This window comes from Flavobacterium alkalisoli (assembly GCF_008000935.1).
Lineage (GTDB): Bacteria > Bacteroidota > Bacteroidia > Flavobacteriales > Flavobacteriaceae > Flavobacterium > Flavobacterium alkalisoli.
In genome coordinates this window covers 3,283,336-3,514,021 of the sequence record NZ_CP042831.1, presented here as the reverse complement: position 1 = coordinate 3,514,021, position 230,686 = coordinate 3,283,336, and the positions used below count along the sequence as shown (strand labels likewise).

Genomic DNA, 230,686 nt, shown 5'->3' with positions numbered 1-230,686 from the left:
TACCGATGAACTGGATGAAAAAATAAGTAAGTCAATATTAGAGTTAAGAGAGCAGAATATAGCCCCTAATGCCATATTTGGCGCTACAGATGTTATTACTACCAGAAGCCTTGGTATTTTAGCTAAATTAAAAATAAAGGTACCGGATGAAATTGCCGTAATAGGTTTTGCGAATACCGATATTCCTTTTTCTCTTAATCCTTCACTTTCTGCTATAAGGCAACCTGCAAAAGACATGGGTTATATGGCTCTTAAAAAACTCCTTGAGCTTATAGAATGTGAATCAAACACAAAAAGGGCTTCACTGTATGAAACCGTACTGCTTGATACTTCAATAAATATAAGAAACTCGACAACCCTGCAATAAGTATTATTTTAGTTTAGGCACCAAAATTTTCATTATAAACCAGGCAAACAGATAGGCAACCGCGCAAAAACTGAATACTATTGTATATCCCATTGTAAGGTCTCCCGAAGCTTTATAGGCATCAAAAAGTTTACCCACAAGAAAGGATGTCAAAGCCCCTCCAATACTTCCGGCCATAGTACCTATGCCTATTACGCTGGCTATTGCAGATTTGGGGAACATATCAGATACTGTTGAGTACAGGTTTGCAGACCATGCCTGATGTGCAGAGGCACACGTTCCTATTAAAAGCACCGGAATCCAGAATGTTATTTCTCCCAATGGCTGAACTAATAACACAACCAATGGGATTAAAGCTATAAAAAACATTGCTTTTCGTCTTGCAGGTGCGGTATCATATCCTTTTTTTATAAAGTATAACGGAAACCATCCGCCACAAATACTACCTACCATGGTCATGCTGTATAACACTGCCAGCGGCAGGGTAATATCGGTATTTTTCAATCCAAATTGTGAGGTTAAGTAGGAGGGAAGCCAAAATAGCAGGAACCACCATACTCCGTCTGTAAAAAATTTACCCAATGTAAAAGCCCATGTTTCTCTAAAAGCCAGTAATTTAAACCATGAAGTTTTAGTTTCCTTTATTTCTTCAGGATTTATACTGTTAACTTCACTATCTTCTGTTATATATTCATATTCCTGAGCCGTTAACCTTTTTTGTTTTGAAGGCTCATCATAATAGATCCACCAGAAAACAAGCCATACAAAACCTAAAGATCCTATTATAATAAATGAACTTTCCCAACCTAGGTGATAAGCTATCCAGGGCACAGTAAGCGGTGCCAGAATAGCCCCTATATTTGATCCGGAGTTAAAAATACCTGTAGCCAGCGACCTTTCTTTTTTCGGAAAATATTCTGCTGTAGCCTTAATAGCAGCAGGGAAATTGGCCGATTCACCAATTGCAAGTATTGCCCTTGCTATGATGAATCCTGCCACTGAGACAGAAATACCTGTAACTCCCAATATTCCTAAAAGATCTGAAGTTCCCTTACCTATAGGAATGGCAAAAGCATGTAATACAGCTCCTATAGACCACACTATTAAAGCTATGGCATATCCTTTTTTTGTACCTATCTTATCTATAAGCCTACCGGAAAGTAAGGTAAATAAGCCATAAGTAAGTTGAAAAACTGCTGTAATCAACCCGTAATCAGTATTGGTCCAGTTTAACTCTTCTTCAAGAATCGGATGTAATAGACTTAGTACCTGTCTGTCTAAATAGTTTATGGTTGTACCAAAAAAGAGCAGTGTACAAATTGTCCAACGATAATTACCAATATTGTTTATGAGTTTTGTTTTATCCATCTATATTAACTTTGGTTAAGGTTAAAGTATTTTTTTGCATTGTGGTAACAGATATCGGAAATTACAGATCCTATCCAGTGAACATCATTAGGCAGGTATCCTTTTTTGATATCCTCTGCAAAGAGGTTACACAACAGCCTTCTGAAATATTCGTGACGTGAATAGGAAAGGAAACTTCGTGAGTCTGTAAGCATACCGATAAAAGTGCTTATAAGCCCCTGATTTGATAATACATTCATCTGATTTGTCATTCCGTCAAGTTGGTCTAAAAACCACCAGCCTGATCCGTATTGAATTTTTCCCCTTATACCTTCCCCCTGAAAGTTTCCTGTCATTGTTGCAAATAGGGTATTGTCTGCCGGGTTAAGGTTGTATAATATGGTTTTAGATAATTTATTATCAGATTCCAACTCGTTTAGTAATGCAGATAATGTTTCAGCCTGCTTGTAATCTCCTACGGAATCAAACCCGGTATCACGACCTAAAACCGAAACTTTATATGCATTACTGTTTCTTAAGGCTCCTAAATGAAATTGCTGTACCCATCCTTTTTCATAATACATTTTGCATAATTCAACCAGCATGAAATAGGTAAAACTTTCTTTTATTTCTATAGCTTTACTGTCATTACCGTTTAAAACCTCTTTAAATATTTTCTCAATATCAGTTTTACTATTCTTTCCTTTATGAGGTATTGCACTTAATCCATGATCTGAAGATACACACCCTGCATCATTAAAATAATTGATTCTTATCTTAAAAGCATTTAGTAAAGATTCCAAATCTGTTATTTCTGTATGGGTAAACTCTCCTAATTTTTGGACATAGTTTCTGAATTTATTTCCGGAATCAATGTTAAATATTCTGTCCGGACGAAAAGTAGGCAGTACTTTGACCTTTGATTCATCATTACGAATTTTAAGGTGATCTTCAAGTGAATCAAGGGGATCATCTGTAGTACCAACCATCTCCACATTAAAATTGTTTAATAATCCTTTTGGAGAAAAAGCCTGAGATTGAAGTTTTTCAGAAGTTACATCATAAATTTTACGGGCAGTGTCCTGATTTAAAAGTTCCGTTATACCAAAGGGGTTTTTAAGTTCCATATGTGTCCAGTGAAATAACGGATTTCTTAAGGTATGAGGTACTGTTTGTGCCCATTTTAAGAATTTTTCATAATCAGAAGCAGCACCTGTTATGTACTTTTCCTCAATGCCTAAAGCCCTCATGGCTCTCCATTTATAGTGGTCGCCTTTTAGCCAGACATCTGTTATGTTCTCAAAGTTTATATCATTAGCAATTGCAGAAGGGGAGAGATGGGAATGATAATCTATTATAGGCTGATTTTGAGCATAGTTAAAGTATAACTGCTCTGCAATATCAGATTCAAGAATAAAATTATCTTTTAAAAAGAAAGACATAGTGTAATTTTAATGTTATTGTCCGGTAATTCCTAATTCTAGGCCCCGAAGTTCTGCCAACCCTTTTAACCTGCCAATGGCAGAATAGCCAGGATGTGATGTTTTGTTAAGGTCGTCTAGTATCTGATGTCCGTGATCAGGTCTGAAAGGTATAGGGACGGAGCGGTTATTATTCTCTTCTACGATAGCCTTCATTATTTTATACATATTGACATCACCATCTAAATGATCGGCTTCATAAAAATTACCAAGCTTATCCTTTTTCACATTTCTCAGATGTATAAAATACACCCTTTTTTTTACGGCTTCAAATATTTCAGGTATATCATTATGGCTACCTGCCCCTAAAGAGCCTGTGCAAAAACATATCCCATTAAAATCATCCTTAACCTCATTAATTATATACTCAAGATCTTCTTTATTACTTACAATTCTCGGTAGTCCTAATATAGGGTAGGGAGGATCATCCGGATGGATTGTCATCTTTATTCCTTCCTCTTTGCAAACATCAGCAATTGATTTAAGGAAAAAAACAAGGTTTTCCCTTAATCCCTTATGACCAATTGACTGATAAATTTCTATACTTTGCTGTAAAGTTTCCAGAGTAGTACTGCTTTCCCCTGGCACACCCATGAGAATTATATCTTTTAAAGTGTTACTTTCCTGTATACTAATAGTGTCTTTTATTTTTTCTGCCTGTTCTAAAACAACATCAGAATAGTCTTTTTCGGCATCTTTTCGTTTAAGAAGGTATATATCAAAGTAAGCAACAGAGGCCCATTCGAAGTAAAGCGCTTTTGCACCATTATTAAGTTCCAGGTCAAGTTTTGTTCGAGTCCAGTCTAACACAGGCATAAAATTATAACAAACTGTTTTTAAGCCACATTCACTCAGGTTTTTTAGTGATGTCTTGTAATTAGACAGATACACTTCTGCATGTTTACTACGTGTTTTTATGGCTTCGTGGACAGGAACACTTTCTACTACAGACCACGTTAAACCTGCATCTTCAATCTGTTTTTTTCTTTTTTGAATTTCTTCTACAGTCCAAATCTCACCATGAGGAACATGATGTAGGGCAGATACTATTCCAGTAGCTCCAGCCTGTTTTATATCCTGAAGGCTAACGGTATCATCAGGGCCATACCATCTCCAGGTCTGTTCAAGTTTATTTTTGTAAGTACTCATAAATCAATATAATTATACGCCACACCATGCATTAAAGCCGCCATCAACAAAAATTGTTTCACCATTTACAAAGGCAGAAGCATCGCTTAATAAATATACTAAGGTACCCTGTAATTCTTTAGGATTACCAAGTCGTGAGTAAGGAGTATTGTCAACAAATCTTTTTGCACGTGAAGTAAAGCTTCCATCTGCGTTTGTTAACAGGGTACGGTTTTGTTCGGTAAGAAATACCCCGGGGGCAATAGCATTAACACGTACCTTATCGCCGTAACGTAGTGACAGCTCTGTAGCCATCCATTTAGTATAACCGTCTATCCCATGTTTTGCTACAGTATAACCTAAAACACGGGTAATGGATCTGCTGGCAGCAAGAGAAGAAATATTTATAATTGAACCTTTACCTTTTTCCGCTATTATTTGTCCAAAAACTTGGGTTGGGATTATGGTGCCATAAAGGTTCAATTCGATAGCTTTTATGGTGTCAGACACTTTTGAGTCAAAAAGATTTTGATTTGGTTCAAAAGTTGCTCCAGGAATATTGCCTCCCGCAGCATTTACCAAACCATCAATTGTTCCAAAATGAGTTAATATAATATCTCTGGCCTTTTTTACGTCTGTTTCATCCAGCACATCAGCTATAACAGCAATAGCTTCTGCTCCATATTTAGCAGCCAGTTTTACCCTTGCATCAGCCTTTTCTTTATTACGCCCCAAAACAGCTATTTTTCCTCCGGCCTGTGCAATTGCCTCTATAAAGGATTCGCCCAAAACACCGGTTCCACCTGTTACGACTATAACTTTATCCTTTAAGGAGAAAGAGTCTAAAATATCCATAGTAAAATATTGGTTTATAATCTTTTTTCAATATTCAATATTACCTTTAAAATTCAAGAAAGGTTATTTATTACAAATATTTCAGCTAAAACGTATTCGTAAGTTTAGATAGCTCTTGTAAGTATAGCTATTTTAAATATTTTATTTTTGAAGAGTAGGCTGTGCTTAAAAATAGCGGTCTTAATAAAAAGATTCTGAAAATTTGGATGAAATTACTCTTTTACGAAACCATAAGATATGCTGCTTTGGAGAAGCATTGCTTCGTTTTGCTTTAAAAGAAAGTTGGGTTTCTGATTCTTCTATTCCTTATTACATAGGAGGAGCAGAACTAAATGTTGCAACTGCGCTGGCATTATGGGATATTCCTGTAAATTACCTTACAGCCTTACCGGATAATTATATTGGGAAGGATATAGGCAATCAGATCAGACACAGAGGAATTAATACGGACAAAGTTTTTTATTCAGGAAATAGGTTGGGTATATATTACCTGCCTTATGGGGCTGAAGTTAAAAATAATGGAGTAGTATATGACAGGGATTTCTCCTCCTTTTCACAATTAAAGCCCGGCACGATTGATTGGGATAGGGTTTTTGAAGACTGTACGTGGTTTCATTTTAGTGCTATTAACCCAGCTCTTAATAAAAATATTGCCCTTATTTGTAAAGAAGCTGTCACTGCTGCATCTGCAAAAGGTATAACAATATCAACAGACCTTAATTACAGGAATAAATTATGGAAGTATGGTGAGTTGCCCGATAAAATAATGCCTGGCTTAGTTCGTGACTGTAATGTAATAATGGGAAACATTTGGGCTATAGAAAGTCTATTAGGAATACCTGCATCTCTTGCTGACAGTAAAAACGCTTCTAACGAGGAATTGAAGGAAGCAGCATTAATAAGTATAGGAAGAATACGGGAAAAGTATCAAAAGGTTCATACAGTTGCTCTTACCTATAGGTTAAAGGAGTCTTATTTTGGTGTATTGCAAAAAGAAGATACTTTTTTTACCTCAAATATTTTTGAAAACATATCTGTTACAGACAGTGTAGGGAGTGGTGATTGTTTTATGGCAGGGCTTATTTACGGCATATGTAATAAATTTCCTTCTCAGGACATAATTAATTTTGCTGCTGCTGCTGCAGTAGGTAAACTTGCTGAATCCGGCGATGCAACAAAGCAATCAGTTGAGCAGATTAAAAGAATTTTAAGTAATGCGAGATAAAGAAATTATATATAATCGTATAAAAAGTGAGGGGATACTTCCCTTGTTTTATCATGATGATACCGAGGTTTGTATTGCAGTTACAAAAGCTTTATTTAAAGCAAATATTTCAATAATTGAGTTTACCAATAGGGGAAAAAATGCAATAAAAAATCTGCAGGCTATCATAAAGGAACGTGATAGTTCAATGCCTGGTCTTCATATAGGTGTTGGTACAGTAACCAATGCCGATGAAGCTAATTTATTTATTGAACTTGGAGCAGATTTTTTGGTAAGTCCTTTTTTTGATGAATCAGTTAATAAAGCCGCAGTAAAAGCAAAAGTCCCATACTTTCCCGGATGTATGACTCCGCGAGAAATTCATCTTGCTGCAGCTGCCGGATGTACTATTATTAAACTGTTTCCCGGAAATGTGTTGGGACCGGCATTTGTTGAGGCAATACGCCCTCTGTTTAATAATATTGATTTTATAGTAACAGGAGGTGTAGAAACTAATCAGGAAAATATTGCTTCCTGGTTTCAAAGCGGAGTATCGGCTGTAGGTTTAGGGAGTAAACTGATAACTAAAAATATACTTGCGAATAAAGATTATAATTCATTGACGGAAGTAGCCGTTTCCGTTAAAGCTTTAATAAACCAAATAAAGAACAATAATCGTTAATCGGATAATAATATAATTCATTATTTGTTTGATTACATCTTCAGTAAAGCCTCTTTAAATACCTGCATTACACCTTAAATGATTTACAAAGTGGAAAAAAAGATTAATAAAGAGTCAGGAAAAACCACAGAAAAGTCAGTAATGAACTCCATTACAATTGACTGTGTAATATTTGGTTTCGATAAAAACGGGCTTGAAGTACTTCTTGTTGAACACGGTGTTGGTATACGTAAAGGGGAGTGGGGTTTACCCGGCGGATGGATAAGAGAAAAGGAAAGTATAGACAGTGCAGCTCAGCGGCTTCTTGCAGACCTGACGGGTCTTAATAATGTTTATTTGGAGCAGTTGAAAGCGTTTGGTCAACCAAATCGTTTTCCATTAGGTAGGGTAATAACCATAGGCTACTTTGCATTAATAATGCGTGATGATTATACCATTCAGCCAGGTTTTACAGCTTCTGATGCAAAATGGTATAAGATAAATGAAATACCTAATCTAATTTATGACCATAATGCCATACTTGATTACAGTATAGAATGCCTTCGCAACCGTGTAAGACAGGCTCCTATAGGTTTTAATTTACTACCTGATAAATTTACGCTTTTGGAACTAATGCGATTGTATGAAGAGATTTTGGGAGTTGAGATGGATAAATCCAACTTCAGGAGGAAAATACTTAAAATGAAGTTACTTGTTGAACTTAATGAAAAGCAAAAGAAAGTTTCTCATAGAGCTGCTAAATTATATGAGTTTGATCAAAAAATATATGATAAGCTAACAGAAAAGGGGTTTAGCTTTGAGATTTAATTGATTATTCAAATAATATTATAAAAACAAAAAACCTTAAAACGTATGTTTTAAGGTTTTTTGTTTTAAAGTTTCTTTTGAAACTTCCTTTGGCGGAGAAAGAGGCTCCGTAACCTTATTTAAAACACCAGTATTTACTGGGTATTCACAATACTATCTGAAACAGGGTAACTATGAAATTTTTAGTAAATATAGTTTTTTATTATGACTTCTCGATGAAGAAATTAGCAAGCCTTTATATTGCTAAATTTCAGGGTAGTAAGGTACAATAGGGATACAGTTTTCATCCAAATATGTACAAACATTACAAACAAACCATTCGTTTGATTTTCAAAGATATATCGACACATGACTGCTGGTTACATTGCAGATATATGATTTAAAGAAATTAGCCTACTTTATATAAGATAATTGTAGCCAAACATGAAACTAAATTTATAGTTGTTATTTGAATTCAGCGACTGCTCCAATGTCCTTATATTCCTTTCAGCTACTATAATCCGACTTTTGGCTACATACGCATTCGACTGAATCCCGAATTTTGAGTTAATAAAAATTATAAATATGGATTCTAATAACAGTACGTCCCGCCGTAAATTTTTAGCACTCGCTGCAACCGCTGCAGCTATTCCTGTAGCAAATGCAATAGGCTTTGAATATAGTCAACCTTCTCAAAGTCAACTCGGTGCCGGACGGGTGGCTATTGTTACGGGTTCATCCCGTGGAATTGGTGCCGCCACAGCACGTCGTTTAGCCCTTGATGGCTATGCAGTAACTGTAAACTATCTTACGAATAAGGACATGGCTTCGCGAATTGTGGAAGACATAAAGGCTGCGGGCGGACGCGCAATTTTCCGCCAGGCAGATGTTGCAGACCCTAAAGCAGTCAAAGCTCTTTTTGATGCTACTATGGAAGCCTTTGGTGGTGTAGATGTGGTGGTTAGTAACGCCGGTATCATGAATACAGGCCTATTTGCTGAAATGGCCGACGATGCTTTTGATCGAATGATAGCTACAAACATTAAAGGTAGTTTCAACGTACTTCGAGAAGCTTCCCGACGTACGCGCGATGGAGGACGCATCATTAGCTTAAGTTCCAGCATTATTCAAATGAAGCCTGCGGGTGCAGGTGCTTATGCTGCTAGTAAAGCTGCTCAGGAAATGTATGCCGGGGTTTTAGCTAAAGAACTCAGCGGCCGCCGTATCTCAGTCAATGCGATTGCTCCTGGCGCTGTTGACACGGATTTGCTAAGGAGTAAAGGCACAACTGAACAACTTCAAGGAGCGGCAGCCATGACTCCCTACGGTCGCCTCGGTAAACCGGAAGATATTGCAAATATTATTTCCCTATTATGCTCCGAAAAAGGGGAATGGGTAAACGGCCAACTTATTTATGCTAACGGAGGGATTGTATGAGAACTAACGATGAATACCCGCTGACTACACTCGAATCTGAGGGTGTAGTTACAAACCTGATGCTGCTGGATGAGGTTTTCTTAGTGGAAGCGAACCTGTATTTCTCCTACAATATTGTGCCTTTTGGATACACCTATTCGGCGGCGGCTTCTGAACTTTGCAGTAATAAAAAACAATCAAAATGCAAAACGAAATTAAAAATTGGACAGCATCTAATATCCCTCAAAGAGAAATTGGTTTAGCTGTAATTACAGGTAGTACTGAAGGTATCGGATATGAAGATGCATTAGCGTTATCATCATCAGGGTGGAATGTGATAATGATGGGGCGTAACGCTCAAAAAGGGGCAGATTCAATCGCTAAGATCAAACAGGTTAACCCTAGGGCAAAAGTGAGTTTTGAAAAAATAGACCTTGCAGATCTATCCTCAGTTAGAGCCTTTGCTTCAAGAATGAATTCAAAAGGGCAGGCTGTTGATCTTTTAATAAATAATGCCGGTGTAATGACACCACCAAAACGACTCGAAACTGCGGATGGCTTTGAGTTACAGTTCGGCACAAATCATATTGGCCACTTTGCATTGACAGCACAGCTTCTTCCATTATTACGTAAATCACCAGGTGCCCGTGTTGTTACCGTTTCAAGTGTAGCAAATCGAGCAGGGAAAATCAACTTTGATGATCTTCAGTCAAAATCTTCCTATGTTCCGGGTAAAGCATACAGCCAGGCAAAGCTTGCGAACCTGATGTTTGCTTTAGAACTTCAACGACAAAGTGAAAAGCACGGTTGGGGCATTATAAGTATAGCGGCCCACCCGGGTGTTTCCCGGACAAACCTGCTTATTACCGGTGCAGGGCGATGGAGTGGGCCGGGGATGGCGAGAACTTTTCTTCCGTTTTTGTTCCAGCCATCTGTGCAAGGAGCCTTGCCGACATTATACGCAGCCACTTCTCCGGATGCTGTAGGAGGTGTGTATTACGGGCCAAATAAAATGAGTGAGACCCGTGGATTTCCTTCGATTGCAAAAATACCTGTACAAGCACAGGATTTGGGTGTTTCTCTTAGGCTATGGGAAATATCCCAAGAGTTAGCCGGAGTCGCATTTTAATACCTGCTTTTTTAGTCCATTACCTGCGCATAAGGTATTTCTAAATTCTAAATTTTCAACAATATGATTCAAAAATAAAGCAAATGAGACTAATTAGCGCTGTATTGATTGTTGTGGTTTTGCTTTCATCCTGCAGTGCCAGGAAAACCATTTACATAAGTAACAAAACGGGCAATACCATCACCTTCCTGGTGGATAGCTCTTACAGGGCCACACACACTATAGCTTTTACGGACTCCCTGGATGGGTTAAGGATAGCGCATAAAAAAGTTTTTGATTATGGCAACGGTAAATGGACAAAGGATGATAAGAGCAACCTGGAGGAAGTGCTTAAGCATACCAAAATCATTAATGACAGCAGCAAGACACCTATCGATATGCCACGCAAGACCAAGGTGTCGCATATACGTTTTGACGTTGAAGAACTTTGGATAAATATTAAATAACATTTTATAATAAACGAGATGAATACAATTCAAAACAACGACAAGCTGCCAATGGGTTTAACGGTATTGTCAAACGCATTGCCACCTGTAGGATTTTATCTGTACTACAGATTTAGAAAAGCATTTCCTAAAAAAGCGCGAACGGCTCTTATCAATGCCATTTTAGGTATACCAATTGGGATAATTGGAGGTTATGTACTACAAACTTACATTCTGAATTAAGGCTACAGAACATTATTTCACTTGATTTACTTATATCTTTGGTGTTTTTGCTGTATCGGTAGGCATAAAGTTACTGATAAGCATGCGCAGGTGATTAAAGATAATGGTTTCCTTAAACAATATAGTAAATTGGTTGGTTTGTGAGAGTGTTGTCCGGATCATTCCGGGCATCACTTTACAAACTCTAGTAAATTTTGCCCATGCGGGCTAAAAATAAAATAATAATTCATTATAAATTTAAATTAACTTGCAGTATGGCAAATTCAACTCCATTTAGGGTTCAATCCATATCACAAATACACCAGTTAATGGGGCTTCCAAAACCGCATCACCCCCTTATCAGCATCCTCGATTTGAAAGGCCTGAGAAACGATAGCGATATTGAGGCGGTTGTCTTTGAAATGTATGTGATATCAATGAAAAGGGGCTGCGATGGCTTACATTATGGCCAGCAGCAGTATGATTTTGATGAGGGACTGATGGCTTTTCTGTCTCCCGGACAGCTGCTGCGTGGAGAAGCAAACGGGGTACCGAGCAATCTTGAAGGCTGGATGCTTTTTATACATCCCGATTTTTTATGGAACACCAGCCTTGCACAAAAAATAAAGAAGTACGAATACTTCGGTTACGCTACCAACGAAGCCCTGTTTCTATCCGACAAGGAAGAGGCAGTAATTAACGACCTGGTAAAGAATATTAAAACTGAGTATGATTCTAATATTGATAAATTTAGTCAGGACATCATTATCTCAAACCTTGAAACGCTGCTCAACTATGCACAGCGTTTCTATGAGCGCCAGTTTATCACGAGGAAAATTACAAACCATCATATCCTTAACCGGTTTGAGGAGATCCTGACAGCTTATCTTCGTAATGAAGACATGCTTTCTAAGGGATTGCCTACAGTGCAATACATGGCAGACAGTCTGCACATATCTTCTAAATATTTAAGCAGCCTGCTTAAACAGCTTACCGGACAGACCGCGCAACAAATGATACACGAAAAATTGATTGATGTGGCAAAAGGGAAATTATCGACCACAGAGCTTTCGGTAAGTGAAATTGCCTATCAGCTGGGCTTTGAGCATCCGCAGTCTTTCAATAAGTTATTTAAAAGCAAAACCAACCAAAGCCCATTGGATTTTCGTCAGTCTTTCAACTAAATGCCCATGCAGCCTTCAAATAAGATGGTATCACTGGGCGTTTTTGCGTTGATATACGACAAGTTCATTATGGACCGCTCAATAAAACAAATTGGACTTTTCAAAAAACCTGCCTTTCCTTTTTACCCCAAACCTTTGTTGTATATCTAATCTCGAAAAATGGAAGACAAAACAACTGTTTTAGTAACAGGCGACACGGGTTTCGTAGCCCGTCAAATTATTCTGCAATTGTTACAAAAAGGCTACCGGGTGAGGGCAACGGTACGCAGCCTGGCAAGTACTACCGAAATAAAAGAAACGCTGATAGCATAGGGGGTGAACAACATTGACCGTCTTTCGTTTGCAAAATCTGGTGTGACAATTCGTATTGGCAATTGGTCATTTGGGCTAAAGGATTCCGGTAATGAGTTTCTCCTGTTTATTTCCATGGGTCGTCTCTTGGATTCCCAATAAAATTACTATTTTACAAGGGATTAGGCTAATGCTAAGTGATAATATATTAGGTTGACCTGCTACGGCAGGTTTCTTTCGTAGCTCTATGGTGTTCGTTACCGGACTAAGGAAAAGTGTCCTTTATATACCCTTCCGCTTTCCCTTTCCACTACAAACCAGTAATCCGTAGCAGGCAGATTACTACCGTGATATTTGCCGTCCCATCCGACGCTGTCTCCTCTGAAGGACACAATCCTTTTGCCGTATCGGTCAAAAATATGCACCATGGCATTGGGCTCCAGCCAAGCGTAGCTAATTCGCCAGGTATCATTCACCCCGTCATCATTAGGGGTGAAGAACCGGGGATACATAAGAAGTACAATCTCCTTCATGTCAATGCCACATCCGTTTTTATCGCGGGCATATACATTGTAGATACCGCTATCGAGTCTGTTAAATTCAGGACTGTCCTGATAGGTGACACCGTCAAGTGAATATTCATAGCTGCCCGATCCGGATACCGATATGCTGATGGAATTATGGCTGGCCGTCCAATCATCGGTACTTACCTGGGTAATTGTGGGTGCTTCAGAAGTGTAAACGGTTACAGTCTTAGAACTCCCGCACCAGGTGCCATTGACCGTTAATCCTACACTTACAGTATATGTGCCTGGTGTATCAACTGTAATTGTCCGGTCATTATGTCCGGTTGACCAATGATAAGCCTCAAACCCTACAGGGGCCTCAAGTAGGATAGTCTCTCCCTTACAGAGTGGGAAATTGTCTGCCATGTCAATAACAGGCTGGGGGTTAACGATAAGATCGAAAGATGTTGTGGCGTAACATCCTGAGTTTATTGCTTCCAGTCTGGCAAAAATGGTTTGAGGGCTGGCGGTATTGGTAAAGTTTTCAGCAATGCTATTATTCCCTAATTCCGCATCTTCTGCAGAGAGATGGTAGGTTATAAGGTAATCATCCGGCGCCTGGCTGCCTACAAGTACACTATTTTGTGTCCCAAGGCTAAAAACGGCTGTTCCATTACTTGTCTCATCACACATCACCATTGCTGCTGGTTGTGTAATTTGTGGGATTGGTGATACTACAATATCCAGCTGAGCTGTTTTAAAGATTCCCTGTTTATTAGTAGAGAGTATAACAGTGTACAGGCCTTCCAATTGATAAGCATGTGAGGGATTATTTTCCTGAGAGGTACCGCCATCTCCAAAGTCCCACAATATACTATCAAATTGCTGGGTTGATAGATTTATTGAGAACGTTGCCAGTTCTCCTACACATAGCGCCTGATTACTTTGATTAATTCTTAAAACTGAAGTAAGAACGGTATTGGGTAGTCCATTGGTACTGTATCTTGGTGGAATGCTGTTTGTTCCCAAGTTGTTTATACCCACTGATTCAAAATTGCATCCTGTACCTAAAATTTCAGGATTATTAATAACACTTACATAGTCCTGAAGATACCGGGCAATGTAGATTTTGTTATCAGGCCCACGCTGAATTGACGACAATCTAACAGTTTCATCGATGTTGATTATTACCGCCGATGCACTTATGTCTGCTGCTAATAAATTGTATTGTCTCAAACTGTCTCCCCTGGTCATATAAAGAATATTTCCTGAAGAAGAGAAATCTGTACTATAGCAGCCTGGACCGTGTAATAATAAAGGATTTGTTATCAAGCCGGTAGAATTATCAAAATCAAATAATTGTAATCCGTTTTGCCCATTTAGTCTGGTAAAGGCAAGCTTAGAACCATCAGGAGAAATCTTTATTGAACTTTGGCCGAAGGCATCAGACGGATGTAATGAAGTGCTGGTCACCGGATTGAGAGATACTCCGGCGGATGTAACAAGATAAGCGTAGAATAAATTATTTTCAAACCCGTGCACCACTACCCAAATATCTTCTCCGTTGCTGTGCCATGTCGCGTTTAATGCCTCGGCAACAGGTGTTTGTACCAGAATGTTTTTGTCTATTACAGCTCCCAAGCCTGTGTTGACAGTCATATCTATCTCTGAGTAACGGAATCCGTTAGCCTCTCCCCATGCAGTTACGGTAAATACATAGAAACGCTGCTGGCTGCCAGGTTTGGGAATAATTAAGGCAGACTGGGTCGCCGAATAATGTCCCATTAAATCCTGCCCGTTTTCCATTATCTGATGGGTTTGATTCCAAATAGTTCTGCCATCAGTATAAAATAATAGGTTTCCTTCACTATCTGATATTGATGCGGTACCTTCAGAAGTTTGGATCTGCCCGTCAGACAGAGCAGTTGGGACACCATTATTGAAATCAAGTCCGGCACCTGCTCCAAAATACCAGATATTATGTTCTTGAGCCTGGAGAGATATTGTTAATAACAGTAAAGCTAAAATTAGTCTCATTACAATAATATTTTATTATTGTAAATCTATAGCTCATTAAACAAATAGAATTATGAAAATTACAGTATAGCTTATGAATTTTTAAGTATGGAGGTTTGCAGTTCAGAAGGGGTAAGGCCGGTTTTATTTTTTATAAAGATGCTGAAATTGGCCTGGCTGTCAAAATTAAGCTCAAAGGCAATTTCTTTAAGGGAGAGCGGACTAAGCAGAAAAAGCCTGCGGATCTCCAACATAAGTTCTTCGTGGATGAGTTCTAAAGTAGTTTTGCCCAGCGCACTCTTGCAAGCATTGTTTAGTTTTTCATGAGAACATTTTATCATTTCGCAATAGTCAGTAACTTTTCTTTTGGAGTATATGTTTTGTGATAATAATGAAAGAAAATGTGAAACCAGATGATGGTTTCCCAATGTTATTGATTTGTCCTGCATTTCAGAGATGGATATTAGTATGATTTGCAGGTAACTGTACGCTTTGTAAATACCAAGCTGCGGAAGGTCTTCCTGGGCCAATAAGGCTGAAATTTCTTGGGTAATGCTGTAAAGATGACTGAAGGTTTTTGCATCCGGATTAAAGACCGGATTGCTGATATATAAATTGTAATGCTGGAGCGGCTGTATAAATTCAAACAGGTCTTTTCTGAACTGTATCAGCAGACCCTGAGCATTATGCCGATGCATTAAGTGTACCTGTCCCGGATAAACATTATAGAGCTGTCCGCTTTTCATCTCATAGGGCTTGAAATCAATATACTGATGACCTTTACCGCTTTCGATGAGTATAATCTCAAAATAATCATGGCGATGCGGTATGCTGAAGTCGTACGGGTTCGGATAATCCAACGGTTCAATAACCAATAATCTATTAGGATGGGGAAGTATAATGGGGGTTTGCTGAGTAGATTTTTTAGTCATACACACCTTAATTTAAACGAACCAATACGATACTATTCACAGAGAGCTTTACAAATTTATAAAGATACCTGATTCCAAGACTGTAACCAGATATTTTTGATACAATCAATTAAAACTTGCCCGAAACTCAATAGGGCTTTGTTTTGTTTTTGCCTTAAATAATTTACTGAAGCTTTGCGAATGCTCAAACCCAAGTTGATAAGCAATTTCACTTATCGAAAGTTCTGTAGTCGATAATTTTTCTTTAGCTCTTTCTATCAGTTTTTCGTGGATATGCTGCTGTGCAGTAAGTCCTGTCAGCTGCTTAAGAAGGCTTGTAAGGTACTTAGGCGAGATGTTTTGTGAATCGGCAAGGTATTGAACCGTCGGCAGCCCTTTTGAGGACAAATCCTCATTATCGAGATAGTCCTCTAAGGTCTGTTCAATACTTCCAAGAATTTTACTGTTGGTAATTTTCCGGGTAATAAACTGACGCTGGTAAAATCGCTCGCAATAGTTAAACAATGTTTCCAGATGTGAAATGATAATATCCTGACTGAATTTGTCAATGTTGCCATGGTACTCCCCTTTGATATTGTTTATAATGCCATTTATAATGTTTTCTTCCTTTTCGCTAAGAAACAGTGCCTCGTTGGCATTATAGTCAAAAAACTCGTATTTCTTGATTTTTTTTGCGAGTGGTGTTCCCCACAGAAAGTCGGGATGCAGGAACAGCAGCCAGCCGGACATGGCCTTACGGTCACTAAGCTGCCCACGCACGACCTGGTTTGGTGCTATGAATCCCATTACCCCATCATCAAAGTCATACTTTTGCTGCCCGTACGTTAACTTATCGCAATCCCTTTTAAGGGAAATAAAGTAGAAATCCAAAACCACATTAACGTTTGCTAAAGGGCTGTCCGGTTCATGGCTGTCTTTTACCTCGGCACAGTCTAATATGCTTATCAGGGGGTGTTCGGGTGGTGGCAGCATACGCATGCGGTATCCATCTGCTATCGATTTTACACGGATTAATTTTCGGTCTTCCATAGTCATAAAGAGAGTTTAATTTTTAAACGGATATTTTAGCCAAATCAGTATAAGCGGTAGTGCCAAAAAAGGGATTTCGATCAGGGCAATTTTAAAATTTCCGGCTCTTAAAGATAATGCCATAATTACTAAAATAGTAAAGGCATGCATCAAATTGCTTATAAAAAACGTTTTTGGGAACAGTAATAGTAACCCGATAAGTATCGAAAATGCTCCAAAATAGGGAAGGGCATTTTTGCTGACACCGAGTATAGACATCATTTCTGCCTGTTGAGGTGTAGGCGGCTGAAAGGCGCTCCAACCATGCCTTAGACTGAGAAGCACTGAAACGATTAAAAGTATCAGCGAAATAATATGCTTTATCATAATGTATAGTTTTTAAAAAGTTATCCTGTTATTGAAGCTTCCGAGTTTGAAATGATTAACCAAAACCAGGACAGTTCCTCTGACTTGCTATTGTTTTTAATAGGATAGGTTTACTTTAATAATTTTGAGTTTTTCGATAAGGGACAGTTAGCTTCCGGCTTATAATAAGGCATCCTATACCCGTAAGTAAACTGAAAACCGGTGTTACCAAAAGCCCGATCTGTAATCCGTTGTGAATACCTGCTTTTGTTGCCATATCGCTAATGAGTCCGGTTAAGAGTGGTGCGATTGCTGCCGGGAGCAGTCCCGACCCCAGCATTAACAAACCAGTTGCAAAAGCGTGTTTTCCTTTACCAGCTACCAAATGGCCTGTTCCAAAAGCAAAAGGGAGTAAAAAGGCAAAGGAGAGCATCGCCGGAACAAACAGGGCTATAGCCATCCAGCCTGTAGGGGCAAACAGGGCAGCACAGGTGGTTAGTGATGCCAGTAAAAAGAGGAATGCCGGCGGATTCATTATCCTTCCTGTATTACGGCTTACTACTTTATCAAACAGCCTACCGCCAATTACAGTGCCGGCAATCCCCATCAAACCCTGCAAAATACCAAATGACAACCCAACTTCAGCTGTGGTAAAACCATGCTCCCGTATCAGGAAAGGAGCTGTAAATATATAAAAAGGGGCAGAGGTAAAACCCAGTAGGTGGGCTGTTGCGAACAGCCATGGAAATGCAGGCTTTGCGAACAGAGCTTTACCTGCTTTAAAAAGATTTTCATTGTTTACAGGATTAGGTGCCTTGAAGACCCTTACACCTACAAAAGCTAAAACAATCATAACGATAAAAAGCCCGAGAACACCGGCTGCGAAAAGGGTATTACGCCAGCCTATGGTATCACCGGCATATCCTCCCCATGCAAAGCCCAACATAGTGCCCAACGGGATTCCCATTGCTATTAGCCCAATGGCACGTCCCCTGAATTTCTCGGGGATTTTAGCAGTTATGAGCGCATGGCTGGCAGGAGTTCCCCCGGCCTCACCTAGGGCTACACCAAAACGGGAAAGTGCCAGTGTCAGGAATCCTGTGGCCAGGCCACCCAAACCAGTCATTATACTCCAAAGTATAATACACCCTACCAAAATTGGTCTTGCCCACCCCCGGTCTGCCAAACGGGCAAGAGGAAGAGATGCCAGTGAATAGCATACGGAAAACGCCACTCCTGTGATTAGGCCCAGTTGCATGTCACCTAGTTTCAGGTCATCCTTTATGGATTCTGCTAAAATGAAGGGCAGTATACGGTCAACCTGACTAAAAACGGTCACCAAGACTAGCGTAACTAAAAGTGCTGTCCTGCGCCAGCCATAGAGCCAGTTCTCGTTTTCCTCAGTTATAAGTGTTTTTTGAATCTTCATATGGATATGGGATTATTGTATACGCGTCCATTGAAATGTTTTTCCCATCATGGGTATACCTTTATAACCCCTTGTTTCAAGGTTATTAATAGTTTTAAGCACAGCTTTCAGGCTGTAGGTATTCCCGTCCTGGACACTGTAGAGTTTCCCGTCAATATATTCACCGTTTTTAAAAGTCAGCCCTGTGATATGTGTTATGCCCTTGCGGGAGCGGTTTCTCATCTTTTCATCCGGATTTTTTTCATCTTTTTTCGGGGTCTTGCCATCGGCTTCAAACATATCCTTCGCCCATAAAAGCTTAGCGGAATAGGTGTCCCCGGATTTGAAGATTTCTATTTTGTATTCTTCACATTTCCAGACCCCAACAATATTGTCCGGGGATATTTTCTGTGCGAATGCCGTTACTGAGAGTAACAGTACTAGTACTGTAAAAAGTGTTTTTTTCATATAACTGTTAATCAATGTTTTATTGTTATTCAATAAGCTGCCATGTAATAATTACACGAGTATTAAGTCCCAGTATTAAATTTTCAGTGAGCAAGTCCTCATTTCTTTCAAGTCGCAGCTGGCTGGTACTTCTATCAAGTCCGTTCCAGTTAGGAAAGGTGGAACCTATTATGTGTTGCGATGCAAAGTCTCCTTGTTCGTCTACCTTATAGGTGCCGTACAAAGCCAGTGACCCTGTGGTTGCCGCTTTTAATTCTTCATAGGTTCCCTGGCTTCTGTCCTCAGTACTGAATTTCGGCACATCGGGATCATTGAGTATTACGTTAAAGCGCATTTCTTTGGTAAAAATTAGTGAACCTTCCGGATTTTTACCGAATAAAGGGAGGCAGTTATTGTCAGTTTCAAGTACTGCAGAAACAAGTATCCAGGTACCTACTATCTTGTTATTTATTTTGTCATTCATTGCTTTTATCATTCAGTTTGTTTACAATTTAAATTATTGGTTTGCATCGTGTTCTGTGCGTGTAAAATTTACTCCTGTTATAAGAAGCCTCTTTCTAAATTGTTCATGAGGAGTTACTATCCATTTCATACCGGGTTTTCCTGTTACACGTTCAAAAAACTTGATTACTGCGTCGGAAGGAATTATATCACTGGATATGTAACGGATCGCTCGTCCATTAAAAGGCAGTTGTATAATATCTACCTGTGACCCTTCTATTATTATCTTCATAAGGCAAAAGTTTTTAGTTATTCAGTATACATAGATGCAGCCCCCATTTTACTGGCCTGTTTGAGCAAAAAGCCGGGAGCTAACCTACTTAGTATTTTTAACAAACCTGAAAGGCCGGGGTATACTTCATTTTTACCTTTTAGTATACCTCTTATAGCATCATCTACAATTTTTTCGGGTTCCAGAAGGGTGGCAGCCCTAACACCATCTTCACCCAGAAATTTATCATTTAAAGGGGTAGAGGAGCCCGGGGCAACCAACTCAATGACTTTTATGTTTGTCTTTTTCAATTGTACCCTTAAGGCTTTAGTATACGCGCGAAGGCCTGATTTACTGGCACTGTAAATGGGTGCTATGGGTAAGGTCATAAGTGCGATTCCTGAGGTGACATTCATAATAACTGCTTTTTTCTGTTTTTTGAGATGTGGCAGAAACTGTTGTACCATACGTATAGGACCCATAAGGTCGATTTCAATCTCCTGGGTAATATCTGTCAGGTTATAATGATCATGGATTACTACCTTACGCATAATTCCGGCATTATTGATGATGATATTCAGATCGGGAAACTTTTTAATGACATGATTGTACAGGGAAACAATATCTTCGGGGTTACTGACATCGCTTTGATAAATATCTACGGAAGGAAAGACTTCTTTGGTCGCCTCTAAAGTGTCTAAATTACGGCCCGTTATGATAACAGTATTGCCCATTTCTATGAACCTTTGGGCAAATAAAAAGCCAAATCCGCTGGTTCCTCCTGTAATGAGGATAGTATTATTTTTTAGTTCCATTTTTACTGTTATATTATGCTTTCTTATTTCTTATAATTCAACCCTCACACCAAAGGTGGGGAATACCCCAAGACCAATATTCATTACCTGCCCCGTTTCGGGCACGAATTGCTCTGAGTTTACATTAAAGCGGTTTGAAATATTTACCAGGTCCACGAACGCTGAGAAGGTGCCCCATTTTCGCTGCAGGTTATAATCGGCCCTTACATCCAGGCTGATAAAGTCTGGTAGCCGGTCACCGTTTACCGCCGTTACCTCCTGCGAATAGCGTATCATATCAGGATTATTAAACACATCGGGGTGTACAATATAGCTGTCGGTAGGGCGTCCTGTACTGTAGCGGAATTTTCCGGAAAAAATCCATTTGTCATTCGGCTTGTAGCTTCCCATCAGGCTAAAGGTGTGCGGCACATTAAAAATATAATCGTATTCACCTAACCCGTCATGGTCATCCCTTTTACTTTCCATATAAGAATAACTTACCTGGCCGTAATAGTTGTCGGAAAGCCTTTTGGTAAGGCTGATGTCTGCACCATATGCATAGCCACTCCCGTCATTTGTGAGATAGCTTTGCACACGGTTAGGCTGTACAGTTACGTCATCAAACCGCTTGTGCCATCCTTCGGCAACAAATTTCAAATCGTTTGATAGCTGTATTTTATAACCAACTATAGATTGTATGGCGCGTTCGTTTTTAAGCGTGTTACCTCCCGTTTGCCCAGCAATATCGGCATAGCCCGGATCCTGGTAGTAAATGCCACTGGCAAAATTAATGCTGTGCCTGCTGTTTAAAGCAATACTGCCGCTCAGCCTTGGGGACAGGGTATGCTGCTCAGTAAATCCGGTATAGTCATATCGTATTCCGGGATTAAGGGTAAAACCATCGGTAACCCGCCAGGACAGGGTTACATAACCTGACCCGTTAAATGCATTGTCGTCAAATACGGCGTTGTACTGTGAAGGAGCCAGTATTTGGTAATATTGGGTAGGATTTGCACTAATATCCCTGGCACGAAACGTATAAATGGTATCGGTACGGCTCAATAGCCTTTCGTAGTCAAGATTAAGCATCATTGCATCGACACCGGCAATAACTTTAAGTTTATCGAAGCTTTTTGTGTAGATAGACCGGTAGCCAACTTCCTGCTGATTATTAGTGATATGCCTTAACCGGTCTTCATATCCGCCTGATCTGGGATCAAGTATAATTCCGTTACTATCCAGTGAAGGATTGAAACGTCCGAAATTATTGTCAACAGTAGAGGATCTGTAATACAATACATTAGTCAGGTAACTGGTGCTATTGAGCAGCGTACGCAAATTAAGGCCCACAACCGCCTGGCTGCTCTGATGATCCCATAAGATATTCCTTCCGCTGTTATCTTCGTTAATGTTTACCTCATTTGCTAATTCATCTGCATCATCAATGGTCCTGCTGGTGTTTTCAGGGTTGTACATGGCAATAAACGACAACCTGTTTTTATCATTAAGTTCGGTACTGGTTTTTATAAGGTAATCACCAAATTGCACTGTGGACTGCTGTTCATCTAAAAGGTTGATAAGCGCGGAAAAATTCTGGTAACGGGCAGCAACAAACAGGCTTGTGTTCTTTGTTATCGGACCATCGGCTATAACGGTGCCACCCAGTAAATCCGCCTGTGCGCTGAAGGACCAGGATGCCCTGTTGCCCTCCTTAACGCCAAGGGCAAGATAGGAGGAGGACCTGCGTCCATAGGTAGCCCCGAAGCCACCATTCTGAAAGGTTACATTGTCTATAATTCTGGGAGCAAAAATACTGAACCTTCCCCCGTTAGGGTCGTTGAATCCTGATGCGAAACCTTCGGCCTCCAGGTGGGAGAGGTTGAACATGGGTATATCGTCTACCATATATACATTATCACGGGTACCCTGCCCCCGTGCTGCTATGGCAGAGTACTGCGATCCGCTGCTCACCACACCCGGAAGGGTGGAGAGAGCTCTCATAATGTCACCCTGGGCCCCGGGGTTCCTGAATATCTCTTCCCTTGAATAGGAAAAAGAGGAAACAGGTGTTAAGGGATTATTTTCACCTTTAAAGGAACGTATGGTAACGCCCTCTAAAGTAGTGCCTTCTTCCAGAAGTTCGATTTCAGAATAATAGGTTTTGTTTGCTGTAATAATTATTTCAGTCAGATTCTTGTTCTGGAAACCAATAGAGGAAATGGTTACTGAGTAAGTACCGACAGGTATATTGTTTAGGGTGAATACTCCAGTGGTATCTGTAGCGGTACTAAGTTGGATTCCGTCTAAAAATACAGTTGCACCGGGTACGGGCTGCTTGGTGTACTGTTCGATGATTTTCCCTTTTAAACTACCTGTTTCCTGTGCAGAAGCCGATAATTGTGCCAGAAGGAATAGGACTGTGATTAGCGTCAGATTCTTTAAAATGTTTTTTAATTTCATGGTTCTGATTTTGTGTTATTGCAAAAGTGCAATGACATCAAAAAACAGCTGTAGCCAAAAGTCGTAATGTTGTAGCCAAAAGTAAACAGCTTGAATCCAGTAAATTATTTAATATAATGTTTTTTTAAAGTCTTCAACTATATGAATTTTTTTTAAAATAAGAACAATGACCTTTGATCTGGCTGGATAATAATTAGGTATTGCTAAAAGCAAATCAATTCTAAAAAATTCAGCATTGGTATAGGATAACTATTTATCAAGTCAGAAGAATTTTATAACATTTAAAACAATAAACATGATTAAATTTCCTGAAGTGGCTCCCGGTATGGGGCCTGTCGTAATGCTTAACCTGGTAAAATTTAAAGACCGCAAAATTTATATGGAAGAATATCTTCCCGCGTTTAATACTGTAACTAAAGAATTGGGCGTCGCAGGGGTAAATGTTAGGTTTCTAGGCGAAGTTGTCGGCAATATAATTGCTGATGAAAGTGATGAGTGGGACGAAGTCCTGCTGGTAGAATATCCCAGTGCGGAAGTATTCAGAAAAATAGCTGAAAGTGAGCTGTACCAAACTATAGCTAATCCTTTACGTATTGCAGGGACAGCCGAAATTAAATTAATTATGACACGCAGCATTGACTGTTAACAGCTATTTTTGCCATATGTCGGAGCTTCTACTTTCCAATTTTGCTTTGCATGTTGTACTATCTCCTGAGGAACAGGAGCAGGTGATCGCTGCAGTACAGCATGATACTGTTTCCAAGCGCAGCGTATTGTTGACCCCTGGTGAGGTCCAGCGCCGTATCTATTTTGTTAACAAAGGCTGCCTTCGGTTATTCCACACCGATAAGGAGGGACAGCAGCATAATTTATGCTTTTACCCTGAGAATTGGTGGGCATGTGATATCGCCAGCTTTTTTAAAAGTAAAAAAGCTACCGTCACTATACAGGCCTTGGAGGATTCAGAAGTGTATTATTTTACACTGCCAAAGCTTGAAGAATTATTTAATTCGATTCCATCACTTGAGCGCTTTTTCCGGATATTGACTCAAAATGGCTTCGACATGCTGCAAAGGCGTTTAACCTCCAGTATGTCCCTAACCGCCGAGCAAAGGTATATTGAATTCAGGAAACATTATCCAGGCCTTGAGCTTCGCATCGATCAAAAGCAGATTGCCAGTTATTTAGGTATCACGGCCGCTTTCCTTAGCATGATGCGCAAAGACAGAAATTTATGATAGAAGGCCTTTTGCCTTCAATAACAGTTTTTAGGCTTTTTTCTTCGTCTGTCAATTCATATTAAGCATTTATCGGATATGCCGGAAATACATTGCAGCAATAAAAAGCTCAGTCTGATTAAGTTTTTAATTTATTGATAAATAAATATTTAATCTTGGTTTGTATCCGGTTGTGGTAACTACTCGGGACATCCAATCCCGCTGTAAAATCTTATATATCTTAGTGTATAATTCTAAATATGTAAGATTATTAAAACAAAAAATCCCTAAATCATATCGATTTAGGGATTTTTGCTTGTGACCTCGACAGGATTCAAACCTGTAACCTTCTGAGCCGTAATCAGATGCGCTATTCAGTTGCGCCACGAGGCCATTTTTGCTTAAAGGCTGTCTGAAATCAGGTGATTGACTAACCTTGTTTGCGGGTGCAAATATAGGGAATATTGATTAACTTGCAAACTCAAACCAATATAAAATTGAAAAAAAATGGCATTGGAGGACTATATACGTGACATTCAGGATTTTCCGAAACCGGGAATCGGTTTTAAAGATATTACGCCGCTTTTGGGTAGTGCCGAGGCGGTAAAAGAATGTATGGGTTTGTTACTTAGTAACTTAAAGGGTAAAAACATAGATAAAGTAGTGGGAGTAGAAAGCAGGGGGTTCTTTTTTGCCACTCTATTGGCCTATGAACTTAATGCAGGGTTTGTTCCGGTAAGGAAGCCTAATAAGTTACCGTATGAGACTATTTCTTCTTCTTACGAACTGGAATATGGTGTAGATACCTTAGAGGTGCACATAGACGGTATACAAAAAGGAGACAGGGTTTTAATACACGATGATGTATTGGCTACAGGCGGAACAGCAGCAGCCGTATGCGAGTTGGTAGAAAAACTGGGAGGTGAAATCGTTCAGTGCAATTTTTTGATGCAGCTGTCATTCCTTAGAGGTAAAGATAAGATAAGCAAATATGATATTTATTCGCCGTTGGTATATTAATCTACTGCGTGGGTAGTAACATAATATTTCCAGGCAATTATAGCTTTTTGTAGCTTTGTGGCTTTGCTTAGGTCAAGTTGTTGTTTGGTATAGTTAGGCAACAACCATTTGTTGAGTTGGGCTAGTAGTTTAAACATGGCATAACTGGTTTTGGTTCTATCAAAGATAAAAAAAGACTGTCTTGATTGACAGTCTTTTAAGTAAATTATAAGAGTTGTAGTTTTAAGGGGTAGAAGTAGCTCTTAACTTTCCGTTAAGTCTCCCTACGTAAATATTAGGTATTGGTTTATCCTTATCCTCATCAGACCAAATCCCTGATATTTTATAACTTCCGTCTGCTTCTTTTAGGGTAAGTGCTATATAAGTAATCTCTCCGTCTGCATTTCTTTTTAAACCTTTCCAGGTCATTATTATTCCGGTTTTTTTAAGTTCTGCTGCATAGGCCTGTAAATCGTAATCATTATTCTCTTTATGTATTATGAATGAAGTATTGTTACTGTATTCATATTTTGTTTCGGTAGGTTTACCATCCTTAGAGTTTACCCATACATGCTCTTCAATAGTATTATCAGGTTTAGTTGTAACCAATATAACGCCTTTTCGCGCTTTTTCACCATACTTTGCTACGTTATCTTCCGTTACCTTGCTAACATCTATTTTCGCAATATTATCTTGGTTAAGACTTTTAATCATTGCCGGAGAAGCCTCCTTACCGTCAATAAGTATTAGGGCTTCATTAGCATTAACTTCGTTACTATTAATCCCGGTTTCTTTTACAATAGTATATTTTCTTATACGTCCTGTTGTATTATCGGTTACCCTTTGTGATATGGATTTATTTATATCATCTGTTGATTTATAAAGTACGGTGTCAACACTATTGCTATAAGTATAAAATTTTCTATTGTTTGAATCGGGCTGAACATCACTACTCTCTGTTGCCGATGATTTTTCGGTAACATTTTTGGTTTTAATAACCGTATTTTTTTGTCCTGTTGCAGGGTCTTCGTGTGTGTCAAAAATTATTTCAGAGTTAGCCGTATATTTGAATTTTTCATCTTCAATCATAACTATACTTTCTCCTTCAGGTCCTTTTTCTACAACGATATAAAAAGGCTTTAGTCCGGCTTTACCATATTCTTCCTGGCTCCATCTCTTAAGGTTAGCCGATTTATCGGCTACAATGGTAATATTATATATCTCTCCCTTGTCGTTACGCTGTACATCCTCAAACTGTATATTTAAATCACATTGTTTATTGATAAAATCAGCCTCCCTTTGCAAAGCCTCATTGCTGAAATCATTTTTAATTTCCACAGCAATCATGTCGCCTTTAATTTCAGGTTTTTCCTTTTGAGGGGTTGTATCACGAGGGATAATTTTTTCCTGGGCAACAGTCCTTATCTGGAAAAGCATTATAAAAGCTGTTAAGGCAGGTAATATTAAGGTATACTTAATAAAGTTTCTCCTTTTGGATTTAGGTGTGTTAAGCATAACGATTCGCTTTTTGATTAATGATTGATAGAAATGATTGGTGATTGCAATACAGTCCTGCTGTAGGGTAAATTTCAGTAAGGTTTTTTGATAGGCTGTAGTATCACTTACTAATTTTGATGTTTCGCTGTCGGCAATAAACTCAAGGTTTTGTGAGATTACTTTTTTATAAAGCCAAGCCAATGGATTAAACCAGAAAACAATACAAAATAGTTGGCCCAAAAGCATATCTGCCGAATGTTTTTGCCTGCTGTGTACTTTTTCATGTTCCAGTATATTTTCCAGCTCTACAAGCTTTAGGACAGATGTGTTAAGCACTATATACTTGAAAAACGAGAACGGAAGTTTTATTGAGGAGTTGTCTACAATTTTATATTGCCCTTCCTGTATTATAGGTTTTCCTTTTATTATGCGCTTTATTTTATAGAGATCCCAAAATAACTTTATTAATAGTACAAGTATTCCGCATAGATAAATAGTTAAGGCTACATAGTACCAGTTTATGGTAAAAGCCTGTTCCTCCTGAGGTATAATAATTGGTGTAACCTCAGATTGTGGCACAGAGTAGGTGATTGCCTCATATATTGTAGATGTGCGCTTAACAATAATTGTTTTTGTATAGAACGCCAGCGGAAGCAGGGCAGAGGTAAACAGTCCGGAAAGTAAAAACCATCTGTTAGCTGTAAAAAAAGTTTCTTTCTTTAAGAGTAACAGGTAAGCTATGTAAAACAAGGCTGTAAGGGTGGATGCTTTTAAAGCATAGATGGTAATGTTTTCCATATGTTTATCTTATTTTAGAGAATGCGGTAATAAGCCGCATTCTCCCGATTGTTATTAACTAACTCTAACAATAACAATTTATTCTTTTTCGCTTCTTATTCTTTCAAGCTCTTTTTCTATTTCCTTGCGACTTTCCATAATATCTTTACGGGCTTCCTCCATTTCCTTCCTCATTTCCTCCATCTGTTTACGCACTTCATCTCTTTCTTTAGCTCTGTCAGAGTTTCTTTCCATTCTTTCTTCGGATCTTTTATCAAGGAGTATTTTTCGTTCTTCCATTCTTTGCTGATCACGTTGAAGCTGTGCCTCACTGCGCTTAATATTCTGAAGGTCTCTTTCCATAAGGATTTTCATTTTGGTTTTGTCAGCCTCACCCATCTCTTCAATATATTTCATCTGCTCTTCTATTCTTTTGGCCATTTCGCCGTCAAGTTGAGCAAGTACCTCAATATCCATCATGCTTACAGGGTCGATGTAAAAATTTTGCATCATGTTCGGGTCCAGCATAACTCCTTTAGGCATTTTTACAACATAGCTTCCGCCTTTTTCTTCTTGTGTTATAATTTCAAGAGCACCTTCTTTAGCTTCTTTACCATATTTCTTTTTGGCATCCTTACCGCTAAGAATATTTAAAGATGCAATGGTTTGTCTGTTAGGTATGGTAACTGCAGTTCCCTTTTGCTGTTTTTTACCGTTAATAATAACAAGTACATCATTATTACCGCTGTTAATTATCTGTAGCCCGTTTTGCATACCCGGTTGCATAAAACCTACTGTAGGTGCCTGCGGGGCAGGAGGTGCTACCGATGACCTTGGCGCCATAGGTGCTATTGGTGCCGGTGGAGCCGGAGGTGCAATAAAGTCTTCCTCATCAAAGTACTCAACATTGTCTGCATACATTTTATATCCATTATTCACGGGTAATGCTGCAAAAACTACAGTACTGGCGTTGTTATCTGTTTTTTCCAGTTCTATTTGGAAAGGATTAATAGCGTTAGTGCCTTTGGTTTGGAAAATCTTTGGTTCGCTGCCGTTATTTACGGTTATTTTAATGCCTGTAATTTCGTTGTTGCTATTGCGGCTAACATCGCTAAAAGTTACAGTGGCATTAAATTCCTTTTCACTAAGCTCTTTAATCTTTTCAAAGTCTTTTTCATTTGAATTTTTGTTGATTTCAAAAGCCATTTTAAATTTTTCCTGGCTTACCTCTTCTACAGCTTTAGAGTTATCCCTTTCCTGTGCCACTACTTTTATCTGGAAAAGATAAATAAAGGCAGTAAGGGCAGGTAATACAAGGGCATACTTCCAGGAATTAAGTTTTCCTGATTGTTTTTTGTTTAACATAACGATTCGTTTTTTGATTAGTGATTGATAAAAATGATTAGTGATTGTAATATATTCCGGCTGAAGTGTAATCTTCAACATAGTTTTCTGATAGGCCGTGGTATCGCTGATTTGCTTAGCAGCATAAGCATCGGCAATAAACTCAAGGTTTTGGGAAATTGATTTTTTATACAGCCAGGCAAACGGATTGAACCAAAAGAAAATGGTAAGCAGTTGGCTAAGCAGCATGTCTGCCGAATGTTTCTGGCCGCTGTGCACCTTTTCATGACAAAGTATACTTTCCAGTTCATGAGGCAGTAAAATAGCCGAGTTGTATACTATATAATTAAAGAATGAAAAAGGAGCCTGTATCTTTTGGGTATCAATAAAGCTGAAACCATCCTGCTTTATGGTTTTTACATCTTTTAATATACGCCTTAGTGATATAAAAGTAATTATAAGTTTTATGGTAAGGAACAGTACTCCGGCTATATAAATACCCAGTAAAATATTGGGCCAGCTTAAAGCAACTGTAGCATCGGCTATACTGGCATCCTGCTGCATTAAAAGTAACTGGCTTACATCTATAACATGTACTTCCTGTGTAGGTTGCGGATCTATCCATACAATCTTTGTAAATACGATGATTGGTAACAGTAACGAGGTAACAATACCTGCAAGTAAAAACCATCGGTTTGATACAAAAAATGTTTCCTTTTTAAGGAATACATAATAGGCAGCAAAAAATACGGCTATTAGGCCGGATGCTTTTACCATATAGATGAAGAACTGTTCCATATTATTTCTTTTTTTCTATCATATCCAGTATTTCACGCAGTTCATCGGCACTTATTTTTTCTTCCTTCGCAAAGAACGATATCATACTCTTATAAGAGTTATTAAAATAACTCTCTATAGCATTGCTCATAAAACCTTTTCTGTATTCTTCTTTAGTTACAACAGGGTAATACTGATGTGTATTGCCATAAGCATTGTGACCTACATACCCTTTCTCTTCCAGATTGCGAATCATTGTGGATACCGTATTGTAGTGAGGCTTATTTTCCTTAACCTCTTTTAGCACATCCTTTACAAAAGCCTTTTCCAGCTTCCATAAAATGTGCATTACTTCTTCTTCCTTGTTTGTTAATTTTTGCATGGCATCTTTAATTATTAATCCAAAGCTAAAACTAATTTTTTAGTTTACAAACTATTTTTATAGTTAAATAACTAAAAAGATAGTTTTTTATTGTACAGGGATGCCAAAAAAGTGGTTGGAAAATTTATGCAGTTTCGTTTTTTAAACGGTTTTTAACCCATAAGGTAGCCGCAGCTGCAAGCAATGCGGCACAGCCCATAAAAAACCAGTTAACATTATATCCGCCATGCTCATGAGAAATTATTGTCATACCGGTTTTAGCACTTAATATATGTGCCATGCTGAATGTCATGGTATAAAGTGCCATATATTTTCCTTCCTGGCCGCGGGGAGCACGGCTAAGCGCAAAGGAGTTGGCAAAAGGAAAACAAAACATTTCACCAAATGTAAGTAATACCACACTTAACAGAAGTATACCTATCCATACATTGATTAATAACACAAAAAAGCTGGCAGCAAAAAACAATGATCCCCAAATTATGATTTTTATTTTAGGGAAATTCTTTCTTTCAAAATAGCCTACAATAGGCATTTCCATAAAAAATACCATAAGCCCGTTAAAAGACATTATAAGCCCGGTATGGAGTTCGGTTAGCCCATAAGCTTCTCTATGATATAAAGGCAGGGTAGTAAACAACTGGAAGAAAACCATAGCTGTTGTAAAACTTGTAAAAAGGAAGATTATAAATGTTGCATCATTCCATACAGATCTCTTTTTTAAAGGTTCTTCTGAAAAAGTTTCCGGTTCTTTACTTTTCTTTTTCTCCTTTACAAGGATATAAAAAATCAGAATGGATATAATACATGAAGCCCCATCTGCCCAAAATAATCCTTTATAGCCAATTCCAGTGATAATTAGTCCGCCTAATGCTGGTCCTGCCGCAAACCCTAAATTTACAGCAAGTCTTACTAATGTAAGTGCACGGGTACGGTTTTCGGGTTTGGCATAAGCTCCAAGAGACACAAACATTGCGGGGCGAAACATATCGGCAATAACCATAATGCCAAACATGGCAAAACATAGCCCTTCAAATGAAGTGACAAACTGCAGCCCGAAAAATAATATTCCTGTTGAAAAAAGGCTAAAGACCATTACCTTATAAAATCCTATTTTATCAGACAGTTTTCCGCCAATCCATGAACCTGCCATAGAACCGCATCCAAAGCTTACTAATATCCATCCTACCTGATCGTAGCTAAAGTGCAGGTCTTCCTTTAAGTATTTAGACAGGAAGGGTAGTACCATTGTGCCGGCACGGTTAATAAAGGTAATAAGAGTAAGTATCCATATCTCCCTGGAGAAGCCCCTGAAGTTATTGATGTAGCGCGTGAATGCCTGAGAAAACATTTTAAAAGGATGGTTTACAGCAAAGATACGAAGGAAGAAGGGCTTAATATTAACTACCGGTAAAAAATATTTTAACGAATTGGTTACTTTTGCATGAACCTTAAAATAACTAAATGAAAAACATACTTACGGCAGGTGTTTTACTGTTGTCTTTTATGACAGGGGCACAGGAATGCTCTAAAGAAAACAGCCTTGCCTATCAAAAGGAGCTTAACAGCCAATATGCCAATCCGGAGGAATCGCCATTAAAGAAGGAAGATTTAAAAACGTTTAAGGCTCTCGATTTTTATCCTGTAGATATGGAATATTGCGTAACTGCAAAGCTGATAAAAACTCCTGACGAGAAACCATTTTATATGGCTACCACAACCAGCAGAAAGCCACGTTACAGAAAATTCGGGGAGCTTATTTTTACCCTTAAAGGGAAGGAATACAAACTGGATGTTTTTCAGAGTGTTGATATGATGAAGATAGAGGAATATAAAAACAGTCTGTTTTTACCTTTTACCGATCTTACATCAGGCAACGGAAGTTATGGGGGAGGAAGATATATTGACCTTAAAATCCCTGTAGGTAATACCATACAAATAGATTTTAATACGGCTTATAATCCTTATTGTGCCTATAATCACGATTATTCATGCCCTATACCACCGGAGCAGAATGATATACTGGTAGAAATTAAGGCTGGGGTAAAAGAATATAAAAAGCATTAAAAAAACAAAAGCCGCATCATAATAGATACGGCTTCCAACCTAAACATAATCAGACCAAACTAATTAAGCTAAAATTAAAGACTCATGTACAGCAGTTTCTTTTTCTTTTTCAATGTTTAATAGTATAAAAGACCTTTCGCCTTTGTTTTGGCTTTGCAGGGTCTTTAGGTTTTCCAGGGAAATGTTACCTGTTATATAACCAGACTCATTATTTACATACGATTCCTCTATAGTGTCAAAATATTCTTTAAGGCTTTCGGCCTCTTCTTTTGTATGGCGCAGGAATACTTTTAGGCTTACCTGGTTAGAAAGAACCAAGTCTTCCTGCTGGTATATTTTTTTGTATTCGTAACGGTAATCATAACTCAATGCAGATATATCTGATAGTACTGCCGAAGCTGTAGGATGTGCACCCGCACCGCGGCCTACAAAAAAGTGAGTATCGGCAAAGCTTGTTTTTGTAATAATTCCGTTAAATACATCATCTACGGTAAACAGGCGGTCTTCGTTACCCACGAACTTAGGAATAACAAAAGCGGATAGGTTTCCGTTTGCCCCTTTAAAGGCCTGTGCTACCAGTTTGATTTTTAGCCCTTTTTCGCGGGCATACTTAAGCTCCAGTCCGCCTATGTTGTCAATTCCTATGTTAAAGATATCTGTAGGGTTTGCAATGTAGCCAAAAGAGTGTGCTAATAATATTAGCAGCTTATATTTGGCATCAAAACCACCTGTGTCAAGAATAGGGTTACTTTCTGCAAAACCTTTATCCTGTGCCTGTTTTAAGGCTTCCTCATAAGAAAGGTTCTCGGCAAAGGTTTTGGTAAGTATATAATTGGTAGAGCCGTTTACAATACCTTCTATAGATTCTAAAAGATCGTTGTCATAATACTCTTCCAGATTACGTATTATAGGCATACTGGCACAACAGGCTGCTTCATATAACAATGGTACATTGTATTCACGCTGTAGTTCCAGCAATTCGGTAAAATGTTCGGCAACCATCTTTTTGTTGGCAGAAACTACTGCTTTCCCTTTTTTAAGGGCAGCCGATACAATTTCAAATGCAGCATCGGCATCATCAATAAGTTCTACAACAACATTTATATCATCGTCGTTAAGGATGTCGTTTTTATCAAACGTAAAGTTTTCGGCACCTATTTCGCGTGCTTTGTTTTTATCCTTAACACAAATGTTTTTAATGTTTGCCTTTAGTCCGGGAGTTTTATCAAGTACTTCATATAATCCGAAGCCTACACACCCAAAACCGAATAATCCTATATTTAATTTTTTTCTTGACATTTTTATACTCTTCTTTTTTCTGGTTTAATTAAGCTGTTACAGCAGTTTTATCAGCATTTGCCTTTACAGCAGCCTCAATGGCCTGTTTTAGGTCGGCAATAAGGTCATCAGCATCTTCAAGTCCAACAGACAGGCGAATTAAGCTGTCGGTTACACCCGAACCGTATCTTTTTTCGGCAGGGATAGATTTGTGAGTCATTTCACAAGGCAGGCAGCAAAGGCTTTTTACTCCTCCAAGGCTTTCTGCCAGTTTGAAAAGTTTAGTCCCCGAAACAATTTGTGAGGCCAGTTGCTTATCGTCAATTACAAGATCAAACGCTATAACTCCGCCAAAGTATTTTTGTTGGCTTTTAGCAATCTCATGATTGTGGTGAGACGGAAGCCCCGGATAGTAAACATTTTTAACCAGTTTCTCTTCCAGTAGATATTCGGCAATTTTTTGAGCGTTTTCAGCATGTTGTTTTACCCTAAGGTTTAATGTTTCTATACCACGGATAACCAACCAGCTGTCAAAAGGACCTAGTATAGCTCCCGAAGCATTTTGGATAAATTTGATTTTTTCGCTTAGTTCAGGAGTTGAGGTTATTACAAGACCTGCAATAAGGTCGCTGTGTCCTGCAATGTATTTTGTAGCACTGTGGATGATAATATCAGCTCCAAAGTCTATAGGTTTTTGAGAAACCGGAGAAGCAAAAGTGTTGTCTACGCAAAGAAGTATGTTATGTTGGCGGGCGGTTTTTGCAATAGTACGGATATCGGATACTTTAAGGGTCGGGTTAGTAGGCGATTCAATCCATATAAGTTTTGTCTTGTCGGTTACTGCATCCGCAACGTTTTGTGCGTTAGTAGAGTCTACATAGTTTATTTTAATACCAAACTTTTGGTAAACGTGTGTAAATAAACGGAAAGCTCCACCGTAAATATCATCCACTGCAATAATCTCATCACCTGCTTCAAGTAGTTTAACTACTGCATCAATAGCTGCAAGTCCGCTGGCAAAAGCAAAACCGGCATGCCCGTTTTCAAGTTTGGCAATGCAGTCTTCAAGAACTTTGCGGGTTGGGTTGTTACTGCGTGAGTAATCAAAACCTTTGTGTACACCCGGTGCATCCTGTACAAAAGTTGATGTTTGGTAAATAGGGGTAGAGATAGAACCTGTTAGCGGGTCAATCGGTAAGCTGTTAAGAATTAGAGTCTGCTCTTTCATTTTTTTTGATGTTTAGAATATTTGACATTTTTTCAGATTCTGTAAAAAAACATTCTAAACCAGTCTATCGGAAAGGGCATAAAACAAAAATGCCTTTCCGATAAGTCAGAAAGGCACATAATATATTTGAAGTATTATCTACGTATTTCTAAACTTATCTTTCCATGCTATGCATGGTTGAATGTGGCACCTTATTCAGTTTTACCTGAACAGGTTGCCAAGACGTCATAGGGTCAAATCCCTCGGTCTTTCTGGATAAGAATTATTTTCTAAAGAACTTGCTGCAAAGTTAATGGACAAACTTTTAAATTTCCAAATAAAAATTTATTTATTTTTTAAAGTGTTGATTTTTAGTATTTTAAAAATTTTGTTTTCAGAGCTTTAAGCCGATTGCATTTGGGAAAGGGTGATAAAAATGATAGCACAGAGTGCCATAAAAAGCCCCAAATAATTTAATCGGGTCATTTTTTCCCTAAAGACAAATATGCCGGCAAGCGATCCCAAAACAATAACTCCCATGTTCATTCCGGCAAAAACAACAGACGGATCTTTTGCAAATTCCTTGTGCGCATAAAGGTAAAAAAGGATATTACAGAAGTTAAAAATTCCCACAAGCGCACCAAAGGCAAAATTGAAGAGACAGAATTTTTCTTTTTTCACAATCAGTTCATAAATAACATATAGCCATGCTATTACCAGTGCTCCACAAAAAATAACAAAAAGAGAAGTGGTAAAAGGTAATGATGTCTGCAATGCAATATTTTTAAATAGTACATCTACTGTACCAAAGCCGAAAAGCACTATAGCCGGGTATAACCATTTGTTTTCGGTATTGTTGTCCTTTTTTGAAAGGATTAATGCAATAGCAGGAAAGCCTATAGCCAGGCCTATTATTTTATAAACAGAAAATGATTCCTCAAACAAAAAATAGGCAGCAATAACCGGTATAAACAAAGATAAGCGCTGTGCAGCATCGGTCTTTACGATACCCATATGTTTAATGGATAAAGCGAGAAATACAAACACCGAAGGCAAAAGGATGGATAGCGGGATGTAAAGTTCCCAGGGAGCATCGTTGGTTACGGTTTGCAGATCGGGCTTAAAAAAAAGATAGCAAAGTACAATGGCAAAAATATAATTCCAGGCTACTATCTGGCTGATGTTTGCAGTATACTTTTTTGATGTTTTAAAAATAACACCTACAGTTACACTACATATAATACTTAAAATAAGATATAACATTATAAAACCGGTTTGCGCAAAAGTAATATCTTTTAGTTACTTGCAGGCATCTTTTGTATATTTGATTCCTACTAGGTAATAGTGTTGTAAATAAACCAAAAACACCTACAGGGCGTATATTTAGTTACAGGTCAATAAAAAAATTAAAATGAAAAAGCAGTTATTTATACTGTTCCTTATATTATCAGCAAATTGCTATGCACAGGAGGATGCCTGGGTTTACTTTAATGATAAACCCGATGCCGAGTATTATCTGGCAAATCCGCTTGAAATGTTATCGCAACGTGCTTTAGACAGAAGGACCAATCAGGGCATTGCACTTGATGAGCTGGATGTGCCTATTCATGAGGATTATGTTTCTCAAACCGATGCCGCTAGCGGTATTACGGTTATTGCAAAATCCAAATGGCTTAATGCGGTACATGTACGCGGAACAATTGAGGATATTTCGGCACTGACTTCACTTAGTTTTGTACAAAGTATTGAATTTGCAGATAAAACCATAAACACTCCCGGCAGGCCTGCTGTTTCGGCAAGAACAAGTACAGTAAATAATAAACTGGATGTTCAGGAGAATTATGATTATGGCATGAGTACTTCCCAGATAGACATGCTTAACGGGCAGGTACTACACCAGCAGGATTATACAGGGGAGGGAATGATAATAGCTGTTATGGACTCCGGATTCCCGGGAGTTGATACGGCACAGCCCTTTCAAAACCTTTTTGACAACAATCTTATTTTAGGGGGGTATAATTTTGTAGATGGCAGTAATGATATTTATACAGCCGATAATCATGGTACTTATGTGCTATCTACAATGGGGGGCTTTGTAGAGGGAGCTCTTGTAGGTACTGCACCTAATGCTTCTTACTACCTGTTTATTACCGAGGATACAAGTAGTGAAAACCCTGTAGAGGAATCATATTGGGTTGAGGCAGCCGAAGTAGCCGATAGCCTTGGGGTAGATGTAATAAACACATCATTAGGCTACTATAACTATGATAATCCTAACTATAATTATCCGTATGAATCGGTTAACGGGCAAACTGCATTTATGACCCGCGGTGCTGATATAGCTTTTAGCCGTGGTATGATAGTAGTGATTTCGGCAGGAAACAATGGTAACAATGCCGACCCGTATATAGAAATACCTGCCGATGCCTTTAATGTACTTACGGTAGGCTCTGTAAGCTATGATGAGGCACGCTCTTATTTTAGTAGTATAGGACCAACAGGTGACGGGCGCATAAAACCCGATGTTATGGCGCAGGGATCGGCGGCTATTTTTGCTAAGCCAGACGGTACAATAACCTTTGGTAACGGAACTTCTTTTTCCAGTCCTATAACTGCCGGACTGGTAACCTGCCTCTGGCAGGCATTTCCTGAAAAGACAAATACTGAAATTATGGATTTGGTAAAGGGCTCAGCCGACAGGTTTACAAATCCCGATTTTGAATACGGTTATGGTATTCCGGACTTTGCCTTTGCTTTAAATGAGCTTACCGTTAAGGAGGTAGCCAAAACAGATTTTATTTTATACCCTAATCCTGCAAATGATGTTATAAATATTGCTTTTCCGGATGATTTCGGGCAGGCATCAATAACTATTTATAACAGTTTAGGGCAGGTTGTGATTAATGAAACTATCACTGAAGAAAGCTTTTTGTCAATTAAAGAACTAACTAAAGGAATTTATAGTTATATAATTCAGTCTGAAAATAAAACCAAATCGGGAAAACTAATCAAAGAATAATATAGTAATCAATAATGAACAGAATAACTCAACTATTTAATATACAATACCCTGTAATACAGGCAGGAATGATTTGGGCCAGCGGATATAAACTGGCAAGTGCAGTAAGTAATGCAGGCGGGCTTGGCCTTTTAGGGGCGGGGTCTATGTATCCGGCAGTACTGCGCGAACACATACAAAAATGTAAAGAGGCAACCGATAAGCCTTTTGGTGTTAACGTGCCTATGCTGTACCCAAATATTGAGGAGATAATGAACATTATTGTGGATGAAGGCGTGAAGATTGTTTTTACTTCTGCCGGTAACCCAAAAACATGGACTGCATGGCTTAAAGAAAGGGGAATAACTGTTGTACATGTTGTTAGTAGTGTAAAGTTTGCCCTAAAGGCTCAGGAAGCAGGTGTTGATGCTGTTGTTGCCGAAGGTTTTGAAGCGGGTGGACATAACGGTAGGGAAGAGACCACTACATTTACGCTTATCCCGATGGTGAAGGAAAAATTACAGATTCCGCTTATAGCGGCAGGAGGCATCGCTACAGGCAGGGGAATGCTCGCAGCCATGATACTTGGCGCCGATGCCGTACAGGTAGGGAGCCGATTTGCAGCTTCGGTTGAATCGTCTTCACATGATAACTTTAAGCAGGCAATAGTAAATGCGCAGGATGGCGATACACACCTCACATTAAAGGAGCTTGCTCCGGTAAGGCTTATAAAGAATAAATTCTTTCATGATGTGGCCGATTTGTATACCAAATCTCCATCTGTAGATGATCTTAAGGCATTACTGGGCAGGGCACGTGCCAAAAAAGGTATGTTTGAAGGAGATCTTGATGAAGGGGAACTTGAAATAGGACAGATAGCAGGACTAATACATGAAATTAAACCTGCTGCCGAAATACTAAACGAAATTATTACCGATTTTGAAAAGGCCAAACAGGAAGTTGTAAGTCTTTAAATATAAAAAAGCCCGACTATAACAGTCGGGCTTTTAGTTTTTTATAGGTTGTTATAAGCTGTAACATAAAAAATATCTGACCAATCATGAAGGCAATGGCAGCAAGAAAAAATGATTTGAATACAAACTCGATGTTATCTGAAGAGAAATCAAGATTTATATTACTATCATAAATATACACTATAAGTAGTGGTATGCTTAGTAATACATGTATTATGATAAGGAGCTTATTAAGAGGCCATTTTTTTACCGCTGCCCATACATATATCAAAACGGTAAAGACAATCCACGGTATTATAAAAAAGGAAAGAAAAAAGCCTGGTGGTGTTACTACGGTATGCCAGCCCGGAATTACACTAGTAACATAGTCTACAGGAGTAAATGCCAACCATGCAAAAAAGAGGCTAAAAGCAATAATAAAGAATACTAATATGGTTACAACTGTCTTTCTCATTTTATTTAGATGTTACAGTGTATAACAAATTGCTGTTAAACAATGCCGCCGGAGAAACTACCTTTTCCTCCATTGGTATATTACTGCCATAGCGTTCGTGCAGTTTCTGTTTTACTGCATTGTTGGTAAGGTCAAAATCCTTTAACTGCTGTGTAGGACAAAGATCGGCCCCTGCTTTGTGATATAGTTTCCAAACCAGCTCAGAACAGTATATTTTATCGTCTCCCCATCCAAAATACAGGTCATAATCCTTACCGGCCATTTCTTTTCCGGCTTCTTTCATTTCTCTTATCTGCCAGTCTTTTAGGCCGTTTTTGGCTGCGTTAAGCCTTTTAACCACATAATGACTGTCCTTACCTCTGGCAATCCATTTTTCTAAAGGCGTTTTTGTAACAGGCTGTATGGCTTCAAAAACATAATATTTATCTGCTTCCTTGTAGATAACTCCACAATGGGAGTAAACCGACTTTGTAGCCATCTGTATAGCCTGGCTTTGTGAGGATAGCGATGTCTGGAAAATGATATCACCGTCGTGCAGAGCAGAAAATTCAGGATTTTCCTTTACCTCGGTTTTTACTTCTTCGGTTTTATTTTTGCAGCTTATAAAAAGCGATAAGGTTAGTAATAAGAGTACTCTTTTCATGATGTTTTTTTGTTTTTACCCATTCTGTAAGTAGTATATAACGCAATACTTATTATAGCTGCTTCTATGATAAGCATAACAGGCTCTTTCGCTATAAAATAGTATTCTTCATGCTCAATTTTTTGAGGTTGTGCACTAAGTGGAGGGTACAGGGTCCAGCCACCGGATGAACTAAGTTTGTCATTTATAATAATTATTTCAATCCATAACAGGGCAACTATTACGGTGAATATTAAAAAAACAATATTTATAAAGTTATCCCTGAATTTATAAGTTAAAGACCTTATTCCATAAACAAGAAACCCCAGCAATGTAAAAATTACAGCAATGAATGTTAAACGATCCATTACGTAGTAAATATCATAAATATCTATGTTAATGGTATCTTCTTGAGTATAAAGAAAAAAAGTAGGTAATAATATAATTATCAGCCATATTATTTCTTTAATATATCTATTCATGGTGTGGATTTTTAACGATGCAATATATAAAAAAAGGTGCCATTGAGGCACCTTGATGTAATAGGATTGTAAAGTTTTAGAACTTATTTTCAACCTCTGCGGCTTCCAGCATAAGGTAGTGCAGGTCTGTGTTTTTTACAAATGGTTTAAGCAGTTGGCTACCCGGACCAAACATTGCCAGTTCCACATAGTCTGCAGAGTGGTTCATGCTTATCCATCCCACCGAGTTGTTCTCTTTCTGCATTTCTGCAAAAGCCTTAAAAGGAAGGTGCTTGTAATTATAAAGCCCTCCTTCTTTTTCAAGTCCGCTATAATAGCTTAATATGGTTTTTGCCTCATCTTGAGAGATTGTCCTTCCGTTAGCATGAGCAATAATTTCCTGTACCTGTGCTGTGGTAGAATCTTCGTGAATAGTATTAAGTATCCACTCATTGGTTTGTGTATATTTTTGAATACTGTCGAAGTTACTGTTGGCTTCCTGACCGTATATTATACCCGGATTGGCATTACCGTGGTCGGTAGTGATAACAACAAGGGTATTACCGTCTTTCTCAGCAAAATCAATAACCGTCTTAATAGCTTCGTCAAAAGCAGTCTGGTCATAAAGAACTGCTGCAATATCATTGGCATGTGCACCCCAGTCTACCTTACCGGCTTCAATTTGAAGTACAAAACCATTTTTATGTCCTTTCATGCGATCAATAGCCTTTTGAGCCATTTCCGCAAGGGTAGGAGTAGCCTCGGTAAGTTCTTTGCTGCTTCTGCGGTCTATAGTATATGGTAATCCGTCATCAGCAAAAACACCCAGTATGGGTTTATCGTTACTTGCCGCCATCATTTCGCTACGGGTACGGGCAACCTGCCATCCCTTAGCTTTATAATCGGCATAAACGTCTTTTTTATCTTTTCTTTTATCAGCGCTAAAGTAGTTATTACCGCCACCCATCATTACGTCAAAACCTTGTTTAAGGTATTCTTCGGCAATTTCAGGCTGAGCGTTACGGCTGTCGCTGTTTACACAAAAACCGGCAGGAGTAGCATGGGTAATAGGTACAGTAGTAACACATCCTGCCATTTTACCTGCTTTTTTAAACTTTTGCCATATAGGCATGTTTCTTTCTCCGTTAGGGCCTACGTTAAGCGAACCATTGTTAACCCTTGCACCACCACCCCAGGAAGAACTGGCAGCAGCCGAGTCGGTAACAATAGAACTTGCAGAAGCCGTATCCATAAGTGCCCTGCTAATGCGTTGGTCTTTATAAAGCTGTAACCAGTTAGAACCTTTTCCGGTTTTGCGGCTAAGGTATAAATCGGCCATGTTTAGCGTACCGGTACTCATACCGTCGCTAACCATAAATATAATGTTCTTAGCTTTTTTGTTTTTGTCTAAGTTGTTAAGGTCAAGTACCTGTGCAGTACCCTCAAAAGGATTAAGGACAGCAGCGCCAATGGTGAAAAGCGAACCGTTCCTGAAAAATTTTCTCCTGTTCATTTTTAAGTTTTGTTTGTAGTAAAAAGGAATCCGCCAAATTTACGCAACTGCGCCAACACAGGGTTTACGCGCAGTGTTATTTAAACTTTAAGGAAAACGGAATTTAACTTTAAATAATTGTAAAACAAGGCAAATGTAAGGAACTTTTAAACCTGCTGCCCGGGTTTAACATTTAAAGATTTTTTATATAGGAAGTGATAAACAGTTATTATACTTAAACATTAAAGTACTCTTTATACCAGTCAATTCCGTGATGGTCTTTTGCATCAGTTTTGATTGTATGGGCTGAGTCAATTTTAGAATATACTATCTCAAGGCTGGCATAATCCCGCTGACTTATAACTTTAAATCCGTTTCGCATAAGCTGGGCAGCACAAACTCCCATACCTATCTGGTATATTTTATTTTCGGCAAAGCGGTTACCATCATAAATAACCTGGCTACCGCAGGCAGCACTTACATCCATTAATATGGCAAGTTCTATATCTTCGGCTTTGGCTATTTCGAGCATTTTTTCTGAAGCTTTAATCATTCCTTCGCTCCAGTCTTTTCCACTATCGGTGAGTACTTTTGCTTTACCGTTAAGTACATCCATTCCTGTGCCACCATGTATATCACACATTTCACGCGGAGAACCAAAAGAGTATTCTTCCGGACAAAAGGAAGATACTTTTACGGTGTCATATTGCAGTACTTTTAAAGCACTTGGATATTCCCCATTTGCAGTACCGTCATAACCGCATTTTATACCTTTAAGGCACGCACTCATAAGTATGCGAAGCGGATTTTCGATTGTAGGAACTCTTAGGGATTTTATATAGTTTAGATCTGTCATGGTATAGTGGTTAATTAATTCAAATATAATGAATTAAGTTGTTTTTATGTAGGTAAATTACAGCAAAATAAAAGCCGAAGCTATACAGCTCCGGCTTGAACACAATAAAACAAATTAACCAAACAATTTAGTTGTGTCCGGGCTCATATATAAGCCTTAAAAAAGTGCTGAATCTTTCATTTTCACGATTTATAGGAATACCGGTTACAATACCTATAAGAATATTATCTGTAATACCTACACGCATTTGAGGCCTTATGGTCATGTCAAAATCATGTTTTTGGGCTTCCTTATTAAATTCGATACCGATAAAATTCCGCGTACCGGGTATCATGTAATGCACATTTGTATTGATTTGCCAAACGGTATGGGTATTGTTATCCTCAAAATGATGAAACACCTGCGGGCCTGTATAGAGTAACGTATGGAAATTTTGACCCCAGCGTTTTGCCGCAATAAAAAACGGATTATAAACATTACCTGTAAACAGCGGAGAGCTGCTATACTGATTAAAATCGGTAAGTTCAAATTCCTGTATGTAACCAATAGCCAAAGATGTTTTGAGTTTTTCTGAAACGAAGAAAGAATATTGTGCAGCCATTTTAAGACTGTTTAATTTACTTCCCGGAGCATTTGTATTACCGTTTACAGGATAGTAAAACGAAAAAGGAAGCTCCACTTCAAGTCCCAATCGGTTTACCGGAGCCCATTCATACTCTACAAGGGCGATATATTCGTCGTGAGTGTTTTTGTCGGTTAGTCCCATACCCACGTTCCATTCCTTTTCTCCTTTACGGGCACCAAGATCCCTTATCAGGTCAATATACAAAGGTTCTGCATGGAGTACTTTAACGGGTTGTGCATAATCCTGTACCTCTGCTATATAAAGGCTGTCGGCTACATTATTAGGAATTTCATCATTAATTTGGGCAAAACCGTTAAGCATTCCCAAACAGGTAAGTAAGGCAGCTGATCCTGCCTTTAAAAAAGTATTCATTTTTAATTTATTAGCAATTAGACAAAAACCTATGCCTCATGCCGTTTGACATAAGGTAGGTGTAATTTTGTATGATGTAATAAATTAAACTTCCGGAGGAGGGGAGGTAATCTCAAAAAAGGGAGTTTGTATGTCCTGTTCTTTAGCAGTATCACTTTCCCTTTTTATAAAAATGTGGTTTTGTTTTTTTGATAGTGCACAGGGTTGACTCACAAAAAAATCAAAGCTTATCTTTTTTACCGAGTTACTGTCGGTATCATTGTCATCATATTCGGCAACAGCATTATCAAAACCAAGTAGTTTTTCTATAATAAGCTCCAGTAAGCTCTCCTGTTTATTTATGGTAAGGTCTTCGTGAGTGTTAGCGGCACCGGGTACATCTATACAGCAGTTTAGTATGTATAAGGACATAAATCCCCATACATACTTAATAAAAATACTGTTTTTAAATGTGCTGTGCATTTTGCAAATATATCATAATAGGTTAAACAGCCATGTTAAATAAACAGGAAAGCCGAAGCATAGCTCCGGCCCTGAAACAATAACAAGTATATATAACCTAACTAAACCGTAATCGGTTCGTCTATAAAATCCATAACAACCTGGTTACGGATTATATCTTCAAAGGTTTCTCTTTGTCTTATTAAGTGTCCTTTGCCTTGATACCAAAGTACTTCTGCAGGGCGTACCCTTGAGTTGTAGTTTGATGACATAGAGAAACAGTACGCACCCGAATTTCTGAAACACAGGATATCTCCTTCGTTTATTTCAGCAATTTTTCTGTTGCTGGCAAAAGTGTCGGTCTCGCAAATGTACCCTACAACCGAGTAGAAACGGTCTTTTCCTTTGGGGTTGCTTATGTTTTCTATATGATGGTGAGAACCATAGAACATAGGGCGGATAAGGTGGTTAAAACCTGTGTCTATACCTGCAAATACCGTGGATGTAGTTTGTTTAACCACATTTACTTTTGCAAGGAAGTAACCTGCCTCACTTACAAGGAATTTACCCGGCTCAAAAGCAAGGGTAAGGTCGCGCCCGTATTCTTCACAAAAAGCATTAAATCTTTTACTTAGTTTTTTACCCAGTTCCTCAACATTGGTCTGGATGTCGTCTTTTTTATAAGGTACTTTAAATCCGCTTCCAAAGTCAACAAACTCCAGCTCTTTAAAATTTAGGGCGGCTTTAAATAATATCTCGGCAGCATAAAGGAACACTTCGATATCCAGTATGTCCGACCCAGTATGCATATGGATACCGTTGATGTGCATTCCGGTATTTTCCACTATTCGCAACAAATGTGGCATCTGATGGATAGAAATACCGAATTTGCTGTCTATATGCCCCACGGAAATATTACTATTGCCGCCCGCCATAACATGTGGATTTATGCGGATACATACAGGGGTAGTAGGGTGCTTTGCACCAAACTGCTCCAGTATTGATAGATTGTCTATATTAATTTGTACACCAAGTGCCGCTACTTCTTCAATTTCTTCCATAGATACACCGTTTGGTGTATAGATGATACTTTCGGGCGTAAAGCCGGCCAATATACCGAGTTGCACTTCCTGTATGGAAACGGTATCCAGGCCGGAGCCCATTTGTTTAAGCAGTTTTAGTATTGATATGTTTGACAGCGCCTTACAAGCGTAGTTTATTCTTAAATTTTTTACCTTTGAAAAAGCATTTTCAAGTCGGTAGTATTGTGATTGAATTTTAGCCGCATCATAAACATATAAAGGGCTTCCAAATTCTTCGGCTAATTTTAATAATTCTTTTGCTTCCATTCTTTTATTTGATATACTTGTTTCGGGTACAAAATTATTTATGAATTATATACCAGACAATTAAATAAAGTATATTAACAAAATATAACAAAAAGTTATAAATATAACTAAAATTTATAACTACAACGATTTAAATAACTCAGGGAAACAAAAAAACCGGGCTATTCCTTTGGCTGCAGTGACGAATAACGGCCTTAGGTTTTGCCCGGAACTGGGTAACAATTAAAATGTAATACGATTTATGTTAACCGCTCAAATTAATTTTTTTTAAATGTAAGTAAGAAACCATCGGCTTCAGCCATAGACAGTGTCATGTTGTCGCCTGTTATGGTCATACAACCAAAATTAGATGTTGTTTCTGCATCACCCGGCCCCTGTGTTTCAAATGATTCTGCACAGATAGTAGTTATGTCATTAGGAACAAAATCGTAAGTGTATTCGCCTGTGCCAAGTCCGTCGTAAACATCGGCAGGGTTATTATTTACAACAACAATTGTTTCGTTTTGCGAATTAAATGTCCATGTAATAATACCTTCTTCAAAGTCGTGGTCAACTCCGCCAAATCCCCCACTTACATTTATAAGTTTCCATGTTCCTGTAAACTCCTGATTTGAAGGTTGGTTGTTGTCGTCATCATTATTGCAGCTAAAGGCAACAGGGATGTACAGTAATAAAAGCAGTAATTTTAAAGTTTTCATAGTTATGGTTTTTATACTAAGATGCTTAAACCAGAAAACGGTTGCGTACGGCTGTATTAAGAGTAGGATAAAAAATTAAAAATACTTTCGGTCATTGGATTGAATTTTCTATTTTTGTTCCACTTTTAATAAGATAAATGCATTAATTATGAATTTACACGAATATCAGGGAAAAGAAATACTGGCAAGTCACGGCGTACGTGTACAGCGCGGTATTGTTGCTAACAATGCTGTGGAGGCTGTTGCTGCCGCTAAAGAATTAACTGCCGAGACCGGCACACAGTGGTATGTGGTAAAAGCACAGATACACGCAGGTGGCCGCGGTAAAGGTGGTGGTGTTAAGCTTGCAAAAAACCTTCAGCAGGTTGAAGAGATTGCAGAGCAGATTATAGGTATGGATCTTATAACGCCTCAAACTCCTCCAACAGGTAAAAAAGTTCACAAAGTACTTATCGCTGAGGATGTTTACTACCCTGGTGAAAGTGAAGTTTCTGAGTTCTATATGTCTGTTTTATTAAACAGAAGTAAAGGCCGTAACATGATTATGTATTCTACTGAAGGTGGTATGGATATCGAAGAGGTTGCAGAAAAAACTCCTCACCTTATCTTTACTGAAGAAATTGATCCTGCAGTAGGTTTACAGGGCTTCCAGGCAAGAAGGATTGCATTTAACCTTGGCCTGTCTGGTAATGCTTTTAAAGAAATGGTGAAATTTGTTGACTCTCTTTATACAGCTTATGTACAAAGCGATTCTTCACTATTTGAAATTAACCCTGTATTAAAAACTTCTGACGATAAAATCTTAGCTGTAGATGCTAAAGTTGTTCTTGATGACAACGCTCTTTACAGACAAAAGAAATATGCAGATATGCGTGACGTTCGTGAAGAGAACCCAATTGAGGTTGAGGCTAAAGAAGTAGGTCTTAACTATGTGGATCTTGACGGTACAGTAGGCTGTATGGTAAACGGTGCAGGTCTTGCAATGGCTACTATGGACCTTATTAAGTATGCAGGTTTTGAGCCGGCTAACTTCCTTGACGTAGGTGGTACTGCAGATGCTAAGCGTGTTGAAACTGCTTTCCGTATTATCCTTCGTGATCCAAACGTAAAAGCTATCCTTATTAACATCTTTGGTGGTATAGTTCGTTGTGACCGTGTTGCTCAGGGTGTTGTAGATGCTTACAAAAATATGGGTGACTCTATTAAAGTGCCTATCATTGTACGTTTACAGGGTACGAATGCAGATATCGCTAAAGAACTTATCGATAACTCAGGTATGCCAATCCTTTCTGCTACTCTGTTCCAGGAAGCTGCAGATCAGGTTAAAGCTGCTTTAAGCTAATAAAATCATAATAGGTTATATATAAAAAGCCCTCGCATTAGCGAGGGCTTTTTAGTTTTGTATAGAATAAGATTATTTCTTCTTTTTAAGTTCCATAATCCTTTTTACTTCCTTAACCAGTAGAGGGAAGGCGGGCTCGGTCATGTTATGTCCGTAACCTTCCAGTTCATACAGGCGGGTATCTTTATGTCCTGCAATTTTCATCATACGGGCCAAATAAGCGTTTTCTTCATAACGGCCCAGCATTTCCATTTCCCTGTCGCCGGTAATAAGTAAAAGGGGAGGCGCATCTGCCCTTACATGAAATAAAGGAGCATATTCGTCTACTATTGGCTGGGTATCTTTAATGCCTTTTTCCTGTCTTATGGTAAAATGAGTAATACACTGCCCACTAAAAGGTATAAGCCCCGCAATACTGTTAGCATCTATATTATGTTTGGCTAGGTATTTTTTATCAAGCCCTACCATACTGATAAGGTATCCTCCGGCAGAATGCCCTGAAAGGAATATGGATGAGGTATCACCACCATATTTACTGATGTTATTAAACACCCAGGCTACCGCAGCAGCACTGTCTTCTATGTAAGCAGGTGCTTTTACGTTAGGGTTAAGCCTGTAGTTAACACCTACAACGCAAAAGCCTTTGTTTTTAAGGTATTCGGGAATCTCTTTGCTTCCCTGTGTAATTCCGCCACCGTGAAACCATACTATCGTAGCAAAGTTTTTGGTATTTTTAGGGTAATAGATGTCCAGTACACAACGCTCATTTATATAAGCGTCCGACTTATTTGTTGCCTGATCATAATACTGGATGTTTGTTTGGGTTACATACTCCGTTTGTGCCTTACTGATAGTTGCCGTAAGGACAAACAGAAAAAGAAAAAACTGTTTTTTCATTAAACTGGTATTAATTATTATTAAAGATGGGTATCCCAAATATAAAAAAACCCGACGTATAGCCGGGATTTAAAAAGATATGTTTTTATATTTATTTCAACACGTTACACTGTGTAAGCTCTCCTAAAAAACTTAATACTTCCTCTACCGATTGTACCCTGTATTTAGCGGCCGTATTACCCGGACCCACCTTAACGGTATGTTCATTGGTTCCGGTAAGCATTTCAAACAGGTCTTCGTCAGTTTTATCATCACCGAAAGATAGAACGAAGTCATAATCAGGATTTAGGATATTGTTTTTACAGGTGGTACCTTTGTGTGCCAAAAAGTGTTTTACCTCTATAACCTTATTACCGTCTATAATTTGTGTAGGCATGTTATAAAGCTGGTTTTTAAGTAGTGATAATAATTCCCTCGAAGCTAGGAAACCCTGTCTTTGTTCTACATTCCTGTAATGCCATGCAACGCCAAATTCTTTTATTTCAACAAAGCTTTCCGCATTAGTATCTACATAATCATGCATTATCTCAATAACACGGCCTTTCCATTCCGGCGTACCATTTATTATAGATTCCCATTTATCACGTTTTATATATCCGCCATGTTCTGCAACAAGTCCAATAGGGAGTTTGCCTAACCATTCTTCTAAAAATTCATGATTTCTGCCGCTAATTATCCATACGTCATTTTTCTCATCGCTTGCCAGTGTGTTTAGCAGTTTTATAAGTTTGTCGTCAGGTACTGCCATTTCGGGCTTTGGCTGCAGGTTTACAAGAGTCCCGTCAAAATCCAGAAGAATAAGCCTCTTTTTGGTCTTATCAAATTTTTCAAGAACTGTTTCTTTTGTTTCATCAGCCAGGGCTACAGGTTTTGTATCTCTACTGTGTATTTCCTCAGTCTCGTTAAGGAAATCGGTAGCCCATCTAAATACATCATGCTTCTTAAGGTAGCGCTGCATTCTTTCTATACGTCGTTCCTGTTCTTCTTCGCTCATAGTAAGGGCGTAGTTCAGCTTAAGGGCAATCTGTTCGTCATCAAAAGGATTAATAGTAAGCGATTCCTGAAGTTCTTTTGCTGCACCTGCCATTACACTTAATATGAGTGCTCCCCTTAAATCTTTACGGGCAGCTATGTATTCTTTTGCTACAAGGTTCATTCCGTCTCTTACAGGAGATATAAGAGCTGCATCGGCACTTGTGTATAATGCTATTAGTTTATCAAAATCGACCGACTGGTACTGATACACCACAGGCGACCATTTATAATTACCCAAGGTACCGTTTATGCGGGCTATATTGAGTTCAATCATTTTTTTACGCTCTCCGTATTTGGTAATCTCTTCACGGGAAGGTACAATAACCAGCAGAAATACAACCTTTTCTTTCCATTCGGGATAATTCTTTAAAAAGGTCTCAAAGGCATTAAGCCTGTTGGTTATCCCTTTTGTATAGTCTAATCTATCTACCGAAAAGATTATTTTTTTGTCTTCATATAAGTGCTTAATCTCCTCTCGCAGCTTTATTACCTCAGGCTTATCATAAGCATCATTGAACTTATCAAAATCGATACTGATAGGGAAGGATCCTACTCTTGTGCGGTGTGTTTCCTGGCTGAAGATAAAATTCTTGTGTGAATGGCCCAGCATTTTCTCGACACATTCTGTAAAATGAATGGCATTGTCCCAAGTATGGAAACCGACTAAGTTACTGCCCAATACGCCTTCTAGCAGATAGCGCCTTACTTTGTTTGGCAATACCCTGAATATTTCAAAATTAGGGAAAGGTATGTGAAGGAAATAGCCAATTTTTGCCTCAGGATGCTTCTCCCTTATTATTTTGGCCAGTCCCATAAAATGGTAATCATGTATCCAAACGATATCTCCGGGTTTATAAATACTGTTTACCTTTTCGGCAACAATTTCATTAGCTGTCTTATAGGCTTCAAATCCTTCGTGATTATACTCTATATATGAAGGGAAATAGTGAAACAATGACCATAATACAGAGTTACTGAATACATTATAGAAATTCCTGTTCAGTCTTTTTTCAAGATAAACGGGTTCAATATCAAAGTTCCTATCGTAGTTATCTTTGTTGTTTTCCCAAAGCTCTTCGTCAAAATCGGCTACACCAACCCACGTAAGGTTTTTTTTGCTCTTTTCAGAATAAGAAAGTATGGCAGTGGCAAGCCCTCCGGCACTTTGTGTAATTTTTACATTCTCCTTTTGCCTTTTAATAGATACAGGCAACCTGTATGATACAGTAATTATTTTCATTATATAGATGGCGTTTTGCCTGATGGAAGTAAAGTCCTGCCATGCAGGCGATTCATCCAAATTTACAAAACGATATCCTCTTAAAGGTTTAATATAATGTTACTTAACATATATTTATTAAACTTTTACGGGATTGATAAAATGAAAGAAAATAATTACGGAATCCTCACTCAGAATTAAAGCATGAATTATGAATCCGACTTCTTGCCAGATTTAAACTTAAACTTCTCAACAACAGGAGCCGGTTTTTTAGCCTTAAAGTTCTTAGCGGGCTTTTTATCGTCTGCTTTAGTAGCTTTAGGTTTATTGCTTTTAGGTCTGTCAGTCTTCGGTTTATCCTGTTTAGTGGTAGAGAAACTCTTTTTATTATTTTTAACTGCAGTTTTGTTTTTAGCCAGTACTTCCTGTGGGTTTTTAGGCTCTTCCTTAGTGCCTCGAAGGTGAATAATAAGTCCGTTTAAAAAATTACGAAGCACCTGGTCGCCACAATCCATATAGTTTGGATGGTCGGCGTTACGGAAAAAAGCTCCCAATTCAGCTTTAGATACCCTAAAGTCTACCAGTTCCATAATCTCTACAATCTGGTCATCACGAAGCTGAAGTGCTACCCTTAATTTTTTAAATACATCGTTATTATTCATATCTTATTTTTTGCAAAGGTATGGCAATGTGTTGATATAACAATCTTTTTACACTCAATCATTATCAGTAAGCCATAAATAAGCTTCTTTAAACTCGTTAGTCCAAAGCGTTTCATTATGCCTGCCGTTGTGTACAACCTTTTTAAGAAACTGTTTTTTGTCCTTTATCTTATACTTTACCAGTTCTTCCATTCGCTCTAAATCGGTAATGGTTTCGCTGCTTTCATGGTCACCGGCCATAAAATATATCCTGGCATCTATAGTCTCGGTATTATGTAGAAGGTCATACATATCTTCACTAAACCAAAATGAAGGGGAGAATACACCTGCCTTACCAAACACTTTTGGATACTTAAGTATGGCATAAAAGGATATTAATCCTCCAAGCGAGCTGCCAAAAATAGTTGTATTGTTCCTGTCGGTAAGTGTATGGTAATTTTCATCTACGTAAGGCTTAAGGGTGTTTACCAAAAAATCAAGGTATTTATCACCATCACCTCCGCCGTATTTTTCGTTGGTGTAGGGGGTAAGCTCGTTAATCCGTTTATCGCCTCCGTTTTCTATTCCTATTACTATAGACTCAGCTTTTAGACTGTCCAACACTTCATCAATGCGCCATTCTCCTGCAAAGGCTGTAAAGCTGTCAAACAGGTTTTGACCGTCATGCATATATATTACAGGAAACTTTTTATGGGTTTCATTATAATTAAAAGGCAGGTATACCCATATTTTTCTTTCACCGCCAAGTTGTGGTGCCTGTATGGTAAATGATGATACGTTTTGTGAAGAAGTATGTTCTTGAGATTTAGCAGTCATATACCATAAAGATAGGACGATTAACAAAAAATTGCGAACCATAATTAAAAGTTTTGCAGTAAAAACAATATATTAGCTAAAAATACCACTTTCATGAGCACATATGAAGAAAAATTAAGCTTATTGTCAGAAATGATTGCGTTTGCAAGAATAGACGGGCAGATACACGAGCGCGAATACCAGTTTCTGACTATTGTAGCTTCTCAGCTTAAGGTTGAAAAAAGTGTTTTTGAAAGTCTTTTTGTACATGAGGCTAAAAAGGTGGTTATTAAATCCGAACATCAGCGTATACTACAGTTTTACCGTCTGGCACTTTTAATGCATGCAGATGGTATATTGCATGATAATGAGCAGGTTGCCATACGTGAAATGGGTGTTAATATGGGGCTTAGTCCTTTTGCCATGAGAAGTGTGTTGCAGGAAATGCAGAAATCTCCAACCGGACTTATTGATCCTGATGTATTGCTGGCGCTTTTCAGGGCACAGCATAATTAATTTCCAGTCGCTGTATGCAGCACTCTTTGCGGGAATGGTATTGAAACTCCATTCTTCCTGAATTTATCTAAAATGCGGTAGCGCATCTGGCTTTTGGCATTTTCTACTCTAAATACGTCTTCTACCCAAAAGTAAACCGAGAAGTCCAACGATGAATCTCCAAAATTATTGAAACGTACAAACGGAGCGGGTTTTTGTAGTACTCCCGGTTCTTCGGCAGCAGCTTCTTTTAAAAGGTTTGTTACCAGTTCAACATCCGATGAGTAATCTACACCCACAGTTACCTCAAAACGGGAAGCTAACGCGTTATGTGTCCAGTTAATAAGTTCGTTACGGGTAAGGTCTGAGTTAGGTATAATAATATACTTATCGTCACGGGTAAGTACTGTGGTGGTTCTTAATCTTATTTCCTCTACCGTTCCTACAATGTTATTAACCTCTATAACATCTCCCATTTTTACTGCGGAGTCTACCAATATTACTATACCCGATATGTAATCGCTAAACAGATTTTGGATACCTAAACCTAAACCTACTAATAAGGCAGCGGATCCGGCCAGCAGTACCGAAAGGTTAAAGCCTACTATTTCCATTGATAATACTACAGCAATTACCAGCAGTATGTATTTAACCAATGTAAAAATGGAGTACTTTTTAGCATCATCAAAACTGTGTATACGGTAAATACTCTTTTTAATTATTTTTAAAATAAAGGTTACCACTACCCAAAACAGGATAAGTGTAATAACAGAGCTTACTTTTAACTGGGTTTTGCCAATGGTTATAAGCGTTTCATTAAGCAACTCTTTAATTTGTTCCCACATGGTGTATTATGCTTTAGGTTCGTTGTTGTCTTTATCCATTTTCACATTAAACGAAGGTGCTTTATAGTCCTTATCCAGATAATCTGCCGGAATAGTGGTCATATTACCGTCGCGTGCAGCCCTGTAATGAGGAGATAATATTTCTATTCCCATTTCATTACAGCAATCCTGTATATTTTTATGAAGTTCGCTATATATACCCGCCTGTTTGTTGGCTTCCTTGGTATAGGCATTAATCTGGTAGGCTACATAAAAGTCCTCAAGGCTGGTTTGCAGTACAAAAGGCTTAGGGTCTTTAAGCAGGAATTCCGTCCTGTCGGCAGCTTCAATAAGTGCCTGTTGTATGTCTTTCCACGGTACATCATACCCAATGGTTACCGTAGTGTGTAATATAAGGCCATTGCTCACGGTGTCGCTACTGTAATTAATAGTATGGCTGCTCATAACCGTAGAGTTTGGTATGGATATAATTTCATTTTTAGTGGTACGTATACGTGTTACCAGCAGCGATTTCTCTATAACATCGCCCACGACATCACCAATTTTTACGCGGTCGTTAATCTTGAACAGACGCATATAGGTAAGTACGATTCCTGCTATGATATTAGACAACGAGCCCATAGACCCAAAAGTGAAAAGAAATCCTAAGAAAACCGATACGCCTTTAAATACGGCAGAGTCGCTTCCCGGTAAGTAAGGGAAAATAACTATCAGTAAGAATGCGAGTATAAGTACACGAACAATCTGGTAAGTAGGGTTAGCCCAGTCGGGGTAAAAACCATCTATATGCAGGTTGCCTCTTGCAATCTCATTTTTAAGGAATCGCGCAAATTTAAGGATGTACCTGAATATGATTATCAGTACAATAATTGTAATAAGGTTAGGGAGGTAACCCCATAAGCCGAAAGCAACTTTTTTAACCGGACTTAGTATATAACCAAATAACGTTTCGGCAAAGTTTTGTGTCCAAGGGAAAATACCAAATAATACAGGTAAGGCTATGTAAATAAGTAATAATATAAACAGCCACTTAACCAGTTTATTTACCAATAGCAGAAGGTTAACCTGCCTGTCGGCATCAAAAAGCTCGTAGGATTTAATTTTAATACCATGTATCCTTTTGTCTTTCTGCTGTTTTATTTTTTCAGCAGTCCAGTGGAATAGTTTTCCTGAAAGGTATATTAAGAGTACCAGTAAGCCTATAACCAAAAGTGCCAATGCAACTTCTTTAGCGAGAGTCTTGAAACTGGTTTCATTTTTATAGGCAGTAATCTCATCAGTAATAATCTTCTGATATGTTTTTGCAAGCAGCTCTTTTGAGGTATTGTTCCAAATGGCATCATTTTCAGATACACTTACAATTATCCTGTCGTGGTAAACTAAATCGGCTGTTGTTTCGTTGTTTGATGTTTTTAGTGAATCGGGTTCAAACAGTATATTGTCGCCAAGTTCTTCTATGCGCCTTGTTATGGCCTGAGCCCTTTCGGCAGCGGAGAAGCTGCCCAACTTACTGTAAATATTGAACAGGGTATCGTTAAAAAAGCCCCTAACCGGACTGCCTTTTATTTTAGAACGCAGTTTGTCTATCTGTTCCCTTTTAGCAGCAAGCCTGGTCGCTTCACGGTTTTCAAGCTCTTCCAGTTCCTTTTGGAGTTCTTCTTTCTTAAGGTTGTCGGTAGTTTTAAGAGATTGCAGCTGTTGTTCCAGTTCAGACTTCTTAATGGAGTCTTTTAAACGCTGCTGCTCAATTTGAGCCAGCTTAATATTATATGCCTCAAGGGTAACCGCATTAACAGAATCAGTTGCTTTTGCAATGCTGTCTTTTTGGGCATAAATGTTTTGCGATAATGTAAAGATAATTAGCGCAAAGAGTAAGCTGTAAAGTTTTTTCATCCTCATCCTGTGTTACAACACATAAATATAGGGATTTTTTTGATTTTTAAAAGGAATATGATTAGCCTGATTTTTGCTCATTTAAATAATTTATAGCTAATTGGCTATTAACATAAGAGTTTGATTTTAAAGCATACAGTCTTCCTATGTTAAGTTTTTTTTCTTGCATATTTCTGTAGTCTTGAATAGCATTTAAAGCATTTTCTTTCAAACTTTCCATAGTTTTGATTATGAGCTTTTTGTCTATTGTATTCATGTTTTCAGATGAAATTATACTGCCAATTATGCGATTTTTATAACGATCATTATTTGGAGATATGAAAGTGACATTCTTGCCAAGTAAAATTTTAAGTTCATCTTTTTCCAAAAGAAGAAATCCTAAATCATTAGGTAACTCACCTATAGGTAACTCAAAGTCTTCAATAATGACTAAATGACCATTTGAGCTTAAGGCTAATTTTAATTTATTTAAAGTATCCTCCCAATATTGAATATGTATCTCATGTAATACATTAACTAAAACAATAATATCATAGAAATTTTTAGGGACATTATCTATTTCATTAAAAATGGCGTTAGCTCCTTGTTCAAGTACAGTTTGATTATAATCCTTATTAATATCAAAACAATCATAATTTTTTATTCTACTCCAAGTTTCGTTGTCTTCTTTAATACATTTTAATAGTCTTCCTAAACCAGAACCAAAATCCAAAATCCTTAATTCTTTCTTTTTTAAAATTAGTTGTTTAAAAACATCTAATTGAGGATCATTTTTATTTGCTGATTCAAATACTTCTGGGTCTTTAAAACATTGAGCCATAAAATTTGTCATTGCCCAAGAAGGTGTTGAAACTAGAAATTCCACAATCTTATTATAATGTTCTTCAAAACCCATTAATTCATCAACTGCATTGAAAGGAACAGAAGATGATGGAGTTAATAACTCATCATCTTTTACCAAGAAAATTGAACCATAATCTAAGGTAGCAATAATAGATAATGAATGGGTAGCAATAATAAGTTGACCTCTTTCTTTAACTAAATTTTCTAAACTTTGGATTAATTTTATTTGAGCTTTTGGATGTAGGTTAAGTTCAGGCTCATCAATTATGATTATTGATTCTTTAAATTTAATTTTTGGATTAAGATTCAGTAGGAATAATAATATGGCATATGAAAAAAGAACCTTCTCCCCATCTGAAAAGTCTTGATAGTTGAAAGTTCGATTATTTATAGTCCAATATCCTCTAGCTTTTATAGAAACATGGTCATCGTGCTCATCTATATCAGAATTTTTATAGTGCCAAAGAATTTCTTTTCCCAAAAATTCTTTGATAAGATCTTTTAATAATGTAAATCTTTTATAGGATACACGGCTTTTAAATTTTTTTTCGTCTCCCTGACATTCAAGTTTATCCAATACAAGTCTATGTGGAAGCTTTTCTAGAAAGGTCAAAGAACTTTCATTAATCATTTGGAATTCATTGATTTATCCTATCTCAATTACTGAGTCAATTATATCTTGAAATAAAACTTTTTTTTTGTTTGTATTATCAAAACTTTTTTGAAGCCGTCTTAAATCAGAGGGATTTATTATTTTCAGATGTTGAGTGATTTCTTTGTTTATTTTATCGATTCTTTCACTAATTGTTTTTTCTGTAGGTCTTAATCCCCGAGGCAATTTATTACATGCAATCGTAAAAAGATTTGCTTTATCACTTATTTTAGTAACATTTTTACTTTTTTTTGCTTCTTGTAGCTCTTGATAAGCTAAATAAACATTATAATGATTAGTGTAATGACTTTGTATTTCATCTAAATCACTTGATAAATAATCAAATTTTTTATTTAATTCAGATGTTATATCGTAATTTTTTATCTTATTTTCAATGGCTTTTAGATATCGCGATTTACCCGATCCGTTTTTACCAACTAAAGCAATTACAGAGCTAAATTTCGAAGATTTAAAATCCTTTAAACCGAACTGTTCAACATCTTTATTATCTAAATGTAATTCTTTTATTCTCATGTTATTTTTTGTAAGGTGATTATTATCACAAAATACAAAAAATACTTATATCTTCTCCTGCAATACCTTAATTTCATCCCTTAGCTTGGCAGCCTGCATAAAGTCAAGATCTTTAGCGGCTTTTTCCATAGCCTTACGTTTTTCACGTATAATCTTTTCAATTTCGCCTTTAGCCATATAAGTGGTATCAGGCTCGGCAGCCATTTTAGGAGTATTGTCATAATGGTATGACGAGATAGGGCTCTTGGTAAGCGAACTTTCAATTTTCTTATTAAGCGCTTTAGGTTCCAGTCCGTGTGCCGTATTAAAGTTCATTTGCTTTTCGCGGCGGTAGTTGGTTTCATCTATGGTACGTTGCATACTGTCGGTTATCTTATCAGCATACATAATTGCCTTACCGTTTACGTTACGGGCAGCACGCCCTACAGTTTGTACCAGTGAACGCGTACTTCTTAAAAAGCCCTCCTTATCGGCATCCAGTATAGCCACAAGCGATACTTCCGGCAGGTCAAGCCCTTCCCTTAAAAGGTTAACCCCAATAAGTACATCAAACAGGCCTTTACGTAAATCCTGCATGATCTCCACACGCTCCAGTGTATCCACTTCCGAGTGGATATAACGGCATCGAATAGATACCTTGGTCAGGTATTTGGCAAGTTCTTCGGCCATACGTTTGGTTAGTGTAGTAACCAGTACGCGTTCGTCGGCCTCTACACGTTGTTGTATCTCTTCTATAAGATCGTCTATTTGGTTAAGGCTTGGGCGAACTTCAATTATAGGGTCTAATAGCCCAGTAGGACGTATAACCTGTTCCACATATACACCGCCACTTTTTTGAAGCTCATAATCGGCAGGAGTGGCACTTACATAGACTACCTGATTTTGCAGCGCTTCAAACTCCTCAAACTTAAGCGGACGGTTATCCATCGCCGCAGGCAGCCTAAAGCCGTATTCCACAAGATTTTCTTTACGGGAACGGTCACCACCATACATGGCGTGTACCTGAGAAACCGTTACGTGGCTTTCGTCAATCACCATAAGAAAATCATCAGGGAAATAATCCAGAAGGCAGAAAGGCCTTGTGCCCGGTAACCTTCGGTCAAGATAACGGGAATAGTTCTCGATACCTGAACAGTAACCAAGTTCACGAATCATCTCAAGGTCAAAATTGGTACGCTCCTCAAGGCGTTTAGCTTCTAGGTGCTTGCCTATTTCCTTAAAGTAATCTACCTGTTTTACCAAATCCTGCTGTATTTCCCATATAGCACCCTGAAGCACGTCGGGAGAGGTTACAAACATATTGGCAGGATAAATATTAAGACGGTCGTATTTTTCTATTACAAGAGCTGTTTTGGCATCAAAAGCTTCAATTTCTTCAATCTCATCCCCAAAGAAATGTACTCGGAAAGGATCATCAGCATAACTAGGGAAAATCTCTACCGTATCCCCCTTAATACGGAAAGTACCTGGGGTAAATTCAGCTTCGGTACGGGAATAAAGGCTCTGTACCAACCTGTGTAAAAGTTTAGTTCTTGATATAACCTGATCGCGCTCTATAGAGATTACGTTCTTTTGAAACTCAACAGGGTTACCTATACCATACAGGCAGGAAACCGAAGCAACCACAAGTACGTCGCGCCTTCCCGAAAGTAGGGAAGAGGTAGTGCTTAAACGCATTTTTTCCAGTTCCTCGTTTATGGAAAGGTCTTTTTCTATATATGTTCCCGTTACGGGTATATAAGCTTCGGGTTGGTAGTAGTCGTAGTAAGACACAAAGTATTCAACCGCATTGTTAGGGAAAAACTGCTTAAACTCGCTATACAGCTGTGCCGCCAGCGTTTTGTTATGTGCCAGTACAAGGGTAGGTTTTTGTACCTCTTCCACAACGTTTGCCATGGTAAAAGTTTTACCCGAACCGGTAACCCCTAACAGAGTTTGAAAACGTTCCCCCGATTTTAATCCGTTACTGAGTTGTTTTATTGCTTCGGGCTGATCGCCCATAGGCTTATAGTCTGATACTACCTTGAATTTCATTTCTTTTTCCTTGCTTTCCACAAAGATAGTGAAATAGATTTTTGGTTATTTGTTTATATGGTTATTCGGTTTGGGGTAATCAAATAAACAAATTAACGTATCAACAAGCTACATGAAATTAATCAAAACACTCCATCATAAGCAGGTCACCTTTCTTATATTCTATGGTTACAATACCATCATTTACGGTAGTATTGCTGCTGCCTGTACGGTAGCCTATAGTTAGTTCCTCGTCAGTTAGAGGGTACTTTAGGTTTTGTGTACTTATACCCGATACTTTACCTATAGGAATTAATGAGATAGGGGTGTTGGCAGGATACCATTTCTCAAACTTTTGGTGTAACAGGAAAATTTTAGAATGGTCGTCCAGTATAACTATTTTGATGAGGTTACGGTAGCGTACTATATTGGTAATGTTGGTAATGGTATGATCGGCACGTTTACCGGTAGCCCAAATTACATTTACAGCAGGTATTTTACGCTCAATAAGGTAATCAAAGGCTTTTTCAAGATCGGTCTTTTCCTGATCCGGACTGTAAACAACCTCAAGCGGATACTGTAGGTCTTTGTATTTTTCTATATCAAGACCGCCATCAAAATCACCTAAAAGCACATCTATCTTAATGCCAAGTTCCATAACGCGTTCTATGGCATTATCCAGTACAATTACAAGTGGAGACCATTCCAGCAACTGATCTGTTAACTCTCGTGAGCAGGCAGCGCCGTTAGCAATAATTAAAGCCGGTTCCTGGTCGTCCCTTACAATATGGTGTGATGACATACTTTTAATTTAGGCTGCAAAAATACAAACTTTACAGTATAATGCTATTCTACGGTATATGTTATATAAGAACCCTCGCTAAGTCTGAAATAGCCAAGGGCATAATTGTCAGGATTTGTTTGGTTTACAATATTGCCCCTAACATTTATTGAAGGTGTTCTAAACGGATTAGTAACATTTTCTTCGTCTACAATACTTAATATCTTAGACATATAATCAAAGTGTCTTGAAGAAATTCCGTAAAGGAAAGTTGTAATTTCGTCTCCCGGTTTCAGGTCATCAAATATGGTTATGGTATAAGTATAGTTACCGTTTACAAAACGATCATCAAAAATAGCCACGCCGCCGCTGTATCCTTCACGGCCTATTTCCCTGAGATAGTAGTTGGTTTCGGGAGGGTCCTGAAAGTAAGCTTTTAAGGACATATCGTTAGGGTCAAAACCTTCATTAGTTAGAATCACTTCCTCAAGCTGAGGAACGGGCATCAGTGTTTCGGTAGCCGTAAATGTTTCCCCGTTAAGTTCTATAAACAAAGTGTATGTTTCTCCAATTTCAGGATTAAAATTAATGCACGCGTATATACCCTGAAACCCAGATTTATCTTCACTGAATTCAAAGACATCATTTTTGCTGTTGGTAACATATACGGTAGCTCCGCTAACTTTAGGAACCTCTGTATCATAAAATCCTGCTGTTGTGGTTAAGCGCACTTCCTGATAATGTCCGGTAAATGTTTTCATCCAGTTAAAAGAGGCTTCTACAACCAATCGGGGAGGAGCTGTGGGCAGGTCTAAATCAACAACGTCTTCACAAGCTGTAAAAAACAGGCTTGTGAAGACGAGTAATAAAGTGTATAGTTTTCTCATTCAGAAAGGTTTGCTGAAAAAACTAACGCAAAAACTATGCTATTATTGAATGGTGTAATCAGTTTTTACAGCCTGAGTTACACGAAAGTACCCCAAAGCATAATTATTAATATCATTTTGATTAACCAAATTACCTCTTACAGTAGACGGCGGTACCTGAAACGGACCACTACCCGCACCCCCTTCGGCAATTTCGATTAGCTGTCTCATATAGTTATAATACCTTTCAGAGCTACTATGAAGACTTATATTTACAACCTGACCCGGTTCCAGATCTTCATCACTAAAAAAGTTAAATATTTCATTCCCCTGATTAAAACGGTCTTCTATGGCATCATAGTCAGGGTAGGGAATAACCGGAGCATCAAAACGGCTCAGGTACCAGTTGTCTTCCTCTCCGTTATCCTGGAAAAAGAATCGTACCTCCACTGCGTCACCAAGAAAACCTCCTTCGTTGTTCTGTACAATCTCAGTAATATCAGGGCAGGCATAAAGTGTTTCTGTAGCTTTAAAGGTTTGTCCCCCTGAAATTACTGTAAGTATATAATTCTCACCAATTACAGGCTCAAAATTAATACAGTTATAAAGTCCTGTACCCGGATTTTCAACAAAATCGAATATTGTTCCTGCTGAATTGGTTACAAATACCGTAGCACCTGATACAACAGGTACTTCAGGCTCATAATATCCTGCTGTAGTGGTTAGTCTTATAGTTTGTTCGCTACCATCGGTACCCTTAACCCAGTCAAGAGAAGCATCAACAACAAGGCGTGGTGGTGCAGTTTCAAGATCTACATCAACTACCTCTTCACAGCTAGTGAAGAAGGCTATGGTTACTATTGCTAATATGAATTTTATATTTTTCATGACGATTCCTTAAAATTTAAAGTTATACGTAACACTTGGTATAACACCAAAAATAGAAAGCCTTACAGCCTCATTGGCTCCTGTATCTTCATTTTGCCTGAACGTGATAGAAGCTGCATTCATCCTATTGTAAAGGTTATAAATACTAAATACCCATTCTCCCTGCCATCCTTTTTTCTTTTCAGGTTTAGGAGTGTAAGTTGCCGATACATCCAGGTGATGGTAAGCAGGGTTTCTGTCCATGTTTCTTGCGCCAAAACTAGGTACTACAACATCTCCGTACTGGTAATATCCGTTAGGGTAGGTTACTGCCTGACCCGACTGTAGGGCGAATATCGCACCAAACGACCATTTAGGGTTAAGTTCATAACTTCCGGTAACAGAAAGGTTGTGTGTCTTGTCATATCCGGCAAAATACCAGTCGCCATTATTAATTCCCAGCTCATTTGGAGTTCTGCCCGGTGTTTGCTGTTCAGTACGGGATAAAGTGTAAGATATCCATCCTGTTAGCTTACCTGTATTTTTTCTAAACAATACTTCAAGTCCGTAAGATCTTGCCTTACCCGGTAGTACAACCTGTTCGATAGCATCGTTTGCAATAAGGTTGGCTCCGTCAATATAGTCAAGCCTGTTTTTTATCTTTTTATAGTATACTTCTGTTTCAAGGCTGTAAGCAGCGTCTTTAAAGTTTCTGAAGTATCCTACAGCATACTGGTCAAGTGTTTGCGGTTTTAAGTAATCATCACTTGGAGCCCAAACATCTAACGGAGTAGGTGATGAGGTATTGGTTATAAGGTGAAGGTATTGTGCCATCCTGTTATAGGATGCCTTAACCGACTGCTCATCGTTTAATTTATAAGCGATACCTACACGAGGTTCAAGATTATTGAAGTCGGCTATAACATCACCGCTGCCATAATGTTTAGTATCTATAGGAGTGGCTTTTTCATAGATTTTTAAATCGTCGTTAAAAACAACAGCCTGATTGTTGGCATAAATATTCATATCCTGAGCACCAAGCCTGTAGAACATACTGTAACGAAGACCATAGCTAACGGTAAGGTTTTCTGTAAGCTGTTGTTCTGCATCTATATATATAGCAGGTTCAAAAGCATATTTTTTATCCAGCTGGTCAGGGTTTATATCAGAGTCTTCACCGCTTGGTTCAATTGTACCGGGATTAAAGTCATAATAGATAGTATTAAGCCCGTAGTTTAATTTGAATTTATCTGACAGGTAATGTTTAAGGTCGTACTTGAAGTTGTAGTTTTTAATACCCGAATCCCAGTTTAGACCAACAAAATCAAGCTCCAAACCATAGTAGTAATCGCTATAGATTAAAGACATGTTAGCAAACAGCTTCTCGCTGAAAAGGTGGTTCCAGCGAAGGTTTACCACTGCGTTACCATATATGTTATTAAAGCTGTCGCTTATTTCTAATAAGTCACGCCCAAAATACCCCGATAAGTAAAGGTTGTTGTTATCGTTAAGCTTGTAGCTTAGTTTAGTATTAAGGTCATAAAAATAGGCGCTGTTTTCTTCTCCTGCCAGTTTCATGAAAAGGTGTGCATAAGAAGCGCGGCCTCCTATAAGGAATGAACCTCTTTCTTTTACTATAGGGCCTTCAGCCAGAATTCGGCTTGAAATGGCACCAATACCTCCTGTCATGTGAAATTCGTTGCTGTTACCCTCTTTCTGGTAAATGTCAAGTACTGAAGATAAACGTCCGCCATATCGTGCCGGGATACCGCCTTTATAAAGCTTAAGGTCCTTAATAGCGTCGGCATTAAAAACTGAGAAGAAACCGAAAAGGTGAGAGGAGTTGAATATGGTAGCCTCATCCAAGAGGATAAGGTTTTGATCGGCAGCACCACCGCGTACGTTAAAACCTGAAGCTCCTTCTCCCGCATTGGTAACCCCGGGAAGTGTAAGGATGGATTTAAGTACATCGACCTCACCCATTACTACAGGCATTTTTTTAATTTCCTGCACCGATAGTTTATTAACGCTCATCTCTGGTGTGCGGATGTTTGCTTTTTGCTGATTAGCAGTAATAACTACCTCCTGCAACTCTTCACTGGATGAAGAGAGTTGAAAATTTTTCCTTACATTTTGGTTAAGGGTAATGGTTTCGGTAATCGTGCCAAAGCTTACATAGCTTATCTCTACCGTGTAGGTTCCTGCCGGAAGCGAGATGGAAAAAAATCCGTACTGGTTTGTAGCGGCTACGGTTTCGGTTTCCTTAATGTAAACGTTTGCTCCGATGAGAGTTTCATTACTGCTGTTGTCTGATATTGTACCACTTAGGGTAAACTTTTCCTGAGAAAAGGCAACAGCTGTAAAGAACAATAGAAAGAATGCCGGGAGGCACCTTTGTTTAAAAGTGTTCATTTGTTGATTGATTGAAGTGATTAGTTTTCTTAGCAAATTCTTTGGAAAGCATAACTTTCCGGTATCGTAACGTCGTATAGACGAATTAAATTGTGTTGTGTTACATAATTGATGGTTTTTTAATCGATTTCCTACTTTTTTTTGCGTGATTGTCACAATTTCAGTACATAAAAAAAGCTGCCTGAAAAGGCAGCTTTTAAATTATGATTGTTTGTTATTAAGCCAGTTTAGCTAATATGCTGTTAAGCGTTTCGCTTGGCCTCATAGCTTTATCAGTTTTACCAAAATCAGGGTGGTAGTAACCGCCTATTTCCTGTGGTTTGCCCTGAGCTCCAATTAATTCGTCGTTAATTTTAGCTTCGTTAGCTGTAAGCTCTTCTGCAATCGGAGAGAATTTAGCTTTAAGTTCTGCATCCTTATTTTGAGCAGCAAGTGCCTGAGCCCAGTATAAAGCAAGGTAGAAATGAGAACCACGGTTATCAATTTGTCCTACTTTACGTGCCGGAGACTTATCGTTTTCAAGGAACTTCTCGTTAGCAGCATCTAAAGCTTCAGAAAGTACGATAGCTTTAGCATTGTCCTGAGTTTGACCTAAGTGCTCAAAAGAAACACCTAAAGCAAGGAACTCACCAAGAGAGTCCCAACGAAGGTAACCTTCTTCCACAAACTGCTGAACGTGTTTAGGGGCAGAACCTCCCGCACCTGTTTCAAATAAACCACCACCATTCATTAACGGAACGATAGAAAGCATTTTTGCAGATGTACCAAGTTCAAGGATTGGGAATAAGTCTGTAAGATAATCACGTAATACGTTACCTGTTACAGATATAGTGTCAAGGCCTTTTCTTATTCTTTCTAAAGAGAATTTAGTGGCCTCGATAGGGTTCATGATATGGATTTCAAGACCGTTAGTATCGTGGTCTTTTAGATACGTTTTTACCTTTTCGATAATCTGAACGTCGTGAGCTCTGTTTTCATCTAACCAGAATACAGCAGGAGTTGCAGATAATCTTGCACGGTTTACGGCAAGTTTAACCCAGTCCTGGATAGGAGCATCCTTAGTCTGACACATTCTGAAGATGTCACCAGCCTCAACATTCTGCTCCATATATACAGTACCGTTATTGTTGTCTGTAACCTTAACAACACCGTTTGCATTTAGTTGGAATGTTTTATCGTGAGATCCGTATTCTTCTGCTTTTTGAGCCATAAGCCCTACGTTAGGCACGCTACCCATAGTTGCAGGGTTAAAAGCACCGTTTGCCTTACAGTCTTCTATTGTAGCTGTATATATGCCAGAGTAACTTCTGTCGGGGATAATAGCTAAAGTATCCTGTTGCTTACCTGCAGCATTCCACATTTGTCCGGATGTACGGATCATAGCCGGCATAGAAGCATCTACAATAACGTCAGAAGGAATGTGTAGGTTAGTAATACCCTGATCAGAGTTTACCATTGCAATAGCAGGACCGTTTTGGTATACTGCCTCGATAGCAGCTTTAACTTCTGCTTCCTGAGGAGTACCTGCAATTTTAGCATAAACATCACCTAATCCGTTTCTTGTATCTACACCAAGCTCGCTGAATAGGGCTGCATATTTAGTAAATACATCTTTAAAGAATACCTCTACAATAGCACCAAAGATAATAGGGTCTGAAACCTTCATCATGGTAGCCTTAAGGTGAACAGAGAATAAAACACCCTGTTGTTTAGCAACTTCTATCTGCTCAGAAACAAAAGCTTTAAGCTTTGTTAGGTTAAGTGCAGAGCTGTCTATTATTTCTCCTGCCTTTAGCGGAGTACTTTGCTTAAGTACTGTAGTAGTACCGTCGTTAGCTGTGAATTCAATTCTTACATCAGTAGCATCTTTTACGGTAACCGATTTCTCACTACCATAAAAATCGCCTTCACTCATACTTGCAACATGTGTTTTAGAGTTAGAAGACCATGCACCCATTGAGTGAGGGTGAGCTTTAGCGTAGTTCTTAACCGCTTTAGGAGCTCTACGGTCTGAGTTACCTTCGCGTAAAACCGGGTTAACTGCAGAACCTAATACTTTAGAATAACGAGCCTTGATTTCTTTCTCAGCATCGTTTTTAGGCTCTTCCGGATATTCAGGAACATCGTATCCCTGTGCTTTTAGTTCTTTTATAGCAGCTTTAAGCTGAGGAACAGAAGCAGATATGTTTGGTAACTTTATAATGTTAGCTTCAGGGGTTTTAGCAAGTTCACCAAGTTCGCTTAACGCATCACCTATTTTTTGATCTGCACTAAGGTTTTCAGGGAAGTTTGCAAGTATTCTTCCTGCAAGTGAGATGTCTCTTGTTTCAAGCTGGATTCCGGCAGGAGCAGCAAACGACTGTACAATTGGAAGAAAAGAATGGGTAGCCAGCATAGGGGCTTCATCGGTTATTGTGTAAATAATCCTGGATGTTTTTGACATTTCTTTTACGTTTTTAAAGGCCCTTCCGGCCACACATCATGAAGCCAGCAGGTGTAATTATTAATGAGTTGTATTTTTGTTTGTGTGCTGTGCTTATAAGGGCTGTAGTAAATGGAGGTAGCCCAAGTAGTATCCCTAAAAAGCAGGCTTGCAAATATAGCAAAATCTAAATAAAAACCTTATTGGTAATTCTTTAAAAAAACGTTGTAGTAATTTAGGAATCCTCAATAAAAGGCATAAAAAAATCCCTATGCAATGCGTAGGGATTTTGTATACTGCAATCAAAGAAATTATCTTCTTCTTTCTTTGATTTTTGCTTTTTTACCAGTAAGGTCTCTAAAGTAGAATATACGAGCTCTTCTAACTTTACCTCTTTGGTTAACTTCAATTTTTTGTAATGCAGGCATGTTGATAGGGAAGATACGCTCTACACCTACTGAACCAGACATTTTACGGATGGTGAAAGTTTGAGTGATACCAGCACCTCTTTTTTGGATAACAACACCTTTAAAGAACTGAGTTCTTGTTTTTTCACCCTCTTTAATTTCGTAGTACACAGTAATTGTGTCTCCTGAGTTGAATTCAGGGAAATCTTTTTTCGCAACGAATTCGTCCTGAACGAATTTTACTAAATCAGACATGATTTTAAATTTATATAGTTTGAATCAGAACAACATTCACGGTTTTCGCCAGAGGTTGATCCGAAATTGGCTGCAAATATAGTTATTTTTTCTAAACGTCAAAACAAATTTAAGTGTAAAATAACTGTTTCTTAAGTGTTAAGATTCAGTTGTTTAGCGTTGTTTTGGTTTTGTATCTTATTCCAAAAGATCAGGCCTTCTGTTTTTTGTGTGTTCAAAAGCTTTTTCTTCCCTCCATTTGTCAATATTGGCAAAGTTTCCGCTTAAAAGCACATCAGGTACTTTCCATCCCTTATATTCCGCCGGGCGCGTGTAGATAGGAGGGGAAAGCAGGTTATCCTGAAAACTATCAGTAAGAGCAGAGGTTTCATTACTTAATACGCCCGGTATAAGTCGTATTATGGAGTCGGCAACAACAGCTGCTGCAAGCTCACCTCCCGATAGTACAAAATCTCCAATAGAAATCTCTTTGGTAATAAAATGATCGCGAACACGCTGGTCAACACCTTTATAATGTCCGCAAAGTATAATGATGTTTTTAAGTAACGACATTCGGTTAGCCATTCCCTGATTAAGGGTTTCCCCGTCGGGAGTCATATAGATAACCTCGTCATATTCCCTTTCGCTTTTCAGTTTGCTTATGCATGCGTCTATAGGTTCTATCATCATAACCATACCGGCACCTCCACCAAACTGGTAGTCGTCTACGTTTTTATGTTTGTTGGTGCTGTAATCCCTTAGGTTATGTAGATGTACTTCCACAAGGCCTTTGTCTATGGCGCGTTTAAGTATAGAGGCTTCAAATGGGCTTCTTAAAAGTTCGGGCAGTACAGTTATAATGTCTATGCGCATTTTTAAAGTTTCAGAGTTTTAAAGCGGCAAAGATACAAAGTTTAACGGCTAACCTGCAAAAGGGTTAGCCGTTGTTTATTATGCTCCAAATTGTTTTAAATGGTGATCAAGGTGTTTGTACTGTAATGCATCCCATTCTTCCATATTCATTGTGCCAAAGAAAGGGTGTGTAAGATTTTTTATGCACTTGTGTCCATCTTTGGCAAAAACCTCTACAAGTTCTACAAGTTCGTTTTTTGAGGTTTCAAAATCAGGTTCGTGAGATACCCTAAACTCTTTTGCGGTAGGCATGCCTTTGCCAAAAGGCTGTGGCTGTAATAATTTCTTTTTGGCCGATTTACCAAAAAAGAAAACAAGAAGCTTGTTTGGCTTTAATTGCAATGTGCCGTGGGCTACCTTAATAGGCTGCTGGCAGTGCAGCAGCATTTGGCTTACCGTCATTTTTCCCCATTGAGAAAGGGTAATTGGCGTAAGCTGGTTTATTCTTTCTATAAGTTCTTTATTATCGGAGGGATTAAATATACTCGGCATAAGTTCGTTTTTTGAAAATTTCTCCCAAATTTAAGGATTATTAATCTAACTTTTTCACGGCTACAAGTGCATAAACAAAAGGAATTTTGTTTTGAAGATGAGGGATTCTAAAGCGTTTGCTTTCAAATTCTTTCATGTTGCTAAAGCAATTGTAGGGAGAATAATCATACTCCTTAAACGTCTTAATTTCAAGATTATTAGAAATAAGACTGGTAAAAACCTCGCTAAGGCCATGGTTCCATGAAATGGTTTTTGCCTCCATCAGTGCTGCTTTATCGGCATAAGTTCCTGTTTCGGTTTCAATAATAGTCTCTACATTAAAATAGCTGTAATCTATTTTTTGAAAACTGCTGTCAAACATCCATACAAAAGGATGGAACTCTGCAAAAACAAAACTGCCTCCCGGTTTTAAAAAATGATTAATCACTTTTGCCCATTTGTCAAGGTCGGGCAGCCAACCAATAGTGCCATAACTGGTAAATACAATATCAAATTTTTCATCCAGATGATTGGGTAGGTCATAAATATCGCAACATACAAAGTTAGCAGGTATTCCTGTGGTTATGGCAAGTTCACGGGCTTTATTGATAGCAACATCAGAAAGATCTGCTCCGGTAACCTGGGCGCCCATTCTTCCTAAAGACAAGGTGTCCTGGCCGAAATGGCATTGCAGGTGCAGTATTTTTTTACCCGTAATGTTGCCTAAAAGTTCAACCTCAATGCTGTTTAAAGATGTTTCTCCATTAAGAAACCCGGTCATATTGTAGAAAGCGGAGTCGATATGGAATTCCGTCTTTTTGTTCCAGGCATCTTTATTTATGTTTATGTAATTGCTTTCGTTTTCCATAGCTTTTGGGTTTGATATCCAAATTTACCTTTTTCTTATAATTCGTTATCAGGTTTAGTGGTAATTAATTTGTAAATTTGCGCCTCATATTAAAAAATAAAGACAGATGGAAAACGGAATTTACGCTAAATTCAATACCCCAAAAGGTTCTATTTTAGTAAAACTTACTCATGATAAAACGCCTGGTACTGTAGGTAACTTTGTAGGACTTGCCGAAGGTAATCTTGAAAACGATGCTAAGCCACAAGGCAAACCATATTATAACGGACTTAAATTTCACAGGGTTATTCCTGATTTTATGATTCAGGGAGGATGCCCGGTAGGAACAGGTGTTGGTGGTCCTGGTTATCAGTTTGATGATGAGTTCCACCCCGAACTTAGACACGACAAGCCGGGAGTACTTTCTATGGCAAATGCAGGTCCCGGTACTAACGGATCTCAGTTTTTTATCACTCACGTAGAAACGCCTTGGTTAGACAACAAACACACTGTTTTCGGACATGTGGTAGAAGGTCAGGATATTGTTGATGCAGTTGCTCAGGGAGATGCTATTGAGAGTATTGAGATTATCCGTGAAGGTGATGAGGCTAAAAACTGGAATGCGATTGAGGCTTTCAGAACTTTTGAAGGTTCGCGTGAAAAACGTATTGCTGAGGAAAAAGAAAGAGCTGAAGCTGAAATGGAAAAGCTTGCTGCAGGTTTTGATAAAACAGATAGCGGACTTCGTTATAAAATAATCCAGAAAGGTAGCGGCAAGAAAGCTGAAAAAGGAAAAACTGTATCTGTTCACTACACAGGTTCTTTAGATAACGGACAGGTGTTTGATTCATCATACAAAAGAAAACAGCCTATTGATTTCCCACTTGGTATGGGTCATGTAATTGAAGGATGGGATGAAGGTATTGCTTTACTACAGGTTGGTGATAAAGCAAGATTTGTTATTCCTTCTCATTTAGGTTACGGTTCTCGTGGTGCAGGTGGTGTTATTCCGCCGGATGCTACACTTATTTTTGATGTGGAACTAATGGATGTAAAATAGTATTGAGATTTCAGAAATGAGATTCTTATGCTTTTAAATATTTAAAGCGCTTCTTTTTGAGGCGCTTTTTTATTGGAATACTTTTTGAATGTGATGTTTATATGGCTTATTTTTGTGAAATACATTACAGTGTTATGAAAAAGCTTTTATTCTTAGTTACGATATTGATAGGTTTTACCGCAAAAGCCCAGTTACCGGGTTCTACCATGCATTGCGGGTATGATTTTACATCATATCTGGTATTGCATGTACATGAGCAGGGTAAGGAGGAAAACGTAAAAAATCTTAAGATTACTGTTGTAGACAGCTTGGGTCGTGACCTTATTAATGTAAATAATATGTATAGCTGGAGTAATGCTAACAAACCGCTTCAGTTTTCGCTTAACTATCTTATAGATGATAATAATAAAAGGCTGGAGGAAGGCGCTACCGCTACAAAAGAGCGTTGGTTTTTTCCTTTTGCTAAAGATAATTACCTGTTATCTGTAGCTAATACTTTTCCTGCAGATAGTTACAGTATAAAGGTTGAAGATACAACGGGAGCTTATAAACCTGTAATTATTCAGCTTTATGCCTACAATATGTATGTACTTTGCTCTAATGAAAGTAGGGATGCTGCAATTAAGTTTGGGCGTAAGACAAACAAGCCTTTGGAGATAGTACTTGAAAAGAAATAAATTGCAATTAAGTAATTTATTAATCTATCTCCATTTTATATTACAACCCATACTTGGTTTTTGAGGCTCAGGTATAGTACGGTTGTATAAAATGCCATCTATTGCGTTGCGCAGGTCGCTACCGCTTACCGGTATGTTATTACCCGGACGTGAATCGTCAAGCTGGCCGCGATATACAAGTCGGTTTTGAGAATCAAACAAGTAAAAGTCAGGGGTACAGGCAGCATCGTATGCTTTTGCTACTTCTTGGGTTTCATCAAAAAGATAAGGGAAATCTACATCATTTTTAAAGGCAAACTCCGTCATACGGTCGGGTCCGTCCTGAGGGTACTTTACAGGATCGTTACTGCTAATGGCTACCATACCTATTCCCTGTACGGTATAATCGTTGGCAATCATTACTATTTCCTCAATAACATGCAATACAAAAGGGCAGTGGTTACATATAAACATGACCAACGTCCCTTTTTCTCCTTTAATATCCTTAAAAGAAAAGCTGTTGCTGGAGTTGGTGTCCTTTAAATGGAACTCGGGTGCTATAGTGCCTAACGGAAGCATATTTGAGGGTGTGTTTGCCATTTTTTAGAAAAGATTTATTTTAGCAAATTACGATAAATTTTAAAATAAAATAAAAAGAAAAAGCTATGTTAACCTGGGAAGAATTTGAGAAAACCGAGATGCGGGTGGGTACTATAACTGCTGTAAATGATTTTCCTGAAGCCAGAAAGCCTGCCTATCAGCTTACTATAGATTTTGGGACTGAAATAGGGGTGAGGAAATCATCTGCGCAAATTACAAAGCGCTATACAAAGGAGCAGCTAACCGGCAGGCAGATTGTTGCTGTGGTGAATTTCCCTAAAAAGCAGATAGGGAAGTTTATGAGCGAATGCCTGGTACTTGGTGCTATGGGTGCAGATAATGATATTGTACTACTGGCACCCGATTTTAAAGTAGAAAACGGATTGCGAATAGGATAAAAATAAAAAAACTGCCTATTGGCAGTTTTTTTATTAAATGTCGTCAAAGTTTACGTCTGTAAAGCTTTCGGTTGTAACAGTTTCCTCAGCTTTATCGGCAAACAGTTTTTTGAAATCTTTCTGGTGTCTTTCAGATATTACTTCTTCACCTTTATGTGCAAGTACATAATCGGTCATTTCATTAAGTATTTCTTTGAAAGCAGCGAAATCTTCCTTGTAAAGATAAATCTTGTGTTTTTTAAAGTGGAAAGAACCATCTTCTTCTGTAAACTTTTTGCTTTCAGTAACTGTTAGGTAGTAATCGTCAGCTTTAGTGGATCTCACATCAAAAAAATATGTCCTTCTTCCTGCCCTTAAAACTTTAGAAAAGATTTCTTCTTTTTCAAGCATGTCATTATCTCTCATAATCCTTCGTACTTTTTTAATTGGTTTATGTAGCTACCAAAAATCTAAAAAAAATCTTAATAATCCAACAATTTAATTTATTTCTTTTTCTGAAAGCTGTTTTAAATATAGCTCTTTGTAATATCCCGGTTCGTTTACAAGTTGATTGTGAGTTCCTTGCTGAATGATTTCTCCGTCCTCTAAAATGATGATCTTATCGGCATTCTTGGCAGAGGATACCCTGTGGCTTACAATAATAGTAGTCTTGTCTTTACAAAACTCCATAAGGTTATTTAATATAGCTTCCTCAGTTTCAGTATCTACTGCAGAAAGCGAGTCGTCCAGCAATAATACAGGTGCATTTTTAATCATGGCTCGTGCAATGGAAACACGCTGTTTTTGTCCTCCTGAAAGTGTAATACCTCTTTCGCCTAATACGGTTTCGTATTCCTTGTTAAAAGCTATAATATTATTGTGTACCACAGCTTTTTTGGCAACAGAAACTACTTCTTCATCAGTAGCATATTCATCACCAAATTTTATATTGTTTTTAATGGTGTCTGAGAAAAGGAATGCGTCCTGAGGTACAAAGCCTACACTGTTTCTAAGGTCGTATAAATTAAGTTTCTTAATATCGGTACCATCAACAGTTATTTTACCTTCCTCAATATCATATAGCCTGCTAATTAGGGAAAGGATGGTAGATTTACCCGATCCTGTTTTTCCCAGAATAGCCAGTGTTTCACCTTTCTCTACACTAAACGATACATTTTTAAGTGCTGTAATGTTGGTGTCTTCATAGGTGAAGGTAACATTGGTGAATGCGATATCACCTTCGATAACCGAGTGTTCCGGATTTGTGTTTTGTATTTCCGGCTCTGTTTTAAGGAACTCGTTAATCCTTTTTTGTGAAGCCTCAGCTTCCTGAACCATACTTGATATCCATCCTAAAGAAGCAACAGGCCATGTAAGCATGTTTATGTATAGTATAAATTGTGCAATGGTACCTATTTCTGCAATGGTGCCGTCTATATACATTTTACCACCTACATATATTACAACAAGGTTACTTATACCTATTAGTAATATCATAAACGGACCAAATAGCGCGCTTACTTTAGCAAGGCTCATATTTTTGTCTTTACTGTCTCTTGAAAGGTCGGTAAAATCGTCCTGTTTTTGTTTTTCAAGTGCGTAGGCTTTTATTACCCTTATGCCTGAAAACATTTCCTGTGTAAATGTTGCAAGTTTAGACAGGTTTTCCTGATAGCGGGTGCTGCGTTTGTTTATTTCGACACTTATCTTAAATATACTGTATGATAGTATAGGTAATGGCAATAGCGTGTAAAGTGTAAGTTTTGGCGATATAATTATCATGTGTGTGGTAATAACCGCAAAACGTATAATGGTGTTAAGGCTGTACATTATAGCAGGGCCTACATAAGAACGTACCTTATTTACGTCTTCGCTAATGCGGTTCATAAGGTCGCCAGTGCGGTTCTTTTTATAAAAGTTTTGCGAAAGCTTTTCATAATGTTCGAATATCTCGTTCTTTAAGTCGAACTCAATATGCCTTGACATTACTATAATAGTTTGCCTCATAAAAAAGGTAAGTACACCGGCAAGCAGGGTAGTACCTATAATTATAAGGATACTGTGAAATATCTGTTCTTGTGCAACTGACGCTGTAATTTTACCCGAAGTTGCCTTTTCTATAGAGGTTAATATCGCCCCGGTATATTCCGGTGAAAATAAAGAGAATATATTGGCGATAATCGTGATAAAAATCCCTAAAAGAAATTGAAATTTATATTTTATAAAGTATTTGTTTAAATGCTGAAGTTCCTTCATGATAATATTGTTAAATCAGGATTTTTTTAGCTAAAATTGTTAAAATCAGTTTATTGGTCAGGTAATTAGCCTATCAAAATTAATGTATTTTTATTATTGAAAACTTAAAAAAAAGGATTTATTTTGCCGTATCTTAAATTTAAATGTATTTTTGTACACTGTTTTTGAATAAATTTCAATTTAAAAAATATTATCATGATAACAGAAGTTGTTAAAGCTAACGAACTTACAAAAGTCGATCCGGTTTTTGGGCAGGCTTCTTTCAATGACCACGAACAGATTGTTTTTTGTCATGACAAAGATACTGGTTTAAAAGCAATAATCGGTATTCATAATACAGTTTTAGGACCTGCACTTGGAGGTACAAGAATGTGGAAGTATGCAAACGAATGGGAAGCTTTAAATGACGTGTTAAGGCTTTCAAGAGGTATGACATACAAATCGGCTATCTCAGGTCTTAACCTGGGTGGTGGTAAAGCTGTTATTATTGGTGATTCTAAATTAGATAAGACTCCCGAGCTTATTACAAGATTCGGTCAGTTTGTAAACTCTCTTAGCGGTAAATATATCACTGCAGAGGATGTGGGTACAACAACTCCTGATATGGACCTTATCCGTGATGTGACTCCTTATGTTACAGGAATTTCTGAAGAAAGAGGTGGTTCCGGTAACCCTTCTCCTGTAACTGCTTACGGTGTTTATATGGGTATGAAAGCTGCTGCTATGCACCAGTTTGGTTCAGCAAGCCTTGATGGTAAAAGAGTATTAGTGCAAGGTACAGGTCACGTAGGTGAAACACTTATTGATTATCTTACTAAAGAAGGTGCTCTTGTACAGATATCTGATATCAACCAGGCAAGAATGGAAGAAGTGGGTGCTAAGTATGGTGCTAAAATATTTATGGGTGATGATATTTACAGTGCAGATGTAGATATTTATGCTCCTTGTGCTTTAGGTGCTACTGTAAACGATGAAACTATCGAAAGGCTTAAAGCTAAAGTTATTGCAGGTGCTGCAAACAACCAGCTTGCTAACGAAAATATTCACGGTAAGATGCTTCAGGAAAGAGGTATTCTTTATGCTCCTGACTTCCTAATCAATGCAGGTGGTATCATTAACGTTTATGCAGAGATTGCAGGTTATGATAAAGTAGAGGCAATGAAGAGAACAGAGAATATCTACAACACAACATTAGAGATATTCCACTTTGCAGAAGCTAACGGTGTAACTACACAGCAGGCTGCAATGTCTATCGCTCAAAAACGCATTGACGACAGAAAAAAAGAAATGGCTAAATAATAAGCCTTAAAAATAATATTACTATTTTTGCGAAGCGAAAGAAGACCTCTTTCGCTTCGCTAATTTTTAAAAGTTCTTACGTACGGATGTTAAACAGAAGACATATTCGTGTTAAAGTGATGCAGTCAATTTATGCCATGCATCAAAATGGTTCAGATAGCCTTGATAAGGAAGAGAAATTTCTTTTCCAAAGTATTGAAAACGTTCAGGACCTGTACCTGATTATGCTTTCTGCATTGGTAGAAATTCGTAACAGTGAAGAACTGTTTTTAGAGAGATCCAGCAAAAAGCACCTTGCTACCGCACTGGAGCGCAATCCCAACAAAAAGTTTGTAAACAATATTGTACTTAAGCTTCTAAACGACAGCAATTCGTTAAGTATTGCTATGGAAGACAGGAAGATTACAAACTGGAAAAACAACGACGATTATATCCTTATCCTTCTTGATGCTGTTAAAAGCAGCAAAGTGTATGAAAAATATATGGAGACAAAGGAGAATAACTTTTTTGAAGACAGGGATTTTGTTGTAGACCTGTTTACAGAGGTTGTAGCTCCAAACGAAAAGCTGTATGAATATCTTGAAGATCATAAATTAACATGGGTAGATGATATTCCGCTTGTTAATACAATGATTGTTAAGCAGCTTAAGCAGATAAAGAATGTTGAGGAAGATGTAGATGCCCTTTATATACCTAAGCTTTTTAAAGATATTGACGACAGGGAGTTTGTAAAGAGTCTGTTTAGAAAGACCGTACTTAACGAGTCTGAACTTTCTCAGGAGTTTATCGATAAAACCCCTAACTGGGATGCTGAACGTATTGCTGAAATTGACTCTATTATCCTTAAAATGGCAATTTGCGAATTCTTAAAATTCCCGTCTATTCCTGTTAAGGTAACAATTAACGAATATCTTGAGATCGCTAAGGAGTATTCTACACCAAAAAGCAGTATCTTTATCAACGGTATTCTTGATAATTTGATTAAAGACTATCAAAACACCAATAAATTAGTAAAAACCGGCAGAGGTTTAATGTAGAACCAATTTAAAAAACTATTAGTTATGTTAAAAAAATCAGCTGCTATGCTGGCCATAGCATCTTTAGTACTTTCAGTTTCATGCAAAGAAAACGCAGCGCTTAAAATTGATGAAAACGCAGCAAAACAAGCAGAAATAGCTCATGCTGAAGCTGGAAAAATGCCAGTAATTAAATTTGAAACAATGGAACACGACTTTGGAACCATTAAACAGGGTGATAAAGTTGAGTATGTATATAAGTTTACTAATGAAGGTGCTGCAGACCTAGTAATCAGCCAGGTTAAACCAAGCTGTGGTTGTACTGCTCCTGAATGGACTAAAACTCCTGTTGCACCGGGTGCGTCTGGTGAGATTAAAGTGGTTTTCGATTCTAACGGTAAATCAGGTAAACAAAGCAAAACTGTAAACGTACACTCTAATACTGAATCAGGAACAGACGTACTTAAATTTACGGCAGAAATTAATGCTCCACAAGGAATAGGTGCAGCATCACACTAATATTTTTATAAAACAACATGGAAGCAATTCAACAGTTTGGTCCTTTAGTTTTAATTATTGCGATATTTTATTTTTTAATGATTGTTCCGCAACAAAAAAGACAGAAAAAAGAAAAGGAATTTGAAAGTAACCTTAAGGTAGGTGATAAAATAGTTACAAAAAGCGGTATTCACGGTAAGATTGCTGAAATAGCAGAAACTACTGTAGTTATCGAGACTATGGCAGGTAAGCTTAAAATGGAGCGTTCTGCTATATCATCTGAACTTTCTCAAAAACTTCAGAATCAGAAATAAAAAAAATCCTCAGCAAACGCTGAGGATTTTTTTATCTATACTTATCATTAAGCCCGATTCCGTCAAGAATCATGGGCTTAATTTTTTCCACTCTTGAAAGCTTTGTAGCTTCTCTCCTGGCAGTTTCAATGAATTCGGCATACTCACGCTGCTTAAAGGGTGTTAGTTGCTCAAAAGCAGCTTTTAAGGCTGTAGAATTGTCCAGTTCTTCCTGAAGGTATTCGGGTATTACCGTTTCTCTTTTTTCAGGTTTAATTTCAAGTCCTGCTTTTTCTACCTCAATAGCTTCGTTAATATACTTAAGCACCTCTTTTTCGTTAACCTCTTTTTTTGAGGTAAAGCGCCATTGTCTTAACGATTTTGTATTCCCCTCGTTAGCGTTTACAAGTATTTCTTGTTCATCTTTAAGAAAAACACCTTTAAAGAACCATATGGTAAAAAAGTTTTTGAAACCGCCTATCCCCAAAACATTCTTGTCGTTATAGGTGTAAACAATACCTCCCCATTTGGTCGTTTCGGTTAACGGGGTTTTATTGATAATACTTTTAAGCAGCTCAAGCTCTTCGCTCCACTGATTGGTCTTATCCCATGTTTTTCTTTCTTCCATCGTTATTTCTTTTCAGCTGTAAGCTCTGCAATCTTTACAATTACTTCTACAGCTTTTTGCATGCTCTCTACAGGAACATATTCATATTTTCCGTGGAAGTTATGTCCACCCGCAAATATGTTAGGGCAAGGTAAGCCCATGTATGATAGCTGAGAACCATCTGTCCCACCTCTAATAGGTTTGATGATAGGTTTAATACCCAGTTCTTTCATAGCTTTTTCAGCAATCTCTACAATATGGAAAACGGGCTCAACCTTTTCTTTCATGTTAAAGTACTGGTCTTTTATCTCAGCTTTGGCTATGTCACCGCCAAATTGCTTAGCATATTTTTCATTGATACTTTCAGTAATCTTGGCAACAAGCTTTTTCCTTTTTTCAAATTTCTTTTTATCGTGATCACGGATGATAAGCTGAACTGTAGTTTCCTCAATACTTCCGTTTATTCCTGTTACGTGGAAGAACCCGTCGTAACCTGAAGTTTTCTCAGGTACTTCTTCTTTAGGAAGTTTAGAGATAAACTTATTGGCTAATAACATAGAGTTTATCATTTTTCCTTTAGCGTAACCAGGGTGTACACTCTTACCGCTAAAAGTAATTTTAGCGCCTGCAGCATTAAAGTTTTCGTATTCAAGTTCACCTATCTGGCTGCCGTCCATTGTATAAGCCCAGTCTGCGCCAAATTTCTCTACGTCAAACTTATGAGCTCCACGACCAATTTCCTCATCCGGAGTAAAACCTACACGTATTTTACCGTGCTTAATTTCAGGATGCTTAATAAGGTACTCCATAGCAGTAACAATTTCTGTAATACCTGCTTTGTCGTCTGCTCCTAAAAGAGTCGTTCCATCGGTAGTGATAAGGGTTTGCCCTTTATATTGTAAAAGGTCTTTAAAATAACCCGGAGACAGCACTATATTTTGCTCTTTATTAAGTATTATGTCGCCACCATCATAGTTTTCTATAATTTGTGGATTAACATTAGCTCCTGTAAAATCGGGAGTAGTGTCAAAGTGAGAAACAAAACCTATTACAGGTACTTCATGATCTACATTTGAAGGAAGCGTAGCCATAATATAAGCATGCTCATCTATGGTAACATCTTCCATACCTATAGCTTTAAGTTCTTCTACAAGCTGGTTGGCAAGGTCCCATTGTTTTGCAGTACTGGGTGTAGTGTTAGAGTTTGGATCAGATTCTGTATCAACAGTGACATAGCTAATAAAGCGGTCAATAATATGCTGCATTTTTAATAAATTTTAAATGAAGCATCAAATTTACAATTTTGCCCCGAAGTACAATAATTTTAAGCAGCTTAATAACCTAGTTTAAAGGTAGTGTAATGTTAAAAGTAGCACCCATGCCCGGTTGTGATTTTGCCGATATAGTTCCTCTGTGCTGTTCAACAATTTTTTTACATATACTTAGGCCTATTCCGGTACCGGCATAATCTCCTTTTCCATGAAGCCTTTGGAATAATTTAAATATCTGTTCGCTGTATTGTGCATCAAAACCAATACCATTATCTGAGAAGATAAGATGGATTGTATTGGTTAAAGGGTTTATTTCGTGTGATATGGTAATAACCGGTTTTTCGCTGCTGTATTTTAATGAATTGCTTATAAGGTTAGAAAACAGCTGCTCCATTTGTAAGGGTATTGCTTTTAAGGTAGGCAGCCAGCTTTTTTCAATTTTAGCTTTTTTTTCCTTTATTAAAAGCTCATAATCGGCAATAACATTATCAAGAATATCGTTGAGGTCAACATCTACAAATTCTTTTTCTACAGATAGCCTGCTGTATACCAATACGTCTTTAATAAGCTGTGTCATACGTCCTGCAGAGCTGTGTATTTTCTTGATGTAAGGTTCTGCCTCTTCACGCGACATGTCTCTGTCTTTAATGAAACTTATAAACGTTTGTATCTTTCTTAAAGGCTCCTGTAAGTCATGACTGGCAATATAGTTAAACGATTCCAACTCCCTGTTGGAGTTTTCCAGCTGTATATTTTTTTGTTCCAGTAAGGAGTTCACTTTCTTTAACGATGCGGTTCTTTCTCTAACTTCTTCCTCAAGTCGGGAGTTAAACTCACTCAATTCTTTTTGTACATTTTTACGGGCTGTAATGTCATTAAATATAACTGCTACTTTATTGTTGAGCTCTTCATTTAAAGGAAAGGCAGAAACCTCATACCATCCATTAATAAGCTCTTTTGCCTCCTGTTCAAAATATTGAGGTTTACCTGTTTTTGCAATTTCACCATAAATTTCGAACCAGTGATTTTCATGTTTAGGTTCTATTTCTTTCATGGTTTTGCCGATGGCGTCTTTTAATCCTGTCTGTTTTTCAAAAGCAGGATTGGTTTTTATGAACCGATAATCTATAGCATTATCGTTTTCATCAAAAATCATCTCAATAATACAAAAGCCCTGGTCGACAGAATTAAATAAAGAAAGGTACTTATCTTCAATCTGTTCGGCTAAAAGAGCATTGATTTTTTTCTCGGCAATTTTTTGTTCGGTAATATCTTCCCATATTCTATAAACACCATTGCCTACTTTGCAGTCAGATACTTTAAACCAATGTTGTTTCCCTTCAAGATTTTCATAATACCTAACCCAATTTTGTTGTTCGTTGTCTAAAAAAGCTTTTTTTAAACTTTCTATTTGGGCTATCTGATCGGGCAATATTTCCAGTAATGTTTGCCCGGTACGGTCTATACCTTTAAAGAAGTCTATTGTACCACGGCTTAATAAAGTGAACCTGAAATCTATAATTTCTTTTTCTTCATTGTACACAGGAGTAAAGAATATACTGCGATTGTTAGGGGCATCAAATGCCATTTTCATAAGTTCAAAACTTAATGAGGCAGGTGCAGTATTTTCATTGAAATTATTCATTACTGTATATAGCTAGGTATGATTCAAATATAATAATTTAATAATAGTGTTGTTTTTAAGGTTAGCTAAAGTTTGGTTAATTCTTTTCTTATGTTTTCTTTAGCGTTGTCCTCATATTTTTCCCTGAAATAGTCGGTTTTAAATATGTACGTCATAGAAAGAAAATGCTGTAAAACTTTTTTTCTTCCCGGCTTGTAAAGAATGTCAGGATAGAAAGAGTATTCTTTTCTAACGTTTTTTGAGTAGTCGTAGTACGTTTCCCAATCATATCCCAGTATGGAAAGATCGGAATCCGTAAACAGATTGGTATCTATATCGCTTACCGGTAAATGTGACTTTGTAGCTAAAATCAGTTGTTTGCACTTTGCAATCCTGTCTTCAGGGTAGTTTATAAGTTTTAACCTTTTTTCGGCAAGTAAAGCACTTTGCTCTTCGTTATCGTTTCTGGTTGACTTATATATAATATCATGGTAGAACAAAGCAAAAAGAACTGTTTTCCAGTCTGTAATGAGCTCTTTACAGGCTAGCAGTTCTTTATACATGTTTTCTAAATGTATAAGATTATGGTATTTGCGGTCTTTTCCGTTATAATGCTCGTTTATTTCAAGCCAAAGTGTTTCTGCAGTTTCGTTTTTATATTGGCTTACCAGTTCTGTAAATACACTCTTAAGCATAGTGGTGATGTATAATTCCTTCAAAATTATGTATAACTTTTAAATTTTAAGGCTTATAAAGTTTATAATATTCTACAGATAATCTTAAATTTGCACGCACAATAATTTAGCTATGTACAAATCTTTAATAAGGCCTGTATTATTCCGTTTTGATCCGGAAAAAATCCACCACTTTACATTTTCAACCATCAGATTTTTAAACAGCATACCGGGTATGCCGTCCTTGCTTAAATCGATGTATGAGGTAAATGACCCAAAACTGGAGCGTGAAGTATTCGGGCTTAAATTTAAGAATCCGGTAGGACTTGCAGCAGGGCTTGATAAAGATGCAAAACTGTACAAAGAGCTTGGTAACCTGGGCTTTGGCTTTATTGAGATAGGAACACTTACTCCAAAACCACAGGATGGTAACCCTAAAAAAAGGCTTTTCAGGCTTAGGGAAGACAGTGGTCTTATTAACCGAATGGGCTTTAATAATGGCGGAGTTGCCGCTGCTGTGGAGCGTCTTAAAAAGAACCCGGCAGGTAAAGGCCACGTGCTTATAGGAGGTAATATTGGTAAAAACAAAGTGACCCCTAACGAAGATGCTGTAAGCGATTACGAAATATGCTTTGATGCACTATATGATTATGTAGACTACTTTGTGGTAAATGTAAGTTCGCCAAATACCCCAAACCTTAGGGAACTACAGGATAAAGAGCCTCTTACACAATTACTGCAAACACTACAGGATAAAAATCAAACAAAACCGGTACAGAAACCGATATTGCTTAAAATAGCTCCTGATCTTACTGATAGCCAGTTACTGGATATTATTGATATTGTAAAAACTACAAAAATAGCGGGTGTTATTGCTACCAACACTACCATTTCACGTGAAGGGCTAATATCTGAAAACCAAAAAGAAATGGGCGGACTTAGCGGTAAGCCTCTTACTAAAAGATCTACCGAGGTAATAAGGTTCCTTTCAGAAAAGAGTAATAAGGCATTCCCTATAATAGGAGTGGGAGGTATTCACTCTGCCGATGATGCTATTGAAAAACTGGAAGCAGGTGCGAGCCTGGTACAGCTTTATACGGGCTTTATTTATGAAGGTCCGGGACTTATAAAAGCCATAAATAAAAGGCTGCTTGCTAAAAAGTAATCTTTAGCTTTGTAAGGTATTTTTAAGAGAAAACGATTTCGTTAAACCCGATTCTTTACTTATATTTGGGCCTCTATGAAACAGGTTAAGATTATCGAGTGTCCGAGAGATGCCATGCAGGGCATCAAAGCCTTTATACCAACAGATAAGAAAGTGGCTTATATACAGTCGCTTTTAAGGGTGGGGTTTGATACTATCGATTTTGGCAGTTTTGTATCGCCTAAAGCCATCCCTCAAATGCAGGATACTGCCGAGGTTTTGGCAAAGCTTGATTTAAGTGCTACAAAAAGTAAACTGTTAGCTATTATAGCGAATACTAAAGGGGCAGAGAACGCGTCGGTACACAGCGAAATACAATACTTAGGTTATCCTTTTTCCATATCGGAAAACTTCCAGATGCGTAATACGCACAAAACCATAGCCGAATCTATAATTACGTTACAGGAAATACTTGATATTGCCCATAAAAGCAATAAGGAAGTGGTTGCTTACCTTTCTATGGGGTTCGGTAATCCTTATGGTGACCCGTGGAATGTGGAAATAGTAGGGGAGTGGACAGAAAAGCTTGCCGGTATGGGAGTGAAAATCCTTTCACTTTCTGATACTATAGGCAGTTCAACACCTGAAGTTATAGAGTATCTTTTCTCTAATCTTATCCCTAAATACCCAGAAATTGAATTTGGGGCGCATTTGCATACTACACCTGATAAGTGGTTTGAAAAATTAGATGCAGCTTACAAGGCAGGATGTACACGTTTTGACGGGGCTATACAGGGCTTTGGCGGATGCCCTATGGCAAAAGACGACCTAACGGGTAATATGCCTACCGAAAAGATGCTTTCTTATTTTACGGCTGAGAAAGTTACAAGCAACCTAAACTCACTTAGTTTTGAGAGTGCCTACAATGAGGCTACTAAAATTTTTACCGAGTATCATTAATTAATAAAACTGTCTTTATTTAAAAGTAAGTGCATGAAAAGGCTCCATCATTAAGTCTGAATGGACGTCTACGTCATTACTCAGGTAGGTTATTATTACATCGGCTACATTGTCTTTATGTAAGTAAACCATCTGCCCATACTTATATCCTTTTCCGAATTCGCAATTGAACTCAAAAAAAGCAGATCCTCCTGCGTCAGCATTAAATTCGCTTTTTACTGCCTCAGTAGGAAAAGGTCCTATTTCCGCCCCCTGTCCTGCGGTCATGTTGAGTACGTTTGTCATTGTAGTTCCTTTGTAGATATTGTTAGGGTTTATCATTAAACAATTTTTATCCAGTTTACATTTTTCATACTCTTCAAATTGCGGCTTAAGTGATCTTATGGTGTAGCGTATCTCAAAATCGGCATCCTTATTTTTTATAGCAAAGGAGTACCATAAATCCCTGTTTTTCTTTACAACGGTTTCTTTATAGTTTTCCGGCATTACAAATTTAAGCCCGATGGTGTCTGCCTCTTTTTGAAATTCTTCAGCTTTTACGATTTTTTCCTGTTTATTTATAGTAAAAGCACTTACTAATATTGCTAAAAGTAAAATTATGGTAATCTTTATTTTCATTATTATATAGATGTTAGTTGGATGTTTACGAATATAACTATAAATAGTCTCTATTTTATGATAAATTTATATTATTGAAACTCTTGTAGCACATTCAATAGAAATGTCTTATATTTGCATGCAATTTAACGACAATTGCAACATGAAAGCACACACAACTAAAATCATCGGTGAAGGTCTAACTTACGATGATGTACTGCTGGTTCCAAATTATTCTGAAATACTTCCGCGCGAAGTAAGTATCAAATCTAAATTCTCAAAAAATATAACATTAAACGTTCCTATCGTTTCGGCGGCTATGGACACGGTGACTGAAAGCGCTATGGCTATTGCTATGGCTCGTGAAGGTGGTATAGGTGTATTACATAAAAATATGACTATTGAGCGCCAGGCTGCAGAGGTAAGAAAAGTGAAAAGGGCAGAGTCGGGTATGATTATAGATCCTGTTACGCTTCCTCTTAATGCAACTGTTGCTGATGCTAAAAATGCAATGCGTGAGTTTGGTATAGGTGGTATACCTGTAGTAGATGAAAACGGAATACTTAAAGGTATTGTTACTAATCGTGACCTTCGTTTTGAAAAAGACGGTGCACGCTCTATAGTTGAAGTAATGACTTCAGAGAATCTTGTAACAGCAGGTGAGGGTACAACCCTTGAGGTTGCCGAAGGTATTCTTCAGGAACATAAAATTGAAAAACTACCTGTTGTAAATGGTGACTACAAACTTGTAGGCCTAATTACATTTAGGGATATTACTAAACTTACACAAAAACCTATCGCTAACAAAGATACTTTCGGAAGACTGAGAGTAGCTGCAGCTTTAGGTGTTACTGCTGATGCTGTACAAAGGGCAGAAGCACTTGTAAATGCCGGAGTTGATGCTGTTATTATTGATACGGCTCACGGACATACAAGAGGTGTTGTAAGTGTGTTGAAAGAAGTAAAAGCTAAATTCCCTCAGCTAGATGTTGTAGTGGGTAACATTGCTACTCCCGAAGCTGCTCTATACCTTGCAGAAAACGGTGCCGATGCTGTAAAAGTAGGTATTGGTCCTGGTTCAATATGTACTACACGTGTAGTTGCAGGTGTTGGTTTCCCTCAGTTCTCTGCGGTACTTGAAGTTGCTGCTGCATTAAAAGGCACAGGTGTTCCTGTAATTGCTGATGGTGGTATCCGTTATACGGGTGATATTCCTAAGGCACTTGCTGCAGGAGCCGACTGTGTAATGCTTGGTTCGTTACTTGCAGGTACTAAAGAATCTCCTGGAGAGACAATCATATTTGAAGGAAGGAAGTTTAAATCATATCGTGGTATGGGATCTGTAGAGGCTATGAAAGAAGGTTCTAAAGATCGTTACTTCCAGGATGTAGAGGATGATGTTAAGAAACTTGTTCCGGAAGGAATCGTAGGCCGTGTACCATACAAAGGAGAGCTTTTTGAAAGTATGCTTCAGTTTATCGGTGGTCTTCGTGCAGGTATGGGTTACTGTGGTGCTAAAGATATCCCTACACTACAGGAAACAAGCCGTTTTGTACGTTTAACGTCAAGCGGTATATCTGAGAGTCACCCTCACAATGTGACTATCACTAAAGAGGCTCCAAACTATTCAAGATAAGACGGAAAGTCGAAAGACTTAAATCATAATACAAAAAGCAGAAGTACTACTTCTGCTTTTTGTATTTATTGTATAGGCTCTTTTTATTTTTTGCTTTGTGAGTTTTCGAGGTTTTCTTTTCTCAGGTCTTCACTTTCCCAGGCATGATCATTAGCGCCAAGCTGTGCATAAAGGTCATTTTTCAGTAGCTGTTCCTGCATTTCAATCTCTTCTTTTGCAGTCATAAGGAAAGCTTTTTTATCATGTCGTTTTTGTGAAAGTCGTAATACGGCCTGCTCGTCATATTTTATGAAGCGTTGCCCTTGTCTGGTAGCGGTATAACGACGATGGCCCAGTTCCACTAAGGCATCTACGCCTAAATGGACTGCACTATACAGGTTTTCACGATAAAACTGATTAATACCCATATCTACGAGCTCAAAGGCATTGCTACGGTTTCTTGCCCTTGCCAATATCTTTAGGTGAGGGAAATGCTTGCGTATCATCTCTACAACGATAAGGTTTACCGCAGGGTTGTCAATTGCGGCTATAAAGAGCTTGGCATCTTCACAACCTGCTGCTTTAAGCAGTTCGAGTCTTGAGGCGTCTCCGTAATATACCTTAAAGCCCATTTTACGCAGGGAATCTACCCTGTCAGAGTCCATATCCAATACTGTTGCCCCAATACCGTTTGTTTTTAATAAGCGGCCTATGGTACTGCCAAAGTTTCCGAATCCGGCAATGATAACATCATTCTTTTCATTTTCAATGTCGTCATAATTTTTATTGGACTGTTTTTCTTTAACTCCAAAATAAGGGTCTATCCATTTTTCGTTTATCAGTAATAAAATGGGTGTACCCAGCATACTTAATGCTATTACTGCCATCATCTGGCTGGCGAGGTAAGTAGGCATAAGGTTAAGCTGTGTAGCAAAGCTCAGTATTACAAAACCAAACTCACCTCCCTGGCTCAATGCAAAGGAGAACAGTAGGTTTTGATCAGAACTCTTTTTATATATCTTACCAATGCCCAATAGGACAAAGAATTTTATAACGTTAAACAGCGTACAGAAAACAATGATAAACACAGGGTCTACCATTATAAGACTAAAGTTAATGGAAGCACCTACGCCAATAAAGAAAAGTCCTAATAGTAATCCTTTAAAGGGAGCAATATCGCCTTCCAACTCGTGCCTGAACTCGCTGTTTGCCAATACCACACCTGCCATAAATGCACCAAGCGCGGGGCTTAACCCTACTAACTGCATAATATAGGAAACGGCAAGTACTAATAAAAGGGCAGAGGCTGTAAAGAGTTCCTGTAGTCTGGTGTTGGCAATTACATGTAACAGCGGTACAATTATAAAACGTCCGGCAAGGTAAATAAGTCCTATGGTACCAAATACAATAAGGGTTTGCAGCCAGCCTTGTAAATTTGATATAAGCGATTCGTTTACACCTGTATTTTGAACGCCCTCAACAGCCAGCAATGGTAATATTGCCAGTATAGGGATTACGGCTATATCCTGAAACAATAAGACAGCAAATGCCGAACGCCCCATTGAGGTTTGTGATAATCCTTTTTCTTTAAGGGTTTGCAGTACAATAGCGGTTGAGGACAGTGTTAATGCCAGTGCAACAGCAAGTGTGGCCTGCCATTCCCAACGTAACACCAGTAAGCAGGCTACAAAAAGGATAATACAGGTACCGAATACCTGTAACGAACCCATGCCGACAATAAACCGTCGCATTTTCCAAAACTTATAAGGGTCGAGTTCCAATCCGATAAGGAAAAGCATCATTACTACACCAAATTCTGCAAAGTGCATAATATCTTCACCTTCCTGACCAATTAGCCCTAACACAAACGGCCCGATAAGTATACCTGCAAAGAGGTAACCCAATATGGAACTTAATCCAAATTTTTTGGCAATAGGTACGCATATAACAGCTGCAGCCAGATAAATTATCGACTCAAAGAAAAATCCGGTTTCCATAGTTTTTTAGCCTAGTTTAGTTGTGAACCAATCGTTAAAATACTGATAGTCGGATATTTCTTTAGGGTTTATGGGTTTATTAACCAGATACTCCAGTATCTGACCGTAAAGCTTTCCGTTCTCTTCATATCCTTCCGTGGTCATGGAGTGAGCGCCATGTACTATAAACGGAGGTAAATAGGTCAGGTTACAAACTTTAGCCGTTTGGTTAAACGGTTCCAGTAATTGTTGTATGGTATAGCGATCACGGCCTGTTTCGCTGTAGTTTTCCTTTCGGCCGCCGGTTGTAATAGTTTGTAGCAGCAGTTTGCCCTCAAGGGCTTTGCCGTCTTTTCCGTAAGCCCAGCCGTGTTCCAGTACAATGTCTATCCACTGTTTTAAAAGTGGGGGGCAGCTGTACCAGTACATAGGATGATGCCAGATAATGATGTCGTGAAGTAAAAGCAACTCCTGTTCGCGCTGCATATCAACATCAAATTCCGGATATTCCTGGTACAGGTCGTGAAACGTGATGTTAGGATTATCCGGAATGTGTTTTACAAGTACGTCATTAAGGTTCGATTTCTCGAATAGCGGGTGAGCGAAGAGAATAAGAACCCTGTTTGGCATACATTGTGTTTGTTTATGGTAATATACCTAAATAATTGGAAGGAGTAATTCTCATTAACTCCTCTTTAACGCTGTCTGTAACGTTAAGTGTTCCTATAAAGGCATGTATAGATTCTTTATTAATCACGTGGTTTGTCCTTGTAAGATCCTTAAGTGCCTCATACGGATTTGGATAAGCTTCGCGACGTAGTATGGTTTGAATAGCTTCAGCCACCACAGCCCAGTTTCTCTCAAGGTCTTCCTCAAACTTATCAGCATTTAAAAGAAGTTTGTTAAGTCCTTTAAGTGTAGCTTCAAAAGCAATAATAGTATGACCAATAGGCACACCTACATTTCTTAGTACTGTACTATCAGTAAGGTCACGTTGTAATCTTGAAACCGGAAGCTTTGCAGCAAGGTGTTCAAAAATAGCGTTTGCAATACCCAGGTTACCTTCAGAGTTTTCAAAATCAATAGGGTTTACTTTGTGTGGCATTGCAGAAGATCCAATTTCTCCGGCTTTAATTTTTTGCTTAAAGTAATCCATAGACACATATGTCCATATATCCCTGTCAAGGTCAAGTATGATGTTGTTGATACGTTTTAAGGCATCAAAAAAGGCTGCAAAATGGTCGTAGTGCTCAATTTGTGTAGTAGGGAATGAGTGTTTAAGCCCTAAAGTACCTTCAACAAAATCATTACCGAATTTTCTCCAGTCGTTTTGCGGATAGGCAATAAAGTGTGCATTAAAGTTACCTGTTGCACCACCAAACTTAGCGGCAAAAGGTACGTTGAATAACAGTCGAAGCTGCTCTTCAAGCCTTTCAACAAATACAAGTATCTCTTTACCTAAGCGTGTAGGCGATGCAGGCTGGCCGTGAGTACGGGCAAGCATAGGCACATCTTTCCATTCAATGCTTAGTTCTTTAAGTTTAGAGATAACGCTTATAAGCGTTGGCATGTACACATTTTCAAATGCCTCTTTTGTAGAAAGCGGAATGGCTGTGTTGTTGATATCCTGAGAAGTTAGTCCAAAGTGGATAAACTCTTTGTACTGCTCAAGGTTAAGCTTATCAAAAGCCGATTTTATAAAGTACTCAACCGCTTTTACGTCGTGGTTGGTTGTTTTTTCAATTTCTTTTATCTGAAGCGCGTCTTCTGAAGAGAAGTTTCTGTAAATATCGCGCAACGGCTCAAAAACAGCTTTGTCTACTCCCGTAAGCTGAGGTAACGGAAGTTCGCATAAGGCGATAAAATATTCAATCTCTACAAGCACCCTGTACTTAATAAGTGCTTCTTCAGAAAAATACCCTGATAATGATACGGTTTTATTTCTATATCTCCCGTCTATTGGGGAAATGGCATTCAGTTCAGATAAACTTTGCATTGTCTTTTGTTTAAAATAACGTATTTGCGCAAAGATAAACTTTTACAGGCAATTAAAGAAACCGCAAAGTCAATTAAATTGCCTTTATTTAATACTAAAACGGCTACATAGAAGTTAATAAAAGAAACCAAAACACACTTGCCATGAAAAGATTTTTTTTGCTTTCACTGTTTTTTGTAATACTTACTTCGTTTAAAACCGGCAACAATCCTTTTGACACTTTTGTGGCCCAAAACAAAGGCAAAGTAATACTGGTTGACTTTTGGGCGAGCTGGTGCAAACCTTGTAGAGAAGAGCTGAAAAAACTGCCTAAGTTTAAGAAAAAGTTTGACGGTAAGGATGTAGTGTATGTCTATATCTCTATGGATATTGAAGATGCCAAATGGAAAAAGGCAATTGAGGAAGAAGGCCTTACAGAGGACACACACTTTTTAAATTATCCTATTAAAGGGTCGGAGGTTTTAAAAGGGCAGTCGGTAGGAGCAATCCCCAGATATATGATAATCGATAAAAAAGGAAAGCTTGTAAATGCCGATGCTCCGCATTACGGAAAAGATTTGGCAAAAGAAATTGAAAAATATCTGGCTGAGTAAATTATAGTACTCTTAATTTTTCATACACCATTTCCATGCCTATGGAGCCGGAGTGTGCAAAAACTTCCAGTTTATTTCTCAAATTAGGTATTTGGGCAGGGTTGGGGTCTATGTAATAAATAGTAGTATTTGGTCTTGCAAAATCGATAAGTCCGGCTGCTGGATATACCTGTAGCGAAGTACCTATTACAATAAGATAATCGGCCTGGTCTACAATAGTAACTGCGGGTTCTATGGCAGGGACTGCCTCTCCAAACCATACAATGTGTGGGCGTAGCTGATGCCCGTCGGTATGCAGGTCACCTTCGTTAATATCTGTAGTCCATTCTATTATGTCATTAAGGTTATTAACGCTGCGGGCCTTAAGTAGTTCGCCATGCAGGTGTAAAACGTTAGTACTTCCCGCACGTTCGTGCAGGTCGTCTACATTTTGGGTAATAACAGTAACATCAAAATGGTTTTCAAGTTCGGCAATAATATGATGTGCCTTGTTGGGAACAACTTCAAAAAGCTGTCGTCTTCGTTTGTTGTAAAAATCGAGTACCAGCGCAGGGTTTTTGCGCCAACCCTCGGGAGAAGCCACTTCCATCACGTCATGACCCTCCCAAAGACCGCCGGCATCACGAAATGTTTTTATTCCGCTTTCGGCGCTAACACCGGCACCCGATAATACAACAAGTTTCTTTTTCATTTATGTATTATACTTTACCTAAAGTATATAGTTGCTCAAGAGTAGGTGAAGGGCTACCGCCTGCAGGCTCAAGAGTAATACCAAAAGCCTCGGCACCTTCAAAGTTGTCTACAGCATAGATACCTTTGTTTTCTGCCCTTTGTCCGTCGTCAAGTACACCTATACTCGTAGGGGTAAGTTGCGGAGTAAGCTTTAAAGCCCATACCTGGTAAACTTTACCCTGAGGAGGTTCCGGTAGTCCGGCTATATCGACATAAATTTTATTGTCTTCGCTGTTTAAATACACTTTAGCAAATGCATCCGGAGCAACCTGTTGTCCCTCTAGCGGAATAACATCGTTGTTCTTAGCACGGATGATGGCAAGTGCTTTCTCATTTTGCGTATTCTCTTCACTTACAGTGGCAAGCATCTGCTCAAATTTATCACGTTGTTTAGCTGCAGCCTGTACCTCTTCGGTAGCCTCGTTGTACTTGTAGTACTGGAAGCCCAATCCGAATAAAAGGATAACAGCCGCTGCCCACCCTATAAAAGATGAAGTACTACTGCGTGGCATTTGCACAACGCCATCATGTTTTTCGATAAGTTGCTGGCGAATTTTTTCATACACCTCTGCCGACAGATACGGTGATACACTGTATGAAAGATCTATGATAGCCTTTTCTATAGATAGTATTTCGGCTCTCACATCCTCATTATTATCGGCCATTTCCTTTACCTGAAGATTCTCTTCTTCCGAAAGGAGGCCGAAAATATATAATTCTAAAATACCTGATTCAATATACTCTGTGTTCATTATACCTCTAATATAGTTCTTAAATCTCTAATACAATTTCTGTTTTGTGTTTTAACTGTGCCCAGTGGTATGGCAAGTTCTTCCGATGCTTCCTGTTGGGTGTATCCCCTAAAGAAAAGCAGGTCGATGATGCGCACACATACCGGTTTCAGCTTCTTAACAAACTCACGTATACCTATGGCATCAATCCTGTTGGTAACTGTTGAATTGTTGTCAAGAATATGTACGAAATTGTCGGTAGAAAGGTTTTTTAAACTGTTATTATGGCTTTTAGATCTTAACTTGTCTATAGCTGTATTACGTGCTATGTTAAGAATCCATGTAAAAAAACGTCCTTTACTTTCGTTATAAGAGTCGATGTTTTTCCAGATTTTTACAAAAACTTCCTGTAAAACATCTTCCGATTCTTCCTTGTCCTTTATAAGGTTGTAAATAACTCCGTAAAGGCTTTTGGAATACATATCATACAGCGTAGTGAATGCTTTGCTGTCTTTTTTGTAGATTTGTTCGAGTAATTCTTCCTGTGTCATATAATAATTGTGGTTTTGGCACTCCTAAGTTAGTAAAAGATTCTTAACATTTACCTTTATAATGAAAAATACCTGTGATAAAGCCTATCTTGATTATTTAGAAACGTTTATTACCGAAAGTAGAAAAGAGAATTTTATTAAGATATTGCAAAATCGCACCAAACATTTTGCCATAGCTATAGAAGATGTTTTTCAGCTGCATAATACAAGTGCCGTAATGAGGACCTGTGAAGTTTTTGGGATTCAGGAGCTTAATGTAGTAGAGGAGAAATACGGTAAGCGTATTGATAAGGAAATTGCATTGGGAGCCCAAAAATGGGTAGATGTAAACCGATTTGCCACAACAACCAACTGTATTGACGATTTAAAAGCTAAAGGTTACAGGATTATTGCCACAACACCACACGAGGAGTCGTGTATGCTTGATGATTTTGATATTTCGCAGCCTGCAGCCATATTTTTTGGGACTGAGAAGATGGGGCTTTCCGAAGAGGTTCTGGAAAGGGCAGACGGCTTTTTAAAGATACCTATGGTTGGATTTACAGAGAGTCTTAATATATCATCCTCAGCTGCGATAGTAATACAAAATATTACCAGCCGATTGAGAAAATCGGATATTAAATGGCAGTTAACCGAAGAGGAGGTTCTTGAAAAAAGGATAGACTGGACCCGTAAATCCATAAAAGATATAGATTTTATAACTAAGAAATACCTGGAGCAGGAAGTTTAGTTCTTATCCCTGTTAAGGGCTTTGTACTCTTCATAACAACTGCTTATGGCATCCATAATCTGTAAGTCGTTAGCAGTCCTTATAAACTCTTCTGAATAGTTGCAGTTTTCAAGTATTTCTGCAATGTCTTCCGGCATAACACCTAAAAGTGCTGCAAGTGTTTCACGGTCAAATTTAGTAGCTAACAGGTTTCTTACCGTATCATCTTTTTTCATTTCCCTTAACCTGCGCATTTCTTTTGGTTTTTTACCAAACACATTATGTAGGAAATCGGCAGGGTTGAATACAGAGCTAATAATCTTTTTGAAAGACGAAGGCGATTTAGGGCCTCCTTCATAACCGTAGTTAAGTCCGGAAATACTGTATCTGTGATTTTCCTTAACAGGTACAAGCTTGGAGTCTACCTGAAGGTAACCGGTAAGTCCGTATTTATTAATTACCACTTCTTCCAGGGCATAAGCCTTTTCTGTAAGCGGAATTTTTGTTGAGGTAGTATTTTTAATCCAGTCGTTAGTAACGCGAACCTTAATAGGCTGAAAGCCTATAAGTGTTATGTGTATAGTGTCGTTTACCTTAGCGTTAAGCGTGAAATACCCTTTACTGTCGGTAACTACCCCTTTTACAGAGTTAACATTAATAACCGTTGCGTTTTCAAGTGGCAGCATGTTTGAATTGTTTACAATAGTACCACTTACACTGGTTGAGTCTTCCTGCTTCTTTTCCTGTGCAAAAGAAGGGAACGACAGTATTAAAAATAAAATAACTACAAAATATCTCATTGTTCGCTTTAGTAAGGTAAAAGTAATAAACAAACGCGATATTTTGTAGTTAGTATACAATTTATCTAAAATAAATTAATTGCTTCTTCTTGGTTTTCTGTCTCGAGAGCCACTGTTGCTGTCCTTTCTTCTGGGAGCACCACCATCTCTTCCGCCATCTCTTCTAGGTGGTCTTCCGCCTCCGAAAGAATCGCTTCTGCGTTCACCTCTCGCGCCTCTGTTAGAGCCACCACCGCTGCTTCTACCGTTGTGGTCTCTGCGTCGGTTGTTAGAACCACCGTCATTTTTAGAAATTTCAACATTTATTTTTCTGCCCTCAAGGTGCATACTGTTAAATGTATCCATTACCATTTCGGCATGTTCTGCTTCTGTGTTAAAGAAAGAGAAACCTTCTTTTACATCCACTTTAAAAATGTCGTCACGGCCCAGGCCAAGTGTATCACGAAGGAAGTCTTTAAGGCTCATCCAATCGAAATCGTCTCTTGAACCTATGTTGATAAAGAAACGAACCGCACCGCTACCTGCACTGAAGTCACGTCTTTCTTCTCCGCCTTTTTGTGCAGAAAGATCTTTATTCTTTTTGTAATAGTTAATAAACCTGTTAAACTCTACCGATACCATTTTCTTGATAAGCTCCTCTTTAGTAAGGTCTTTCATAACCTCATATATTGCAGGAAGGTAAGAGTCTATTTCGTGGTCTATTTCAACATCTTTAATTCTGTTTGCTAAGTGGAAAAGCTGTATTTCGCAAATTTCGATACCTGAAGGGATTGATTTCTCCTCAAACTTTTGTTTGATAGTCCTTTCGATAGCGTTTATTTTACGAAGCTCACTCTTAGTGATGATAACGATTGATGTACCCAGTTTACCGGCACGTCCTGTACGTCCGCTACGGTGGTTGTAGGTTTCAATATCATCAGGAAGCTGGTAGTTAATTACGTGTGTTACGTTATCAACGTCAATACCCCTTGCGGCTACGTCGGTAGCAACAAGCATTTGTATCTGTCTGTTTCTGAATGATTTCATTACTGCGTCACGCTGAGCCTGAGAAAGGTCTCCGTGTAAAGCAGCTGCGTTATATCCGTTTTCTATAAGTTTTTCGGCAACTGCCTGAGTATCTCTTTTTGTACGGCAGAAAACAACTGAGAAAATATCAGGGTTAGCATCTGCAAGACGTTTTAATGCCTCATAACGGTCGCGTGCATTAACAAGATAAAACTCGTGTGATACTGTAGATGAACCTGAGTTTTTGTGGCCAACTGTAATTTCAAGTGGTTTTCTCATGAATTCACGTGCAATTCTTGCAACCTCCTGTGGCATAGTAGCTGAGAAAAGCCATGTGCTTTTGTCTGTTGGTGATGTAGAAAGGATAGAAACGATATCATCATAGAATCCCATATTAAGCATTTCATCTGCCTCATCAAGTACACAGTAATCTATTTTAGAAATATTAACTAACCCACGGTTAATCATGTCCTGCATCCTTCCAGGTGTTGCCACAATAATTTGTGCACCTCTTCTGATTTCTTTTGCCTGCTCTGTAATACTGGCCCCGCCATAAACAGCAACAGTGTGTAGTCCCTTAACGTATTTAGAGTACAATTTTATCTCGTTAGTAATCTGTAAGCAAAGCTCACGTGTAGGAGATAAAATTAAAGCCTGAGTATTCTTATTTTCGGCATCTATCTTTTGAATTAGCGGGAAACCAAAGGCAGCAGTTTTACCTGTACCCGTTTGTGCTAATGCTACGATGTCTGTGTCTTTTTCCAATAATAGGGGAATCGCCTTTTCCTGTACCTCCGACGGATTTTCAAATCCTAGATCGTTTATCGCCCTCAGTAGCGATTCATTCAATCCTAATTGTTCAAATTTATTCATATATAATTTTAAAATAGCTGCAAAGGTACTGTTTATTAGCGAGATAAACTAATAGCTGAAGTAGTTTTATTTAGATTAAAATTATTGAAAATCAACAAGTTAATTTTTTAAAAAGTCTATAAGTTGTTGTACGGCCCTGCCGCGATGGCTTAGTTTAGCTTTTTCGTTCATAGAAATTTGAGCAAAAGTAAGGTTTAATCCTACAGGTTTAAATACCGGATCATAGCCAAAACCTTTATCTCCTGCTTTTTCGGTGGTGATTTCACCATTTACAATTCCTGTAAACAGGTGTTGCTGCCCGTCAAGATTTAGGGCTATTACTGTTTTAAAAAGTGCTTTTCTGTTTTCTTTGCCTTCAAGATTGGATAACAGCTTATCCATATTGTCGTTTGCATCTTTTTGTTCTCCGGCATAGCGTGCTGAGTATACACCGGGTTCACCGTTTAGCGCTTCTACCTCAAGTCCGGTATCGTCGGCAAAACAGTTATAGCCGTATGTTTCGGTAACATAATTTGCTTTTATAACTGCATTTCCTTCTATGGTATCGGCAGTTTCGGGAATATCCTCAAAACATCCTATATCTTCAAGGCTTAAAAGTTCTATATCTATTGGGAGTTGGTGTCTTATTTCCTGTATTTTATTCTTATTGTTTGAAGCAAAAACAAGTTTCATAATTATATGTTGTAAATATCTCTTTTTTCCTTTGAACAAAGGCGGTCGGTTATGCTGGCGATTAAAAACCAACGCACGTTGTGCCCTTTTCTTACTCTGGCTCCGGTGTACATTACTGCGAAGAATTCAAAGGTATTAAAAAGAATTATAAAGCTCATATAAATGATGTAAGGTGTAGTTAAGGCTTCAAGTAACGGCCAGAGATGATTACGCCCATCATGGCTGTGTTCCAGAAGAAATCTGCCTGATTTTATAAATGTGCCTAAAGTCCATGCCCATGCCAAGCTGTTAAAAGGAACTAGTATCAACTGGGCTAACACGGCCTGTATGGCATGCCATCTTACAAAATAAGAAGCCTTTCGTTTGGCAAGGTAATAGCCAAAAGAGGCAATAAGATTTATTATAGGTAAGGGTAATCCGCCTATTACGGCAACTATGGCCATTAGGTAGCCGTTAGAAGCCTGTTCATATTCATTTGGGTGTATGGCCTGCTGTTGTATTGTGTTGTTCATAATCCTTTGCAAATATTCCAGCCCCAATTGGCTATGGTTAACAGTATTAAAATAATCGCTACCCATTTTATACGAAGTGTTTTTTCAAACTTCAGGTAGCTTTTGTAGAGAGAATCTTTTTTAAAAAGAGTATCATATAAAAGCCAGAGCGGTAAGACCAGTAATCCGGCTGCTATAATGTAACCGAAGGGATTGAGTAGTAGGGCGTCTGTAAAATTGCCTCTTGATATTTCAATCAGGCTTCGGGTGCTTCCGCAAGAAGGGCAGGCTATACCGGTTATGTTTTTAACAGGGCAAAAGGTTAGGTTGTTATTTTGGTGTATATGTAATATAGACCATGCTGTATAGCAATAACCAATTGTAAGTACTGCTGCTAAAATCAGGTATAGCCTGTTTCTTGTCATAGTTTATTAAAGGAAAGCCTGAAGTTTTTCCATGTTTTTATCTTTGGTAATATCCATAATAAGGAACCAGTCTATAATTGTCCATATACCGGCACCACCACATGTAAGTAGTTTGGCTACACCCAGGCCTGTATCACCTATAAGAAAGCGGTCTATACCTAATGCTCCACCACCTACGATAGATACTATAAGAATTACGGTAGGGTCTTTAAGGTCTAACGACTGGATCATGGTCCATTTTGACTCGTCTGCCATTAATAGTCTTTCGCGGATATAGTTTAAATGTTCGCCTTTAAAATACTTACCGTTCATCATGATGAACATGTCTACTTTTTGAGAATCCATAAAATTGATTGATTTTGGTTGTTAATATTGTTTTGATTTTGATTTGATGTTCAAATATATAGATCATCCTTAACAAATAAGTAACAATAACTGTATATTTGTTACACGTATTCTTGAAAATTATTATGAAGGTATGGATATAATAATTACTTTTGGTGCGTTTTTTTAAACATAGAAAAATTTCTAAAACAATGGTAAAAGATTTATTTGACAGGATACAAAAAAATAAAGGCCCTTTGGGAAAATGGGCTTCACAGGCTGAAGGTTATTTTGTTTTTCCTAAACTGGAAGGCCCTTTAGCAAACAGAATGATGTTTCACGGTAAGGAGGTTATCAACTGGAGTATAAACGATTACCTTGGATTAGCAAATCACCCAGAAGTAAGAAAAGTTGATGCTGAGGCAGCTGCCGAATTTGGTGCTGCATACCCAATGGGGGCAAGGATGATGTCTGGTCACACATCTGTTCACGAACAATTAGAGCAGGAGCTTGCTGCATTTGTACATAAAGAATCGGCATACTTATTAAACTTTGGTTACCAGGGTATGGTATCTATTATTGATGCCCTTGTTTCTAAAAATGACATTATTGTGTATGACGTAGACTCTCACGCATGTATTATAGACGGTGTTCGCCTTCACATGGGTAAGCGTTTTACATACAAGCATAACGATGTAGAAAGCTTAGAGAAAAACCTTGAGCGTGCTACTAACATGGCTGAAACTACAGGCGGTGGTATTCTTGTAATTACCGAAGGTGTATTTGGTATGAGAGGGCAGCAGGGTAAACTTAAAGAAATTGTAGCTCTTAAAGAGAAATACAACTTTAGGTTATTAGTGGATGATGCACACGGTTTTGGTACACTTGGTAAAACAGGTGCCGGAGCAGGTGAGGAGCAGGAATGCCAGGATGGTATTGATGTTTACTTCTCTACATTTGCAAAATCTATGGCAAGTATAGGGGCATTTGTTGCTGCTGATAAAGACGTTATCGATTTTCTTAAATATAACTTACGTTCGCAGATGTTTGCTAAATCATTACCAATGATCTTAGTAAAAGGAGCTTTAAAACGTTTAGATTTACTTAGAACAACTCCTCAGCTTAAGGATAAACTTTGGGAAAATGTAAATGCTTTACAAAACGGATTAAAAGAGCGTGGCTTTAATATTGGAGATACTAATACATGTGTAACACCTGTATACCTTGAAGGTAGTATTCCGGAAGCTATGGTGATGGTGAATGACCTTCGTGAAAACTACAGCATTTTCCTTTCTATAGTTGTATATCCGGTAATACCAAAAGGAATTATCCTTTTAAGAATGATCCCTACAGCTACTCACACTCTTGAAGATATCAACATAACGCTTGCTGCTTATGAGGCTATCCGTGAGAAACTTGTAAACGGTACTTATAAAAAAATTGCTGAGCAGACTACAGTTGACGTTTCTGCAGAGTAATTAAAAACATGCTAAATAAAAAAGCCTCCTTATTAAGGAGGCTTTTTTATTTACAAGACTTAAAGAAATAGCCTATAAGTCCTTTTTATATGTTTTTCTGCGCTTGTGGATAATCGGGTTAAAGTTTTTCCATAGGTTGTTCATGGCATGGTTTTCTTCCAGCTCAGGAGTCCTTATGCAGTTTTCAATCTTATTTTTAGTAAACACTTTATGGAAATCTTCAAAAATAATGGCTGTAACGCCTTTATTCTGATATTCAGGATCAATACCTATAAGATAAAAAACAACGTCTCTACTGCTTTTACGAGCCTTTAAAAGGTGGATAAAACCAAACGGAAAGAGTTTGCCTTTAGCTTTTATAAGCGCTTCCGAGAAAGAAGGCATTACTATGGTAAAGGCTATCATATTGTCGTTTTCATCCATTACAAACTTTATATACTCCGGATTGATAAGCCCAATGTATTTCTTTTTAAAGTACTCTATCTGTACGTCACTTATAGCTACAAACGATGAAAGCCTTTCATAAGTAGTATTAAACAGTTTAAACATTTTATCTACATAAGGCATAACCTCTTTTGTAGAAGTAAAGCTTACCGACTTTAGGTTGTATCTTTTTCTGATAAGCTCGCTTGCTTTCTTAAAAGGGGCTGGATCCACATCTGTCATAGAAAAGATACTTTCCCTATACTCTTTTTCAATAGTAAAACCCAGTTTTTCAAAGTGCTCTTTGTAATAAGGGTAATTGTACCAGGTAATCATGGTGCCTATCTGGTCAAACCCTTCCGTTAGCACGCCTACTTTATCCAGGTTAGAGAAGCCCAAAGGGCCTTCTACATGGTCAAGATTATGTTCGCGTCCGTATTCATATACTTTTTCAAGCAATGCTTTTGTAACTTCAATATCGTCAATTACATCGAACCATCCAAAGCGTACTTTTTTCTTCTGTTGGTTATTTACTTCCTGCCAGTTGATAATGGCAGCTGTTTTCCCTACTATTTTACCGTCTTTATAGGCCAGATAGAATTTAGCCTCGGCATTTTCAAATGCAGGGTTTTTTGTCTTGTCAAAACTTTCAAGTTCTTCGGCTATTATTGGCGGAACCCAATAAGGGTTATCTTTATATAAGTCGAAAGAAAACTTTACAAAGTCTTTTAATTCGCTTTTGGTTTTAGCTTCTTTTATAGTAATCATTTAATCTTCTCCTGTTTCAAATTCGTCTACGCGTTCTTTTTCTTTGTCCTTTTTCTTATCTTTTTTCTCTTCTTCTTTACTCTTTTCTTCCTCAAACTCGGCTTTACCAGGTAAAAGTATATCTCTGTAATCGGCATCAAAGCGCCATGATATACCTACACCTCCGTATAAAATGAAAGGAGTATCCTTAAAGTTTTTGCTTATGGAAGCATCTACCTGTAAATTATCGCTTAACAGGCGTGCGGCTCCTAATCTGAAAATAGCATCAGAATAATAGTCACTGCTGTATCCCTGGAATTCTCCAAAAGCTGACCATTTGTCATTAAACCCGTGTGTCAGTGTAGAAATAAATCCTATGCTGGGGTATTCGGTAGTAATCTTATCGGCAATAATATTGTTTACCCAAACCCATCTTCCGTAGTGGTTATGGGTAATAATCATAACTTTCGGACTAACCTGATCCTGAGGGAAAGTATATACACTTTTACCTCCTACAAGGTTTACTCCGGCATAAGCAGCAACGGCAGGAATAAGGTTTCTCCATTTAAATTTATGGTTGGCTTTCCAGCTGTATAAGTTTGGTTCAGGGTTGTAATTTTTATCAGGGTCGTATATAAGGTATTTAGCTCCTAATATAAATGTTTTAAAGTCGTTACGGGTAGTGGTTTGCAGAGCATTATCATACCAGTCAAACTGATACTGCACATCGGCAATAAACTCCAGTTCTTCAAGAAACGCACCATAGCGAAGCTGTAAATCCAGTCCTGCACCTTTGGCATCGTAGTTTAAAATATCGTGGTCTTCCCAAATACCATAAAGGCCTGATTCAAGTTGTAAAACGGTTTTACCAACGGCAAATCCTGACATGGATTTTCCCGGTCGGTTAGAGTTTATCTGGTCGGTATATTGTGCATGCAGGCACACAGATGATAGTAGTAAGGCAAGCGGAAAAAAATTTTTAATAAAATTCATGTTTGGCTCGTTTATTGAAAGTAATAAATTACATTTTCCCAAAAGTAGTATATTTTATTATTTTAAGGAAGGTAATTTATTTTTAAGGAAGAGATTCCGTAATTTTGAGAAAAAGTTATTACAATGGATACTGCAAGTTTTACAGGTTTAATAAAAACGATATTCTGGATTATAGTAATTTATTATTCACTAAGATTTATTATGCGTTTGCTGGCGCCGGTACTTATACAACAGGTTGTTAAGAAGGCAGAGCAAAATTTTTATGGTAAGCAACAGGAATATTACAATCAGAATACCAATACTCAGCAGCAGTATACAAAAAAAGAAGAACAGCCTAAAGAAAGTAAAAAAGTAGGCGAATATATTGACTTCGAAGAAATTGACTAGATAAAGCATAATCCCTCTTTTACAGAGGGATTTTTTATTTTATATACTTTTATTAATTGCTGTCTTATGGCAGTATTTTTAATGAAATTAAGTATCTTCACGGCGTTTAATCAAAAATCCGTAAAGGAAAAGAAATTAATAAAAGGTATATGAAAAATATCAGTAAGACCTATCAGCACCTGATTGCTATTGTTGGTTTTGTAGTTGTTTCGCTTATTTACTTTTATCCTGTTTTACAGGGTAAAAAAATATTCCAGTCAGACATTGTTCAGTACACCGGAATGGCAAAAGAGCAAAACGACTTCAGGAAAGAAATGGGGCAGGAGCCTTACTGGACAAATAGTGCCTTTGGCGGTATGCCAACCTATCAGTTGGGGGCAAATTACCCACATAACTATATCAAGAAAATTGATAGTGTTTTACGTTTTCTTCCGCGTCCGGCAGATTATTTATTCCTTTACTTTTTAGGGTTTTATATACTTATGATGGCTTTACGGGTTAGTCCGCTTAAAGCCTTTTTTGGTGCACTTGCCTTTGGTTTATCTACCTATCTCGTTATAATACTGGGTGTTGGGCATAATGCCAAAGCCCATGCCATTGCCTATATGCCAATGGTTGTTGCCGGGGTTATAATGGTTTTCCAGCGAAGGTATGTACTTGGCGGATTGCTCACCATGATTGCCGCTGCACTCGAAATTAACGCCAACCACTTCCAGATGACATATTACCTTTTACTGTTATTACTGGTGTTGGCTGTTTACTTTATAATTGAGATAATTAAGGATAAAGAGTTTAAACATTTAGGTAAAGCTATAGGTGTGTTTGTTATTGCCGGAATACTGGCATTTGGGGCAAATGCTACTAACCTTATGGCTACTTCAGAGTATGCAGGTTTCAGTATGCGAAGCAAAAGTGAGCTTACCTTTAATCCTGACGGTAGTGAAAACACCACAAAATCGGCTATGGATTATAGTTATATTACTGAATATAGCTATGGTAAGGCAGAGAGTTTTAACCTTATTGCGCCAAGGCTTTTTGGTGGTGGTGCACGCGAGGATGTAGGCGAAGGGTCTCACATGTATGAATTTATACTTGGAGTAGGGGCATCTCCGGCTGAAGCTAGGGAATTTGCAGCCAATGTACCTACTTACTGGGGTGATCAGCCAATAGTTGAGGCTCCGGCATATATAGGTGCTATTGTCTTCTTTTTAGCAATACTGGCCTTATTTATAGATAAACGTAAAATAAAATATGCCTTTTTGGCAGGGGCTATATTGTCACTACTACTTTCGTGGGGTAAAAACTTTCCGGGGCTTACAAACTTCTTTATCAATAATGTACCGCTATATGATAAGTTCAGGGCAGTATCTTCTATACAGGTAATACTGGAATTATGTTTTCCTGTACTTGCAGTAATGGGGTTACAGTCTTTCTTTAAATCAGAGAAAGAGCAGCAGTTAAAATCGCTTTATATAGCGGCAGGTACCGTTTTAGGTATCCTAGTTATGCTGTTCCTGTTTAAAGGTTCGTTTGATTTTACAGGAGGAAGCGATGAGCAGATAAGACAGATGTACGGACAAATGGGGCCTGATTTTGTAGAAGCATTAAAGGTACAGCGTGCACAGATGTATAGCTCAGACCTGTTGAGGTCCGGAATGTTTATTCTTGTTGCGGCAGCTGCACTATGGTTGTTTGTAAGTAAGAAAATAACCGATATGACAGCTGTTTTGGTAGTATGCTGTTTAATGGTTATAGATCTTTTTGCGATTGACCAGAATTATGTAAATAAATCTAACTTTAAGAGTGCAAGACAGGTTGACAAACCTTTTGATGCTACTCCGGCAGATGAGTATATACTTAAGGATACGACTAACTACAGGGTGTATGAGCCTTATGCAAGGCTACAGGGAAGAACTTCATACTTCCACCAGTCTGTAGGGGGATATAGTGCAGTAAGGCCACAAAGAATGGATCAGTTATTTACTTATAATGTGGAGAGCAATCTTTCGTCCCTATTTACGGCAGTAAATCCGGAAAAGATGAGTTTTGATAAGTCACTTCCTATATTGGATATGCTTAATATTAAGTATGTGCTGTTACAGTCTCAGGACGGACAGGATATACCTGTTCAGAACCCTTATGCTAACGGAAGTGCCTGGTTTGTGAGCTCTGTTAAGGAAGTTTCAACACCGGATGAGGAAATGAAATCTTTGGATAACCTTGATACTAAAAATGTAGCTGTAGTTAACAAAACCAAATTTGGCAAAGAGTTAAGTAAAACATCTTTTGTAAAAGACAGTACGGCAACAATAAACCTTGTAACACATGAGTCTAATTATATCAGATATAAGACTGATAATGCAAACGACGGTTTAGCTGTTTTCTCAGAAATATATTATCCGAAAGGATGGAATGCTTTTATAGACGATAAACCGGCAACACACTTCCAGGCCGATTTTGTGCTGCGTGCCATGTATGTTCCGGCAGGTAAACACACTATAGAGTTTAAGTTTGAGCCTGAGGTTGTGAAAACAGGAAGTACCATAACGCTTATTAGTTTTATAGTTATGATACTGTTAGTGGTTGCAGGTGTTTATCTTGAAAAGAAAAAAACTCCGCAACCTGAAAAGAAATAAACTTTCTTTATGAGTAGTAATGTAAGTGGGAATAATGTTCCCCTTTTGGGGGATAGGGGGCGTAAGGTACTTATAGTAACCTACTACTGGCCCCCTGCGGGAGGGCCGGGTGTACAGCGTTGGCTTAAGTTTGTAAAATACCTTCCTGATTTTGGTATTGAACCCATTGTCTATATACCTAAAAACCCTACGTATCCTTTAATTGATGAAGGGTTACAGAAGGAGGTAAGTTACAGTACAAAAATCCTTAAAAACAATATAATTGAACCTTACGGCTGGGCATCGGTATTTTCTAAAAAGAATACCAAAAAGATAAGCTCGGGTATTATACCGGATAAAAAGAAACAGTCGGCACTGCAACGATTAATGCTATGGGTTAGGGGTAATCTTTTTATTCCTGACGCAAGGGTGTTATGGGTAAGGCCTTCGGTAACTTACCTGTCTAATTATATTTTAGAAAATAAAATAGATACTATTATCACTACAGGTCCGCCTCACAGCCTTCATTTAATAGGCATGGAACTTAAGAAAAGGCTTAAAGTGGAATGGATTGCCGACTTTAGGGATCCGTGGACCACCATAGGTTACCATAAGGAGCTTAAGCTGTCTGCTAAATCACAGCAGAGGCATAAAGATATGGAGAAGGCTGTATTAAACACGGCCGACAAGGTAATAGTAACAAGCCCAACAACTAAGGCTGAGTTTGAGACCCTGACCAATAAACCCGTAACCGTTATTACTAATGGTTATGATGTGGAAAAGGTTGCTAAAGAGCCGTTGGATGAAAAGTTTACACTGGCGCATATAGGTTCTTTCCTTTCAGAACGTAACCCTGAAATCTTATGGCAATCGCTGGCGGGACTTGTTAATGAAAATGAAGCCTTTAAAGAAAAGCTTGAACTAAAGCTTATAGGTGCTGTTAGTCAGGAAGTATTTAATACTATTGAGAAATATGGATTGTCTGATTATGTAAACAATATGGGCTATGTTTCGCATGATGAAGCTATTTCCCAACAGCGTAAATCGCAGGTATTGCTTTTAGTGGAAATAGATTCTCCTGATACCAGATGTATTATTCCGGGTAAGTTGTTTGAGTATATGGTTTCTGAAAGGCCTATATTAGCAATAGGGCCTGAAGGGGCAGATTTCGCCCAAATAATTAAAGCTACTAATACTGGGGTATCTGTAACTTATAATGAAAAGGAATTGCTTAAAAATGCTATTGAAGGCTATTTTGTACAGTTTACAGAAGGCGGCTTAAAGTCGCACGCTATAGGTTTGCAGCAGTACTCACGTAAAAACCTGACAGGGCAGCTGGTAGATTTGTTAAAACAAAGTTAAAAAAAGAAAATTTAATTTTTTAAACGCTCTAAAATTCTAACCTTTAGTGAGTTAAAAAGAAAATCCCGCTATTCTGGGAGAATAACGGGACTTAACAAACCAACCAACCAATTATTAACAAACCTCAAAATTAAAATCCTGAGATTTAATTAATTATTTACAATTACCGTGCCAAAAATTAACCTTGAGTTAATTATTTTTACAGCAATTGATAATACAAAATTAACGAATATTTAATTAATAAATTATAATTTATCTTTTAAATGTAGTTTCTTAAGTGAAATTTAATTTTGGGTAACTAATTGAAATTCTTTAAAGTATCAGTTATTACTGGTGTTTTGAAGGATTTTTTGTATGTAAGAAAAAATTAAAAAAATTCTCCAAAGTGCCATAAAACTCCGCTTGGATCGTGTACAAAACACTCCCTGCCCCAATCCATTTCGCGAATAGGTACTAATCTTACTCCTTCATATTTTTCAGGAAGGCCTAAAGTAACCAGTTTATCCCAAAAACTTTTTACATCATCAATTTCCATAAATACCATGGTATTGTCAAGCCAGTCTTTTACGTAGGCACGCTGCAGGTAAAAAGCCTGATTTCCGCTTTTAAAAACCGACATATCGTGGGACAATATATTTTCTTCAAAACCAAGGTCACGGTAAAAACTGCACGATACCTCAAAGTCTTTAGACCCTATAAAAGGGCGTATGGATTTAGCATTATGATTCATAAAATTAGGTTTTAATCACTATTACTCCAGGTTAATATGCCTGTAAGGTTTTCTTCAAAGTTATTAAATACAGAAGTGTTTTTGTTGTTTATTTTGACATATATCCAGGCTTCATGAGATTTTTTAAGTTTTTCTGTATCAATTTCAATAAAATCATCCAGCTTATACTTTATAAGGATATTGGTAATATTCAAAACGTCTTCTTTATCTATACCTTCTGTTGCTCCTGTGCCGTGGTATTTGTTTTCTGTAAAATATTTTAAAAGGTCATTTTCAGGACTAATTAACTCTTTTGAATCGGTATAATATTCATTACATAGTGGTACATAAATCCCTTCCTCAGCCGATTGTAAGCACAACGTACCTACGGTTTGATTTGTTATCAATACGCCGGTAGGATACTTGATAATTAGTCCTAATCCTATGGCATCAAACAGGTTTATTGAAGGTTTTATAGGGTTGCTCATGTTTTAAGAGTTAATTATCGGTTTTGCATATACAGAAAGAAAATAAACAACAACACAAATAGTAGGAACATAAATATAGCTGTACGGGAAGGAGGGTTATCCTTTACTTCGTGAGTGTTTTTGTTTTCTGTTTTGGTATCGTTGTTAGGGCTTACCGTGCTTAGGAGTTTTATCCTATTTAGCATTCGTACATTACCATCAGCAAGTTTAATGAGCTTTTCATGTATTGCAGGCCTGTTCTCTTCGTTTAGGAAGATACAGCAGGTAAGGGCCTCATCTATTATAAGATGATTTACGCCTATGTCCTGTTTTCTTATCAGGAGGTAAATGTTTTCGTCATTCAGCAGGTTGTCAATTACCCTGTAGAGTGCTGTTTTGTTAATGTGCCCACCGGCATTCATCACGGCTTCCTTGATTTTTTTAATTTGTATAAGGAATTTTACAGGAGATGGTTTACCGGGTTCGCTATAGACCCTGCGGCCTTTTTTAAACCCTTTAAGATAATCATACTCAATTCTTGTTTCTTCGTCACTTAGTATGATGTAGGACTCTAATATCTCCTTAAAGCTTTCCTCACTTTCCTTGTCTCCATTATTCTTATCAGGGTGGTACTTTATCGCCAAAAGCCTGTAAGCCTTTTTTATTTGGGCCTGCGAGCAATTGGGAGTAACACCCAGTATTTCATAATGGTTTTTCATTTAAGCAATCATTCGGATTGTAAAAATAAGGAATTTTGGTTGTGGTTTTTATATGTCATAGGCTGTCATTGCGAGGAGGTACGACGTGGCAATCTTTTAGTTTAAACCAAGGAGATTTCTCACTTCGCTGCTCTACGTTCGAAATGACAGCCCAAAACCTGAAATTAAAAAACTAAAGTTTCTCCTTCAAATACTTTCCTGTTTCTGATTTAGGATTTTTGGCAATCTCTTCCGGAGTACCGAAAGCAACCAGATGCCCGCCGTTTTCACCACCTTCAGGGCCAATGTCTATAATATAATCGGCACACTTAATAAGGTCAAGGTTATGCTCAATTACAATAATAGAATGTCCTTTGTCTATAAGGGCGTCAAACGAAGCCATTAGCTTTTTAATATCATGAAAATGGAGTCCGGTAGTAGGTTCGTCAAATACAAACAGTGCTTTGTCTTTTGTAGCACCTTTTACCAGGAACGATGCCAGCTTAATACGCTGCGCCTCACCACCCGAAAGGGTAGAGGACGACTGACCCAACTGTACATACCCTAAACCAACATCCTGTAGCGGCTGTAGTTTCTGTACAATTTTGGCCTGCTTGTGCTCCCCAAAGAATGCCAGTGCATCATCTATGGTCATGGTAAGTACATCGTCTATATTTTTACCTTCAAAGGCAACTTCGAGTATCTCTTTCTTAAAGCGTTTTCCGTTACAGGTTTCACACTCAAGGTGAACATCTGCCATAAACTGCATTTCTATAGTAACCTCACCTTCACCTTTACAGGTTTCACAACGGCCTCCGTCTACGTTAAACGAGAAATGCTTCGCCTGATAGCCACGCAGTTTGGAAAGCTTTTGCTTGGAGAACAAATCTCTTATATCGTCGTACGCCTTTATGTACGTAACCGGATTGGAACGCGAGCTGCGCCCTATAGGGTTTTGGTCTACATATTCAATATGTTTAATGTGTGAATAGCTGCCCTGCAGTTCGGTAAATTGCCCTGCTTTTTCACCTACGCCTTCAAGCTTTTTTTGTATGGCAGGGAAAAGTATCTTTTTTACCAGTGTACTCTTACCACTACCCGAAACCCCTGTAATTACAGTAAGGCAATCCAGAGGGAAAGTAATATCTATGTTTTTAAGGTTGTTTTCGCGTGCGCCTACAACATCTACATGATTTTTAAACTTGCGGCGTTTTTTAGGTACGCTAATCTCCAGGTCACCGTTAAGGTATCTTGCTGTAAGTGAGTCTGACTTCAGTATCTCGTCAAAAGTACCCTGCGCTACCAGTCGGCCACCAAAGGTACCTGCTTCCGGCCCGATGTCTATAATCATGTCGGCAGCTTTCATGATATCCTCGTCGTGTTCCACCACAATTACGGTATTGCCCAGATCGCGAAGCCCAATAAGTACTTTAATAAGTCTTTCTGTATCTTTAGGGTGAAGCCCTATACTTGGCTCATCCAGAATATACATAGAACCCACAAGGCTACTGCCCAGTGATGTCGCCAGGTTAATACGCTGCGACTCACCACCCGATAGGGTAGACGACCTACGGTTAAGTGTTAGGTAATCCAGTCCCACTTCCTGAAGGAAGCGCAGGCGGTTGTTTATTTCTATAAGTAGGCGCTTGGCTACTTTCTGGTCATATTCCGACAGTTGGATACCATTAAAGAACTCTATAAGGTTTTTAATAGGCATATCCACAAGATCGGATATGGTATGGTTATCTACCTTTACGTGATTGGCTTCCGGTTTAAGGCGTTTACCCTTACAGGCAGGGCACTTTGTCTTGCCGCGGTAACGCGAAAGCATCACTCGATTTTGTATTTTATAGTTTTTCTCTTCCAGTTCGGCAAAAAAGTCATCCAGTCCGGTAAAGTACTGGTTACCTTTCCATATAAGCGCTTTGTCGCTTTCCGATAACTGAAAGTAGGGTTTGTGTATTGGAAAATCAAATTTGTGCCCGTTGTTAACCAACTGGTCACGGTACCAACCCATACTCTCGCCGCGCCAAGGGAAAATTGCATTCTCATAAACCGAAAGGGCGGTGTTTGGTATAACAAGCTCTTCGTCTATACCTACAATACTGCCGTAACCTTCGCAGGAAGGACAGGCACCATATGGGTTATTAAAGCTGAAAAGATGAACGTTAGGCTCGAGGAAAGTAATACCATCCAGTTCGAAATTGTTGCTATAGGCAAATCGTTTTCCGGTGCTTACATCCTGAAGGAAAGTTTCGCCCTTGCCTTCATAAAAGGCAGTTTGTACAGCATCGGCAAGGCGGTTGTAAAACTCTTCTTTGTCCTTAACCACAATACGGTCTATAATAAGCATTACCTCTTTGTTGGCAAAGTCGGTGCTGCCTATAACCTCGTCAAGGCGCAGCATCTCGTTGTCTACCAGTATACGGGCAAAACCCTGTTGCAGGAGCACGCCAAGTTTTTCTTCCAGCGTACGGCCTTTTTCTATATGTATAGGTGAAAGCAATAGCCAGCGGCTGCCTTCTTCCTGTTTTTTTACCTCTTCAACCACATCGGTTACCGTATGCTTTTTCACCTCACGACCCGAAACAGGGGAGTAGGTTCGGCCCACACGGGCAAAAAGCAGTTTTAGGTAATCGTAAATCTCGGTACTGGTACCTACGGTAGACCTGGCATTGGTAGTGTTTACCTTTTGCTCTATGGCAATAGCGGGTGCAATCCCCTTAATATATTCTACTTTTGGTTTGTCTAGTCGGCCCAAAAACTGACGCGCATACGACGAAAGGCTTTCCACATAACGGCGCTGTCCTTCGGCATAAAGCGTATCAAACGCAAGGCTCGACTTACCGGAACCCGAAAGTCCGGTTATAACCACAAGCTTGTTGCGGGGAATGGCTACATCCACATTTTTAAGATTATGCAGCTGTGCGCCTTTTATAATTATGTTTTTTTTGGGTTCGAGTGTTGATATATCGGTTTTTATCATAGCAAAAAGGGTAATGCACAAAGATACTATTTTAGACCGAAAATTTTGTTAAAGGGAAGAAGGGATAAAGAGTTATATTTGGGAAATAAATACTGCCTAAATGAAAATCTTCCGCATCTTACTCTTTTCTTTTTTTTTGTTTGGATGTAAAAACCATTCAGAAAAAATTTCATTTAATGCATCACAAAATAAAACAGATTCAATTGATGTAAAAGCCAGATTTAATGAATATTTTGAGGTTATTAATCATCCATTTCCCATATCTCCAGATCTGGCTCATCAAAATGCTATTCATGATTATTCAGAGTATAAAGATATTTTGCAGGGTGTGGCAAGTGAAGCTGGTAAAGATAAATTTTATATCCGTTATGCTGAATTCTTAAAAACAAAGAATGGAGTTTCTCAGGAAGAAAAGAGAGAAAAACTAATTAGTATTTATAGTTCCCTTAATAGGATTAATTCAATGATAAGAGACGGAGGGACATATTTTGGACACTTAGATAAGAGGATTCCCGGCTATGCCGAATATTCGATTTACATTTCAATAGATAATGATTATTTTGAAAAAGAATATAATATAGAAAATCAGAAAAAACTTTTTATAGAAAGTATAAATCAGCATATAAAAGATGATGAAAGCGTGAATTTATATTATTTAGCTAAAGAGAAAGAGGAAAGAAAAAAGGACTTCGATAACCAAGTAGAGAAGCTTGACAGTCTAATAACTGATTATTATTATCTGAGAATGGCTCAGGAGTTTAATTACAGCCATTATAAATAGAATATGAAACCCCTAACTGATAAAGAATACCTTTTACAAAAATTTCCCGGAAAGGGAGGGTGGACCTATGCGACAATTCCTCAAATAAAACCAGATAAGGAAGCACCTTTTGGCTGGGTTAAGGTAAAAGGCAATATAGATGGTTATGAAATAAAAAGTTATCACCTTATGCCTATGGGTAACGGTAACCTGTTTTTACCTGTTAAGGCAGAAATTCGAAAAAAGATTAAAAAGCAGGCTGGGGATTATGTACATATAACATTGTATAAGGATGATTCGGTTTTTGAGGTGCCACAGGAAATAATAGAATGCCTTAAGCTGGAGCCGGGCGCTTTTGAAAAGTTCTATGCAATTACAAAAGGACAACAGAAAATATTTGTTGACTGGATTTACAGTGCTAAAAAAGAGGAAACTAAAGCCGACAGGATTGCTAAAATGCTACAAATGCTTGAAAAAGGGGAAATGTTATAAAATTCATAAAACTTTGAAAAATGCTTTATACTCTGCTGTTTTTGGGGAATTTTAGTTTATTTATTGCGTTCCAAATGTTAAAATTTAAATTTATTTTTGCATATTAAAATTAAATTATGCTATATTTGGGATATAATTAATTCAAAATTAACATTGCCTATAGAAAAAATTACTTTTTAGGAACAGAAATAAAATTCTGGCTATTTATCGAACCCAAATTCAAAAAACTAAAAAGTATTGCTATGGCTAATGTTGTAATCCCAGATGCCGTTCTGGTTAAGAACTATATGAGCGGCGACGAAAATGCTCTTGCTTGTTTAATCAACAGGCACCAATCAAAAATCTACGGTTTTATTTACTCTAAAGTTACTGATAGGGATATTGCAGATGATATCTTTCAGGATACTTTTATTAAGGTTATCAAAACCCTTAAATCAAACGCGTATAATGAAGAGGGTAAGTTTCTTCCGTGGGTAATGCGTATTTCGCACAACCTTATTGTGGATCACTTCAGAAGAAATAAGAAAATGCCTATGCACCGTGAGACTGAAGAGTTTTCAATCTTTTCTATCATGACAGATAATGCTCCTAATATTGAGAGTATGCTAATTACAACTCAGGTAGAAAACGACCTGCAAAGGCTTATTGAAGAGCTTCCGGATGACCAGAAAGAGGTACTTCAAATGAGAATTTATCAGGATCTTAGTTTTAAGGAAATAGCCGATTTGACTGATGTTAGCATTAATACTGCATTAGGGAGAATGAGGTATGCTCTTATGAATTTGAGAAAACTCATTGAAAAAAATAAAATAATTTTAACGAATTAAACAATATAGGGGCTTCGTTTTGCGTTGTATAGAAAATTAAACATACATACATGGCAAAACTTTACTCTAAAAAGAAATTAGAAGCTCCGGAAATGTTACCAAAGAAAGAAACCATTGCATTTTTACTTAACTATTCTAAAGCATTGACAATAGTTAAGACTTCAGGTAACATGACCTTTGAGAGCATTGCTAATTAAGGAAACCTCCCGCCATTAACGGGAGGTTTTTTTATTGTATTCGTCTATTACGGTTTTACGACCTATAGTTCGGGTAATTATATCTTTCTCTAAATCCCAGCCTCGTGCCGGTGAATACTCCCTTCCGTACCATATAATCTGTAAATGAAGGTCATTCCATAATTCTTCCGGAAAAAGTCTTTTAGCATCCTTTTCGGTTTGCACCACATTTTTACCATTGCTGAATCCCCAACGGTACATTAATCGGTGTATATGGGTATCTACAGGAAAAGCAGGTACACCAAAAGCCTGAGACATAACCACGCTGGCCGTTTTGTGGCCTACAGCTGGTAATTCTTCCAGGTCTTCAAAATTGGCAGGTACTTCGCCGTTATGTTTATCTATAAGTATTTCAGACAGGCCGTGTATCCCTTTTGCTTTCATTGGCGAAAGGCCAACAGGTTTAATTATTTCCCTTATTTCATCTACCGATAGTTTTACCATATCATACGGATTATCGGCGCGTTCAAAAAGGAGAGGGGTTATCTGGTTTACCCTTACGTCGGTACTTTGTGCCGACATCAATACGGCAATAAGCAGTGTATAGGGATCTTTATGATCTAACGGAATAGGAATAGTCTGGTATATTTTATTTAAGGTGTCTATTGTAAACTGTACCTTTTCTGCTTTGGTCATTTTTATGTATTTTTATGAAAAACAAATATACACTTATGACTACATTAAAAAAAGGAGATAAAGCTCCTGATTTTTCGGGAATTGACCAGGATGGAAACAAACATGCATTAGCCGACTATAAAGGTAAAAAACTGGTTGTTTTCTTTTACCCCAAGGCAAATACCCCGGGATGTACGGCAGAAGCCTGTGATTTAAGAGATAATTTTGAACGTTTTAAAGCCAATAACTACGAGCTTTTAGGTGTTAGTGCCGACTCGCAAAAGGCACAGGGTAAGTTTAAGGATAAGTATGAGTTTCCCTTTCCGCTTATTGCCGATGAGGATAAGGCTGTGATTAATGCCTTTGGGGTATGGGGCCCTAAGAAATTTATGGGACGTGAGTATGATGGTATTCACCGAACCACATTTGTAATAGATGAAAACGGTATTATTGATGAGGTTATAGAAAAAGTAAAGACAAAGGCTCACGCCGAACAGATATTAAAATAAAAAAAAGGTTCTCTCAATTACCTTTTGTAAAAATATGAAGGGTTGTATAATAGTTATACAACCCTTTTATAAAGTGTGTTATAAAACTAAGCGTTGACTATTTTGTTTTTATCTGTTGAAATATATTTAAGATAAAAAAGACTGCTAAAATTAACCAAAATGCAAAAATTATATAAACATTAAAATTAGTCAATATATATGTAATAAAAGCTGCTGTTAAGTAAATAATAAGCGTTAATGCTATGACTTTTATTTTATATCTTACCATAATTCAAATATTTTTTTATTAAATCTTTTTAGCTTCATAATCAAGCCCCTGTTCAGGCTGCTGTACTCTGTACTTAATAACTTTACCTGTATTATCAAAAGTAAATTCATAACTGACTTCAGGCTGAAACCCATCGATAATAAACTTTGTTTGGGACACAGGTATAAGTTCATATCTTTCCTCCGGACTTACAGGAACATAAATCTTACCGCTCTCATAAACTATTTCTTTTGTTTTACCTGTGTCGGTTAAGTATTTGCCTTCACATTGCTGTAGTATACTGTTATCTATCTTTATCTTTTGTTCTAATGGTTTGCCATACAGTATTAACCTGATGTTTTTTATAGGCATTTCTGTAGTCGATAGCGCATTATTTTGAAGCAGTATAATAGTTTTGTCATTATCAAGATGCCTTTCTATATAGGTTACATAGCCGCCCCAGCTTCCGCTATGCAAGGCTATTTTACCATAATCCGGAGAGTTTGTAAGCATCCATCCAAAGCCATAATCTGTGCTTCTTTGTCCTGACATTTCATAAGAAGAAAAAATCATTTTTCTGTCTGTATCCGTAATCAACGTATTGCCATATAAGGCCCGGTCCCATTTTAATAAATCCTCAAGATTGGAGTTAACCATACCATCACCCACAATTCCGTCCAGATAAACTACATAAAATTCGTTTCCTAATTCATCCGGAGTAAACTTTCTGTTTAGTTCTTTAGAAAAAAAATAACCTGATGCATAGTTGTTTTTTATTTCCGGTTTAAACCATCTTCTGTATACAAAAGTATTTTGCATTTTAAGAGGTTTAAAAATTACTTCGTTTAAGTATTCGCCATACGATTTTTTACTAACTCTTTCAATTATTGTTGCCAAAAGCATATAGCCTGTATTACTGTATTCCCATTTATCATTAGGAGTAAAAAGAGGAGAGGGTTTTAGCTTTTCAAATACTTTTATAACATCGTCATTTGTGGCTATTTTTGTCTTATCCCACTCTTTTTCCATTAAATCCATGTAATCAGGCAATCCTCCAGTATGAGTTAGCAGGTTTAGTATTGTTACATTATTATAAAAAGAAAGTTCAGGTATATACTTACTTATTTTATCATCATAAGATAATTTTCCTTTTTTTTGAAGCTGTACAATACCCATTGCGGTAAATTGTTTTGATACGGATGCAAGCTCAAAACAGGTTTGAAGGTTTAGCTTTTCCTGTGTTTTTTCATTTGCAAGCCCAAAGCTTTTCTGATAAACAATAGTACCTTTTTCTGCTACAAGTATATTACCGTTAAAAGCATTTTTATTAAAAAGTTCATTCATATAATTATCTAATGTCTCAGCTCTTTGGGAATAAGCCTGAAAGCATACAAATAGTAAGAGTAATCCTTGAATTATATTTTTTTTCATATTAGTTGGATTGGTTTTATACTCTAACGCTAAACTTAATGTTATAATGTGTAGAAATATCAATAAAATACAGTCAACAGGCTGCTTTCTTATTTTATTTTTATCTTGAAGATAAGTATCTCAAACCCGTCAGAATATACAGTTAGTTCCCTTATTCTTTTATTTTCTATCGGATAATCAAAAGTCAGTATAGTGCCTATACGTTTAAATTTAGTTTGAGTGTATTCGTCTGGCTTTAGATTTGTTGTCGTATGCATAGTAAAAGGTCCGGTATAATTTTCAACCTCTATTTCAAAGTGAATAGTATCGCCAACCCTTGCATTAATTATACCTGATTCAGGTTTGACGATTTTTATGTAAGGTATTATTCCTTTTTCGTAATAAGGTTGATTTTTATAGTCTTCCATAGCATTTACGTATGGTTTATGTCTTATCCACTCAGGGTCTTCAGGAAAGTGATCAATCAGTAGTTTGTCATGAGGAATAAGCCAGTAAAAATAATTACGGCGTTTAACAAAACTTTCAAGTTTTCCTTTTTCATTTTTGAAACAATAACCGGCTCCCCAGGTTGCATCTATATAATAATATTTATCATCAATAAGCATTACGTTCCAGGCATGATCAAGCTTTCCTGTTTTTCCTATTTCCCCTTTTTTCTGTTTTATATATCCGCTAACAACAGAACTTTGTATACCGGATAAATCACACATTTTTTTAAACAACCAGGAATATCCGGAACAGATTGCTTTCTTTTTGGAAATAATATTTTTTAAATAATTGTCTTCCCATTTAGCATATGCTTTACCATACTCTTTTCCGGCCTTATGTTCAGGCATGCCCATATCGCCGTCGCCTTTATTATATGCTTTATAATCGTACTCTATATTTTCTGTAATCCACATAAATATGGCACGGCTTTTCTCCAGCTGTGTAGTACAGTTTTTGGTTAGGTCACTAACTAATAAAGGGATATCTCCTTTGTACTGGGTATAGACAGCAAGGCTATCAATTTCGTAATAAGGATTGTTGAATTTATAAAGCTTCTTTTCCTGAGCATTGCTTAAAAGGGTAAAGAGGATAAGGGTAAAGTAAATAAGTGTTTTTTTCATTAAAAAGTAAGGTGATAAAGCGTAAATATAAAGAAAAAGCAGCCAATCGGCTGCTTTTTGATATTATTGGTTTTGTTCTGCTACAAGTTTTTTAGGATCGTAACCAAACAAGTGGTTTTTCTTAATGGTATCGGCTACACCCGGAGGAAGCATATCTTCCCAACCCGATTTACCTTTGCTTATCATTTTTAATACCTCTCGGGAGAAGATGTCAAGGTGGTGTTCATCCACATCCTTAATATCTATTACTTTACCGTTAAACTTGAAGAACTTATAAAGCTCTTTCATTCTTGGGTGTACCATAAGATTTTCAGAATCTATAATCTCGCCATTTTCTTTCATAGGGTACAGGAATACTTTAAGGTCGCGGTAGAATAGTTTACCAAATGCCTCAAGTATACCTCCGCTAAGGTGGCGGTAGTATTTTTCGTCAAATATATCTACAAGGTTATTTACCCCCATTGCAAGTCCCATACGGGCTTTGGTGTAGCTGGAGAAGTATTCAACTACTTTGTAATATTCCTGGAAGTTAGAGATCATAACAGTTTGCCCTAGTGAACAAAGTAATTCGGCCCTGTCCATAAAGTCACGCTCATCAATCTCCCCTTCAGATCGAAGGTTAGAAAGGGTGATTTCAAATATTACAAGAGCTTTGTCTTTCTCAACTTTGTTTTCTTCTATAAACATCTGGTATGATTTCTCATACATATCCATGTTTACCTTAGTAACAGGGCGGAAGCTACCCCTTAAAGCAAGAATGTTTTTCTTGTAAAGGATGGCTGCCGGAAGTATGTTGTGGCCGTCAGGGCCAAACATTACAGCATCGGTCATTCCGTTTTTAACAAGCTGAAGGCTCATTAAGCGGTTATCCACATCGGCAAAGCGCGGACCTGAGAAGTTGATAGTGTCAATTTCAAGCTGGTCTTTGTCTAAGTGGTCGTATAAATAGCGTAAAAGCTTTTTAGGATCGTTGTATTTGTAGTAAGCACCATAAATAAGGTTAACACCCAGTATACCCAGAGTTTCCTGTTGTAGCCTGGCATCGTTTTCCTTAAAGCGTATGTGAAGGGTAATCTCGTTATAATCTTCATCAGGCTCAACCTGGTATTTAATACCTATCCATCCGTGGCCTTTAAACTGCTTGGCAAAGTCTATGGTAGCAACAGTATTGGCATAACTAAAAAACATCTTGTTAGGATGCTTATCCCTTTTTAGCCTGTTTTCAATAAGTCTTACCTCATGTGCCAGCATTTTTTTTAGTCGGCTTTCGGTTACATACCTGCCGTCTTCTTCGTTACCGTATATGGCATCGCTAAAGTCTTTGTCGTAAGCAGACATGGCTTTTGCTATCGTACCCGAAGAACCACCAGCCCTGAAAAAATGGCGGACGGTTTCCTGTCCGGCGCCTATTTCTGCAAAAGTACCGTATATGTTCTCGTTAAGGTTTATCCTTAGAGCCTTGTCCTTTATAGAAGGAACGTGCTCAATAATCTTGTCTCCTTTCAGAGTGATATCAGAATCTTTTAATTTCATGGAAGTGCAATGATATTTGCAAAGTTAGGAAAAGAGGACTTTTAATAAAAGATAAATCCTATTTTTGTAAAAAAATAACGTGTGATTAAAGTATGGTTTTTAGGAACGGGAACTTCACAGGGTATACCTGTAATAGGATGTAACGATCCTGTTTGCCTTAGTGAAGACCCCAGGGATAAGCGCCTGCGAGTATCTATACTGATACAGTGGGACGATTATTCATACGTTATTGACTGTGGCCCTGATTTCAGACAACAGATGCTTACTTCCAAATCTCATAAACTTGACGGTATATTATTTACTCACGAGCATGCCGATCACACCGCCGGACTTGATGATATAAGGCCTTTTTTCTTTCGTCAGGGAGATATTCCAATATATGCCCATAAAAGGGTTTTAACCGAGCTGGAAAAAAGATTTGACTATATTTTTGAGCAGGAAAACAAATATCCGGGAGCCCCTTCTGTAAAAGAGCATGAAGTAAAAAACAATGAAAACTTTACCCTAGGTAACAAAACCGTAATTCCTGTAAATATAATGCATGGCAATCTTCAGGTATTTGGATACAGGATTGATGATTTTGCCTACCTTACCGATGTTAAAGCCGTAGAGGCGGAGGAGAGGGAAAAGCTTAAAGGGTTGAAAGTAATGGTGGTTAGCGCTCTTAGGGAGGCGGAGCATCCTACACATTTTAATCTTGATGAGGCTCTTGCCTTTATAGAAGAGCTTAAACCGGAAAAAGCTTACCTTACCCATATTAGCCATTTAATGGGATTTCATGCCGAAGTGCAAAATAAATTACCGGAAAATGTGTTTTTAGCTTATGATAACCTACAAATAACCTTATAACCCCAATTATGAAAAAGAACATTTTTTTATACCTGTTTATTTTCTCTTTACTTATTAATGTTTTTACATATATGTATTTCACTAATAAGATGAAGTTTGAGACTACCAGAATTGAAAATCTTGAAATAAAGGCTAACTCTTTAAAAGACAGTCTTAAAATGGATGTCGATAAGTTATATGATGCTAATTATTTTACTTTGGGGCAAAATGATAATGCACAGGAATACTTTGCCGGTATGGATATAGAAAAGATACAGATAGCTGTAAGGGATGCGATTTATTCAGGTAACGGTAAAGCAGGAGGAAACCCTTTAATTAATTATCCGCAGATAGAAGGTAGGCCTTTTACAATTAACAACTATAGGATACTTAATAACCGTTGGGTAATTGTAGATTTTTCTAACGGGAAAGTTTACGGAGAATCTATACTTAAATATTTTGTTGAAGACGACGGAAGCATCACTTTTGAGACTGCCGAATCGCTTTTACATGCCAATACGTTTAATTAATTTTCGTATTTTAGATTAATCAAATAGAAGACGATGAAAAAGTTATTGATGCTGCTGTTTGCAGGATTATCATTTATTTCCTGTGAGCAAATGCTTAAAGATCGTGGAGGGGATGCAGAAGTTGAGCCGGAGAAAAAAGTTGTTTTAGGGAATGATAAGGATGCTAAAGGATGTGTTACTTCTGCCGGATACAGATGGTCTTTACTAAAGAAGGAATGTATAAGGGTTTTTGAAGACGGATACAGGCTTAACCCGTTAAACGAACTGAAAGAAACAGGAAACTCGCTAAGCGCTTTTATTATTTTTAATGATGATAAATCGGTTGCAGAACTGTTTTTACCCGATGGTTCAAAATCTTATCTTTTGTCTAAAAAAGAAGACGGGATTTATAAGTCGGATGAATGGGAGCTGGAGATAAACAAAGACTATACTTTATCTAAAGAGGGCGTTGCGTTATATGCCGGAGCACTTATAGAAGAACACCGTGTAACAGGTGATGATAACGAACAGAGTTAAAAAATATACAGTAATAAAAAAGGCGGTTTTAAACCGCCTTTTTTATTTTTTTAGCCATGCTAATAAATCGTAGAAGTTTTGTGGTGTTACACCATGCCCTACAGGGTATTCATGATATTCCACATCAAGTTTCAGGTCTTTTAGTACTTCCGGGGCTTTTCTTGCCCAGTCTACCGGTATTACCTGATCTACTACGCCGTGAGATATAAAGAAGCGTAGTTTTTCAATATCTTTTGTATTAAAGCCTTTGTCTATAATATCAAGGTTAAGGTAACCGCTAAGAGCTACTACACGCTGTATCTTTTCCGGATAGGTAAGCGCGATTGAATAGCTTAAAATAGCTCCCTGGCTAAAGCCTAAAAGGGTAACCTTATCTGCATCTATAGGGTATTTTTTTAAAAGCTCATCAATAAACTTTACTATAAGTTCTCTTGACTCAACAGCCTGATTGTCGTCAGAGAATTTATTCATGTCCGAATCAAAGCTAATGGCATACCAGGCATTTCCGTATGGAGGGATGTGATAGGGTGCCCTTGCAGAGATTATATAGTATTCTTCGGGTAATTGAGATGCAAAAGAAAATAAATCCTCTTCGTTACTGCCATAACCGTGCAGCAGTAGAATTAACGGATTTTTATCCTGTTTTACTTTTGGCTCTCTTATTAAATAATATAAAGATTCACTCATCATTAAAGTCCTTTAAAAAGTTTTTGGAAAAACGGACCAACTATTGGTGCTAATGCCATTTGTCCCTGTATGGCTCCTAAAAACCCAAATACCCAAAGGATAAAAAAGAACAGGTAGAAAGCGGAGCTCACCATCCAGCTGTCAAAATACCCGATAGGATAGCCTAAAGCTAAAAAGGTAAGTATTAATCCTAATGCCTGACGTATATGAAAAGAGGCAAACGGGCTTTTTGTTTCGCTGTTTTGAACAATAGCTATAATAGTACCTATTATGGTTAAGTAGCTTATTATGGCAATGGTTTTTCCGTTATTATTTTCGGTATTCATTATTCGTTTATAATTAATTTTCCGTTGTTGTATATTCCGTAGGCCTTTCCTTTAAGTTCCTGTCCTAAAAAGGCAGAGTTCTTAGATTTTGAAAGGATATTGGCTTTTGTAAAGGTATGGTTTCCTTTTGTAGTAAATAGGGTAAAGGATGCCTTAGCATTCTCCTCTATGGCGTGGTCTTCTACCTTAAAGATTTTTTTACCTCCTGTTAGTTTTTCAATGATTACATCTGCAGGAAGAACATTCATTAATGCACCAAAAGCAGTTTCAAGTCCTACAGTACCATTTTTGGCAAGATCAAACTCCATTTTTTTCTGTTCGATATCAAGCGGATTATGGTCGCTGGTAATAATATCAATAGTACCGTCAAGAACACCATCAATAAGTGCTTTTCTGATAGCATCCGGCCTTAGTGGCGGAGTTACCTTGTAACGGGTGTCAAAGTCCTTAAGTACTTCATCTGTCAATACTAAATGGTGTACCGAAACACTACAGGTTACATTAAGTCCTTTAGCTTTAGCTTCGCGTATCAGTTGTACCGATTTTTCGGTAGAAACTGTTGGGATATGCATTTTACCACCTGTATATTCAAGAAGGAATAGGTTGCGGGCAATCTGTAATTCTTCGGCAAGGGCAGGTATACCTTTAAGTCCTAATCTTGTACTTACTATGCCTTCGTGTACAACTCCTTTTCCTTTTATTTTGCTGTCCTGTGCATAAGCAATTACAAGTCCGTCAAAATCCTGAACATACTGTAGTGCTATTTTAAGCAGATTGGCATCGGCAAGGTCTTTATTATAATCACCAAAGGCAACTGCTCCGGCGTTTTGCATGTCGTATAATTCGGCTATATCAAGTCCTTCGCTTCCTTTTGTAAGAGCCCCTATAGGGTGTAGTGATGTAGCGGCGTTACGGGCTTTACTAAGTACAAAACTTACATCTGCCTGATTATCTATAACAGGGTTTGCATTAGGCTGCAGGGCAACATCGGTAAAACCGCTTCTTGCTGCAACATTAAGTCCGTTTTTAATAGTTTCCCTGTCTTCATAACCGGGTTCACCAAAATTTACCGAACTATCAAACCATCCTCTGGATATATGAAGGTTATCCAGTTGTATAATGTCAAAATTTGCTTCTTCGGCAATATCTTTTCCTATTTTGGTTATTACACCATTTTCTACTTTAATATCAACAGCCTGATTGTTGAATTTGCTGTTTTTATCAATAATGGTAGCGTTTTTAAAGATCAGGTTCATTTTACAAATTTTTGGATAAAAAGTTCTAATAACAGGAATACCAGCGTACCGATAATAAACCATTTCCATAATTCGCTGGCGGTCCTTTGTGATTTAATATCGTTGTATACGGTTGAAACAGAATCTGTTTTTGTATAGTCTTTTAAAATATTTTCGTTTTGCAGGCTCAGGTTACTTTCCGTTCGAGGATAGTTGAAGCTTACGTTCTTTAAAACTTCGTTGTTCTTAACCACGCTGTAGTTTCCTGCAGTTTCGGGATAATCGCCAAAAGAAAGCTTAATCTTGTTGTTAAGTATCTGCTGCATAGGGATAAAGTCGGCCTCCTCGTTTTTAACGGTTACCACTTCATCTTTAGAAAGCAAGGCATCTATAATAAGGCTTTGGTTTTCACCTATTGTTATGGCTGTTATACCTGTTTTTCCGCTGTTTTGTGCCATATTGTAAAAAGTAGGCACTATAAGCGGAGAATTCTGGAAATTACTGTTTTGCTTATTGATAGCAGCCGAGAAGATATACACATTACCCAAACGGTTTGTTGCCGATGCCAGGAAAGGAGTCTGGTCTGCATAGCTTAATACCGGCAAGGCAGTGCCTGAAAGGGTATAGGCCGAGTTTACCTTAGGGTATTGGAAATTATCGGTTTTCTTCTCGAAAACGGTTTGATATAGCGGATGGCTAAATGAAATTTTAGTGATTTGCCTTTCGGTTTGTGTGGCAGCCTGTAGTGTGGCATTACCAAAGCCCGAAAGCAGGCTGTTTAGGTTTTGTACAGAACCATCAGGAGCAGGTATAATAACTACATTGCCTCCTTTTGCATAAAAGGATTTAAGGGTAGTAATTAATGCCTGAGGTATTTCCTTAAGTTCGTTAAGTATTATGGCATCCTGTTTTTCAAGACTGTTATAGTCTACAGCCCCTAGCTCTGATGAAGTGAAAACAAAATCGTCTTCGGTATAAATTCTGGAAAGGAATTTGTTTTTAGCGTTTTCCCCAATAGCCAGTACATTAGATTTTTCAGGTTTTGTAATACTGAAATAATAATCGTTATCGTAAGAAAGGCTGTTATCTGAAATGGAAACATGCCCGTGAAAATCTTTTTTAGGTATGGTGAAAGTCAGCGTTTCTGATGCCTCAGTAAACTTAGCAAGCGTTTTTGCTGTAAGTTCCTTACCGTTGTATAAAGCTACAGACACATCGTTATCTGCTTTTCCGTAAGCCTTAAGCGTAACACCTATTTCATAAAAATTATCCAGTGTTTGTGAAATGTAAACGCTGTCTACAGCCACATTGGCTTTGTTTTCGGCTTTTGGGACTATAAAGTATACAGGTTTATCTGAATCAAGGCTGCTTATATTTTTGGTGTCGAGATTAATTGCATCGGTAATAACCACAATGTCTTTTCCTGTATTCGGTTTTTTTGTTTCTGCTTTGGTAAGCAGGAAGTCAGGATGAAAAGGCACCGAGCTGTAATTAGTGTTTTGCAGTTCTTTTTGTATTGTCTTTACATCGGTATCCCAATAGGCTCCTGTAGTTGTAATAAGCGAAAACTGTTGGTCTTCGGGAGTGTTTTCCAGTATATCCTGTACAGCTCTTTTAAGCAGTTCGCCCTTGCTTCCTTTTGCCTGCATTGAAAAGGAATTATCAAGAAGGATAACCATTTCGTTGCTTTTATTATTGCTGTCGCTAGCCTTAAAAAAAGGTTGTGCAAAAGCTATAATAAGGCATGCCAGTAAAAACAATCGGGTAAAAAGTAAAAGCCATTTCTTGATTTTAGAGCTTTTGCGGGTTTGCATATTAAGCTCTTTAAGGAAACGCACATTTGTAAAATATTCTTTCTGAAAGCGGCGCAGCTGGAATAAATGTACCAGGACGGGAATTACCAACAGGAATAAGAAGTAAAGGATTTCCGGGTGTTTGAACTGCATTTAGTTGAAAGTTTGTCAAAAATACAAATTTTTATTCTAAATGAAACAGCATATTCTCAGGATAAATTTCACATAATATTTAAATACCCTATTTTTGTTATCCTTAAATTACACACATGAAAATAGCCCGTTTACTTATTTTGTTAGGGTGCATGAGTTTACATGCACAGGATAATTATAACCTTATTGTTGGTACTTATACCAATGCCTGCCCAAGCAAGGGAATTTATGTGTATGATTTTAATGCTTCTACAGGAGAAACCAAACTTAAAAACACTAGTGAAGATGTTATTAATCCAAGCTATGTAACGGTTTCGGGCGATAATAAGTTTTTGTACAGCGTTAACGAAAACGGTGAAGAAAGCACAGTAAGTTCTTTTAAGTATAATGCTGCTACAGGGAAAATAGAGCTAATCAATAAAAAGGATTCTAAAGGTGCCGACCCATGCTATATAATTAATGATGATAAGCATGTAATTGTAGCTAATTATTCGGGTGGTACGATAGCTGTTTTCGGGAAGGATAAGCATGGAGGAATTACAAAAGCCAAACAGGTTATAAAGCATAACGGAAGCAGTATTAATAAGCAGCGCCAGGAAAGTGCACATGTGCATATGGTATACTTTTCTCCCGATAAGAAATATGTTTTTGCTAACGACTTAGGTACCGATAAGATTTATGTTTATAAGTATGATAAGGACACTGATGACGAGGATAATATATTAATCCTTGCCAATACAATTGATGTTAAAGGAGGTAGCGGGCCAAGACATTTGGTTTTTAGCCCTAACGGTGTTTTCTTTTATGTACTGCAGGAACTGGACGGTACATTAACCTCTTACAGTTATGTAAAGGGGAAAGTTGAGAAAGTTCAGGAAACCACAATTGTTGCAAACGGATTTACCGGACAAACAGGAGCAGCTGATATACATATATCTCACGACGGTAAATATTTGTATGCTACGAATAGGGGAGATGCCAATACCATTACCGTATTTAAGGTACATGCTAACGGAAGGATTAATCAGGTACAGCAAATAACTACAGAAGGACAGGGGCCACGTAACTTTGCTTTCGGCCCTAAAGAGAATTATTTACTGGTTGCTAACCAAATTAGCAATGACATTATATTTTTTAAAAGAGATAAGACAACGGGCTTACTAACCGATACGGGGAAATGTATAGAGCTTTGCTCTCCGGTGTGTTTAGTGTTTACTCCGGCTAAGTAATAAAAAAGAGGGATTATTTCCCTCTTTTTCTTTTTTGTGCTTTTTTCTTCTCGGCGTTACGGTTTCTTGGTTCCGTCTTTTTCGGGTTTCTTTTACCCGGACCGCCAAGGTTGACTTTTTTGTTTTTGTCTTTCTTATCGTGAAAGGCACCAGCGCCATCAAGTTTAGGTTTCTTTAAAAGGAACTTTACTTTCTTCCTCTCTTTTTCAAACTCAAGCAGCCTTTCTGCAATTTCAATATGTTCAGGCATTGAAAGTATTTCAATTTCCTTTTCCATTAAAAGTTCGGCTTCAATTTGCAGTTCTTCCTCTTTAGGGCCTATAAAGCTTATTGCTATACCGGTCTTGTCAGCACGTCCTGTACGCCCAATACGGTGAATGTACTGTTCCTCAACTTCGGGGAATTCCATGTTTATAACATGTGATACATCCGATATATCAAGACCACGGGCCATAACATCGGTAGTTACAATACCCCTAAGTCCGCCATCCTGAAAGGTAGCCATGGTATTTAGCCTGTAATTTTGCGATTTGTTAGAGTGGATAACACCAAACTGACCAGGGAAAGTCTCATCAATCTGTTCCATCAAAATATCGGCAGTCTTTTTATTGTTTACAAACACCAGTACCCTGTTCATGTCCTCATTGCTTTCCAGCAGGTGTTTAAGTAAATTTATTTTGGTAAGGAAGTTTGGCACATGGTATCCCAGTTGTTTGATTTTTTCAAGCGGTGTGCCCGATGCTGCTAATGTTACCTCTTCCGGGAAATCAAAAAAGTCGTTAAGCATCTCATCCACATCGTCTGTCATGGTAGCAGAGAACAGGATATTTTGCCTTTTGGCCTTCATCATGGAAAGGATAGATGTTACCTGAAAACGGAATCCAAGATTAAGGATTTCGTCAAACTCGTCGATTACCAGTTTTTGCAGGGCATCAAAACGTACAACATTATCCAGTGCAAGGTCCATTAGCCTTCCCGGTGTACCTACAAGTATATCCACACCTTCATAAACAAGGTTCTTTTGGGTATTAATGTTTACACCCCCATATACAGCAAGTGTACGGATTGACATGTATTTAGAAAGTTTTTCTACCTCTTCGGCAACCTGTACCACAAGTTCGCGGGTAGGCACTATAATCACTACACGCGGAGTATCGGTTTTGGCAAATTTCCATTGCTTTAATATGGGTAGAAGGTAGGCAAAGGTTTTACCTGTACCTGTTTGTGCAATACCCATCATGTCGCGGCCTGAAAGTATTACGGGCATCGATTTTACCTGAATAGGCGTAGGGGTTTCAAACCCAAGTTCGTCAAGTGCTTTTTGAAGCGATTTAGGTAAATCGAGATCGTGAAATGTGGCCATTGCATTTTATTTTGTGCAAAGATAGTTATAATAATTGAGGACTGGGGTACGGAATACACCACTTGAAAAAAGAAAGCTGATTTAAAGTAGGGAATTTTTGTTTTTGCTTGTTTAAGTAAAAAAGTTAGCTAAAACTTTAAAGAAACAATATTTTTTTAACCTAAAACCAACTTTGCTATGAAATTAAGATTACCTTTTTTAACCCTAATGGTTTTATTTGTTACCAGTGTATTTGCACAAACAACAGCAAACCAGCCACCCGATATTACACAATGTAGTTGGGAAATTTTTAACCTTACACAACAAAACGAAATTATTTTAGGGGATCAGGACCCTCAGAGCTTTTTGGTCACCTATCATGAAACGCAAATTGATGCAGAAGAGGGAACAAACCCCATTCCTAACTCCATGCAGTATGTGTCTATTAGTAATCCGCAAACCATATATGCAAGAGTATCAAATGTTAATGATACTAGCTTTGCCACAACTTCATTTCAGATTGAATGGTGGAGTTGGGACGTAATACCTATTAATCAGCCTGCTCCTATACAAGCCTGTTATACAGGAGATGAAGAATTTGTTACTGTTGATCTTACCAACCAGGAAGAGTATATTTTAGGAGAGATTTTCGGACAGATGACAGTAACCTACTATTTAACCGGAAATGATGTAGAGATGGGTACTAACCCAATTACTAATCCTGAAACTTTTGAGTGGCCTATTGAAGGACTTGAATATGTTTTTGTTAGAATTGAAAACCCTGTTACAGGATGTTATAATGTAACTGTAATTTATGCAGAGATTGTGGCATGTACTGATAATGTAATTTCAGGAACTTTAGCTTATGATGATGGGGAGAATGGTTGTGATGATGGTACACCTGGGGCATTTGTAATGTTAAGCCTAACACACGATAATGATGTTTTCTATACTTACACTGACGCAAACGGAAACTATACATTTTTAAATGTACCGGATGGGGTAAACTATATTAACGTGATGGGACAGGGACCACAAACCTATCAAACAGTTCCGGCATCTTATACCTTAACTACACCGGGAGTAATAGAGGGTAACAATTTTTGCCTTACAGCACCAGATCCGTATAATGATGTAATGGTATATATAATTCCGTATCAGTTGCCAAGGCCGGGATTCCCTTTTCATTGCAAACTATTACTTCAAAATTTAGGTAATACTACACTTAATGGTGCAGTTACTCTTGAGTTTGATGACACTATCATGGCTTATGACAGTTCTTCACCTATGATGAATTTAACGGGTAATACTCTTGATGTTTATTATACCAATCTAGAACCTTTTACGCCACAATATGTAGATGTGTATTTTACTGTATTTACTCCGCCAACGGTAAATGCCGGAGATATTTTAAATCTTGTTGCCAATGTTACGGCTGTTGAAGGAGACGACAACCTTTCTAATAATGTTGACGATCTTGATTTAGAGGTTGTAAATTCATGGGACCCTAACGATATTGCATGCCGTGAAGGTGAGTACATTACAGAGGAACAGGCAGACGGATACCTACATTATCTTATAAGATTCCAAAATACAGGTAATGCTGATGCAGTGAATATAAGAGTTGAAGATATTCTGGACGACAAGTTTGATGTATCAACTTTCCAACCTATAGCTTCAAGCCATGATTACAGGATAGAGATAGAAAATAATACGGTACAGTTTATATTTGATAATATTAACCTGCCAGGGGAGGAAATTAACGAACCAGAAAGTCATGGTTATATAAGCTACAGGATTAAGCCAATGTCAAACGTGCAGTTAGGTGATACTTTTGAGGCCACAGCAGGTATTTATTTCGACTTTAATGAGCCTATTGTAACAAATACAGCTACCACAACTATCCAAAGTTTAGGTATTGCGCAAAACAGTAAAGGTTTGTTTACATTGTATCCAAACCCTGCCAAAAACATAGTAAATATTGACTTTGCCAAAAATACAGCTAATACTGTTAGCATTAGCGTATCTGATATTTCAGGTAAAACTGTACTTGCTAAAAATATTAGCAACGGCGAAAATTCGTTTGATGTTTCATCACTTACATCAGGAATGTATTTTGTAAATATCAAAGCTGATAATAAACAACAGATTATAAAACTGATGATAGATTAAATATTAATTGTTTCTAGGTTAAATACCCTGTCCTTTGGTCAGGGTATTTTTTTGTTGAGAATTTCACATTTTGTTAACTCTGTAAAAGATAAAAAGTGTAATTACATCGAAATCATAATGTTAGATATATGTTGGATTGACTATCGTTTTACCTTCGGGCTGCAGTTAAAAAATAACTGTTTATGTCAAACCAACTAATTTTTAAGATTATGAAAACCAAATTACTTTTTATGGGGTTGTTTGCCGCGCTTATTTTGAGTTCGTGTGCAAATGAAGAAAATCAAAACACCAGTGATTTAAAACTAAAGGCAGAGGACAACAACTCTCTTGCCATATTACAATCTAAGGCTTTAAACGATTTAAGGCAACAATTTGTTTTTGATGCAGGAGAGGAAAGAGTCTCTTTTAAGTCTAAGAGCGGTGTAAAAATTGATATCAATACTTCTACATTAAGGGTTAAAGGAAACCCTGTATCGGGACCGGTAGTTGTGGAGTATATTGAGATTTTTGGACGAGGGGATATGCTAACGGCAAATAAAACGGCTTCGGGTATATCAAATCAGTCTGAGAATCAGGAAGCGGCAGCACCTCTTGTTACAGGTGGTGAGTTTTATGTTAATATGACTACCGAAGAAGGTGAGAATATTGACGATGGCGCCGAGTATCAGCTTACTGTACCTACAGAATTAACCGGGGGTGATGATGAGGATATGACCTCATGGACAGGTGAAGAAGAAGATACTAATGGTGACGGAGAAGGTGATGATGACGGCGACGTAACCTGGGATGAAGATACTGACGAAAACGGTGATGATAAAGATGTTCCTGTTGAGGAAGGAGCTTATATATTGACATTAGACAGGTTTGGATGGTGCAATATTGATAAGCTTGAACAGTTTGGAGGAGAGAAAACCAACATTTTTGTCGATGTTCCAAACGGGTTTGATAATCATAACTCTAAAGTATATATAGCTTTTGACGGACAGATAAACATGATGTTCAGGATAGACGATTATGATAATGCAGCTCAGCTTTTCCAAAACATAAACAATGTTATACCATTAGGAGTACAATGCCATGTAATTTTTGCATCAGGGCAGGGTAACCAGTGGTTATATGCTGTAAAGTCTCTTACAACTGTTCCTAACGGTGTTGTTGTATTTACTCAGGGAGACATTGTAACAGCAACTCAAAATGACGTAATAAATATGCTTAATAGTCTCCCTTAAAAATGATTTCCTGCTTAGTTTGAATCTCTGCCATTGGCAGAGATTTTTTTGTTTTTATAATTTCTATCAATTAAAAATTAATTCCCTTTTTGTTAAAAAGTTCATTATTCACAAGGCAGGGGTTAATTTAATTACTTAATTTTAAGTTATAAAACAAACCAATTCATGAAAGATAAAATAGTTCATAAGCTTAATGAACTGCAGGCCACAGCCATTTGTGGTAACGATATCAGTTCGTCATGCTTATATGTATCCGCCTTAACAATAGCTTATGCCGGGCAATATGCCTGGATATCACTTTTAGTGGTTGCCGTAGTATTATTTATGTTCAGGAAAATTTATGGTGAAGTAGTAGGTGCACTTCCGTTAAATGGAGGTGCATACAATGTATTATTAAATACTTCTTCCAAAAGGGTGGCTTCTATAGCTGCTATATTGACCGTACTCTCCTATATGGCAACGGCAGTTATTTCGGCAGGTGAGGCGATGCATTATCTTCATAATATTTTTCACGGGATTAATGTACAAATAGCCACAATTGTTGTTCTGCTCATATTTACAGGACTGGCAATAATAGGTATTGGTGAATCGGCAGCGGTTGCGGTCTTTATCTTTATTGTCCATTTGGCTTCATTAACACTTTTGGTAGTAGCTGCAATATTTTTCCTTATCAATCATGGTACTGAGACTTTTGAATTAAACTGGAGTCTTCCGCATAACCCCCGGGGTATTGTGTATACCCTGTTTTTAGGATTCTCGGCTGCGATGTTGGGTATTTCGGGGTTTGAGAGTTCTGCTAACTTTGTAGAAGAGCAACAGCCTGGTGTTTTCAGGAAAACCCTGCGCAACATGTGGGGAATAGTCAGTTTTTTTAATCCGGTAATAGCACTGCTTATCATTGCAATTTTGCCAATAGTTCAGGTAGAAGGGCATCAGGAATCGTTACTGTCTTATTTAGGGCAGATAACCGGAGGGAACTGGTTATCGTGGGTAATTTCAATAGATGCTGTTTTAGTACTATGTGGTGCAGTATTAACTTCTTTTGTTGGTGTTTCGGGGCTACTTAAACGTATGACGTTAGACCGTATTTTACCTAACTATTTTCTTAAGGAAAACAAGAATGGCAGCAGTTACAGAATAATTATTACCTTCTTTATTCTGTGTGTATCTGTTTTATATGCTACTAAAGGTGACCTAGCATCTCTTGCAGGGGTGTACACGTTTTCTTTTTTAGCTGTTATGGCACTATTTGGAATAGGAAACCTGTTACTTAAAATAAAAAGGAAAAGATTGCCAAGACCCGAAAAAGCAAATGCCTTTGTGGTCGTTATTGCCATATGTTTTATAATAATTGGCTTTAGGGGTAACATGGTTGTAGGTAAGAATGGAGAAGGGATGAGAGCCTTTCAAACCTTTGTTCAGTACCTAATACCTGCACTTATATTTGTTTTCCTAATGCTAAACAGGGCAGTACTTATAAATGTGGCGGTAAGTGTAGTGTCTTACTTCTATAAACCCATCAGGAAGTTTACCATAGTAAGTAACCGTTATCTGGAAAGATTAAACAGGAAAATACATTCGCAGGAGTTTGTTTTCTTTACAAAAGGTGATAATGTGGGTATATTAAATAAGGTAATGCAGTATGTTGAGGATAATGAAACGACAAAGAAACTTAAGATTGTAAATGTAAAATCTCCCGAAACAAATAACGAAGCCCTTAAAAAAGACTTAGAGGTTTTAGACAGGGCCTATCCCGAGATACATATTGAGTTTATAGAAATAAACGGGACATTTGGTCCTGATCTGATAGATGAGCTTTCTGAAAAATGGGGTATACCTAAAAACTTTATGTTTATAGGTTCGCCAAGTGATAAATTCCCATACAGGGTTTCAGAACTGGGAGGAGTAAGGCTTATTATGTAAGATATTATACAAAAAAATAAAAAGGTAGGGTTTTATAACCTTGCCTTTTTTTATTGGTTTTATATTAACGTATATTAACATTGGTTAACCTATAACTTATTGATTTGTAGTTAGATTTACACCTGTCTATTAATTATTTATACCATTATGAAAAACTTTACATTACTCGCATTACTACTGATAATGTCTTTAGGATATGGTCAGGTAACAAACGAAGGACGCCCGGCAAGTTGGCGTATAAAAGGAATAGAAAAGCCTCAGGCTATTATAATGCCCTCCTTTAATCTGGATTCGATTCAGGCTGAAGACAGGGTAAGGGATTTGGATCAAAACAAGCCATGGCGTTTTGGCTATGAGTTTCTTACTGATAATAATCTTCAAAATAGCGGTGTTTGGCATACTATGCCTAATGGCGACAGGGTGTGGAGAATTAGGTATGTATCTCACGGTGCAAAAACCTTAAATTTTTTGTTCTCCGATTTTTATATGCCTAAAGGAGCAAAAGTATACCTGTACAATAACGACAGGAGCGATTTGCTGGGAGCTTATGATGAAAAACAGAACAACGAAAGCAGGGTACTGGGGACGTGGCTGGTAAGCGGAGATGATATATGGATTGAGTATTTTGAACCTGCTGCTGTGGCAGGGCAGGGTAAACTTGAAATTTTTAAGGTAGTACACGGTTATCGTACGGTTACTTTAATTAACCCTGATAGTAATATTAATAACTCTCAGGACTGTCATTTTGATGCCGAATGCTTTTTGGAAGGGATTAATAATATTAAGGATATAAGCAAAAAATCGACAGGGCTTATCATAGTTAACAACTCTAATTTTTGTTCGGGAACGCTTATCAATAATGTGAATAATGACGGCACCCCATATTTTCTAACTGCAAATCACTGTTATTCCGATCCAACGGAGTGGGCGTTTCTTTTCAATTGGGTTAGCCCTAATCCTGTTTGCGGAGGTGAGCAGCAAAGCGCCAATAATGCACCTAACTATTACCTAACTGCCAGTGGTGCACAGCTGAAAGCAAGAAAAGAGGAACCTGATTTTATGCTGGTTGAGATGACTTCTGATATTCCGGTAGATTGGGATGTTGTTTGGTCGGGTTGGGACAGGAGTGAGGTGCCTCCGCCTTTTACTTACGGCCTTCACCATCCTTCAGGGGATATTATGAAACTTAGTTATGATGCCGATCCTCCCATTGCAGAAGATATTGAGGATAATGGTATGGGATATATTTGGGTACAGGAAAGCATTGAGGTAGGGGCACTGGAGCCGGGATCGTCAGGATCTGGAATGTTTGATAATACCGGAAGGCTTATTGGGCAGGCATGGTTTATAGCAGGTAATGTATGTAACGGTATTAATACCGGAGGGCTTTTAGTAGGTTATGGCAGGTTAGGAGTATCCTGGGATATGGGTGAAACACCTGACACAAGGCTTAAAGACTGGTTGGATCCTGATAATACGGGAGTGATGACAACAGGTTGGTATCCTTCGCAGGAATTCCATACGCTTGATGCTAAGGCTATTTTCTATGAACACGGATATAATCCTTGCGGCAATCAGGTGGCACCTGTTTTAAGGTTAATTAATAACGGTACTCAAAATCTTACTTCAGCACAAATAAGCTATAGTTTTAATGGGGCAGATCCTGTAATTATAGACTGGACAGGAAATATAGCCGAGAATGAAAGTGCTCTTATAGATTTGCCTCAAAATGCAACTGTAGCAGGAGAGAATACATTAGAGATTACTGTACTTAACCCGAATAACGGTACAGATGAAGATACATCTAACAACAGTATCTATGAAAGTTTTGTTACTCCTGGTAGTATTGAAACCTCAAATGTAGTATTTACTATAACTACCGATATTTATGGCGAAGAGGTTAGCTGGTCGCTTAAGGATACAAACGGTAATGTTTTATATAGTGTGGCACCTAATTCTTATGGAGACAGTACAACATATAGTCAGACTTTTATGTTAGAGGAAGGATGTTATACATTTACCATTAAAGACGTTTATGGTGACGGAATATGCTGTTCTCAGGGAGAGGGAAGTTATTCGCTTACCACAACATCGGGAGAGGTAATTGTACAGGGAGGCAATTATGGAGCACAGGAAACCACAACTTTTAAAATGGCTGATAACTTAGGAATAGCTGATATGAAAGAAGAAAACCTTACTATTTACCCTAATCCTTCATCAGGGCTATTTACTATAGCTTCATCACAAAATATAGACGGTACTGCTTATACGATATATAATATGCTGGGTCAGACTGTAAAATCGGGTAGCTTTGCTTCCGGTACAAACACGGTTGACCTGACTGAAGTACCACAAGGTATATACCTTTTACAGGCCTCCGGTAACGGAAGGGAGCAAACCTATAAACTGATAAAAGAGTAAATAAAAAAGAGGCCAATAGCCTCTTTTTTATTGGGTAATTATTTTTAAAACAAAAGCTTTGTCGTCAACTTTTTGCTTAGGGGTTTTAAAATGAAGCCCCTTGTCATCCATACTGTAATCAATTTTTTCATTTGATCCCAGTACTGATACTGACTTAACTGTAGGTACATTACCTTCAAGTACTTCCTTAGTAAACGATTTTAAGGTTACTTCGGTATTTTCACCCGACCATCCCAGTACTATTGCATATACGGTATTTCCTTTGCGGGTATAGCGTACATCCTGGGCAGTATAGGTAAGCTTATCAAGGAACATTCCCGATTTTACCTGCCTGGTAGGGCCCTCGCCAAAAACATTCCAGGTACGTGAACCGTAAATAGCTTCTCCGTTTACCTTTAGCCATTGGCCTATACTTAAAAGTATGTCCTTTTGGTTTTGTGGTATGGTACCATTTGCCATAGGTGATATATTAAGCATTAAAGCACCATTCTTACTTACGATATCAGCAAGGATGTCTACAATATCATCAGCTGTTTTAAGCTGCAGGTCGTTAGTATAGCTCCAGCTTCCTACAGATACTGTTTCATCCGTTAACCAAAACTCTTCGGTAATATGATTCATCCGTCCTTTTTCAAAGTCTTCAATACTTACACTTTTAGGAAGTTCGCCTTCCTTGTGTGTAATAATAACCTGTTTGCCTTCTTTAGCCGCATGATTAAGGTAATAAGCTGCAAACTGAGCTTTAAGTGTATCGGGCAGTTTAGTAAGCTTGCCATCAAAGTAGATAAGATCAGGGGAGTAGTTGTCTACCACTTCTTCCAGTTGTCCTAACCATTCGCGGTAAAACTGCTGTTTAGGTATATTGCCGTATAGTTTGGCAAGTTTAGGATCTGTAGATGAGGTAGGCATATTTGGATTATACGGGAAATAAGACTCATCATCCAGCCATTTATCAGGATTGTCCTTATTGATTTGAAGGTTACGTGCCATGTGGAAGGATGTAACAAATTTTAATCCTTTACTATGAATGGCTTTTTCCAGTTCACCTACAAGATCCCTGTGAGGCCCCATGCCTTTAGCATTCCACGGATTTATCTTACTGTCCCAGTTAGCCCATCCGTCATGGTGCTCGGCAACTATACCGCCAAATTTGGCACCGGCCTGTACATACAGGTCGGCCCATTCTTCAGCATTAAAGTTTTCCGCCTTGAACATAGGTACAAAATCATGATACCCAAATTCAGATGGCTGTCCGTAAGTTTCAACATGATGTTTGTTCTCTTCGCTTCCCTCAACGTGCATAAGGCGCGCATACCAGTCGTTAGCATAAGCAGGGACCGATAAGACTCCCCAGTGGGCGTAAATACCAAACTTGGCATCCTTAAACCACTCGGCAGTTGCATCATGCTCTTTCATCGATTCCCAGTTTGGCTGATATGGACCCGACTGCCCTTCTTTCTTTTTATCAGAACAGGCCGTAAGGGCAACAAAGGTTAACAGGTATAATAGATTACGTTTTATCATAACTAATGTTATTCAACGTTTACCGTTACTTCCTGAGTTATGTTTTTGCTTGAGTTACCCAGTTTAAAGGTATAGTTGCCTTTTTCCACTACCCAGCCTTTGCTGTTTTCATCGTAGTAAGCAAGTTCTTTTACAGGTACTTTTATGTTTACTTTTTCAGTATTTCCGGCCTTAATCATTACTTTATTGAACCCTTTAAGCTCTTTTGCAGCACGCTCAACAGCCGATTCTGCTTTAGAAACATAAAGCTGTACTACCTCTTTACCATCCTGTTTTCCGGTGTTTTTAACGTCAACAGTAACAGTAATGGTGTCATCTTCTTTGTATGATTTTTTATCTGCCTTAGCATTCTCTAATTTGAAAGTAGAATACGATAAGCCATAACCAAACGGATATAGAGGCTCTACGTTTTTAGTATCAAACCAACGGTACCCTATAAGGATTCCTTCTTTATAAGTAACCGATTCTGTACCCGGGAAACTGTTTGTAGCATGAGCAGGAGAGTCTGCCAGTTGTTTAGGCATTGTCCAAGGTAGTTTACCCGATGGATTAACAGTACCTAATAATATGTCAGCAAGTGCATTTCCTCCTTCCGATCCGTTGTACCAACTCCACACGATAGTTGAGTTTTCTTTTTCTACACTATTAATATCATAAGGAGCTCCGGCAACAAATACCACAATAGTTTTTGGGTTAGCAGCTTTTACGGCAGCAATAAGTTTTTCCTGTCCGAAAGGCAGGCTAAGATCGATACGGTCACTAGCCTCTGTTTCATAATCACGGTTTGCACCTACAAAAAGTACAACAACATCCGATTTTTTAGCAGCCTCTACAGCCTCTGTCACCATAGCAGGGTCTAAGTCAGTAATGGTTTCTTTAGCTTCCTGTGTTACTTCTCCAAACTTCATTTCCTTTTTAGGCTTAAACAGGGTTTTGTAACCTTCGGCATAATTAATAGTAACCGATTGTGGAAGTTTAGCCTTTAGCGCTTCAAGAGGAGTAACCTCACGCTTGGTTTTTACACCGGCACCAAAACCTCCCTGAGAGTGTTTGGCAGTAGCATTGGCTCCAATAACAGCAATACTCTTAACTTCTTTAGTATTTAGAGGTAACAGGTTTTCGTTGTTTTTAAGAAGCACTACAGATTCTGCTGCAATGTTATAAGCATCTTTATAATGCGCTTCGGTAGCCAGGCTCCCTTTAGCACGGCTATCGGTATTACCCATTGCCTTAACATTAAATAACAGCTTAAGTATTCTTTTGGCATGTTTGTCTACTTCAGCTTCAGAAACTGTACCTTCTTTAACTGCTTTTAGAAGAGGGTTGGCAAACCAGAATTCACTGAATGAGGGGGCGTTGGTGCCCATTTCAAGATCAGTTCCTGCTTCAAGGGCTTTTTTGGTAGTATGTACCGCATCCCAGTCTGATATAACAACACCTTTAAAGCCCCATTCATCCCTAAGGATGTTTTGAAGCATATATCGGTTTTCACACAGATAGTCTCCACGGAATTTATTGTAAGCTCCCATAACGCTGTAAGCATTAGCCTTAACAACAGCATCATGAAAAGCCGGAAGGTATATTTCACGTAGGGTACGCTCGTCCATAAGTACATCTACAGTACCACGGTTTGTTTCCTGGTTGTTTGCCGCATAGTGCTTAATACATGCCGCTACGTTGTTTTCCTGAACACCTACCACATAAGGAACAATAAGTGTCTTGTTAAGGAACGGGTCTTCGGTCATGTACTCATAAGTACGGCCTCCAAGTGGAGTACGGATGATATTGAAAGCAGGCGCAAGCAATACATCCTTACCACGGGCACGTGCTTCTTCGCCAATGCTTCTGCCAAAGGTGTGTGCCAACTCAGGGCTCCATGCTGCCGAAAGTCCGGCACCGGCAGGGTAGTAGGTAGCAAAGTCATTATCCAGCCCAAGAGGAGCCCAGCTCATACGCTGAAGTTCCTCACGGATACCTAACGGGCCATCTGCCATGTGTACTTCAGGTACACCAAGGCGTTCCACACCTTCGTTTGTAAACATACTATACCCATGCAACAGGCCTATTTTCTCCTCAAGGGTCATTTGCCCTACAATAGAGTCTATTTTTGCATCATACTCATCACTCATAGGAGTACCAGTGTAGGTGTTTACCGTTTCTGTAGAAGCGGTAACATCTGCTGTTTTATCATCTTTGCAGGATACCACTGTAAGTATCAATGCAGCCGAAAGGCATAAAATCTTATTATTCATATATGCGGTATATTATTTTTTAATCGTAATCTGTTTTTTCAGTACGGTAGCATCTGATGAGCCACCTGCTAAAATTTCAATGTCCTCCGGTTCCAGTTCAAAGCGTTGTTTTGCCGTATTCCAGTATTCAAGGTCTTTGGCCCTTAGTGTTAGGGAAACCGTTTTTGTTTCACCTGCTTTTATAGCTACTCTTTTAAAGGCTTTTAGTTCCTGTATAGGTCGTTCCACTTTAGAGTTAAGATGCTTAACATAAAGCTGAATCACTTCTTCACCATCTCTTTTTCCGGTATTGCTAACCGTTACTTTTACATCAAGTTCTCCGTTTTTAGATAAAGTCTCGTTATTGGTCTCTATGTTTTTATAAGCAAAAGAAGTATAGCTTAATCCGTATCCAAAAGCATACAACGGCTCTCCCTTAAAGTACATATAGGTACGACCGTTACGGATGTTGTAATCCAAAAGGGAAGGAAGATTGGTAATATCCTTAACCCATGTTTGGGTAAGCCTTCCTGCCGGATTGTAATCGCCAAACAACACATCGGCAAGGGCATTTCCTATTTCCTGACTGTTGTGTGTTATATGTACTATTGCCGGAACGTTTTCCTGTGTCCAGTTAATGGCATAAGGGAAACTGCTTTGAAGCACTACCACAGTATTAGGATTACTTTGATATACTACCTTTATAAGGTCTTCCTGCTCTAGAGTTAAGGCCTGCCTGTCTACTGCTTCTTTACCATTGCTTGGTACAGGGCAGTCTGCCCAGCCGGCATCACAATAAGGGTGATTACCTGCTATTACAATTACCACATCTGCCTCGGCTGCAGTTTTAGCAGCTTTACCATCGGCATTGTTTTTAGCAAAAGTTACTTCAATATTTTCACCCGCTTTATTTTTTATGCCCTGTAACGGACTCACTTTATACGGCGGGGTACCGCTATACCAGTCCAGATAAACATCTTCGGCATACTGACCGACTACGGCAATACGTTTAATATTGCTTTTATTTAAAGGAAGTAGTTGTTTGGCGGGATCATTCTTTAATAGTACGATTGATTTTCGTGTAGTTTCCAGTGCCAGTTTTTTATGGCTCTCACTTAACCACGGATCTTTAGCATCCTTATCAAGCCCTATTTTTGCATAGGGATTATTATCTGATGGATCCAGCATACCCAGCTTTATCATAACACGATAATCGCCTCGCAATACTTCGTCTATTTCTTTTTCAGTAAGATAACCGTTGGAAATTGCTCCATATACGGCTTCGGTAAATTCATCAAGAAACTGGTTGATACCTGCTTTTATAGTAGCGGCAGCTCCCAGAAACTTATCTTCATAGTATTTATGGTCTGATAACAATAACCCGAAAGCACCGCCATCAGTACAGATGATTCCGTTTTGTCCCCATTCCTTAACCGTAATATCCTTAAGCATGGGGTGTACCATTGCAGGAATACCGTTTACCTTATTGTAGGCAGCCATATAGGCACGCGAACCACCTTCCATAACACCCATCCTGAAAGGAACGGAGTAATACTCTCTCCATAACCTTTCATCAAAATCAGATGAGGTATAGGTACGGCCGTCCTCGTTACTGTTGGCAAGAAAATGCTTCATTAGCGAAGCTGTTTGCCAGTATTTTTCATTATCTCCCTGTAAACCTTTTACAAAGGCTACGGTCATGGTTCCGTTAAAAAAGGCATCTTCTCCGTAGCTTTCTTCGGTACGTCCCCATCTTGGGTCTCTTGCCAAATCGGCATTAGGGGCTCGAACTACGAGTCCGCCACGGTTATAGTGCTGATAGGCAAAGCGGGTTTCCATTCCCTCAACCTCAGCAACTTTTTGCAGCAGTTCGGTATCCCATGTTTCTCCCAGACCATACGCCTGAGGAAATGTGGTAGTAGGTAATGGTTCATGGTTTTTGCCGCCCCATTCGCCGGGCCCGCCCAAAGCAAGTCCGTGAAGGCCTTCCACATGCCCCGTACCTTTAACTCCAAGTCGGGGTATTGAAGGATTGGTGCCTAAAGCTTTTACCTTTTCATCCAGTGTCATTAGCGACAGCAGGTTATCAATACGCTTCTCGGTATCCAGACCCGGATTTTGAAAAGGGTACTGATAGCCTTTTTGCTGTGCGGCTAATGGTGTTGTTATTAATAATAAAAAGTATAAACAATACTTATTCATTACTTACAGTTTTTTAAACCTTATAGCTGCACCACCCGATGCACCAAGTTTAAGGGTTAGTTTATCTTTTGCTGTAACGTTTTGTTTTGTAATGCTTACCTTATCAGGGTTGTGAGTCTCGTCAGTTCCTTCGGCATCAGCATAAATCTGAGCTTCATATTGAGCATCTGCATCAAGGAAGTCTAGGTTTACCTCAAGGTCACGGGCTTTCTCGTTAGTAATACTTCCTAAATACCAGTCGGCACTCTTAATGTCCTTACGTGCAGTAGTGATGTATTCGCCAATTTCCCCGTTAAGTACTTTTGTATCATCCCAATCTGTAGGTACATCCTTAAGGAATTGGAATGCAGGGTTACCTTCGTAGTTTTCAGGAAGGTCGGCAAGCATTTCGATAGGAGAGTAGATGGTAACATATAGGGCAAGCTGTTTTGCAGCTGTTGTATGTACTCTTTTACCGGGATATCCCTGTTTTACTTCCACATCAAGTATACCCGGAGTGAAGTCCATAGGTCCTGAAAGTAATCGTGTAAACGGCAGGATAGTTTCATGGCTTGGCGGGTTACCCTCGCTCCATGCATTATATTCCATACCTCGAGAGCCTTCGCGAGCCATCATGTTAGGATAAGTACGTCTTTCTCCTGTATCTTTTATAGGCTCGTGGAAGTTAACGGCTAAACCATACTCAGCCGCTTTTTTAAGAACATAACGGTAGTAGTTTACACCAAACTGCCCGTGGTGCCATTCTTTCATATTTAGTTTAGAACCTACCTGTCCTATTTTTACATTGTGTATGCCTAAACGTTTGTAAAGCGCAAATCCTTCGTCAATTTCCTTAAGATAGTTAATAAGATTTGAGCCTGTTTCGTGATAACCGATTATGTTTACACCTTTGCTTTTACCGTACTCAACCACTTTTTCAAGATCGAAATTATCGGCATTTTCAGTAAAGCTGAACATGTGCATCCTGTTTTCATACCAAGCCGGAGTCCAGCCTTTGTTCCATCCTTCAATAAGCAGGTAGTTAATACCTTCTTTTGCATTAAAGTCTATATATTCCTTTGCGTGTGCTGTAGTTGCTCCCTGAGTTTCACTTTCCCAAAAAGTGTATTTACCTATGTGCATACCCCACCATATACCTGTATATTTAAAAGGCTCTATGTATGATGTATCGGTTAACGCATTAGGTTCATTAAGGTTTAATATCATGTAAGAAGTGATAAGGTCAGCCGGTTTTTCACCTATCTGTATGGTTCTCCACGGAGAAGTAAATGTTTCGATTGTGCGAACTTTTATACCGTCTGACCAAGGCACCAGTTCCGATTTAAGGTTAGAACCATCAGTATGCCTTAGTACCATACTGGCAAAATCTACCAGGTTAGCTTCGTGGAAGCTTACTACCACTCCGTCTTTATTTTCTATTGTTAATGGCGTATGTACCACATCCAGAGTACTTACCGGAGAAGCCTCATACAAATACTCATAGCGGTTTTCCTGATAGGCAGGTATCCACCATGCTTTACCGTCTTCCTTAAGGTTAAAGGCCGTAACCTCGTCCATAATAAAGATGCTGTCTTTTATATTTTGTTTAGGGAATACATAGCGAAAAGCCACACCGTCATCAAAAGCACGGAACTGTATTTCTAAATTGTGTTTTTCTTTGCTTTGAAGCTTAACCACCATTTCGTTATAGTGGTTTCTTATATTTTTCTTTTCGCCCCAAACCTGTTCCCACGTATCGTCGTGTGTTGAGGTTTGTACGTCTACCAATTCAAAATCTTTGCTCAGGTCTTCATTTTTAAGGATAAATCCAAGAGCAGATGGGGTAATGATTTCCTTGCTCTCATGGTTAACGGTGTAGGTAGGTACCGAACCGTCTAAAGAGAAGGTAATCTTGTTATCACCATTTGGCGATGCAAGTTCGTGCGTTGTATTTTTAGTTTCTGAACAGCCGGCTATAAGCAGGGCTAGTAGGGCAGGTACTAATAGTTTTCTTGAGGTCATGATAATTATATAAAATAGATGTGCTTAAAATTAATAAAACCGGGGACAGGAAGTCTAAAAACTGTCCCCGGGATGAGTAATAACTAACCCAAAACAACTTAATTTACTTTATCCACTCGGCTTTAAAAGCAGTTTTCCCGTTTAACGGATTACTGTTCACTTCAAAGCCGCTTCCTTTTTTAGTAAGGGTGATATTTTGTAATGCTTCTCCTTCCGGAAGGTACACTTTTGCATTTGCGGTAGTGGTTCCTTCGGCAGCATAAACTTTCAGGGTAATTTTGCTCCAGTCCATATCTTTTGTAGACTGAGCCAGTTTTATATGAGGGATAGCTGTACCGTTTTTAACCAATACTATAATAGGCAGCTCTCCGGCAGCAATCCTGTGCCATCCGCCCTCATATATTTTTTTGGTTTGATAATCTATCCATTGTCCCGGCGGAAGGTATACATCTCTTTCTGTTACTTCCTCAAATAATGGAGCAACAAGCATATCCGATCCGAAAAGATACTCGTTGTCAATAAGCCATGATCCGGCGTCCTGCGGATATTCTACAAACAGGGCACGCATCATTGGTAGTCCTTTTTCTGAACTTTCCTTAGCCTGTGCATAGATGTATGGCATCAGCTCATAGCGCATGTTATCAGCTTTTCTGAATGAGTTTAGGAAGTCTTCACTGTATAACCAAGGCTCTGTAGGCGGTTCACCGTGGCTTCTTACGTGTGATGTAAGCATACCGAACGGAGTCCATCTTTTATAAAGATCTTCGGGTGATTTGGTAACGAAACCTCCCACATCATGACTCCAGAAACTGAATCCGCAAAGCCCTAATGAAAGTCCGCCACGTAATGTAGCCGACATAGCTCCGTTTGTTGTAGCGGCATCACCGCCCCAATGTAGCGGGTAACGCTGGCTACCTGCCCATGTACTTCTTGCCCATATAAGGGTATATCCTTTTTCTCTTTGGGTTAACTCGGCTACAGCTTTGTTGTAACGTAAAGGGTACAGGTTATGCTCATAGAAGCCTGTACGGCCTGAGTGGTAAATACCTTCGGCTGGGGCAGCTTCACCAAAGTCTACCTTAAATACTGCCACTCCCTGATCCATAAGGTGTTTTAGCTTTGCCTGATACCATTTTACAGTTTCCGGGTTAGAGAAGTCCAATACAGCATCCTCATAAGGAAGATTGCCTTTTCTGTCTTTAACGGCTAAACCGTTATCTACTATTTCGTTGAACAGGGTGTTTCTTGGCGTAAAATACGGCAGCTGCCAAAGGCATACATTAAAGCCGTCTTTTTTCATGTCTGACATCATTTTGGCCGGGTCGTCAAAACGCTCTGAGGCAAACTCATAATTGTTTCTCCAGTCTACATCAAACCATCCCGTATCAAAATGGATAACATCACTTGGTATTTTGTTCTTGCGAAGATCTTTAGCTATCTGACGTCCTTCTTTTTCTGAGAAATAGGTAATACGGCTCATCCAGAAACCAAACGACCATAGCGGTGGCATAGAAGCTTTACCTGTAAGATCTGTATACTCATCAAGAATATCTTTAGGCTCACCAATAAAAATGAAAAGGTCGGCCACATCATCACCTATCATCATTTTGTTGGCTCCGTCAAAGTATTTACCAAAGTCAACCGTAATAGGGGTAGAGGTGTGCATAAAAACACCATATCCACGGCTACTCATGTAAAACGGAATAGGTTTGTACATAGTTTCATTCTGAACACCGTTTGCATCGTCTGTCCATAAAACCACTTTTTGCCCGCGTTTGTTGAATTGTGTGAACGATTCACCACAACCAAATATCTTCTCGTCCGGCTCAAGGCTGAATACCGGAGCTACACTACGGGAATAATCGCTGTTTCTTCGAACATAAGAGTAAGGAAGAACAGGGGTATAAGTATTTTGAAGATCTGAATTATGAAGTGTTGAGGTAAGCAGTTTACCTTTTGCATCATAAATTTTTACGTGCCACGGATTGGTTTGTATCTCTACACTACCATATTTGCTTGTGTATTTATGACCTGTAGTTGTTTTGCTGTATTTCCACCCTTCAGGATGATTAGGTGCTATACCGTCTACGAGCATAAGCGATTCCTTAGGCTGATTGAATTGTGGCCCGGAAGCGGTTTTTAATCTTACCGCACGCTCTGAAACAAACTCTATACTAAAAGGAAGCACAGGAGCAGCCTCATATTCGGTAGCAGGGAATTCATTTGCTGCCACAGTATCAGGCTTCATCATCATGTTGTTAAATGCCTGACGTGTTTTATAGTTATAGCGTGTATATTTTACAGTACCTTTTCCTGTTTTAGGGTCAAACGATACCAGTTCGTCGGCAAAGTAAAAGGTATTGGCATAATTCTCAAAGTCGGTGCTTACATCTACAGGAGCGTTAAGTACAGCCGCATTTTGTATTTGCGCACTAACACCCTGTATGGAAGCTGATGCCAGTAACAGGCTTAAGGATAGTTGTAATACTTTGTTTTTCATTAGTTATAATTATTCTTTTTCACTCGATGTTTTAATCTCAATGATTGCTTTTTGCAGTCCGTCTGCCGAGGCGGTAAGCTTTATGGTTCCGGCTTGTTTTCCTGCCTGAACAATAACCAGGCATTTTCCGTTTAGGGCGGTATGACTGCTGCCTTTGTATGACTCATGGCTTACAGGATCTCCGCTGCAAACGCCAACAATCTTTCCGTTACCTTCTATGCTAAAATGAATTTCATTGTTGGCAGTGGCGGCAAATGTGCCTTTGTTATCAGTAATATCAACAGTAATAAACGAAAGGTCATTACCATCGGCCTTAATGTCTTTCCTGTCAGCAGTAAGCTGTAGGGCAGCAGGCTTATCTGCTGTTTTTACTTCTTTTTCCAATACTGTTTTACCGTCTTTTCGGGACACGGCCTTTATAGTACCTGCCTGAAATGGAACACGCCACATTACATGCAGGTCATCATTTTGTTTGCTGCGTTTCCCTAACGATTTCCCGTTTAGGTAAAGTTCCACTTCATCGGCGTTGTTATAGTAAGCCCAAACATCTATCGTTTGTCCCTCTTTCCAGTTCCAGTGTGGTAGTATGTGCAGTACCGTTTTATCGGTCCATTCACTTTGGTACATGTAGTAAACGTCTTTAGGAAAGCCTGCAAGATCTACTATACCAAAGTAAGAGCTGATAGATGGCCACTGGTAAGGGGTAGGTTCGCCTATATAGTCAAAGCCTGTCCAGATGTACATACCCGACAGGTAATCGTGTTTTTTGATTATTTTCCAGGTAGCCTCGTGGGTTGAGCCCCAAGGTGCCTGAACCTGATCGTAAGCAGATACCGTATTTCCCGGATTGCCCTCATAGAAAGGAATGTCCCAACGCTTAGGCCACATTTTAACGGTGTCTGACTTGGTATCATAATAACCTCTTGTTGCCAGTGCCGAAGTAGTCTCGGTAGCTATAAAAGGAACTTTAGGGAAGTTTACAGGATGCTTCTCGTAGGTTTGATGTGCATAATTATAACCTATGATATCCAGAGCTCCCGATGCTGCCAAAGCATTTGGCGTATCGGCAGTATTTTGAAACTGTATGCTTACCTCGTTACTGTTTACAATTATTGGCGGATTCATAGCAGCCGTAACCGGACGTGTAGCATCCATTCTTTTTACAATTGCAGACAGTTCTCGGGCTATTTCAGCACCTTTCTCATTCCATTGTTCCGGTATTTCGTTACCTATGCTCCACATAAACACACTTGGGTGATTGCGGTCCCTCAGTATCTGGTCTTCTAAATCTTTTACGTGCCACTTGTCCCAGTAATTACTGTAATCGTACGGAGTTTTAGATTGCGCCCACATATCATAAGCCTCATCCATTACTATAAAGCCCATTTTGTCACAAAGGTCTAACAGTTCAGGAGCAGGAGGGTTGTGTGAAGTACGTATGCCGTTTACACCCATTTCTTTCATTATTTCTAACTGACGCTCTATAGCTCTTGTGTTGATTGCCGAACCTAGCGGACCCAAATCGTGGTGCAGGCATACACCTTTAATTTTTACCTGCTTGCCGTTAAGCAGAAATCCTTTTTCTAAATCAAAAGCAAATGTCCTTATACCAAAAGGTGTTTTGTATTCGTCTACTATAGTATTGTTTAAAGAAACTTGTGTTACAGCCGTATACATTTCCGGTTTTTTAATTGACCATAAAACAGGGGAGGTTATATAAGCCTCACCTATGATGGTTTCTTTTCCCTTTGCGGCTATATTAATTTTTTTAGAGATAGATGCGATTCTGTTGTTCTCTTTAAAAATGGTAGTTATTACAGTAAACTCTTTGGCTTCAGGATATTCGTTTTTTATAGTGGTTTCTATATTTATTATCGCTTCATTGTCTGATACGGTAGGGGTAGTAATGTAGGTTCCCCATTGGGTAACGCTTGCCTTATCAGTAGTTTTTAGCCATACATTCCTGTATATACCCGATCCGGAATACCAGCGGGAGTTAGGCTGTTTTGCATTGTTTACCTTTACCAGAATCTCGTTTTCCTTTTCACCATAGTTAAGGTAGGGGGTAAGGTTATATTCAAATCCTATATATCCGTTAGGGTGGTTGCCTAAATGATGTCCGTTTACCCAAACATCACTGTTCATATAAACTCCGTCAAAAACAATAGAGATAACTTTTGTACTGTCTTTTTCAGCTGTTTTAAATATTTTTTTGTACCATCCCAAACCACCGTTCAGTGCACCTCCGCCTATACCGGCAGGACTGTTCTCGTCAAAAGGAAGTTCTATACTCCAGTCATGAGGTACATTAATGTTTTTCCATTGTGTGTTGGCCGCAATGGTGTCGTTACCGTCATTGCTAAGGTAAAACTGCCAGTTTTCGTTAAAGCTTATTTCACGATTACTGAAATCAGTCTTTTTATCTCCGCATGAAGCAAGCATAAGTAAGCTTGTTACGGCAAATAATTGTATTGATTTTAAATATTTGGATATCATTTTCTTTTATAAAAATATCGGTAAACAGCCGGGCTGCTTACCGATATTTATTAAATTATTCTTTAGGCTTGTAATGGAATACAATTAGACACACACCTTCACCGGTACGGCTTTGGTCACGAATAACTGCAAGTCTTAAAGAGTTTTCGCTAAGCTCTACAACTTTTACACTTGTCCAGTTGCTAACATCCGGATGGTAATCTCCACCGTAAAGCAGTTCAACTCCGCCTGTAAAAGAAAGGCTGTGATTTTCTATATCAAAAGTAAATCCGCCATCTTTAGTTGTTTGAGCACTTGAATTTAAAGCAGTTTGTGTTACACTGGAGATGTAACCACCATCAAGGCTAAAATACATTTCTCCCCAGTCTTTTTCCTCCATTGTCCAGCTGTTTCCTGCATAATCAGGGAACCAGTTCCAATAGTCGCTTCCGCTTGGGTTATAAGGGAAGTCAAGACCAGCCCACCCGATAGGGTCATAAAAATCAAGTTCCCATGTTTTACCGTCTAAACCATTTGTAAGCATTCCCCATTCGGGATCACTAAAGTATTCTTCGTTATTAGAATCTATAGTTATCACAACCGGTTCTGCAGCAATAGCACCTCCTTTTGAGTAGGCAGTAAAATAAACTGTATATGTACCTGCAAACGGAAACATTACACTTGTTTCATGTTTGTTAGAGTGCCCTAAGTCATTACCCTGGGCATCAACATAATTCCAGTAAGGAATAATACCCTCTGTATTATTTGTCATTATAACGCGGTTTGAATTTTCAGGATCCTGAGTAACAGAAAAATTTAAATCTGAAGGAGCCAGTGTTAATGCCGGCATGCTGTCGCGGTCTTCCTGAGGCTCGCAGGAAAACATCATTCCTATAGCCGCAAATACCGTGATTATTTTTGCTAGATTTTTCATAATCGTTAGTTTTTAATTTTAATAATTAATTCCAACCGGGATTTTGTTGCATTGCACCATTTGAAAGTAATATCTGAGACTGTGGAATAGGGAACCAACCCTGAGTTTCAGTCCTGAAGTTTACATCAAACTCACCACCCATACCAGAAGCATCAATAGCAGTTTTAGCAGTGCTCATCCCTTTTCTTATCAAATCGAAATAACGCTGTCCTTCAAGAGCAAGTTCTAAGCGTCTTTCGGTCATAATGTTCTCCATTGAAGCAGTAACATTGTGGGTATCATCTCCAAATGCACGTTCTCTAACTCTGTCAAGGCATGTTTGAGCAAAACCGGCATTAGAATCAAGGTTAAGTTCGGCAGCCATTAGAAGTACATCAGAAAAACGGATTACAGGGTAATCTTCGTAGTTGTCTATCTGGAAATCTCCGCCGTTTGCAGAAACTAATCCTTCACCAGCCTCGTTAGTAATAGGGCAGAATTTTTTCCATGCATAACCTGTAAATTGCCTTTGTCCTCTGGTTTCAGCATCAAAATCAAGGCCTTCACCTGCAAAGTCAATAATTGTAGCATCTCTTCTTGTATCACCAGCCTGGTATGCATTAAATAATGCAGGTGTTACAGTAGCACCACCCCATCCCTGAGCATAAGGGCCTAAATTACCACCTCTTACAGCGATATTAACCTGGAAACGGTTACCTTCATGAAGGTTCCAGTCTCCGTTACCTGTGCTGTTGTATCTTATAGCAAATACCATTTCAGTATTTCCTTCTCCTGCATACGGAACCTCAAGTGATGAAGCTGAAGCAACCCATAGGCTTGCAAAGTCACCAATAAGATCGTGCCCGCTGTTGTTTACAACATCGTTAATGTAAGTTACAGCTTCCGATTTACTCACTACACCGGCAAGATCTGTAGCATTGTAGTAATTAGTATAGAAAAGGAAAGCTTTAGCAAGGTAAGCCTCAGCAGCCCATTTTGTAATGCGTCCGTAATTAGCATTTGAAGGCTGAGAGTAGTTTTCAGAACCTAAATTATCGGCAGCAAACTTAAAGTCTTCTGCTATAAGTGCATAAGTTACTTCTGCTGGAGATCTTGGAGATTCAAATTCGTCTGCAGTAAGAGTATGGTCTAATGCTACGATATCACCAAATACCCTTGCAAGTTCAAAGTGAAAATGAGCTCTTAGGAAACGGGCTTCGGCCTCATATCTTACTTTTAGGTCTTCATCACTTCCCCAGTCCACATTGCCAATGTTTTCAAGCAGGATGTTAGCCCTGTAAATACCCATATAGCAGGTTTCCCAAACCGGTTTGTTCATTTCCTTATCAGAAGAGAACTGGAAACGGTCCCATTCTAAAGACACGTTATTATCGGCAGTACCAAAACCTCCATAGCAATCGTCTGATGCTATCTCGGTTGTAAGTAACCAACCTCCGTAACCTTCTCTCTGTAAAACGTCATACACGGCAACAAGACCTTCAAAAGCATCCTCAGGCGTTTTGTAAAAGTTATCTTCAACTTTATCTGTATAAGGTTCATTGTTGATAAAATCATCTGAACAGGAACCCAATACAAATAATGATGTAAGTGCGAATATTTTGATATAATTTTTCATTTCTCAGCTATTTTTAAAAGTTAGCACTAAGTCCTATCATAAAAGTTCTTGGTTGTGGGTAGTACCCTACATCCACACCTTTAGCCCACGATTGGTTTACGTTACCAAATCCAACCTCAGGGTCAAGACCTTTGTAATTTGTAAATGTAAACAGGTTGTTTACAGAAGCATAAACTCTAAACTGAGTAGAGAAACTTAAAGCATCAGTAAGTTTAGCAAGGTCACATCCAAGAGTAACAGTTTTTATTCTGAAGAATCCTGCATCCTGTATATAAAGATCGGAAAATTTAGTATAGTTTCCGTTTTGTGTGGTACCGTAAGTAACTCTTGGAGTGCTGTTTGAAGTACCTTCTCCAGTCCATCTGTCAAAAATGTCTGTTGTATAGTTATAGAAAGGTCTTGAGTAGTCTCTCACACCATATGCATTTTGGAAACCTCCTGCACCATAAGTGTATAAAGAGAAATCGAAAGCCTTATAGTTTAACTGTACATTAAGTCCATAATAGTAATCAGGGTTAGGGTCACCAATGTTCGTTTTATCATCAGCATTAATAACACCATCTCCGTTACGGTCTACAAACTTAACGTCACCAGGCTGTGCGTTTGGCTGAATAGGGTTGCCGTTAGCAGCGTAAGCATCAATTTCAGCCTGATTCTGGAAAATGCCGTCTGTTTGTAATCCGTAGAAGTAACCTATAGGCTGTCCTTCTTCAACTCTGTTTATCTCGTCAATACCCTGGAATAAAAGGTTTGATTCACCCATTATTATTCCGTTTTCTGTAGCTACACGTGTAACCTCATTTTTGTTGTGAGAGAAGTTAGCGTTAACTGTAAGTCTCCAGTCGCTTCCAAAATTTGCAGTATATCCTGCGGCAATTTCAAAACCTTTATTGTTAATGTCACCACCATTTACATATGGAGCAGCAGCACCGGCAATAAGAGGTGTTGGCTTTTGTACAAGCCAGTCTTTAGTAGTTTTGTCGTAATAGTCAAAAGTTAATGTAAAGTTACGGAATAAGGTTGCATCTATACCAAGGTCAAGCTGCTCTGAAGTTTCCCATTTAAGGTTAGGGTTACTTAAATTATCAGGGCTTGAACCTACAGGTAGCGGAACTTCGTTGTCTCCTGTACCAAAGTGGTAGTTTTTATCATAAGAGCTGATGGTAGACATATAAGCAAACGCCTGATTGAACTGGTCGTTACCGTTTTGACCCCAGCTACCACGAACTTTTAAAGCAGAAACAAAAGCATCCTCAGGGAAGAAATCCTCATTGTCTATGTTCCAACCGGCAGAGAATGAAGGGAAAACTGCAAACCTGTTGTTAGGACCAAATTCTGAAGAACCGTCACGTCTTATTGTTGCGGTAAACAGGTATTTGTTATCGTAGTCGTATAATAATCTTCCAAAGTAAGAAAGGATGTTATAATCCCTGCGGCTACCAGCAACAGTATTTTGCTGAGGGCTTGTAGCATTGCTTAGGTAAGCATGGTCAAAATCATTAAAAGTAAGATTTTTACCTGTAGCATTCTGGTATTCGTTAATTCTCTCTCTTGCTGATATACCTGCTAAAACATCAATATTATGCTTATCAGCTATTGTAGTTTTATAGTTTAAGGTATTTTCCCAAATCCAGGAAAAATCCTGATTGTTGTTTTGAGAAACAGAAGAGATAGTATTATAAGAAACAGAAGAAAGTTCGTAAACCGGTAAAAACGAACGGTAGTTAGAGTTGTTTATATCTAGACCAAAACTTGTTCTGTACGTAAAACCTTTTAGACTTGCCTCAGCAAACAGGTTACCTACAAAGCGGTTTGCTTTAGTTTCATTAAAGTTGTCGTAATATAATAAACCTGTTGGGTTAGTTATATCTGCACTAATGTCTGATGAAGCATAGTCACCATTCTCATCAAAAGTAGGGTAGTTAGGCGGAGTATTTAAAAATCCTCTTATAGAGTTACCATAAATACCATCATCTTTCACACCACTGCTTTTTGTTCTTGCAAAAGAGAAGTTTTCACCTACTTTAAGATGATCTTTTACAAGGTCGTAAGTTGTGTTAAGTGTAAAAGTAACACGGTCATAGTGAGACTGATTGCTTTGGCTTCCTATAAGACCATCCTGACCATAATAAGAAAGACCCATTGCATAAGTAGCTTTTGTATCGCCACCGTTAATAAACAAGGAGTGGTTTTGTTTAACGGCATTATCTGCAAATAAATCATCCTGCCAGTCATGGTTTTCCATGTTATCTATCTGACTTTGTGTGTAAAGGGGGGCGAACCCTGAGTTTACACGTGCTTCGTTCATGATAGTAGCATATTCCCTTGCATTAAGCAGGTCCAGCTTTTTATAAGCATTTTGAAAACCTGTATAGCTGTTAAAAGAAATATTAATTTTACCCTGAGCACCTTTTTTAGTAGTAACTAAAACTACACCGTTTGCAGCCCTGGCGCCGTATATTGAGGCAGCAGAAGCATCTTTAAGTACGTCTATCCTTTCTATAGCAGAAGGATCAAGGTAACCGATACCGTTGTCTACAACAACACCGTCTACCACATAAAGAGGTGTACTGTTACCCGCCGTACCGGTACCACGGATGTTTACAACCATACCTGCGCCCGGCTGACCTGAAGTGGCCGTAATAGACACACCGCTGCTTTGACCCTGTAAGGCACTCACAGCATCTATACTGTTTGTTTGTTGCAGGTCTTTACCGCTAACAACTGTAGTAGCTGCAGAGGCAACTTTCCTTTTTTGAGTACCGTAACCCACTACAACTACCTCGTCCAGTTCTGAAGCGGCACTTTCAAGAGTAATGTTAATAGTAGTTTGCCCATTAACCGAAACTTCCTGATTGGCAAAGCCTACATAGCTGAAAACAAGTACAGCATCAGGACTTACGCTAATCTGATAGTTTCCGTCAATGTCGGCACTTATTGCATTAGTGGTTCCTTTCTCCACAACGTTTACCCCGGGAAGCCCCAGGCCATCATCAGAAGAAATAACCTGCCCCTTTACCGTTACAGCCTGCTGTGCAAAAGCGACAGGGGCCATAAAGACTGTAAACAGTAATGACAAGCAAAATGTGCGCATTTTAAAGGAAATACAATTTTTACTTTCCATAATAGTTAAATGTTTAGTTAGTGTTCGTTGTTTTTGCTCTCCTAGTAAGCGTTGGCAATTATCTGTTCAAATAATTCCTGCCTTCCGCTCATAGGTTTTGGTTCTCCGTTTTTGCGGGCAATTTCATTAAGGTTTTCTAAAGTGAGCTCTCCTTTTTCAAACCTTGCTCCATTGCCTGAATCGAAAGATTCATAACGTTCTTTGCGTAATTGTAAGTAATTAGTGTTTTTAAGTACATGATCAGCACAAATAAGGCCGCGGGCAAAAGTGTCCATACCAGATATATGTGCTATAAATTTATCTTCAAGATCGATTGAATTACGGCGTACTTTGGCGTCAAAGTTTATACCTCCGTTATTAAGACCCCCGCTTTGAAGGAATATCATCATTGCCTGAGTAGTTTCATAAACATCGATAGGGAACTGGTCTGTATCCCAACCGTTTTGATAATCCCCTCGGTTAGCGTCGATACTGCCTAAAAGACCTGCATTGGCAGCTACCTGAAGTTCGTGTTCAAAAGTGTGGCCTGCAAGTGTAGCGTGGTTAACTTCAAGATTTAGTTTAAAGTCATCCTGTAAACCATATTTATTGATGAATCCTACACATGTGGCAGCATCATAATCATACTGGTGTTTTGTAGGTTCCATTGGTTTAGGCTCGATAAGGAAAGTACCGTTAAATCCTTGTTTTCTTGCATAATCCCTGCAAGTGCCTAAGAACATGGCAAGGTGATCCTGCTCTCTCTTCATATCGGTATTTAAAAGGCTCATATAACCTTCACGACCACCCCAAAATACATAGTTAGAACCTCCTAATGCTATAGTCGCATCTATGGCAATTTTAGCCTGCGCACCTGCATGGGCAACCACATCAAAATTAGGGTTTGTAGATGCCCCGTTCATGTAACGCGGATTTGTAAACAGGTTAGAAGTACCCCATAATAGTTTTATACCTGTTTCCTCCTGTTTTTGTTTAGCATATTCCACCATTATCTGGATTCGCTCTTCAAACTCAGCAAGGGTAGGGGCTTCATCTACCATATCAACATCGTGAAAACAGTAGAACGGAATAGAAAGTTTTGACATGAATTCAAAACCGGCATCCATTTTATCTTTTGCTCTTGCAATTGCATTCTCGCTTTTGTTCCATGCATGGCTTTCTGTTGAAGCACCAAACGGATCGTCTCCCGTATTACATAGCGTATGCCAGTAAGCCATGGCAAAACGTAAGTGTTCTTTTAGTGTTTTTCCTGCCACTACGCGATTTTCATCATACCATTTAAAAGCAAGCGGATTGTTGCTTTCTCTGCCTTCAAATTTGATTTTATCTATATTCTTAAAAAAAGTTTGAGTGCTTGTCTCCATTTTATTCTTGTATATTAATATTGATTTTCCATTCATTATATATCTCTGCATACTGTGCTGTTAGGCCGCTGTTTGGTTCTATACGCTCTAAGCATTCCAGTTTTTCAAAAGCCTGATCCAGCGAAGCATAATACCCGTAACCGTAGGCAGCACCTCGTGCCGCACCTTCAGCGCCCGACGTATTGTACAGCTCAACCGTAGTTTGTGTAGTATTGGCAAAAATTTCCCTAAACACGGGGCTTAGGAATAAGTTAGCTTTTCCGGCACGTACTATATCGCCACCGGCACCTATCGATTTCATTACGTCAAAACCATAGTTCATGGCAAACACAATTCCTTCGCAGGCTGCGCGTACCAGTTGTGGTGAACTGTGTATATTGAAATTCAGATTTTGTATGCCCGATGTTGCTTCCTTATTATTGAAGATTCTTTCCACACCATTACCAAAAGGGTAGAAGCGAAGCCCTTTGCTGCCCGGTTGTGCTTTTGCAGCTTCGGCATTAAGGGTTTCATAGGAAATAAGTTCGGGTCTGTCGGCCGACATTATTTTTCTTAACCACTGATATAAAATACCCGATCCGTTAATGCAAAGCATAACCCCGTTGTGCTTGTCGTCAGGAGCATTATTTACGTGTAGGAAAGTGTTGATGCGATTATTTGCATCATAAATATCACTTTGGGAAACAGCATATACCACTGCCGATGTACCTGCTGTAGTTGCAATTTCCCCGGGTTTTAATACGTTTAGCGATAACGCATTGTTTGGCTGATCGCCTGCACGATACGTTATTTTTACATTAGGGTTAAGCCCTAATTCTGTAGCTACCTCAGGATTAATTTGTGCCTGATTACCAAAGTTTGGCACTATTTCAGGAATAATATCTTTAGATATTCCCATAGCATCCAGTATTTCGGTAGCTAACCTGCCTTCCGGGAAGTTCCATAAAGCAGCTTCTGATAAACCAGACGTACTTGTTTGTGCAACTCCGGTTAGTTTGGCAGCAATATAATCGCCCGGAAGCATCATATATTTTGCTTTTTCAAACAGTTCCGGCTGATTATCTTTTACCCACTTAAGTTTTGAAGCGGTAAAGTTACCGGGACTGCCTAATATCTGTTCCTGGCATTTTAATGCACCAATGCTGTTGTATATGCTATTACCAATTTGTGCAGCACGGCTGTCACACCAAATAATAGATGGTCTTATAACATTCAGATTCTCATCTGTAAGTACAAGACCATGCATTTGATAAGCAATGCCTATTCCGGCTATTTTACTTATATCAGTATTACGTTTTGTTTTAAGTAATCCAATTCCGTTTTTTATATATTGCCACCAGCTTTCAGGATCCTGTTCAGCCCATCCATGTTGGGGAGCGACAATTTCCATTTCAAAATCAGGTACGCTTACAGATGATATAGTAGTCCCGCTTTCGGCATCCAGTACCGAAAGTTTAATTGAAGAACTTCCTAAATCTATACCTAGAAAATACATTGTTTATTAATAGATTATAATTATTATTCTGTTTTGTTTTTTTGCCATAAATGCTCCATTTCCTCAAGGGTTTTCCCTTTGGTTTCAGGAACGAATTTCCAAATGAACAGTGCCGACAATACTGCCATAACACCATATATCCAGTAGGAGAAGCCGTGATTGAACATTTGTGTAAGCGATTCGTTATTGTTCATCATAGGGAAGGTCCACGACACAACAAGGTTGGCAAGCCATTGTGCGGCCACGGCCACGGCCATAACACCTTTTATCTTGTTAGGGAATATTTCTGATAGTAATACCCACGTAATAGGACCCCAGGACATGGCAAATGCAGCAATATAAAGTAGCATTAGTAATAGGGACATTGTTGCGCTACCCTGTGAATACAGTACAGTACCCAAGCCTAACATACTTATAGCCATTACAACACTTCCTATAAGCATAAGCTTTTTACGCCCGTAGTTATCAACCGTAAAGATTGCAAGTATGGTAAACAGCATGTTTATGGCACCTACAATTATTGTTTGAATCATAGAAGCATCGGTACCTAAGCCCATTCCTTTAAAAATTTCGGGAGCATAGTAAAGCACTACGTTAATACCTACAAACTGTTGGAAAACAGAAAGTAATATTCCTATTACTACTATAGTCCAGCCATAGGTTAACCAATGTGCTTTTTTTACATTAAATGAGCCTTTAATTTCCTGTAGTATGCTTTGTGCCTTTTCAGGTCCGTTAAGTTTGGCAAGTATGTTCGAAGCTTCTGTCTCTTTACCTTTCATTACCTGGAAACGAGGTGTTTTAGGAACAAAAAGAAGGAAAAGGAAGAATAATGTTGCCGGAATGTTTTCTGAAAGGAACATAAAACGCCATCCGTCTGTATTAATCCATTCGGTTGATTGGCCTTTTACTATAAAGTAGTTTACAAAGTAAACGATAAGCATACCGCTTACAATAGCAAACTGGTTACATGATACCAGTTTACCACGAATGTTAGCCGGAGCCATTTCGGCAATATAAAGAGGGGCAAGCATACTGGCAAGCCCAACACCTATACCACCTATTATCCTGTAAATGATAAATGAAGTAAGGCTACTGCCAAAGAAAATGTTTATAACCTCAGGATAAGCAGATCCTGTCGCCGATATAATAAAAAGAGCCGCCGATAACAGCAGCCCGTTCCTTCTACCTATAGAGTTTGCAATCCTGTCGCCTGCAGCAGCACCAATAATACAGCCTACAAGTGCACTGCTTACCATAAATCCTAAAATAGAGTTCTTTAAATTTTCGGTAAGCACGGGAGGAAGAGTTAAAAACTGGTAGTAATAAAAAGCCCCTCCAAGTACTACCAATGCTGTAATTATTGCATAGGCAGTACTGCGTTTGTAAAATCTTAAAATAAAAGAGGCAGTTAAACCAATAACTGCCAGAGTACACAACGTGATAATAATTTTAAACTCAGTAATTGCTGATGATGCAGCAACTACATCGTTTGATAAGTCACTTATAAAAAAATCATTAAGAGCGCCAACAGCACCCGAGATTACTGCAGTATCATAACCAAACAGTAAACCACCTAAACTGGCTACTGCTGTTATGAGATAAATACTGTTCTTATTTATTTTAGTTGAATTCATAAACTACTATATCGTTTTTACTTATGGTTTATTTGACCACAAGTATAAAACATATTTTTATTATTAACAAAATATTACCCAAAAAAATTTGCATTTAATAAATATTAGGACTAATAGCGGTAGAATCGAAAAAAATTAACGGATATTAGCATTTTGAAAAAAATGCCTATATTCGTTGGCGTTTTTAAAACAAATGAGGGGTGAAAAAAATTATCGATAAAGAATCAGGAAGAATTGTTGAACGGTCAGTAATGAATTCAATCACTATTGACTGTGTTATATTCGGGTTCGATAAAGGAATGCTGGAAGTGTTATTAGTACAGCACGGAGAAGGTATACGAAAAGGTGAATGGGGTCTTCCCGGAGGATGGATACGCGAGGAAGAAAGTATTGATAATGCAGCACACAGGCTACTTGGTGACTTAACAGGACTTGATGATATTTACCTGGAGCAGCTTAAAGCATTTGGTGAACCCGACCGTTTCCCTTTAGGACGTGTAATTACCATTGGTTATTTTGCCCTTATAAAACGTGAAGATTATAATGTTAGGGCCGGTTTTACGGCATCGGATGCCAAATGGTATAAAATAAGTGAAATACCAAAACTTATTTACGATCACAATAAGATTTTAGACTATAGCCTTGAGCACCTTCGCAACCGTGTAAGACAGGCTCCTGTAGGGTTTAATCTACTGCCTGAAAAATTCACTCTTTTTGAACTGATGAAACTTTATGAGGAGATTTTAGGGATAGAGATGGATAAGTCTAATTTCAGACGTAAAATACTTAAAATGAAATTGTTGGTTCAGCTTGATGAGAAGCAGAAAGACGTATCGCATCGCGCTGCTAAGCTTTATGAGTTTGACCAGAAAATATATGAAAAGCTTACTAAAAAAGGCTTTAATTTTGAATTTTAACCAATAGGCTTTACAGCCTGTTTTTTTATTTATAACCGCATCAGTTTAATGGATAATAACAGTACCGCTTTCAACAATGTTGCAAAGCCTTTCGGCGTATTGCCAAACGGTAAGCAGGTTAACAGCTATACCATAGCAAATACCCACGGAATAAGCCTTACGGTAATTAATTACGGAGCTACCATAACCTCACTAAATGTACCCAACTCAAAAGGAGAAGTTTATGATATTGTATTAGGGTTTGACACCCTTGAAGGGTATATTGATTCTTACAGTCTTCCTTCATCTCCTTATTTTGGAGCAATTATGGGAAGGTATGCCGGACGTATCAAGAACGGAAAATTCAGCTTAAACGGAACAGAGTATACCCTTAATACCAATTTAGGGGAGCACCATCTTCATGGCGGAAATTTAGGGTTTGGCCGTGCGTTTTGGGAGGTAAGGGCAATTGAAACCGGAGAGAATCCGTACATCAAACTAAAGTATGTAAGTCCTGACGGTGAAGAAAACTTTCCCGGAGCACTTACTATTGAGGTTAAATATACCTTAACTGAGGGTAATGAAATAGTTGTGGAGTATGAGGCGACTACTGATAAGGATACTATAATCAATCTTACACAGCACAGTTACTTTAATCTGGAAGGGCATAAAAGCAATGTTGCAGATCAGGATTTACAGCTTTTTACAGATTCTATTGTTGAGACCGACCAATTAAATATACCAACAGGGAATTTTATAGAGGCAACACTAAAAGGCTTTGATTTTAAGGAATCTGCACCTTGTCCTGGGGTTATAGATACTTCTTTTGTACTTAATGATACTGATAAACCCGCAGCAGTTTTAAGCAGCAAAAAATCGGGGCTTAAAATGACGGTACATACTAACCAGCCTTCGGTACATATTTACGTGGGAGGAAACTGTTTTGGTAAACTTAAAGGTAAAGAAGGAGCCGATTATAATACCCTTAGCGGTATTTGTTTTGAAACCCAAAACTTTCCGGATGCACCAAACAGGAGTAATTTCCCTTCAGCAACCCTAAGGAAAGGGGAGAAGTACAATCAAAAATCTATATTTAAGCTGGAAAATTTATAATCATATTCCATAAGAAAAAGACCGGTTTGCAGTATAAGGTTAAAAAATGCTAAATCTTATTTTTCCTACTTGATAAAGTAAGATATAAGCTGTAAATTTATACTGCAAACCAATGTTTTATGGAGTTTATAGATTATTATAAAGTATTGGGAGTTGATAAAACGGCAACTACCGATGATATAAAAAAGGCCTACAGAAAACTGGCCCGAAAACTACACCCCGATTTAAATCCGGATGACAAAGAGGCTCACAAAAAATTTCAGCAGCTTAACGAGGCCAATGAAGTGCTTAGTGATCCTGAGAAAAGGAAAAAATATGACAAGTACGGTAAGGACTGGGAGCATGGTGAGGAGTATGAAAAATACAGGCAGTCTCATCAGCGTCAATCCACTTCTCAGGGTTTTACAGGTCATGAATTTGAAGGAGGGGATTTCTCCGATTTTTTTGAATCCATGTTTGGCGGCGGCGGATTTAACCGCAGTAGCCGTGGCAGGCAGGCCCGCTTTAAAGGGCAGGACTACAATGCCGAACTTACCTTAGCCCTTGATCAGGCTTATACAACGCACAAACAAACTTTTACGGTTAACGGTAAGAGCCTGAGAATAACTGTGCCCGCAGGTGTTGCTGACGGTCAGGTTATAAAACTTTCAGGACAGGGAGGCCAGGGTGCAAACGGCGGACCTAATGGCGATTTATATATTACTTTTTCTGTAGTGAACTCTGATAAGTTTAAAAGACTGGGAGATGATTTATATGCCGAAAAGGAAATAGATCTTTATATGGCAGTTCTTGGTGGCGAATTTATGTTTGACACTATGGACGGAAAAATTAAACTTAAGGTAGCACCCGGAACTCAAAACGGTACAAAGGTAAGGGTAAAAGGAAAAGGCTTTCCTATATATAAGAAGGAGGGTAACTTTGGCGATTTATATATAACCTATACGGTTAAGATACCTACCGACCTTACAGAGAAGCAAAAAGAATTATTTACAGAATTGTCTAACCTTTCTAAACAATAAGATATGGATAGCAGGGAATATATACCGGTAAAGATATTTTGTGAGTATCATCACATAGAGGTTTCTTTTATCAGCTCATTGCGGGAGTATAATCTAATAGAAATTATTAGTGTTGAGAAAGAAGACTTTTTGCCTGTTAGCCAGGTAAGTGAAGCTGAAAGAATTATAAGGCTGCATAATGAACTTAATATTAATACCGAAGGACTGGATGCCGTTTTGCATCTGCTTCAAAAAATGAGAGATATGCAGGGCGAAATAGCTCAGCTAAGGAACAGATTACGCTTTTATGAACCCTAATGAAAACCAATGGATAAATTTAATCAACTTATAAACGGAGATAAACCTGTACTGGTAGATTTTTTTGCTACATGGTGCGGGCCATGCCAAATGCTGGCACCTATACTTAAAGAGGTAAAAGAGGATATGGGAGACGATATCACTATCATCAAAATTGATGTCGACAAGAACAGGCAACTGATGATGAACCCTCAATTTCAGGTTAAGGGAGTACCAACAATCATGCTTTTCCAAAACGGTAAAATGTTATGGAGGCAATCAGGAGTGCTGCCTAAGGATGAAATAGTAAGGAGCATCAGGCAGCATATAAACTGATTTAGATCTCTATTTCAGTTCCCATTAACGGAACACAGCAATCAAAACCGTAGTGTTCGGTAATTTTAATACGCATTTCATCGGCAGGTTCATTTTCACCATGAACCAAAAATACCTTTTGCGGTTTGTTTTGCAGATCTGAAAGCCAGTTTAAAAGATCTTGTTGGTCACCATGTGCCGAAAGTCCCTGTATTTCAAGTATGTTGGCTTTTACAGAATAATATCGTCCGTAAATCTTAATTTCTTTATCGCCTTCTAAAAGCTTTCTGCCTCTGGTGCCTTCTGCCTGATATCCTGTAAAAATAACCGTGGTTTCGGGCTTGCCAATGCAGTGCTCAAAATAAGTAAGAAGCCTTCCTCCGGTAGCCATACCACTTGCTGCAATCACTACTTTAGGCTTAGGATTTTCTATAACCGCTAGGGTATCTTCAAATCGTGATACTATAGAGAACATTCGTATCATTTCATTACATTCATAAGTGGTAAGTTTGTGCCATTCGGTATTTTCTGTAAAAATGTTAAGTACATTGGCACCCATGGGTGTATCCAGAATATAAGGCACATCAGGAATTCTTCCTTCTTTTTTAAGCTGCCATAGTATAAACATTATAGATTGTGCCCTTTCTACAGCAAACCCAGGTATTAATACTGTTCCGCCTTTAGCTATGGCATTGTTTATAAAAACTTCGAGTTCCAGTTTTACATCTGTATCAGCGTGTAGCCTTTTACCGTAAGTACTCTCAAGAAAGATATAATCTGCTTTTTTTGGTTTTACAGGCGGATACATAAGCACATCGTCATCACGGCCTATATCGCCCGAGAAAACAAGGGTTTTACCTTCTGCTTCAAGGGCAATGCTACAGGCTCCTATAATATGTCCTGCATTTGTAAATACTGCAGAGATTTCTGCATCCAGGCTTACATCTTCGTTGGGTTTTATAACCCTGAACAAAGGGAATACTTTTTCAGCCTGTGTAACGGTGTAAAGTGGCTGTGCCTCTTTATGTTTTGAGTAATGTTCCCTGTTTGCTTTTGCAGCTTCTTCTTCCTGAATTTTTGCACTATCCAGTAATATGAGCTTTGCTATTTCCTTTGTTGGTCTTGTACAGAATATCTTTCCTTTAAATCCCTGTTCTACAAGTCTTGGTAACCAACCGCAATGATCAAGATGACCGTGTGTAAGCAAAACATAATCTATAGTGGAAGGCAAAACAGGCAAAGGTTGCCAGTTAAGCTCCCGTAGTGCTTTCAGTCCCTGAAACAGTCCGCAATCTATAAGTATTCTTATTCCGTTAGTTTCTACAAGGGTTTTAGATCCGGTAACGGTGCCTGCACCGCCTATAAATTTTATTTTCATGCTATAGGTAATTACAAAGTTCTGAGGCTTCCTTTAAAATATTTTTCACCCTATTACTGCTTATGCCCAGTTTTTCAAGTGAATCGGAATTATTAATTAGTTCATTAACCAATATAATATCCAGTATAAGCAGTTTCTCTTTTTCTGCCATGCTTAACGTTGTAAGGCAGGTTACAGGAAAAAGAAAGTTATCGTCTATTTTGGTTTTGATGTTGTCTTCGGGAGGGTAATTCCAGCTCAATAGTTCCAATCCTGAGCAGTTGGCAAAGGTTACGGCATCTGTAGTAAATCGATTATTAGTTACAATAATACACTTGTTTACAGTATCTGCATCACTAAAAACAGGTTGTGTTACTGCCTTTACATCATTGTATCTTGACAGGATATACATAGGCACCTTTACATCAGAATGTGTGTTTTGATTGCTATGGAATTTACATTCTACGATAGCTATAGTGTTGTCTTTTTTAAGGCATATATCTATTTCATGAGAGACACATTTACCTTTAAGGGTAAGGTTGGTTTTTGTTTCAAAACCTTCAAAGCTGTATAAACGGGAAATAAACTTTTCAAAAAAGAAGCCGGCAGGGCCTAACTGTCGCAAAGCTGAACGCAGGTTATATCTTGCGGCATGGGCATTAGCTTCTTTCTTTAAAAGAGAAAAAGCCTGTTTATAAATTTGTTTGGTACTTATACCGTGATACAGGCTTTTTTCAATTTTATTCAGGACGTTCTTTACGGTTGCAGTATCGGCACCGGATTTTTCAAGGGAACGCTTTAGCTTGTTCCTGTCAAAATCTACAATATGGCCTGAATTTTTAACTACCTTCATATAAATGTGTTATTGTATAAAGTTAGCTAAAATTAATATGTACGGCTTTAATAACAAATGACAAAAGTCATCTTATAAAAACTTCATGGTTTTCATCCAGTTTTTAAGATTATCAATCCATTTATCATCAATAGATTTATTGTTTAGTCCAAACCCATGTTCGCCATGAGGATATAAAAGCATTTCGCCATACACGCCGTTTTTCAATAAGGCTTCATAGTAAGCAATGCTGTTTTGCATAGGCGAGGTGCTAACGCTGGTTCATTACTTTTTTATAAGCTGACAATTATCATTTTTTAGGGTGTATGGCTGTCCTAATTTTGGCTTATCACTCATAAAATCACTAATCATGGAAAATAATATACTGCAAAAATATAATGTGCCCGGTCCACGCTATACCAGTTATCCTACAGTACCATACTGGGATAACGGCGGCTTTACTACCGATGTATGGAAACAGAGTTTTTTACAGGCATTTGATGAAAGTAACGCTACCGAAGGAATAAGCTTATACATTCACCTGCCGTTTTGTGAGAGCATGTGTACGTTTTGCGGATGCAACAAAAGGGTAACCCGCAGGCATGAGGTTGAAACAACCTATATTACCGCAGTGTTGAACGAATGGAATATGTATTGTGATATCCTTCCTGAAAAACCAAGGATAAAGGAGCTGCACTTAGGAGGGGGAACACCCACTTTTTTTAGTCCGGAAAACCTTGAAATACTTATAAACGGAATTTTTGACAGGGCAGAGAAGGCTCCCGGTTATGAATTCAGTTTTGAAGGGCATCCTAATAATACTACAAGGGAGCACCTGCAAAAGCTATATGATCTAGGGTTCAGGAGGGTAAGCTTTGGCGTACAGGATTATGATGAAACGGTACAAAAAGCAATACACAGGATGCAGCCTTTTCAAAATGTGGCAAAAGTGACTTTTTGGGCAAAAGAGATAGGCTATACTTCCATAAGCCATGATTTGGTTTTTGGGCTGCCATACCAGAAAGTAGAAACCATTGTTGATACTATTGAGAAAACCAAAGCTCTTAACCCTGACAGGATTTCTTTTTACAGCTATGCACACGTGCCCTGGATAAAAGGTAACGGACAGCGCGGCTATGATGAAAAGAACCTGCCTCAGGATGATGAAAAAAGAAAGCTTTATGAGATAGGTAAAATACTGCTTGGGGAGAATGATTATTATGAAATAGGGATGGATCATTTTGCCCTTAAAAGTGATGCAATGTATACCGCCTTTAAAGAAGGAAAACTACACCGCAACTTTATGGGGTACAGTGCTTCTAAAACACAGTTAATGATAGGGTTGGGGGTGTCTTCCATAAGTGACAGCTGGTATGCCTTTGCCCAAAACGAAAAAGTACTTGAGGACTATTATAAACGAATAGAGAGTAATGAATTACCTGTTTTTAGAGGGCATTTGCTTACCGATGAAGATCTTGTTATAAGAAGACATATACTGAATCTTATGTGCAGTTTTGAAACTTCATGGGAAGACAGTCCATTATATTTTCCTGAATTACCTGAAACCTTATTGAGCCTTAAAGAAATGGAAAATGATGGTTTACTGGAGTTTGGCAAAAGCAGTATAAGAGTTACCGAAGAAGGAAAAACCTATGTAAGGAATATATGTAAGGCCTTTGATTTAAGGCTTAAGCGAAAAGCACCGGAAACTAAATTGTTTTCAATGGTTGTTTAAATCACCCTTACCAACCTAACCTTCCAAAAGAAAAGCCCCTGAAATTTTCAGGGGCTTTTCGCAGTTGTTTATGTTTAGTTACTTGCAGTGTGGTATTCCCTGAACAAAAAGAGAGTTGGTTTCGGGTGAAAGGTAAGGAATACCTAGCCCTAATCCCCTTAGGATAAAGAAAGCCCCTATAATGGCTACGGCATAAGGTATAAAGCTGTTAAGCTTATTCCTTAAGGGTGAAGTAAGCATATTGCTAACATATACCACAGCGCTCATCATAGGGATGGTTCCTATACCGTAAAGAACCATGTATAATCCTCCCAAAAGGGCATTTTGCATGGCAATAGCACCAAAAAGGGCAGCGTAAACCAATGCACAGGGTAAAAAGCCATTAAGAAGCCCGGTTATAAAAATAGCCTCATTGCTTTTTTTCCTGAACTGGGCTCCAAGACCACTTTTTACACTACTTATTACTTTATAGATAGGTTTAGAGAAATTATATTTGGCAAATTTCTTTTCCGGTATTGCTATTATGGTAATCATAATAATACCGGAGGCTATGGCAACGTTTTGCTGCATTCCGGCCAGGTAAAGCCCCCTGCCTAACAACCCGAATATAATTCCCAGTGAACCATAAGCTATAAGCCTGCCGATATGATACAAAAGGATCTGTATGGTTTTTTTTGTTTCATTGGTGCGGTCTACCGGCAGCATCATGGCAATAGGCCCGCACATGCCCATGCAGTGCAGGCTTGATATTAATCCTAATAAAAGTGCTGAATATAGCATACTCTTATCTTTTTAATTTTTAATAAACCGTAATCTCCTTACTGTTGAGGTAACCTATACCCTGATATTCCCAGTCAACAGTAATGTTCCAGCGGCCGTCTACCAAATCACTTTTAGGTATGAGCAGATGAGAAGCCGATATTGTTATTGGTTGTTCAATATCGAGCCTTTGGTTAGACGGCCTGTACAGGAACACTTTTCCTTTTATTTTTGAAGCATCAAAATCCTCTGGAAATTCTATTTCTATTCCTTTTTGTGTGCTGTTAATTGTTAGTTGATGGTGCAGGCTAATAGCATTTTCTTCTCTGTTAAGCTTGTCCTGCAATATTCTTTCCTGTTTGTAGTAATCTTCTACAACCAGTTCGTTGTCATATTTACTGTCTGATTGTACTTTGAATACAAAAAACAGTATAAAGCTCATAAAAAGGGCAAATGCGATTACAATTCCTGTTCCCCAGTTAAATTTCATAATCATTAGTTTTTAATTAAAAGTCCTAGGACCTAAAAAGTTGCTTGATTCGGTTTCAATAAGTCGGTCACCGTCATAAACCTCAAGCAGTATCTTTGTTTTGTCGCCTTTAAGCAATGCCTCATTAATTTCCACAAACAATGTTCCCTGTGCAATACCTGCCTTAGGTACTTTAAAATGAGGCTTTCCTACCACTTTAACTTCCCCTTTAGGTGTTTTTAGCTTAAAGTAAACATCATTAAAGTCTTTAGTGGTTTTGTTCACGATTTTGTAGGTATATACATTGCTTATGTTTTCTCCTTTGTGCTCGTACAATTGCCCGGGTAACCTTAGTACTGTGGCTTCCACATCATTTCTTAAGAACAGCATACCTGTAAATATTCCTATAAGGATTAGCAGTACGGCAGTGTAGCCTTTCATTCTGGCAGTAAAAACAAACTTTTCCTTTTTGGTTATTTCGTCTTCACTGGCATAACGTATCAGGTCTTTAGGAAAACCGACCCTTTCCATTACAGTATTACATTCATCTATACAGGCAGTACAGTTAATGCATTCCAGCTGCGTTCCGTTTCTTATGTCTATACCGGTAGGGCAAACATGTACACAAAGCTTGCAGTCTATACAATCTCCTTTTCCGGATATCGCCCTGTCTTCGTTCTTAACTATTTTACCGCGCCCGTTTTCTCTTTCACCTCTTTTATGATCGTAGGCTACAATTATCGATTTGTTATCCAGCAGTACTCCCTGAAGCCTTCCGTACGGACAGGCTATAATACAAACCTGTTCTCTAAACCAGATATAGATAAAGTAGAATACTGCAGTAAATATCAGCAGGGCTATAAGTGTACTTACATGCTGTCCGGGCCCGTCGGTTACCATTTGTATGAGTTTATCACTTCCTGATAGGTATGCGAGAAACACATTGGCTATAAGGAATGATATGATAAAAAAGATGAACCATTTGAGAGCTTTTTTTCTTATTTTTTCGGTATCCCATTTTTGCTTATCCAGTTTAATCTGGGCATTCCTGTCACCTTCAATCCAGTATTCTATCCTGCGGAAAACCATTTCCATAAATATGGTTTGCGGGCAAACCCAGCCACAAAACAGCCTACCGAAGGCAACAGTAAACAGTGCAACGAATATTACCCCTATAATCATGGAGATTACAAACAGGTGGAAATCCTGTGGCCAGAAAGGGAAACCAAATATGTTGAACCTGCGTTCCAGCACATTGAACATAAGGAACTGGTTGCCGTTTATTTTTACAAAGGGAGCACTAAACAGGAAGAGAAGTAAAAAGTAACTGACTAATTTGCGGTACCTGTATAGTTTTCCCGAAGGTTTCTTAGGATATATCCAAGACCTTTTACCTTCTTCATTTATGGTTGCTATCCTGTCCCTAAACTCTTCTTCCTGTATATTGCTCATGGTATTTGGCTTTATTTAGCGGCTACTTCGGGGGTTTCTTCTGTTGTTTGCTGCGTATCTTCTTCATTTGGCTTATCGCTATCGCCATCGGTTTTGGCCTCGTCTTTCCATATTTCTCCATCGGGAGCTTTAGGGTCTACAGGATTGGTTCCCTGCAAAGACAATACATAACTGGCTACCAACTGAATTTCTGAAGGTTTAAGAGTACCTTTCCAAGCCACCATGCCTTTACCGTCACGTCCGCCTTCGGTAATGGTGTGAAATACATTTTTAATACCTCCTCCTAAAACCCAGTACTCGTCGGTAAGGTTAGGGCCAATAGCACCTCCGGCATCTGCCCTGTGGCAGGCTACACAGTTGGTCTCAAAAATCTTTTTACCTTCTGCCAAATCAGATACTTCTGTTAAAAGAGTTACGTTGTTGGCATCAATACGGTCTTTAGCAAGCTTGTTATATTCCTCAACCGCTATGCGGGCTTCTTCCATTTCAATCTCAAATTCCTTTTTCTGGTCAGGGCCATCAAGAATGTGGTACTTTACAAGGTAAACCAACCCAAACAGTATAGTTACATAGAAAAGGTTTATCCACCACGGTGGTAACACATTATCAAGCTCTTTAATACCGTCATAATCATGATGAAGTAATATTTCACCTTCTTCTTCAATAGGTTTAACTTTTACAAACCAGCTTTTTATCTTTTTGTAAAGCTTGGTGTCTTTAAACTCTATGGCATCGGCTTCAGCCAGTTTTTTCTTCTGTTCTTCGGTAAGGATGCTGTAAGTAACCCTGTCTATGGCACTAATGGTTATTTCTATTGCTACCTGAAGGAACAGGAAGAAAAACAGGAATATTGATACTTCTGGGTATTTTAGGAAGGCAGGCCTGTCTCCTGAATCTATAAAGTATTCCAGAGCCATGAAAACCAGTGCAAAAATTACAGGAACCCTAACATATACCGGTATAAATTTTTTCATAGTGATAAGTTTATGTTCAACTATTGGTTATCGTTATCGTTGTCTGAGAACGGCAGGTTACTCATCTCGGTTATCTTTTCTTTCTTGTAGGTATATACCCAGGTATACAGTACTACAAAGAAGATGAAGAAAATAAGCAGCGATAGTATAGGATAGACCTCAATTCCTGAGATGCTCTCCATATTGTGTTTTATAAACTTTAGCATGGCTTATTGTTTTGAGTTATCGGCCGTAGCCGGTTTAATTTTAATATCGGTTCCAAGGCGTTGCAGGTAGGCTATTAGTGCTGTAATTTCCCGGTCTTTCATTGGGGTAAACTCTTCACCGTTTGCCAGAGCTGTTTTTTTGCTTGCTTCATAGCTTTTTACAAAGTCAGGGTCTATATGTAAATTCTCTTCAATTTTTGCTGCCTGTGCATCCATAGACTGCTGTGCATTGGCAATATCTTCATCCGTATAAGGAACACCCAGTTTTACCATTACCTGCATTTTTTTCTCAGTCTCGCTACGGTTCATTTTCTTATTGTCAAACAGCCATTTGTAGGATGGCATTATAGAACCTGCCGATGTACTTTGAGGATCCCACATGTGATTAAAATGCCAGTTGTCGCTGTATTTTCCACCTATACGCATAAGGTCTGGCCCGGTACGCTTAGAACCCCACAGGAACGGGTGATCGTATACATATTCTCCAGATTTAGAGTATTCGCCATAGCGTTCTACTTCTGATCTGAACGGACGTATCATTTGAGAGTGACAGTTTACACATCCTTCCCTAATGTACAGGTCACGGCCTTCAAGCTCTAAGGGAGTATATGGTTTAACCGTAGATATGGTTGGTATGTTAGATTTTACCATTATGGTAGGTACAATTTGTATAATACCACCTATAAGTATTGCAATAGTAGCAAGTATGGTAAGCTGTATAGGTTTTCTTTCCAACCAAGGGTGGAATTTCTCACCTTTCATTCTTCGTCCTGTAATTCTTTCCAGTTCAGGAGCTTCTGCCAGTTCGTCTTCAACGGCTTTACCCTGGCGAATTGTCATTATAATGTTGTATACCAGTACTAAAAGACCTATTACGAATAAGGTACCGCCTATAGCCCTCATCCAGTACATTGGCATAATTTGTTTTACAGTTTCAAGGAAGTTACCGTATTTAAGAGTACCGTCAGGGTTAAACTGTTTCCACATAGAAGCCTGTACAAAACCTGCAACATACATTGGTAAGGCATATAATATGATGCCCAGTGTACCTATCCAGAAGTGGAAGTTGGCAAGCTTAACAGAGTAAAGAGATGTTTTTGTCATTCTTGGTATTAACCAGTAGATCATACCAAAGGTTAGGAAACCGTTCCATGCCAGCGCGCCTACGTGTACGTGTGCTACAATCCAGTCGCTAAAGTGGGCAATAGCATTTACGTTTTTAAGTGATAGCATTGGCCCTTCAAACGTTGCCATACCATATCCGGTAATTGCAACCACAAAGAATTTTAAAACAGGATCTGTACGTACTTTATCCCATGCACCCCTTAGTGTAAGCAAACCGTTTATCATACCTCCCCATGACGGAGCGATAAGCATTACAGAGAATACCACACCCAGGTTTTGAGCCCAATCAGGTAGTGCAGAGTATAACAGGTGGTGCGGCCCGGCCCATATATAGATAAATATTAACGACCAGAAGTGGATAATAGACAGCCTGTATGAATATACCGGCCTGTTTGCCGCCTTAGGCAGATAATAATACATTAACCCAAGGAAAGGTGTTGTTAGGAAAAATGCCACGGCATTGTGCCCGTACCACCATTGCACTAAGGCATCCTGTACACCGGCATAAACAGAGTAACTTTTCATTCCGTTTACCGGAAGTTCAAGGCTGTTAAAGATGTGAAGAACGGCAACCGTTACAAAGGTTGCAAGGTAAAACCATATGGCTACATATAGGTGGCGTTCCCTTCTCCTTAAAATGGTACCTATCATATTAATACCAAAAACAACCCAAACAATAGCGATAGCTATATCTATAGGCCATTCCAGTTCGGCATATTCTTTAGATGTGGTATATCCTAACGGAAGTGATATGGCTGCGGCAACAATAATAAGCTGCCATCCCCAAAAATTTACATTACTTAAAAAATCGCTGTACATGCGGGTCTTAAGTAGCCTTTGCATTGAGTAGTAAACCCCTGCAAAAGTGGCATTACCCACAAAGGCAAAAATCACGGCATTGGTGTGTAATGGCCTTAATCGGCCGTAGCTTAGCCATGAAATACCTTCGGTTAAACCGGGAAACATGTACATAGAGGCTATCAGCAAGCCTACAAGCATTCCTACAACCCCAAATAAGATGGTGGCATAGAGGAATTTTTTAACTATTTTATTATCGTAATAAAATTGCTGCACTTCCATATTAAATTGTGTTATTGTGTTTGTTTTCTTTTTTCTTTAACTCATCGTCAAAAAGCATTCTTACAGACGGGGTGTAGTCATCGTCATATTGGCCTGTTTTTACTGCCCTTATAAAGGCTACGCAAAACAGTATGGCCACAACGATACTGATGGAGATTAGTAAATAAATGACGCTCATACTTATTGGTTTTATGTTAACAAAACTACTGTTGCACCGCGTGATAAAACATGATATTTATCATGCATACATGGTTTTTTGATTAAATTTTCAGGCTTTTTTTCGGGCATAATAATTACTCATAACAGTTACAAAACTCATAATGGTAATAGTGCTTAAAGGCATGACAATAGCGGCTGTTAGCGGAGTAAGTTTTCCGGCTATGGCAGCCGATAATCCAAAGGCATTGTAGAGCAGGGAAATACCAAAACTCATTTTGATAGTCTTGACCGCATTTGTAGATAGTTTGAGGAAATAATCAATACTTTCAAACTTAGAAGCATCGAGTATACCATCGCAGGCAGGGGAGAACACATTAATATCTTCTGATATTGATATCCCCACATTGCTTTGTGCCAGTGCTCCAGCGTCATTCAGGCCGTCGCCTATCATCATTACATTTTTTCCTTCTTTTTGCAGACTTTCTATAAAGGCCAGTTTTTGTTCTGGTTTTTGATTGAATACACATAATGTTCCCGGAGGTACCAATTGTTTTAGTGTTTCGCGTTCGCCTTCGTTATCTCCCGAAAGTATTTTAAGTTCATATCGTTTGCTCAGGTTTTCAAGAAGAGGTTTAAGGCCATTTCTATAACTGTTTGCAAAAACATATTTACCCTTATAAACTTTATTGATACTTATGTGTACCGCAGTTTGTAAGGTTTGTGCTTTAGAAACACCCACAAAATCAACCGATCCTATTCTTATTAAATTATCGTTGATATGACCTTTAATGCCTTTGCCCGTAATTTCATCAAAATTATCAACCAATATAATAGCTGCATTCGGGAGAAAATCATATAACCTCCTGCTTAAAGGATGGTTAGACCCCCTTAGGATATTTTTCACCATAAGGATTTCTTCTTCAGTAAGCCCGTTGCCTTCATAAAAAATATCCGATTTCTTACTGGTGGTTATGGTGCCTGTTTTATCAAAAACTATGGTGTCTACCTTAGCCATCTGTTCTACTACAGTGGCATTTTTGAGATAGAGCTTTTTGTTTCCCATAATCCTTAAAATATTTCCCAGCGTAAATGGTGCACTTAATGCCAGTGCACAAGGGCATGCCACAATAAGTACGGCAGTAAATACATTAAAAGCGGTGGTTACATCTATAAAAAGCCAGTATAAAAGTGATGCCAATGCAGTAATTAATAATAAGGGAGTAAAGAACCGGCTTATGGTATCGGTAATTGTTTTATAATCCTGCCTGTCTTTTTTGGTGAATATATCGTTACTCCATAGTTGGGTAAGATAACTTTGGGAAACGGAACTCAATACTTCCATTTCAATTATCTTACCTGTTTGTTTACCTCCTGCGAAAAGCTTGTCTCCCGATTTTTTGGTAATCGGGTCGGCTTCTCCGGTTACAAAGCTGTAGTCTATGGCAGTAGTATCACTTATAAGAATACCATCTACAGGTATAAGTTCCTGATTACGTATAAGAAGCCTGTCGCCCGCAGCAACATCATAAACAGGTACCGAAACTTCACTACGGTCCGGAAGTATTTTAGTAACCGCAATGGGGAAGTAGGATTTAAAGTCTCTTTCAAACGAAAGGAAATTGTATGTTTTCTGTTGAAAGAATCGGCCTAGAAGCATAAAGAATACCAGTCCGGTAAGGCTGTCAAAAAATCCCTGTCCATAGCCGAATATGATATCAACAGTACTTCTCACGAACATTACAATAATACCTAATGCTATAGGCACATCAATATTGAGCATTCCGGTTTTAAGGCTTTTCCATGCGGATGAATAATACCCGCTTGCAGCATACAGGAAAGAGGGTAGGGAAAGACCAAAAATAAGCCATCGGAAAAAGCTCTTGTAATTGTCCAGCCAGTACTCTTCCATTTCAAAATACTCAGGAAATGAAAGCAGCATAACATTGCCGAAGCAAAAAAATGCTACTCCCAGCTTATAAACCAGTTCACGATTTACCTTTTTCTTTTTCTGCTCATAATTGTCCAGGCTTATGTAAGGCTCATAGCCAATTTTACACAGCAGGTGTACTATTTCCTTTAGTGTTGTTTTTTCAGGATTGAAAACAATGCGTACTTTTTTGTTGTTGAAATTTACCTGAGAACTGCTAACACCTATATTGATTTTGTTGAGGTTCTCCAATATCCAGATACAGGAACTGCAATGAATGTGCGGAATATATAAGGAAACAATATGTGTTTCCTGTTCGTGAAACTCTAAAAGGCGATAAACGATTTCCTCATTATCAAGAAAATCATATTTACCGTTAATGTCTTTAGGAGTAGCTCCCGGTGTTTTTTCAAAAGAATAATAATCTGTAAGCCCGTTAAGGGTAAAAATCTCATATACGGTTTTACAGCCATTACAGCAAAAGGATTTATCGTCAAAAACGATCTCTTCTTTATCTGTATAACCTAACCCGCAATGATAACAATTTTGCGTGTTCATAATCTGCTCATTTACCTGATACAAAATTGATGCACACTTAAAAAATAAAATATGATAATTGTCATACAATATGTACATTTGTGTGTCCAATTTTAAAAGTGCCCTATGAGTAAATGTGAACAGTGTATAGTGCGTGAATTCAGCTCCTTAAAGGCGTTGAATAAAGATGAACTACTCAGGATGGCTAACTGCAAGACGTCTTACATTATTAAAAAAGGCGAACCTATTTTTACCGAAGGCGAAAATGTAAATGGCATTTTTTGTGTAAAAGACGGTGTTTGTAAACTCACTAAGCTAAGTGCAAACGGAAACGAACAGATTGTTAAGCTGGTTTCTAAAGGCGAACTTCTGGGTCAGCGTTCTATGATAAGCGACGAACCTGTAAACCTTAGTGCTGTTGCACTGGAAGACATGGAGGTTTGTTTTGTACCTAAAAGCGAAATTGTATCCTTTTTTAATCATAACAATCAGTTTTCTATGAATGTTATGAAATCCATTTGCGGAGACCTTAAAGAAGCCGATGACCATTTGGTAAACATGGCTCAAAAATCGGTTAGGCAAAGGCTTGCAGAAACACTTTTATATCTGCACGATACCTTTGGTACTAATGAGGATAAAAGCCTTCACGTAAAATTGTCCCGCGAAGAAATTGCCGGTATGGTAGGTACTGCTACCGAGAGCTGTATCAGGCTTTTATCTGAATTCAACAAAAGCGGGCTTATTGAGCTTTCGGGCAAAAAAATTATCATTAAAGATTTTAAAGGACTTAAGGCTATATAAGATTAAAAAAATCTTAATCTTCACTTTTATGTATTGGCATTATTTTTGTCTACAGGCATAAAGAATTTAAATACTTACTTTTTTATAACCTAGAAAATATGGTTTTGTTTAATATAGGGAGTACTGTTCTGTTTATGACTTTGTTACTTTAATGTTACGGACTGATAATTAATATGGAACAGTTTGTCAATATAACTAACTTTATGTAAGTTTGCGCCCAAATGAAGAAGTTTCTAATCAGGTTTTTTCTATTAATAAGCGTTATCCTTATAGGATATGGGAAACTATACCCAAATGCTTACCATAGTAACCTGGCACATTCTTCAGAGAAACTTTCAGTTCAAAACTCGGAATATGCTTCCTTAGTAAATTTCCAGAGTGATGATATTACAACAATCAAATCTCCTTCTGCCCACGAGCTTAAATCTAACGAAGATTTATATGCTACAGATAACGAGGTAGAGGAAGATGAATCATTCTCTTTTAAAAAGTACTTAGAGGCAAGTAACTTTTTTACTGCGGTACTTTATGCCCAAATATTGGGATTCTTTTTCTTATTTATTAAAAAACACTCGTCGCCTGATGGGCTGTTTTCCTATTTCTCATCTTGTAGAAAATTTATCGTATTCAGGGTAATCAGAATTTGATTTATTTTCTTTTAGGGTAATACTTGTATTCCCTTATTTCCTCACAGTTTATTATTACTGTATAAGCATTTACAAAGCCTTTTGGTTTTGAATATGCAAAGTGTATCTGATATACGCACTTTCTAAAAAATTTATCAAGAAAAATCATATTGTTTTTAAAACGCTAAGTTATTATGAAGAGAATCCTCATGATTATGAGCTTGTGTGCATTTGCATTTTTTACAAGCTGTAAAACTGAAAAAGAAGAAAAAGAGAAAGAAACTGAGTTTCTTGTTACCAATCCGGTAAAAATGGACACAACTCTTACTAAGGAGTATGTGTGCCAAATACACTCAATACAGCACATTGAGCTAAGAGCGCAGGAGAGAGGTTATCTTGAAAAAATTTATGTAGATGAAGGACAGGCTGTTAAAAAAGGACAGCTAATGTTTCAAATCATGCCTAAACTGTATGAAGCTGAAATGAAAAAAGCAGAAGCAGAGGCAAAATTTGCAGAAATTGAATACCAGAATACTAAAAGCCTGGCTGACAGAAATGTTGTAGCTCCTAATGAGCTTGCTATGGCAAAAGCAAAACTGGATAAGGCAAACGCAGAGCTTTCATTGGCTAAAGTTCACCTTCAGTTTACTGAAATAAGAGCTCCTTTTGATGGTATTGTAGATCGTTTTCACGTAAGGCTGGGTAGCCTTATAGAAGAAGGAGAACTGCTAACAAACCTTTCTGACAACAGTAAGATGTGGGTTTACTATAACGTACCTGAAGCAGAGTATCTTGAGTACAAAGCAGAAACCAAGGATAACAAAAAGATTAATGTAGACCTTATAATGGCTAACAACAAAAAGTTTGGTCACGGAGGTGTTGTTGAAACTATTGAAGCAGATTTTGACAATGAAACAGGTAACATTCCATTCAGGGCTACTTTCCCTAATCCGGACAGATTATTAAGACATGGCGAAACAGGTAACATACTTGTATCTATACCTATTAAAAATGCTATGCTTATACCACAAAAGGCAACTTTTGAGGTACTTGACAAAAAATATGTTTATGTAATTGATAAAGATCACAAGATAAAATCGAGAGAGATTACAATTGAAGCGGAGCTGCCACACTTATTTGTAATTAAAGACGGTTTATCTACAGATGATAAAATTCTTCTTGAAGGTTTACGTCTTGTTAAGGAAAATGAGAAAATTGAATATAAACTTCAGGATCCTAAGCAGGTTATGTCGCATTTAGAGCTTTATGCAGAATAATCTAATCGGATAACTTAAAAAGAAGAAAAAATGTTTAGCAAATTCATACACAGACCTGTATTTGCGATTGTAATTTCGATTATGATTGTGTTTATGGGTACTCTGGCAATTAAACAATTGCCTACTTCGCAATTTCCGGATATTGCGCCTACAACAGTAAATATCTTTATTGCTTACCCGGGTTCGAGTGCAGACGTTTTGGTTAAATCAACCCTTATTACGCTTGAGAATGCTATTAATGGTGTTCAGGACATGCGTTATATGGCAACGGATGCTACCAGTGCCGGTGAAGCTACTTTGAGAATTATTTTTGAACCGGGAACCGATCCCAATCAGGCTGTTATCCGGGTAAAAACCCGGGTAGACCAGGTAATGCCGCTTTTGCCGGAACTGGTACAGCGTGAAGGGGTAGTTATTACGCCTATCCAGCCTAGTATGTTGATGTACGTTAACCTGTATGCAACGGGCAAAAACATGGACGAAAAGTTCCTGTACAACTATGCCAACGTTAAAATGCTTCCTGAAATTAACAGGATAAAGGGGGTTGCGAGATCACAAATATTAGGTAGTAGAACTTATGCGATGCGTATTTGGTTAAATCCGGATCGTATGAGAGCTTACAATGTTTCCGTAGATGAGGTTATGGAAGCTTTGGGCGAACAGAGTATTGTTGGTCGTCCCGGACGTATAGGTCAGAGTTCGGGTATACAGGCTCAGTCCTTAGAATATGTATTGACCTATAAGGGTAGGTATAGTGAACCGGAAGAATACAATAATATAATTATCCGTGCCAATGCAGAAGGTGAGGCCATTCGCCTTAAAGATATAGGTAGGGCAGAGCTGGGTAGTGAGTTCTTTGATATTTACTCAAACCTTGACGGACATCCTTCGGCATCTATCGTACTAAAACAGAACTATGGTAGTAATGCCAACGACGTAATTAAAAGCGTTAAGGAAAAGCTTGAAGAGCTTAAGCAAAGTTTCCCTCCGGGACTTGACTATAAAATCAGTTATGACGTTTCTAAGTTCCTTGATGCGTCTATGGAACAGGTTATCCATACCTTAAGGGATGCGTTTATATTAGTTGCACTTGTGGTATTTGTGTTTCTGGGTGACTGGCGATCTACGCTTATCCCGATATTAGCGGTACCGGTATCGCTCGTGGGGGCGTTCTTTGTTATCCAGTTCTTCGGAATTTCGATAAACCTTGTAACGTTATTTGCACTCGTACTGGCAATTGGTATCGTTGTGGATGACGCAATTGTGGTTGTAGAGGCGGTACACGCCAAGTTTGATGAGTTCCCTAACATTTCGCCATATAATGCTGTTAAAAAGGTATTGGGTGAAATTAGTGGTGCGGTAATAGCAATTACTGCGGTAATGGTATCGGTATTTGTACCTATTTCATTCATGTCTGGTCCGTTAGGTACATTCTACAGGCAGTTCTCTATTACCATGGCAAGTTCCATTGTAATTTCGGCACTAATCGCCCTTACGCTTACACCGGTATTGTGTGCTATGTTACTTAAAAACCACCATGCACATCCTCATAAGAAAAATATTCTTACCAAATCGCTTGACAGCTTTAACAGAGGCTTTGATAAAATGACAGGTAAATATGTTGCCATACTTAAAAGAATGGTTAACAGAAGATTGCTTACGTTCATCATACTAATTGCGTTTTGTGCAGGTACATTCTATGTAAACAAGATACTTCCTTCAGGATTTATTCCAAGTGAAGACCAGGGTACTATTTATGCGATTATCCAAACTCCTCCGGGATCTACACTGGAAACAACAAACCAGGTATCACAAAGATTACAGAAAATTTGTGAGGATATAGACGGAGTAGAATCAGTATCATCTCTTGCAGGTTATGAGATTATGACCGAGGGTAGGGGATCTAACGCAGGTACATGTCTTATCAACCTTAAGGAATGGTCTGAAAGGGAGCATACAGTTACCGAGATAATGGAAGAGCTTGAAGAGAAATCTAAAGGTTTAGGTGCCAAGATAGAGTTCTTTGAACCGCCGGCCATTCCGGGATTTGGTTCTTCAGGAGGTTTCTCTATGCGTTTATTGGATAAAAATACTACGACTGATTATCAGGATTTTGATAAGATAAACAAACAGTTCCTTGAGAATTTAGGTAAGCGTAAAGAGTTAACAGGTCTGTTTACTTTCTTTGCTGCAAACTATCCTCAGTATGAGCTTGTAGTAGACAACGATTTGGCAATGCAGAAAGGTGTTTCTATTGGTAAAGCAATGGAGAACCTGGATATACTTATCGGTAGTACCTATGAGCAAGGGTTTATTAAATTCGGACGTTTCTTTAAAGTATATGTTCAGTCAGACCCTAAATACAGAAGATTACCATCAGATGTTCTTAACCTGTTCATTAAAAACGACCATGGCGAGATGGTTCCTTATTCAGCTTTCATGAAGCTTAAGAAAACACAGGGGCCTAACGAGATTACACGTTATAACATGTATAACTCAGCAGCTATACAGGGTCTTCCTGCAAAAGGTTATACAACAGCAGACGCTATTCAGGCAGTGAGAGAGGTTGCTAAAGAAACATTACCTAAAGGATATGATATAGCTTGGGAAGGTCTTTCTTTTGATGAGGCAAACAGAGGTAACGAATCTATTTACATTTTCCTTATTGTATTGGCATTCGTATACTTTGTACTTGCTGCACAGTATGAAAGTTTCATTATTCCGTTAGCGGTAGTATTCTCATTACCTGTTGGTATTTTCGGTTCATTCCTGCTACTTAAGATAATGGGACTTGAAAACAACATTTATGCACAAATTGGTCTAATCATGCTTGTGGGTCTGCTCGGTAAGAATGCCGTACTTATCGTTGAGTTTGCGGTACAGAAGCGGCATGAGGGCTTCACGCTGTATGATGCAGCGATTGAAGGGGCTAAAGTACGTTTCAGACCCATCCTTATGACATCATTTGCATTTATCGCGGGGCTTATCCCGTTAATGATTGCTACAGGAGCAGGGGCGATAGGTAACAGGACACTGGGTTCGGCAGCACTTGGAGGTATGTTATTCGGTACTATCTTCGGTGTAATTATAGTGCCTGGACTGTACTTTATTTTCGGCTCGCTGGCTGATGGCAGAAAACTGATTAAATATGAGGAAGACAGTTCTTTATCAGAAGAATTTGTTCATCAGATAGATAAATTCCAAAACACAGATGAAACCGATGAAACTGAGTAATATGTCTAAAATAAGAATGTATAAATATGCAGGGGTAGCCTTAATTGTATTAAGCTTTACCGGTTGTAAGACACCTGCTTTGGTTCAAAGAACAGAAAACACTACAGTACCTGCGAATTATGAAAATGCTTTGCAGGATACTGTAAATGTGGCAACATTAACGTGGAAGGAATATTTTACCGACCCTTATCTTGACACATTGATTGATACGGCACTTAAAAACAACCAGGAGCTTAACATTACGCTTCAGGAAATAGAGATTGCCAAAAACGAGATTAGGGCAAGAAAAGGGGAGTACTTACCTTTTGTTGGCCTTAAGGGTGGAGCCGGTGTAGAAAAAGTAGGTAGATATACCAGTCAGGGTGCTAACGATGCCAATACCGAAATTAAACCGGGCAAGGAATTTCCTGATCCGCTACCGGATTTTATGGTAGGTGCTTATGCAAGCTGGGAAATAGATATTTGGGGTAAACTGCATAATGCTAAAAAAGCGGCAATAAGCAGGTACCTGTCTACAGTAGAAGGTAAAAACTTTATGGTTACTAACCTTATTGCTGAGATAGCTAACTCTTATTATGAATTACTAGCCCTTGATAATCAGCTTGAGATTGTAAACCAGAATATTGAGATACAAAGCAATGCGCTTGAGATTGTAAAGCTACAGAAACAGGCTGCACGTACTACAGAACTTGCCGTGCGTAAGTTTGAGGCTGAAGTTTTAAAAACAAGGAGTCTTCAGTACGACATTCAGCAGAGTATTGTTGAGACAGAAAACAGGATCAATTATCTGGCAGGTAGGTTCCCTCAGCATGTGGAAAGAGATCACACTACTTTCGGCAGTATATTACCTACAACTGTTCAGTCAGGTATTCCTTCTCAGTTACTAGCAAATCGTCCTGATATTAAACAGGCAGAGTTTGAGCTTGCGGCATCTAAACTGGATGTAAAAGTTGCTAAGGCTAAATTCTATCCTTCACTTGGTATTACAGCAGGTATAGGTTATCAGGCATTTAATCCGTCTTACTTAATCAAGACACCTCAATCGCTGTTATACTCACTTGCAGGAGACCTGACAGCTCCTTTAATTAACAGAAATGCTATTAAGGCTGAGTATTACAGTGCCAACTCAAGACAGTTACAGGCTGTTTATGATTATGAACGTACCATATTAAACGGTTACATTGAAGTTGCTAACCAGCTTTCTAAAATTAAAAATCTTGAAAAGAGTTATGATTTAAGATCGCAACAGGTTGATGCACTAACTGAATCGATTAATATCTCAAATGATTTATTTAAATCGGCTAGGGCAGATTACATGGAGGTTTTATTAACCCAACGTGATGCTCTTGAATCTAAATTTGAACTGATAGAAACCAGAAAACAACAACTAACTGCAGTAGTTAATATCTACAAAGCGTTAGGTGGTGGCTGGAAATAAAAATAAACTATAGGGCTTATTCTTCATAAGCTAATTAGGTTTGGTTAAGTTGGTAAACCCCTTCAGGTTAATTGCTTTGAAGGGGTTTTTATTTTTATTATTTTGAAAAATAATATCTTTTGGTATATTTGACCATAAGTATAAAAATTACTGAATATGCAATTTAACACAACCAATTTTAAAAAGAATATAATTAAAGCCGGAGTTTTATTATCATGTAGCCTGGTTTTGCTTTCACAAAAGAGTTTCTCGCAAACTAAAGAATCAGCGGTAAGGCGCATTGAAACAGACTTCAATAAAACAAAAGGAAAACTCAACAACTATTTTAATGAATGTGTTGGTGCAGGACGTGCCAATGAAGGTTTGCGGGCTGACTGGCAGCAACAGTTAGCAACAGCAAAACAGGATTGTGGTTTTCGTTATATCCGTATGCATGGCTTACTTGTTGACGACATGGCTGTTTACAAAGAAGATAAAAACGGAAATCCCGAATACAACTATCAATATATAGATCCGCTGTTTGATTACCTGCTGAGTATAGATGTTAAGCCTTTTGTAGAATTAGGTTTTATGCCTTCGCCACTGGCAAGCGGTGATAAGACCATTTTTTGGTGGAGGGGAAATGTAACACCCCCAAAAGATTATAATAAATGGGAGGAACTTATTACCAATCTGGTTCAGCATTTTACCGAAAGATATGGGGAAGAGGAGGTAAAGTCATGGTATTTTGAGGTTTGGAATGAACCTAATCTTGATGGTTTTTGGGCCGGTACACAGGAGGAATATTTCAAATTGTATCAATACACCGCTAAAGCCATTAAGGGAGTAAATAAAGAGTATAAGGTAGGAGGGCCGGCTACTGCAGGAGCAGCATGGGTACCCGAAATGATTGATTTTTGTGCTGAGAATAACGTTGCTATAGATTTTGTTACTACACACTCTTATGGTGTTAAGCAAGGCTTTCTGGATGAGTTTGGAAATTCTGGTACAGTATTAAACAAAGATGAAATGGCCGTTAGCGGAGATGTGATAAATTCCCGTAAACAAATTGAAACATCTGCCATCCCAGGGCTTGAACTTCATTACACTGAATGGAGTTCGTCATACACTCCTGCCGATCCTATTCACGACAGTTACCATCAGGCAGCTTATGTGCTGGAAAAACTAAAGCAGGTAGGTAATACCGCTAACTCAATGTCTTATTGGGTGTTTACCGATATTTTTGAAGAAGCAGGACCACGTTTTACACCTTTTCACGGAGGTTTTGGTTTAATGACCATACAAGGGATAAAAAAGCCGGTTTACTATGCTTATTCCTTTTTAAATAAGCTTGGGGTTACTGAACTGGTAAACTCTGATGCACATTCATGGGTAAGTAAGAATGAGAAAGGAGATATTCATATTCTTGCATGGGATTTTACCAATACACACCCGGGTGATTCTGTAAACAATCAGGTATACTATATAAAAGACCTTCCTGCAAAGAATAAGGGTAAATTAGAGATATCCATAGCTGACATGCCAAAAGGCAACTATAAACTTGAAATCTATAAAACAGGGTATAGGGTTAACGATGCCTATACGGCTTATTATGATATGGGAAGGCCTTCTCAGCTAAACAGAAATCAGGTAAAAGAAATAAATGAAAAGAGTAACGGAGCACCTGTTTATACAGAAGAAATAAAAATAGGTAAGAACGGTAGTTTTTCTAAACAATTGGATTTGCGTGAAAACGATGTGTTCCTTATCTGTCTTAAAAGAAAGTAATAAATAAAAAAGCAGCCTTTTAGGCTGCTTTTTTTGTACACTGATATAATATTAGAAAAAAGCATATCTCAGCTTTATACCATAAGCTATCAAACGTACGTCTTTAGTGTAAGATGAATTGATTACTGAATTGTATTTTAAGTTAACAGGCATTTCATCAGCCGGATAATTAACTACGTTTTCTTCTTTACTGTCAGCTATTGAGTTAAAGCCATAGTCTAAGAATAGGCCTATATAGCAGGAATTATGGTCACCTACATATTGCTTAACACCGCTTTCTAAAGTTCCTGACCACGCTATTTTGGTTTCAAGATCCTGTTTACCCGGTCTTACCCCTGAGAATGTACCAAAGCCCATAAAAGTAGGTCCAAACAGTTCGGCATTATATTGCGGGTAATAACCACTGGTTGAAACATTTTCTATAGTTGTTTCATATTCTCCTTTTATTGCAAAACCTGCTTTAGCACCTATAGCAATATAAAAATCAGTTATTCCGTCTCCGGTTTCAAACTGAACCGTTACCGGTATGTTTACATAATGCAGTTTCTGGTTTTCTCTGTAACTCGTCATATTATACCTGAACTCAAAAGAATCGTTCTCAAAATCAACGGCATTATAGCTTGCGCTTGCAAAGTCAAATCGTGCATTTGAATTATACGTCTGGTATTCGCCTCCAAGACCTATACTCCAGTTATCATTAAGGAAATAGGAATATTTAAGCCCTAACTGAACACCATGTTCATGATCTACCTGTCCGCCTTCAAGGTCGTAATATATGGATGAGAAAACACCTCCTGCATACATGGAAAACTCATGTTTTTCCTCCTGTGCATATATTTTAGTGAAGCCCGTAAGCGCTAAGGCCAACATAACCGACTTAACTGTAAACTGTGAAAAATTATATTTCTTCATGATATGTGTTTTTTGTATTGTACGATATAAACCCATGCCCGCAGGCAGGGGGTGGTAGTGGTCTATCGTACAATTACTTTAAATGTTTTACTGTAGTTAGCCGATTTTAACATTACTATATAAACAGCTTCTTCCATTGGAGCATCGATCTCGGTTATCCTTGATGAAGATTTTACTTCTTTTACAAGGGCACCGTTAAGTGTATAGACAGTAATAGTCATATCTTCAAGCTCAGATGCAGGTAAATCAGCATCAATGGTAAGTTTTTGTCCAAAAGCAACAGGGTTAGGGTATAACCTTGCACTGTTAACATGCTGAAGGAAAATTTGTCCAAGACATGTTTGAAGTACCTCACCCTGAGCGGTAGTAACTTTTACCACATATTCCGCATCCGGATCTAACATGTCACCAGAATTGTTACCGGCAGAGTAGTACTGTTCTGTACCTACAAGCTGACCGTTTCTATACCATTCGTATGCTGTAAATTCATAACCGCCATTGTTTTGCGGGTTATTGTTTACCAATAGTACATTATCAAACTTCTGAACTACGATATCAGAGAAATCAAAGCGTCTTTCTACAGTTACGGTATATGTTTCTGTAGAAACTCCATCCTCAGATGTTACTGTTACCGTTGCAGTATAAATACCCGGTTGTGGTGTTTGTATTGTAAATGTATGTCCCGGTTGTACAGTAGCACCTACCTCGGTCACTATTGTAACCTCTACTGAATCTGAATTATCTCCGCAATCAATTAGGTGGTAAATATTACTTTGAGGTGTATCATACGTTACATCGCCAACAACCATAGTGAATATTGATGCATCACTACTTTTAATAACAAGTGGTTGTTCAACTTCCTGAGCAGGCAGGTAGTTTTCGTTACCATCCTGATGAGCAGTGATTGTAATTTCACCGGATGTGAGTAAAGTTACCCATCCTGTTGAAGACACATCAGCAGCAGGATCTGGTGAAGTATAGGTATAAGTATAGTATACTTCAAGTCCTGATGAGGCTGTAGCATCCAGTTGGAAATCTACATCAGTTTCAAGGTTTTTAACCGGTATTGCATCAAATGTGATGGTTTGCGTAGCCCTGTCGATTGTAATAGTAGCCGTTAAAGTAACAGGAGCACAGTTGAAGGCTTCCGGTTGCGGCATAACAACTGCAGTTACTGTATACACCCCAGCGTTTACAGCACCATTATCATTTCCTGTTTCCGGAGATGTGGCATAAGTAACCGTAGCTCCTGCAGGAAGATTGTTTACGTTAATGCTTTGTACAGTTCCGTTATATACAAATTCTGCATCATCAAATGTTACAGCATTAAGAGGAGACTCTTCAACTGTTACAGTTTGTGTTTGAGAGGTAGTGTTTCCATTACCATCATCATATGTCCATGTTATTACATAAGTACCTACTTCTGTATAATCTAACGGATCTGTAGTAGTAGCGTTAAGTACCCCTGCACAGTTGTCGGTTGCTGTTGGCACCGGAATCTCATCACTCATTACACCACAGTAGTTAACTATCTCCGGTAGGTTAGTTACATCGGCTACAGGAGCAGTAAGGTCATCAACCACTACGGTTTGTATTTGTGTAGTTGTATTTCCGTTACCGTCGTTGTACGTCCACGTTATTGTGTATGTACCCTGAGCAGTGTAAGTAAGCGGATCTGTAGTTGTAGCTGTTACAGTACCGGCACAGTTGTCGGTAGCAGTAGGAGCGGTAATCATACCCGCCGGTACATTACACTCTACAGTTACTGTTGGTAATGTAGCAACGTTAGCTACAGGAGCAGTAATATCATCTACTATAACAGTTTGTGTTTGTGTAGAAGAGTTTCCGTTACCGTCGTTGTACGTCCATGTAATAGTATATGTACCCTGAGCAGTGTAAGTAAGCGGATCTGTAGTTGTAGCTGTTACAGTACTGGCACAGTTGTCGGTAGCAGTAGGAGCAGTAATCATACCTGCTGGTACGCTGCATTCTACAGTTATTGTTGGTAATGTAGCAACATCAGCTACCGGAGCAGTAATATCATCTACTATAACAGTTTGTGTTTGTGTAGAAGAGTTTCCGTTACCGTCGTTGTACGTCCATGTAATAGTATATGTACCCTGAGCAGTGTAAGTAAGCGGATCTGTAGTTGTAGCTGTTACAGTACCGGCACAGTTGTCGGTAGCAGTAGGTGCAGTAATCATACCTGCCGGTACGCTGCATTCTACAGTTACTGTTGGTAATGTAGCAACGTTAGCTACAGGGGCAGTAATATCATCTACTATCACAGTTTGTGTTTGTGTAGAAGAGTTTCCGTTACCGTCGTTGTACGTCCATGTAATAGTATATGTACCCTGAGCAGTGTAAGTAAGCGGATCTGTAGTCGTAGCTGTTACAGTTCCTACGCAGTTGTCGGTAGCAGTAGGTGCAGTAATCATACCTGCCGGTACGCTGCATTCTACAGTTACTGTTGGTAATGTAGCAACATCAGCTACAGGAGCAGTAACATCCGGAGTTGTTACTACAGTTACAGAATCGATTAATGTACATCCGTTGTCATCTGTTATAGTAACAGTATATGTTCCGTCAGTAAGACCTACTAAAGAAGCCGTAGTGGCACTGTTAGACCATAAGTACTCATAAGGAGCTGTACCACCTGTTACGGTTACTGTAGCAGTACCATCTGAGCTACCAGGACAGCTAACATTATCTGAGCTGAATGATGCAGTAAGAGCATCCGGCTCGTCAATAGTTATTGTTTGGTCAATTGTACATCCGTTATCGTCAGTAACAGTTAGTGTATATGTACCTGCAGCTAAGGTTGTAGGGTTCGCACCAACTACTCCTGAATCAGACCAGGAGTAGGAGTAAGGTGCTACACCTCCCGAAACTGTTGCAGTAGCCGACCCATTGCTACCACCGTTACAGGTTACATTTGATGTTAATATTGTTAAGTTAAGACTTGTAGGTTCGTCAATAGTTACCGTAGCAATAGCAGAACATCCGTTAGCATCGGTAACAGTTACATTATAAGTTCCGGCTTCAAGCCCTGCTACCGTAGCCGTAGTGGCGCCGTTAGACCATAAGTATTCATAAGAAGCGGTACCTCCGTTTGCTGTTACTGTTGCACTACCTGTAGCTGCACCATTACAAAGAACATTTGTTTGAGATGAAATAGAAGCAGAAAGTACAGTAGGCTCGTTAACCGTTACTGATGCAGTTGTTGTACATCCTTTAGCATCTGTTACAGTTACATCATAAGTACCAGCCGATAATCCGGTCATATCTTCAGTAGTAGCAGTATTACTCCATACAAAGCCATAAGGAGCAGTACCCCCTGTTACAGTTAAATCAATAGTACCGTTGCTACCGCCATTACAGCTAACATTTGTAGCTACACCGCTGGCAGAAAGTACAGTAGGTTCGTTAACCGTTGCCGATGCAGTTGTTGTACAACCGTTAGCGTCTGTTACAGTTACATCATAAGTTCCTGCAGTTAATCCGGTCATATCTTCTGTAGTTGCAGTGTTACTCCATGCAAAAGTATAAGGAGCGGTACCACCTGTTACGGTTAAGTCTATAGTACCATTGCTACCGCCATTACAGCTAACATTTGTAGACACACCGCTTGCAGAAAGAGCAGTTGTTGGCTCAGTAACAGTTGCCGATGCAGTTGTTGTACAACCGTTAGCATCTGTTACGGTCACATCATAAGTTCCTGCAGCTAATCCTGTCATATCTTCAGTAGTAGCAATGTTACTCCATACATAAGTATAAGGAGCAGTACCACCTGTTACGGTTAAATCAATGGTACCGTTGCTACCGCCATTACAGCTAACATTTGTAGACACACCGCTTGCAGAAAGAGCAGCAGCTGGTTGAGTTATAGTTACCGAAGTGTTGGTTGTACATGAGTTAGCATCTGTTATTAAAACAATATATGTACCGGCTGCAAGTCCTGTTGTCGTAGCAGTAGAAGCACTGTTAGACCATAAATAAGTATAAGGAGCAGTACCACCTGTAACAGTTACTGTGGCGCTACCTGTAGTACCACCATTACATGCAATATTAGTTTGTGAACTGATATAAGCAGAAAGTACAGCAGGTTCGTTAACAGTTACTGATGCAGTTGTTGTACAACCGTTAGCATCGGTTACAGTTACATCATAAGTTCCTGCAGTTAATCCGGTCATATCTTCTGTAGTTGCAGTGTTACTCCATGCATAAGTATAAGGAGCAGTACCACCTGTTACGGTTAAGTCTATAGTACCATTGCTACCGCCATTACAGCTAACCGCCGTAGTTACAGCAGAAGCAGTAAGAGCAGTTGTTGGCTCAGTAACCGTTGCTGATGCAGTTGTTGTACAACCGTTAGCATCAGTTACGGTCACATCATAAGTTCCTGCAGTTAATCCGGTCATATCTTCAGTAGTTGCAGAGTTGCTCCATACAAAAGTATAAGGAGCAGTACCACCTGTTACGGTTAAATCAATGGTACCATTGCTACCGCCATTACAGCTAACGTTTGTAGCTATAGTGCTTGCAGAAAGAGCAGCAGCTGGTTGAGTTATAGTTACCGAAGTGTTGGTTGTACATGAGTTAGCATCTGTTATTAAAACAATATATGTACCGGCTGCAAGTCCTGTTGTCGTAGCAGTAGAAGCACTGTTAGACCATAAATAAGTATAAGGAGCAGTACCACCTGTAACAGTTACTGTGGCGCTACCTGTAGTACCACCATTACATGCAATATTAGTTTGTGAACTGATATAAGCAGAAAGTACAGCAGGTTCGTTAACAGTTACTGATGCAGTTGTTGTACAACCGTTAGCATCTGTAACAGTTACATCATAAGTACCAGCCGATAATCCTGTTTGATCTTCAGTAGTAACACTATTAGACCAGGCATAAGTATAAGGAGCAGTACCACCTGTTACGGTTAAATCAATAGTACCGTTGCTACCTCCATTACAGCTAACATCTGTAGCTGTAGCGCTTGCAGAAAGTACAGCAGGTTCGTTAACAGTTACTGATGCAGTTGTTGTACACAGGTTAGCATCTGTAACAGTTACATCATAAGTTCCTGCAGTTAATCCGGTCATATCTTCTGTAGTAGCAGTATTACTCCATGCAAAAGTATAAGGAGCAGTACCACCTGTTACGGTTAAATCAATAGTACCGTTGGTACTGCCATTACAGCTAACCGCCGTAGTTACAGCAGAAGCAGTAAGAACTGCAGGTTCTGTTACCGTATAGGTTTGTGAATCATTACAACCATTAGCATCGGTTACTGTAAGATCATAGCTACCTGCTGAAAGTCCTGATATACTATTAGTACCCTGTCCTGTAGGATTTCCGGGAGACCAAGTATAGGTATATGGACCAACACCACTTGTCATGTTAGTAGTGTCTAATGTTATGGTACCATTATTACCACCGTTGCAGCTAACATTTGTAATATCAACACCACTTTTTACAAGTTCAACTCTCATAGTTTGGGTTGAAGCTCCACAGGTTACACCACCAAGGCCTCCCCAATTCTCATTACCAATGCATGGGCGTATTGTTGCTCCTCCAGAACAAGAACAGCTGAAATTATTAACATTTAACTCTACAGCATCTGCTTCCTGGGCACAGTCTATATCGCAACTGGTTCCTACATTCCATGCATTTCCATCACCAGTTATTGAAAGAGGAGTTCCTGAGCGTAATGCCTGAGCTATTTGGGTTACTGCAACGGGGTCATTACATGTTATACCCCCCGGAAGTGAAGATCCTGATAGCGTTATGCTAACATATGTTGCTCCAGCATCTATACTGGAACGGAAAACTCCCCAATTATCATAATTTGAACTACCCGGACAATATGTTTGATTTTGTGTAAATGTTTCTTCATAAACAATAGAAGGACCAGCGGTTGGTATTTCAAACGGAGCAGGCTCTGTAATTGTTACGCTTGCCGTATTTGAACATAAATTAGCATCGGTTACGGTAACGGTATAAGTACCGGCAGTAAGGTTAGTAATACTATCCACATCACCTCCATTATTCCAGGAATAGGTATACGGAGGCACTCCTCCGGTTACATTAGCTACAGCCATACCGTTAGCACCACCACAGGTAACATTTGTACCTGCTATTGTAACAGTAGGGCCTGTTTGTGATACAATAATATTACTAATTGTAGCATTACATCCGTTTGCATCGGTAATGGTTACGTTATAGTTACCTGCTGCAAGATCTATAAGGTCTTCAGTTGTTGCTGCAGTGTTCCATAGGTAAGTATAAGGAGATGTACCGCCTGTTACAGTAACATCAATAGTACCATTGTCATTTCCGCATAAAGCATCAGTAACCAAGGCACCGGCAAATAATCCCGAAGCCGGTTCTGTTATAGTTACCGAAGCCACTGCATCACATCCGTTAGCATCGGTAATGGTTACATTATAGGTTCCTGCTGCAAGGTTTGCTATAGAAGCCGTGTCAGCACCATTGTCCCATGAATAAGAATATGGGGCAGCACCACCTGTTCCGTTTACCGTAATCGCTCCTTCTGTACCTTCGTAGCATGTATTGTTTGTTTGTGAAGCAACATTGACAGCTAACTCTTCTGATCCGGTGCGAACGGTAACATCATCAATCATCGCAAAATAATAATCTCCGTTAAATGTAAATCGCAATTTACAATCTGACAGATCCAACGCACCGGTTAAGCCTGTTAACGGATAGGATACCTTAGCAGTATTAAATACATCACCTGACGCTATGCCTGGCTGTAATATGCTGATATCGGTCCATGTTGTACCACCGTCATTAGAGTAACCTACTGATAGTTCAGTAATACTGAAATTACGATAGTATAGATATAAATCAACATAAAGTTCTTGGTTGTAATAACCTGTAAGGTCGATGGAAGGAGAAATTAATCTACCGCTATTGGGAGCAGGAGAAATTCCTCCACCAAAATTGCCGGCAACACCATGATTATCCAGGTAATCGGAATCAAAAATAGCTGCACCGTCACTTTGTGAAGGTGATGCTATTGGAGATAAGCCACCCCAGTATGCTCCCTGACTTGTACCTGTAGTAGTACGTGTCCATGACTGTACCGGAGTGTGAGTTCCATCAAGATATACTGGTTTCCATGAACCTGGGATTGAAAAATCGTTTGCAAATTTACCGTTTTGGTCGTCTGTAGTATTAGAAGAACCGCTACCCCAAACAATATCCGATCCGGTTACATTAACGATTGTAAAGTCGACAGATTTGCTACAGCCAAGGTCATCAGTTACTGTACAGGTCCATGTACCTGCGCTTAGGTTAGATATTGATGTAGTGCCATCTCCTGTTGGGTTACCCGGAGTCCAGTCGTATGTATAGTTGCCTGTACCTCCTGTAGCTTCATGTACAGATGCAGTACCTCCTGTATCACATAGAACATTAGTTTTTGAGGCCATGGTTAAGTTTAGGGCCGATGACTCTGTAATTGTTATTGAAGTAGATTCTGAACATCCATTAGTGTCTGTTACCGTACATGTCCATGTACCTGCAGTAAGCCCTGTTACAGAAGCAGATCCATCCCCTGTAGGGTCACCCGGAGTCCAGTCGTATGTATATCCGCCTGTACCACCTGAGGCAGCTACAGATGCAGTACCATTTGCTCCTCCATTACAGCTTACGTTAGTTTGTGAAGAAGGGCTAACTGAAAGCAGAGTAGCCGCTTCTGTAATAGTTACAGTAGCAGTATCATAACAAAAGTTTGAATCATATACAGTTACGGTATGTGTGCCTGGTGTTAGATATGCTGGTGTAGCTGAGGTACTACCATCTGACCAAGAGTAAATATATGGAGGAGTCCCTCCGGTTCCCGAGGCGGTCGCGATACCATCTTCGCTGCCTTTACAGGTAACATTAAAATTTACTACAGCACTGGCAGATACAGCGCTAGGCTGATTTACAGTAACACTCCTTGTTATCTGGCAGCCATTTACATCAGTTATTGTACAGGTATAAGTACCTGCCGTAAGTCCTGAGGCCGTAGCATTTGTTCCTCCCGAAGGGGCCCATGAATAAGTATAAGAAGGTGTACCTCCGCTTACTGATACACTTGCCGTACCGTTGCTACCTCCGTTACAGCTCACATCTGTTTTTGATGTTGTGGCGGTAAGTGCACTTGTAGGTTGTGTAATTGTAGCGTTAGCTGTAGCTGTACAACCATTACCATCTGTAATTGTAACACTATATGTACCAGCAGTAAGAAAAATTATGCTATTAGTGGTAGAAGATGTATTAGTTGTTGTTGAACCATTGCTCCATGCATATGTATAATTAGGGGTTCCTCCGGAAGCTGTTACAGAAAGACTACCATTTGAACCACCATTACAAGCAACATTAGTTTGTGAGTTTATTGATGCGCTTAAAGCACAGGAAGGAGCAGCCTGCCATGTCATGGCATCTAAAGCTACATATGCTATATTACCTGTAGTAGTAATGGTAAATTTATCAATTAATATTGAGGAATTATTTGAACCTCCAAAATTAGCTATGTTAATGAAGGTAAAACCATTTGAAACTCCAAATGAAGTATTAAAACCAGAGCTGCTCGTGGCAGAAAATTGTGTTGAACCACCTAAAGACCCGGTAACTGTTACTGATCCCGAAACAGTTGTTATATTAGCCGCATTATCAGCCAGATATAGCCACATACTTTTTAAATAAAAGGATGTGCCTCCTGCAGCGGATATTGTAAACTCAACAGGAATTCCAGCGTCTGCATTACCGTCATTGTCTATATATATGTTATCTGTACTTACTCCGTTCCAGCCTGTTCCCAAATATCCGGTTTGTATATCAAAAGGACCTTGTGCTTGTGAAGTAATATTAAAAACCTGACCATTATCTGTAAAAGATGTCGAGCCTGCGGTTTCTGTTTCAAAAGTTTCAGTTGTTTGTGCCCGCGTGAGGATACACAAAAACAAGAAAAATAAAAGGTAGAGTTTTTTCATGGGCCTAAAAATTAGTTAGTTATTTTTTTAGTTTTTGCAGCACCTTATTCACGGGGGCAAAACCTACTTTTATAAGAAAGTGTCTAAATCGGTTAAATCAGGCAATTAAAAATTACCTGATTTAATATTTGAAGGGTATTTAAAAATTAACTCCTTGGAGGGAATACTCCGCTTACACAAATAATATAATTAATGGCCTGATAGGGCTGCATGTTATTTAAAGGCATTCCTGAACCTGCAATACCGCAAGTAGCTGTTTTACCATTTAATGGAGTGTTAGGATCTGCGTTAATATAACCGTAAGTAGGTGATGATCCTCTGCCGCTTGGTGTGCCCGGAGCAGCAATTGTAGAGCCAATCACCGGAGTTGATACATTAGCAGCGGCATTATTTACAGCTATCTGCACAGTATGGTTGTGAGGAGGCATATTGCTTGCAGATATTATATTGGTTTCTGTTCCTGCCGCTTGTCCTAAAACATAACTTGCGTGTCCTGGTTTTGCTCCGGCACCAATAGGTGCAGTTCCTCTTAAATCAGGTAATTTAAAATTGTTTATCCCATCACCTCCATAGTATGTTCCTAGTATTGAAAATAAAGCCTGATTTTGAGATATAGGAAGTAAGTCTCCATTACAAAATTTAAAATTTACTGGAGCATAATTTCCTGCAAAAAGATGTATAGAGCCTAATAAAAATATTTGTTCCATAATAATTTGTTTTTGTGGTTAGTAATTGTTTTTCTGTATTGTAAAATTCTATATTAAAGCCTGGTTGTTTGAGGTAGCAATTACCTGTTTTTTAAAACAGGTAATTTTTACATACCTCTTAACTAAAAACTAAGTCTTATTGGTCTTTGTTTATATTACCCTGTATAGACCAGGCAAAGTCAACCTGAGTTTCACCTCTAAAGATTGAAAGGTCGTTCATGCTGATGTACTGATCTGCAGTATAGCCTACGTTACCCGAAACTGTAGCCAGTGCATGGCAGCTCATACAGTTGGTTTGAACTCCGTATTCAAAGCCAAGTTTGTTAGGGTAAGTGCCGTTTTTGTTTTGAAAAGTTGATGGGTCAAATCCTGCTTCCAGATACGGGTTAAAGGCAATAATAGCTTCTACATTTGCATTAGTACCTCCGTTAATAGGCTGGTTAGGCCATACCATAGCATAAGCTGTAGCAACGGCATAGTGTGCGGCAGCACCTTTTATTTGAGAAGGCCTTAAGTTAGCTTCGGCAGTAGAGCTTGGTGCAAAAGGTGTATCGGGCTGGTAGCTCCAAAAGAAGGTTTGCCATGTCCAGTTACTTATTTCTTTAGTGCCTACGTGCATTGCAACTAATAAGATAAGATCACCTTCCTTAAATACCTGAGGGTTGTCTATATCCTCATTCTTGTTAAGAAAATCAGCCGCTTCTTTATCAAGCTTATAGTTTATAAAGTCGCTAACATTACAGGTAGCATTTTTAATTTGCTCTGCCGACGGGTTTTCTGTAGTTACAGGAACCAGTTTTTTATTTGCCGGCTGGCTGTTGGTTACATCTGCATATACATAGGTATTCCAAACAGTCTCTTTAAATGCTTTTGGCGGATTAGGAGTGCCTGGCCATGTTGGTATTCTTATTAATCCGTTTTTATCGGGAACACCTGCAAAATAGGTAGGTTTTAACGTTATGGCATTGCTTGGGAAAGGGTTTATCCTGCCAATACCTGTTAGCGTATCTTTTGGTTTATAGCTGTTAAGTACAGAAAAATTAAAGATTTTATTGTCTATAGCATATTGTGCCGCTCCCGGACTATATGATACAGTTTCAAATAACTGGAAGTTGGTTTGAACTACCTCTTTATTGGCTAAAAGTTGAGCATGGGTAAACTGTCTTGGTACACTAAGTTGTGTTCTAGCTGTTTTTACCTGTTTAATTTCCTGCCCTTTTAGAGCAACTGTACGGCAATGTGCGGCAACTTCTTTTACACCCATCCAGGTTTCAAATACACGAAGTGTATCCCCTTTATAGGTTTCGTTTGTTTTTTGAGTAAGTCCTGCCCAAATACCCCAGGCATGCTTAGTGATATTATCAGTATCACGGTTGTTAAGCCAGTTGTACACGACTGTTGAATCTTCAGGGAAATTAAATCCTGATATTCCAAGGTCTTGCGGGAACTCCTGAGGAACTATTTGTGCAATGTCCCCATTTTCCGGTTTTGTTTCTTTAGTTTCCTTTTTGCAGGATACTGTTGTAATGAGTAGCGAAGAAAACAGCAATAATCCGACCGTAGTCTTTTTATTTGTTTTCTTACCCTTGTTAGATAAAGAATACATAATGTAAAGTATTAATTGGTTAGCTTGTTTTTAACATCGCTAAAGTACTTTACATGTATATTTTATATAAGGAGGGTATTACCTGTTTTAAACGACAGGTATTTTTACGTATTAACTACGGTTTACAAATTAAGGTCGTGTATATTGATTATGTTATGCTGTACTGCATAGATAACCAGGCCAGCAATATTTTTTGCCCCTGTTTTTGCGAAAAGGTTGTTTTTGTGTCCTTCTACTGTTCTTGTAGTAATAAAAAGGGTTTCGCCAATTTCTTTGGCTGTTTTTTGCATACAGATAAGCTTTAGTACATCTATTTCACGCTCAGACAGGTCGTTTTCATCGTTTAAGTCAGGTTTAGGTGATTTAGACGAAATCTGTTCCCGCATACTGTCTATCTGATCGTCCATAAAATAAATACCTGTTTCGTGTACTCTGGTAATTATCTCTTTAAGCAATACAGGAGATATACCTTTAGGTACAAAAGCTGAAGCTCCTGTTTTAAACAGGAAGCCTAAAAAGGAGTTTTGGTAATGCGATGATATTACTATTATCTTTATTTCAGGATGGTTAGCCTTTATATATTGTGTAGTTTCCACTCCATCCATACCTTCCATCTTAAGGTCTAGAAGTAATATATCGGGCAATGTGGTAGTGGTTTTAAGTTTTTCAATTAAATCCAGTCCGCTATTAGCCGTAAATAATACTTTTAAGTTAGGGCATGTACTAAGATAGCTTTCCAGTAACTGTGCTATAAGGTTGTCATCATCGGTTATGGCAATCAGGATATCTTTCATTCAGATTCAATTTTTGAGTGATTTAATACTAAAATGGCAGTAGTCCCCTTGTTTCCTGTTTTTATTTTATGGTGTCCTTTTATAAAGAGCATGCGCAACTCAATGTTTTTTAACCCAATACCTTTCTTAGCTTTTTCTACATCAAACCCTTTTCCGTTATCTTTTATGGTTATGGAGAGCAGGGTAGGGCTCATTCTTAAATGTACAAAAACATTTGTGGCTTCGGCATGCTTGTGTATGTTTATTATAATTTCCTGTATAACCCTTACAATTTGAATTTTCAAATCGTTTGGAATGTTTTTTTCGCTGTAAATACTTTTTCTAAAGGTTAAGGTAAATTGTTTTTTCCACGGAGCAAGTACATTCTCAATTAGTTCATCAAGGGTAATAAATTTAGGCATAGGCGGGGTAAGGTCGTGTGATATCCTTCGGGCTTCTGCTATACTTTCTCCTAAAAGAGAGTCTATTTCTTCAGTGTTTTGTGCTGTTTGGTTTTTAAGCCTTAAAACGGTTAATTTTCCAATAAGGGAGTCATGTAAATCAGCTGCAATTCTGGTTCTTTCCTGTTCCTGTGCAATTATACCGGTTTCCAAAAGCTGCTTTTGGTGCTCTATTTGTGTACGCGATTCTTTAAGCCTCTCTACTACGATACGCCTAAAGTTGATTCTTACCAGTCTTATAAAGGAAAAGGCAAGAAGCGATATAATAAGTAGTACAATTACAATCCAGAGCGCAATTGTTTTTGGATCGAGCCATTTTTCCATATTTCCCTAATTAAAAAAGCATAGAAGATTAGTGTCAGTAAAAAATTTGTGGTCCAGAAATAAAATTTAATAAATGAAGGCACATTAATAAGAAAATTAATGGGAAGAAAAAATATTAAGTGCAATGAAAAGAAAATAATTATTACTGAATTTAGCATTATAACACGGTTATTCTTTTCCTTATGCTCTATTTTTTCCAGTAAATAATTTATAGCCATAAATATAATAAGGAAAGAACTTAGTGTTTTAGAATAGGTTTGAAACTCAGCAGGGGGAATATTCCATAATGAAAATATCTCCCAAATTATATATATACCAAAAATACTGCTTACAATTATTACAGACCTTACTTTTCTTTTAAAAAAACATACCTGATAAAATGTCGTAAAAAAAATCAATTCAAAAAAACTGAATAATACAATAAAAATAAGGTTATTTTTTGTGATTTCTCCTACTATGCGACTTGAAACATCTGTTAAAAAACAAATTAAAAGGTATAGTAGGAGAAATTTATACTCTCTTTTTAAATATTTATAGTGGTAACATCCTATAATTATCCCAAACAGAAGGATAGCAGGACATAAGTACATTATAAATTTAATAAGATCAGATAAATCCATAAAAAGATTATACAGTAGCTAATTCTAACAAATAAAAGGAGCTAGAAGGCATTGCAGTAAATGGAGGCATTGGAGTTACAGTATCATAGTAACTTGCAGTACCAGCCGGGTCGTTAGTCACTAAATCGGCATCAAAGCCGGTTGTTGCTTTTGGACTTGTTTTTAAAGCAAAAAATGTAACATACTCGTGGTTTGGCTTCATATATGTACTAGGCATATTGAAAACCTGAAAAATACCATTTGATACTGCAGCTTTGCTAATTTGATTGTTTGCCCATTGCGAATAGTTCTTGCTCCATGCATTAATTCTATTTAGAGCCTCTGGTTCCGGTATTGAATGCGGGTCTCCCAGTACATGAGTAACCTGACAAATTGTTATGGCATTAAATAAATCTTCATCATTTTGATTAATATCCTGATCTGCCGGAATAAGGAACATGTAAAACTGATTACCATTACATACTCCAGGATAGGCATGAAGATCAGAACTTGTAGATTTAAGACTGTAGGAAAAAGCATTTCCTAAATTAAGGTAATTAACAACTTCAGCACTGTTGTTTCTGATGTTTTCCCATTCTTTCAGGCAGGAAATAACATCTGATAAGCTTCGAAATGTCATAGTGTGGGTGGTTTTTTTGTTAGACTCAAAAATAACTTTTTGTTACAGGAAAAACAAATTATATGTTAAAGAGTTTGTTTTCTTTATCAACAATTGCGAGAAAAACTGAATTTGAACTGCTGATAGTTTTAGTTTTTTGATTATGAAATGGTTAGTGTTGGTTTTAATTATTTATTAATGATTATAACGATTACTTTATCAGCAATTTTTATTTTTGCAGCCTAACCAATATGTTAAAAATGAAAGCAGAAGATATAGTAAAGCAACGAAGCGGAAATAAATGTGAGTTGAGTGGGGATACAGATAACCTCAATATTTATGAAGTTCCTTCTATCAATAAGAGTGGAGCAGATACAGCTATACTGATTAACGAAAAATACCTTAATCAAATTGAAAAAAAGGAGGAATTAAACAGTAAACTGTGGGAGAATGTACTGCCAACTTCTATGTGGAGTGAAGTACCCGCTGTACAGGTTGTATCGTGGAGAATGCTTAACCGATTTAGAAATGAGAGTTGGGCGGCAGATGCTTTAGATATGATTTATCTTGAAGAAGATAATTTAGAGTGGGCTAAAGAAACAGGAGATCATTTAAGCGATGTTAATGCTTCTTTACATAAAGACAGTAATGGGAATATACTTCAAAACGGAGATACCGTTACATTAATTAAAGATCTGGATGTTAAAGGTTCTTCACTTAATGCAAAAATAGGTACTGCAGTAAGAAACATAAGGCTTGTACATGATAACCCGGAACAGATTGAAGGTAAAATAGAAGGGCAAATGATAGTGATACTTACAAAGTATGTAAAAAAGCAATAGGTAAGAGTATTTTAATAATAACAAAAGGGAGCTAATTAGCTCCCTTTTTGTTATAACAGTAAATTATACTAATTTTTTATAAGCTTATATGTAAGCGATTGATTGTCAATGGTTATTTTTAATATGTATATACCAGTTTGAAGCTCTTTAATGTCAAGCTGATTTGCTGTGTTAAGCTGCTTAACCTTAACTCCGTTTATAGAGTAAATAGTTACCTCAGTAATTTCCTTTCCTGTAAGATTATTAATGTTTAATACGTCGTTAGTAGGGTTAGGGTATATTGTAATACTTTTGTTGAAATCATTTTCGTTTATTCCCAGTCCCTGAGCCTCGGCATCCAGATAATCGGGGATGTTATTTCCGTTAAGGTCATCATCTGTAGGGTCACCATTTTGGTTGTAATCTTCATCAATTGTAAGTATTCCGTCGCCATCATCATCATTATCCAGATAATCAGGAATACCGTCTTCATCAGTATCATCATCAGCAGGGTAGTTATTTCCGTTGTATTCTTCATTTATAGTAAGTATACCGTCACCGTCATCATCATTATCCAGGTAATTAGGGATTCCGTCTCCATCGGTATCATACATATCGTTAACGTCCCTTCCAAATACATATTCTTCAGAGGTAAGAATCAAATCACCATCATCATCATTGTCAATAAAATCTGGCAACCCGTCACCATCGGTATCGTCATTAGCAAGATTGCCATCCTGATTTAAGTCTTCATCAGCTGTTGGTACATTATCATTATCAAAAGCAAGTCCGCAATCTACCATGCTTAAAGAGACAGGAATAATTATATCATTGTATCGGGCATAAATAGTTGTTAACTCAAACGGAACAGCGTTTGTATATCCTGTACCTGATAAGGCATTAGATTCCGCTTCTGCATCTTCATAGGTTGAGTATAAAACAGCAGAACTATTTATATCATTTAAGATCACATTAAAATCAAAAGTTTCTATACCATCTGCATCAGTATCACATTTAATATATTTATAAGTATTGTCAGGATTTGCCTGTGGCTTAAATCGCCATCCTTCACCAGCTCCTTCTGTTACTGTCCATGCTCCGGTATTTCTTAAGGGTGGTGCATAGCCTTCTGTACCTGTATCATTTATAACACCTACTACAGCATAACCGCCTTGCCATTCAGTGCATAAATCTTTTTTAATTATCTGTACATCTATAAAGTTTACAGTTTCATATAGAATGACCTGAAAAGAAGAAAAAGCAGTTGTATTACATGATGCACTAAAATGAGGTTGATTATTGTATAAAAGTACAAATTGCCTGTAAGGAGCATTACCGGTTACAGACCATGTTATGGTACCTACACCAGAGCTGTTATCCATATCATGATAGCACCCTAAAATTGAATTTTTAACAGGGAATCCTGTATTGGGTATAGACATATTAAAAGACCAAGGGCTGTTCTCATTGGCCAGTTCTGTCCTAAAATCAATATAACCATTAGTGCTTACAAGAAACTGGTTGTATTCCTGTTCAAAAAAGGTAAAATTAAAAGGAATAGTAAGCACATCAGAATACTTGTCATCTATTGTAAATTCAATAGGCTGACTGGTACTATACTGCTGGAATGGTATAGCTTCTACCGTGTAAGTGTCCTGAGCGTGGTTTTTGTTTGATAAAAAAACTGTAAATAGTACAGTTAAAGCACTAAGCTTAAAATAATTTTTTTTCATAGTAAGTGTGGTTTTTTTTACTAAAATAAGAAAAAAAATGTTAATGTGTTTTTTTGTTGAATATAATTGTGTTACTGACGACTTTAGAGAGAACCACTTTTGTTATTATTTTATTGCTGCTAAGGAGAAATGTGAAATATTACGGAATGACTGTTTTTAGGGTTTTGTACTAAAATTTCTTAACCATAATTTAACTATATTGCGCTGCCAGTTACTGCAAATACCACAATTTATACCACATAAAAAATGACTAATGTAAAATCGATATTTACATTTCTGACTATTATATTTCCTTGTTTTATTTTTTCGCAAAATATAAGGCACCTCTCTGTCGATGAAGGATTACCCCAATCATTTGTTTCTGCAATTGTGGAGGGTAAAAATGGTTTTATGTGGATAAGCACCCGTAACGGACTGGCACGTTATGACGGACATAAATTCAAGATTTTTCAGAGTAATGCCAATAGTAAAGATGCATTGGCATCAAATATTATCGAATATATTCAAAACGGGACTGATTATTCGATATGGATTAAGTATGAAACGGGAGAGATTGACAGGTTTGATATTGATACAGAACAATCTTCGCATATTATTACTCAGGAATTTTTAGAAAAACATAAGATTGCTATAAACAGAAGGATTTGGTTTGTTACGACCGATAACGTTCTTTGGTTTAAGGAAAAAGAAGGAGATTTGTATACTGTTGATTTAAAAGATAAAAACAAACTGGTAAATCAAAGTAAACATCTAAAACCCGAAGATGGAGCTGTTTGTAATTTGCTGGAAGACAGAAATAAAAATTTATGGCTGTTAACCCAAAAGGCTATAATAAAAGTAAATAAAGATACTAACAGGTTTACATCTATACCTATTCCTGAAGAACTGGGATACAATCTCAATAAAAAATATGATTTTTCTTCGTTCCATTGCAGAAGTAATGGGAATCTTATGTGGGCAGATGATGAAAAGCTTTATTTCTTTAACCCGGAAAAGCAAACCTTTAGGAAAGTAAAACTTCCGCTTATTTCTAAAGCACCAATAAGATGGGTTGATACAGGACCTAACGGAAAAGATTATTTTGTTTGTGCAAATAAGGTTTGTAGCTATAGCGATGAATTAGGCATAGAGATAGTGGCTGATATCGATCTTAAAGGCAACAGGCAGCCCCAAGCATTTTTAGTTGATAAATCAGGACTAATATGGATAGGAGGAGATGCAGAAGGCGTTTATACAATTGATACAAGTATTGATTTTGAAGGGTTTTCCTATGAGGATGATTTTATTGTTGATGTGCTTGAGGAGGCTTATGGAATATCTGTAAAAGATTTTTTTAACTGGCACTACGATAAAAAAGGAGTACTGAATCCTTCCTATTCTTTTAGGTCGGTTTGGGATAACAATAAGCATTGGATGGCTTTAAACCGTACTGTTTGTTATTATAATAAAGATAATGACAAAATTACTAAGCTTGCTGTTGTACCTCAAGCTGGAACTAAGAGGTTTATCCCTATAGAGGGGATATCTATACTTAATAATAACCCTATTGTAATAGATAAGGCTAATGATATATACCTCTTTAATGCATCTGAAAATAAGTGGCAACATTTATTGAACATATCAAATACTCCAGTAACAGGTACAAAAAAAATAGTACCAAACAATATTTATGCAGATCCGCAAAATAACAGTTTATGGATTACTACCGAATCTCATGGTTTGCTTAAGGTTGATATAAGTACAAAAAAAACAACTTTAATTCAAAGCGGAAAAGCAGGACTGCCTACAAACAATCTTATTTCTGTTAAACCGGATACAGATAATACGAATATTTTATGGATAGGCAGTACAGGAGGGCTTATACGTTTTGATAAAACAACCTATAAAACAAATGTTTTTTCGATAAAAGAAGGTTTGCCGGATAATGTTATTTATTCCATACTTACCGATAGTTCCGGTAATTTTTGGATGGGTACAAATAAAGGTCTGGTTTACTTTAATACACATACTCATAAGTGTAGGGTTTTTACCCGTAATCATGGATTACAGAATATAGAATTTAATCATTATCATCAGTTACTGTTGCCCGATGGTAAGATGGCTTTTGGAGGAATAAGCAATGGAGTAAAATTTCATCCTGATAATGTAAAGGAAGATACTTTTACTCCCCAAACTGCTTTTACAGGTATTAAGCTTAATAACCAGGCTATTCGTTATGTAAAGCCTGAATTGAGTCCGGTGAACAATCTTGAGAATCTTTTCCTTGATTATGGAGAAAATACTATAGCAATATCCTATACGGCTTTACAATTTAACCAACCCCTTGATATAAATTACCGATACCGCCTTGTAGGTTATGATGACGATTGGGTAGAGGTAGGTAATAAAAGGGAAGCGGTGTATACTAAACTTCCTCCCGGAGACTATATTTTTGAGGTAAACGCCTCAAACACTTCAGGTGTATGGAGCCCACATATTAAGTCTCTTGAAATGCAAATCACTCCGCCCTGGTGGAAAACATGGTGGGCTAAATTATTGTATTTGATTATTGGGGCAGTGAGTATAGCATGGTTTATTCGTTTCAGGATTAATCAGGGAGTAATAAAGAATGAAATCTTACTGAAACAAAAAGAAGCAAAAGAGCTACGTAAACTCGATCAGGTAAAAACACGCTTTTTTTCTAACATAGCTCATGAATTTCGTACACCATTGTCACTTATTTTAGGTCCTACAGATCAGTTAAGAGAAACAAATAGTGAAGATGACAAAGGCAAATTGCTTGACATAATAGAAAAGAATACGTCAAGCCTTATAAACCTTACAGATCAGTTGCTTGATATAGCAAAGCTGGAGGCAGGCGTACTAAAACCTCAAATGGTTTGGGGAGATGTGGTTATGGTAGTTTCAAATATAATTAAAGCCTTTAGAGAAGAAGCAACGGCTAAGCAGGTAATAATCGAATTTGAGACACCTGCTACTGCCGAGTTTCTGTTTTCAATAAATACACTTGACAGGATATTATATAATCTTCTGTCTAATGCGCTAAAGTTTTGTAATGCAGGAGATGTAATAACGGTTAAGGTTGAAAAGAACAAGGAAGGATTATTTTTAGAGATTAAGGATACCGGAAAGGGTATACCGGAAGAAGAACAGAAAAATATTTTCAACAGGTATTTTAAAGGAAGCAATCAGGATGAGTTACAGGGTAATGGTATTGGCTTATCATTAGTAGGGGAGTTGGTGGATTTGCATAAAGGGACAATTACCTTAAGCAGTAGTACCAAAATACCTACAGGAACAACTTTTTCAGTATGGTTGCCTCTTGACAGCAAAAATGAGGAACCAATAGAGAAATATGAAAATGAGGACAGACTTGAAGGCGATGAGTTAATTAAGAATGAAGGGGACAGCACTAAACCTGTAATTCTTGTTGTTGAAGATCATGAAGAACTAGCCTCTTTTATAATAGATAATCTTAAAAAAAGCTATAATGTGCTTTATGCAGCTAATGGAGAAGAGGCTTTAGATATAGTTTTAACGAAAAGTGCTGACTTAATACTGAGTGATGTTGCAATGGAAAAAATGAATGGCTTTGAGTTTTGTAAAGCCGTTAAGCAGGACATAAATATCAATCATATACCAATAATTTTACTTACAGCTAAGGCAGATATGGATAGCAGGCTCGAAGGACTTTCGTTTGGTGCAAACGATTATATAAAAAAGCCTTTTAGCATATCAGAACTGCAATTGAGAATTAAAAACCAACTTAAACTACAAAAGAAGCAGAGGGAACATTATCATAAAAGTTTCACTTCTTCATCAGAAGAGGAACTTGTAAATAGTAATGAAGTAAGTCATAATGCATTCTTAGAGGAAATATATAAGATTGTGGAAGATAATCTGGATGATAAGAACTTTAGTGTTGATGAGCTTGCATCAGCCTTGTGTATGAGCAGGACAAGCCTTCACAGAAAAGTAAAGACCATGTTCGATATTCCGGCAGGGGAAATCATAAAAGTTTACCGACTTAAAAAAGCTGTCAAGCTTCTTTCGGAAGATTATAATGCTTCTGAAGTAGCTTATATGACGGGCTTTAATACACCATCCTATTTTTCTAAGTGTTTTAAGGAATATTATGGTGTAACTCCTGCAAAATATCAGGTAAAATAGTATATTGAAACCAAATTAACACTTTTTGAAACGAGGTTGCTAAAGGCTAATAATAAGATATAAGATTTTTGGGATAACCAAAATCTACTTATTATGAATAAAAATTTACTTACCGGGGCTAATCTTTTGCGCGCCTCGTTATTTACCTTTTGTCTCGCGTCCTCCTCGATGCAGGCACAGCAAAATGCCCTCGAGTTTGATGGAACTAACGATTATATCGTAACAAATTATGCCGGTATTTCGGGTAATGCATCACGCACTGTTGAAGCATGGATAAAAGTTGGTTCTGATTCCAGTCAGCGTTTTCTTGTTGATATGGGAGATACCGCTGCTGGTGCCGGTTCAAGATTCTCTTTTAAAATAAATCCTTCAGCAAGTGTAATCAGAATTGAAATTGGCGGAGCCGGAATAAACGGTAGTGCTTTTGTAACTAATAACCAGTGGCACCATGTTGCAGTGGTTTATGATAACGATGCAGCTACAAATAAATATAAACTTTATGTAGATGGGGTTTTAGATATACAGGGTGACATGACCACTGCCTTAAACGTGCAGCCGGGGACTACAAATATGACAATCGGGATAAGGGCCGACCTTTCTGCAACTACGGTATGGGACGGTGCTATTGATGAGGTTCGTGTTTGGGATGTTGCCCGTACACAGGCACAAATTCAGGATAATATGAATACTGAATTTTGCAATCCTCAGGCAAACTTAGTATCCTACTATAAGTTTAATGAAGGTACTGCAGGAGCAGATAATGCTACACAAACTACTATTTCAGATAGTTCTGCCAATACATATACTGGAACCCTAAATAGTTTTGCGCTTAGTGGTACAGGTTCAAATTTTATTGCTGGAGCCACAGCTCTTACTGCTGTAACAATAGATGATTCTGTTACACTTGACGGTACTACTTTAACAGCAGCAGAAGCAACTACAGGTACCACATATCAGTGGGTAGATTGTGATAACGAAGACGCTCCGATAGATGAAGCTACTTCACAAACATTTACACCGACAGCTACAGGTAACTATGCTGTAATAATTACAAAAGGAGGATGTAGTGCACAGTCAGAATGTACTGCAGTTACAATTGCTGTTTGTGAATCGCCTACAGCTGTAATGACTGCGGATATAACAACAGCAGAAGCTACAATATCATGGACAGAAAACGGTGATGCTACCCAGTGGGAAGTTTTGTATGGCCCTACAGGTTTTAATCCTGAGACAGAAGGAGAAACTGTAACTGTTGAGACTACGGCAGAGATGACTCTTGACGAACTTGATGCAAATACTGGTTATGATGTTTATGTTCGTGCCGTTTGTAGTGAAGATTTTACAAGTGAATGGACTGCTGTAACGGCATTTACTACCCTTGAGGAGGTAGTTGTAACTCCGGTTAGTAATGTTGGAGTTAATTTTGATGGTGTAGATGATTTTATTCAAACAACATACGGAGGTGTTTCGGGAAGTGGAGCAAGAACCGTTGAAGGATGGATAAGAACTACAAAAAATTCTTTGCCAACCAATCAGGGTGGGCAGGGACAAAGTGTAATTGCAGACTGGGGTACTTTAGGAACTTCAACAAGATTTACATTTTGTATTCTTAATAATAATGCACTGCGTTTAGAAGTACAGGGAAGTGCAGTTAATGGTACTGTGGCTGTTAATGATGGCGAATGGCACCACGTAGCTGTAGTATATAACCCTACAGCAGCAAACAAAATAGCGCTTTATCTTGATGGGGTGTTAGATATTGAAGGAAATGTAACAGCAAATACAGGCTCTACAACAAATTTTAGATTAGGTGCGAGAATAGATGGTGTAAACTTCTTTCAGGGAGACATGGACAATGTTCGTGTATGGAATGTAGCACGTACACAGGCAGAACTTCAGGCTAATATGAATACCGAGTTTTGCGGTCCGCAAACAAACCTTAAGCTTAACTTTAGAATGAATGATGGTACTCCTGAAGCAGATAATGCAGGAGTTTCTCTTTCCGATAATTCAGGAAATAACTATTTGGCTGTATTTAATGGTTTTGCACTTAACGGTACAGGTTCAAACTTTGTAGACGGACTGGCAACAATTACTGGCGTTACAATAAATGATGAGGTTACTCTTGAAGAAACTACATTAACCGCCACAGAAGCTGCTACAGGTACAACTTACCAATGGGTTGATTGTGATAACGAAGATGCTCCAATAGACGAAGCTACATCACAAACATTTACACCCACTGCAAGTGGTAATTATGCTGTAATTGTTACAAATAGTGGTTGTAGTGTACAGTCAGACTGTATGGAGGTTACCCTTAATACAGAAGTTTGTGCAGTGCCTACAGGTATTATGGTTGAGGATATAACGACTTCTTCAGCTTCAGTTTCATGGACAGAAAGCGGTGACGCAACAACTTGGGAAGTACTTTACGGTCCTACAGGGTTTGATGTAGAAACAGAAGGTGAAACCGTAGCTGTTGATACTACAGCAGAGGTTATGCTTGATGAGCTTGATGCAAATACTGGATATGATGTTTATGTTCGTGCGGTATGTGGTGAAGACCTTACAAGCGAATTGACTGTAGTTGAAGATTTTACTACTCTTGAAGAAGTTGTGGTTGAACCAACCGAAGCTATAGCCCTGAACTTTGATGGCGCCGGAGATTATATCCAGACAAACTATCAGGGGGTTTTAGGAAATAATGCCCGTACAGTAGAGGCTTGGGTTAAAACCAATAGTGGAAATAACGAGCAAATTATCGCAACCTGGGGTTCAGATGCTGTAAACGGTGCCAGATTTACTTTCAGATTAAATGCATCAGGTACTAATGATGTGGTTAGGATAGAAAATAAAGGTGGTGGCATTAATGGTACAGTAAACGTAAACGACGGAAACTGGCATCATGTAGCGGTTACTTATGATAACAGCTTAACAACTAATAAGTATAAGTTATATGTAGATGGAGTATTAGATACTCAGGGTGATATATCAACACCATTAAACACAATGGCTGTAACAGATATGATAATAGGTCGTAGGATTAATGCAAGTTTTGGCGGATATTTTGATGGTTCTATAGATGAGGTTCGTGTATGGAGCGTAGCACGTACGCAGGCAGAAATCGCTGCAAACAAAGATGCAGAGTTTTGTGGTGTACAACCAAACCTTCAGGCATACTTTAAACTTAATGAAGGTACTCCGGAGGCAGATAATACTGCTGTAGCTTCTGCTACAGATGCTTCAGGAAACGGATATGTAGGTACTTTCAACACTTTTGCTCTTAACGGACTTGCTTCAAATTATATAGCAGGAGCAGTTGATGTTAACGAGAGTGAAGTTGATGATGCAGTTGCTCTTGTTGATGCTACAATAACTGCTGCTCAAACAGATGCTGTTTACCAGTGGGTAGACTGTAATGATAATAATGCAGACATTGAGGGAGCTACAAACCAGTCATTCACAGCTACAGAATCTGGTAACTATGCAGTAAGGATAACTGCTAACGGTTGTACAGTACTATCAGAATGTACAGAGATTGTAATTGAGGTATGTGCAGTTCCTATAGCAGTGGCTGTTACCGAAATAGGAGAAACTACAGCTACGGTTGCATGGACAGAAAACGGTACTTCTACAGAGTGGGAGGTGTTATATGGCCCTACAGGATTTGATGTTGCTACAGAAGGTGAGACCGTAACGGTTGAAGATGTGGCTATGGTTGTTCTTGATGAACTTGATGCCGATACAGAATATGATGTATATGTACGTGCGGTTTGTAGTGAAACAAGTACTGACTGGACAGTTTCTGAAACATTTACTACAGATGCGGCTCCGGTTTGTGTTACTCCGTCTGCCATTCAGGTAACCGAAATAACTTCATCATCTGCTATGATTTCATGGACAGAGAATGGCGAAGCTACTATTTGGGAAGTATTATATGGCCCTGTAGGATTTGATATTGAAACAGAAGGTGAAACAGTGACGATTGATAACACTCCGGAAGTTATGCTTGATGAACTGGATGCTAATACTGAATATAATATTTATGTTCGTGCAGTTTGTGCAGAAGATTTTACAAGTAGCTGGGGAAGTACAGATTCATTTACTACTCTTGAAGAAGCACTTTGTTCAACACCATCAACTATTGTAGTATCTGAGATAACTTCATCGTCTGTTATGGTATCGTGGACAGAGAATGGTGAAGCTACTGTATGGGAAGTGTTATATGGTCCTGTTGGGTTTGATATCGAAACAGAAGGTGAGACCGTAACGGTTGAGGATACACCTGAAGTTATGCTTGATGAACTGGATGCAAATACCGAATATGATGTTTATGTTCGTGCGGTATGTGGAGAAGATTTTACAAGTAACTGGGAAAGTACACAACCATTCACTACACTTGAAGAAGCAGTTTGTGCTACTCCTTCACAAATTGAGATAACTGATACTACTTCATCATCTGCTATGGTATCATGGACAGAGAATGGAGAGGCTACTGTATGGGAAGTGTTATATGGTCCTGCCGGATTTGATCCTGAAACAGAAGGTGAAATCGTTACGGTTGAAAATACACCTGAAGTTATGCTTGATGAGCTTGATCCTGAAACTGAATACCATGTATATGTTCGTGCAATTTGCGCAGAGGAAATGGTAAGTGAGTGGGAAGGTCAGGAATCATTTACAACTCAGACTCTTGGATTAAACGATAACACTATTGCCGGATTTGCATTTTATCCAAATCCTACAAACGGTACTTTAAATATAAGTGCTCAAAATTATATAGAGAGTGTGGTAATATATAACCTTACAGGTCAAAAAGTAATGGCTGTAAAAGTGGAAGCATCGGCTTCTCAGCTTGACGTGGCTAAACTGTCTGAAGGTGTATATATGATGCACGTAACTTCTGAAGCAAAAACAGGCGTTTATAAGCTTGTTAGAAAATAGTTTTTTTCATTCAGACCTTGAAAAGTCCCATCCTGACCACATAATGATGTTTAGGGTGGGCTTTTAAGATTTATAAGCGTAAAAACAGGCTGTTTCCTTTAAAATGGCACCGGTTTGCAACTAATTGAAACCAGATTATAACTCCGTTTTTACACAGATTCTACTTTTGATTCACTAATTAACTAACAATGAAAAAAAATACATTATCTAAACTTTTTACTACTAAAAATAGCCGTAGCTTAAAGAATAAACTAAAGGTATCCTGCTCGGTTTTAATGTTAATATTAACCGGTCAGGTAAAAGCTCAGGAAACCATAACACTCTATGACGGCGTGTTATTTTACGGAGGCTATACACCTTTACTTGCAGATGAAGATCTTTATGAAACAATTCCTTCAGATGTTTTAAGGTTTTCAAATTCACTTTATACAAGGAAGATTACAGATGCTGAGTTAGACTTAATTGGTAATACTCTTGAAATGGATGTTACTATTGAGGCAGCTTGTGATAATTATGACAGGTTAGGCCATGTATTTCTTGCATTTACACCTAAAGAAGCTAGCACTTATGTATCGGCAGATGTACCCAGAGTAGAGATAGGGAGGTTTATCACCCCGTTTATGAATAAAAATGTATCACCAAATAATGTTTCTTACCATTATAAAGCAGATAATATCTCTGAAATACTATCTGATGCTACTGTAAGGGCTCAATATGATATTTGGGTAGAGTTACAGGTATTTGGAACTACGGGAGCAGGACAAACACAGGTTGCAGGATGTGCAGATCACCTGGATACCTTTAGGGCTACTTTGTCTTTAACAACTAATAACGATTCGGGAATCGTTTATGAAGATGATATGTTCTTTATGCCTTTAATAGCAAGACAAAACCTAAACAATTATAACGCTACCGATGTACCGGGTGAAACCACTAAAATAATCAACTTTAGCCTTGCAACACAGCAGGAAAATTTAAAATTATACCTTATTACATCTAAGCATGGTGCAAATGAAGGAGGAGAAGAATATGTTCGCCGTCGTCATTATGTGTATCTGGATAATACACTTATCTATCAGTATATACCGGGAGGTAAGGATTGTGAACCATACCGTCAGTATAATACTCAGGGTAACGGAATTTACGGTTCTTCAGCAAAGCCATTAAGAGGCTGGATATACTGGAACAACTGGTGTCCCGGGGATGCAATTCCTACACTGGAAGTTAATTTAGGAACGTTACCGGCTGGAGACCACACCATTAAAATAGATGTACCAGATGCAGAATTTGTAGATGCACAGGGGCAAATACCATTGTCGGCTTATATACAAAACAGGGAAAGTGGTGATAATTCTATGTGTACTATGCCTGCAAACTTTACAGCTCAGGCAATTTCAGATAACGAAATAATGGTTAACTGGGATGAGATAGGCAATGCAGAGGAATGGGAAGTACTGTATGGTAAGATTTATAATTCTAACGGGCAAACTACTTATGCTATACTTGGAGAGGAAGATTACCTTGAAGTAACAGGAGGAGAAAGTGAAGGAATAGCAACAGAGAATGTTCAGGCAAATACCGTTTATCAGGTCTTTGTACGTTCAAAATGCGGTAATAATGCAAATAGTCTTTGGTCAGAACCACGCTATGTGCAAACACAGCAGCTATCAGTAGCAGATAATGAACTGGTTTCATTTACTTATTATCCAAATCCGGTAATAGATAATCTTTTCCTTAGTTCACAGGATGATGAAATTACTGCTATAGCAATGTACGATATACAGGGTAGGGAGGTACTTTCTGAAAACATAACAGGAAATGATGCGGTTATCAACATGATAAACTTTCCTACAGGTATCTATCTTTTAAAGGTAAATATTTCGGGTAAGTCACAAACTTATAAAGTTGAGAAAAAATAATTTGCCTCCTATGAAAAAGAACCATCAACCAATCAATAAACAGGTAAAGCTGCTTTTTGCAGCTTGCCTGTTATTTTCTATTAAAAGCTTAGCACAGTTAACACCAACATTTGTAAATAACGCGTCGGCTACCGGCGACGGATGTTATACCATAACTACAAATCAACAATCAAATTCAGGAGCAGCCTGGTACGATAATCCTATTGATTTAACTCAGGATTTTGATATTGTTTTTAATGCTTATTTTGGGTCCAATATAAATGGAGCAGACGGAATGACGTTTGTTTTAAAAACAACTCCTGATGCTGTTATTGGTATAATAGGCGGAGGTATGGGCTATAGAAACCTTCCCGATCAGCCTTCATTAGCAGTTGAGTTTGATACTTTCAGAAATACTACAACAGCTTCGGGAGAAGTAATAAATGATCCTACATATAATCATATAGCTCTTCAGAAAAATGGTAATACCAGCCATGTTTCACCTGATAATCTGGTCGCTCCGGTACAGGCCTCACCAACAAGTACCAATATTAAAAATGGACAGGAACATGAGGTTAAAATATTATGGCGTGCAGAAACGCAAACATTTACTGTGATTTTTGACTGTTCAGAGCGTTTTAGCTATACATCAGATTTAGTTAATGATGTTTTTGAAGGAACTTCTACTGTATATTTTGGTTTTACAGGTTCTACAGGGTCTCTGTCTAATAATCACTATATATGTTTTAAGTATATATCTTTTCTGGATATAAACCTTCAGGATTATACAATTTGCAGTGGCGAGCAGGTAGATACTATAGATGCTAATTATACAGGAGCTACAAGCTATGAATGGTCTCCGGCAACAGGAGTTAGTGATATTACGATACCTAATCCGGTGTTTACTCCAACAGAAACCACAACTTATACACTTACAATTACAGATAATTGTGGAGAGACTATAGAGCAGGAGTTTACCATAGAAGTATCAGACTTATCTGCAGAAATTAATGCCGTAAATTCTTCGGTATGTAATGGTACCGATGCCCAGTTTACAGTTACAGGTACACCCGATGCTGAGGTAGCTTATACTATTAATGGTGGGACCCAGGAAACAATTATACTTGACGTAAACGGAGAAGCAGTTATAACTCTTCCTTCAGTAACAGAAAATCAGTTGATAGAATTGGTAAGCATAGCACTTTTACAGGCTCCTTTCTGTCAGGTTGATATAACCGCCAGCGCATCTGTTGAGGTTATTGGTGAAGATGCATCTTTCATAATAACACCTACATGTTCGGGAGCAACAGCAACAATAACAGGTGATGAGGGCGGAACGTTTGCTTTTAATCCAAGTCCTGTAGACGGGGCAATAATTGATTCTGCTACCGGTGAGATAACTAACGGTACACCGGGTGCGGTTTATTCGGTAGAATACACTACACAAGGAAACTGTTCAGTAAGCAGTATTGTTGAGGTTGCACTATTCCCCGAGGTGATGTTTAATGAACCTGAAGCTTTAGTGGAATGTGATAGTAATAATGGTTTTGCCGAATTTGATTTAAGTATTGCTGCTTCACAAATTCAGGCAGGTAATAATATGGCGATTAGTTTTTATGAATCACAAGTTGAGGCTGAAACTGGAGATGCTTCGGCTCAGTTGCCTGTAACCTATACTAATACTGTTGCAAATAATCAGGTTTTATGGGTAAGGGTTGAAGATAATACTACCGGCTGTTACGCTATTACCCAATTAGAGCTTATTATTGAAGGGTTACCTGTGTTGAATACCCCTAATGATCTATATTCTTGTAATACAAATGCTGATGGAATATCGATTTTTGATTTGACTGAAAATGAAGATGTTATTGTAAATAATGATCAGTATTTATCGGTTAGTTATTTCTATGATAATAACGGGACTATGGTCGGGATTACTAATCCTTCAGCATTTCAGAATACGGTTTCGGGAGAGCAGCTTATTTGGGTAACTGTAGAAAACACGAGTGGATGTACTGCTTCGGTAAGTTTTAATATCTATACAGGCCAGTGCTTTATTCAGCGTGGCATATCTCCTAACGGAGACGGGATGAACGACTTTTTTGATCTTACAGGGTTTGAAGTTCAGCAGCTTAATGTTTACAACCGTTATGGCGAAAAAGTATATTCTTTCTCTCATTATACAAATGAGTGGGGCGGACAGTCTGATAACGGTAGTGAACTCCCTTCAGGTACATATTATTATTCAATTAATTTTTCTGACCCTAATCCTACTTACGGATCACAACATACGGGTTGGATTTATATAAACAGGCAAGTAAACTAATAGCTTTTTTAAATTATTTAAGACAGTTATTCTAAAGATTATATAGCATGATTTCACTACCACTATGTAAATTTGCTGAACAATCCCGAATTTTATTATTCGGGATTTGTTTATTATTTACAACATCAGTTTTTGCACAATTAACACCTACTTTTGTGAATAATGCCTCACAAATGGCAAATGGTTGTTACAGAATTACAAATAATGCCCAGTCAAACTCGGGTGCTGTTTGGTACAACAATCCCATTGATCTATCAAATGATTTTGAGATTGTATTCAATGCCTATTTCGGAGCAAACTCCAATGGTGCAGACGGAATGACTTTTGTATTAAAAACTACTGCCAATCCTGTAATAGGTATAATAGGTGGAGGGCTTGGATATAGAGATCTTCCTGATCAACCCTCATTAGCAGTCGAATTTGATACCTATAGAAATGTAAATGCCTCTAATGGTCTTTTTGTAAATGATCCATTGTTTGATCATGTGGCGCTTCAAAAAGCCGGAAACATAAGTCATGCTTCGGCTGATAACCTTGTTGCGCCGGTTCAGGCATCTCCAACGTCTACTAATATTAAGGATAATACAGAACATGAGGTGAAAATAAGATGGAGAGCTTCAACACAGGCCTTCACGGTTATTTTTGACTGTTCAGAAAGATTTACCTATTTAGGAGATTTAATTAACGATGTTTTTGGCGGTACTTCTAATGTTTATTTTGGTTTTACAGGCTCTACTGGAGGGCAGGCAAATCTGCAGTATATCTGTTTTCAGTATTTATCATTTTTAGATGCCGGTATACAGGATAAATTAATTTGTGCAGGAGCATCTGTAGATGATATAGATGGCAGTTATACAGGAGCTTCTACTTATCAGTGGACACCCACTACAGGTGTTAGTAACCCTAACATAGCAAACCCTGTGTTTACCCCAACAGAAACTACAACATATTTGCTAACTGTAACCGATAATTGCGGAGATGTAATGGAACATGAGTTTACTATTACTGTCGCCGATTTTGAGGCAAGTGTAACAGCTGTTGAATCGCCTGTATGTAATGGTACTGGAGAAGCACAATTTGCTATTACGGGAGAGCCTAATGCAGAAGTAGCATATACTATAAATAACGGTGCCGAAGAGACAGTATTTTTAGATGATACAGGCGAAGCTTTAGTAACGGTATCCGGTGTTAATGTTAGCCAAACGTTACAACTGGTGAATCTTACTGTTGCAGAAGAGCCTTTTTGTACAGTTCCCTTAACAGAAAGTGCTTTTGTTGATGTTACCCTGGATGATGCATCGTTCTATTTAACTCCGGGATGTACAGATGCTACAGCGACTGTTACGGGAGTTTCCGGAGGTATTTTCACCTTTGATACAAATCCGGGAGACGGAGCTGTAATAGATGAAACTACCGGAGAAATAAGTAATGCCATTCCAGGGGCTACTTATAGTGTTCAGTACCTTACAAACGGAACTTGTCCAAACACAAGTGTAGAACAGGTAACATTATATTTATTACCCACCATATCATCTCCTATTACCGACTACGTATTATGTGATCAGACGGACTACATGACCCCTGACGGGATTGAGGAGTTTGACCTGACGAGTAAGGATTTGGAGGTAACCGGTGGTAACCCTGATTATGCGGTAAGCTACTATGAGACGGCTAATGATGCTGAGACGGCTACCAACCCTATCGTTAACCTGACAACTTATGCGAACCTTTCCAACCCTCAGACGATCTATGTAAGATTGGAGAACACGGTAACCACGTGTTATGATGTCTTTGATTTTGATTTGGTTGTAACCCCGCTTCCGATTTATGACAGCGCGCAGACGGACTTCCACGAGTGTGAGGAGGTACCGGGCCAGGCAGACTTTGACCTTCACAGCCATGATTCAGCCCTTGCTTCGGGAGTATCATCGGTAACGGTTAGTTACTATAGCAGCCAGATAGAGGCAGAGACAGGCGATGCTGCCACGCAGCTTCCTGATATCTATGTTGCCCCTGATATGGCCCAGATATGGGCAAGGTTACAGAGCAGTGTAACGGGCTGCTGGACGGCAGTTCAGATTACCCTTCATGTTGACCCTGCACCTATTGCCCCTGCACTGACAGCCCTTGAGGAATGTGCCTTTGACAATGACGGTTTTGAGAATTTCGACGTACAGTCGGTAATTGACTATATAGAATCACAGCTTACCGATGTTACGGTAACTGCGCACGAGACCATGGATGACGCGGAGTTTGGTACCAATGCCATTGACCCTGTTGACTATACCAATATCGAGGCGAACACCCAGACGCTTTACATCAGGGTATCTTCGGCCTTTACGGTTTGTTATGACATCGAGGAGCTTCAGCTGATTGTTCACCAGGCGCCTATCGCCACCGAACCGGCACCATATGCACTATGCGACAACGGTCCGGATGATACTGACGGTGAGGGTATCTTTGTACTTCCTTCAAGAGAGTCTGAGATACTTGGCGGATTGGACCCTGCACTGTACACGGTTGGCTATTTTGCGACCCTTGAGGCAGCACAGGCCAATACCCCTGCCATTGCGACCCCGGGCAGCTACACGGCTACCAATACCGATTCCCCTGTTTATGTAAGGGTAACGGACAATGCAACGGGCTGTTATGACATCGTGGAACTGGAGCTTATCGTCAACCCGCTACCTGTTGCTACCCAGCCTACACCATACACATTATGTGATGTGAACACTATAGGAGGGCAGCCTGACGAGGTTGAGGAGTTTGACCTTACCACTAAGATCCCTGAGATCATCGGGGTCCAGACGGGAATCAATGTTACCTTCCACCATACCCTTGCGGATGCTGATGCTAACATAAATGAAATACAGAACCCGCAGGCGTATACCAACCAGAGCAATGCCGAGGCGATCTATGTAAGGGTTACCTTTGAGGCTACGGGCTGCTACAGGATCGTATTGCTTGATATCAGGGTAGAGCCGCTACCGATAGTGGTTCCCCCTTCCCAGGAAGACCTTACCATGTGTGACCCAGACAGTGACGGCCATGCCCAGTTTGACCTTGATGCCCTTGTTGAGGATATGATCAACAACGGAGAGAACCTTTCTGTAACCTTCCACGAGACGGCACAGGATGCGGAACTGGGTATCAACGCCATCCCTAATACGGACAACTATACCAATACCAATGCCTATAACCAGACCATCTATGTAAGGGTGGAGAACACGGTAACGGGCTGTTATACGGCTACGGCCTATGCGCTTAACCTTATTGTTGTGGATACCCTCAGATTGATGCGGACCTTCAGGACATCACCCTTTGTGATACGGACAACAACGACCAGGATGCCATGGCAGCCGTGGACCTTACGGTTCAGGACAGCTACATACTGGAGCACTTAGGCAATGCGGACCCGTCGGATTATATCATCCATTACTTCAATAACCTTACGGCAGCCCAGAACGGCGCACCGAGGATTACCAACGCTGCGGGCTACACGGCCCAGGACGGAGAGGTTATCTATGTAAGGATTGAGGATGTTGCCACGGGCTGCTACAGCATCGAGAGCTTCACCATCCATATCAATATCCCGCTTGCCTTAACACGTCCGCCTGTACTTAGCGTATGTAACGAGGCCCTGCCGAATGATATGACCACGGAGTTTGACCTTACGGTAATGGAGAACACGATACTGGGCCCATTCGGGGTAGGCCTTGGCTACACGGTTAACTACTATGAGCCGGGGGCAACCACACCGATTGCCGACCCTACTGCTTATGTGAACACCTCCAACCCGATGACATTAACGGTAGAGGTTATCACCCTTGCAGGGTGTAAGAGCTACACTACCATGACCATAAAGGTACTTCCGTTACCTACACCGAATACGACCCCTGATGCCCTTGTGTTATGTGATGACAACAATGCGGGGGACGGCCAGGAGGAGTTTGACCTTACCCAGGCAGCAGCAGATATCATGGACAACGAGCCGAACCTTATCTTAAGCTACCACCTTACTTATGATGATGCGGACCAGGATATAAACGCCATAGCGGACCCTACGCAGTTTGTAAGCGGTACGGCTACCATCTATGTAAGGGTAGAGGCCAACACGGGCAACCCGAATGATGCTGTATGTTACCAGATCGTTGAGCTTGAGCTTATCGTTAACCCGCTGCCTGCATTGGGCGAGAACGGGGCGATTCCTGCCTATGCGATCTGTGAGCAGAACACCGATGGTTTTGCCACCTTTATACTAAGCAGCCACATCCCTGAGATACTGGGAGAGGATGCCGACCCGAACGATTACCTTGTAAGGTTCTACTTTGATCAGGCAGCCCTTGATGCGGGCACAGCACTGCCGAACCAGTACAACAACATAAGCACGCCACAGGATATCCTTGTATGGGTACAGCACATAGAGAGCGGCTGTACCACCACCGCACCGATGCAGCTCCTGGTGGAGGAGGCCGCAGTAGCCAACGCCCCTGCCGACCCATCGCTGTCTACCTGTGATGATGACGGTACAAACGACGGTATGCATGCCTTTGACCTTAGTGTCTTCGATGCGGAGATACTGGGAGCGCAGGACCCTGCGGACTACAGTGTTGCCTACTATGAGAGCTTTGAGGATGCAGATAATGCAACCAACCCTATAGCGGACCCTACGGTGTATGTGAACACCACTGCCGATGTTATGACCATCTATGCAAGGGTGACCAACACCTCGACCATCAGCGGTTGCCATGACATCACGGAGATCACCCTTATAGTGGAAAGATTGCCTGAGCCTGTGATCACCTCGGTGGACGGCAGTGATACCATCTGTGTGGACTACACTACCGACGATGTGTTAAGGACAGTAACCCTGGACAGCGGCATCCCGAATGGTATGGGCTACAGCTTTGTGTGGTATCTTGACGGAGTGGAACTGACCGATTATGACCCGGCATCTCCTACCTATGAGGCGATAGCCGAGGGTAACTATACTGTAGAGGTAACAGGCCCTGCACCACTGAACTGTATCTCTGATATCTCAGCAGCCTTCCAGGTTCAGAAGAGCGGCCCTGCCAGCCCTGTTGGTGTTGGTTATGAGGTGACCAACTACTTCAGCGACAACCAGGTTATCACGGTGTTTGTTGAAGGATATGGAGAATACGAGTACAAGCTTGATGAGGACGGCATGTGGCAGAGCAGCAATGTGTTTACCGATGTACCTGCAGGCACCCATACGGTCTATGTAAGGGATGTTAGCACGGAGTTTGCGTGTGATGAGATTGCCATAGAGGGCGTAAGCCTTGTGGACTACCCGCATTACTTCACCCCTAACGGTGACGGTTACCACGATACCTGGAACATCATAGGGTTGAACCAGCCTGATGCTAAGGTGTACATCTTTGACCGTTACGGCAAGCTGATCAAGCAGATCAGTGCCACCGAAGAGAGTGAGGGCTGGGACGGTACCTACAACGGTACACCGCTACCTGCTACGGACTACTGGTTCACGGTAACCTACCGTGAGACGGTTAACGGCCAACCGGTTGTTAAGGAGTTCAAGGCACACTTCTCACTGAAGAGATAAGACAATAAACAAATGATAAAAAAGCCTGAGGAAATCACCTCAGGCTTTTTGTTTTATAAAATAAACTTTGATTTTATTAGTGAAAACCTAAAAATTAAACTGGCTGTGGTTGAGTGTAAGTATTGAGAATTATTTATTGATAATTTTCGTACATTTAAAGATTAATTAGGATTTCTTTATGGCTACTCAACCGAATAGTAAAGAAAAAATTCTCATAGTTGAGGATCAGTTTATAGAAGCAAACGACATCAGGATCATGCTTGAAAGAGAAGGCTATGTTGTTTGCGGAATAGCACGTTCTGTTGAGAAAGCAATAGAGATTATTGAGAAGGAAAGACCTGTTCTCGTTTTAATAGATATATTTTTAAAAGGACCTTCTACCGGTATAGATTTGGCGAAGTACTTACGCAAGTTAGGAGTTGCTTTTATATATATTTCGGCAAACTCAAACCAAAAAATACTTGAACAGGCAAAAGCTACACAACCCTATGGTTTTTTGGTTAAGCCTTTTAGAGAAAAAGATTTACTGGTAACTCTTGAAATTGCCCGATACAGACATGAGAACAGTATGGAGGCAGCAATGAGGAAAGAACTTAAACTGGAAAAAATATTAAGCGGAATTATTGCTGAAAATATTTCTGTTAATGAAAAATTACTAAAAGTATGTAAGGGGCTTAATGATTACATTCCGTTTGATTATGTTGTATGCGGATTTCCCCCTAAAGCAGAAGGAGAACATAATATTGTTAGTTTTCTGAGAATTGGCTTTAATGAATACCAAACCATAGGTATTAATGAATTGCAGGTAATAACAAACCTTAAGCTTTCCGAAATCAATGATTTGGAGAGAAAGACCAAAAGAGATAATGTTCCCGTATATTATTCTGAGGATGATTTTAGGAGGATAATAAGGACACCTTCTCTTAAAAAGCTTTTTGCCGATACTTTTAAAGTAGAATCTAATTTGGTATTACCGGTAATGCTGGCAAATGATGAATTGTTTTATTTCTTCTTTTACAGCCGAAGGCCCGATACTTATGAACCACAACATATAGCTTTGGCTAATCGATTGATTCAACCGCTATCAGCTTCTTTAGACTGCCTTTTTGATATTACAGTAAAAGAGAAAAAGGTAGTACTTACCGGTGGGAAAAATATCCCTGCACAGGTAGCTCAGGAAAATATATTTGAAGGTATAGTAGGAAACAGCCATTTACTGCTTAATGTTTTTGACTATATAACGCAGGTTGCACCTGTTGATACCTCTGTTCTTATTTTAGGTGAAAGTGGTACAGGTAAGGAACGTATAGCTGACAGTATCCATAAGCTTTCGCCCAGAGCTAAACGTCCGTTTATTAAAATTAACTGTGCAGCATTACCTGCCAGCCTTATAGAGTCTGAATTATTCGGACATGAAAAAGGAGCTTTTACAGGTGCGGCAGATAAAAGAATAGGAAAGTTTGAACAGGCAGATACCGGTACATTGTTTTTAGACGAGATAGGGGAACTTCCTTTAGAACTTCAGGCAAAGCTGTTGAGAGTTTTACAGGAAAAGGAAATAGAAAGGGTAGGTGGCCGGCAGCCCATAAAAACAGATGTAAGAATTATAGCAGCCACAAATTGTAATCTTGAAAAGGAAATAGGAGAAGGCAGGTTTAGGCTGGACTTGTATTACAGGCTTAATGTTTTTCCTGTATACATGCCCGCATTGCGTGACCGTAAAGAAGACATTCCTGAACTGGTTAATCATTTTATAAAACTGAGTAATAAAAAATCTGGTAGGGAGGTTAAGGAAGTGACCCCTCAAGTTATGCAACAGTTACTGTGTTATAGTTGGCCGGGTAATATAAGGGAACTTGAAAATATTATTGAACGGAGTGTATTACTTTCAAAAAGTGATACTATAGGGCAGATTATGCAATTAGGACATGAACATAATAATAATGGTATGTATAACTCGGTATACAATACTACTACCATGCAAATTAAGAGTATACAGGAAAATGAACGCGACCATATTATAGCAGTACTAAAAAAATGTAATGGTAAAATATGGGGAGTAGGCGGGGCTGCAGAACTACTTAATGTGCCTCCCACCACATTGAATTCTAAAATGAAAAAACTGGGCATTAATCGCAATTATCTATAAAAATAGAGGCAGCTGTAAGGGCTGCTTTTTTATTTAATGGCATTAACATAAAATAACATAGCTTATAAGTAAATAACCATTTGTTTTTCATGTAGTTGTTAATTTTGGGTATAAGATTTAAACAAATAAAAACTATTAAATATGAAAACAAATAATGTAATAAAAGCGATTAAAAAAGGGATTTTTTTAGCGCTGTTAATTGTAAGCGGTTCTGCTTTTGCTCAGGATAAAGATTATACCAAAGAGCTCGATGCCATCTTTAATGCTTTTAAGGATAAAGATTATTCACTAATTGAGAATATCCTTGATCCCAATGTAAAAATCCACCCTAATATTCCGCAGGGAATGAATATTTATGTAATACCTCAGGTATTAGAGCAATTGCCTTCTCCCGTAAGTTATGAAGTCCTTAAAAAAGAAGTACAGGATGGTAATACTAGATACACCACAGAATACAGGTATGCCGATGGTAAACCAAGATTACAATACTTCGTTTTTGATAAGGACGGTAAGGCGATAGAACTGGATGTACTTCAGGACGCAACAAAAGTTGAAGCATCTACACAATTTGCCGGACAATAATTAAGGTGACCCTAACCACTTTTAAAGGCTGGTTATTTTGTTAGGGAAAAAATTGGTTGATGAAGGGATCCCCAAACATAAGTTTGGGGTTTTTTTATTAAAAAAAGGGTGGACTTTCAACTGAAACTCCACCCTTTTGGGGATATAGAGAAAAATTACTTTAAATATTTTTTAAGTTCTGCAGCACTATGCTCAAACAGTGATTTTGTGGTTGGTAACTCGGCAAGCGCGTTTAACAGCCCAAAATCGTGAATCATACCATTGTATCTTACTGTTGTTACGGGAACACCAGCTTCGTCAAGCTTACGCCCATAAAGTTCTCCTTCATCACGAAGAATGTCATTTTCAGCTGTTTGTATTAAAGTAGGAGGTAATCCCTGTAACTGTTCTTTTGTAGCATTCACTAAAGAGATATGATAATCTTTACGTAATTCTAAATCAGTAGTGTATTGATCGTACATCCATTTCATAAGTGATGCTGTAAGGAAACGATCAGTAGCAAATTGCTGATAAGATTCGTTATCAAATGAAGCATCGGCGACAGGCCAAAGTAAAACCTGAACTTTAATTTCAGGTCCGTTTTTCTCTTTAGCTAATAGTGAAGTTGCAGCAGCCATATTACCACCCACACTATTCCCTACAATTCCTAACTTAGATCCGTCTACATTAATTTCATTTCCGTTTTCTGATACCCATTTAGTTGCGGCATATATTTCGTTGACAGCAACCGGGTAGTGTGCTTCGGGAGAAGGGGTATAATTTACAAATACTGCAACAGCACCACTTAATACCACAAGATCTCTAACCATACGTTTATGGGTAGGGTAGTCGCCTAAAATCCAACCGCCACCGTGTATATACATAAAAACAGGAAGTTTTTCTGTAACTCCGGCAGGACGAACAATGTTCAGTTTAATTTCGTGTCCGTCAACAGTAATAGTTTTTTCCGATTCCTCAATGCCGGAAAGGTCAACTTCTACCGATGCCTGAGCGTTAACAAGTACAGCGCGTGCCTCTTCTTTAGAAAGTGTTTCAAGGGGTGCTCCTCCGGAGTTTAATGCAGTAAGGAATTTTTTAGTTCCGGTATCAATGCGGGGGTCTTCCTTAAAGTTAACGACTTGGTTTGTATCAACTTGTGTTTTTATGGAAATACCGGGACCTGAGCCGTCTCCGCAGGATGTTAATGCCGAAAACAGCAAAGCTGCGGGAGCATAATTTAAAATTGTTTTCATGATTTATGAGATTTATGTTAATAAATAGATGTTTAGAATCTTAGTTGTGCCGTAAAAGCACCGTAATAATAATCTTTACCTGTTCCGGCTTCTTTAATAAAAGGTCCTGAGTTAAACCAGGCACCTTCTACTGTTAGGGATAAAAAAGCATTTACATCAAAGTTGATATCTGCCGCAAGCTGAGTACCGATGAATTTTTCACTTAATCCCTGACCATCATATAGCAATTGTACGTTAGGGGCATATATACCATCGTTAGTACTCCACCGCCAAAAGAAATCATAATCAATACCCGCAGTAATCCTTTTATTGATGTTTATTTCCAATGAAGGATGAATATCAAATAAATTAGAAGGGCCTATCAATGCCACCAAACCAAAGTAGGCCCCTCTGGGGTATAGCGGGTTAAACGTTTCAAGTTTATTGTCATCGGCATGCCTGTCGCCGGATATTATTTCTGTTTTCAGCCCTGCCACCGGACTGAATTTTATATTTGAAAACCGATAGCTGGTATTGGAAGACAAAGTCCAGGCACTAATGGTTTTGTCTTCCATTTTACCAAACTGAGCCACTGCTTCAAAGTCATATTGCCATGAACCTTTGTTTTTCCAGATGCGGATACCTGTGGAATGGCGTACTTCTTTACCGGAAGCATCGTTAAAAGCGGCTTGTTTTTTATATAGTCCCAAATAGTACAAATCAATGTTTTGTAAAAAGGGAATATTTTTTAAAACCAAATAGTTACCCCACAGCTTTGCATCAGTATTAAAGCGATCATCAAAAACCTCGGGCCTGTTAGCAACGGGATGAGTATAGAACAAACAGTTGGTAGTATTTGCAGAGGTATAAGTAATTGTACCTCCGTCAAAAGCCAGTCTGCTGTTAGGGCCTTCCCGTACGCTTACAAGCCTTTGGGAACCAAACAATATTTCCTGCCGTCCAAACCTAAAAAACACCTCGGAGTTCTGTTGTTGCATAAAAACCACATCAGCAAATAATTGATGAACATCCAGGGGGTTTTCATCAACAGGGCTCACATCAATCTTACTGTATGCAAAGCTGCTTTGTAACTGAAAAAATAACCTTATATATTTAGTATGTAAATGAAGGTGTGCCAGATATCTTGTCATTAAGTAACCGTCATTTCCTGTAGAATCATCACCCCATTTTTCATTAATGGTATTTATATACTGAAAGCGTATTTCACCGCCTGAGGATATATAATTGTTAGTATTATTGCCTAATGGTAAATACTTGATTTTTTTGTAAAATGAAGAGGTAGAATCTGTTACCAGATAACCAAAATCATCATTATACCTAAGAGAATGAAATACAGGAGTTTTCTGTGCCTGTACTCCGGTTATTATTAATAGAAACAGTATGATAGCCGTTATTTTCATTATGGAGTTTATTCAAACTGTTTGCGATGTAATATGTTATCTATAGAGTATTTTCCCGGACCTAAAATGAGTATCAGTAAAAAGACTATACTATACATAAAAGGGACATCTCTTTCCAGAAGCGGATCGTTACCATGAACAATAAAGTAACCTGTTAGTGTTACGGCCAGTATAGGTAATGTAGCCAGCCTGGTAAGAACTCCAAAGATGATAAACAAGGGGAAAATTACATTAGAACTGGTTGCAAATACTTGGTTTATGGCCTGTGGCAGATGCAGCGGATTAGGCACATTTTCTGCCTGAGTAACCCCAATTCCCAGTTTTTTTAAACCGTGAACGACAATAAGCTGAGCCGAAACAGCTACACGAAAGGCTAACAAAGCTAAATCGTTAACAGAACTTTCAATATGACTATGTAACTGAATAACTTTCATGACTTACTTGTTTTGATACCCCCCATAATAATTAACAGGACTCCATTCCGGGATAGCTTTTAATTTTTCAGGGCCATACTGCTCAAATTCATTATTACCATATACTACCTTACCATTAACCACCGTTAAAACCGATTGCATGTTGAGTATCCTGTCTTCGGGTACAGTAAAGTAATCGTCTGAAAGCAGTATAAAATCGGCCAGATATTTTTCTTTAAGCATGCCTCTGTCGGCATCCAGGCGTACAAGGGCAGCACTTCCCTGAGTGAATAGTTTTATTGCAGCCGTTCTGTCCTGTATGTTTTCTTCAGCCATATATTTAAGTCCGCCAAGTGTTTTTCCGGTAGTAAGCCAGTACAAGCCTACCCATGGGTTGTAGCTTGCCACACGAGTACCGTCTGTACCCATACCGACTTTAATACCCATATCCATCATTTTTTTGAGAGGTACTGTTTTTGCCGCCGCAGCCTTGCCATAGCGTTTTATGAAGTTCTCACCCTGATAGGCCATCCTGTGCTGTATGGCAATACCGCCTCCTAATGCCTTTACCCTTTGCAGGTTTTCATCGGATATGGTTTCGGCATGATCAAAGAACCAAAGCAGGCCGTCCAAAGGCGTTTCTTTATCTATCTCTTCAATAACATTTAAAAAACGGGTAATACTTTCGTTGTAAGTAGCATGTAGCCTGAAAGGCCATCTGTTTTTTATAAGTAGGGAAAGTACAGCTTTAAGCTGCTGTTCCATGGCAGGATTTAAATCAGGCCTAGGCTTATCAAAGTTTTCAAAATCTCCTGCGCTCATTACCAGGTTTTCTCCGCCTCCCTGAACATGATATTCCATCTTGGGCATTTTACCAAATCGTTTAACTCCATCATCAGGTACATCACAACCCTGTCCTATTTCTACCGAACTGATCCAGCGGGTATAATCGGCAAGTTCACTTCCTGCTTTTTGTGCAAACAGATAATAGGGCATCCTTATGGTTAGCTCATTACTTTCACAAAGTTTTGTGGTAATGCCATAATCATCCGGATAGTTTTGAAATCCTCCTCCGGCATCCATAATGGCTGTAACCCCCAAACGATTCATTTCTGTCATAAACAATTTGGTAGAGTTTGTTTTTTGTTCTTCGGTAAGTTCAGGTAATTTGGAAAGTGTAGAATAAAGAATAAAAGCATTTGGTTCTGCCACCAGTAATCCTGTAGGGTTTCCGTAAATATCTTTTTCTATAAGCCCGCCAAATGGATTTGGAGTTTCTGAATTAATATTCAGGGCTTTTAATCCGGCCTTGTTGAGATAAGCATGCCCGTAAAGGTGCAGTATAAAGGTTGGTACATCGCCTGTAGCCTCGTTTATTTCCTGTAGGGTAGGAAGCCTTTTTTCTTCAAACTGCCATGCGTTCCATCCGCCCACTACACGAACCCACTGGCCTTTAGGGGTACGTTGTGCCTGTTCTTTAAGCATGGTAAGAGCTTTTTGAAGAGAACGAACACCATCCCAACGTAGTTCAGTATTAAAGAAACGTCCGCCTCTGATTATATGCATGTGAGAGTCAAAAATTCCCGGAATCATGGTTTTACCATGAGCATCTATAACAGTTGTACTTTTACCTTTAAGTTTAAGTATCTGTTTATCATTTCCGGTTTTTATGATTTTTCCGTTAGCAACTGCTATGGCCTGGCTAATGGTATTGTTGTTATCCAGCGTATGTATTTTGGCATTATACACTATCAGGTCAGGAGACTGAGCCATAGCCGATACTGCAAAAAACAATAATGCAAAAAGGGTAATACGTTGTTTCATTTTTAGTTTTTTTAGGTGAATTGATTGTTGAAAGGAGAAAAAGGCTGTGTATTAAATTAGGAAGTTGAATAAGGGTATACACAGCCTTTTTGCAGAAATAAAAAGCAGCTATTAATGTTTTAGCATATCATGAGCATACTGAACACCAACACCATAAGCACCTCCGTATTTTTTAACCAAATCGGTAACGGCCTTATAGGTTTCCTGGCGAGCCCAGTCGCGTTGCAGCTCTAGTAAGTACTGTAAAGAAGTAATTGGTGTAGCACCTGCCTGTACCATTCTTGTAACAGCCATTTCATGTGCTTCTTTAGATACATCTCCGCTGGCATCGGTAATTACGTATACTGTATATCCGTCGTTAATTGCAGATAGTACCGGGCCTACTATACATACACTGGTCCAAAGTCCTCCAAAAACAATTGTTTTTTTACCTTTTCCGATGATAGCTTTATAAGCATTTGCATCTTCCCAGGTATTCATAGTGGTACGATCAATATAGTTTGAAGTGGCTTTAGGGTAAAACTCTTCAATTTCAGGGAATACAGGGCCGCTAAAAGTCTTTTCGGCTACGGTAGTAACAACAGTAGGGACTTTAAATATTTTAGAAGCACCGGCTACTAAACCTGTATTGTTGCGCAGCTGATCTACTGTAATGCTTTGTAAAGGAAAAGCCATTTGACTTTCATAATCTACCAGTACAAGTGTATGGTTAGTAGGGTTTAATAACTTAGGACTTGGCTTTTGTGCAAAAGCTGTCATGGAAGTAATTAAAAGTGCAGCGGTTAAAAATAAATTTTTCATGATAAATGTGTTTTTTAAATTGTGAATTAGATATTGTTTTTGTTTTGAATAAGGACAGAGAATCCCTGTCCGGGCATAAAATGCCGGTTTTAAAAATTGTTTTTTGTTTGTGGATTTAGTGATTAAGGACTATGTCCTGAAAGAAAGTTTTAAATAAAGATTTGTTTTCATGGCTGATGTGATATGGTTGTTTATTATTGTGTTTCAGTTTTACTTTTCTCTATTGTACAAGACAAATTTCATATTTTAAAAAATCTCTGGCATTGAACTAAGACAAGAAAGTATTTTACAAGCTTTTAATCCAGTTTAAAGCATAACCTGCTGTTTCTTTCCAGTTTGGCATGCCCACTACATAGTGATTATTCTCGCTAAACTCCTTAAAATTGGTAACAGAGCTTTTGTCTTTGTATTTTTTATAATTGGAATAGTTTAACGAGGCAGGCATGATATTATCATTTGTTCCAGCTATAAAAAGGAGGGGAGGGTGAGGTTTTTTAAAATTTATCTTAGCAGCACTGGTAAGGCCGTCTCTTGAAGCAAGTTTGGATTCAGGTATCACATTTTCATCATAAGATTGTTGCTGCTCCTCAAGGCTCATTCCGTTAGTAAAGGCATATTGCCATTGAGGGAACGACATTAGAAACGTCTTTTTTGTAGAAGTAAACAAACCTAACGGTCCCCATACTGCTTTAAAGAAAGACCATTTAAATGTTAATACCCCTTGTGGCGGTACCGAATGTATAACTACAGCTGCTACACCAAACCCTCGTTGAAGAAGTAGTTGTGTTACCAATCCACCAAAAGAATGTCCTATAATAATAGGTTCTTCGGGTAAGCCGGCAATTATTTCAGCATAATGATCTACAACGTCCTCTAATCGTACAGAAGCTATACCGGGATCAGGATGCCTTTTTCTAAGTACTTTTGCAGGTGCATCTTTATGAGGCCATGGTGGTGCTAATGTTGTATAACCGTTTGCTTCAAAATATTCTTTCCACTTATCCCAACCTCTATGTGTTACAAAGGCACCGGTAACAAATAATACTGTTTTTGACTTAGGCGTTTCCATAGTAATGTAAATTTTTAATTAGTTGTGCCATTTTAAAGTCAAATACAAAGCCTTTATTTTAAATTACTGTAAATCAAATAATTAAATTTATTTAAGTTGAATAATTAGCGATATATAGTAATTTAAAAAATGGAGTTTAACGAAATAAAGTAGTAGGAACCAAACATTAAATTTTTTAAAAAGCTGTAAGATTAATTTGTACTTTTATTAAGCTGTGTGACAAGGTTTTTTAAATAGTGCTCTAATGAAAAATATTTTTATTATTATTCTTACCTACATGCTTTTTGTTCCTGCTATACCTTTTGCTCAGGAACAGAATAAACTTTTGCAGCTTGTAGAAAAGGAAAATAACAAACAGAAAAAAGCAGATCTTTTACAGGAGCTCAGCAGTTACTATATTTTAAAACCTGGTGAGGAAAAATCGGATATGGATAGTGCTAAGGTTTATTTGCAGCAAGCTGAAAAAATATGCAGGGAAATAGCCTATCATAAAGGAGAGGGAAATAACTACCTTCTTTTTGCAGGAGCCTATCGTGAAGGCGGTGATCGTGTAACGGGAAAAAAATATGCCCAAAAAGCAATTGACTGTCTTACCAAATATAATGAATACAGCTTACTGGGGGAGGCTTATATGGAGATGGCATGTTATTATGACCAGTATGAAGGGGAGATGGAAGAAAAGATAGCTACTACTGCTAAGGGTATAGAAGCTTTTAAAAGGGCGAAAAACTATAAAAGGGCAGCTGAAGCAAATAAAGTATATGGAGAATATTTTTTCCTTATAAATAAATATGATAGGGCATTAGAAGAATTAAAAAAATCACTTTCACTATATAAAAAGGCCGGAGCTAAAGATCTTCAGGGTATTTATGATATAATTGGGCAAGCCTATGTTATTACAGGAAATACTGAGGAAGGAATTAAATATGGCCTTTTGGCGCTTAAAACAGCAGAAGAACAGGGTGACAGGTCTATGCAGCTATGTACTATAAATAACAGGCTTGGATTAACTTTTGACTCGTTAAATGAAAATGATAAAGCTCTTAAATATTTTGAAGATGCCCTTGTATTGGCAAAAGAGAATAATGATGCTAATGCAGTTTATTTTGTAACTAATAATATTGCCAGTATTTTGGTACTTAAGAATAAGGTAAAAGAAGCACTTAAACTTGAAGAAGATGCTTTAAGAAATTATAAAGCTACTGATATAGGTGCAATAGTTGGACTTAATAGCTCGATTTTTTATACTTATATGTATAGTAAAGAATTTGATAAGGCAAAAAAATATCTTGATAAGATAATGGAGC

At 38.4% G+C, this 230,686-nt stretch carries 191 protein-coding genes, 1 tRNA gene and 1 riboswitch (2 of these 193 running past the window's edge); of the genes, 70 read left to right on the top strand and 122 right to left on the bottom strand.

Annotated elements, in window-relative coordinates:
• Positions 1-367, top strand: partial view of a LacI family DNA-binding transcriptional regulator gene (locus FUA48_RS15825; protein ID WP_147584429.1) — the end only. The gene continues 674 nt to the left of window position 1, outside the view; only the last 367 of its 1,041 coding nucleotides appear in the window; the start codon falls outside the window, past its left edge; its stop codon occupies positions 365-367.
• Between the two features lie 3 nt (positions 368-370).
• Here FUA48_RS15825 and FUA48_RS15820 read toward each other — a convergent pair whose 3' ends face one another.
• Genes FUA48_RS15820 through FUA48_RS15805 form a run of 4 tightly spaced genes read right to left on the bottom strand, consistent with a single transcriptional unit; the run spans position 371 to position 5,178 of the window.
• Positions 371-1,735, bottom strand: coding sequence for an MFS transporter (locus FUA48_RS15820; protein ID WP_147584428.1), 1,365 nt, complete (start codon positions 1,733-1,735; stop codon positions 371-373).
• 5 nt (positions 1,736-1,740) lie between these two features.
• Positions 1,741-3,156 (bottom strand): glucuronate isomerase, encoded by a 1,416-nt coding sequence (uxaC, locus tag FUA48_RS15815; RefSeq protein ID WP_147584427.1) that lies wholly within the window; start codon positions 3,154-3,156, stop codon positions 1,741-1,743.
• 15 nt (positions 3,157-3,171) lie between these two features.
• Positions 3,172-4,344 carry a mannonate dehydratase gene (gene uxuA, locus FUA48_RS15810; protein ID WP_147584426.1) on the bottom strand — a complete coding sequence of 391 codons (1,173 nt, stop codon included), beginning with the start codon at positions 4,342-4,344 and terminating at the stop codon, positions 3,172-3,174.
• 12 nt (positions 4,345-4,356) lie between these two features.
• Positions 4,357-5,178 carry an SDR family oxidoreductase gene (locus tag FUA48_RS15805; protein ID WP_147584425.1) on the bottom strand — a complete coding sequence of 274 codons (822 nt, stop codon included), beginning with the start codon at positions 5,176-5,178 and terminating at the stop codon, positions 4,357-4,359.
• A 202-nt stretch (positions 5,179-5,380) separates the two neighbouring features.
• Here FUA48_RS15805 and FUA48_RS15800 point away from each other — a divergent pair, with 202 nt between their 5' ends.
• The 10 genes from FUA48_RS15800 (at position 5,381) to FUA48_RS15760 (ending at position 12,538) form a co-directional block, all read left to right on the top strand.
• Entirely contained in the window at positions 5,381-6,403 is a 1,023-nt protein-coding gene (locus FUA48_RS15800; RefSeq protein ID WP_240732496.1) for a sugar kinase, read from the top strand.
• Positions 6,393-7,064 (top strand): beta/alpha barrel domain-containing protein, encoded by a 672-nt coding sequence (locus tag FUA48_RS15795; protein ID WP_147584424.1) that lies wholly within the window; start codon positions 6,393-6,395, stop codon positions 7,062-7,064. The genes FUA48_RS15800 and FUA48_RS15795 overlap by 11 nt, the downstream gene beginning before the upstream one ends.
• Before the next feature lie 141 nt (positions 7,065-7,205).
• Positions 7,206-7,871, top strand: a complete 666-nt coding sequence (locus FUA48_RS15790) for an NrtR DNA-binding winged helix domain-containing protein (RefSeq protein ID WP_240732593.1) — start codon at positions 7,206-7,208, stop codon at positions 7,869-7,871.
• A gap of 564 nt (positions 7,872-8,435) precedes the next feature.
• Positions 8,436-9,287: an SDR family oxidoreductase gene (locus FUA48_RS15785; protein WP_147584421.1), complete on the top strand. Its 852-nt coding sequence runs from the start codon at positions 8,436-8,438 to the stop codon at positions 9,285-9,287.
• On the top strand, positions 9,284-9,529 hold the full coding sequence (locus FUA48_RS18435; RefSeq protein WP_168197000.1) for a hypothetical protein: 246 nt from the start codon (positions 9,284-9,286) through the stop codon (positions 9,527-9,529). The genes FUA48_RS15785 and FUA48_RS18435 overlap by 4 nt, the downstream gene beginning before the upstream one ends.
• Positions 9,469-10,395 carry an SDR family oxidoreductase gene (locus FUA48_RS15780; RefSeq protein ID WP_205729417.1) on the top strand — a complete coding sequence of 309 codons (927 nt, stop codon included), beginning with the start codon at positions 9,469-9,471 and terminating at the stop codon, positions 10,393-10,395. The genes FUA48_RS18435 and FUA48_RS15780 overlap by 61 nt, the downstream gene beginning before the upstream one ends.
• An 83-nt stretch (positions 10,396-10,478) precedes the next feature.
• Entirely contained in the window at positions 10,479-10,841 is a 363-nt protein-coding gene (locus tag FUA48_RS15775; protein WP_147584420.1) for a hypothetical protein, read from the top strand.
• 18 nt (positions 10,842-10,859) lie between these two features.
• The gene (locus FUA48_RS15770) at positions 10,860-11,063 is read left to right on the top strand and encodes a hypothetical protein (RefSeq protein WP_147584419.1); all 204 of its coding nucleotides are present in this window, start codon (positions 10,860-10,862) and stop codon (positions 11,061-11,063) included.
• 254 nt (positions 11,064-11,317) lie between these two features.
• Positions 11,318-12,226, top strand: a complete 909-nt coding sequence (locus tag FUA48_RS15765; RefSeq protein ID WP_147584418.1) for a helix-turn-helix domain-containing protein — start codon at positions 11,318-11,320, stop codon at positions 12,224-12,226.
• 159 nt (positions 12,227-12,385) lie between these two features.
• Positions 12,386-12,538 carry an NAD-dependent epimerase/dehydratase family protein gene (locus FUA48_RS15760; protein WP_205729416.1) on the top strand — a complete coding sequence of 51 codons (153 nt, stop codon included), beginning with the start codon at positions 12,386-12,388 and terminating at the stop codon, positions 12,536-12,538.
• Positions 12,539-12,774: 236 nt separating this feature from the next.
• Here the strand turns inward: FUA48_RS15760 and FUA48_RS15755 are convergent, their stop codons facing one another.
• The 10 genes from FUA48_RS15755 to FUA48_RS15710 all read right to left on the bottom strand — a co-directional run bounded on the left by FUA48_RS15755 (position 12,775) and on the right by FUA48_RS15710 (position 23,190).
• A complete protein-coding gene (locus tag FUA48_RS15755; RefSeq protein WP_147584417.1) occupies positions 12,775-15,060 on the bottom strand; it encodes a T9SS type B sorting domain-containing protein in 2,286 nt (761 codons plus the stop codon).
• A 71-nt stretch (positions 15,061-15,131) separates the two neighbouring features.
• A complete protein-coding gene (locus tag FUA48_RS15750; RefSeq protein WP_147584416.1) occupies positions 15,132-15,971 on the bottom strand; it encodes a helix-turn-helix domain-containing protein in 840 nt (279 codons plus the stop codon).
• Between the two features lie 105 nt (positions 15,972-16,076).
• Positions 16,077-17,000, bottom strand: coding sequence for a helix-turn-helix domain-containing protein (locus FUA48_RS15745; RefSeq protein WP_147584415.1), 924 nt, complete (start codon positions 16,998-17,000; stop codon positions 16,077-16,079).
• Between the two features lie 15 nt (positions 17,001-17,015).
• Positions 17,016-17,366, bottom strand: coding sequence for a hypothetical protein (locus tag FUA48_RS15740; protein ID WP_147584414.1), 351 nt, complete (start codon positions 17,364-17,366; stop codon positions 17,016-17,018).
• 115 nt (positions 17,367-17,481) lie between these two features.
• Positions 17,482-18,774: an MFS transporter gene (locus FUA48_RS15735; protein WP_147584413.1), complete on the bottom strand. Its 1,293-nt coding sequence runs from the start codon at positions 18,772-18,774 to the stop codon at positions 17,482-17,484.
• A gap of 12 nt (positions 18,775-18,786) precedes the next feature.
• Positions 18,787-19,221 carry a DUF2147 domain-containing protein gene (locus FUA48_RS15730; protein WP_147584412.1) on the bottom strand — a complete coding sequence of 145 codons (435 nt, stop codon included), beginning with the start codon at positions 19,219-19,221 and terminating at the stop codon, positions 18,787-18,789.
• Between the two features lie 25 nt (positions 19,222-19,246).
• Positions 19,247-19,684, bottom strand: coding sequence for a lipocalin-like domain-containing protein (locus tag FUA48_RS15725; RefSeq protein ID WP_168196999.1), 438 nt, complete (start codon positions 19,682-19,684; stop codon positions 19,247-19,249).
• Between the two features lie 33 nt (positions 19,685-19,717).
• The gene (locus FUA48_RS15720; protein WP_147584410.1) at positions 19,718-19,954 is read right to left on the bottom strand and encodes a hypothetical protein; all 237 of its coding nucleotides are present in this window, start codon (positions 19,952-19,954) and stop codon (positions 19,718-19,720) included.
• A 17-nt stretch (positions 19,955-19,971) separates the two neighbouring features.
• Complete coding sequence (locus FUA48_RS15715) at positions 19,972-20,748, bottom strand: SDR family oxidoreductase (RefSeq protein ID WP_147584409.1); 777 nt, start codon at positions 20,746-20,748, stop codon at positions 19,972-19,974.
• Positions 20,749-20,778: 30 nt separating this feature from the next.
• The gene (locus FUA48_RS15710) at positions 20,779-23,190 is read right to left on the bottom strand and encodes a TonB-dependent receptor (RefSeq protein ID WP_147584408.1); all 2,412 of its coding nucleotides are present in this window, start codon (positions 23,188-23,190) and stop codon (positions 20,779-20,781) included.
• Between the two features lie 295 nt (positions 23,191-23,485).
• Here FUA48_RS15710 and FUA48_RS15705 point away from each other — a divergent pair, with 295 nt between their 5' ends.
• Positions 23,486-23,836 carry a DUF1330 domain-containing protein gene (locus FUA48_RS15705; RefSeq protein WP_147584406.1) on the top strand — a complete coding sequence of 117 codons (351 nt, stop codon included), beginning with the start codon at positions 23,486-23,488 and terminating at the stop codon, positions 23,834-23,836.
• Between the two features lie 16 nt (positions 23,837-23,852).
• Positions 23,853-24,428 (top strand): Crp/Fnr family transcriptional regulator, encoded by a 576-nt coding sequence (locus FUA48_RS15700; protein WP_147584404.1) that lies wholly within the window; start codon positions 23,853-23,855, stop codon positions 24,426-24,428.
• A gap of 298 nt (positions 24,429-24,726) precedes the next feature.
• On the opposite strand, the gene FUA48_RS15695 is transcribed toward FUA48_RS15700, so the two are convergent.
• Positions 24,727-24,800: transfer RNA gene (locus FUA48_RS15695), tRNA-Arg, on the bottom strand.
• 114 nt (positions 24,801-24,914) lie between these two features.
• Here FUA48_RS15695 and FUA48_RS15690 point away from each other — a divergent pair.
• Entirely contained in the window at positions 24,915-25,427 is a 513-nt protein-coding gene (locus FUA48_RS15690; protein WP_147584402.1) for an adenine phosphoribosyltransferase, read from the top strand.
• On the opposite strand, the gene FUA48_RS15685 is transcribed toward FUA48_RS15690, so the two are convergent.
• From FUA48_RS15685 to FUA48_RS15665, 5 genes are all read right to left on the bottom strand, one after another.
• Entirely contained in the window at positions 25,424-25,564 is a 141-nt protein-coding gene (locus FUA48_RS15685; RefSeq protein ID WP_147584401.1) for an SsrA-binding protein, read from the bottom strand. The two genes, FUA48_RS15690 and FUA48_RS15685, sit on opposite strands and share 4 nt — an antisense overlap.
• A gap of 85 nt (positions 25,565-25,649) precedes the next feature.
• Positions 25,650-27,701, bottom strand: coding sequence for a M56 family metallopeptidase (locus tag FUA48_RS15680; RefSeq protein WP_147584400.1), 2,052 nt, complete (start codon positions 27,699-27,701; stop codon positions 25,650-25,652).
• Between the two features lie 78 nt (positions 27,702-27,779).
• Positions 27,780-29,822, bottom strand: coding sequence for a M56 family metallopeptidase (locus FUA48_RS15675; RefSeq protein ID WP_147584399.1), 2,043 nt, complete (start codon positions 29,820-29,822; stop codon positions 27,780-27,782).
• Position 29,823: 1 nt separating this feature from the next.
• Entirely contained in the window at positions 29,824-30,183 is a 360-nt protein-coding gene (locus FUA48_RS15670; RefSeq protein ID WP_129751085.1) for a BlaI/MecI/CopY family transcriptional regulator, read from the bottom strand.
• 124 nt (positions 30,184-30,307) lie between these two features.
• On the bottom strand, positions 30,308-31,531 hold the full coding sequence (locus FUA48_RS15665) for an MFS transporter (protein WP_147584398.1): 1,224 nt from the start codon (positions 31,529-31,531) through the stop codon (positions 30,308-30,310).
• 113 nt (positions 31,532-31,644) lie between these two features.
• On the opposite strand from FUA48_RS15665, the gene FUA48_RS15660 reads away from it, so the two are divergent.
• Positions 31,645-32,247, top strand: coding sequence for a DUF1684 domain-containing protein (locus FUA48_RS15660; RefSeq protein WP_147584397.1), 603 nt, complete (start codon positions 31,645-31,647; stop codon positions 32,245-32,247).
• Between the two features lie 63 nt (positions 32,248-32,310).
• On the opposite strand, the gene FUA48_RS15655 is transcribed toward FUA48_RS15660, so the two are convergent.
• The 3 genes from FUA48_RS15655 to FUA48_RS15645 all read right to left on the bottom strand — a co-directional run bounded on the left by FUA48_RS15655 (position 32,311) and on the right by FUA48_RS15645 (position 35,995).
• Entirely contained in the window at positions 32,311-33,546 is a 1,236-nt protein-coding gene (locus FUA48_RS15655; protein ID WP_147584396.1) for a homoserine dehydrogenase, read from the bottom strand.
• A gap of 28 nt (positions 33,547-33,574) precedes the next feature.
• Positions 33,575-34,753, bottom strand: coding sequence for a trans-sulfuration enzyme family protein (locus tag FUA48_RS15650; protein WP_147584395.1), 1,179 nt, complete (start codon positions 34,751-34,753; stop codon positions 33,575-33,577).
• 151 nt (positions 34,754-34,904) lie between these two features.
• Positions 34,905-35,015, bottom strand: a riboswitch (SAM riboswitch).
• Between the two features lie 119 nt (positions 35,016-35,134).
• Positions 35,135-35,995, bottom strand: a complete 861-nt coding sequence (locus FUA48_RS15645) for an EamA family transporter (RefSeq protein ID WP_147584394.1) — start codon at positions 35,993-35,995, stop codon at positions 35,135-35,137.
• A gap of 148 nt (positions 35,996-36,143) precedes the next feature.
• Here FUA48_RS15645 and FUA48_RS15640 point away from each other — a divergent pair, with 148 nt between their 5' ends.
• Together FUA48_RS15640 and FUA48_RS15635 are read left to right on the top strand one after the other, a co-directional pair.
• Complete coding sequence (locus tag FUA48_RS15640; RefSeq protein WP_147584393.1) at positions 36,144-37,751, top strand: S8 family serine peptidase; 1,608 nt, start codon at positions 36,144-36,146, stop codon at positions 37,749-37,751.
• 14 nt (positions 37,752-37,765) lie between these two features.
• Positions 37,766-38,704, top strand: coding sequence for an NAD(P)H-dependent flavin oxidoreductase (locus tag FUA48_RS15635; protein ID WP_147584392.1), 939 nt, complete (start codon positions 37,766-37,768; stop codon positions 38,702-38,704).
• Between the two features lie 16 nt (positions 38,705-38,720).
• Here the strand turns inward: FUA48_RS15635 and FUA48_RS15630 are convergent, their stop codons facing one another.
• From FUA48_RS15630 to FUA48_RS15590, 9 genes are all read right to left on the bottom strand, one after another.
• Positions 38,721-39,158, bottom strand: a complete 438-nt coding sequence (locus FUA48_RS15630) for a hypothetical protein (protein WP_147584391.1) — start codon at positions 39,156-39,158, stop codon at positions 38,721-38,723.
• A 1-nt stretch (position 39,159) separates the two neighbouring features.
• Positions 39,160-39,801: a YiiX family permuted papain-like enzyme gene (locus tag FUA48_RS15625; protein WP_147584390.1), complete on the bottom strand. Its 642-nt coding sequence runs from the start codon at positions 39,799-39,801 to the stop codon at positions 39,160-39,162.
• Positions 39,798-40,262: a hypothetical protein gene (locus FUA48_RS15620; RefSeq protein ID WP_147584389.1), complete on the bottom strand. Its 465-nt coding sequence runs from the start codon at positions 40,260-40,262 to the stop codon at positions 39,798-39,800. The genes FUA48_RS15625 and FUA48_RS15620 overlap by 4 nt, the downstream gene beginning before the upstream one ends.
• 76 nt (positions 40,263-40,338) lie before the next feature.
• Positions 40,339-41,754 (bottom strand): alkaline phosphatase, encoded by a 1,416-nt coding sequence (locus FUA48_RS15615; protein WP_147584388.1) that lies wholly within the window; start codon positions 41,752-41,754, stop codon positions 40,339-40,341.
• A 214-nt stretch (positions 41,755-41,968) separates the two neighbouring features.
• Positions 41,969-42,589 (bottom strand): DUF523 domain-containing protein, encoded by a 621-nt coding sequence (locus FUA48_RS15610; protein WP_147584387.1) that lies wholly within the window; start codon positions 42,587-42,589, stop codon positions 41,969-41,971.
• Between the two features lie 127 nt (positions 42,590-42,716).
• Entirely contained in the window at positions 42,717-43,586 is an 870-nt protein-coding gene (locus tag FUA48_RS15605; RefSeq protein ID WP_394349175.1) for an HAEPLYID family protein, read from the bottom strand.
• 84 nt (positions 43,587-43,670) lie between these two features.
• Positions 43,671-44,048, bottom strand: a complete 378-nt coding sequence (locus FUA48_RS15600; RefSeq protein WP_147584386.1) for a hypothetical protein — start codon at positions 44,046-44,048, stop codon at positions 43,671-43,673.
• 101 nt (positions 44,049-44,149) lie between these two features.
• The gene (gene lysA, locus FUA48_RS15595) at positions 44,150-45,376 is read right to left on the bottom strand and encodes a diaminopimelate decarboxylase (RefSeq protein WP_147584385.1); all 1,227 of its coding nucleotides are present in this window, start codon (positions 45,374-45,376) and stop codon (positions 44,150-44,152) included.
• A gap of 257 nt (positions 45,377-45,633) precedes the next feature.
• Positions 45,634-46,074 (bottom strand): hypothetical protein, encoded by a 441-nt coding sequence (locus FUA48_RS15590; RefSeq protein WP_147584384.1) that lies wholly within the window; start codon positions 46,072-46,074, stop codon positions 45,634-45,636.
• Between the two features lie 148 nt (positions 46,075-46,222).
• Here FUA48_RS15590 and sucC point away from each other — a divergent pair, with 148 nt between their 5' ends.
• Positions 46,223-47,416, top strand: a complete 1,194-nt coding sequence (gene sucC, locus FUA48_RS15585) for an ADP-forming succinate--CoA ligase subunit beta (protein ID WP_147584383.1) — start codon at positions 46,223-46,225, stop codon at positions 47,414-47,416.
• Positions 47,417-47,488: 72 nt separating this feature from the next.
• Here the strand turns inward: sucC and FUA48_RS15580 are convergent, their stop codons facing one another.
• From FUA48_RS15580 to FUA48_RS15565, 4 genes are all read right to left on the bottom strand, one after another.
• Positions 47,489-48,313: an alpha/beta hydrolase gene (locus FUA48_RS15580; RefSeq protein WP_147584382.1), complete on the bottom strand. Its 825-nt coding sequence runs from the start codon at positions 48,311-48,313 to the stop codon at positions 47,489-47,491.
• Between the two features lie 91 nt (positions 48,314-48,404).
• Positions 48,405-50,588, bottom strand: coding sequence for a bifunctional alpha,alpha-trehalose-phosphate synthase (UDP-forming)/trehalose-phosphatase (locus FUA48_RS15575; RefSeq protein WP_147584381.1), 2,184 nt, complete (start codon positions 50,586-50,588; stop codon positions 48,405-48,407).
• A gap of 188 nt (positions 50,589-50,776) precedes the next feature.
• Positions 50,777-51,229, bottom strand: a complete 453-nt coding sequence (locus FUA48_RS15570; RefSeq protein ID WP_147584380.1) for a DUF1456 family protein — start codon at positions 51,227-51,229, stop codon at positions 50,777-50,779.
• Positions 51,230-51,283: 54 nt separating this feature from the next.
• Positions 51,284-52,045, bottom strand: a complete 762-nt coding sequence (locus tag FUA48_RS15565) for an alpha/beta hydrolase (protein ID WP_240732494.1) — start codon at positions 52,043-52,045, stop codon at positions 51,284-51,286.
• A gap of 93 nt (positions 52,046-52,138) precedes the next feature.
• Here FUA48_RS15565 and FUA48_RS15560 point away from each other — a divergent pair, with 93 nt between their 5' ends.
• Positions 52,139-52,540 (top strand): excinuclease ABC subunit B, encoded by a 402-nt coding sequence (locus FUA48_RS15560; protein ID WP_147584378.1) that lies wholly within the window; start codon positions 52,139-52,141, stop codon positions 52,538-52,540.
• Here FUA48_RS15560 and FUA48_RS15555 read toward each other — a convergent pair.
• From FUA48_RS15555 to FUA48_RS15490, 14 genes are all read right to left on the bottom strand, one after another.
• Positions 52,537-53,364 (bottom strand): mechanosensitive ion channel family protein, encoded by an 828-nt coding sequence (locus FUA48_RS15555; protein WP_147584377.1) that lies wholly within the window; start codon positions 53,362-53,364, stop codon positions 52,537-52,539. The genes FUA48_RS15560 and FUA48_RS15555 overlap by 4 nt on opposite strands.
• 6 nt (positions 53,365-53,370) lie before the next feature.
• On the bottom strand, positions 53,371-55,257 hold the full coding sequence (locus tag FUA48_RS15550) for a mechanosensitive ion channel family protein (protein WP_147584376.1): 1,887 nt from the start codon (positions 55,255-55,257) through the stop codon (positions 53,371-53,373).
• 61 nt (positions 55,258-55,318) lie between these two features.
• On the bottom strand, positions 55,319-56,731 hold the full coding sequence (locus FUA48_RS15545; RefSeq protein WP_147584375.1) for an AAA family ATPase: 1,413 nt from the start codon (positions 56,729-56,731) through the stop codon (positions 55,319-55,321).
• Between the two features lie 15 nt (positions 56,732-56,746).
• Positions 56,747-57,286, bottom strand: coding sequence for a P-loop NTPase family protein (locus FUA48_RS15540; protein WP_147584374.1), 540 nt, complete (start codon positions 57,284-57,286; stop codon positions 56,747-56,749).
• A 45-nt stretch (positions 57,287-57,331) separates the two neighbouring features.
• Positions 57,332-59,320 (bottom strand): excinuclease ABC subunit UvrB, encoded by a 1,989-nt coding sequence (uvrB, locus tag FUA48_RS15535; protein ID WP_147584373.1) that lies wholly within the window; start codon positions 59,318-59,320, stop codon positions 57,332-57,334.
• A gap of 118 nt (positions 59,321-59,438) precedes the next feature.
• Entirely contained in the window at positions 59,439-60,101 is a 663-nt protein-coding gene (locus tag FUA48_RS15530) for a thiamine diphosphokinase (protein WP_147584372.1), read from the bottom strand.
• A 44-nt stretch (positions 60,102-60,145) separates the two neighbouring features.
• Positions 60,146-60,967, bottom strand: coding sequence for a DUF4249 domain-containing protein (locus tag FUA48_RS15525; RefSeq protein ID WP_147584371.1), 822 nt, complete (start codon positions 60,965-60,967; stop codon positions 60,146-60,148).
• 42 nt (positions 60,968-61,009) lie between these two features.
• Positions 61,010-61,834 (bottom strand): DUF4249 domain-containing protein, encoded by an 825-nt coding sequence (locus FUA48_RS15520; protein ID WP_147584370.1) that lies wholly within the window; start codon positions 61,832-61,834, stop codon positions 61,010-61,012.
• Positions 61,835-61,843: 9 nt separating this feature from the next.
• The gene (locus tag FUA48_RS15515) at positions 61,844-64,225 is read right to left on the bottom strand and encodes a TonB-dependent receptor (RefSeq protein WP_147584369.1); all 2,382 of its coding nucleotides are present in this window, start codon (positions 64,223-64,225) and stop codon (positions 61,844-61,846) included.
• A gap of 217 nt (positions 64,226-64,442) precedes the next feature.
• Entirely contained in the window at positions 64,443-66,668 is a 2,226-nt protein-coding gene (locus tag FUA48_RS15510; protein ID WP_147584368.1) for an NADP-dependent isocitrate dehydrogenase, read from the bottom strand.
• A gap of 290 nt (positions 66,669-66,958) precedes the next feature.
• On the bottom strand, positions 66,959-67,309 hold the full coding sequence (gene rplS, locus FUA48_RS15505; protein WP_147584367.1) for a 50S ribosomal protein L19: 351 nt from the start codon (positions 67,307-67,309) through the stop codon (positions 66,959-66,961).
• A 177-nt stretch (positions 67,310-67,486) separates the two neighbouring features.
• On the bottom strand, positions 67,487-68,161 hold the full coding sequence (gene trmD, locus FUA48_RS15500) for a tRNA (guanosine(37)-N1)-methyltransferase TrmD (protein ID WP_129751118.1): 675 nt from the start codon (positions 68,159-68,161) through the stop codon (positions 67,487-67,489).
• A 78-nt stretch (positions 68,162-68,239) separates the two neighbouring features.
• Positions 68,240-68,692 carry a DUF1569 domain-containing protein gene (locus tag FUA48_RS15495; protein WP_147584366.1) on the bottom strand — a complete coding sequence of 151 codons (453 nt, stop codon included), beginning with the start codon at positions 68,690-68,692 and terminating at the stop codon, positions 68,240-68,242.
• A 40-nt stretch (positions 68,693-68,732) separates the two neighbouring features.
• Positions 68,733-69,539: a class I SAM-dependent methyltransferase gene (locus FUA48_RS15490; protein ID WP_147584365.1), complete on the bottom strand. Its 807-nt coding sequence runs from the start codon at positions 69,537-69,539 to the stop codon at positions 68,733-68,735.
• A 106-nt stretch (positions 69,540-69,645) separates the two neighbouring features.
• Here FUA48_RS15490 and FUA48_RS15485 point away from each other — a divergent pair, with 106 nt between their 5' ends.
• Together FUA48_RS15485 and FUA48_RS15480 are read left to right on the top strand one after the other, a co-directional pair.
• Complete coding sequence (locus FUA48_RS15485) at positions 69,646-70,578, top strand: peptidylprolyl isomerase (RefSeq protein WP_129751121.1); 933 nt, start codon at positions 69,646-69,648, stop codon at positions 70,576-70,578.
• A 134-nt stretch (positions 70,579-70,712) separates the two neighbouring features.
• Positions 70,713-71,255, top strand: coding sequence for a hypothetical protein (locus FUA48_RS15480; protein ID WP_147584364.1), 543 nt, complete (start codon positions 70,713-70,715; stop codon positions 71,253-71,255).
• 24 nt (positions 71,256-71,279) lie between these two features.
• Here FUA48_RS15480 and FUA48_RS15475 read toward each other — a convergent pair whose 3' ends face one another.
• Entirely contained in the window at positions 71,280-71,834 is a 555-nt protein-coding gene (locus FUA48_RS15475) for a thioredoxin family protein (protein ID WP_147584363.1), read from the bottom strand.
• A 65-nt stretch (positions 71,835-71,899) separates the two neighbouring features.
• Here FUA48_RS15475 and FUA48_RS15470 point away from each other — a divergent pair, with 65 nt between their 5' ends.
• On the top strand, positions 71,900-72,232 hold the full coding sequence (locus FUA48_RS15470) for a tRNA-binding protein (RefSeq protein WP_147584362.1): 333 nt from the start codon (positions 71,900-71,902) through the stop codon (positions 72,230-72,232).
• A gap of 33 nt (positions 72,233-72,265) precedes the next feature.
• Here FUA48_RS15470 and FUA48_RS15465 read toward each other — a convergent pair whose 3' ends face one another.
• Positions 72,266-72,637: a PUR family DNA/RNA-binding protein gene (locus FUA48_RS15465; RefSeq protein ID WP_129751125.1), complete on the bottom strand. Its 372-nt coding sequence runs from the start codon at positions 72,635-72,637 to the stop codon at positions 72,266-72,268.
• A gap of 72 nt (positions 72,638-72,709) precedes the next feature.
• Complete coding sequence (locus tag FUA48_RS15460; RefSeq protein ID WP_147584361.1) at positions 72,710-74,467, bottom strand: ABC transporter ATP-binding protein; 1,758 nt, start codon at positions 74,465-74,467, stop codon at positions 72,710-72,712.
• A gap of 195 nt (positions 74,468-74,662) precedes the next feature.
• Here FUA48_RS15460 and FUA48_RS15455 point away from each other — a divergent pair, with 195 nt between their 5' ends.
• From FUA48_RS15455 to yajC, 4 genes are all read left to right on the top strand, one after another.
• Complete coding sequence (locus FUA48_RS15455; protein WP_129751127.1) at positions 74,663-75,766, top strand: Glu/Leu/Phe/Val dehydrogenase dimerization domain-containing protein; 1,104 nt, start codon at positions 74,663-74,665, stop codon at positions 75,764-75,766.
• 86 nt (positions 75,767-75,852) lie between these two features.
• The gene (gene nusB, locus FUA48_RS15450; RefSeq protein ID WP_205729415.1) at positions 75,853-76,803 is read left to right on the top strand and encodes a transcription antitermination factor NusB; all 951 of its coding nucleotides are present in this window, start codon (positions 75,853-75,855) and stop codon (positions 76,801-76,803) included.
• A 24-nt stretch (positions 76,804-76,827) separates the two neighbouring features.
• Positions 76,828-77,301 carry a DUF1573 domain-containing protein gene (locus FUA48_RS15445; RefSeq protein WP_147584360.1) on the top strand — a complete coding sequence of 158 codons (474 nt, stop codon included), beginning with the start codon at positions 76,828-76,830 and terminating at the stop codon, positions 77,299-77,301.
• Between the two features lie 17 nt (positions 77,302-77,318).
• Entirely contained in the window at positions 77,319-77,594 is a 276-nt protein-coding gene (yajC, locus tag FUA48_RS15440; protein WP_147584359.1) for a preprotein translocase subunit YajC, read from the top strand.
• Positions 77,595-77,625: 31 nt separating this feature from the next.
• On the opposite strand, the gene FUA48_RS15435 is transcribed toward yajC, so the two are convergent.
• From FUA48_RS15435 to FUA48_RS15420, 4 genes are all read right to left on the bottom strand, one after another.
• Positions 77,626-78,201: a YdeI/OmpD-associated family protein gene (locus tag FUA48_RS15435; protein ID WP_147584358.1), complete on the bottom strand. Its 576-nt coding sequence runs from the start codon at positions 78,199-78,201 to the stop codon at positions 77,626-77,628.
• Positions 78,202-78,203: 2 nt separating this feature from the next.
• On the bottom strand, positions 78,204-79,445 hold the full coding sequence (gene pepT, locus FUA48_RS15430) for a peptidase T (RefSeq protein WP_147584357.1): 1,242 nt from the start codon (positions 79,443-79,445) through the stop codon (positions 78,204-78,206).
• A gap of 76 nt (positions 79,446-79,521) precedes the next feature.
• On the bottom strand, positions 79,522-81,096 hold the full coding sequence (locus FUA48_RS15425) for a sensor histidine kinase (protein WP_147584356.1): 1,575 nt from the start codon (positions 81,094-81,096) through the stop codon (positions 79,522-79,524).
• Positions 81,097-81,161: 65 nt separating this feature from the next.
• Positions 81,162-81,770, bottom strand: a complete 609-nt coding sequence (locus tag FUA48_RS15420; RefSeq protein ID WP_147585020.1) for an HD domain-containing protein — start codon at positions 81,768-81,770, stop codon at positions 81,162-81,164.
• Between the two features lie 112 nt (positions 81,771-81,882).
• Between FUA48_RS15420 and FUA48_RS15415 the strand changes: the two genes are divergently transcribed.
• Positions 81,883-82,914, top strand: coding sequence for a quinone-dependent dihydroorotate dehydrogenase (locus FUA48_RS15415; protein ID WP_147584355.1), 1,032 nt, complete (start codon positions 81,883-81,885; stop codon positions 82,912-82,914).
• A 75-nt stretch (positions 82,915-82,989) separates the two neighbouring features.
• The gene (locus FUA48_RS15410) at positions 82,990-83,853 is read left to right on the top strand and encodes a hydroxymethylglutaryl-CoA lyase (protein ID WP_147584354.1); all 864 of its coding nucleotides are present in this window, start codon (positions 82,990-82,992) and stop codon (positions 83,851-83,853) included.
• A gap of 15 nt (positions 83,854-83,868) precedes the next feature.
• Here the strand turns inward: FUA48_RS15410 and FUA48_RS15405 are convergent, their stop codons facing one another.
• Positions 83,869-84,471, bottom strand: coding sequence for a hypothetical protein (locus FUA48_RS15405; protein ID WP_147584353.1), 603 nt, complete (start codon positions 84,469-84,471; stop codon positions 83,869-83,871).
• 142 nt (positions 84,472-84,613) lie between these two features.
• Between FUA48_RS15405 and guaB the strand changes: the two genes are divergently transcribed.
• Positions 84,614-86,086, top strand: a complete 1,473-nt coding sequence (guaB, locus tag FUA48_RS15400) for an IMP dehydrogenase (protein ID WP_147584352.1) — start codon at positions 84,614-84,616, stop codon at positions 86,084-86,086.
• 83 nt (positions 86,087-86,169) lie between these two features.
• Here the strand turns inward: guaB and FUA48_RS15395 are convergent, their stop codons facing one another.
• From FUA48_RS15395 to purB, 3 genes are read right to left on the bottom strand one after another with little or no spacing between them, the layout of a single operon-like run.
• Positions 86,170-88,062: a monovalent cation:proton antiporter-2 (CPA2) family protein gene (locus FUA48_RS15395; protein ID WP_129751138.1), complete on the bottom strand. Its 1,893-nt coding sequence runs from the start codon at positions 88,060-88,062 to the stop codon at positions 86,170-86,172.
• Between the two features lie 6 nt (positions 88,063-88,068).
• A complete protein-coding gene (locus FUA48_RS15390; RefSeq protein WP_129751139.1) occupies positions 88,069-88,671 on the bottom strand; it encodes an NAD(P)H-dependent oxidoreductase in 603 nt (200 codons plus the stop codon).
• 13 nt (positions 88,672-88,684) lie between these two features.
• Positions 88,685-90,037: an adenylosuccinate lyase gene (gene purB / locus FUA48_RS15385; protein ID WP_147584351.1), complete on the bottom strand. Its 1,353-nt coding sequence runs from the start codon at positions 90,035-90,037 to the stop codon at positions 88,685-88,687.
• Between the two features lie 143 nt (positions 90,038-90,180).
• Here purB and FUA48_RS15380 point away from each other — a divergent pair, with 143 nt between their 5' ends.
• Complete coding sequence (locus FUA48_RS15380) at positions 90,181-90,630, top strand: TlpA disulfide reductase family protein (RefSeq protein WP_147584350.1); 450 nt, start codon at positions 90,181-90,183, stop codon at positions 90,628-90,630.
• Between the two features lies 1 nt (position 90,631).
• Here the strand turns inward: FUA48_RS15380 and FUA48_RS15375 are convergent, their stop codons facing one another.
• From FUA48_RS15375 to FUA48_RS15365, 3 genes are read right to left on the bottom strand one after another with little or no spacing between them, the layout of a single operon-like run.
• Positions 90,632-91,321, bottom strand: coding sequence for an SIR2 family NAD-dependent protein deacylase (locus FUA48_RS15375; protein ID WP_147584349.1), 690 nt, complete (start codon positions 91,319-91,321; stop codon positions 90,632-90,634).
• A gap of 7 nt (positions 91,322-91,328) precedes the next feature.
• Positions 91,329-92,114: an anti-sigma factor gene (locus tag FUA48_RS15370; protein ID WP_240732492.1), complete on the bottom strand. Its 786-nt coding sequence runs from the start codon at positions 92,112-92,114 to the stop codon at positions 91,329-91,331.
• Entirely contained in the window at positions 92,114-92,644 is a 531-nt protein-coding gene (locus FUA48_RS15365) for an RNA polymerase sigma factor (protein WP_129751146.1), read from the bottom strand. Before FUA48_RS15365 ends, FUA48_RS15370 begins: the two co-directional genes overlap by 1 nt.
• Positions 92,645-92,705: 61 nt before the next feature.
• On the opposite strand from FUA48_RS15365, the gene FUA48_RS15360 reads away from it, so the two are divergent.
• Positions 92,706-93,374, top strand: coding sequence for a TrmH family RNA methyltransferase (locus tag FUA48_RS15360; RefSeq protein ID WP_147584347.1), 669 nt, complete (start codon positions 92,706-92,708; stop codon positions 93,372-93,374).
• Here the strand turns inward: FUA48_RS15360 and FUA48_RS15355 are convergent.
• The 6 genes from FUA48_RS15355 to FUA48_RS15330 form a co-directional block, all read right to left on the bottom strand.
• Entirely contained in the window at positions 93,371-94,153 is a 783-nt protein-coding gene (locus tag FUA48_RS15355) for a carboxypeptidase-like regulatory domain-containing protein (protein ID WP_147584346.1), read from the bottom strand. The genes FUA48_RS15360 and FUA48_RS15355 overlap by 4 nt on opposite strands.
• 75 nt (positions 94,154-94,228) lie before the next feature.
• Positions 94,229-96,031 (bottom strand): DEAD/DEAH box helicase, encoded by a 1,803-nt coding sequence (locus tag FUA48_RS15350; RefSeq protein ID WP_147584345.1) that lies wholly within the window; start codon positions 96,029-96,031, stop codon positions 94,229-94,231.
• 99 nt (positions 96,032-96,130) lie between these two features.
• Positions 96,131-96,703, bottom strand: coding sequence for a non-canonical purine NTP diphosphatase (locus FUA48_RS15345; protein WP_147584344.1), 573 nt, complete (start codon positions 96,701-96,703; stop codon positions 96,131-96,133).
• Positions 96,704-96,705: 2 nt separating this feature from the next.
• Positions 96,706-97,215 carry a hypothetical protein gene (locus FUA48_RS15340; protein ID WP_147584343.1) on the bottom strand — a complete coding sequence of 170 codons (510 nt, stop codon included), beginning with the start codon at positions 97,213-97,215 and terminating at the stop codon, positions 96,706-96,708.
• Positions 97,212-97,619: a DUF2752 domain-containing protein gene (locus tag FUA48_RS15335; RefSeq protein ID WP_147584342.1), complete on the bottom strand. Its 408-nt coding sequence runs from the start codon at positions 97,617-97,619 to the stop codon at positions 97,212-97,214. The genes FUA48_RS15340 and FUA48_RS15335 overlap by 4 nt, the downstream gene beginning before the upstream one ends.
• A 6-nt stretch (positions 97,620-97,625) precedes the next feature.
• On the bottom strand, positions 97,626-97,964 hold the full coding sequence (locus FUA48_RS15330) for a TM2 domain-containing protein (protein ID WP_147584341.1): 339 nt from the start codon (positions 97,962-97,964) through the stop codon (positions 97,626-97,628).
• Positions 97,965-98,155: 191 nt separating this feature from the next.
• Here FUA48_RS15330 and FUA48_RS15325 point away from each other — a divergent pair, with 191 nt between their 5' ends.
• Positions 98,156-99,421, top strand: coding sequence for an aminotransferase class I/II-fold pyridoxal phosphate-dependent enzyme (locus tag FUA48_RS15325; protein WP_147584340.1), 1,266 nt, complete (start codon positions 98,156-98,158; stop codon positions 99,419-99,421).
• A 72-nt stretch (positions 99,422-99,493) separates the two neighbouring features.
• Here FUA48_RS15325 and FUA48_RS15320 read toward each other — a convergent pair whose 3' ends face one another.
• Both FUA48_RS15320 and FUA48_RS15315 read right to left on the bottom strand, forming a co-directional pair.
• Complete coding sequence (locus FUA48_RS15320; RefSeq protein WP_147584339.1) at positions 99,494-100,612, bottom strand: GTP cyclohydrolase; 1,119 nt, start codon at positions 100,610-100,612, stop codon at positions 99,494-99,496.
• Positions 100,613-101,584 (bottom strand): transporter, encoded by a 972-nt coding sequence (locus tag FUA48_RS15315; RefSeq protein WP_147584338.1) that lies wholly within the window; start codon positions 101,582-101,584, stop codon positions 100,613-100,615.
• Between the two features lie 123 nt (positions 101,585-101,707).
• Here FUA48_RS15315 and FUA48_RS15310 point away from each other — a divergent pair, with 123 nt between their 5' ends.
• From FUA48_RS15310 to FUA48_RS15300, 3 genes are all read left to right on the top strand, one after another.
• The gene (locus FUA48_RS15310) at positions 101,708-101,971 is read left to right on the top strand and encodes a DUF4834 family protein (RefSeq protein WP_147584337.1); all 264 of its coding nucleotides are present in this window, start codon (positions 101,708-101,710) and stop codon (positions 101,969-101,971) included.
• 149 nt (positions 101,972-102,120) lie between these two features.
• On the top strand, positions 102,121-104,607 hold the full coding sequence (locus FUA48_RS15305) for a YfhO family protein (protein WP_147584336.1): 2,487 nt from the start codon (positions 102,121-102,123) through the stop codon (positions 104,605-104,607).
• Between the two features lie 9 nt (positions 104,608-104,616).
• A complete protein-coding gene (locus FUA48_RS15300; protein ID WP_147584335.1) occupies positions 104,617-105,948 on the top strand; it encodes a glycosyltransferase family 4 protein in 1,332 nt (443 codons plus the stop codon).
• A 367-nt stretch (positions 105,949-106,315) separates the two neighbouring features.
• On the opposite strand, the gene FUA48_RS15295 is transcribed toward FUA48_RS15300, so the two are convergent.
• The 4 genes from FUA48_RS15295 to uvrA form a co-directional block, all read right to left on the bottom strand.
• Positions 106,316-106,678, bottom strand: coding sequence for a VOC family protein (locus FUA48_RS15295; protein ID WP_147584334.1), 363 nt, complete (start codon positions 106,676-106,678; stop codon positions 106,316-106,318).
• 11 nt (positions 106,679-106,689) lie between these two features.
• Positions 106,690-107,145: a DUF6210 family protein gene (locus FUA48_RS15290; RefSeq protein WP_147584333.1), complete on the bottom strand. Its 456-nt coding sequence runs from the start codon at positions 107,143-107,145 to the stop codon at positions 106,690-106,692.
• Positions 107,146-107,159: 14 nt separating this feature from the next.
• The gene (locus FUA48_RS15285; protein ID WP_147584332.1) at positions 107,160-107,843 is read right to left on the bottom strand and encodes a J domain-containing protein; all 684 of its coding nucleotides are present in this window, start codon (positions 107,841-107,843) and stop codon (positions 107,160-107,162) included.
• Between the two features lie 172 nt (positions 107,844-108,015).
• Entirely contained in the window at positions 108,016-110,808 is a 2,793-nt protein-coding gene (gene uvrA, locus FUA48_RS15280) for an excinuclease ABC subunit UvrA (RefSeq protein ID WP_147584331.1), read from the bottom strand.
• 100 nt (positions 110,809-110,908) lie between these two features.
• On the opposite strand from uvrA, the gene FUA48_RS15275 reads away from it, so the two are divergent.
• The 4 genes from FUA48_RS15275 (at position 110,909) to FUA48_RS18430 (ending at position 113,084) form a co-directional block, all read left to right on the top strand.
• Positions 110,909-111,589, top strand: a complete 681-nt coding sequence (locus FUA48_RS15275) for a hypothetical protein (RefSeq protein WP_147584330.1) — start codon at positions 110,909-110,911, stop codon at positions 111,587-111,589.
• A gap of 3 nt (positions 111,590-111,592) precedes the next feature.
• Positions 111,593-112,060 (top strand): YdeI/OmpD-associated family protein, encoded by a 468-nt coding sequence (locus FUA48_RS15270; RefSeq protein ID WP_147584329.1) that lies wholly within the window; start codon positions 111,593-111,595, stop codon positions 112,058-112,060.
• A gap of 242 nt (positions 112,061-112,302) precedes the next feature.
• A complete protein-coding gene (locus tag FUA48_RS15265; RefSeq protein ID WP_129751165.1) occupies positions 112,303-112,887 on the top strand; it encodes an RNA polymerase sigma factor in 585 nt (194 codons plus the stop codon).
• Between the two features lie 50 nt (positions 112,888-112,937).
• A complete protein-coding gene (locus tag FUA48_RS18430) occupies positions 112,938-113,084 on the top strand; it encodes a hypothetical protein (RefSeq protein ID WP_168196998.1) in 147 nt (48 codons plus the stop codon).
• Between the two features lie 15 nt (positions 113,085-113,099).
• Here the strand turns inward: FUA48_RS18430 and FUA48_RS15260 are convergent, their stop codons facing one another.
• Positions 113,100-113,759: an endonuclease III domain-containing protein gene (locus FUA48_RS15260; RefSeq protein WP_147584328.1), complete on the bottom strand. Its 660-nt coding sequence runs from the start codon at positions 113,757-113,759 to the stop codon at positions 113,100-113,102.
• Positions 113,760-113,794: 35 nt separating this feature from the next.
• Here FUA48_RS15260 and bcp point away from each other — a divergent pair, with 35 nt between their 5' ends.
• On the top strand, positions 113,795-114,247 hold the full coding sequence (bcp, locus tag FUA48_RS15255) for a thioredoxin-dependent thiol peroxidase (RefSeq protein ID WP_147584327.1): 453 nt from the start codon (positions 113,795-113,797) through the stop codon (positions 114,245-114,247).
• 286 nt (positions 114,248-114,533) lie between these two features.
• On the opposite strand, the gene FUA48_RS15250 is transcribed toward bcp, so the two are convergent.
• The 3 genes from FUA48_RS15250 to FUA48_RS15240 all read right to left on the bottom strand — a co-directional run bounded on the left by FUA48_RS15250 (position 114,534) and on the right by FUA48_RS15240 (position 118,567).
• Positions 114,534-115,925 (bottom strand): serine hydrolase domain-containing protein, encoded by a 1,392-nt coding sequence (locus FUA48_RS15250; protein ID WP_147584326.1) that lies wholly within the window; start codon positions 115,923-115,925, stop codon positions 114,534-114,536.
• An 89-nt stretch (positions 115,926-116,014) separates the two neighbouring features.
• Positions 116,015-117,034: a transglutaminase domain-containing protein gene (locus tag FUA48_RS15245; protein WP_147584325.1), complete on the bottom strand. Its 1,020-nt coding sequence runs from the start codon at positions 117,032-117,034 to the stop codon at positions 116,015-116,017.
• Positions 117,035-117,097: 63 nt separating this feature from the next.
• Positions 117,098-118,567, bottom strand: a complete 1,470-nt coding sequence (locus FUA48_RS15240; protein WP_147584324.1) for a TonB-dependent receptor — start codon at positions 118,565-118,567, stop codon at positions 117,098-117,100.
• A gap of 84 nt (positions 118,568-118,651) precedes the next feature.
• Here FUA48_RS15240 and FUA48_RS15235 point away from each other — a divergent pair, with 84 nt between their 5' ends.
• The 3 genes from FUA48_RS15235 to FUA48_RS15225 are packed head-to-tail and all read left to right on the top strand — an operon-like array spanning position 118,652 to position 120,441.
• Positions 118,652-119,416, top strand: a complete 765-nt coding sequence (locus FUA48_RS15235) for an MBL fold metallo-hydrolase (RefSeq protein WP_147585019.1) — start codon at positions 118,652-118,654, stop codon at positions 119,414-119,416.
• Between the two features lie 8 nt (positions 119,417-119,424).
• Positions 119,425-119,925, top strand: coding sequence for a hydrolase (locus FUA48_RS15230; protein ID WP_147584323.1), 501 nt, complete (start codon positions 119,425-119,427; stop codon positions 119,923-119,925).
• 33 nt (positions 119,926-119,958) lie between these two features.
• Positions 119,959-120,441: a hypothetical protein gene (locus tag FUA48_RS15225; RefSeq protein ID WP_147584322.1), complete on the top strand. Its 483-nt coding sequence runs from the start codon at positions 119,959-119,961 to the stop codon at positions 120,439-120,441.
• A gap of 42 nt (positions 120,442-120,483) precedes the next feature.
• On the opposite strand, the gene FUA48_RS15220 is transcribed toward FUA48_RS15225, so the two are convergent.
• From FUA48_RS15220 to FUA48_RS15205, 4 genes are read right to left on the bottom strand one after another with little or no spacing between them, the layout of a single operon-like run.
• Entirely contained in the window at positions 120,484-121,128 is a 645-nt protein-coding gene (locus tag FUA48_RS15220; RefSeq protein ID WP_147585018.1) for an alpha/beta hydrolase, read from the bottom strand.
• Between the two features lie 2 nt (positions 121,129-121,130).
• Positions 121,131-121,454: a hypothetical protein gene (locus FUA48_RS15215; RefSeq protein ID WP_147584321.1), complete on the bottom strand. Its 324-nt coding sequence runs from the start codon at positions 121,452-121,454 to the stop codon at positions 121,131-121,133.
• Entirely contained in the window at positions 121,454-122,710 is a 1,257-nt protein-coding gene (locus FUA48_RS15210; RefSeq protein WP_147584320.1) for a dihydroorotase, read from the bottom strand. The genes FUA48_RS15215 and FUA48_RS15210 overlap by 1 nt, the downstream gene beginning before the upstream one ends.
• The gene (locus FUA48_RS15205) at positions 122,707-124,635 is read right to left on the bottom strand and encodes a vWA domain-containing protein (RefSeq protein WP_147584319.1); all 1,929 of its coding nucleotides are present in this window, start codon (positions 124,633-124,635) and stop codon (positions 122,707-122,709) included. The genes FUA48_RS15210 and FUA48_RS15205 overlap by 4 nt, the downstream gene beginning before the upstream one ends.
• A gap of 116 nt (positions 124,636-124,751) precedes the next feature.
• Here FUA48_RS15205 and FUA48_RS15200 point away from each other — a divergent pair, with 116 nt between their 5' ends.
• A complete protein-coding gene (locus FUA48_RS15200; protein WP_240732490.1) occupies positions 124,752-125,864 on the top strand; it encodes a lactonase family protein in 1,113 nt (370 codons plus the stop codon).
• Positions 125,865-125,877: 13 nt separating this feature from the next.
• Here FUA48_RS15200 and FUA48_RS15195 read toward each other — a convergent pair whose 3' ends face one another.
• Positions 125,878-127,227, bottom strand: coding sequence for a DEAD/DEAH box helicase (locus tag FUA48_RS15195; protein ID WP_147584318.1), 1,350 nt, complete (start codon positions 127,225-127,227; stop codon positions 125,878-125,880).
• Positions 127,228-127,404: 177 nt separating this feature from the next.
• Here FUA48_RS15195 and FUA48_RS15190 point away from each other — a divergent pair, with 177 nt between their 5' ends.
• From FUA48_RS15190 to FUA48_RS15175, 4 genes are all read left to right on the top strand, one after another.
• Entirely contained in the window at positions 127,405-129,378 is a 1,974-nt protein-coding gene (locus tag FUA48_RS15190) for a DUF7619 domain-containing protein (RefSeq protein ID WP_147584317.1), read from the top strand.
• A 209-nt stretch (positions 129,379-129,587) separates the two neighbouring features.
• Positions 129,588-130,607 (top strand): hypothetical protein, encoded by a 1,020-nt coding sequence (locus tag FUA48_RS15185; RefSeq protein WP_147584316.1) that lies wholly within the window; start codon positions 129,588-129,590, stop codon positions 130,605-130,607.
• A 165-nt stretch (positions 130,608-130,772) separates the two neighbouring features.
• Entirely contained in the window at positions 130,773-132,530 is a 1,758-nt protein-coding gene (locus FUA48_RS15180) for an APC family permease (protein WP_147584315.1), read from the top strand.
• Between the two features lie 147 nt (positions 132,531-132,677).
• Entirely contained in the window at positions 132,678-134,951 is a 2,274-nt protein-coding gene (locus FUA48_RS15175; protein ID WP_147584314.1) for a T9SS type A sorting domain-containing protein, read from the top strand.
• A gap of 27 nt (positions 134,952-134,978) precedes the next feature.
• On the opposite strand, the gene FUA48_RS15170 is transcribed toward FUA48_RS15175, so the two are convergent.
• From FUA48_RS15170 to xylE, 12 genes are all read right to left on the bottom strand, one after another.
• Positions 134,979-136,475 carry an alpha-L-fucosidase gene (locus FUA48_RS15170; RefSeq protein WP_168196997.1) on the bottom strand — a complete coding sequence of 499 codons (1,497 nt, stop codon included), beginning with the start codon at positions 136,473-136,475 and terminating at the stop codon, positions 134,979-134,981.
• Positions 136,476-136,483: 8 nt separating this feature from the next.
• Positions 136,484-138,727, bottom strand: a complete 2,244-nt coding sequence (locus FUA48_RS15165) for a glycoside hydrolase family 3 C-terminal domain-containing protein (protein WP_147584313.1) — start codon at positions 138,725-138,727, stop codon at positions 136,484-136,486.
• Positions 138,728-138,739: 12 nt separating this feature from the next.
• Positions 138,740-140,908: a glycoside hydrolase family 3 C-terminal domain-containing protein gene (locus FUA48_RS15160; protein ID WP_147584312.1), complete on the bottom strand. Its 2,169-nt coding sequence runs from the start codon at positions 140,906-140,908 to the stop codon at positions 138,740-138,742.
• 3 nt (positions 140,909-140,911) lie between these two features.
• Positions 140,912-142,909, bottom strand: a complete 1,998-nt coding sequence (locus FUA48_RS15155; RefSeq protein WP_147584311.1) for a glycoside hydrolase family 97 protein — start codon at positions 142,907-142,909, stop codon at positions 140,912-140,914.
• 103 nt (positions 142,910-143,012) lie between these two features.
• Positions 143,013-145,409 carry a glycoside hydrolase family 31 protein gene (locus tag FUA48_RS15150; protein WP_147584310.1) on the bottom strand — a complete coding sequence of 799 codons (2,397 nt, stop codon included), beginning with the start codon at positions 145,407-145,409 and terminating at the stop codon, positions 143,013-143,015.
• Positions 145,410-145,418: 9 nt separating this feature from the next.
• Entirely contained in the window at positions 145,419-147,851 is a 2,433-nt protein-coding gene (locus FUA48_RS15145) for a glycoside hydrolase family 2 TIM barrel-domain containing protein (protein WP_240732488.1), read from the bottom strand.
• A 109-nt stretch (positions 147,852-147,960) separates the two neighbouring features.
• A complete protein-coding gene (locus FUA48_RS15140; RefSeq protein WP_147584308.1) occupies positions 147,961-148,818 on the bottom strand; it encodes a hypothetical protein in 858 nt (285 codons plus the stop codon).
• A gap of 25 nt (positions 148,819-148,843) precedes the next feature.
• Positions 148,844-150,433, bottom strand: coding sequence for a RagB/SusD family nutrient uptake outer membrane protein (locus tag FUA48_RS15135; protein WP_147584307.1), 1,590 nt, complete (start codon positions 150,431-150,433; stop codon positions 148,844-148,846).
• A gap of 13 nt (positions 150,434-150,446) precedes the next feature.
• Positions 150,447-153,557: a SusC/RagA family TonB-linked outer membrane protein gene (locus tag FUA48_RS15130; RefSeq protein WP_147584306.1), complete on the bottom strand. Its 3,111-nt coding sequence runs from the start codon at positions 153,555-153,557 to the stop codon at positions 150,447-150,449.
• A gap of 41 nt (positions 153,558-153,598) precedes the next feature.
• Entirely contained in the window at positions 153,599-154,921 is a 1,323-nt protein-coding gene (gene xylA / locus FUA48_RS15125) for a xylose isomerase (RefSeq protein WP_147584305.1), read from the bottom strand.
• A 1-nt stretch (position 154,922) separates the two neighbouring features.
• Positions 154,923-156,416, bottom strand: a complete 1,494-nt coding sequence (locus FUA48_RS15120; RefSeq protein ID WP_147584304.1) for a xylulokinase — start codon at positions 156,414-156,416, stop codon at positions 154,923-154,925.
• 23 nt (positions 156,417-156,439) lie between these two features.
• Entirely contained in the window at positions 156,440-158,053 is a 1,614-nt protein-coding gene (xylE, locus tag FUA48_RS15115; protein ID WP_147584303.1) for a D-xylose transporter XylE, read from the bottom strand.
• Between the two features lie 251 nt (positions 158,054-158,304).
• Between xylE and FUA48_RS15110 the strand changes: the two genes are divergently transcribed.
• The 5 genes from FUA48_RS15110 (at position 158,305) to trxA (ending at position 161,693) form a co-directional block, all read left to right on the top strand.
• Positions 158,305-158,970, top strand: coding sequence for an NUDIX hydrolase (locus FUA48_RS15110; protein ID WP_147585015.1), 666 nt, complete (start codon positions 158,305-158,307; stop codon positions 158,968-158,970).
• A gap of 48 nt (positions 158,971-159,018) precedes the next feature.
• Positions 159,019-160,062, top strand: coding sequence for an aldose epimerase family protein (locus FUA48_RS15105; RefSeq protein WP_147584302.1), 1,044 nt, complete (start codon positions 159,019-159,021; stop codon positions 160,060-160,062).
• 119 nt (positions 160,063-160,181) lie between these two features.
• A complete protein-coding gene (locus tag FUA48_RS15100; protein ID WP_147584301.1) occupies positions 160,182-161,081 on the top strand; it encodes a DnaJ C-terminal domain-containing protein in 900 nt (299 codons plus the stop codon).
• A gap of 3 nt (positions 161,082-161,084) precedes the next feature.
• On the top strand, positions 161,085-161,378 hold the full coding sequence (locus tag FUA48_RS15095; protein ID WP_147584300.1) for a chaperone modulator CbpM: 294 nt from the start codon (positions 161,085-161,087) through the stop codon (positions 161,376-161,378).
• Between the two features lie 9 nt (positions 161,379-161,387).
• Complete coding sequence (trxA, locus tag FUA48_RS15090; protein ID WP_129751190.1) at positions 161,388-161,693, top strand: thioredoxin; 306 nt, start codon at positions 161,388-161,390, stop codon at positions 161,691-161,693.
• 1 nt (position 161,694) lies between these two features.
• Here trxA and FUA48_RS15085 read toward each other — a convergent pair whose 3' ends face one another.
• The 3 genes from FUA48_RS15085 to FUA48_RS15075 form a co-directional block, all read right to left on the bottom strand.
• Positions 161,695-163,050, bottom strand: a complete 1,356-nt coding sequence (locus FUA48_RS15085) for an MBL fold metallo-hydrolase (protein ID WP_147584299.1) — start codon at positions 163,048-163,050, stop codon at positions 161,695-161,697.
• 1 nt (position 163,051) lies between these two features.
• Positions 163,052-163,882: an ATP cone domain-containing protein gene (locus tag FUA48_RS15080; protein ID WP_147584298.1), complete on the bottom strand. Its 831-nt coding sequence runs from the start codon at positions 163,880-163,882 to the stop codon at positions 163,052-163,054.
• A 72-nt stretch (positions 163,883-163,954) separates the two neighbouring features.
• On the bottom strand, positions 163,955-164,122 hold the full coding sequence (locus FUA48_RS15075) for an alpha/beta hydrolase family protein (RefSeq protein ID WP_205729414.1): 168 nt from the start codon (positions 164,120-164,122) through the stop codon (positions 163,955-163,957).
• A gap of 109 nt (positions 164,123-164,231) precedes the next feature.
• Between FUA48_RS15075 and hemN the strand changes: the two genes are divergently transcribed.
• On the top strand, positions 164,232-165,596 hold the full coding sequence (gene hemN, locus FUA48_RS15070) for an oxygen-independent coproporphyrinogen III oxidase (RefSeq protein ID WP_147584297.1): 1,365 nt from the start codon (positions 164,232-164,234) through the stop codon (positions 165,594-165,596).
• 78 nt (positions 165,597-165,674) lie between these two features.
• Here hemN and FUA48_RS15065 read toward each other — a convergent pair whose 3' ends face one another.
• From FUA48_RS15065 to FUA48_RS15030, 8 genes are all read right to left on the bottom strand, one after another.
• Positions 165,675-166,376, bottom strand: coding sequence for a sulfite exporter TauE/SafE family protein (locus FUA48_RS15065; protein WP_147584296.1), 702 nt, complete (start codon positions 166,374-166,376; stop codon positions 165,675-165,677).
• A gap of 19 nt (positions 166,377-166,395) precedes the next feature.
• Positions 166,396-166,845 (bottom strand): FixH family protein, encoded by a 450-nt coding sequence (locus FUA48_RS15060; RefSeq protein WP_147584295.1) that lies wholly within the window; start codon positions 166,843-166,845, stop codon positions 166,396-166,398.
• Positions 166,846-166,857: 12 nt separating this feature from the next.
• A complete protein-coding gene (gene ccoG / locus FUA48_RS15055) occupies positions 166,858-168,276 on the bottom strand; it encodes a cytochrome c oxidase accessory protein CcoG (RefSeq protein WP_147584294.1) in 1,419 nt (472 codons plus the stop codon).
• Positions 168,277-168,287: 11 nt separating this feature from the next.
• A complete protein-coding gene (locus tag FUA48_RS15050) occupies positions 168,288-169,250 on the bottom strand; it encodes a cbb3-type cytochrome c oxidase N-terminal domain-containing protein (RefSeq protein ID WP_147584293.1) in 963 nt (320 codons plus the stop codon).
• Between the two features lie 20 nt (positions 169,251-169,270).
• Entirely contained in the window at positions 169,271-169,456 is a 186-nt protein-coding gene (locus FUA48_RS15045; RefSeq protein WP_129751198.1) for a CcoQ/FixQ family Cbb3-type cytochrome c oxidase assembly chaperone, read from the bottom strand.
• A gap of 3 nt (positions 169,457-169,459) precedes the next feature.
• On the bottom strand, positions 169,460-171,661 hold the full coding sequence (gene ccoN, locus FUA48_RS15040) for a cytochrome-c oxidase, cbb3-type subunit I (protein WP_147584292.1): 2,202 nt from the start codon (positions 171,659-171,661) through the stop codon (positions 169,460-169,462).
• Between the two features lies 1 nt (position 171,662).
• Complete coding sequence (ccoS, locus tag FUA48_RS15035; RefSeq protein WP_147584291.1) at positions 171,663-171,839, bottom strand: cbb3-type cytochrome oxidase assembly protein CcoS; 177 nt, start codon at positions 171,837-171,839, stop codon at positions 171,663-171,665.
• Between the two features lie 90 nt (positions 171,840-171,929).
• On the bottom strand, positions 171,930-174,305 hold the full coding sequence (locus FUA48_RS15030; RefSeq protein WP_147584290.1) for a heavy metal translocating P-type ATPase: 2,376 nt from the start codon (positions 174,303-174,305) through the stop codon (positions 171,930-171,932).
• A 105-nt stretch (positions 174,306-174,410) separates the two neighbouring features.
• Here FUA48_RS15030 and FUA48_RS15025 point away from each other — a divergent pair, with 105 nt between their 5' ends.
• The 6 genes from FUA48_RS15025 (at position 174,411) to FUA48_RS15000 (ending at position 183,427) form a co-directional block, all read left to right on the top strand.
• On the top strand, positions 174,411-175,085 hold the full coding sequence (locus FUA48_RS15025) for a Crp/Fnr family transcriptional regulator (protein WP_147584289.1): 675 nt from the start codon (positions 174,411-174,413) through the stop codon (positions 175,083-175,085).
• 221 nt (positions 175,086-175,306) lie between these two features.
• Positions 175,307-175,732 carry a hypothetical protein gene (locus FUA48_RS15020; protein ID WP_147584288.1) on the top strand — a complete coding sequence of 142 codons (426 nt, stop codon included), beginning with the start codon at positions 175,307-175,309 and terminating at the stop codon, positions 175,730-175,732.
• Between the two features lie 173 nt (positions 175,733-175,905).
• A complete protein-coding gene (locus FUA48_RS15015) occupies positions 175,906-176,988 on the top strand; it encodes an efflux RND transporter periplasmic adaptor subunit (protein WP_147584287.1) in 1,083 nt (360 codons plus the stop codon).
• Between the two features lie 30 nt (positions 176,989-177,018).
• A complete protein-coding gene (locus tag FUA48_RS15010; protein WP_147584286.1) occupies positions 177,019-180,222 on the top strand; it encodes an efflux RND transporter permease subunit in 3,204 nt (1,067 codons plus the stop codon).
• Positions 180,209-181,660, top strand: a complete 1,452-nt coding sequence (locus FUA48_RS15005; protein ID WP_240732486.1) for a TolC family protein — start codon at positions 180,209-180,211, stop codon at positions 181,658-181,660. The genes FUA48_RS15010 and FUA48_RS15005 overlap by 14 nt, the downstream gene beginning before the upstream one ends.
• Before the next feature lie 156 nt (positions 181,661-181,816).
• Positions 181,817-183,427, top strand: a complete 1,611-nt coding sequence (locus FUA48_RS15000) for a GH39 family glycosyl hydrolase (RefSeq protein ID WP_147584285.1) — start codon at positions 181,817-181,819, stop codon at positions 183,425-183,427.
• Positions 183,428-183,478: 51 nt separating this feature from the next.
• Here FUA48_RS15000 and FUA48_RS14995 read toward each other — a convergent pair whose 3' ends face one another.
• The 7 genes from FUA48_RS14995 to FUA48_RS14965 form a co-directional block, all read right to left on the bottom strand.
• Complete coding sequence (locus tag FUA48_RS14995) at positions 183,479-184,339, bottom strand: outer membrane beta-barrel protein (protein WP_168196996.1); 861 nt, start codon at positions 184,337-184,339, stop codon at positions 183,479-183,481.
• A 62-nt stretch (positions 184,340-184,401) separates the two neighbouring features.
• Entirely contained in the window at positions 184,402-193,344 is an 8,943-nt protein-coding gene (locus FUA48_RS14990; protein ID WP_147584283.1) for an HYR-like domain-containing protein, read from the bottom strand.
• A gap of 146 nt (positions 193,345-193,490) precedes the next feature.
• The gene (locus FUA48_RS14985; RefSeq protein WP_147584282.1) at positions 193,491-194,051 is read right to left on the bottom strand and encodes a phage tail protein; all 561 of its coding nucleotides are present in this window, start codon (positions 194,049-194,051) and stop codon (positions 193,491-193,493) included.
• A gap of 136 nt (positions 194,052-194,187) precedes the next feature.
• The gene (locus tag FUA48_RS14980; RefSeq protein ID WP_147584281.1) at positions 194,188-195,657 is read right to left on the bottom strand and encodes a hypothetical protein; all 1,470 of its coding nucleotides are present in this window, start codon (positions 195,655-195,657) and stop codon (positions 194,188-194,190) included.
• A gap of 122 nt (positions 195,658-195,779) precedes the next feature.
• The gene (locus tag FUA48_RS14975; protein WP_147584280.1) at positions 195,780-196,451 is read right to left on the bottom strand and encodes a response regulator transcription factor; all 672 of its coding nucleotides are present in this window, start codon (positions 196,449-196,451) and stop codon (positions 195,780-195,782) included.
• A complete protein-coding gene (locus FUA48_RS14970; RefSeq protein WP_147584279.1) occupies positions 196,448-197,215 on the bottom strand; it encodes a sensor histidine kinase in 768 nt (255 codons plus the stop codon). The genes FUA48_RS14975 and FUA48_RS14970 overlap by 4 nt, the downstream gene beginning before the upstream one ends.
• Positions 197,216-197,842: 627 nt before the next feature.
• The gene (locus FUA48_RS14965; RefSeq protein WP_147584278.1) at positions 197,843-198,454 is read right to left on the bottom strand and encodes a hypothetical protein; all 612 of its coding nucleotides are present in this window, start codon (positions 198,452-198,454) and stop codon (positions 197,843-197,845) included.
• A 239-nt stretch (positions 198,455-198,693) separates the two neighbouring features.
• Between FUA48_RS14965 and FUA48_RS14960 the strand changes: the two genes are divergently transcribed.
• A complete protein-coding gene (locus FUA48_RS14960; protein WP_147584277.1) occupies positions 198,694-199,275 on the top strand; it encodes a PhnA domain-containing protein in 582 nt (193 codons plus the stop codon).
• Between the two features lie 68 nt (positions 199,276-199,343).
• On the opposite strand, the gene FUA48_RS14955 is transcribed toward FUA48_RS14960, so the two are convergent.
• On the bottom strand, positions 199,344-200,987 hold the full coding sequence (locus FUA48_RS14955) for a T9SS type A sorting domain-containing protein (RefSeq protein WP_147584276.1): 1,644 nt from the start codon (positions 200,985-200,987) through the stop codon (positions 199,344-199,346).
• Between the two features lie 246 nt (positions 200,988-201,233).
• On the opposite strand from FUA48_RS14955, the gene FUA48_RS14950 reads away from it, so the two are divergent.
• From FUA48_RS14950 to FUA48_RS14915, 8 genes are all read left to right on the top strand, one after another.
• Positions 201,234-205,157 (top strand): hybrid sensor histidine kinase/response regulator transcription factor, encoded by a 3,924-nt coding sequence (locus FUA48_RS14950; protein WP_147584275.1) that lies wholly within the window; start codon positions 201,234-201,236, stop codon positions 205,155-205,157.
• Between the two features lie 93 nt (positions 205,158-205,250).
• Positions 205,251-210,101: a LamG-like jellyroll fold domain-containing protein gene (locus tag FUA48_RS14945; protein WP_147584274.1), complete on the top strand. Its 4,851-nt coding sequence runs from the start codon at positions 205,251-205,253 to the stop codon at positions 210,099-210,101.
• 188 nt (positions 210,102-210,289) lie between these two features.
• On the top strand, positions 210,290-212,020 hold the full coding sequence (locus tag FUA48_RS14940; RefSeq protein ID WP_147584273.1) for a peptide-N-glycosidase F-related protein: 1,731 nt from the start codon (positions 210,290-210,292) through the stop codon (positions 212,018-212,020).
• A 10-nt stretch (positions 212,021-212,030) separates the two neighbouring features.
• Positions 212,031-214,325, top strand: a complete 2,295-nt coding sequence (locus tag FUA48_RS14935; RefSeq protein WP_147584272.1) for a lectin-like domain-containing protein — start codon at positions 212,031-212,033, stop codon at positions 214,323-214,325.
• 47 nt (positions 214,326-214,372) lie between these two features.
• On the top strand, positions 214,373-217,729 hold the full coding sequence (locus FUA48_RS14930) for an L-type lectin-domain containing protein (protein WP_147584271.1): 3,357 nt from the start codon (positions 214,373-214,375) through the stop codon (positions 217,727-217,729).
• Entirely contained in the window at positions 217,678-219,909 is a 2,232-nt protein-coding gene (locus FUA48_RS14925; RefSeq protein ID WP_147584270.1) for a T9SS type B sorting domain-containing protein, read from the top strand. The genes FUA48_RS14930 and FUA48_RS14925 overlap by 52 nt, the downstream gene beginning before the upstream one ends.
• A gap of 178 nt (positions 219,910-220,087) precedes the next feature.
• Positions 220,088-222,058 (top strand): sigma 54-interacting response regulator, encoded by a 1,971-nt coding sequence (locus FUA48_RS14920; protein WP_147584269.1) that lies wholly within the window; start codon positions 220,088-220,090, stop codon positions 222,056-222,058.
• A 141-nt stretch (positions 222,059-222,199) separates the two neighbouring features.
• Complete coding sequence (locus FUA48_RS14915) at positions 222,200-222,640, top strand: hypothetical protein (RefSeq protein WP_147584268.1); 441 nt, start codon at positions 222,200-222,202, stop codon at positions 222,638-222,640.
• A 155-nt stretch (positions 222,641-222,795) separates the two neighbouring features.
• Here FUA48_RS14915 and FUA48_RS14910 read toward each other — a convergent pair whose 3' ends face one another.
• The 6 genes from FUA48_RS14910 to FUA48_RS14885 form a co-directional block, all read right to left on the bottom strand.
• A complete protein-coding gene (locus FUA48_RS14910) occupies positions 222,796-223,872 on the bottom strand; it encodes an alpha/beta hydrolase (protein ID WP_147584267.1) in 1,077 nt (358 codons plus the stop codon).
• Between the two features lie 32 nt (positions 223,873-223,904).
• The gene (locus FUA48_RS14905) at positions 223,905-225,272 is read right to left on the bottom strand and encodes an alginate export family protein (protein ID WP_147584266.1); all 1,368 of its coding nucleotides are present in this window, start codon (positions 225,270-225,272) and stop codon (positions 223,905-223,907) included.
• An 8-nt stretch (positions 225,273-225,280) separates the two neighbouring features.
• Positions 225,281-225,706: a DoxX family protein gene (locus tag FUA48_RS14900; protein WP_147584265.1), complete on the bottom strand. Its 426-nt coding sequence runs from the start codon at positions 225,704-225,706 to the stop codon at positions 225,281-225,283.
• A gap of 3 nt (positions 225,707-225,709) precedes the next feature.
• Complete coding sequence (locus FUA48_RS14895; protein ID WP_147584264.1) at positions 225,710-227,509, bottom strand: amidohydrolase; 1,800 nt, start codon at positions 227,507-227,509, stop codon at positions 225,710-225,712.
• A gap of 111 nt (positions 227,510-227,620) precedes the next feature.
• On the bottom strand, positions 227,621-228,310 hold the full coding sequence (locus tag FUA48_RS14890) for a hydrolase (protein ID WP_147584263.1): 690 nt from the start codon (positions 228,308-228,310) through the stop codon (positions 227,621-227,623).
• Between the two features lie 286 nt (positions 228,311-228,596).
• The gene (locus tag FUA48_RS14885; protein ID WP_147584262.1) at positions 228,597-229,379 is read right to left on the bottom strand and encodes an alpha/beta hydrolase; all 783 of its coding nucleotides are present in this window, start codon (positions 229,377-229,379) and stop codon (positions 228,597-228,599) included.
• A gap of 244 nt (positions 229,380-229,623) precedes the next feature.
• Here FUA48_RS14885 and FUA48_RS14880 point away from each other — a divergent pair, with 244 nt between their 5' ends.
• Positions 229,624-230,686, top strand: the 5' portion of a protein-coding gene (locus tag FUA48_RS14880; protein WP_147584261.1) for a tetratricopeptide repeat-containing sensor histidine kinase. 1,175 nt of this gene lie beyond the right edge of the window; 1,063 of the gene's 2,238 nt are visible here — the first part of the coding sequence; the start codon lies at positions 229,624-229,626; its stop codon lies off the right edge, out of view.

Coding starts and splice junctions, on each gene's coding strand:
- FUA48_RS15295 (WP_147584334.1), bottom strand. CDS start 106,678: ATGAATCATAATGCTAAATCCATACGCCCTTTTATAGGGTCTAAAGAC.
- FUA48_RS15550 (WP_147584376.1), bottom strand. CDS start 55,257: ATGAAAAAACTTTACAGCTTACTCTTTGCGCTAATTATCTTTACATTA.
- FUA48_RS15775 (WP_147584420.1), top strand. CDS start 10,479: ATGAGACTAATTAGCGCTGTATTGATTGTTGTGGTTTTGCTTTCATCC.
- FUA48_RS15230 (WP_147584323.1), top strand. CDS start 119,425: ATGAAAAAGAACATTTTTTTATACCTGTTTATTTTCTCTTTACTTATT.
- FUA48_RS15250 (WP_147584326.1), bottom strand. CDS start 115,925: ATGAAAAAAAATATAATTCAAGGATTACTCTTACTATTTGTATGCTTT.
- FUA48_RS15715 (WP_147584409.1), bottom strand. CDS start 20,748: ATGGAACTAAAAAATAATACTATCCTCATTACAGGAGGAACCAGCGGA.
- sucC (WP_147584383.1), top strand. CDS start 46,223: ATGAATTTACACGAATATCAGGGAAAAGAAATACTGGCAAGTCACGGC.
- FUA48_RS15290 (WP_147584333.1), bottom strand. CDS start 107,145: ATGAGCAACCCTATAAAACCTTCAATAAACCTGTTTGATGCCATAGGA.
- FUA48_RS15575 (WP_147584381.1), bottom strand. CDS start 50,588: ATGAAAATAATTACTGTATCATACAGGTTGCCTGTATCTATTAAAAGG.
- FUA48_RS15755 (WP_147584417.1), bottom strand. CDS start 15,060: ATGAGACTAATTTTAGCTTTACTGTTATTAACAATATCTCTCCAGGCT.
- FUA48_RS15240 (WP_147584324.1), bottom strand. CDS start 118,567: ATGAAATTAAAAGATTCTGATATCACTCTGAAAGGAGACAAGATTATT.
- FUA48_RS15180 (WP_147584315.1), top strand. CDS start 130,773: ATGAAAGATAAAATAGTTCATAAGCTTAATGAACTGCAGGCCACAGCC.
- FUA48_RS15150 (WP_147584310.1), bottom strand. CDS start 145,409: ATGAAAAACAAAGTATTACAACTATCCTTAAGCCTGTTACTGGCATCA.
- FUA48_RS15195 (WP_147584318.1), bottom strand. CDS start 127,227: ATGGCCACATTTCACGATCTCGATTTACCTAAATCGCTTCAAAAAGCA.
- FUA48_RS15365 (WP_129751146.1), bottom strand. CDS start 92,644: ATGACACAGGAAGAATTACTCGAACAAATCTACAAAAAAGACAGCAAA.
- FUA48_RS15135 (WP_147584307.1), bottom strand. CDS start 150,433: ATGAAAAATTATATCAAAATATTCGCACTTACATCATTATTTGTATTG.
- FUA48_RS15820 (WP_147584428.1), bottom strand. CDS start 1,735: ATGGATAAAACAAAACTCATAAACAATATTGGTAATTATCGTTGGACA.
- FUA48_RS14910 (WP_147584267.1), bottom strand. CDS start 223,872: ATGAAAACAATTTTAAATTATGCTCCCGCAGCTTTGCTGTTTTCGGCA.
- FUA48_RS15740 (WP_147584414.1), bottom strand. CDS start 17,366: ATGATAAAGCATATTATTTCGCTGATACTTTTAATCGTTTCAGTGCTT.
- FUA48_RS15175 (WP_147584314.1), top strand. CDS start 132,678: ATGAAAAACTTTACATTACTCGCATTACTACTGATAATGTCTTTAGGA.
- FUA48_RS15120 (WP_147584304.1), bottom strand. CDS start 156,416: ATGTATTTTCTAGGTATAGATTTAGGAAGTTCTTCAATTAAACTTTCG.
- uxuA (WP_147584426.1), bottom strand. CDS start 4,344: ATGAGTACTTACAAAAATAAACTTGAACAGACCTGGAGATGGTATGGC.
- FUA48_RS15085 (WP_147584299.1), bottom strand. CDS start 163,050: ATGAAAATAAAATTTATAGGCGGTGCAGGCACCGTTACCGGATCTAAA.
- FUA48_RS14940 (WP_147584273.1), top strand. CDS start 210,290: ATGAAAAAAAATACATTATCTAAACTTTTTACTACTAAAAATAGCCGT.
- lysA (WP_147584385.1), bottom strand. CDS start 45,376: ATGGAAGCAAAAGAATTATTAAAATTAGCCGAAGAATTTGGAAGCCCT.
- FUA48_RS15610 (WP_147584387.1), bottom strand. CDS start 42,589: ATGACAGATCTAAACTATATAAAATCCCTAAGAGTTCCTACAATCGAA.
- FUA48_RS15735 (WP_147584413.1), bottom strand. CDS start 18,774: ATGAAGATTCAAAAAACACTTATAACTGAGGAAAACGAGAACTGGCTC.
- FUA48_RS15710 (WP_147584408.1), bottom strand. CDS start 23,190: ATGAAATTAAAAAACATTTTAAAGAATCTGACGCTAATCACAGTCCTA.
- FUA48_RS15640 (WP_147584393.1), top strand. CDS start 36,144: ATGAAAAAGCAGTTATTTATACTGTTCCTTATATTATCAGCAAATTGC.
- FUA48_RS14885 (WP_147584262.1), bottom strand. CDS start 229,379: ATGGAAACGCCTAAGTCAAAAACAGTATTATTTGTTACCGGTGCCTTT.
- FUA48_RS15020 (WP_147584288.1), top strand. CDS start 175,307: ATGAAGAAGTTTCTAATCAGGTTTTTTCTATTAATAAGCGTTATCCTT.
- trmD (WP_129751118.1), bottom strand. CDS start 68,161: ATGCGCATAGACATTATAACTGTACTGCCCGAACTTTTAAGAAGCCCA.
- FUA48_RS14900 (WP_147584265.1), bottom strand. CDS start 225,706: ATGAAAGTTATTCAGTTACATAGTCATATTGAAAGTTCTGTTAACGAT.
- FUA48_RS14895 (WP_147584264.1), bottom strand. CDS start 227,509: ATGAAACAACGTATTACCCTTTTTGCATTATTGTTTTTTGCAGTATCG.
- FUA48_RS15495 (WP_147584366.1), bottom strand. CDS start 68,692: ATGCCGAGTATATTTAATCCCTCCGATAATAAAGAACTTATAGAAAGA.
- FUA48_RS15750 (WP_147584416.1), bottom strand. CDS start 15,971: ATGACTAAAAAATCTACTCAGCAAACCCCCATTATACTTCCCCATCCT.
- FUA48_RS15580 (WP_147584382.1), bottom strand. CDS start 48,313: ATGAAAAAACAGTTTTTTCTTTTTCTGTTTGTCCTTACGGCAACTATC.
- FUA48_RS15600 (WP_147584386.1), bottom strand. CDS start 44,048: ATGCACAGCACATTTAAAAACAGTATTTTTATTAAGTATGTATGGGGA.
- FUA48_RS15200 (WP_240732490.1), top strand. CDS start 124,752: ATGAAAATAGCCCGTTTACTTATTTTGTTAGGGTGCATGAGTTTACAT.
- FUA48_RS15285 (WP_147584332.1), bottom strand. CDS start 107,843: ATGAAAAACCATTATGAAATACTGGGTGTTACTCCCAATTGCTCGCAG.
- FUA48_RS15420 (WP_147585020.1), bottom strand. CDS start 81,770: ATGCTTAAGAGTGTATTTACAGAACTGGTAAGCCAATATAAAAACGAA.
- FUA48_RS15745 (WP_147584415.1), bottom strand. CDS start 17,000: ATGGAAGACCGAAAATTAATCCGTGTAAAATCGATAGCAGATGGATAC.
- FUA48_RS15305 (WP_147584336.1), top strand. CDS start 102,121: ATGAAAAATATCAGTAAGACCTATCAGCACCTGATTGCTATTGTTGGT.
- FUA48_RS15530 (WP_147584372.1), bottom strand. CDS start 60,101: ATGTCATCACACCATATTGTAAGGGACGACCAGGAACCGGCTTTAATT.
- FUA48_RS15100 (WP_147584301.1), top strand. CDS start 160,182: ATGGAGTTTATAGATTATTATAAAGTATTGGGAGTTGATAAAACGGCA.
- FUA48_RS14965 (WP_147584278.1), bottom strand. CDS start 198,454: ATGACATTTCGAAGCTTATCAGATGTTATTTCCTGCCTGAAAGAATGG.
- FUA48_RS15220 (WP_147585018.1), bottom strand. CDS start 121,128: ATGAGTGAATCTTTATATTATTTAATAAGAGAGCCAAAAGTAAAACAG.
- FUA48_RS15445 (WP_147584360.1), top strand. CDS start 76,828: ATGTTAAAAAAATCAGCTGCTATGCTGGCCATAGCATCTTTAGTACTT.
- ccoN (WP_147584292.1), bottom strand. CDS start 171,661: ATGGAAGTGCAGCAATTTTATTACGATAATAAAATAGTTAAAAAATTC.
- FUA48_RS15405 (WP_147584353.1), bottom strand. CDS start 84,471: ATGAAAATAAAGATTACCATAATTTTACTTTTAGCAATATTAGTAAGT.
- FUA48_RS15545 (WP_147584375.1), bottom strand. CDS start 56,731: ATGATTAATGAAAGTTCTTTGACCTTTCTAGAAAAGCTTCCACATAGA.
- FUA48_RS15790 (WP_240732593.1), top strand. CDS start 7,206: ATGAACTCCATTACAATTGACTGTGTAATATTTGGTTTCGATAAAAAC.
- FUA48_RS14985 (WP_147584282.1), bottom strand. CDS start 194,051: ATGGAACAAATATTTTTATTAGGCTCTATACATCTTTTTGCAGGAAAT.
- FUA48_RS15460 (WP_147584361.1), bottom strand. CDS start 74,467: ATGAAGGAACTTCAGCATTTAAACAAATACTTTATAAAATATAAATTT.
- purB (WP_147584351.1), bottom strand. CDS start 90,037: ATGCAAAGTTTATCTGAACTGAATGCCATTTCCCCAATAGACGGGAGA.
- FUA48_RS18435 (WP_168197000.1), top strand. CDS start 9,284: ATGAGAACTAACGATGAATACCCGCTGACTACACTCGAATCTGAGGGT.
- FUA48_RS14930 (WP_147584271.1), top strand. CDS start 214,373: ATGATTTCACTACCACTATGTAAATTTGCTGAACAATCCCGAATTTTA.
- FUA48_RS15540 (WP_147584374.1), bottom strand. CDS start 57,286: ATGAGAATAAAAGAATTACATTTAGATAATAAAGATGTTGAACAGTTC.
- FUA48_RS15320 (WP_147584339.1), bottom strand. CDS start 100,612: ATGATTACTATAAAAGAAGCTAAAACCAAAAGCGAATTAAAAGACTTT.
- nusB (WP_205729415.1), top strand. CDS start 75,853: ATGTTAAACAGAAGACATATTCGTGTTAAAGTGATGCAGTCAATTTAT.
- FUA48_RS15645 (WP_147584394.1), bottom strand. CDS start 35,995: ATGTTATATCTTATTTTAAGTATTATATGTAGTGTAACTGTAGGTGTT.
- FUA48_RS15630 (WP_147584391.1), bottom strand. CDS start 39,158: ATGAGAAAGACAGTTGTAACCATATTAGTATTCTTTATTATTGCTTTT.
- FUA48_RS15485 (WP_129751121.1), top strand. CDS start 69,646: ATGGAAAACGGAATTTACGCTAAATTCAATACCCCAAAAGGTTCTATT.
- FUA48_RS15620 (WP_147584389.1), bottom strand. CDS start 40,262: ATGAATAGATATATTAAAGAAATAATATGGCTGATAATTATATTATTA.
- uvrA (WP_147584331.1), bottom strand. CDS start 110,808: ATGATAAAAACCGATATATCAACACTCGAACCCAAAAAAAACATAATT.
- FUA48_RS15770 (WP_147584419.1), top strand. CDS start 10,860: ATGAATACAATTCAAAACAACGACAAGCTGCCAATGGGTTTAACGGTA.
- FUA48_RS15795 (WP_147584424.1), top strand. CDS start 6,393: ATGCGAGATAAAGAAATTATATATAATCGTATAAAAAGTGAGGGGATA.
- FUA48_RS15780 (WP_205729417.1), top strand. CDS start 9,469: ATGCAAAACGAAATTAAAAATTGGACAGCATCTAATATCCCTCAAAGA.
- FUA48_RS15785 (WP_147584421.1), top strand. CDS start 8,436: ATGGATTCTAATAACAGTACGTCCCGCCGTAAATTTTTAGCACTCGCT.
- FUA48_RS15170 (WP_168196997.1), bottom strand. CDS start 136,475: ATGATAAAACGTAATCTATTATACCTGTTAACCTTTGTTGCCCTTACG.
- FUA48_RS15095 (WP_147584300.1), top strand. CDS start 161,085: ATGGATAGCAGGGAATATATACCGGTAAAGATATTTTGTGAGTATCAT.
- FUA48_RS15510 (WP_147584368.1), bottom strand. CDS start 66,668: ATGTCAAAAACATCCAGGATTATTTACACAATAACCGATGAAGCCCCT.
- FUA48_RS15515 (WP_147584369.1), bottom strand. CDS start 64,225: ATGAACACTTTTAAACAAAGGTGCCTCCCGGCATTCTTTCTATTGTTC.
- FUA48_RS15525 (WP_147584371.1), bottom strand. CDS start 60,967: ATGAGAAAACTATACACTTTATTACTCGTCTTCACAAGCCTGTTTTTT.
- FUA48_RS15725 (WP_168196999.1), bottom strand. CDS start 19,684: ATGAATGACAAAATAAATAACAAGATAGTAGGTACCTGGATACTTGTT.
- FUA48_RS14915 (WP_147584268.1), top strand. CDS start 222,200: ATGAAAACAAATAATGTAATAAAAGCGATTAAAAAAGGGATTTTTTTA.
- FUA48_RS15360 (WP_147584347.1), top strand. CDS start 92,706: ATGAAAAATACCTGTGATAAAGCCTATCTTGATTATTTAGAAACGTTT.
- rplS (WP_147584367.1), bottom strand. CDS start 67,309: ATGTCTGATTTAGTAAAATTCGTTCAGGACGAATTCGTTGCGAAAAAA.
- FUA48_RS14995 (WP_168196996.1), bottom strand. CDS start 184,339: ATGAAGAAATATAATTTTTCACAGTTTACAGTTAAGTCGGTTATGTTG.
- FUA48_RS15185 (WP_147584316.1), top strand. CDS start 129,588: ATGAAAACCAAATTACTTTTTATGGGGTTGTTTGCCGCGCTTATTTTG.
- FUA48_RS15105 (WP_147584302.1), top strand. CDS start 159,019: ATGGATAATAACAGTACCGCTTTCAACAATGTTGCAAAGCCTTTCGGC.
- hemN (WP_147584297.1), top strand. CDS start 164,232: ATGGAAAATAATATACTGCAAAAATATAATGTGCCCGGTCCACGCTAT.
- FUA48_RS15655 (WP_147584396.1), bottom strand. CDS start 33,546: ATGTCAAGAAAAAAATTAAATATAGGATTATTCGGTTTTGGGTGTGTA.
- FUA48_RS15395 (WP_129751138.1), bottom strand. CDS start 88,062: ATGGAAACCGGATTTTTCTTTGAGTCGATAATTTATCTGGCTGCAGCT.
- FUA48_RS15015 (WP_147584287.1), top strand. CDS start 175,906: ATGAAGAGAATCCTCATGATTATGAGCTTGTGTGCATTTGCATTTTTT.
- FUA48_RS15215 (WP_147584321.1), bottom strand. CDS start 121,454: ATGAATACCGAAAATAATAACGGAAAAACCATTGCCATAATAAGCTAC.
- FUA48_RS15140 (WP_147584308.1), bottom strand. CDS start 148,818: ATGAAAAATCTAGCAAAAATAATCACGGTATTTGCGGCTATAGGAATG.
- FUA48_RS15635 (WP_147584392.1), top strand. CDS start 37,766: ATGAACAGAATAACTCAACTATTTAATATACAATACCCTGTAATACAG.
- FUA48_RS15565 (WP_240732494.1), bottom strand. CDS start 52,045: ATGACTGCTAAATCTCAAGAACATACTTCTTCACAAAACGTATCATCA.
- xylA (WP_147584305.1), bottom strand. CDS start 154,921: ATGGAGACAAGCACTCAAACTTTTTTTAAGAATATAGATAAAATCAAA.
- FUA48_RS14980 (WP_147584281.1), bottom strand. CDS start 195,657: ATGTATTCTTTATCTAACAAGGGTAAGAAAACAAATAAAAAGACTACG.
- FUA48_RS15265 (WP_129751165.1), top strand. CDS start 112,303: ATGGCTAATGTTGTAATCCCAGATGCCGTTCTGGTTAAGAACTATATG.
- FUA48_RS15670 (WP_129751085.1), bottom strand. CDS start 30,183: ATGCAAAAATTAACAAACAAGGAAGAAGAAGTAATGCACATTTTATGG.
- FUA48_RS15010 (WP_147584286.1), top strand. CDS start 177,019: ATGTTTAGCAAATTCATACACAGACCTGTATTTGCGATTGTAATTTCG.
- bcp (WP_147584327.1), top strand. CDS start 113,795: ATGACTACATTAAAAAAAGGAGATAAAGCTCCTGATTTTTCGGGAATT.
- FUA48_RS15210 (WP_147584320.1), bottom strand. CDS start 122,710: ATGAACCTGATCTTTAAAAACGCTACCATTATTGATAAAAACAGCAAA.
- FUA48_RS15605 (WP_394349175.1), bottom strand. CDS start 43,586: ATGAATACTTTTTTAAAGGCAGGATCAGCTGCCTTACTTACCTGTTTG.
- FUA48_RS15475 (WP_147584363.1), bottom strand. CDS start 71,834: ATGGCAAACACACCCTCAAATATGCTTCCGTTAGGCACTATAGCACCC.
- FUA48_RS14905 (WP_147584266.1), bottom strand. CDS start 225,272: ATGAAAATAACGGCTATCATACTGTTTCTATTAATAATAACCGGAGTA.
- FUA48_RS15060 (WP_147584295.1), bottom strand. CDS start 166,845: ATGAAATTTAACTGGGGAACAGGAATTGTAATCGCATTTGCCCTTTTT.
- trxA (WP_129751190.1), top strand. CDS start 161,388: ATGGATAAATTTAATCAACTTATAAACGGAGATAAACCTGTACTGGTA.
- FUA48_RS15675 (WP_147584399.1), bottom strand. CDS start 29,822: ATGGAACAGTTCTTCATCTATATGGTAAAAGCATCCGGCCTAATAGCC.
- FUA48_RS15080 (WP_147584298.1), bottom strand. CDS start 163,882: ATGAAGGTAGTTAAAAATTCAGGCCATATTGTAGATTTTGACAGGAAC.
- FUA48_RS14960 (WP_147584277.1), top strand. CDS start 198,694: ATGAAAGCAGAAGATATAGTAAAGCAACGAAGCGGAAATAAATGTGAG.
- FUA48_RS15065 (WP_147584296.1), bottom strand. CDS start 166,376: ATGCTATATTCAGCACTTTTATTAGGATTAATATCAAGCCTGCACTGC.
- FUA48_RS15470 (WP_147584362.1), top strand. CDS start 71,900: ATGTTAACCTGGGAAGAATTTGAGAAAACCGAGATGCGGGTGGGTACT.
- FUA48_RS15415 (WP_147584355.1), top strand. CDS start 81,883: ATGTACAAATCTTTAATAAGGCCTGTATTATTCCGTTTTGATCCGGAA.
- FUA48_RS15720 (WP_147584410.1), bottom strand. CDS start 19,954: ATGAAGATAATAATAGAAGGGTCACAGGTAGATATTATACAACTGCCT.
- FUA48_RS15705 (WP_147584406.1), top strand. CDS start 23,486: ATGATTAAATTTCCTGAAGTGGCTCCCGGTATGGGGCCTGTCGTAATG.
- FUA48_RS15005 (WP_240732486.1), top strand. CDS start 180,209: ATGAAACTGAGTAATATGTCTAAAATAAGAATGTATAAATATGCAGGG.
- FUA48_RS14945 (WP_147584274.1), top strand. CDS start 205,251: ATGAATAAAAATTTACTTACCGGGGCTAATCTTTTGCGCGCCTCGTTA.
- FUA48_RS14955 (WP_147584276.1), bottom strand. CDS start 200,987: ATGAAAAAAAATTATTTTAAGCTTAGTGCTTTAACTGTACTATTTACA.
- FUA48_RS15245 (WP_147584325.1), bottom strand. CDS start 117,034: ATGAAAAAAACACTTATTTACTTTACCCTTATCCTCTTTACCCTTTTA.
- FUA48_RS15190 (WP_147584317.1), top strand. CDS start 127,405: ATGAAATTAAGATTACCTTTTTTAACCCTAATGGTTTTATTTGTTACC.
- FUA48_RS15615 (WP_147584388.1), bottom strand. CDS start 41,754: ATGAACAGGAGAAAATTTTTCAGGAACGGTTCGCTTTTCACCATTGGC.
- FUA48_RS15410 (WP_147584354.1), top strand. CDS start 82,990: ATGAAACAGGTTAAGATTATCGAGTGTCCGAGAGATGCCATGCAGGGC.
- FUA48_RS15465 (WP_129751125.1), bottom strand. CDS start 72,637: ATGAGAGATAATGACATGCTTGAAAAAGAAGAAATCTTTTCTAAAGTT.
- ccoG (WP_147584294.1), bottom strand. CDS start 168,276: ATGAGCAATATACAGGAAGAAGAGTTTAGGGACAGGATAGCAACCATA.
- FUA48_RS14925 (WP_147584270.1), top strand. CDS start 217,678: ATGGCAGCCGTGGACCTTACGGTTCAGGACAGCTACATACTGGAGCAC.
- FUA48_RS15490 (WP_147584365.1), bottom strand. CDS start 69,539: ATGGAAAACGAAAGCAATTACATAAACATAAATAAAGATGCCTGGAAC.
- FUA48_RS14950 (WP_147584275.1), top strand. CDS start 201,234: ATGACTAATGTAAAATCGATATTTACATTTCTGACTATTATATTTCCT.
- guaB (WP_147584352.1), top strand. CDS start 84,614: ATGAAAGCACACACAACTAAAATCATCGGTGAAGGTCTAACTTACGAT.
- FUA48_RS15225 (WP_147584322.1), top strand. CDS start 119,959: ATGAAAAAGTTATTGATGCTGCTGTTTGCAGGATTATCATTTATTTCC.
- FUA48_RS15050 (WP_147584293.1), bottom strand. CDS start 169,250: ATGAAAAAATTTATACCGGTATATGTTAGGGTTCCTGTAATTTTTGCA.
- FUA48_RS15335 (WP_147584342.1), bottom strand. CDS start 97,619: ATGACAAGAAACAGGCTATACCTGATTTTAGCAGCAGTACTTACAATT.
- xylE (WP_147584303.1), bottom strand. CDS start 158,053: ATGAATTCAACTAAAATAAATAAGAACAGTATTTATCTCATAACAGCA.
- FUA48_RS14975 (WP_147584280.1), bottom strand. CDS start 196,451: ATGAAAGATATCCTGATTGCCATAACCGATGATGACAACCTTATAGCA.
- FUA48_RS15805 (WP_147584425.1), bottom strand. CDS start 5,178: ATGGATATTTTAGACTCTTTCTCCTTAAAGGATAAAGTTATAGTCGTA.
- uvrB (WP_147584373.1), bottom strand. CDS start 59,320: ATGAAATTCAAGGTAGTATCAGACTATAAGCCTATGGGCGATCAGCCC.
- FUA48_RS15555 (WP_147584377.1), bottom strand. CDS start 53,364: ATGTGGGAACAAATTAAAGAGTTGCTTAATGAAACGCTTATAACCATT.
- pepT (WP_147584357.1), bottom strand. CDS start 79,445: ATGCAGCATATTATTGACCGCTTTATTAGCTATGTCACTGTTGATACA.
- FUA48_RS15310 (WP_147584337.1), top strand. CDS start 101,708: ATGGATACTGCAAGTTTTACAGGTTTAATAAAAACGATATTCTGGATT.
- FUA48_RS15690 (WP_147584402.1), top strand. CDS start 24,915: ATGGCATTGGAGGACTATATACGTGACATTCAGGATTTTCCGAAACCG.
- FUA48_RS15260 (WP_147584328.1), bottom strand. CDS start 113,759: ATGACCAAAGCAGAAAAGGTACAGTTTACAATAGACACCTTAAATAAA.
- FUA48_RS15380 (WP_147584350.1), top strand. CDS start 90,181: ATGAAAAGATTTTTTTTGCTTTCACTGTTTTTTGTAATACTTACTTCG.
- FUA48_RS15730 (WP_147584412.1), bottom strand. CDS start 19,221: ATGAAAAAAACACTTTTTACAGTACTAGTACTGTTACTCTCAGTAACG.
- FUA48_RS18430 (WP_168196998.1), top strand. CDS start 112,938: ATGGCAAAACTTTACTCTAAAAAGAAATTAGAAGCTCCGGAAATGTTA.
- FUA48_RS15130 (WP_147584306.1), bottom strand. CDS start 153,557: ATGGAAAGTAAAAATTGTATTTCCTTTAAAATGCGCACATTTTGCTTG.
- FUA48_RS15275 (WP_147584330.1), top strand. CDS start 110,909: ATGAAAATCTTCCGCATCTTACTCTTTTCTTTTTTTTTGTTTGGATGT.
- FUA48_RS15325 (WP_147584340.1), top strand. CDS start 98,156: ATGGTAAAAGATTTATTTGACAGGATACAAAAAAATAAAGGCCCTTTG.
- FUA48_RS15340 (WP_147584343.1), bottom strand. CDS start 97,215: ATGAACAACACAATACAACAGCAGGCCATACACCCAAATGAATATGAA.
- FUA48_RS15480 (WP_147584364.1), top strand. CDS start 70,713: ATGAAAAAGCTTTTATTCTTAGTTACGATATTGATAGGTTTTACCGCA.
- FUA48_RS15300 (WP_147584335.1), top strand. CDS start 104,617: ATGAGTAGTAATGTAAGTGGGAATAATGTTCCCCTTTTGGGGGATAGG.
- FUA48_RS15590 (WP_147584384.1), bottom strand. CDS start 46,074: ATGAAAACTTTAAAATTACTGCTTTTATTACTGTACATCCCTGTTGCC.
- FUA48_RS15155 (WP_147584311.1), bottom strand. CDS start 142,909: ATGACCTCAAGAAAACTATTAGTACCTGCCCTACTAGCCCTGCTTATA.
- FUA48_RS15000 (WP_147584285.1), top strand. CDS start 181,817: ATGCAATTTAACACAACCAATTTTAAAAAGAATATAATTAAAGCCGGA.
- FUA48_RS15425 (WP_147584356.1), bottom strand. CDS start 81,096: ATGAATAATTTCAATGAAAATACTGCACCTGCCTCATTAAGTTTTGAA.
- FUA48_RS15685 (WP_147584401.1), bottom strand. CDS start 25,564: ATGTTTAAACTACTAGCCCAACTCAACAAATGGTTGTTGCCTAACTAT.
- FUA48_RS15110 (WP_147585015.1), top strand. CDS start 158,305: ATGAATTCAATCACTATTGACTGTGTTATATTCGGGTTCGATAAAGGA.
- FUA48_RS14890 (WP_147584263.1), bottom strand. CDS start 228,310: ATGAAAAATTTATTTTTAACCGCTGCACTTTTAATTACTTCCATGACA.
- FUA48_RS15075 (WP_205729414.1), bottom strand. CDS start 164,122: ATGCAAAACAGCATTGCTTACTATGAAGCCTTATTGAAAAACGGCGTG.
- FUA48_RS15030 (WP_147584290.1), bottom strand. CDS start 174,305: ATGAACACGCAAAATTGTTATCATTGCGGGTTAGGTTATACAGATAAA.
- FUA48_RS15145 (WP_240732488.1), bottom strand. CDS start 147,851: ATGCTTGCTTCATGCGGAGATAAAAAGACTGATTTCAGTAATCGTGAA.
- FUA48_RS15205 (WP_147584319.1), bottom strand. CDS start 124,635: ATGCAGTTCAAACACCCGGAAATCCTTTACTTCTTATTCCTGTTGGTA.
- yajC (WP_147584359.1), top strand. CDS start 77,319: ATGGAAGCAATTCAACAGTTTGGTCCTTTAGTTTTAATTATTGCGATA.
- FUA48_RS15665 (WP_147584398.1), bottom strand. CDS start 31,531: ATGTTTTCTCAGGCATTCACGCGCTACATCAATAACTTCAGGGGCTTC.
- FUA48_RS15650 (WP_147584395.1), bottom strand. CDS start 34,753: ATGAAAGAGCAGACTCTAATTCTTAACAGCTTACCGATTGACCCGCTA.
- FUA48_RS15455 (WP_129751127.1), top strand. CDS start 74,663: ATGATAACAGAAGTTGTTAAAGCTAACGAACTTACAAAAGTCGATCCG.
- FUA48_RS15270 (WP_147584329.1), top strand. CDS start 111,593: ATGAAACCCCTAACTGATAAAGAATACCTTTTACAAAAATTTCCCGGA.
- ccoS (WP_147584291.1), bottom strand. CDS start 171,839: ATGAGCGTCATTTATTTACTAATCTCCATCAGTATCGTTGTGGCCATA.
- FUA48_RS15660 (WP_147584397.1), top strand. CDS start 31,645: ATGAAAAACATACTTACGGCAGGTGTTTTACTGTTGTCTTTTATGACA.
- FUA48_RS14990 (WP_147584283.1), bottom strand. CDS start 193,344: ATGAAAAAACTCTACCTTTTATTTTTCTTGTTTTTGTGTATCCTCACG.
- uxaC (WP_147584427.1), bottom strand. CDS start 3,156: ATGTCTTTCTTTTTAAAAGATAATTTTATTCTTGAATCTGATATTGCA.
- FUA48_RS15625 (WP_147584390.1), bottom strand. CDS start 39,801: ATGAAAAGAGTACTCTTATTACTAACCTTATCGCTTTTTATAAGCTGC.
- FUA48_RS15315 (WP_147584338.1), bottom strand. CDS start 101,584: ATGAATTTTATTAAAAATTTTTTTCCGCTTGCCTTACTACTATCATCT.
- FUA48_RS14970 (WP_147584279.1), bottom strand. CDS start 197,215: ATGGAAAAATGGCTCGATCCAAAAACAATTGCGCTCTGGATTGTAATT.
- FUA48_RS15330 (WP_147584341.1), bottom strand. CDS start 97,964: ATGGATTCTCAAAAAGTAGACATGTTCATCATGATGAACGGTAAGTAT.
- FUA48_RS15560 (WP_147584378.1), top strand. CDS start 52,139: ATGAGCACATATGAAGAAAAATTAAGCTTATTGTCAGAAATGATTGCG.
- FUA48_RS15375 (WP_147584349.1), bottom strand. CDS start 91,321: ATGAAAAAGAAACTTGTTGTATTATCGGGTGCCGGTGTTAGCGCCGAA.
- FUA48_RS15700 (WP_147584404.1), top strand. CDS start 23,853: ATGTCGGAGCTTCTACTTTCCAATTTTGCTTTGCATGTTGTACTATCT.
- FUA48_RS15760 (WP_205729416.1), top strand. CDS start 12,386: ATGGAAGACAAAACAACTGTTTTAGTAACAGGCGACACGGGTTTCGTA.
- FUA48_RS15160 (WP_147584312.1), bottom strand. CDS start 140,908: ATGAATAAGTATTGTTTATACTTTTTATTATTAATAACAACACCATTA.
- FUA48_RS15370 (WP_240732492.1), bottom strand. CDS start 92,114: ATGAACACAGAGTATATTGAATCAGGTATTTTAGAATTATATATTTTC.
- FUA48_RS15680 (WP_147584400.1), bottom strand. CDS start 27,701: ATGGAAAACATTACCATCTATGCTTTAAAAGCATCCACCCTTACAGCC.
- FUA48_RS15350 (WP_147584345.1), bottom strand. CDS start 96,031: ATGAATAAATTTGAACAATTAGGATTGAATGAATCGCTACTGAGGGCG.
- FUA48_RS15390 (WP_129751139.1), bottom strand. CDS start 88,671: ATGCCAAACAGGGTTCTTATTCTCTTCGCTCACCCGCTATTCGAGAAA.
- FUA48_RS15165 (WP_147584313.1), bottom strand. CDS start 138,727: ATGAATAATAAGATTTTATGCCTTTCGGCTGCATTGATACTTACAGTG.
- FUA48_RS15025 (WP_147584289.1), top strand. CDS start 174,411: ATGAGTAAATGTGAACAGTGTATAGTGCGTGAATTCAGCTCCTTAAAG.
- FUA48_RS14920 (WP_147584269.1), top strand. CDS start 220,088: ATGGCTACTCAACCGAATAGTAAAGAAAAAATTCTCATAGTTGAGGAT.
- FUA48_RS15355 (WP_147584346.1), bottom strand. CDS start 94,153: ATGAGATATTTTGTAGTTATTTTATTTTTAATACTGTCGTTCCCTTCT.
- FUA48_RS15570 (WP_147584380.1), bottom strand. CDS start 51,229: ATGAATAATAACGATGTATTTAAAAAATTAAGGGTAGCACTTCAGCTT.
- FUA48_RS15045 (WP_129751198.1), bottom strand. CDS start 169,456: ATGCTAAAGTTTATAAAACACAATATGGAGAGCATCTCAGGAATTGAG.
- FUA48_RS15435 (WP_147584358.1), bottom strand. CDS start 78,201: ATGGAAGAAAGAAAAACATGGGATAAGACCAATCAGTGGAGCGAAGAG.
- FUA48_RS15765 (WP_147584418.1), top strand. CDS start 11,318: ATGGCAAATTCAACTCCATTTAGGGTTCAATCCATATCACAAATACAC.
- FUA48_RS15520 (WP_147584370.1), bottom strand. CDS start 61,834: ATGAAAAATATAAAATTCATATTAGCAATAGTAACCATAGCCTTCTTC.
- FUA48_RS14935 (WP_147584272.1), top strand. CDS start 212,031: ATGAAAAAGAACCATCAACCAATCAATAAACAGGTAAAGCTGCTTTTT.
- FUA48_RS15345 (WP_147584344.1), bottom strand. CDS start 96,703: ATGAAACTTGTTTTTGCTTCAAACAATAAGAATAAAATACAGGAAATA.